The organism is Streptomyces sp. NPDC012794, from assembly GCF_042901085.1.
GTDB lineage: Bacteria > Actinomycetota > Actinomycetes > Streptomycetales > Streptomycetaceae > Streptomyces.
This window is the reverse complement of sequence record NZ_JBIBCI010000004.1, coordinates 283,310-475,567: the sequence shown is the minus strand read 5'-3', so window position 1 is coordinate 475,567 and position 192,258 is coordinate 283,310. Positions and strand designations below refer to the sequence as shown.

At 73.1% G+C, this 192,258-nt stretch carries 170 protein-coding genes, 1 tRNA gene, 1 other RNA gene and 1 riboswitch (1 of these 173 running past the window's edge); of the genes, 83 read left to right on the top strand and 89 right to left on the bottom strand.

What is annotated here, in order from left to right; all coding sequences use genetic code 11:
- Nucleotides 1–178: 178 nt before the first annotated feature.
- The gene (locus ACFY7H_RS10780; RefSeq protein ID WP_388936142.1) at nucleotides 179–919 is read left to right on the top strand and encodes a Tellurium resistance; all 741 of its coding nucleotides are present in this window, start codon (nucleotides 179–181) and stop codon (nucleotides 917–919) included.
- Nucleotides 920–957: 38 nt separating this feature from the next.
- Here ACFY7H_RS10780 and ACFY7H_RS10775 read toward each other — a convergent pair whose 3' ends face one another.
- On the bottom strand, nucleotides 958–1,740 hold the full coding sequence (locus ACFY7H_RS10775) for a TerD family protein (protein ID WP_388936140.1): 783 nt from the start codon (nucleotides 1,738–1,740) through the stop codon (nucleotides 958–960).
- A 194-nt stretch (nucleotides 1,741–1,934) separates the two neighbouring features.
- Here ACFY7H_RS10775 and ACFY7H_RS10770 point away from each other — a divergent pair, with 194 nt between their 5' ends.
- The 4 genes from ACFY7H_RS10770 to ACFY7H_RS10755 are packed head-to-tail and all read left to right on the top strand — an operon-like array spanning nucleotide 1,935 to nucleotide 7,070.
- Nucleotides 1,935–3,110, top strand: a complete 1,176-nt coding sequence (locus ACFY7H_RS10770) for an HpcH/HpaI aldolase/citrate lyase family protein (protein ID WP_388936137.1) — start codon at nucleotides 1,935–1,937, stop codon at nucleotides 3,108–3,110.
- Nucleotides 3,111–3,121: 11 nt separating this feature from the next.
- On the top strand, nucleotides 3,122–5,596 hold the full coding sequence (locus ACFY7H_RS10765) for a phosphoribosyltransferase (RefSeq protein ID WP_388936135.1): 2,475 nt from the start codon (nucleotides 3,122–3,124) through the stop codon (nucleotides 5,594–5,596).
- The gene (locus tag ACFY7H_RS10760) at nucleotides 5,593–6,414 is read left to right on the top strand and encodes an HAD family hydrolase (RefSeq protein WP_388936132.1); all 822 of its coding nucleotides are present in this window, start codon (nucleotides 5,593–5,595) and stop codon (nucleotides 6,412–6,414) included. Before ACFY7H_RS10765 ends, ACFY7H_RS10760 begins: the two co-directional genes overlap by 4 nt.
- Nucleotides 6,411–7,070, top strand: coding sequence for an O-methyltransferase (locus tag ACFY7H_RS10755; protein ID WP_388936129.1), 660 nt, complete (start codon nucleotides 6,411–6,413; stop codon nucleotides 7,068–7,070). Before ACFY7H_RS10760 ends, ACFY7H_RS10755 begins: the two co-directional genes overlap by 4 nt.
- 16 nt (nucleotides 7,071–7,086) lie before the next feature.
- On the opposite strand, the gene ACFY7H_RS10750 is transcribed toward ACFY7H_RS10755, so the two are convergent.
- The 3 genes from ACFY7H_RS10750 to ACFY7H_RS10740 all read right to left on the bottom strand — a co-directional run bounded on the left by ACFY7H_RS10750 (nucleotide 7,087) and on the right by ACFY7H_RS10740 (nucleotide 9,580).
- The gene (locus tag ACFY7H_RS10750; protein ID WP_388936127.1) at nucleotides 7,087–7,293 is read right to left on the bottom strand and encodes a zinc ribbon domain-containing protein; all 207 of its coding nucleotides are present in this window, start codon (nucleotides 7,291–7,293) and stop codon (nucleotides 7,087–7,089) included.
- Between the two features lie 9 nt (nucleotides 7,294–7,302).
- Entirely contained in the window at nucleotides 7,303–8,031 is a 729-nt protein-coding gene (locus tag ACFY7H_RS10745; protein ID WP_388936125.1) for a DUF4383 domain-containing protein, read from the bottom strand.
- Nucleotides 8,032–8,335: 304 nt separating this feature from the next.
- Entirely contained in the window at nucleotides 8,336–9,580 is a 1,245-nt protein-coding gene (locus ACFY7H_RS10740) for a hypothetical protein (protein WP_388936123.1), read from the bottom strand.
- 106 nt (nucleotides 9,581–9,686) lie between these two features.
- Here ACFY7H_RS10740 and ACFY7H_RS10735 point away from each other — a divergent pair.
- Nucleotides 9,687–9,758: transfer RNA gene (locus tag ACFY7H_RS10735), tRNA-Val, on the top strand.
- Nucleotides 9,759–9,814: 56 nt separating this feature from the next.
- On the opposite strand, the gene ACFY7H_RS10730 is transcribed toward ACFY7H_RS10735, so the two are convergent.
- Complete coding sequence (locus tag ACFY7H_RS10730; RefSeq protein ID WP_099895366.1) at nucleotides 9,815–9,889, bottom strand: 50S ribosomal protein bL37; 75 nt, start codon at nucleotides 9,887–9,889, stop codon at nucleotides 9,815–9,817.
- Nucleotides 9,890–9,990: 101 nt separating this feature from the next.
- Here ACFY7H_RS10730 and ACFY7H_RS10725 point away from each other — a divergent pair, with 101 nt between their 5' ends.
- Complete coding sequence (locus ACFY7H_RS10725; protein ID WP_388936120.1) at nucleotides 9,991–10,632, top strand: hypothetical protein; 642 nt, start codon at nucleotides 9,991–9,993, stop codon at nucleotides 10,630–10,632.
- 7 nt (nucleotides 10,633–10,639) lie between these two features.
- Nucleotides 10,640–10,867 (top strand): DUF2277 domain-containing protein, encoded by a 228-nt coding sequence (locus ACFY7H_RS10720; protein ID WP_388936116.1) that lies wholly within the window; start codon nucleotides 10,640–10,642, stop codon nucleotides 10,865–10,867.
- Between the two features lie 8 nt (nucleotides 10,868–10,875).
- Here ACFY7H_RS10720 and ACFY7H_RS10715 read toward each other — a convergent pair whose 3' ends face one another.
- The 4 genes from ACFY7H_RS10715 to ACFY7H_RS10700 form a co-directional block, all read right to left on the bottom strand.
- Nucleotides 10,876–11,376 carry a hypothetical protein gene (locus ACFY7H_RS10715; RefSeq protein WP_388936113.1) on the bottom strand — a complete coding sequence of 167 codons (501 nt, stop codon included), beginning with the start codon at nucleotides 11,374–11,376 and terminating at the stop codon, nucleotides 10,876–10,878.
- A 332-nt stretch (nucleotides 11,377–11,708) separates the two neighbouring features.
- Nucleotides 11,709–12,317, bottom strand: a complete 609-nt coding sequence (locus ACFY7H_RS10710) for a DedA family protein (RefSeq protein WP_388936110.1) — start codon at nucleotides 12,315–12,317, stop codon at nucleotides 11,709–11,711.
- Nucleotides 12,318–12,420: 103 nt separating this feature from the next.
- Nucleotides 12,421–14,082: an alkaline phosphatase D family protein gene (locus tag ACFY7H_RS10705; protein ID WP_388936107.1), complete on the bottom strand. Its 1,662-nt coding sequence runs from the start codon at nucleotides 14,080–14,082 to the stop codon at nucleotides 12,421–12,423.
- A gap of 163 nt (nucleotides 14,083–14,245) precedes the next feature.
- A complete protein-coding gene (locus tag ACFY7H_RS10700) occupies nucleotides 14,246–14,920 on the bottom strand; it encodes an HNH endonuclease family protein (protein WP_388936104.1) in 675 nt (224 codons plus the stop codon).
- A gap of 537 nt (nucleotides 14,921–15,457) precedes the next feature.
- On the opposite strand from ACFY7H_RS10700, the gene ACFY7H_RS10695 reads away from it, so the two are divergent.
- Nucleotides 15,458–16,039 carry a TMEM165/GDT1 family protein gene (locus ACFY7H_RS10695; RefSeq protein WP_388936101.1) on the top strand — a complete coding sequence of 194 codons (582 nt, stop codon included), beginning with the start codon at nucleotides 15,458–15,460 and terminating at the stop codon, nucleotides 16,037–16,039.
- A gap of 676 nt (nucleotides 16,040–16,715) precedes the next feature.
- Here the strand turns inward: ACFY7H_RS10695 and ACFY7H_RS10690 are convergent.
- Both ACFY7H_RS10690 and ACFY7H_RS10685 read right to left on the bottom strand, forming a co-directional pair.
- On the bottom strand, nucleotides 16,716–17,399 hold the full coding sequence (locus tag ACFY7H_RS10690; RefSeq protein ID WP_388936098.1) for an HAD-IA family hydrolase: 684 nt from the start codon (nucleotides 17,397–17,399) through the stop codon (nucleotides 16,716–16,718).
- 132 nt (nucleotides 17,400–17,531) lie between these two features.
- Nucleotides 17,532–18,746: a peptidoglycan-binding protein gene (locus tag ACFY7H_RS10685; protein WP_388936095.1), complete on the bottom strand. Its 1,215-nt coding sequence runs from the start codon at nucleotides 18,744–18,746 to the stop codon at nucleotides 17,532–17,534.
- Between the two features lie 133 nt (nucleotides 18,747–18,879).
- Between ACFY7H_RS10685 and ACFY7H_RS10680 the strand changes: the two genes are divergently transcribed.
- A complete protein-coding gene (locus tag ACFY7H_RS10680; RefSeq protein WP_388936092.1) occupies nucleotides 18,880–20,928 on the top strand; it encodes a DHA2 family efflux MFS transporter permease subunit in 2,049 nt (682 codons plus the stop codon).
- Here ACFY7H_RS10680 and ACFY7H_RS10675 read toward each other — a convergent pair.
- The gene (locus tag ACFY7H_RS10675) at nucleotides 20,925–21,422 is read right to left on the bottom strand and encodes a GNAT family N-acetyltransferase (RefSeq protein ID WP_388936243.1); all 498 of its coding nucleotides are present in this window, start codon (nucleotides 21,420–21,422) and stop codon (nucleotides 20,925–20,927) included. The genes ACFY7H_RS10680 and ACFY7H_RS10675 overlap by 4 nt on opposite strands.
- Nucleotides 21,423–21,611: 189 nt before the next feature.
- Between ACFY7H_RS10675 and ACFY7H_RS10670 the strand changes: the two genes are divergently transcribed.
- A complete protein-coding gene (locus tag ACFY7H_RS10670; RefSeq protein WP_388936090.1) occupies nucleotides 21,612–22,007 on the top strand; it encodes a nuclear transport factor 2 family protein in 396 nt (131 codons plus the stop codon).
- Nucleotides 22,008–22,186: 179 nt separating this feature from the next.
- On the opposite strand, the gene ACFY7H_RS10665 is transcribed toward ACFY7H_RS10670, so the two are convergent.
- A complete protein-coding gene (locus ACFY7H_RS10665; protein WP_388936087.1) occupies nucleotides 22,187–22,522 on the bottom strand; it encodes an antibiotic biosynthesis monooxygenase family protein in 336 nt (111 codons plus the stop codon).
- Nucleotides 22,523–22,639: 117 nt separating this feature from the next.
- On the opposite strand from ACFY7H_RS10665, the gene ACFY7H_RS10660 reads away from it, so the two are divergent.
- On the top strand, nucleotides 22,640–24,685 hold the full coding sequence (locus ACFY7H_RS10660; RefSeq protein WP_388936085.1) for a phosphatase PAP2 family protein: 2,046 nt from the start codon (nucleotides 22,640–22,642) through the stop codon (nucleotides 24,683–24,685).
- A gap of 320 nt (nucleotides 24,686–25,005) precedes the next feature.
- Here the strand turns inward: ACFY7H_RS10660 and ACFY7H_RS10655 are convergent, their stop codons facing one another.
- Entirely contained in the window at nucleotides 25,006–26,250 is a 1,245-nt protein-coding gene (locus ACFY7H_RS10655) for a cytochrome P450 (protein ID WP_388936082.1), read from the bottom strand.
- Between the two features lie 267 nt (nucleotides 26,251–26,517).
- On the opposite strand from ACFY7H_RS10655, the gene ACFY7H_RS10650 reads away from it, so the two are divergent.
- On the top strand, nucleotides 26,518–27,687 hold the full coding sequence (locus ACFY7H_RS10650) for a steroid 3-ketoacyl-CoA thiolase (RefSeq protein ID WP_388936078.1): 1,170 nt from the start codon (nucleotides 26,518–26,520) through the stop codon (nucleotides 27,685–27,687).
- A gap of 93 nt (nucleotides 27,688–27,780) precedes the next feature.
- On the opposite strand, the gene ACFY7H_RS10645 is transcribed toward ACFY7H_RS10650, so the two are convergent.
- Both ACFY7H_RS10645 and ACFY7H_RS10640 read right to left on the bottom strand, forming a co-directional pair.
- On the bottom strand, nucleotides 27,781–29,661 hold the full coding sequence (locus ACFY7H_RS10645) for a hypothetical protein (protein WP_388936075.1): 1,881 nt from the start codon (nucleotides 29,659–29,661) through the stop codon (nucleotides 27,781–27,783).
- Nucleotides 29,658–31,184, bottom strand: coding sequence for a M48 family metalloprotease (locus tag ACFY7H_RS10640; RefSeq protein ID WP_388936072.1), 1,527 nt, complete (start codon nucleotides 31,182–31,184; stop codon nucleotides 29,658–29,660). The genes ACFY7H_RS10645 and ACFY7H_RS10640 overlap by 4 nt, the downstream gene beginning before the upstream one ends.
- Nucleotides 31,185–31,565: 381 nt before the next feature.
- On the opposite strand from ACFY7H_RS10640, the gene ACFY7H_RS10635 reads away from it, so the two are divergent.
- From ACFY7H_RS10635 to ACFY7H_RS10615, 5 genes are all read left to right on the top strand, one after another.
- A complete protein-coding gene (locus tag ACFY7H_RS10635) occupies nucleotides 31,566–34,370 on the top strand; it encodes a helicase HerA domain-containing protein (protein WP_388936068.1) in 2,805 nt (934 codons plus the stop codon).
- The gene (locus tag ACFY7H_RS10630; protein WP_388936065.1) at nucleotides 34,367–36,124 is read left to right on the top strand and encodes a hypothetical protein; all 1,758 of its coding nucleotides are present in this window, start codon (nucleotides 34,367–34,369) and stop codon (nucleotides 36,122–36,124) included. Before ACFY7H_RS10635 ends, ACFY7H_RS10630 begins: the two co-directional genes overlap by 4 nt.
- Nucleotides 36,117–36,437: a hypothetical protein gene (locus tag ACFY7H_RS10625; protein WP_388936062.1), complete on the top strand. Its 321-nt coding sequence runs from the start codon at nucleotides 36,117–36,119 to the stop codon at nucleotides 36,435–36,437. The genes ACFY7H_RS10630 and ACFY7H_RS10625 overlap by 8 nt, the downstream gene beginning before the upstream one ends.
- A gap of 42 nt (nucleotides 36,438–36,479) precedes the next feature.
- The gene (locus tag ACFY7H_RS10620) at nucleotides 36,480–37,046 is read left to right on the top strand and encodes an exonuclease (RefSeq protein ID WP_388936060.1); all 567 of its coding nucleotides are present in this window, start codon (nucleotides 36,480–36,482) and stop codon (nucleotides 37,044–37,046) included.
- Between the two features lie 292 nt (nucleotides 37,047–37,338).
- Entirely contained in the window at nucleotides 37,339–37,488 is a 150-nt protein-coding gene (locus ACFY7H_RS10615; protein WP_388936057.1) for a hypothetical protein, read from the top strand.
- A 108-nt stretch (nucleotides 37,489–37,596) separates the two neighbouring features.
- Here the strand turns inward: ACFY7H_RS10615 and ACFY7H_RS10610 are convergent, their stop codons facing one another.
- The 7 genes from ACFY7H_RS10610 to ACFY7H_RS10580 all read right to left on the bottom strand — a co-directional run bounded on the left by ACFY7H_RS10610 (nucleotide 37,597) and on the right by ACFY7H_RS10580 (nucleotide 45,615).
- The gene (locus tag ACFY7H_RS10610) at nucleotides 37,597–38,040 is read right to left on the bottom strand and encodes a transglycosylase SLT domain-containing protein (RefSeq protein ID WP_388936054.1); all 444 of its coding nucleotides are present in this window, start codon (nucleotides 38,038–38,040) and stop codon (nucleotides 37,597–37,599) included.
- Between the two features lie 262 nt (nucleotides 38,041–38,302).
- Entirely contained in the window at nucleotides 38,303–39,193 is an 891-nt protein-coding gene (locus ACFY7H_RS10605; RefSeq protein ID WP_388936051.1) for an ECF transporter S component, read from the bottom strand.
- Nucleotides 39,190–41,049 carry an ABC transporter ATP-binding protein gene (locus ACFY7H_RS10600; RefSeq protein ID WP_388936049.1) on the bottom strand — a complete coding sequence of 620 codons (1,860 nt, stop codon included), beginning with the start codon at nucleotides 41,047–41,049 and terminating at the stop codon, nucleotides 39,190–39,192. Before ACFY7H_RS10600 ends, ACFY7H_RS10605 begins: the two co-directional genes overlap by 4 nt.
- Entirely contained in the window at nucleotides 41,046–42,254 is a 1,209-nt protein-coding gene (locus ACFY7H_RS10595; protein WP_388936046.1) for an energy-coupling factor transporter transmembrane protein EcfT, read from the bottom strand. Before ACFY7H_RS10595 ends, ACFY7H_RS10600 begins: the two co-directional genes overlap by 4 nt.
- Nucleotides 42,251–42,958: an SCO2322 family protein gene (locus ACFY7H_RS10590; protein ID WP_388936043.1), complete on the bottom strand. Its 708-nt coding sequence runs from the start codon at nucleotides 42,956–42,958 to the stop codon at nucleotides 42,251–42,253. Before ACFY7H_RS10590 ends, ACFY7H_RS10595 begins: the two co-directional genes overlap by 4 nt.
- The gene (locus tag ACFY7H_RS10585) at nucleotides 42,955–44,199 is read right to left on the bottom strand and encodes a prenyltransferase/squalene oxidase repeat-containing protein (protein ID WP_388936041.1); all 1,245 of its coding nucleotides are present in this window, start codon (nucleotides 44,197–44,199) and stop codon (nucleotides 42,955–42,957) included. Before ACFY7H_RS10585 ends, ACFY7H_RS10590 begins: the two co-directional genes overlap by 4 nt.
- 130 nt (nucleotides 44,200–44,329) lie before the next feature.
- A riboswitch (cobalamin riboswitch) is annotated at nucleotides 44,330–44,408 on the bottom strand.
- A 103-nt stretch (nucleotides 44,409–44,511) separates the two neighbouring features.
- Nucleotides 44,512–45,615, bottom strand: coding sequence for an MBL fold metallo-hydrolase (locus ACFY7H_RS10580; RefSeq protein ID WP_388936038.1), 1,104 nt, complete (start codon nucleotides 45,613–45,615; stop codon nucleotides 44,512–44,514).
- A 236-nt stretch (nucleotides 45,616–45,851) separates the two neighbouring features.
- Here ACFY7H_RS10580 and ACFY7H_RS10575 point away from each other — a divergent pair, with 236 nt between their 5' ends.
- On the top strand, nucleotides 45,852–47,303 hold the full coding sequence (locus tag ACFY7H_RS10575; protein WP_388936035.1) for an aldehyde dehydrogenase: 1,452 nt from the start codon (nucleotides 45,852–45,854) through the stop codon (nucleotides 47,301–47,303).
- Complete coding sequence (locus ACFY7H_RS10570; protein ID WP_388936033.1) at nucleotides 47,303–47,536, top strand: ferredoxin; 234 nt, start codon at nucleotides 47,303–47,305, stop codon at nucleotides 47,534–47,536. The genes ACFY7H_RS10575 and ACFY7H_RS10570 overlap by 1 nt, the downstream gene beginning before the upstream one ends.
- 513 nt (nucleotides 47,537–48,049) lie before the next feature.
- On the opposite strand, the gene ACFY7H_RS10565 is transcribed toward ACFY7H_RS10570, so the two are convergent.
- Nucleotides 48,050–48,562, bottom strand: a complete 513-nt coding sequence (locus ACFY7H_RS10565; RefSeq protein WP_388936031.1) for a hypothetical protein — start codon at nucleotides 48,560–48,562, stop codon at nucleotides 48,050–48,052.
- A 61-nt stretch (nucleotides 48,563–48,623) separates the two neighbouring features.
- On the opposite strand from ACFY7H_RS10565, the gene ACFY7H_RS10560 reads away from it, so the two are divergent.
- Nucleotides 48,624–49,154 (top strand): GNAT family N-acetyltransferase, encoded by a 531-nt coding sequence (locus ACFY7H_RS10560; protein WP_388936028.1) that lies wholly within the window; start codon nucleotides 48,624–48,626, stop codon nucleotides 49,152–49,154.
- 523 nt (nucleotides 49,155–49,677) lie between these two features.
- Here the strand turns inward: ACFY7H_RS10560 and ACFY7H_RS10555 are convergent.
- Nucleotides 49,678–50,331 (bottom strand): TetR family transcriptional regulator, encoded by a 654-nt coding sequence (locus ACFY7H_RS10555; protein ID WP_388936025.1) that lies wholly within the window; start codon nucleotides 50,329–50,331, stop codon nucleotides 49,678–49,680.
- A 227-nt stretch (nucleotides 50,332–50,558) separates the two neighbouring features.
- Here ACFY7H_RS10555 and ACFY7H_RS10550 point away from each other — a divergent pair, with 227 nt between their 5' ends.
- From ACFY7H_RS10550 to ACFY7H_RS10530, 5 genes are all read left to right on the top strand, one after another.
- The gene (locus ACFY7H_RS10550) at nucleotides 50,559–51,869 is read left to right on the top strand and encodes a glycosyltransferase family 4 protein (protein ID WP_388936022.1); all 1,311 of its coding nucleotides are present in this window, start codon (nucleotides 50,559–50,561) and stop codon (nucleotides 51,867–51,869) included.
- Nucleotides 51,870–52,028: 159 nt separating this feature from the next.
- On the top strand, nucleotides 52,029–52,772 hold the full coding sequence (locus ACFY7H_RS10545; protein WP_388936019.1) for a class I SAM-dependent methyltransferase: 744 nt from the start codon (nucleotides 52,029–52,031) through the stop codon (nucleotides 52,770–52,772).
- Nucleotides 52,769–53,857 (top strand): prenyltransferase, encoded by a 1,089-nt coding sequence (locus tag ACFY7H_RS10540; protein WP_388936016.1) that lies wholly within the window; start codon nucleotides 52,769–52,771, stop codon nucleotides 53,855–53,857. The genes ACFY7H_RS10545 and ACFY7H_RS10540 overlap by 4 nt, the downstream gene beginning before the upstream one ends.
- 161 nt (nucleotides 53,858–54,018) lie before the next feature.
- Complete coding sequence (locus ACFY7H_RS10535) at nucleotides 54,019–54,591, top strand: hypothetical protein (protein ID WP_388936240.1); 573 nt, start codon at nucleotides 54,019–54,021, stop codon at nucleotides 54,589–54,591.
- A gap of 25 nt (nucleotides 54,592–54,616) precedes the next feature.
- On the top strand, nucleotides 54,617–55,003 hold the full coding sequence (locus ACFY7H_RS10530) for a hypothetical protein (protein ID WP_388936013.1): 387 nt from the start codon (nucleotides 54,617–54,619) through the stop codon (nucleotides 55,001–55,003).
- Between the two features lie 7 nt (nucleotides 55,004–55,010).
- Here ACFY7H_RS10530 and ACFY7H_RS10525 read toward each other — a convergent pair whose 3' ends face one another.
- The 4 genes from ACFY7H_RS10525 to ACFY7H_RS10510 form a co-directional block, all read right to left on the bottom strand.
- A complete protein-coding gene (locus ACFY7H_RS10525; RefSeq protein ID WP_388936010.1) occupies nucleotides 55,011–56,021 on the bottom strand; it encodes an LLM class F420-dependent oxidoreductase in 1,011 nt (336 codons plus the stop codon).
- Between the two features lie 147 nt (nucleotides 56,022–56,168).
- Complete coding sequence (locus ACFY7H_RS10520; RefSeq protein WP_388936007.1) at nucleotides 56,169–56,960, bottom strand: DUF5336 domain-containing protein; 792 nt, start codon at nucleotides 56,958–56,960, stop codon at nucleotides 56,169–56,171.
- Nucleotides 56,961–57,076: 116 nt separating this feature from the next.
- Entirely contained in the window at nucleotides 57,077–58,066 is a 990-nt protein-coding gene (locus ACFY7H_RS10515; RefSeq protein WP_388936005.1) for an N-acetylmuramoyl-L-alanine amidase, read from the bottom strand.
- 146 nt (nucleotides 58,067–58,212) lie between these two features.
- Nucleotides 58,213–58,800: a class I SAM-dependent methyltransferase gene (locus ACFY7H_RS10510; protein ID WP_388936237.1), complete on the bottom strand. Its 588-nt coding sequence runs from the start codon at nucleotides 58,798–58,800 to the stop codon at nucleotides 58,213–58,215.
- 288 nt (nucleotides 58,801–59,088) lie between these two features.
- Between ACFY7H_RS10510 and ACFY7H_RS10505 the strand changes: the two genes are divergently transcribed.
- The 3 genes from ACFY7H_RS10505 to ACFY7H_RS10495 all read left to right on the top strand — a co-directional run bounded on the left by ACFY7H_RS10505 (nucleotide 59,089) and on the right by ACFY7H_RS10495 (nucleotide 64,447).
- A complete protein-coding gene (locus tag ACFY7H_RS10505; RefSeq protein WP_388936001.1) occupies nucleotides 59,089–60,843 on the top strand; it encodes a serine/threonine-protein kinase in 1,755 nt (584 codons plus the stop codon).
- Nucleotides 60,844–61,068: 225 nt separating this feature from the next.
- On the top strand, nucleotides 61,069–63,234 hold the full coding sequence (locus ACFY7H_RS10500; protein ID WP_388935998.1) for an acyl-CoA dehydrogenase: 2,166 nt from the start codon (nucleotides 61,069–61,071) through the stop codon (nucleotides 63,232–63,234).
- A gap of 28 nt (nucleotides 63,235–63,262) precedes the next feature.
- A complete protein-coding gene (locus ACFY7H_RS10495) occupies nucleotides 63,263–64,447 on the top strand; it encodes a beta-ketoacyl synthase N-terminal-like domain-containing protein (protein ID WP_388935995.1) in 1,185 nt (394 codons plus the stop codon).
- A gap of 62 nt (nucleotides 64,448–64,509) precedes the next feature.
- Here ACFY7H_RS10495 and ACFY7H_RS10490 read toward each other — a convergent pair whose 3' ends face one another.
- Entirely contained in the window at nucleotides 64,510–65,619 is a 1,110-nt protein-coding gene (locus ACFY7H_RS10490; RefSeq protein ID WP_388935992.1) for an amidohydrolase family protein, read from the bottom strand.
- A 215-nt stretch (nucleotides 65,620–65,834) separates the two neighbouring features.
- On the opposite strand from ACFY7H_RS10490, the gene ACFY7H_RS10485 reads away from it, so the two are divergent.
- Nucleotides 65,835–67,139, top strand: coding sequence for a cytochrome P450 (locus ACFY7H_RS10485; protein WP_388935990.1), 1,305 nt, complete (start codon nucleotides 65,835–65,837; stop codon nucleotides 67,137–67,139).
- Nucleotides 67,140–67,218: 79 nt separating this feature from the next.
- Here ACFY7H_RS10485 and ACFY7H_RS10480 read toward each other — a convergent pair whose 3' ends face one another.
- Nucleotides 67,219–67,578 carry a DNA-binding response regulator gene (locus ACFY7H_RS10480; protein ID WP_388936235.1) on the bottom strand — a complete coding sequence of 120 codons (360 nt, stop codon included), beginning with the start codon at nucleotides 67,576–67,578 and terminating at the stop codon, nucleotides 67,219–67,221.
- 250 nt (nucleotides 67,579–67,828) lie between these two features.
- Between ACFY7H_RS10480 and ACFY7H_RS10475 the strand changes: the two genes are divergently transcribed.
- The 3 genes from ACFY7H_RS10475 (at nucleotide 67,829) to ACFY7H_RS10465 (ending at nucleotide 70,834) form a co-directional block, all read left to right on the top strand.
- The gene (locus tag ACFY7H_RS10475) at nucleotides 67,829–68,701 is read left to right on the top strand and encodes a MaoC/PaaZ C-terminal domain-containing protein (RefSeq protein ID WP_388935987.1); all 873 of its coding nucleotides are present in this window, start codon (nucleotides 67,829–67,831) and stop codon (nucleotides 68,699–68,701) included.
- A gap of 22 nt (nucleotides 68,702–68,723) precedes the next feature.
- Complete coding sequence (locus ACFY7H_RS10470) at nucleotides 68,724–69,800, top strand: Zn-dependent alcohol dehydrogenase (protein WP_388935985.1); 1,077 nt, start codon at nucleotides 68,724–68,726, stop codon at nucleotides 69,798–69,800.
- A 92-nt stretch (nucleotides 69,801–69,892) separates the two neighbouring features.
- Nucleotides 69,893–70,834: a 3-oxoacyl-ACP reductase gene (locus ACFY7H_RS10465; protein ID WP_388935982.1), complete on the top strand. Its 942-nt coding sequence runs from the start codon at nucleotides 69,893–69,895 to the stop codon at nucleotides 70,832–70,834.
- A gap of 49 nt (nucleotides 70,835–70,883) precedes the next feature.
- Here ACFY7H_RS10465 and ACFY7H_RS10460 read toward each other — a convergent pair whose 3' ends face one another.
- Nucleotides 70,884–71,525, bottom strand: a complete 642-nt coding sequence (locus ACFY7H_RS10460) for an HAD-IA family hydrolase (protein WP_388935979.1) — start codon at nucleotides 71,523–71,525, stop codon at nucleotides 70,884–70,886.
- A gap of 34 nt (nucleotides 71,526–71,559) precedes the next feature.
- Nucleotides 71,560–72,714, bottom strand: a complete 1,155-nt coding sequence (locus ACFY7H_RS10455; RefSeq protein WP_388935976.1) for a hypothetical protein — start codon at nucleotides 72,712–72,714, stop codon at nucleotides 71,560–71,562.
- Nucleotides 72,715–72,890: 176 nt separating this feature from the next.
- Here ACFY7H_RS10455 and ACFY7H_RS10450 point away from each other — a divergent pair, with 176 nt between their 5' ends.
- The 4 genes from ACFY7H_RS10450 to ACFY7H_RS10435 all read left to right on the top strand — a co-directional run bounded on the left by ACFY7H_RS10450 (nucleotide 72,891) and on the right by ACFY7H_RS10435 (nucleotide 76,746).
- Nucleotides 72,891–73,751, top strand: a complete 861-nt coding sequence (locus tag ACFY7H_RS10450; RefSeq protein ID WP_388935974.1) for a Nif3-like dinuclear metal center hexameric protein — start codon at nucleotides 72,891–72,893, stop codon at nucleotides 73,749–73,751.
- Nucleotides 73,748–74,491, top strand: coding sequence for a zinc ribbon domain-containing protein (locus ACFY7H_RS10445; RefSeq protein ID WP_388936232.1), 744 nt, complete (start codon nucleotides 73,748–73,750; stop codon nucleotides 74,489–74,491). The genes ACFY7H_RS10450 and ACFY7H_RS10445 overlap by 4 nt, the downstream gene beginning before the upstream one ends.
- Nucleotides 74,491–75,903, top strand: a complete 1,413-nt coding sequence (locus ACFY7H_RS10440) for a bifunctional RNase H/acid phosphatase (protein WP_388935971.1) — start codon at nucleotides 74,491–74,493, stop codon at nucleotides 75,901–75,903. The genes ACFY7H_RS10445 and ACFY7H_RS10440 overlap by 1 nt, the downstream gene beginning before the upstream one ends.
- A 222-nt stretch (nucleotides 75,904–76,125) precedes the next feature.
- Complete coding sequence (locus ACFY7H_RS10435) at nucleotides 76,126–76,746, top strand: DUF4352 domain-containing protein (protein ID WP_388935968.1); 621 nt, start codon at nucleotides 76,126–76,128, stop codon at nucleotides 76,744–76,746.
- A 56-nt stretch (nucleotides 76,747–76,802) separates the two neighbouring features.
- On the opposite strand, the gene ACFY7H_RS10430 is transcribed toward ACFY7H_RS10435, so the two are convergent.
- Both ACFY7H_RS10430 and rnpB read right to left on the bottom strand, forming a co-directional pair.
- Entirely contained in the window at nucleotides 76,803–77,576 is a 774-nt protein-coding gene (locus ACFY7H_RS10430) for a glycosyltransferase family 2 protein (protein WP_388935966.1), read from the bottom strand.
- A 101-nt stretch (nucleotides 77,577–77,677) separates the two neighbouring features.
- Nucleotides 77,678–78,080: RNase P RNA component class A (gene rnpB / locus ACFY7H_RS10425), an RNA gene on the bottom strand.
- Nucleotides 78,081–78,156: 76 nt separating this feature from the next.
- On the opposite strand from rnpB, the gene ACFY7H_RS10420 reads away from it, so the two are divergent.
- Both ACFY7H_RS10420 and ACFY7H_RS10415 read left to right on the top strand, forming a co-directional pair.
- On the top strand, nucleotides 78,157–78,891 hold the full coding sequence (locus ACFY7H_RS10420; protein WP_388935963.1) for a MerR family transcriptional regulator: 735 nt from the start codon (nucleotides 78,157–78,159) through the stop codon (nucleotides 78,889–78,891).
- Entirely contained in the window at nucleotides 78,888–79,697 is an 810-nt protein-coding gene (locus ACFY7H_RS10415) for a hypothetical protein (RefSeq protein ID WP_388935960.1), read from the top strand. The genes ACFY7H_RS10420 and ACFY7H_RS10415 overlap by 4 nt, the downstream gene beginning before the upstream one ends.
- 40 nt (nucleotides 79,698–79,737) lie before the next feature.
- Here the strand turns inward: ACFY7H_RS10415 and ACFY7H_RS10410 are convergent, their stop codons facing one another.
- Entirely contained in the window at nucleotides 79,738–81,180 is a 1,443-nt protein-coding gene (locus ACFY7H_RS10410; RefSeq protein WP_388935957.1) for an RNB domain-containing ribonuclease, read from the bottom strand.
- A 164-nt stretch (nucleotides 81,181–81,344) separates the two neighbouring features.
- On the opposite strand from ACFY7H_RS10410, the gene yaaA reads away from it, so the two are divergent.
- A complete protein-coding gene (gene yaaA / locus ACFY7H_RS10405; protein WP_388935955.1) occupies nucleotides 81,345–82,145 on the top strand; it encodes a peroxide stress protein YaaA in 801 nt (266 codons plus the stop codon).
- Nucleotides 82,146–82,254: 109 nt separating this feature from the next.
- Here the strand turns inward: yaaA and ACFY7H_RS10400 are convergent, their stop codons facing one another.
- Nucleotides 82,255–83,004: a bifunctional DNA primase/polymerase gene (locus ACFY7H_RS10400; protein ID WP_388935952.1), complete on the bottom strand. Its 750-nt coding sequence runs from the start codon at nucleotides 83,002–83,004 to the stop codon at nucleotides 82,255–82,257.
- Between the two features lie 150 nt (nucleotides 83,005–83,154).
- Nucleotides 83,155–83,781: a TetR/AcrR family transcriptional regulator gene (locus tag ACFY7H_RS10395; RefSeq protein ID WP_388935949.1), complete on the bottom strand. Its 627-nt coding sequence runs from the start codon at nucleotides 83,779–83,781 to the stop codon at nucleotides 83,155–83,157.
- 156 nt (nucleotides 83,782–83,937) lie between these two features.
- Between ACFY7H_RS10395 and ddaH the strand changes: the two genes are divergently transcribed.
- The gene (gene ddaH / locus ACFY7H_RS10390) at nucleotides 83,938–84,747 is read left to right on the top strand and encodes a dimethylargininase (protein ID WP_388935946.1); all 810 of its coding nucleotides are present in this window, start codon (nucleotides 83,938–83,940) and stop codon (nucleotides 84,745–84,747) included.
- 28 nt (nucleotides 84,748–84,775) lie between these two features.
- On the opposite strand, the gene ACFY7H_RS10385 is transcribed toward ddaH, so the two are convergent.
- Together ACFY7H_RS10385 and ACFY7H_RS10380 are read right to left on the bottom strand one after the other, a co-directional pair.
- Entirely contained in the window at nucleotides 84,776–85,786 is a 1,011-nt protein-coding gene (locus ACFY7H_RS10385; RefSeq protein ID WP_388935943.1) for a small ribosomal subunit Rsm22 family protein, read from the bottom strand.
- A 9-nt stretch (nucleotides 85,787–85,795) separates the two neighbouring features.
- Nucleotides 85,796–87,205, bottom strand: a complete 1,410-nt coding sequence (locus ACFY7H_RS10380; RefSeq protein ID WP_388935940.1) for a multidrug effflux MFS transporter — start codon at nucleotides 87,203–87,205, stop codon at nucleotides 85,796–85,798.
- A gap of 108 nt (nucleotides 87,206–87,313) precedes the next feature.
- On the opposite strand from ACFY7H_RS10380, the gene ACFY7H_RS10375 reads away from it, so the two are divergent.
- Nucleotides 87,314–88,075, top strand: coding sequence for an SDR family oxidoreductase (locus ACFY7H_RS10375; protein ID WP_388935937.1), 762 nt, complete (start codon nucleotides 87,314–87,316; stop codon nucleotides 88,073–88,075).
- 50 nt (nucleotides 88,076–88,125) lie between these two features.
- Here ACFY7H_RS10375 and efeU read toward each other — a convergent pair whose 3' ends face one another.
- From efeU to efeO, 3 genes are read right to left on the bottom strand one after another with little or no spacing between them, the layout of a single operon-like run.
- Nucleotides 88,126–88,971, bottom strand: a complete 846-nt coding sequence (gene efeU, locus ACFY7H_RS10370; RefSeq protein ID WP_388935935.1) for an iron uptake transporter permease EfeU — start codon at nucleotides 88,969–88,971, stop codon at nucleotides 88,126–88,128.
- Between the two features lie 43 nt (nucleotides 88,972–89,014).
- Nucleotides 89,015–90,277, bottom strand: coding sequence for an iron uptake transporter deferrochelatase/peroxidase subunit (gene efeB / locus ACFY7H_RS10365; protein ID WP_388935932.1), 1,263 nt, complete (start codon nucleotides 90,275–90,277; stop codon nucleotides 89,015–89,017).
- A gap of 31 nt (nucleotides 90,278–90,308) precedes the next feature.
- Nucleotides 90,309–91,460, bottom strand: coding sequence for an iron uptake system protein EfeO (gene efeO / locus ACFY7H_RS10360; protein WP_388935929.1), 1,152 nt, complete (start codon nucleotides 91,458–91,460; stop codon nucleotides 90,309–90,311).
- 365 nt (nucleotides 91,461–91,825) lie between these two features.
- On the opposite strand from efeO, the gene ACFY7H_RS10355 reads away from it, so the two are divergent.
- Complete coding sequence (locus ACFY7H_RS10355) at nucleotides 91,826–92,476, top strand: PhzF family phenazine biosynthesis protein (RefSeq protein ID WP_388935926.1); 651 nt, start codon at nucleotides 91,826–91,828, stop codon at nucleotides 92,474–92,476.
- 74 nt (nucleotides 92,477–92,550) lie between these two features.
- Here ACFY7H_RS10355 and ACFY7H_RS10350 read toward each other — a convergent pair whose 3' ends face one another.
- Both ACFY7H_RS10350 and map read right to left on the bottom strand, forming a co-directional pair.
- Nucleotides 92,551–93,198: a heme oxygenase (biliverdin-producing) gene (locus ACFY7H_RS10350; RefSeq protein ID WP_388935923.1), complete on the bottom strand. Its 648-nt coding sequence runs from the start codon at nucleotides 93,196–93,198 to the stop codon at nucleotides 92,551–92,553.
- 157 nt (nucleotides 93,199–93,355) lie between these two features.
- Complete coding sequence (map, locus tag ACFY7H_RS10345) at nucleotides 93,356–94,213, bottom strand: type I methionyl aminopeptidase (protein ID WP_388935920.1); 858 nt, start codon at nucleotides 94,211–94,213, stop codon at nucleotides 93,356–93,358.
- 109 nt (nucleotides 94,214–94,322) lie between these two features.
- On the opposite strand from map, the gene ACFY7H_RS10340 reads away from it, so the two are divergent.
- Nucleotides 94,323–94,565, top strand: a complete 243-nt coding sequence (locus ACFY7H_RS10340; RefSeq protein ID WP_388935917.1) for a hypothetical protein — start codon at nucleotides 94,323–94,325, stop codon at nucleotides 94,563–94,565.
- Between the two features lie 24 nt (nucleotides 94,566–94,589).
- On the opposite strand, the gene ACFY7H_RS10335 is transcribed toward ACFY7H_RS10340, so the two are convergent.
- On the bottom strand, nucleotides 94,590–95,195 hold the full coding sequence (locus tag ACFY7H_RS10335; protein WP_388935915.1) for a hypothetical protein: 606 nt from the start codon (nucleotides 95,193–95,195) through the stop codon (nucleotides 94,590–94,592).
- A 61-nt stretch (nucleotides 95,196–95,256) separates the two neighbouring features.
- Here ACFY7H_RS10335 and npdG point away from each other — a divergent pair, with 61 nt between their 5' ends.
- Both npdG and ACFY7H_RS10325 read left to right on the top strand, forming a co-directional pair.
- The gene (gene npdG, locus ACFY7H_RS10330) at nucleotides 95,257–95,961 is read left to right on the top strand and encodes an NADPH-dependent F420 reductase (protein ID WP_388935912.1); all 705 of its coding nucleotides are present in this window, start codon (nucleotides 95,257–95,259) and stop codon (nucleotides 95,959–95,961) included.
- A 119-nt stretch (nucleotides 95,962–96,080) separates the two neighbouring features.
- A complete protein-coding gene (locus tag ACFY7H_RS10325) occupies nucleotides 96,081–96,263 on the top strand; it encodes a hypothetical protein (RefSeq protein ID WP_388935910.1) in 183 nt (60 codons plus the stop codon).
- A gap of 241 nt (nucleotides 96,264–96,504) precedes the next feature.
- On the opposite strand, the gene ACFY7H_RS10320 is transcribed toward ACFY7H_RS10325, so the two are convergent.
- A complete protein-coding gene (locus ACFY7H_RS10320; RefSeq protein ID WP_388935907.1) occupies nucleotides 96,505–97,308 on the bottom strand; it encodes a site-2 protease family protein in 804 nt (267 codons plus the stop codon).
- A 61-nt stretch (nucleotides 97,309–97,369) separates the two neighbouring features.
- On the opposite strand from ACFY7H_RS10320, the gene ACFY7H_RS10315 reads away from it, so the two are divergent.
- Nucleotides 97,370–100,708 carry an ATP-binding protein gene (locus tag ACFY7H_RS10315; RefSeq protein WP_388935905.1) on the top strand — a complete coding sequence of 1,113 codons (3,339 nt, stop codon included), beginning with the start codon at nucleotides 97,370–97,372 and terminating at the stop codon, nucleotides 100,706–100,708.
- 65 nt (nucleotides 100,709–100,773) lie between these two features.
- Here ACFY7H_RS10315 and ACFY7H_RS10310 read toward each other — a convergent pair whose 3' ends face one another.
- The 3 genes from ACFY7H_RS10310 to panB form a co-directional block, all read right to left on the bottom strand.
- A complete protein-coding gene (locus tag ACFY7H_RS10310; protein WP_388935902.1) occupies nucleotides 100,774–101,622 on the bottom strand; it encodes an ABC transporter permease in 849 nt (282 codons plus the stop codon).
- The gene (locus ACFY7H_RS10305) at nucleotides 101,619–102,641 is read right to left on the bottom strand and encodes an ATP-binding cassette domain-containing protein (RefSeq protein ID WP_388935898.1); all 1,023 of its coding nucleotides are present in this window, start codon (nucleotides 102,639–102,641) and stop codon (nucleotides 101,619–101,621) included. Before ACFY7H_RS10305 ends, ACFY7H_RS10310 begins: the two co-directional genes overlap by 4 nt.
- 115 nt (nucleotides 102,642–102,756) lie before the next feature.
- Entirely contained in the window at nucleotides 102,757–103,617 is an 861-nt protein-coding gene (gene panB, locus ACFY7H_RS10300; protein WP_388935894.1) for a 3-methyl-2-oxobutanoate hydroxymethyltransferase, read from the bottom strand.
- Between the two features lie 307 nt (nucleotides 103,618–103,924).
- Between panB and ACFY7H_RS10295 the strand changes: the two genes are divergently transcribed.
- Complete coding sequence (locus tag ACFY7H_RS10295) at nucleotides 103,925–104,953, top strand: endonuclease/exonuclease/phosphatase family protein (RefSeq protein WP_388935891.1); 1,029 nt, start codon at nucleotides 103,925–103,927, stop codon at nucleotides 104,951–104,953.
- An 87-nt stretch (nucleotides 104,954–105,040) separates the two neighbouring features.
- On the opposite strand, the gene ACFY7H_RS10290 is transcribed toward ACFY7H_RS10295, so the two are convergent.
- Nucleotides 105,041–106,795: an NAD+ synthase gene (locus tag ACFY7H_RS10290; protein WP_388935888.1), complete on the bottom strand. Its 1,755-nt coding sequence runs from the start codon at nucleotides 106,793–106,795 to the stop codon at nucleotides 105,041–105,043.
- An 80-nt stretch (nucleotides 106,796–106,875) separates the two neighbouring features.
- Nucleotides 106,876–108,303, bottom strand: a complete 1,428-nt coding sequence (locus ACFY7H_RS10285; RefSeq protein WP_388935886.1) for a hypothetical protein — start codon at nucleotides 108,301–108,303, stop codon at nucleotides 106,876–106,878.
- Between the two features lie 307 nt (nucleotides 108,304–108,610).
- On the opposite strand from ACFY7H_RS10285, the gene ACFY7H_RS10280 reads away from it, so the two are divergent.
- Complete coding sequence (locus ACFY7H_RS10280) at nucleotides 108,611–109,339, top strand: DUF998 domain-containing protein (RefSeq protein ID WP_388935883.1); 729 nt, start codon at nucleotides 108,611–108,613, stop codon at nucleotides 109,337–109,339.
- Complete coding sequence (locus ACFY7H_RS10275) at nucleotides 109,336–110,193, top strand: alpha/beta fold hydrolase (RefSeq protein WP_388935880.1); 858 nt, start codon at nucleotides 109,336–109,338, stop codon at nucleotides 110,191–110,193. The genes ACFY7H_RS10280 and ACFY7H_RS10275 overlap by 4 nt, the downstream gene beginning before the upstream one ends.
- A 22-nt stretch (nucleotides 110,194–110,215) precedes the next feature.
- Here ACFY7H_RS10275 and ACFY7H_RS10270 read toward each other — a convergent pair whose 3' ends face one another.
- The 3 genes from ACFY7H_RS10270 to ACFY7H_RS10260 all read right to left on the bottom strand — a co-directional run bounded on the left by ACFY7H_RS10270 (nucleotide 110,216) and on the right by ACFY7H_RS10260 (nucleotide 111,990).
- Nucleotides 110,216–110,890, bottom strand: coding sequence for a DUF305 domain-containing protein (locus ACFY7H_RS10270; RefSeq protein ID WP_388935877.1), 675 nt, complete (start codon nucleotides 110,888–110,890; stop codon nucleotides 110,216–110,218).
- Complete coding sequence (locus tag ACFY7H_RS10265) at nucleotides 110,887–111,537, bottom strand: DUF3105 domain-containing protein (RefSeq protein ID WP_388935874.1); 651 nt, start codon at nucleotides 111,535–111,537, stop codon at nucleotides 110,887–110,889. Before ACFY7H_RS10265 ends, ACFY7H_RS10270 begins: the two co-directional genes overlap by 4 nt.
- A 69-nt stretch (nucleotides 111,538–111,606) precedes the next feature.
- Nucleotides 111,607–111,990, bottom strand: a complete 384-nt coding sequence (locus tag ACFY7H_RS10260) for a hypothetical protein (RefSeq protein WP_388935872.1) — start codon at nucleotides 111,988–111,990, stop codon at nucleotides 111,607–111,609.
- 176 nt (nucleotides 111,991–112,166) lie between these two features.
- Here ACFY7H_RS10260 and ACFY7H_RS10255 point away from each other — a divergent pair, with 176 nt between their 5' ends.
- Both ACFY7H_RS10255 and ACFY7H_RS10250 read left to right on the top strand, forming a co-directional pair.
- On the top strand, nucleotides 112,167–113,528 hold the full coding sequence (locus tag ACFY7H_RS10255) for a glutamine synthetase family protein (RefSeq protein WP_344153501.1): 1,362 nt from the start codon (nucleotides 112,167–112,169) through the stop codon (nucleotides 113,526–113,528).
- Nucleotides 113,529–114,229: 701 nt separating this feature from the next.
- On the top strand, nucleotides 114,230–114,616 hold the full coding sequence (locus ACFY7H_RS10250; protein ID WP_388935868.1) for a hypothetical protein: 387 nt from the start codon (nucleotides 114,230–114,232) through the stop codon (nucleotides 114,614–114,616).
- 287 nt (nucleotides 114,617–114,903) lie between these two features.
- On the opposite strand, the gene ACFY7H_RS10245 is transcribed toward ACFY7H_RS10250, so the two are convergent.
- The 3 genes from ACFY7H_RS10245 to ACFY7H_RS10235 form a co-directional block, all read right to left on the bottom strand.
- Complete coding sequence (locus tag ACFY7H_RS10245) at nucleotides 114,904–115,593, bottom strand: hypothetical protein (protein ID WP_388935866.1); 690 nt, start codon at nucleotides 115,591–115,593, stop codon at nucleotides 114,904–114,906.
- Nucleotides 115,594–115,683: 90 nt separating this feature from the next.
- Nucleotides 115,684–117,759: a PIG-L family deacetylase gene (locus ACFY7H_RS10240; protein ID WP_388935863.1), complete on the bottom strand. Its 2,076-nt coding sequence runs from the start codon at nucleotides 117,757–117,759 to the stop codon at nucleotides 115,684–115,686.
- A 269-nt stretch (nucleotides 117,760–118,028) separates the two neighbouring features.
- Complete coding sequence (locus ACFY7H_RS10235) at nucleotides 118,029–120,533, bottom strand: PIG-L family deacetylase (protein WP_388935860.1); 2,505 nt, start codon at nucleotides 120,531–120,533, stop codon at nucleotides 118,029–118,031.
- Between the two features lie 192 nt (nucleotides 120,534–120,725).
- Here ACFY7H_RS10235 and ACFY7H_RS10230 point away from each other — a divergent pair, with 192 nt between their 5' ends.
- The gene (locus ACFY7H_RS10230; RefSeq protein ID WP_388935857.1) at nucleotides 120,726–123,713 is read left to right on the top strand and encodes a bifunctional [glutamine synthetase] adenylyltransferase/[glutamine synthetase]-adenylyl-L-tyrosine phosphorylase; all 2,988 of its coding nucleotides are present in this window, start codon (nucleotides 120,726–120,728) and stop codon (nucleotides 123,711–123,713) included.
- Between the two features lie 54 nt (nucleotides 123,714–123,767).
- The gene (locus ACFY7H_RS10225; protein ID WP_388935854.1) at nucleotides 123,768–125,348 is read left to right on the top strand and encodes an amidohydrolase; all 1,581 of its coding nucleotides are present in this window, start codon (nucleotides 123,768–123,770) and stop codon (nucleotides 125,346–125,348) included.
- Between the two features lie 18 nt (nucleotides 125,349–125,366).
- On the opposite strand, the gene ACFY7H_RS10220 is transcribed toward ACFY7H_RS10225, so the two are convergent.
- The 3 genes from ACFY7H_RS10220 to ACFY7H_RS10210 all read right to left on the bottom strand — a co-directional run bounded on the left by ACFY7H_RS10220 (nucleotide 125,367) and on the right by ACFY7H_RS10210 (nucleotide 129,267).
- Nucleotides 125,367–126,254, bottom strand: a complete 888-nt coding sequence (locus tag ACFY7H_RS10220) for a phosphatase PAP2 family protein (RefSeq protein ID WP_388935851.1) — start codon at nucleotides 126,252–126,254, stop codon at nucleotides 125,367–125,369.
- Nucleotides 126,255–126,349: 95 nt separating this feature from the next.
- Complete coding sequence (locus tag ACFY7H_RS10215; RefSeq protein ID WP_388935848.1) at nucleotides 126,350–127,381, bottom strand: LacI family DNA-binding transcriptional regulator; 1,032 nt, start codon at nucleotides 127,379–127,381, stop codon at nucleotides 126,350–126,352.
- Between the two features lie 26 nt (nucleotides 127,382–127,407).
- On the bottom strand, nucleotides 127,408–129,267 hold the full coding sequence (locus ACFY7H_RS10210; protein ID WP_388935844.1) for a glycoside hydrolase family 13 protein: 1,860 nt from the start codon (nucleotides 129,265–129,267) through the stop codon (nucleotides 127,408–127,410).
- Between the two features lie 222 nt (nucleotides 129,268–129,489).
- Between ACFY7H_RS10210 and ACFY7H_RS10205 the strand changes: the two genes are divergently transcribed.
- The 6 genes from ACFY7H_RS10205 (at nucleotide 129,490) to ACFY7H_RS10180 (ending at nucleotide 135,615) form a co-directional block, all read left to right on the top strand.
- Nucleotides 129,490–130,764: an extracellular solute-binding protein gene (locus ACFY7H_RS10205; protein ID WP_388935841.1), complete on the top strand. Its 1,275-nt coding sequence runs from the start codon at nucleotides 129,490–129,492 to the stop codon at nucleotides 130,762–130,764.
- 8 nt (nucleotides 130,765–130,772) lie between these two features.
- Entirely contained in the window at nucleotides 130,773–131,798 is a 1,026-nt protein-coding gene (locus tag ACFY7H_RS10200) for a carbohydrate ABC transporter permease (RefSeq protein WP_388935837.1), read from the top strand.
- On the top strand, nucleotides 131,795–132,679 hold the full coding sequence (locus tag ACFY7H_RS10195; protein WP_388935834.1) for a sugar ABC transporter permease: 885 nt from the start codon (nucleotides 131,795–131,797) through the stop codon (nucleotides 132,677–132,679). Before ACFY7H_RS10200 ends, ACFY7H_RS10195 begins: the two co-directional genes overlap by 4 nt.
- Nucleotides 132,680–132,727: 48 nt before the next feature.
- Entirely contained in the window at nucleotides 132,728–134,317 is a 1,590-nt protein-coding gene (locus ACFY7H_RS10190) for a glycoside hydrolase family 13 protein (RefSeq protein ID WP_388935832.1), read from the top strand.
- Nucleotides 134,305–135,357 carry a LacI family DNA-binding transcriptional regulator gene (locus ACFY7H_RS10185; protein WP_388935829.1) on the top strand — a complete coding sequence of 351 codons (1,053 nt, stop codon included), beginning with the start codon at nucleotides 134,305–134,307 and terminating at the stop codon, nucleotides 135,355–135,357. Before ACFY7H_RS10190 ends, ACFY7H_RS10185 begins: the two co-directional genes overlap by 13 nt.
- Nucleotides 135,358–135,474: 117 nt before the next feature.
- Nucleotides 135,475–135,615 (top strand): hypothetical protein, encoded by a 141-nt coding sequence (locus tag ACFY7H_RS10180; protein ID WP_388935827.1) that lies wholly within the window; start codon nucleotides 135,475–135,477, stop codon nucleotides 135,613–135,615.
- A gap of 59 nt (nucleotides 135,616–135,674) precedes the next feature.
- Here ACFY7H_RS10180 and ACFY7H_RS10175 read toward each other — a convergent pair whose 3' ends face one another.
- Nucleotides 135,675–135,926 (bottom strand): hypothetical protein, encoded by a 252-nt coding sequence (locus tag ACFY7H_RS10175; protein WP_388935824.1) that lies wholly within the window; start codon nucleotides 135,924–135,926, stop codon nucleotides 135,675–135,677.
- Nucleotides 135,927–136,107: 181 nt separating this feature from the next.
- Between ACFY7H_RS10175 and ACFY7H_RS10170 the strand changes: the two genes are divergently transcribed.
- The 3 genes from ACFY7H_RS10170 to pulA all read left to right on the top strand — a co-directional run bounded on the left by ACFY7H_RS10170 (nucleotide 136,108) and on the right by pulA (nucleotide 144,318).
- Nucleotides 136,108–136,893 (top strand): alpha/beta fold hydrolase, encoded by a 786-nt coding sequence (locus ACFY7H_RS10170; RefSeq protein ID WP_388935822.1) that lies wholly within the window; start codon nucleotides 136,108–136,110, stop codon nucleotides 136,891–136,893.
- 268 nt (nucleotides 136,894–137,161) lie between these two features.
- Nucleotides 137,162–138,883: a carbohydrate-binding module family 20 domain-containing protein gene (locus tag ACFY7H_RS10165; protein ID WP_388935819.1), complete on the top strand. Its 1,722-nt coding sequence runs from the start codon at nucleotides 137,162–137,164 to the stop codon at nucleotides 138,881–138,883.
- Between the two features lie 38 nt (nucleotides 138,884–138,921).
- Nucleotides 138,922–144,318 (top strand): pullulanase-type alpha-1,6-glucosidase, encoded by a 5,397-nt coding sequence (pulA, locus tag ACFY7H_RS10160; protein ID WP_388935816.1) that lies wholly within the window; start codon nucleotides 138,922–138,924, stop codon nucleotides 144,316–144,318.
- Between the two features lie 75 nt (nucleotides 144,319–144,393).
- Here pulA and ACFY7H_RS10155 read toward each other — a convergent pair whose 3' ends face one another.
- From ACFY7H_RS10155 to ACFY7H_RS10115, 9 genes are all read right to left on the bottom strand, one after another.
- A complete protein-coding gene (locus ACFY7H_RS10155; RefSeq protein ID WP_388935813.1) occupies nucleotides 144,394–144,918 on the bottom strand; it encodes a GNAT family N-acetyltransferase in 525 nt (174 codons plus the stop codon).
- 23 nt (nucleotides 144,919–144,941) lie between these two features.
- Nucleotides 144,942–145,649 carry a TetR/AcrR family transcriptional regulator gene (locus tag ACFY7H_RS10150; RefSeq protein WP_388935810.1) on the bottom strand — a complete coding sequence of 236 codons (708 nt, stop codon included), beginning with the start codon at nucleotides 145,647–145,649 and terminating at the stop codon, nucleotides 144,942–144,944.
- Nucleotides 145,650–145,703: 54 nt separating this feature from the next.
- Nucleotides 145,704–146,747, bottom strand: a complete 1,044-nt coding sequence (locus tag ACFY7H_RS10145) for a PDR/VanB family oxidoreductase (RefSeq protein WP_388935807.1) — start codon at nucleotides 146,745–146,747, stop codon at nucleotides 145,704–145,706.
- Nucleotides 146,744–147,646: a metal-dependent hydrolase gene (locus ACFY7H_RS10140; RefSeq protein WP_388935804.1), complete on the bottom strand. Its 903-nt coding sequence runs from the start codon at nucleotides 147,644–147,646 to the stop codon at nucleotides 146,744–146,746. The genes ACFY7H_RS10145 and ACFY7H_RS10140 overlap by 4 nt, the downstream gene beginning before the upstream one ends.
- Before the next feature lie 118 nt (nucleotides 147,647–147,764).
- Nucleotides 147,765–147,986, bottom strand: a complete 222-nt coding sequence (locus tag ACFY7H_RS10135) for a helix-turn-helix domain-containing protein (RefSeq protein WP_388935801.1) — start codon at nucleotides 147,984–147,986, stop codon at nucleotides 147,765–147,767.
- Complete coding sequence (locus ACFY7H_RS10130; RefSeq protein WP_388935798.1) at nucleotides 147,986–148,471, bottom strand: DUF2975 domain-containing protein; 486 nt, start codon at nucleotides 148,469–148,471, stop codon at nucleotides 147,986–147,988. The genes ACFY7H_RS10135 and ACFY7H_RS10130 overlap by 1 nt, the downstream gene beginning before the upstream one ends.
- A 119-nt stretch (nucleotides 148,472–148,590) precedes the next feature.
- Nucleotides 148,591–150,513, bottom strand: a complete 1,923-nt coding sequence (locus tag ACFY7H_RS10125; protein WP_388935795.1) for a hypothetical protein — start codon at nucleotides 150,511–150,513, stop codon at nucleotides 148,591–148,593.
- Between the two features lie 103 nt (nucleotides 150,514–150,616).
- On the bottom strand, nucleotides 150,617–151,411 hold the full coding sequence (locus tag ACFY7H_RS10120) for a tyrosine-protein phosphatase (RefSeq protein WP_388935793.1): 795 nt from the start codon (nucleotides 151,409–151,411) through the stop codon (nucleotides 150,617–150,619).
- 150 nt (nucleotides 151,412–151,561) lie between these two features.
- On the bottom strand, nucleotides 151,562–152,146 hold the full coding sequence (locus ACFY7H_RS10115) for a rhomboid-like protein (protein ID WP_388935790.1): 585 nt from the start codon (nucleotides 152,144–152,146) through the stop codon (nucleotides 151,562–151,564).
- A 92-nt stretch (nucleotides 152,147–152,238) separates the two neighbouring features.
- On the opposite strand from ACFY7H_RS10115, the gene ACFY7H_RS10110 reads away from it, so the two are divergent.
- Together ACFY7H_RS10110 and ACFY7H_RS10105 are read left to right on the top strand one after the other, a co-directional pair.
- Nucleotides 152,239–153,168: a hypothetical protein gene (locus ACFY7H_RS10110; RefSeq protein WP_388935788.1), complete on the top strand. Its 930-nt coding sequence runs from the start codon at nucleotides 152,239–152,241 to the stop codon at nucleotides 153,166–153,168.
- 69 nt (nucleotides 153,169–153,237) lie between these two features.
- Nucleotides 153,238–154,698 (top strand): PepSY-associated TM helix domain-containing protein, encoded by a 1,461-nt coding sequence (locus ACFY7H_RS10105; RefSeq protein ID WP_388935785.1) that lies wholly within the window; start codon nucleotides 153,238–153,240, stop codon nucleotides 154,696–154,698.
- A 67-nt stretch (nucleotides 154,699–154,765) separates the two neighbouring features.
- Here the strand turns inward: ACFY7H_RS10105 and ACFY7H_RS10100 are convergent, their stop codons facing one another.
- The 3 genes from ACFY7H_RS10100 to glnII all read right to left on the bottom strand — a co-directional run bounded on the left by ACFY7H_RS10100 (nucleotide 154,766) and on the right by glnII (nucleotide 157,843).
- Entirely contained in the window at nucleotides 154,766–155,392 is a 627-nt protein-coding gene (locus tag ACFY7H_RS10100) for a winged helix-turn-helix domain-containing protein (protein ID WP_388935783.1), read from the bottom strand.
- A 363-nt stretch (nucleotides 155,393–155,755) separates the two neighbouring features.
- On the bottom strand, nucleotides 155,756–156,697 hold the full coding sequence (locus tag ACFY7H_RS10095) for a DUF6891 domain-containing protein (protein ID WP_388935780.1): 942 nt from the start codon (nucleotides 156,695–156,697) through the stop codon (nucleotides 155,756–155,758).
- A gap of 111 nt (nucleotides 156,698–156,808) precedes the next feature.
- Nucleotides 156,809–157,843 carry a glutamine synthetase gene (gene glnII / locus ACFY7H_RS10090; protein ID WP_388935777.1) on the bottom strand — a complete coding sequence of 345 codons (1,035 nt, stop codon included), beginning with the start codon at nucleotides 157,841–157,843 and terminating at the stop codon, nucleotides 156,809–156,811.
- 199 nt (nucleotides 157,844–158,042) lie between these two features.
- Here glnII and ACFY7H_RS10085 point away from each other — a divergent pair, with 199 nt between their 5' ends.
- The gene (locus ACFY7H_RS10085) at nucleotides 158,043–158,972 is read left to right on the top strand and encodes a Gfo/Idh/MocA family protein (RefSeq protein ID WP_388936229.1); all 930 of its coding nucleotides are present in this window, start codon (nucleotides 158,043–158,045) and stop codon (nucleotides 158,970–158,972) included.
- Here ACFY7H_RS10085 and ACFY7H_RS10080 read toward each other — a convergent pair.
- Nucleotides 158,965–159,498 carry a hypothetical protein gene (locus ACFY7H_RS10080; RefSeq protein WP_388935774.1) on the bottom strand — a complete coding sequence of 178 codons (534 nt, stop codon included), beginning with the start codon at nucleotides 159,496–159,498 and terminating at the stop codon, nucleotides 158,965–158,967. The two genes, ACFY7H_RS10085 and ACFY7H_RS10080, sit on opposite strands and share 8 nt — an antisense overlap.
- A 633-nt stretch (nucleotides 159,499–160,131) precedes the next feature.
- Between ACFY7H_RS10080 and ACFY7H_RS10075 the strand changes: the two genes are divergently transcribed.
- A complete protein-coding gene (locus ACFY7H_RS10075) occupies nucleotides 160,132–161,079 on the top strand; it encodes a GDSL-type esterase/lipase family protein (protein ID WP_388935771.1) in 948 nt (315 codons plus the stop codon).
- A 542-nt stretch (nucleotides 161,080–161,621) separates the two neighbouring features.
- Here ACFY7H_RS10075 and ACFY7H_RS10070 read toward each other — a convergent pair.
- On the bottom strand, nucleotides 161,622–162,428 hold the full coding sequence (locus ACFY7H_RS10070; RefSeq protein WP_388935769.1) for a helix-turn-helix domain-containing protein: 807 nt from the start codon (nucleotides 162,426–162,428) through the stop codon (nucleotides 161,622–161,624).
- A gap of 199 nt (nucleotides 162,429–162,627) precedes the next feature.
- Here ACFY7H_RS10070 and ACFY7H_RS10065 point away from each other — a divergent pair, with 199 nt between their 5' ends.
- A complete protein-coding gene (locus ACFY7H_RS10065; protein WP_388935766.1) occupies nucleotides 162,628–163,122 on the top strand; it encodes an ATP-binding protein in 495 nt (164 codons plus the stop codon).
- Here the strand turns inward: ACFY7H_RS10065 and ACFY7H_RS10060 are convergent.
- Nucleotides 163,112–163,570, bottom strand: a complete 459-nt coding sequence (locus tag ACFY7H_RS10060) for a MarR family winged helix-turn-helix transcriptional regulator (protein ID WP_388935764.1) — start codon at nucleotides 163,568–163,570, stop codon at nucleotides 163,112–163,114. The two genes, ACFY7H_RS10065 and ACFY7H_RS10060, sit on opposite strands and share 11 nt — an antisense overlap.
- Nucleotides 163,571–163,646: 76 nt before the next feature.
- On the opposite strand from ACFY7H_RS10060, the gene ACFY7H_RS10055 reads away from it, so the two are divergent.
- Nucleotides 163,647–164,507, top strand: a complete 861-nt coding sequence (locus ACFY7H_RS10055; protein WP_388935762.1) for an alpha/beta fold hydrolase — start codon at nucleotides 163,647–163,649, stop codon at nucleotides 164,505–164,507.
- Here the strand turns inward: ACFY7H_RS10055 and ACFY7H_RS10050 are convergent.
- Nucleotides 164,504–164,884, bottom strand: a complete 381-nt coding sequence (locus ACFY7H_RS10050) for an ArsC/Spx/MgsR family protein (RefSeq protein WP_388935759.1) — start codon at nucleotides 164,882–164,884, stop codon at nucleotides 164,504–164,506. The genes ACFY7H_RS10055 and ACFY7H_RS10050 overlap by 4 nt on opposite strands.
- A 106-nt stretch (nucleotides 164,885–164,990) precedes the next feature.
- Between ACFY7H_RS10050 and ACFY7H_RS10045 the strand changes: the two genes are divergently transcribed.
- Nucleotides 164,991–165,248 carry a hypothetical protein gene (locus ACFY7H_RS10045; RefSeq protein WP_007263742.1) on the top strand — a complete coding sequence of 86 codons (258 nt, stop codon included), beginning with the start codon at nucleotides 164,991–164,993 and terminating at the stop codon, nucleotides 165,246–165,248.
- Nucleotides 165,249–165,287: 39 nt separating this feature from the next.
- On the opposite strand, the gene ACFY7H_RS10040 is transcribed toward ACFY7H_RS10045, so the two are convergent.
- Both ACFY7H_RS10040 and ACFY7H_RS10035 read right to left on the bottom strand, forming a co-directional pair.
- Nucleotides 165,288–166,169, bottom strand: coding sequence for a nuclease (locus tag ACFY7H_RS10040; RefSeq protein ID WP_388935756.1), 882 nt, complete (start codon nucleotides 166,167–166,169; stop codon nucleotides 165,288–165,290).
- Between the two features lie 15 nt (nucleotides 166,170–166,184).
- Nucleotides 166,185–167,285: a PP2C family protein-serine/threonine phosphatase gene (locus ACFY7H_RS10035; protein ID WP_388935753.1), complete on the bottom strand. Its 1,101-nt coding sequence runs from the start codon at nucleotides 167,283–167,285 to the stop codon at nucleotides 166,185–166,187.
- A 76-nt stretch (nucleotides 167,286–167,361) separates the two neighbouring features.
- Between ACFY7H_RS10035 and ACFY7H_RS10030 the strand changes: the two genes are divergently transcribed.
- From ACFY7H_RS10030 to ACFY7H_RS10020, 3 genes are all read left to right on the top strand, one after another.
- The gene (locus tag ACFY7H_RS10030) at nucleotides 167,362–168,051 is read left to right on the top strand and encodes a VIT family protein (protein WP_388935750.1); all 690 of its coding nucleotides are present in this window, start codon (nucleotides 167,362–167,364) and stop codon (nucleotides 168,049–168,051) included.
- Between the two features lie 220 nt (nucleotides 168,052–168,271).
- A complete protein-coding gene (locus ACFY7H_RS10025) occupies nucleotides 168,272–169,165 on the top strand; it encodes a TIGR01777 family oxidoreductase (protein WP_388935748.1) in 894 nt (297 codons plus the stop codon).
- Between the two features lie 159 nt (nucleotides 169,166–169,324).
- On the top strand, nucleotides 169,325–170,599 hold the full coding sequence (locus tag ACFY7H_RS10020; RefSeq protein WP_388935745.1) for an FAD-dependent oxidoreductase: 1,275 nt from the start codon (nucleotides 169,325–169,327) through the stop codon (nucleotides 170,597–170,599).
- 71 nt (nucleotides 170,600–170,670) lie between these two features.
- Here the strand turns inward: ACFY7H_RS10020 and ACFY7H_RS10015 are convergent, their stop codons facing one another.
- Nucleotides 170,671–172,110 carry a regulator gene (locus tag ACFY7H_RS10015; RefSeq protein WP_388935742.1) on the bottom strand — a complete coding sequence of 480 codons (1,440 nt, stop codon included), beginning with the start codon at nucleotides 172,108–172,110 and terminating at the stop codon, nucleotides 170,671–170,673.
- 173 nt (nucleotides 172,111–172,283) lie between these two features.
- Between ACFY7H_RS10015 and ACFY7H_RS10010 the strand changes: the two genes are divergently transcribed.
- From ACFY7H_RS10010 to ACFY7H_RS09990, 5 genes are all read left to right on the top strand, one after another.
- Nucleotides 172,284–172,646: a hypothetical protein gene (locus ACFY7H_RS10010; RefSeq protein WP_388935739.1), complete on the top strand. Its 363-nt coding sequence runs from the start codon at nucleotides 172,284–172,286 to the stop codon at nucleotides 172,644–172,646.
- A gap of 94 nt (nucleotides 172,647–172,740) precedes the next feature.
- The gene (gene lipB, locus ACFY7H_RS10005) at nucleotides 172,741–173,553 is read left to right on the top strand and encodes a lipoyl(octanoyl) transferase LipB (RefSeq protein WP_388935736.1); all 813 of its coding nucleotides are present in this window, start codon (nucleotides 172,741–172,743) and stop codon (nucleotides 173,551–173,553) included.
- A 111-nt stretch (nucleotides 173,554–173,664) separates the two neighbouring features.
- Nucleotides 173,665–174,627: a lipoyl synthase gene (lipA, locus tag ACFY7H_RS10000; protein WP_388935732.1), complete on the top strand. Its 963-nt coding sequence runs from the start codon at nucleotides 173,665–173,667 to the stop codon at nucleotides 174,625–174,627.
- A gap of 226 nt (nucleotides 174,628–174,853) precedes the next feature.
- Nucleotides 174,854–175,051, top strand: coding sequence for a hypothetical protein (locus ACFY7H_RS09995; protein WP_362470288.1), 198 nt, complete (start codon nucleotides 174,854–174,856; stop codon nucleotides 175,049–175,051).
- Nucleotides 175,052–175,060: 9 nt separating this feature from the next.
- Complete coding sequence (locus ACFY7H_RS09990; protein WP_388935728.1) at nucleotides 175,061–175,759, top strand: DUF4191 domain-containing protein; 699 nt, start codon at nucleotides 175,061–175,063, stop codon at nucleotides 175,757–175,759.
- A gap of 154 nt (nucleotides 175,760–175,913) precedes the next feature.
- Here ACFY7H_RS09990 and ACFY7H_RS09985 read toward each other — a convergent pair whose 3' ends face one another.
- Entirely contained in the window at nucleotides 175,914–176,381 is a 468-nt protein-coding gene (locus tag ACFY7H_RS09985) for an RDD family protein (protein ID WP_388935725.1), read from the bottom strand.
- A 185-nt stretch (nucleotides 176,382–176,566) separates the two neighbouring features.
- On the opposite strand from ACFY7H_RS09985, the gene glnA reads away from it, so the two are divergent.
- Both glnA and ACFY7H_RS09975 read left to right on the top strand, forming a co-directional pair.
- The gene (glnA, locus tag ACFY7H_RS09980; RefSeq protein ID WP_388935722.1) at nucleotides 176,567–177,976 is read left to right on the top strand and encodes a type I glutamate--ammonia ligase; all 1,410 of its coding nucleotides are present in this window, start codon (nucleotides 176,567–176,569) and stop codon (nucleotides 177,974–177,976) included.
- A 150-nt stretch (nucleotides 177,977–178,126) separates the two neighbouring features.
- Complete coding sequence (locus ACFY7H_RS09975; protein WP_388935719.1) at nucleotides 178,127–178,396, top strand: hypothetical protein; 270 nt, start codon at nucleotides 178,127–178,129, stop codon at nucleotides 178,394–178,396.
- A 53-nt stretch (nucleotides 178,397–178,449) separates the two neighbouring features.
- Here the strand turns inward: ACFY7H_RS09975 and ACFY7H_RS09970 are convergent, their stop codons facing one another.
- A complete protein-coding gene (locus ACFY7H_RS09970) occupies nucleotides 178,450–179,103 on the bottom strand; it encodes a TetR/AcrR family transcriptional regulator (RefSeq protein WP_388935716.1) in 654 nt (217 codons plus the stop codon).
- Nucleotides 179,104–179,188: 85 nt separating this feature from the next.
- Here ACFY7H_RS09970 and ACFY7H_RS09965 point away from each other — a divergent pair, with 85 nt between their 5' ends.
- The gene (locus ACFY7H_RS09965) at nucleotides 179,189–179,959 is read left to right on the top strand and encodes an SDR family NAD(P)-dependent oxidoreductase (protein WP_388935713.1); all 771 of its coding nucleotides are present in this window, start codon (nucleotides 179,189–179,191) and stop codon (nucleotides 179,957–179,959) included.
- On the opposite strand, the gene ACFY7H_RS09960 is transcribed toward ACFY7H_RS09965, so the two are convergent.
- The 6 genes from ACFY7H_RS09960 to ACFY7H_RS09935 all read right to left on the bottom strand — a co-directional run bounded on the left by ACFY7H_RS09960 (nucleotide 179,953) and on the right by ACFY7H_RS09935 (nucleotide 189,444).
- The gene (locus ACFY7H_RS09960; RefSeq protein WP_388935710.1) at nucleotides 179,953–180,474 is read right to left on the bottom strand and encodes a DUF4240 domain-containing protein; all 522 of its coding nucleotides are present in this window, start codon (nucleotides 180,472–180,474) and stop codon (nucleotides 179,953–179,955) included. The genes ACFY7H_RS09965 and ACFY7H_RS09960 overlap by 7 nt on opposite strands.
- A 117-nt stretch (nucleotides 180,475–180,591) precedes the next feature.
- Nucleotides 180,592–183,276: a pyruvate dehydrogenase (acetyl-transferring), homodimeric type gene (gene aceE, locus ACFY7H_RS09955; protein WP_388935707.1), complete on the bottom strand. Its 2,685-nt coding sequence runs from the start codon at nucleotides 183,274–183,276 to the stop codon at nucleotides 180,592–180,594.
- Nucleotides 183,277–183,534: 258 nt separating this feature from the next.
- Nucleotides 183,535–184,161, bottom strand: coding sequence for a GntR family transcriptional regulator (locus ACFY7H_RS09950; RefSeq protein WP_388936226.1), 627 nt, complete (start codon nucleotides 184,159–184,161; stop codon nucleotides 183,535–183,537).
- Nucleotides 184,162–184,350: 189 nt separating this feature from the next.
- Nucleotides 184,351–186,132 carry a 2-oxoglutarate dehydrogenase, E2 component, dihydrolipoamide succinyltransferase gene (gene sucB / locus ACFY7H_RS09945; protein ID WP_388935703.1) on the bottom strand — a complete coding sequence of 594 codons (1,782 nt, stop codon included), beginning with the start codon at nucleotides 186,130–186,132 and terminating at the stop codon, nucleotides 184,351–184,353.
- A 53-nt stretch (nucleotides 186,133–186,185) separates the two neighbouring features.
- On the bottom strand, nucleotides 186,186–187,574 hold the full coding sequence (gene lpdA / locus ACFY7H_RS09940; RefSeq protein ID WP_388935700.1) for a dihydrolipoyl dehydrogenase: 1,389 nt from the start codon (nucleotides 187,572–187,574) through the stop codon (nucleotides 186,186–186,188).
- Nucleotides 187,575–187,914: 340 nt separating this feature from the next.
- The gene (locus ACFY7H_RS09935; RefSeq protein WP_388935697.1) at nucleotides 187,915–189,444 is read right to left on the bottom strand and encodes a leucyl aminopeptidase; all 1,530 of its coding nucleotides are present in this window, start codon (nucleotides 189,442–189,444) and stop codon (nucleotides 187,915–187,917) included.
- Between the two features lie 356 nt (nucleotides 189,445–189,800).
- Between ACFY7H_RS09935 and ACFY7H_RS09930 the strand changes: the two genes are divergently transcribed.
- Both ACFY7H_RS09930 and pelF read left to right on the top strand, forming a co-directional pair.
- Nucleotides 189,801–191,828 (top strand): hypothetical protein, encoded by a 2,028-nt coding sequence (locus ACFY7H_RS09930; protein WP_388935694.1) that lies wholly within the window; start codon nucleotides 189,801–189,803, stop codon nucleotides 191,826–191,828.
- Between the two features lie 199 nt (nucleotides 191,829–192,027).
- Nucleotides 192,028–192,258 carry the beginning of a GT4 family glycosyltransferase PelF gene (gene pelF / locus ACFY7H_RS09925; RefSeq protein ID WP_388935691.1) on the top strand. 1,326 nt of this gene lie beyond the right edge of the window, so 231 of the gene's 1,557 nt are visible here — the first part of the coding sequence; its start codon is at nucleotides 192,028–192,030; its stop codon lies beyond the right edge, outside the window.

Sequence of the window (192,258 nt, the reverse complement as noted above, 5' to 3'; positions counted from 1 at the left end):
GGGCCCCCGGGGGCGGGGGGGGCCGGGCGGGGGGGCGGGTGGCCCCGGGGGGGGGGGGGGGGGGGGGGGGTTGGGCGCGGGGGGGGGGGGGGGGGGGGGGGCCCCCGGGCCCCCCCCCCCCCCCCCCCCCCCCCCCCCGCCGCATTTCCGCACCGACCGACCCGGGGGGTTGGAACACATGGGGTTCTTCGACGGGATCAGGGGCGCTCGCGCCATGGGCTTCGACTCGGGCAACGCCTCGTCGAACGCCATCGAGCTGACCAAACGGCACCCGACGGTGTCGCTCACCAAACAGCAGGCCGTCCACGGCAACATGCGCGTGAACCTCTCCTGGCGGATGCGCACCTCCGACTTCGGCGGCCGCTCCGGCCAGAGCGGCCAGCTCTTCCGGCATCCGTTCAAACTCTTCAAACCGGACATCGTGCAGGCCCACACCCAGGGCATGGTCAACGTGGACCTGGACATGGGCTGCCTCTACGAGCTGACCGACGGCACCCGGGGCGCCGTACAGCCCCTGGGCAACCTGCTCGGCGACCTCAACGACCCGCCGTACGTGAAGCTCAGCGGCGACGACCGGTTCGGTTCGGGCTCGGGGGAGACCCTGTACATCAACCTCGACCACGCCGCAGAGATCAAACGGCTGCTCGTCTTCGTCTACATCTACGACCAGACCCCGGCCTTCGACCGGACCCACGCCCTGGTCACCCTCTATCCGACCGCCGGACCCAGGATCGAGATCCCGCTGGACGAGCGGCACCCGCAGGCCCGCTCCTGCGCGGTCCTCTCCCTGGAGAACGTCAAGGGGGAGCTGCTCGTCCGCCGCGAGGTGAAGTTCGTGTACGGGTTCCAGGCCGAGCTGGACCGGCTGTACGGCTGGGGGCTCCAGTGGGGCCGGGGCTACAAGAGCACCAAGGCCTGAGCGCGGGGGCCGCGCGGCCCCGCCCGGCGCCCGTCCGGTCAGCGCCGGATGAACTGCGGACCCTGCACCGGCAGCCGGAAGGACGGGTCGCCGCCCGGAGCCGGCACCGGGGCGGGGGACACCGGCTGCGGGTAGCCGTAGGCCGGCGGGGCGGCCGGCGGGGCCTGCGTGACCGGCGCCGGCACCGGAGGGCGCATGGGGGCGGTCTGCTCCGACCCCGGGGCGGGGGCGGTGGCGGGGGCCGCCTCCGCGGCGGAGCCGGCCGCCTCGGCTGCGTTCTCGTCGACGGAGATGCCGTGGTCGGTGGCCAGCCCCACCAGGCCGTCGGAGTAGCCCTCGCCCAGGGCGCGGAACTTCCACGTCTCGCCCCGGCGGTACAGCTCCCCGCAGATCAGCGCCGTCTCGGCGCCGGTCTCCGGGCGGACGTCGAAGTGGGCCAGCGGCTCGGGAGCGCCGCCCGGGGTGGCGTCGTACAGTTGGATGCGCAGGTCGCGGACCTGCTCGAAGGGCACGTCCTCGGCGGATGCCACCACCAGGATCCGGTCCACGGCCGGGGGAACGGCACGCAGGTCCGCCTGGACGGCGTCGGTGACCCCGTTGCCCACCTGCTTCTTGCCCAGGCGCCACACGGACCCCGAGGGGTGCCGGGGCTGGTTGTAGAACACGAAGTCCTCGTCCGAGCGCACGCGCCCGTCCGCCCCCACGAGCAGCGCGGAGGCGTCCACGTCCGGCACCTCGGGTCCGGTGGTCCAGCGCAGTACCGCCCGTACCGCCGTGGCGGCCACCGGGATGTTGGAGCCCTTCTGCATCGCGTGCGTCATGCCCGTCATCCTGCCCTCCCGGGGCCGACCGGGACAATGCGGCCCCCCGTAGGGCCTTGTCCCGAGAGCGGGGGCTGGGCATGGTGCGAGAGGGTTACCTGAACTTCATGTGCTTGAGGAACTCTTGACTCGCGTTCGTACGTACTATTACCGGCCACGCCAGTTGGGCCGCCGAGGCAGTACGGGGGAAGCACATGCGTCACTTCGGGCACATATCGCCCACCGTCCGCAAGGACCTCTTCCACCAGGAGCCGGCCGAGTTCACCCTGGCCTCCCCGGCCCGCATCCTGGCCGCCGCCCTCGGAGCGACCCTCTACAGCCCCGCCACCCGGCCGAAGCTGGCCGAGGACATCCGCAAGCAGGCCGGCCGGGGCGTCGTTTCCATGGTGCTCTGCCTGGAGGATTCCATCAGCGACGCCGACGTGGTGGACGGCGAGGAGAACCTCGTCCGGCAGTTCGCGGCCCTCGACCCCGAGGGGGCGGGCCCCGCCGGGCTGCCGCTCCTCTTCATCCGCGTCCGCACCCCCGAGCAGATACCCGATCTCGTCCGGCGGCTCGGCCGCTCGGTGCACAACCTGGCCGGATTCGTACTACCCAAATTCACCGAAAGCCGTGGAACGGCCTTCCTCGACGCCGTCGCCCACGCCGAGGCGGCCGCCGGACTGCCCCGGCTGTACGCCATGCCGGTCCTGGAGACCCCCGACCTCCTCCACCTCGAAACCCGGGTCGAGGCCCTCGCCGGCATCTCGCGCACCGTCAACCGCTACCGCGAGCGGGTCCTCGCCCTGCGCCTGGGCGTCACCGACTTCTGCTCCCTCTACGGACTGCGCCGCACCCCCGACATGACCGCCTACGACGTCCAGATCGTCGCCGGGGTCATCGCCGACGTCGTCAACGTCCTCAGCCGCGCCGACGGCACCGGCTTCACCGTCACCGGCCCCGTCTGGGAGTACTTCCGCAGCCAGCAGCGCCTCTTCAAGCCGCAGCTGCGCCGCAGCCCCTTCCTCGAGGAGGGCGTGGAGGAACTGCGCACCGCCCTGATCGAACACGACCTCGACGGGCTGCTGCGCGAGATCGAGCTCGACCGCGCCAACGGGCTGCTCGGCAAGACCTGCATCCACCCGGCCCACGTCACGCCGGTGCACGCGCTGTCGGTGGTCTCCCACGAGGAGTTCAGCGACGCCCAGGACATCCTGCGCCCCGAGCGCGGGGGCGGCGGCGTGATGCGCTCCGCCTACACGAACAAGATGAACGAGGTGAAGCCCCACCGGGCCTGGGCCGAGCGCACCATGCTGCGCGCCGAGGTCTTCGGTGTGGCGAAGGAGGAGGTCGGCTTCGTCGACCTCCTGACGGCCGGGCTCCAGGTGTGAGCCGGCCGGCCATGACGAGGAAGGGCAAGACGATCGACACGGTGTGGTCGGGAACCTGGGTCGCCGAGCGGCTGGGCGTGGACCTGAGCCAAGCCTCCGGCGAGACATCGCCGCGGCTGAAGGAGCTGCTCGGGCTGGCCCTGAGGCACAATCCCAAGCGGGCGCACCTGCTCGTCTCGCAGGTCCTGGGCAAACACGTCCCGCAGTCCCCCGAAGCCGTGTACACCGCCGGCCACGGGCTGGGCGTACGGGTCCGCGAGCTGCTCGGGGACTCCGCCGCCGCCGCGGTGGTCCTCGGCTACGCCGAAACCGCCACCGGCCTCGGCCACTGCGTCGCCGACGGCCTGGGCTCCGCCCCCTACCTGCACTCCACGCGCCGCCCGGTGCCCGGGCTGCGGCCCGCCGGCGGGTTCGAGGAGGCCCACTCGCACGCCACCTCGCACCTCCTGCTGCCCGAGGACCCCGCCCTGCTGGCCGGGCAGGGGCCGCTGGTCCTCGTCGACGACGAGTTCTCCACCGGCAACACCGTCCTGAACACCATCCGCGACCTCCACGCCCGCCACCCCCGCGCGCACTACGTGGTCGTCGCCCTCGTCGACATGCGCTCGGCCGCCGACCGAGACCGCCTCACCGCCTTCGCCGCCGAGCTCGGCGCGCAGGTCGACCTGATCGCCCTGGCGTCCGGGACGGTCTCCCTCCCGGACGGGGTCCTGGCCAAGGGGCGGGCCCTGGTCGAGGAGCACGAGGCCGCCGGCGCCGATGGTGACGCCGTCGCCGATGCCGGGGCGGGTCCGGGGGCCCCGCCCACGGTCACCCGGGTCCGGCTCGGCTGGCCCGCGGGGCTGCCGGACGGCGGACGGCACGGCTTCACCCCCGCGCACCGCGAGACGCTGGAGGCCGCCCTGCCGGGCATGGCCGCGCGGCTCGCCGGCGCGCTGGGCGAGCGGCCCGGGAGGGTCCTCGTACTCGGCAACGAGGAGCTGATGTACGCGCCGCTGCGCCTCGCGCGGGCCCTGGAGGAATCCGGCGCGGCCCGCGAGGTGCGGTTCTCCACCACCACCCGCTCGCCCGTGCTCGCCGTGGACGACCCCGGCTACGCGATCCGGACCCGGCTGGTCTTCCCGGCCCACGACGACCCCGCCGACGGGCCCGGGGACCGCTACGCCTACAACGTCGCCGGGGCCGGCTTCGACACCGTCGTCGCCGTCGTCGACTCCGCCGGGGACACGCCCCGGCTCCACGCGGGACTGCTCGCCCGGCTCGCCCCGCACACCGGCCGGGTCGTCCTGGCCGTCGTCCCGTCCTACGTCCCCGACCGGCAGGAGCCGACCGTGACCGAGCCGCCGCTGCCCGAACCGCTGCGGGGGCCGGCCTTCTCCTCGTACGCCCCCGAGGACGTCGGCTGGCTCCTCCAGGACCTCTCCGGCGTGCGGCTGGAGGCCCCGACCGAGGAACGCGAGGAGGCCATCCAGGCGGGCGGCGCCCACTACGCGGAGTCCCTGCCCGTCGAGTACCAGCCCTCGCCGCAGTACCAGGAGCTGTACCGCAACGCCCTGGACGCCTCGGCGGCGCGCATCGCCCGTGCCGTCGGCACCGTCACCGAGACCGTGCTCGCCGAGCGATCCCCCTCGCCCGTGCTGGTCTCCCTGGCGCGCGCCGGGACCCCCGTCGGCGTGCTGATGCGCCGCTGGGCCCGTGCCCGGCACGGCCTGGACCTGCCGCACTACGCCGTCTCCATCGTGCGCGGCCGCGGCATCGACGCCAACGCCCTGCGCTGGCTCGCCGCCCACCACGACCCGGCCGACGTCGTCTTCGTCGACGGCTGGACCGGCAAGGGCGCCATCACCCGCGAGCTGCGGGAGGCCCTGACCGGCTTCGAAGGCTTCAACCCGGAAATCGTCGTCCTCGCCGACCCCGGGTCCTGCGTGGACACGTACGGCACCCGCGAGGACTTCCTGATCCCCTCCGCCTGCCTGAATTCCACCGTTTCCGGACTCGTCTCGCGTACGGTGCTCAGGTCCGACCTGGTCGGGCCCCGAGACTTCCACGGCGCGAAGTTCTACCGGGAGCTGGCCGGAGCCGACGTCTCCGCCGCCTTCGTCGACACCGTGGCCGCCCGCTTCGACGAGGTCGCCGACACGGTCGCCGCCGAGGTCAAGGAGCTCCTCGCCGCCGACCGCACCCCGACCTGGGCGGGCTGGGCGGCGGTGGAACGGATCAGCGAGGAGTACGGCATCCACGACGTGAACCTGGTCAAGCCGGGCGTCGGCGAGACGACCCGGGTGCTGCTGCGCCGCGTGCCGTGGAAGATCCTGGCCCAGCGCGGGGCCGGCTCCGACCTGGACCACGTACGCCTGCTCGCCGAGCAGCGCGGCGTGCCGGTCGAGGAGGTCGACGACCTGCCCTACATGTGCGTGGGACTGATCCACCCGCGCTTCACGCGCGGCGCCACGGGCGCCGACGGAAAGGCTGTGGCCTCCAAGTGACCGTCCTCGTAGCCAGTGACCTCGACCGTACGCTCATCTACTCGTCGGCCGCCCTCGCCCTGACCATGCCCGACCCCGAGGCCCCCCGGCTGCTGTGCGTCGAGGTGCACGAGAGCAGGCCGCTGTCCTACATGACGGAGACGGCGGCGGCGCTGCTCGCCGGGCTGGCCGCCGACCCGGCGGCGGTGTTCGTCCCGACCACCACCCGCACGCGCAAGCAGTACCAGCGGATTCGCTTCCCCGGCCCGGCGGCCCGGTACGCGATCTGCGCCAACGGCGGCCAGCTGCTGGTGGACGGCGTCCCGGACCGGGACTGGCGGCGCGCGGTGGCCGCACGCCTCGCGGCGGAATGCGCCCCGCTGGAGGAGGTGCACCAGCACCTCCTGGCCGTGTCCGACCCGGTGTGGCTGCGCAAGACGCGCGTGGCGGAGGACCTCTTCGCGTACCTGGTCGTCGAGCGGGCGCTGGTGCCCGAGGAGTGGCTCAAGGCCCTGACGGAGTGGTGCGGGGCGCGCGGCTGGACGGTCTCGCTCCAGGGCCGCAAGATCTACGCCGTCCCGCGGCCGCTGACCAAGAGCGCCGCCATGCGGGAGATCGCCCGCCGCACGGGCGCCTCCACCACCCTCGCCGCCGGCGACTCGCTGCTGGACGCCGACCTGCTGCTGGCGGCCGACCGGGCCTGGCGGCCGGGGCACGGGGAGCTGGCCGACGCGGGCTGGACCGCGCCCACGGTGACGGCCCTGAGCGCGGCCGGAGTCGTGGCGGGTGAGCAGATCGTCCGGGAATTCGGCCGGGCGGTTGCGACACTGACCGCATGACCAAGGGCAACAGCACCAAGATCACTGACGAGCTCTACCAGTACGTCCTGGCCCACAACCCCCCGCTGGACGAGGTCCAGCGGGGGCTGGTCAGGACCACCTGGGAGAAGTTCCCCGAGTCGGCCGGCATGCAGTCGGCGGAGGAACAGGGACCGCTGCTGGCCTTCCTGGTCCGGCTGACCGGAGCCCGCCACATCGTGGAGGTCGGCACCTTCACCGGCTTCTCCGCCCTGTCCTTGGCCCAGGCCCTCCCCGCCGACGGGCGCCTGATCACCTGTGACGTGTCGCAGGAGTGGACCGCGTACGCCCGCGAGGCGTGGCGGGCGGCGGGCGTCGCCGACCGGATCGAGCTGCGCATCGCCCCCGCGCTGGAGACCCTGCGCGCCATGCCGGCGAAGCCGCACATCGACATGGCGTACGTCGACGCCGACAAGGAGAACCAGATCCTCTACTGGGAGGAGCTGGTGCCGAGGCTGTGCCCGGGCGGGCTGATCGTCACCGACAACACCCTGTTCCACGGCACGGTGCTCGACGAGTCACCCACCGGCCGGGGGGCGAGCGTCCGCGCGTTCAACGAGCACGCCATGGCCGACACCCGCATGGAGTCCGTCCTGCTGGCGATCTCCGACGGCCTGACCCTCTCGCGCAAGCGCTGAGCCCGCCCCGGGGGCGTCAGCAGCAGCCGCCCCCACCGCAGCAGCCGCCCCCGCCGGCCGGCGCGGGAGCACTGCTGGTCCCGCCGACGGCGACGGCGGAGAGCAGCTTGACGGTGTCGGCGTGCCCGGCAGGGCAGTCGGCGGGCGCGGACGACTCGGCCATCGGCCGGCTGACCTCAAAGGTGTCGTCGCAGGTCCGGCAGCGGTATTCGTAACGAGGCATGAGCACAGGCTACGCAGTGCCGCGGCCGGACCGGAATCCCTCGCGGACCCGCTGCTCGCGCGCCGCCTGATCGGGGTGGCGGGCGCGCCAGTACGGATTGTCGTGCGGCAGGGCGCTGCCGACCCGCCCGTACATCCCGAACCACATCAGCATCACGCCGACGACGAAGCTGAACAGCACGTTCTGGATCCGGAACGCCAGGAAGTTCAGGCTGGAGTCCAGCAGGGCCAGGTTGATGAAGCCGCTCGCGATGAAAGCCAGCCCGAGCACGATGTTCAGGGTGGAGGCGAAGGTTCCGCCGATCACCATCCCGGCGAACAGCAGCGCGCCGATGCAGATCGACAGGACGCTCAGCGCGCCGTTGGTGTTCAGGGCCAGCACCGTGTCGCCACCGGTGTCGAAGAAGCCGATCCGGTCGATCAGCCCGAGGATCCCGAAGGCGATCAGCAGCAGGCCGGTCAGGCCCGCACCGACCCGGTAGACCTTGCTGAGCTTGTGGTCGGCGGGCAGGTGCTCGTCGAGCCGGGCGTTGACGGGGTGCAGCAGGCGCTCCACCAGACGCGGGCCCCGAGGCCCGGGCGGCGGCCCGTACGGCTCGTGGGGCACGTAGGGCGCGTAGTGCTCGTGGGGCTCCGTGCACCCGTACGCCGCGTGCGCCGCATAGGGCTCGTGACGCACGGGGGGTAGGGGCGGCGGCGCGTAGCGGGTGCGGGGCCGGTGGAACATGCGGGCGGCCATAACGCCCTCCTCTGCTCCGTTCCAGCATCCGCCGCCGCCCCCGCCCGGACAACCGCGGGGGTCATGGGCCCGGCTGGTGGCGCTTCCGCCGGCTGTTCTGGCGCGCACCCGGACGTGCTGCCCCGTCCGCAACCCGGGGGCAACCGCGGCCGCGGGCCCGGTGTCCGCCCTGCAGACCGCCGCCCGCCCCGGGCAACCACGGATGCTCCTGAGCACGAGCGGCACGAGCCCGGCGTGTGCACCCGCCGCGCCGCCGCCCTCCACGGCCCGTCGCCCACCGTCCGCCGGCCCGGCCGGCGGCGGGCTACCCGGTCCCGCGCTGGTCGCGGATGTCCGACACCACCCGGCCCACCGCCACCCGGACCTGCTCCATCTCCTGCAGGAAGTGCCAGTAGTCCGGGTGCCGGCCCTCAAGCCCGGCCAGCGCCCGCTCCATCCGTGCCACCGCCTCGTCCAGCGGGCGCGCGTGCCGCGGATCGGGCACGCTCCGGCCGGCCATCGCCAGCCGCTGCGCGTCCCGGATCGCGAACCGGGTCCGCTCCGCCTCCGCCTTGGGATCCCGCGCCACCGCCTCCAGCCGCGTGAGCCGGTCCTGCGCGGCCGACACCGCCTCGTCGGTGGCGTCCAGCGCGGCCCGTACCGCCCCGACCAGTGCCGATACGTCGGCCCAGCGCTGTTCCTCCCGCGCCCGGGCGGCCTCCCCGAGCCGGTCCTCGGCCCGCGCGACATCGCGTACCGCCTGATCGGGGACGTGCTGGAGGTCCTGCCAGCAGGCCGCGCTGAAGCGGCGCCTCAGCTCGCTGAGCACCGGATCCACGCGGTCCGCCCGGTTGCGCAGCGCCTGCGCCCGGGTCCGCAGGCTCACCAGCCGCCGGTCGATCTCCGCGGCCCGCTCCGGCAGCCGCACCGCCTCCGCCCGTACGGTCTCCGCGTCCCGCAGGATCCGGTCGGCACGCTGCACGGTCTCCTGCACCCCGTGCCGTGCCGCCCCCTGGTTCAGCTTCGTCAGCTCCGGCCCCAGCGCCGCCAGCCGCGCCGCGAGGTCGTCGGCCCGCATCCCCTGGGCCCGTACCGCGTCCAGCGCGTCACTCGCCGCCAGCAGCGCCGCCTTCGCACGCTCCCGCGCGGGCGCGACGCGGGCCAGCTGCGTCTCCGCCTTGTCCAGCAGCGGCTGCAGCCCCTGCGCGAACCGCTCCAGCTCCCCCTTGACCCGCACCAGCTCGTCCCGCGCCCGGGTCAGCAGCTGCCGCGCCTGGTGCGCGGCGGCGCCCTCCAGGTCGACCCGGTCCAGGTCGTGCGCGTCGACGGCCTCGATGTACGCGCGGCTCACCTCGTCGATCCGCCGCCCGAGCGCGGCGAACCCCTCGGTGGCCTGCCGCGCCGCGGGAGACCCGTCGGCGGCGGCGATGGTCTCGATGGAGATCCGCAGATCCCGCTGCGCGGTGTCCAGCTCGTAGAACGCGGCCGCCGCGGCGTCCTTCGCCGCCTGCGCATCCGCCCGCCGACTCTCGTCCCGCCCACCGAACCACCGCCGGGATGCCGTCGTCACAATCCCTCTCCCGTGCCGCGTCCGCCCATGCCCCGGTCCATTCTCCCCCACGGGAACGGGATTGCGTGGGGGGTCCGCCCTGCATGTAGGCTGTCCACTCGTCCACGGGTGTGTAGCTCAGGGGTAGAGCGCTGCTCTTACAAAGCAGATGTCGGCGGTTCGAAACCGTCCACGCCCACACGCGACGAAGACCCCCCGCCGGTCACGGCGGGGGGTCTTCTGTGTGTCTGGGGTTCAGGCGTTGGGGCGCTTGCCGTGGTTGGCCTTCTTCTTCTTGCGGGCGCGCTTCTTGTTTCCTCGCTTGGCCATGGTGTGGCTCCCTCGGGGTCCCTGGTGCCGAACGATCCGGGCGTTCGTCAGTCTAGGTTCCGGGCCGGTTTCCCGCGCGGTGACGCGGGGATCTGGAAGGTGTGGCTGGGGGAGCGGAGTGGGTCTGGGTCGCGGGGCTCGGGGTGGTGGGGCTCGGGCTGCTGGTGGTCGCCCTGCTGGCGCAGGGCCGGTTCGAGCGGGAGCGGGACGCCGAGCGGAAGCGGCTGCTCGCGCGGCTGGGCGAGGGGCCGCGTGAAGTGGGGGATCCGCGGCTGGTGGACGCCGGGGCGCATCAGGGGGCGTCGGCCGAGCTGGGGGACCGGAATGACGACTTCACGCCGATCCTCGTGGAGTACTACGCGTACGGCCTGACGCAGGCGCGCAGCAGCTTCGCCACCAGCCAGCGGTTCGCGGGGGTCGGCGCGGCCGTGCTGCTCCTCGGGGTCGGGCTCGCGGTGTGGAAGGCGGAGAGCACGGGGGACGCGTACATCGGGGTCGTCACCAGTTCCGCCGGCCTGGTCGTCACCCTCGTCGGGCAGCTGTTCCACCGGCGCGCCGACCTGGCCCTGCGGCACATGGCCGCCCAGACCGCGTCCCTGCGCGAGGACCGGCGGGCCGCCGAGAGCACCCAGCAGGCCATAGGGCTCCTGGAGGAGGTCTCCGACCCGGAGCTGCGCGGAAGGCTCCAGGCCGGGCTCATCATGAAGCTTTCCGGGGCCGAGCTGCCGCCGGCCGCGCCATAGTGGAGGTATGTGCCGCTCCATTAAGACCCTGCGCCCGCCCGCCATCCCCGAGAAGGCCACCGAGGAGGAGATCCGCGCGGCCGCGCTCCAGTACGTACGGAAGGTGTCCGGGTTCCGTGCCCCGGCCGCGCACAACCAGGAGGTGTTCGACGCCGCCGTGGACGCCGTCGCGGAGGCGACCGCCGCGCTGCTCGACGGCGTGCAGGTCCGGGGCCGGACGGCCGCCGCCGTCTGACCGGGCCGTCAGCCCGTGTGGGCCCAGCGGCGGCGCAGCAGCCAGATGCCGGTGCCGAGCGCGCCGGCCGCGAGGGTGCCGCCCAGGGCGATCTGGCCCGGGCTCATGGACTCGACGCTGCCGCCGAGGCCGCCGCGGGCTGCGCCGGGGCTGACGTGGAGGGTGACCGTGACGCGGCGGCCCCCGGCTCCGCCGCACTCGAAGGTGACGGGGTAGGAGCCGGTGGCGGCGTCGCGGTAGACGGTGGCCGTGCCGGAGAGGTTGTTCGCGTTCCGGCTGCCCGGAGCCAGCGAGACGTCGCCGAAAGCGCGGGACGAGGCCCTGGCGGTGGAGGTGTCGCAGCCGTCGACGTTGAGACTGACGCGTCCGCCGGGGGCGACGGTGCTCGGGGAGACAGTGGCGGAGGGGGCGGCGGAGGCGAGCGTGGCGGGTGCGACGGCCGCGACGACGAGTGTCGCGGCGGCGATCCCGGTCAGGCGGCTCCGGTTGCGCGTGCGCGTGGGGGTCATGGAGGGCACTCCTCGGGCTCGTCGAAACGGCGCGGCCAGGGTCGGGATGCGGATGGGTTGCGCCGTCTTCTGGACGCTAGAAGCCCCTGAGGGAGGCGGCGATCCCTGCCGGGTGAACGGGTGACCGGCCTGCTCCTTTCGGGGGGTGGCGCATCCCTGTCAACGTCTGCCCGGGTGCCGTTGCGGGTGCAGGTGCGGGTGCGCGCGTGGGACGGTCCGGGAGGACGCGGGTGGGTGGCGGGACAGGGTCAGGCTTGGAGCGGGGCGCGGCGCGCGAGTCAGAGCCTGCCCCGGGTTCTGTGCGGGTCGGGCGAGCCGGGAGGGGTGGGGGGTCAGGCCGGGGCTGGGGAGGGGGAGGGGCGGCGGCGTACGAGGTAGGCGGCCAGGGAGCCCGCCGCGAAGAGGGCGGCCAGGGAGACCGCGGTGCCGAGCCAGGCCGTGCCCAGCCACTGGGTGCCGAAGTAGCCCAGCGACACGCTGTAGCTCGCCCAGCTGATGCCCGCCAGCACCGACCAGGGCAGGAACTCCGACGCCTTGCGCCGCGTCCGGCCCGCGCCCAGCGAGACGACCGAGCGGCCGGCCGGGGCGAAGCGGGCGATGACCACCAGGGCGCCGCCGCCCCTGGCCAGGGCGGTTCCCAGACGTTCCTGGGCGCGGGTCAGCCGGCGGGAGCGGGCGATGGCCCGGTCCAGCCGGTCCCCGCCGCGCCGGGCCAGCCTGTACGCCGCCGTGTCGCCCAGTACGGAGGCTGTGGCCGCGACCACCAGCAGGAGCCTGATGTCGGGGGCCTGGGCGGGTGAACCCGTGGCCGCGGCCGCGGCGGCGGTGATCACCAGCATCCCGCTCGGCAGCACCGGCAGGAACACGTCGAGCACCACCGACACCGCCACCACGGCGTAGATCCAAGGGCTCGTGGTCAACGACCCCAGAGTCTCAAGCAAAGCGGGACTCCCCAGTCCGAAGCGCCGCGTCGTCGCGGGGAGCGGCAGGGGCGGCTGACAGCCATACAGCGTACGCCCGGCACCGGGCCGGGGAAGCCCTGGCCTACTCCGCCGCGGTGAGTTCCCGGTCCAGCACCGTCACCGGCCGGGCCCCGGCCCGGCCCGACCGGGCCTGGTCCAGCCGCAGCCGGGCGCTGCGGCCCGCCAGGGCCAGCGTCATCAGCTGGTTGCCGAACCACGGTCCACCCGTACGGCGCCAGCTCACCGGCGGCCTGCCCGTCCGGCCGTGCCGGGAGAAGCCGCGCCCCAGCCACCGGCCCAGCCGCGACCAGCCCAGCCGGAACCCCCACTTCACCACCCGGTGGATGGAGTTGTGCACGGGGGAGCAGGTCAGCTGGAACACCCGGGCTGTGCTGGGTATTCGGGGCTCGGCCACGTACGCGTGATGGACGTCCCCGGACAGGACGGCGACCGTCGCCGGGGCCCTCGGGCCGGTGCCCACCTCCTCGATCAGGTCGCTCAGCGCCGCGAACGACGCGGGGAACGCCGCCCAGTGCTCCAGATCGCTGCGCCGCCGCAGGTCCTCCCCGACGCGCGCCCACCGCGCCCCGCGCTCGCCCCGGCAGAGCGCGGCATTCCACACTTCCGCGTCATGGATCAGCGGCGGCAGCAGCCACGGCAGCGAGGACCCGATCAGCAGATGGTCGTAATTCCCGTGGCCGTCCAGCGCGTTCTCCCGGAGCCAGAGCTGCTCCCCCGGGTTGAGCATGGCCCGTCCGTCCTCGGCGAGTACCCGGGCCGCCCGGGTGTCCACCATCAGCAGCCTCGACCGGCCGAAGTCCCGCCGGTAACTCCAGCGCACCGAAGCCGGGTCGGCGTCCGCCGAGGCCGCGAAGGCGCGCAGCGCGTCGGTGCCGTCCGGGGTGGAACGTACGGCCGTGTACACCGTGTCCGCGGTGAGTTCGGCGGGGGAGAGGTTGCCCAGGTGCTGGTACACCCAGTACGACATCAGCCCGCTGAGCACCCGCTCCGACCACCACGGAGTGGACCGCATCTGCGCCAGCCAGGCCGCGCTGGTGTTCCAGTCGTCTATGACGTCGTGGTCGTCGAATATGTGCAGGCTGGGGACCGTCGACAGGAGCCAGCGGATCTCCGGGTCGAGCCAGGACTCGTAGTACAGCCGGGTGTACTCCTCGTAGTCGGCGACCTGCGCGCCGGGTGCCTCCCGCAGGTCGCGGCGGGCGGCGAGCCATTCGCGGGTCGCGCGCGAGAGCTGGTCCGCGTACACCTGGTCGCCGAGCAGCAGCAGGACGTCCGGCCGTACCTCCTGGGGGTGGTGGGCCAGCCGCGCCGCGAGCGTGTCGAGGGCGTCGGCCCCGTGCGGCCCGCGCCGGCCGGCGGGCGGGGCCGCCTGACGGCAGGAGCCGAAGGTGACGCGCAGCCCTGGGGCGGGCCGCCCGGGGCCGCCCCCCACGGCGGGGGTGCTGATGGTGCTCGGCGGGAAACCGTCGCCGTCCGCCGGCCAGACGAGGCGCCCGTCGAGCAGCACCTCGTACGCCGTGGTCGTGCCGGGGGTCAGGCCGGTGACCGGTACCAGTGCGTAGTGGTGGCCGGCTATCTGGAAGGTGCGGATGCTGCCGCCGGATCCGTCGGCGCACCGTACCTCGGCCGTGCACGGGCGGTCCGCCTCGACCCATATCGTGGCGGAATCGCCCGCGTCCCAGTCGACGTAGCGCAGCAGTGGTCCCAGTCGCAGCCCGGCCATCCAACTCCCCCTCCTCGGCAGCCCTTTCGATCACGGTAAGGGGCGGGAGGGGGCGGGGCCTCCCCCTGGCGGGGGATAGGGCGGGTGAAAACCCCGGGACTTTCCCGAGGGGGCCCGGAGAGGGCCGGGCGGCGATCGGGGAAGGACCGGGCGGGGCTCCCGGTCAGCAGCCGCTCAGGAGGTTCACCAGGGCGGTCTTCTCCCCGGAGTCCATGCGCAGGCCCCAGTACTGCTTCACCTGGACCCACATGCGGGCGTAGGTGCAGCGGTATTCGGTGCGCGGCGGCAGCCACTTGCCGGGGTCGAGGTCGCCCTTGGCCTGGTTGACGTTGTCGGTGACGGCGATGAGCTGCGGCCGCGTGAGGTCGTTGGCGAACTGCTGGCGCTTGGTGGTGGTCCAGGAACTGGCCCCGGAGCGCCAGGCCTCGGCGAGCGGGACCATGTGGTCGATGTCGATGTCGGAAGCGGCGGTCCAGGTGGCGCCGTCGTACTCCGAGTACCAGCTGCCGCTCACGGAGGCGCAGGAGGAGTCGGTCACGACGTTCACGCCGTCGCGCTTGAGGACCGTCTCGCGGGTGTTGCAGGTTCCGGAGACCGTGCTCCAGTGCGGGAACAGGGAGCGGCTGTAGCCGGTGAGGGAGCCCTCGGCCGCCGGGTTGACGGTGGCCAGGTAGGAGCGGGCCTCGGCGGCGGTGATGGGGGTGGGCGGGGCGGCCAGGGCGGCCGGAGCGTTCACGAGCGAGGTGAGGGAGGCGAGGGCGACGGCGGACGCGAGGACGCCCGCGCGCCCGATGCGACGCGCGTAGACGGAGGGCGTGCGGGTGGATATGAGGGCCATGGAGGGCTCCCTGGGTGCGGGGGGGTGTGGCCGTGCGGCCCCGGCGGGGCGCGGCCATGGTGGCGGCGCCAGATGTCGGGGGGGGGGGGCGCCAGGTGACAGATTGCCGACATGGGCACGTCACATCAAGGGCGACAACGTCCCCCACTCAAAGGGAAGTTAGGATTCCGGTGCTCGGAGTGGGGTCCGAAGTGGGGGCGAGTGGGGTCAAGCTCACATACCGGACGCCGTGGCCCCGTCGGCGCCGTCGCGTACCCTGGACGGAGCAGAAGGGGAGTAGCTCTTCGCCGGACCGTCGACATACTGCTGGGTCATCCAGCCGGCGCCCGGAGGCAGACCGCGTCAGCGGCCGGCCAGCGAGACCTTCGGCCGCAGTGCCCTGTCCATGTGACGTGGCACGCGCGACGCATGCTGATGCGTGGCGCGTGACGTGATCGCACCTCCCAGGGCGCCGCCGAGCCGAAGCGACCCCTGAAGAACCCAGGTCTCTCGGTCCGACGGCGTCCTGCCCGACCGACCGATCGAGGTTCCCACCCCGTGTTCAGCTTCAGCGTCCTCGCGATCGCCTTCGGCGTCGTCTTCCTGGCCGAACTCCCCGACAAGACGGCCCTCGCCGGCCTGATGCTCGGCACCCGCTACCGCGCCTCCTACGTCTTCGCGGGTGTCGCCGCCGCCTTCGCGGTGCACGTCGCCCTCGCCATCGCCGCGGGCAGCGTCCTCACGCTCCTCCCGCACCGGCTCGTCCAGGCCGTCGTCGGTCTCCTCTTCCTCGCGGGCGCGGCCATGCTGCTCCTGAAGAAGAACGACGAGGACGAGGAGGTCAAGCCGCCTGCGGACCAGTCCTTCTGGAAGGTCTCGGGGGCCGGCTTCATGCTGATCCTGGTGGCCGAGTTCGGTGACCTGACCCAGATCATGACGGCGAACCTCGCGGCGCGGTACGACGACCCGCTCTCCGTGGGCCTCGGCGCGGTGCTGGCGCTCTGGGCGGTCGCGGGCATCGGCATCCTGGGCGGGCGCACGCTGATGAAGTACGTACCGCTGCGGCTCATCACCAGGGTCGCCGCGGTGGTCATGGCGGCACTGGCCGGCTTCTCGCTGTACGAGGCGATCGCGGGCTGATCCGGGCCGATCCGGCCGGGACCCCTTGCCGCCCCGGGCTCCCCCGCGCGGGGGAGAGGGCCCCCACTGGCGGGGGATGTGGGGGCCTTCACTCGGGGACGAGCATGGCGGTATCAGAGCGAGCGGGAGGAACGACGATGACCGCCGGCCAGTCCCAGAGCCTCCACGGCGTGCCCCGCCACCTCAGATGGGCGGCCTACGCCGTCCCCCTGTGCGCCCTGTCTCGGGGCTGTGGCGGATAGCGCTCGTCGCCGGCTGGCCCGACTGGCCCCGGGCACGTATGGCTGCCCGGGGAGCGGTGGTACGTGCTCTCGCTGGTCGCCGAGTGCCTGGCGCTCCTCACCCTGGGCCTGGTCGCACCCTGGGGTGAGCGGCCGCCCCGTTGGGTGCCTTTCGCCGGAGGCTGGACGGTTCCGCTCCGCACGGCGGTGACCTGCGCTTCCGTCGGCGCCTTCCTGGTCACGGCGCTCGCCGCGTACGCCACCCTCAACCCAGCTGTTCGGCTTCGTCCCCCCGCTGAACGACACCGGCGAGACCTTCGCGACCAGCGGCCCGGCCGCGTGGGCCCAGTGGGCCTGCTACGCCCCGGTACTCGCCTGGGGGCCGCTCCTGGCGGTGGTGACCCGGGCCTACTGCCTGCGCCGGACCCGTGGCGGGAGCGGGCGGCGCGTGAGGGTCATACGGGCAGCGTGAGGGTGAGGCGGATTGTGCCCTCCCCGGCGGGGCCGACGCGGACCGAGGTCAGGTCGGGGACGTGGGCCGTCGGGCCGTGCGCGGCGGCGCGGGGGCCGATACCGATCACGCGCATGCCGGCCGCCAGGCCTGCCGCGATACCGGCCCCCGAGTCCTCGAAGACCACGCAGTCGGCCGGGTCCACACCCAGCTCGGCGGCGCCCTTGAGGAAGCCCTCGGGGTCGGGCTTGCTCGCCCCGACGGACTCGGCGGTGACCCGAACGGCCGGCATCGGAAGCGCGGCGGCCGTCATCCGGGCTTCGGCCAGGGCGGCGTCGGCCGAGGTGACGAGGGCGTGCGGCAGGCCCGCCAGCGACGCCATGAACTCGGGGGCGCCCGCGACGGGGACCACGCCGTCGGTGTCGGCGGTCTCCCGCGCCAGCATCACCGCGTTCTCGGCGTGGTTGAGCTCCATCGGGCGCTCGGGCAGCAGGATCGCCATCGTGGCGTAGCCCTGTCGGCCGTGGACCACCTTCATGGCCTCCTGCGGGTCCAGCCCGTGCGACAGCGCCCACTCGCGCCAGCAGCGCTCGACCACCGCGTCGGAATTGACGATGGTCCCGTCCATGTCCAGGAGCAGCGCCCTGGCGGTGAGGACGGCGGTGGCGGTGGTGGTGCTGGCCGGCATCGGCGGGGCTCCAGACGGGTGGTTAAAGAGAACAAGTGGTTCCGTCCACCGGTCAGGGATTGCGGACGGAACCACTTTGTTTCTTCACGATACAAAACCTGGCAGGGTGCGCGCCACCGACGGCCGAGTGACTTATCCCTCCAAGGCGCTGCGGGTCGCCGGGCCGTAGACGCCGAAATCGTCCTCGTAGATCCCGTTCTCCAGCTGGAAGTCCGCCACCGCCCGCTCCACGCCGCGGCTGTACCGGCCGTCGAACCTGCCCCGGTACAGCCCCTGCTCCCACAGCAGCCGCTGGAGTTTTTCCACCTCGGGGCCCGAGTCGCCGGGACGCAGCGTGGCGGGCTTCGCCGACTTCGCCGGGGCCGAGGGGCTCGGGGAGCGGGTCGCGGTGGGGGAGGGCGGCGCCGAACGGGACGCGCTCGGGGAGGCGGACGCGGACGCCGAGCGGGAGGCGCTCGCCGACGGGGAGGACGGGGCCGAGGCGGAGGGGCTCGCCGTCGGGCCGGAGGGCGCCTCGGACGGCACGGCCGGGGCGGACTCGGTGACGGGCGACGACGGCTTCGGGTCCACCAGCGCCGCGTCGTGCTCCCCGGACCCCGTGAGCAGTACGAGGGCCACCGCCACCGCGCCGACGGCCACCGCCGTACCCGTAGCGGCCAGCAGCGGCAGCCGCCGGGAGCGGGCCCGCTCGGCGGGGCGGCCGTCGGGCCCTCGCAGGGGGACGGCGCGGAGCTGCACCGTCTGCTCCGCCGGCGGTACGGGTCCCGCCATGGGTGTCCCGTACGGCGGGGTGCCCGGCCCCTCCACGGGACCGGGTCCGGCGGGGACGGGCGGCAGCATGGCCGTCGGGGCCTCGTCGCCCCCGGCGGCGTGCCCGTGCGGTGCGATGTCCGGTCCCTGGGCCACCGGGCCCCGCGGGCCCTCCCCGGCGGTGTAGGCGGGCCACGGAGTCGCCTCGGTCGGATGCGGAACACCGGGCGGGTCCATGGGAGCGCCCGCCGAGCCGGCGCCGGGCCCGGCATCACCCGGCCCGGCCCCCGGCACGCTCGCGAAGAAGCCGGGTGTGGGAGCGGGCGCCGGGGGTTCCTGGGCAGCCGGGGGGACGGCCGGGTAGGGCGTGCCGGGGTTCGTGCCCGGGTACGTGCCGCCGTCCGCGCCCACGACCCCGCCCCGGTCCGGGTCCGGTTGGGCCATGGCGCCGAAGACCGGTTGGGGGGACGGCGGGGTCTGGTCGGCCCCCGGCATGGCCACGTACGGCCGAATGCGCAGCGGGTTGAATCCCACGCCCCGCGCGCACTCACAGCCGACGCCCACGGCGCCGCACTCCGGACAGCGCTCTGTGCTCACTGGTACCCCTCCCCTGGACATTGCCAGCGATTATGCAGACCCCTCCGGCCCCACCCAACCCTTCCGAGAGGCCATAACGGGACACACCGCTCAGGATGGAGATGTTGATCCGGCCTGAGGAGAGGAGGAGTCGATGGCTCAGGATGTGACCGCGTCGGCCAGGGGCCCGAAGCCCGCCGCCGAACACGCCTCACGCGAGGTGCTCGTCTCGATCGGGGCCCTGCTGCTGGGCCTGCTGATCTCCGCACTCGACCAGACCATCGTCTCCACCGCCCTCCCCACGATCGTCAGCGACCTCGGCGGCATGGAGCACCTGTCCTGGGTGGTCACCGCCTACATGCTGGCCGCCACCGCCGCCACACCGCTGTGGGGCAAGCTCGGCGACCAGTACGGACGCAAGAAGCTCTTCCAGGCCGCCATCGTCATCTTCCTGATCGGATCCGCCCTCTGCGGCCTCGCCCAGGACATGCCCCAGCTCATCGGCTACCGCGCCATCCAGGGCCTCGGCGGCGGCGGACTGATGGTGCTGTCGATGGCGATCGTCGGCGACATCGTCCCGCCCCGCGAGCGCGGCAAGTACCAGGGCCTCTTCGGGGCCGTCTTCGGCGCGACCAGCGTCCTCGGGCCCCTGCTGGGCGGCCTGTTCGTCGACCACCTCTCCTGGCGCTGGGTCTTCTACATCAACCTCCCCATCGGTCTCGTCGCGCTCCTCGTCATCGCCGCCGCCCTGCACATCCCGGTGCGCTCCTCCCGGCCCACCATCGACTACCTCGGCACCTTCCTCATCGCCTCCGTCGCCACCTGCCTCGTGCTCGTCGCCTCGCTCGGCGGCACCTGGGGCTGGGGCTCGGCCCGGATCATCGGACTCGCGGTCCTCGGCGCCGTCCTCCTCGTCGCGTTCCTCTTCGTCGAGCGGCGGGCCGCGGAACCGGTCCTGCCGCTCGGCCTGTTCCGGATCCGCACCTTCACCCTCTGCTCGGTGATCAGCTTCGTCATCGGCTTCGCGATGTTCGGGGCGATGGTCTACCTGCCGACCTTCCTCCAGGTGGTCCGGGGCGTATCACCGACCATGTCGGGCGTCCACATGCTGCCGATGGTGCTCGGCCTGCTGATCGCCTCCACCGCCTCCGGACAGATCGTCAGCCGCACCGGCCGCTGGAAGGTCTTCCCCATCACCGGTACCGCCGTCACCGCCCTCGGCCTCCTGCTCCTGCACCAGCTGAACCGCACCAGCTCCGACTGGGAGACGAGCGTCTACTTCTTCGTCTTCGGCATCGGCCTCGGACTGGTCATGCAGGTGCTCGTCCTCGTCGTGCAGAACGCGGTCAGCTACGCCGACCTCGGTGTCGCCACCTCCGGCGCCACCTTCTTCCGCTCCATCGGCGCCTCCTTCGGCGTCGCCGTCTTCGGCACGGTCTTCACCAACCGGCTCGACGACAAACTGTCCGACACCCTCGCGGGGGTCCCGCTGCCGCCCACCGCCACCCCCGCACGGCTTGAGGCCGACCCCCGGGCCATCGGCTCCCTCCCGCCCGAGCTGCGCCCACGGGTGCTGGACGCCTACTCCTCCGCCATCACCGACGTGTTCCTCTACGCGGTGCCCGTGGTGCTGCTCGCCTTCCTCGTCTCCTGGTTCCTGAAGGAGGACAAGCTGCGCGCGTCCGTCACCGCACCCGATGTGACGGAGACCCTGGCGTCCAACCCCGTGCACCGCTCCTCGCACGAGGAGGTCGCCCGCGCGCTGTCCGTGCTCGGCACCCGCGAAGGCCGCCGCCACGTCTACGAGAAGATCACCGCGAAGGCGGGCTACGACCTGCTGCCCGCCGCGAGCTGGCTGCTGCTGCGGATCAACAAGTACGGCTCCGTCGAGCCGGCCGTGCTCGCGGAACGCACCGCCGTCCCGCTCAAGACCATCACGGAGGCCGCCCGCCAGATCGAGGAACGCGCTCTCGCCACCAGGGAAGGGCTCCAGCTCGTCTTCACCGACCGGGGCAGGGAGGTGGCGGCCCGGCTGGCGCAGGCGCGGCAGGAATCACTCGCCGAGCTGCTCGGCGACTGGTGGGGGCCCGACCGGCCCACCGACCTCGTCAAGCTGGTCGAGGAGCTCAACCGGGAGCTCTGCGGATCCGACTCCGAGGAGCCCTACGACGCGCTTCCGCGCCGCGACCACGCCCCCGCCTAGGAGGAGACGGCGGCGGCGGTCCCACCGCCGTCGAGGTTCTTCTCGAACCAGTGCTCGGCGTACGGCCCGGAGTTGTACGCGGGTATCTCCCGGTACCCGTGGCGCGCGTACAGGGCGCGGGCCTCCACCAGGTCCGAGCGGGTGTCCAGGCGCACGCGCGTGGCGCCCAGTTCGCGGGCGGCCTCCTCCAGGGCGGCGAGCAGGGCCGCCCCGCCGCCGGTGCCGCGGGCGCGCTGGTCCACGTACACCCTGGTGAGCTCGGCGGTGGCGGGGTCGAGCAGGCGTATTCCGCCGCACGCCAGGGGCCGCCCGTCGAGCCGGCCGACCACGAACTGGCCCGTCGGCGGCACGAGCCCGTCCGCCGGGTCGTCCAGCATCCCCTGGTCGATCTCGGCCTCGGTGACGGAGCGCTCCCAGTACCGCCCGGCGACCTCCGCGTAATAGGCGCGGCGCAGCGCCGTGGCGTCCGGGGTGGCGAAGGGCTCCGCGACCACCTCCCACCTGCCGTTCACGGTGGCCGTGGCGTCTGTCGTGGTGCCTGTCGTGGTGCCTGTCGTGGTGATCGAATTCCTGTCCATGGCGTCATTGTGCAGCGCCCGCCGAACCCTCCGCGTGGAATATCCACAGGCACGGGCTGATGATGAGGAAAGGTGTAAATCGCACAATCGGAGGGTTGAACCGTCATGTCGGAGCATCCGGACTGTGCCCTGATCCGCCGCGGCTACGAGGCCTTCGGCAAGGGCGACATGGAGACCCTGGGCACGCTGATGACGGCCGACGTCATCCACCACGTGCCCGGCAACAACGTGCTCTCCGGGCACCACAAGGGCCGGGAAGCCGTCCTCGAGCTCTACCGCCGCCTCGGGGAGGAGACCAACGGCACCCTCCGGGTCCGCCTGGAGAACGTCATGGTGGACGGCCGGGGCCACGCGATCTCCGTGCACCTCGCCCAGGGCGACCGCGGCGACCGGGGCATCGAGATCCACGAGGGGCTCTTCTTCACCATCGTCGGAGGCAAGATCACCGACATCGACCAGTGCACCCAGGACATCGACGAGAGCGATGCCTTCTGGAGCTGACCGACCAGGAGCGCCGGACGTCAGGCGTCGGGCGTCGGACGTCAGGCGCCGGGCCGAGGCCGGTGGTCCCAGCCACGAACGAGCCGGACCGGACAGGCCCCGGGCGCCGGAGGGGCCCCGGCCCGACGCCCCCGACGCGCGCGCCCGGGTCCCTCCACACCCCTCGCCCCGAGAGGCCGTCAGGCCTTCTTCGGCGCCGCCTGCTGCACGACCTCGAACGACCACACCTGCGACCCGGAAGCCGCCGGCTTCGGCCGCTCACCGCCGGCCCCGCCCGCGCCCCCACCCTGGTGCGCGGCCTTCATCGGACCCTCCATCCACGCCTGGAAGTCCTCCTCCGACCGCCACCGGGTGTAGACGAGGTACTGGTCCGTGCCCTCGATCGGCCGCAGCAGCTCGAACCATTCGAACCCGTCCGAACCCTCCACGGCGCCCGCCCGCGAGGCGAACCGCTGCTCCAGCAGCTCCCGCTGCTCGTCCGGGACGGTCAGTGCGTTGATCTTCACGATGCTCATGGCCGCCATCCTAGGGATCCCGCCGGGATATCGTCGTCCAGGTAATGAAACGGGGCACGACGCGCGGCAGCCAGGCGAAGTCACAGTGGCGGTCGACAGGGCGGAGGGCGGCGGGGCGTGGCTGACGTGGCGGAGCGGGGCGGTGCCGGCGGGCATGCCGGGGTCATAGGCGGTAGCGGCCGGCCGGGGGCGGTGCGGCTCCTGCTGTGGGCGCTCGCCGCCGTACTCGGCGTCAGGCAGGCCGCCGCGGTGCTGCGGGTGCCACCCGGAGAATGGCTCGGTGGCTTCCAGTTCCCCGGCTCGCTCTACGACGCCGGGCAGTTCACGGGGACCCCCTTCGCCGGGCTCGTGCTCAAGCCGCTGGCCGCCCTCGCCACCCCCTCCCTGGAGGTGGCCTGGACCTGCGTGACCGTGCTGCTCGTCGCCGCGACCGGCCTCGTCGCCGCGCGGGCGCTCCCCGGCCCCGACCCCAGCCCCAGCCCCGGCCCCGCTACCGCTACCGCCCCCGTGCCCCGGCGCGCCGCGCTGCCGGCCGCGCCCGTGCTGGTCGCGCTGCTGCTGGTCTCCCTCCCCGTCCGCGAGGCCGCCCTGGCCGGGCGGACCGCCGTGCTGCCCGTGCTGCTGGTGCTCCTCGCCGTCTTCCGGGTCCCCGCGGGGCGGCCCGCCGGCTTCCTCGCCGGCCTCGCCGCCGCCCTCCAGCCGGCGCTGCTGCTCTTCGTCCCGCTGCTGTGGCTCATCGGCCGCCGCCCGGCCGCCAGGGCCGCCGCCGTGACCTTCGCCGGGGCCACCGCCCTGTCCTGGGCCTCGCTGCCGCGCGACTCGTGGACGTACTGGGTCGAGCACCTCGCCGGCACCGGCCTCGGCGGCGCCCCCGACGGCCTCGCCAACCAGTCCCTGCACGGCGCCCTCCTGCGCCTCGGCCTCAGTGGCCCCGGCGAAGTCGCGCTCTTCCTCGCCCTCGCCGCCGCCGTCGCCTGGCTCGGCCTGCGCCGTGCGGTCCGCTACGCCCACGACGGCCAGCTGCTGCTCGCCGTCGCCGTCACCGGCTGCGTCGCCGTCGTCGTCTCCCCGGCCGGCTGGCGCCACCAGCTGCTCTGGGTCCTCCTTGCCGTGGCCGGCAAGGTGGGCAGGCGGGCGGCCGACCGTCGGGTGTGGCCCGTCGCCGTCGTGCTGGCCATGACCCTGCCGAGCGCCGTGCTGCTGCCCAACCTGGCCGCGCTCGCCCCCGTACGCGACAACGTGCCGCTCCTCGCGGCCCTGGCGGCGGCCTGCGCCGTGCCGTTCCTGCCGCGCTCCTCCCCGTACTGGCGCGAGCCGGTGCCCACCGTCTACGGGCGGCCCGCCGACGCGCGCTGGTCCCGCGTCCCGCTGCTGCCGTTCTGGCGGCGGGTCGCCTCGCGCCCCAACCTGCTGCTGGAACTCCTGCTGATACGGGTCGGCTACTCGGTCTACTCGCACATCCGCGCCGCCGCCCCCGCGAGCCGCTCCGTCGCCGAGGACAACGCCGGCCGGATCCACGGGATCGAGCGGGCGCTCGGCATCGACATCGAGTACGCCGTCAACCAGGCCGTGGTGAACACGCGCTGGCCGGAGGCCTTCTTCAACTTCTACTACACCTCCTTCCACTTCGTGGTCCCCCTTGGCATCCTCGCCGTCCTGTACTGGCGCAGCCCCGGCGACTACCGCTGGGCGCGCGCCTCCCTCGGGCTGGCCACCGTCCTGGCGCTGGCGGGCTTCTGGCTGTACCCGCTCGCACCGCCGCGCCTCATGCCCGGCCTCGGCTTCGTCGACACCGTGCACGGGGTGCAGGACCTGGCGAACCCGTCGTACGGGGCGATGACCGCGATCTCCAACCAGTACGCCGCGATGCCCTCGCTGCACTTCGGCTGGTCCCTGTGGTGCGGGGTCGTGATCGTGGTCCTCGCCCGCCGGCGGTGGCAGAAGCTGCTCGGCGTCCTCCACCCGCTGATCACGGTGTGCGCGATCGTCGCCACCGCCAACCACTGGGTGCTCGACGCGGTCGGCGGCGCGGCCGTCGTCGCCGCCGGCTTCGGGCTGGTCCACGTGCTGTCCGGGCCGCGCGGGCTGAAGGCGCCTCTTCCCGTGCAGCGCCGGACTGCCGTGGACCCGGTACGCGCCCCCGCGGCGTCGGGCCGGGCCTAGCGGCGGCGAGGGCCGGTGCCGGGCCGAGGTGCCTGGACGCGGCGTCCGCCGCGTGATCCCGTCTGGGGCCGTCACCACCGGGTCTCCCCCGGAGTCACCCGCCGGTGGCGGAATTGGCCGAAGGGGCGCCGGGGGCGTGGCGTCCCCGGCGCCCCTTCGGTGGATCGCCGCGTCCTGTCAGGATCGGCCAGGTCCCGTGATGCCGCCACTCGGGCGGGTCACCGGGCCGGCGGACGGCAGGGGCCGGGGCGTGGGTGGTACGGCCCCTGCCGTCCTGGTTCACGGGCCCGCCCGCGTCAGTGCGGGGTCCCGGCGGTCCGTCACCCCGCGCTGACCCGCAGCTCCTTGATGCCGTTGAGCCAGGCCGCCCGCAGCCGCCGCGGGCCGTCCGAGGCTGGCCGGAGGTCGGGCAGGGCGTCGGCCAGGGCGTTGAAGATCAGGTCGATCTCCAGGATGGCCAGGGACTTGCCGAGGCAGAAGTGCGGGCCTCCGCCGCCGAAGCCGAGGTGCGGGTTGGGGTCACGGGTGACGTCGAAGACGTCCGGGTTCTCGAAGACCTCGGGGTCGTGGTTGGCGGAGGAGTAGAACAGGCCGACCCGGTCACCGGCCTTGATCTTCTGGCCGCCCAGCTCGGTGTCCCGGGTGGCGGTGCGCTGGAAGGACACCACGGGGGTGGCCCAGCGCACGATCTCCTCCGCGGCGGTGGACGGCCGGGCCGCCTTGTACAGCTCCCACTGCTCGGGGTGGGTGAGGAAGGCGTGCATGCCGTGGCTGATGGCGTTGCGCGTGGTCTCGTTGCCCGCGACCGCCAGCAGCAGGACGAAGAGGCCGAACTCGTCGGAGCGCAGGTTGCCCTCGCCCTCCGCCGCCACCAGCTGCGTGACGATGTCCTTGGCCGGGCACTCCTTGCGCTCGGCGGCCAGGTTCATCGCGTAGCCGATGAGCTCCACGGCCGCGTTGGAGCCGACTTCCTCGGTGATCGCGTACTCCGGGTCGTCGTACGCGATCATCTTGTTCGACCAGTCGAAGATCCGGGAGCGGTCCTCCTGCGGTACGCCGATCAGTTCGGCGATGGCCTGGAGCGGGAGTTCGCACGCCACTTGCGTGACGAAGTCGAAGGAGCCGTCCGCCGAGGCCTCCCGCGCCTCCTCCACGATCTTCCGGGCCCGGTCGCGCAGGGCCCGTTCCAGGCCCCGGATGGCGCGGGGGGTGAATCCCCGCTGCACGATCTGGCGTACGCGGGTGTGCTCCGGCGGATCCATGTTCAGCATGATCAGGCGCTGGGCATCTATCTGTTCGCGCTGGATGTGCTCGTTGAAGCGGATGATCGCGGTATTGGTGGTGGAGGAGAACAGCTCGGGGTGCGTGGAGACGTACTTGACGTCCGCGTGCCGGGTGACGGCCCAGTAGCCCTCGTCGTCGAACCCGGTGACGCCCCGCCGCTGCGCGCACCACCACACGGGCGCGGTCTGCCGCAGCTGCGCGAACTCCGGGAGGGGGACCCGGTCCTGGAGGATGTCGGGATCGGTGGCGTCGAAGCCTTCGGGCAGCGCGGGACAGGGCATCGGGCGACTCCAAAGTCTGACGAAGGTCTGACGGCCCATCAGAAGTTGGCTCGAAGGTAGTAACGAGTTCTACAACTCACAAGGGCTCTCGCGGCGACTGTTGCGTGTGGAATCCGTGTAAGGCGGGTGCAAGCCCCTTGCGTGCCCGGGGTCGAGGTCATAAGACTGCGGGGGAGAACTAGAACGCGTACTAGTTCGTGCGGGGCAGTCGCCGGGACGGGCCCGCCGCGCCGGCGCTGTGCAGAGAGTGCAGGAGAGGACGAGCTCATGGCCGCGGAACCCGTCATCGTCGAAGCCGTACGCACCCCCATCGGGAAACGCGGAGGATCCCTGGCCAACCTCCATCCCGCCTACCTGCTCGGCGAGACCTACCGCGAGCTCCTGGCCCGTACCGGAATCCAGCCCGACTGCGTCGAACAGATCGTCGGCGGCACCGTCACCCACGCCGGCGAGCAGTCCATGAACCCCGCCCGCAACGCCTGGCTCGCCATGGGCCTGCCGTACGAGACCGCCGCGACCACCGTGGACTGCCAGTGCGGCAGCTCCCAGCAGGCCAACCACATGGTCGCCAACATGGTCTCCGGCGGGGTCATCGACATCGGCATCGCCTGCGGGGTCGAGGCCATGAGCCGGGTCCCGCTGGGCTCCGGTTCCAAGCACGGGCCCGGCAAGCCCTTCCCGGACGAGTGGAACGTCGACCTCCCGAACCAGTTCGAGGCCGCCGAGCGGATCGCCCGCCACCGGGGCCTGACCCGCGAGGACGTCGACCGGCTCGGCGTGCTCTCGCAGGAGCGGGCCGCCACAGCCTGGGCAGAGGAGCGCTTCAAGCGGGAGACCTTCGCCGTCCAGGTGCCGACGACGGAGGAGGAGCAGGCCGCCGGTCAGGGCATGTGGCGGCTGGTCGACCGGGACGAGGGTCTGCGCGACACCAGCATGGAGGGCCTGGCCCGGCTCAAGCCGGTCATGCCGACGGCCGTGCACACCGCCGGGAACTCCTCCCAGATATCCGACGGCGCCGCCGCCGTGATGTGGGCGTCGCGCAAGATGGCCCGCGCGCTGAAGCTCAAGCCGCGCGCCCGGATCGTCGCCCAGGCGCTGGTCGGCGCGGACCCGCACTTCCACCTGGACGGCCCGATCGACGCGACCCGGGCCGTCCTGGGCAAGGCGGGGATGTCCCTCAAGGACATCGACCTCGTCGAGATCAACGAGGCCTTCGCCTCCGTCGTCCTCAGCTGGGCCCAGGTCTTCGGCCAGGACCTGGAGAAGGTCAACGTCAACGGCGGCGGCATCGCCCTCGGCCACCCCGTCGGCGCCACCGGCGCCCGGCTGATCACCACCGCGCTGCACGAGCTGGAGCGGCGCGACAAGGAATTCGCGCTGATCACCATGTGCGCGGGAGGCGCGCTGGCCACCGGCACGATCATCCAGCGCCTCTGACGGCGCTCACGGGACCCGTGGGATGGGATGCGAAGGCCCCGGCGGCCGGACCTGGGGAGGCCGGCCACCGGGGCCTTCGTATGCCCGCCGCCGCTACGCCGTGTACGGCAGCGGCTGCGTGCTCACCCGGTCGAGCAGGACGACGTTCGGGTTGCAGTCCACAGGGTGGACAGCCACCGACCCGTCCGGCCTCCGCCCCACGAGCAGCAGGCTGAACTCGGTGAGCGCCTGGAGCTGGGTCGGCTCGACCGCGTACTCGTAGACGCGCTGCCGGCCGTGCGCGAGGCTGGTGCTCTGGCTGTCGCCGGTCGTGTGCGTCGTGGACTCGTTGGTCGAGTACGTCCGGCTGGTCGACGTACCAATGGTCTCGCTGTAGCTGCCGCCGGAGCTGCTGGTGCTGCTCGTCGCGAACGGGTTGAAACCGCCCTGGTAGGTGTCGGAGCTCCCCCAGTTCGACCCCCGCGTCACCGACTCGCTGTACGTGGTGCCCACGCTCACCGAGGACCCGATCGTCTTGGCCACGGAGGTGCTGACCGTCGTCCCCTCGGTGTCCGTCAGCGAGTGCAGGACGAAGGAGTGGTGGCGGCCCAGGAAGTCCGCCGCGACCCCGGCCTCCTGGTGGTTGCCCAGCTTCATGAAGCCGACCGTGCCACCGCCGATCACCTCCTGTGCCCCCTCGCGCAGATGCGGGTGCAGGACGGTGAGCTGCGCACCGCGCCGCTCGCAGACACTGGCCAGCTGCTCCAGGTACCGCCGCTGGAGCCCCCGCTCGCCTAGCGCGACCACCACCGACGGCGCCGCCTCGGGGAAGGACGCCAGGCGCCGGGTCACGCTCTGCACCGCCAGGTCGGCCAGCAGCTCGGTACTGGCGGAGCCGGTGGTGAAGTCCAGCGCGATACAGGTGAGATAGCCCGGGCCGCGCCCGCAGCGCTCCGCGCCCAGCCGCTCCAGCGGATGGAGGAAGGACGCGAGCCGCAGCAGGCTGTCCCGCATCTGGTCCTTGTTCTTGTCACCCAGCAGCTCGTCCGCGATGCGGTTGCGCTCCGCCCGGGTGAGGGCCTCGGTGTCGTCGAGCTCGCCCATCAGGGCCCGCAGACCCGCCCCCAGCCGCGCCGGGGTGACCTCCGTCCCCAGGACCGCGCACAGCTGCTGGAGGATCCTCGTGTCCAGCGCCCGCCCGGCCCGGTTGCCCTCAGCCTCTTCCGCGTACACCGCCTCCACGAGGGTGTCGACCAGCTCCTGCGCGGTGAGACCGGTCACGATGCCGCTCTCGGCCATCCGGCTCGGCAGCAGCTGCACGTCGACGGCGACACCGGCGAGCCCGGCGACGGCGCACAGCTCCTCGCAGACGAGGGCCTGCGTCAGGTCGACCACGATCAGCGGCCGCTGCTGGAGGGTCGACGTGCCGAAGACGGTCAGGAACCCCTCACGGCTGCGCTGGCTGCCCCCGAAGATGTCCAGCCGCCGCATGTCCGGCCCTGCGGGGAGCGCGCCCCACGCGTCGAGGCCGTTGATCCACTGGTCCTGGGCCGCGGTGTGCTGGAGGGCCCGCTGCTGCCAGGAGTGCCAGGCATACTGGAAGTGCTGCTCCAGCTCCGCGCTCTTGGCCTCCAACTGCGCCCCGGCCTTCGCGGCCGCCTGCCCGGCGTGGACGACCAGGGCCGCGGTCGCCGCCGCCGCGATCACGGCCAGTACCACCATGAGGGCGCCGCCGACCGTCGTCAGGACCAGGAGCAGCAGCGATATCCCGCCACCGATCTTGACCGTGGAACTCTTGCGGTCCTCGTGCCTCAGCCGCGCGGCCTGCGCCCGGTTCTGGTACGCCACGGGTGCGGGTGGCCGCTGGGGCTCGGGCTCGGAGAAGAGGCTGCGCAGCGATTCGGGGTCGCGGTAGGTCCAGCCGAGCCGCTGGCCGGGCTCGAACAGGCGCAGACAGCGGGTGGCCGCCTGAGCCTCGGTGTTCTGCACGCTCATGACGGCAGGCCTCCGGTCGGTGCGGCGGGTCCGTCCGCTGCGGCGACGAACGGATCCAGCGCGCGAATGCGCTGGTGTACCGGCGGGTGCGTGGCCATCAGCCGGGTCAGCAGGCCCTGCTGGAGGCGACCGTCGTCGGCACCGCCGTTCGTATCGTTCTGCAGGCCGGTGAACGCAGCGTGCAGTTGGGGTCCGTACCCGATCTCCCCGGCGAACCGGTCGGCGCGCAGCTCACCGCGACGCCCCGCCCAGGCGAGGAGGAACGGGATGGCGAGCAGGGCCAGCGCCGGGGGGAAGGTGACGGCGAAGGTGACGGCGAGAGCGAGCATGATCAGGGCGAGGATCCCCGCGAAGCAGGACGTGCCCTCGGCCACCACGAAGAGGATCCCCCGCATGATGAACTTCACGATGCCCATCACGAACCGGGCCGGGAAGGCGTACCAGATACCGATCAGACCCGCCCAGGCGTGACCGCCGACGTGGTGCCCCAGCTCGTGCGCGAGGACAGCTGCGAGCCTCTCCTCCGGGAGTTCGTTCAGTGACCGGCGCGTCACACTGACGATGTGGCCTGCGGCGGCGAAAGCGTTGATCTCGTTGCTGTCCTCGACCCACAGGTCATAGCGCGAGCCGTCGATGCCCGCGTGCCCGGTGACCTCGTGCCAAATCGGACGGAGCCGGGCCATTTCGGCTGCCGTGGGTTCGCGGACCTTGAACATCAGACGGGCGAGAGCCCGCTCGGTGGGACGGTGGAACATCAGTGCGCCAGACGCGAGCCAGGCGATGACGAAGACGATGTCCAGCCCGGGCGGAAGCAGCTGGGAGAGCAGCCAGATGACCACGAAGCTGCCCAGGAACAAGGGGAGGTGGAGCAGCAGCGTGGTGATGGACGAGGCGTCCGCCCCACGACGTATGGGCGGCGGCGCGCCCGGGTCGTACGGGGCCGGCTGCGCGGGGTCGTACGCCGCGACCTGCGCGGGGTCGTATGCGGCGGTCGGCTGCGCCGGGTCGTAGGCGGGGGCGTGCTGGTACGCGGGTACGGGAGCCCCGGCGGGCATCGGCGGGGCCTGCCCGGGCTCCGGCTTCGCGAGCGTGGGCGGCGTGGCCGGGGGCGGCGTCACCGGGGCCGGGGGGTTGCCCGGAGCCTGGAAGCCCGGGGCGGGAGGCGGCGTAGCGAAGGCGCCGGGCGCGTACTGCGGTGGCTGCTGCTGGGGCTGCTGCGGGGCCTGTGGCTGCTGGGGTGGCTGCGGCAGCGCCGGCGACGGGGTCGGCGCGTAGGGCCGGCCCGGGGTCGCGTACGGCTGCGGCGGCGGGGCGGCGGGGTGGCCCGGGGCGGCCGCCTGGGCCGGTGGCGCGAGGTGGAAGCTGCCGGTGACTGCCGCCGGCGGGGCGGGAGGCGTCGCCTGCGGCGGGACCGGCGGGGTGCCCGGGTACGGGTGGCCCTGCTGCGGGAAGCGGGGGTCGGCCGGCGGGGCCGTCTGCTGCCGGGGGCCCGGGGGCTGCTGCCCGTACGGCTGGGGCGGCACCGGCTGCGGTGCGCTCGGGGCGGTGAATTCACTTTTATCCGGGGGGAGATGAGGCTGTCTGGGATCGACTGGTTGGTTCACGGAAGTCCCCCTGTGGATACCTGACGCCGTGCACGGTGCTTTCGTACGGCGTTGAAATGAAGACAGTTGACCAAATGCCTCCGGTAGGTGCCACATGGGACAGTCGGTGATCCGACCCGCTACCGGACCCGCCGAAGCGGAGAATCATTCATCGACCTGTAGTCGGGTCATGCTGCATCACGCATGCCCCGAGGTCCAATTCACTTCCGGTCAACGCCCCTCCCGACTGCCGGGGGTTGGAGCTGACTTCGAGTGACTCTACGATGCTGGCGACGAGTTCGATCGATTGAAGGCGGGGCTGTGTCGACCACGCTGCGCGAAACCGCGGGCGAGGCATGGCACCGCCTCCTCGCACTGCCCACGTACGCCCTGACCGAGGTCCCCCGGCAACGCCCCGACGCCAACCGGCCGGCCGGCCCCGACGACGAACTGCGCGCCCACCGCTTCGCCGCGCTGGTCTCCGCCTTCCACTCCCGCTGCCCCTCCGACCCCGGCCGGGGCGGCCTTCTCCTCGGCTGGTCGCGCCCGTCGGCCACCCACCCCCTCGACGTGTTCCTGGGCGGTACCGCGCTGGCCGGCGGCGACGACCCCTCCGACCCGGGCACGGCCCTGCTCCGCCTCCCAGCCGGGGCACGGGCGCGGCGGCACGCCCCGGGGGCCGTCGTCGGCTCCCTGGCACAGTTCCCGCACTGGACCGCCATCGCCGGAGTCGCGGACGGACTGCTCGTCGACGACGAACCCCGGCAGCCGGGAGCGTCAGGCCTGCGCCCCACGCTCGAGGACTGCCTGCTCGGCGTCTGGCAGGAGGCCTTCGCCTGGCTGCTGCTGGCCGACCCGGTGCCGCCGCGGGAGCTCGACGAGCTGACCGGTGATGCAGCGGACCGGCAGCGCCGGGCACAGTCCAAGGCGGCCGGCTCGCCCGAGTACGCCCTGGAAGCCGGCCGGCTGGAGCGCCGGCACAAGGAGCTGGCCAAGGCTTCGGCCACCGGGCTGTGGCGCATACGCCTCCTGGCCGGCGGCCGCACCCCCGACGAGGCCCAGAGAGTGGCGGCCCTGGTCTGCGCGTCGGCGGACCTCGAAGGACTCCCGTACGCGCTCCGGCCCACCGGATGGGCCGGCGACTTCCCCACCGTCGTCACAGCCGGACTGGAGACGGACCCGGCCCAGAACGCGGGCTACCCCTTCGTCGGCAGCTCGGAACTGCTCGCGGCCCTGGCCCGCCCCCCGGCCCAGGAGATACCCGGCGTCCGCTTCGCCCTGCGCCCCGAGTTCGACGTCACCCCCGAGAACCGGGCCCCCTCGCTCCAGCCGGGCGCCGCGGGCCCCATCCGGCTCGGCACGATCCTGGACCGCAACCGTGGCCCGGTGGGCTCCCTGGACCTGCCGCGCTCGACGCTCAACCGGCACACCTTCGTGTGCGGGGCCACGGGCGGCGGCAAGTCCCAGACGGTACGCGGTCTGCTCGAAGCGGCGACGCGGGAGCGGCTGCCGTGGCTGGTCGTCGAGCCGGCCAAGGCGGAGTACCGGTTCATGTCCGCGCGGCTGGGCGACGAACACGAGGTCATCGTGATCAAGCCCGGAGACCGCGACGCCCTCCCGGCGGGCCTCAACCCCCTGGAGCCCTCCGTCTTCGCCGACGGGGAACGCTTCCCCCTCCAGACCCACCTGGACATGGTCCGGGCCCTCTTCCTTGCCTCCTTCGACCCGCAGGAACCGTTCCCACAGGTCCTGAGCGCCGCCCTGACCCGCTGCTACGAGGACCTGGGCTGGGACCTCACCCTCGGCGAACCCCGCTCCGCCGGGACCGAGCCGCGCTACCCGACGCTGGAGGACCTGGAGCACACGGCGCTGCGGATCGTCGCGGAGATCGGCTACGGCAAGGAGATCACCGACAACGTCCAGGGCTTCATCAAGATCAGGCTCGCCAGCCTCCGCCTCGGCACCACCGGCCGGTTCCTCGAGGGTGGCCACCCCATCGATTTCGGCCAGCTCCTCCAGCGGAACGTCGTTTTCGAGATCGAGGACGTCGGAGACGACAAGGACAAGGCGTTCCTGATGGGGACCATCCTCATCCGCCTCATCGAATACCTCCGGATGGAACAGCGCACCACCCGCCGGATCGCCTTTCCCCTGCGCCACATCACCGTCTTCGAGGAGGCCCACCGACTCCTTCGGCGTTCGGAGGAAGGCGGGGCGAGCGCCCACGCCGTCGAGATGTTCGCGGGACTCCTGGCCGAAATCCGCGCGTACGGGGAGGGATTGGTGATCGCCGACCAGATTCCGAGCAAACTCGTCCCCGACGTCATCAAGAACACCGCCGCCAAGGTCGTCCACCGCCTCCCGGCCCAGGACGACCGCGAGGCCGTCGGCGCCACGATGAACATCACCGAGGCCCAGTCGGAGTACCTGGTCACCCTCAAGCCGGGCGAGGCGGCGGTCTTCACCGACGGGATGGACTACCCCCTGCTGGTCCGCATGGAGGACGGCACCGCGCGCGAGGACGCGTCCGCCATCCGGCCGGCCTCCCCGGCCCCGATGGTCACGGCCCGCAGCCGGGCCTGCGGCGCGGACTGTGCGGCGGCCCCCTGCACGCTCCGCCAGCTGCGCACGGCGCAACGCCTGACCGAACAGGACGAGCTGCGCGTCACCCTCTGGGCCGAGATGGCCGTGGCCTCCCACCTGCTGGGCTGGGTCACCCCCCTGCCGGGGGAGGCGATGCGCCGCGACCTGGCCCCGTACTGGACGTCGGACCGGCGCCTGGTGGAGTGCGCCATCGGCCAGGCCGTCGACCGCGCCGTCCACAGCCGCGTGGGCGCCCCGCAGGCCCCGGAGGCCCTGGCCGGGCACGTCGCGGAGACGATGCGCGCCCAACTCGACGGCGAGGACCCCTGCCCGGTCGCCGAACCGCAGTGGAAGGCCCGCAAGGGAACGAAGACGCGCCAGTACTACCACGGCCGCCACACCCCGTCCGTACTGGAGCAGATCGTCGGCTGCGCGGACCCGTCGGACGACTGGTCCCAGCGCTTCGCCCGCGCCCTCACCGTCTTCACACGCAGACCGCGCAAGCGGGCTCCGGCCGAACCGTCCATGGGGGACAAGGAATGAGCGAGCTCGACACGACGGACACCACCAGGCCCGACACCCCGACACCGCCTCCGCCGCTGGAGCAGGCGGAACCAATCGGGGAACCGAAGGAGGCCCCAGAGCCCAAGGGCGGTGAGACCCCCGACACCGGGACGAAGGGGGACGCCTCCGATCCCGAGGAACCGGAAGCCCCGGACGAGGCAGGGGACGCGGATGCGGAGCCGACGGAGGAAGGCGACCCGGCCGAGCCGGGGGACCCCACCGAACCGGCGGCCCCGGAGGCCTCGACCGCCTCCGAAGGTGACCCCGAGACAGAGGCCGACGAAGCCGACCCGGCCGAGCCCGAGCAGCTGGCGGACCCGGACCAGCCCACGGAACCGACCGCCCAGGAGCAGCCAGCGGACTCGGACCAGCTCGGCGAGCCTGAGAACCCGGACGAGCCCGAGCAAGTGGCGGACCCGGACGAGCCAGAGGGCCGGAAGCCGCCGGAGCCACTGGAGAACGGGGAAGGAACCGAGGCAGAGGAAGAGCCTGACGACCCCATCGACCAGGACACCACGGAGGAACAGGGCGACGCAGAAGCCCCCGAGGAGCCGACGGAGCCGCGCGACTCCACAGAGGAGGAGTCTCCCGAGTCCCCTGAGCCGACCGATCCCGAGGCATCCGAGGCGTCCGCCGAGGACGCCCGCGCTCCTGAGTCTCCAGAAGACCCGGACGACGAACTTCCCGAGTTGGAGCTGGAACTCAAGCCCTACCGCGACTCCGTCCCGTACTCGGTCCTGTACACAGCATCACTTGGTACCGAGAAGCAGACCGAGGCGCCCAGCAAGGCGCCCGAGCTGCCGCGCCAGACTTCGTCCAATGATGAGGTCGAGTCGGCGACCCCGCAGGAGCTCGAGGCGTGCGAAGAACCGGAGCCCTCCGACGCTGCTGATGGTCCTGTGGACCCCTTGGATGCCCGGAAGCAGGAGGCGCTTGCCAACGGGCTGATCGACGAGGCCGGACGCGTGCCCGTCGAGGAACTCGAATCCGGCGACCGGGTGCGTGGCTGGCCGTGTGACGACACCGGATACGAGATACGGGACGAGGACTTGCAGTTCCTCGGTCTGGACGAGAAGCAGGTCGAAGCATGGCAGCGGTTCGAGGCACCGCTGGGGATGAGCCCGGAACAGTTCAAGGAATTCAAGAGCACCCTGAACGACGCCCTCGCGGCGGACGGAATCGATCCGGATCAGGTGGACATCCGGCTGCAGGGCTCGTCGGCGCAGTTCTTCTCCGGATCGCACAAAGACTTCCCGACAGAGAGTGATCTCGCCGACCAGCCCGAGGCACAGAACAAGCTGGTGGAGTGGATGGGTGACCGGCCGGAGTCCGAACGCCCCGCCCGGATACCTTTCGACGCCAAGCACCTGCTGGGGGTCGAAGACGGCAACGGTGAGGCCGAGCCGCCCAGTGACTATGACGTCCAGATCTCGTCCAGCGACATGGTCGGCAAGGCGCGGGATGCCTGGGAGGCCTCGGATCCCGATACACGCAAGCCCGACGTGATCCACCCGAAGTATGACTTTGTGGATAAGAAGACGGTCGAGAAGGCGTTCCCCGCACTCGACGAGTGGAAAGATCACTGGGAGCAGGAGACCGGTCGCGAAGTGGCTCCTGCCCTGTTCACTTCGGACGGTCCGCCGGACAGGACCGGTGTGGGCACGGGGATCTCGACGCATTTCCGTGAAACCGATTGGATCATCAACCGTCCTGGAGGCGATGTAGATGCATGACCAGCTGCAGATCCGAATGAAGGGCGAGCTCGACGCGGATCGGCTCTCCAGCTTCCGGCGCGAGGTGGGACTCACCCCGCGTGGTCGTCTCGATGACGACTGGGATGAGGAGTTCGGACGGCGGGAGCTGCGCACTGCCGAGCAGGGCAGGGTCAAGGTGTCTTTGTGGCGCTACGCGCATGACGACTGGATGGTCTCGCTCGACTACGCGCGTGATCCACTGCCGGCCGAGGAGACGGAGGCGCTCCGGCAGGTGATCCTGGACGCCGCGGCGCGGGCTGGGCTGACTGTTACCGCCCAGGTTTCCTCCTGAGGCCCAGGAAGGGTGAGAAGCATGCCAGGAGCAGAGTTCTACGTGTCCGCCGACGTGGAGGCCGACGGCCCGGTGCCCGGGCCGTTCTCGATGTCGAGCTTCGGTCTGGCGGTCGCGGGCATCCGTGACGGGTCCGGGTTCCGGGCTGTCGATCCGGCCGAGCGCACGTTCTACGCCGAGCTGAAGCCGATCAACGATGTTTACGACCCGGAGGCCCTGGCGGTTGGAGGCCTGGACCGCGACCTGCTGGTGCGTGAGGGTCAGGATCCGGCGCAGGCCATGAACGCCGCCGCGGACTGGCTGGCAGCCATGTCCGAGGAGTTGGGTGCCTCCCCGGTGTTCGTGGCGTACCCGCTGGGTTATGACTGGATGTGGATGTACTGGTACTTCGTCCAGTTCGCCGCGCAAGGCTCGCCGTTCGGGCATTCTCGCTGCCTGGACCTCAAGACGCTGTATGCGGCCAAGGCCGCCGTGCCGGTCGGTGAGGCGGCGAAGCGGTCGATGCCGAGCCATCTGCTGTCGACCCGCCCCCACACGCACAACGCCCTGGATGACGCCATCGAGCAGGGTGAGCTGTTCCAGAACCTGATGCGCTGGCACGGTGCTTAGGGTCCATGCGGCTCTGCCGGGCCGACTGGGCATCGGCGGACGACAAGGATCAGGAGGTCCGCGTGTGAACGTCGAGCTGCGCCAGCACGTCAGCGTACCTGCGCGATCTCTACGACTACCTGTTCGTAGGGAGCGAGCAACAGCCCGTACCGCCGGGTGGCGGGCGGGAGCGGCTGTCGGAAATTCCTCGCGAGTTCACCGTCCGTCGTGGACAGGTGACCCGCTTGCCCTTCGGCTCGTTCGGAGGTGTGTCTGCGGTCCCGGCCAGGGGCGGCAGCCTGCCTTGGCGAAGGTGTCCATCACGCTGCCGGACGGTCGGGGGGAAGGCCGGATCCTGTCGCCAGGTGCCGCGAGCGCTCTGCCCGGCGGCACGTGGACGGTGGCCGAGATCAGCGATGCCGGGACCGCTTGCTGGTCGGTGCGGTTGCGGCTGGTCGGCTGAGGGCTCGCGTTGCGGGAGGGGCCGGAGGCTGGCGAGGACGGGAGTGACGACGCGAAGACGCCCGGCCGGGGAGTCCCGGGCGGGCGTCTTCGTGTTTGTGTTGTCGGTTTAGTACCAGTGGTTGGCCTGCCAGAAGTTCCAGGCGCCGACCGGGCTGCCGTACCGCTCGTTCATGTAGTCCAGGCCCCACTTGATCTGGGTGGCCGGGTTGGTCTTCCAGTCCGAGCCCGCCGAGGACATCTTCGACGCGGGCAGCGCCTGCACCAGACCGTAAGCACCGGAGGAAGCGTTCGTCGCGGTGTGGTTCCAGCCGCTCTCATGGCTGACGATCTTGTCGAAGGCCGCGAACTGCGCCGGGTCCTTGATCATCTGCTGGGCGATCGCCTTCGCACCCGTCGGAGCGGCCTGCGCGGGAACGGCGGCGAGCATGGAACCCGCGACACCCAGAGCGAGGACAGTACCGGCGAGGGACTTCTTCGAAGCGGCGATGCGGCGGATGACGGCGTGGGACACGGAGAAACCTTCCGAAGGGAACAAGGACGGTCGCCGCATGCCGAAGGCACACGTGAGCCACTCACACAGGAGAGGGATTCGACCGGCGGGGGGCCAAGCGCCCCGGCCGCCTCGGCGACAACACCAGTTAGCCAGCCCCCACCCCGCCTGGCAACGCCCCCCACCTACTACCCACCCCCGCAGACCCCGTCCGGAGCACCCGCCCCGCCACACCCCGCCCGCCCAAGCCGGACACCGCCGGCCGCCGCCCCGCCGGGGCTACTATTCCGGGCCGAATGTGATCTGCCTCCTGTGGGGCGCCTCACCGCCCCACCCCCCGAACCTCACCCCCCGTATCCGTCCGGGGCCTTTGTGATGCGTGTCCCGGGTCACTTCCGGGCCCGGATCCGAAGGTAACGGGCGCGTCGAACGCCGCTTTCCTCGTCGCCCGGCGCAACGCCTTCAGCAGCGTCCCCCCGAGCGTGAGCGTCAGGACGACCGTCAGCGCCGCCCGCCCCAGGTCCCAGCCCACCGAAGTCGCCAGGCAGTACGCGACGAAGCGCGCCAGGTTCTGCGGCACCGGATCGCCGGGGTGGAAGGAGATGCCCTGGCCCATGCCCTGCAGGATCACCCAGCCCTGGAGGTTCATGACCGTGCCGTACGCGAAGGAACCCAGGAACCCGTACGCGGCGAGCATCGCGAGCTCGGCCCGCCCCCGGATCCTCCCCGGCCCGGGCAGCAGCCCGGCGCCCAGCGAGAACCAGCCCAGCGCCAGCATCTGGAACGGCATCCACGGCCCCACCCCGCCCGTCAGCAGGGCGGACGCGAACATCGTGACGGAGCCGAGGACGAAGCCGAAGCCCGGCCCGAGGACCCGGCCGCTGAGCACCATCAGGAAGAACATGGGCTCCAGCCCGGCCGTGCCCGCCCCCAGCGGCCGCAGCGCCGCCCCCACGGCGGCGAGCACCCCGAGCATCGCGACGGCCTTGGAGTCCATTCCGCCGTCGGCGAGGGTCGCGATGACGACGGCCACCAGGAGGGGGAGCAGCGCGGCGAAGAGCCACGGGGCGTCCTGGGAGTGCGCGAGTCCGGACTGGCGGTCGGCGAGCAGGGGCCAGCCGAAGGCGGCGACGCCGATGAGGGTGACCAGGAGCAGGGCCGCGGCGGCGCGGGGGCCGACGCGGACGGGACGGGTGGGACGGGCGCGGGTCATCGGGAGTCCCCGAGGGCGGCGGCGACCTGGGGCACGGTGAGCCAGTGTCCCGGGGCCAGGATCTTGGCCACCTGCGGGGCGAAGGCCGGGGAGGACACCACGACCTCGGCCGTCGGGCCGTCCGCGACGACCTCTCCGCCCGCCAGGATCACCACCCGGTGGGCCAGCTCGGCGGCCAGCTCCACGTCGTGCGTCGCGAGGACGATGGCGTGGCCCTCGGCGGCGAGGCCGCGCAGCGTCTCCACCAGACGGGCCTTGGCGGCGTAGTCCAGGCCGCGGGTCGGCTCGTCCAGCAGCAGCAGGGCCGGCCGGCCGGTCAGCACCAGTGCCAGCGCCAGCGTCAGCCGCTGGCCTTCGGACAGGTCCCGGGGATGGGTGTCGTCCGGTACGCCGGGCAGCAGGGCGGTGACCAGGGCGCGGCAGCTCCCGGGCGCGGCCCCGGCGTCGGCGTCGGCCGCGGCGCACTCGGCGGCGACGGTGTCGGCGTAGAGGAGGTCGCGGGGCTCCTGCGGGACCAGGCCGACGCGGCGGACCATCTCCGGCGGCGGGGTGCGGTGCGGGGTGAGGCCGCCGACGGTCACCTGGCCGGCGGAGGGGGCGAGGGTGCCGGTGAGGGCGGCGAGGAGGGTGGACTTGCCGGCGCCGTTGCGGCCCATGAGGGCGACGGTCTCGCCGGGAGCCACCCGGAGGGTGACGTCGTGGAGCACCTCGGCGCGGCCGCGGCGGACGCCGAGACCCGTGGCGATGGCGGCGGCGGTGGTGTCACCCGGCCCGGCCGGGGCGTCGGCGGCCGGGGCGCGGCGCCCGAGCCGGGCCAGCCGGCTGAGGAGGCCGGGGGCGGCCGCGTCGCACGGTCCGGCCGTGCTGCGTACGCCGGCGGCGCTTCCGGAGGCACCGGCGGGCGCGGCGGGCCCCCCGCCCGGGGGCGCGGCGACGGCCACCGGGCCGCCCGGGGTCCGGGACGGGCCCGGGGACGAGAACGCGGCCGGGCCCGAGAACGCGGACGGCTGCGGCAGCTCCCCCGCCGCGGGTGCGGTCACGGACGACAGGCGGGCCCTGAGCGGAGCCGCACGCCGGCGGGCGTCGCGGACGGAGAGGGGGAGCGGGCTCCAGCCCGCCAGGCGGCCCAGGGAGACCACCGGGGGGTGGACCGGGGAGACGGCCATGATCTCCGCCGGGGAGCCCAGGACCGGGGCGGCGCCGGGGGACGGGAGGAGGAGGACGCGGTCGGCGTACTGGACCACCCGCTCCAGGCGGTGCTCCGCCATCAGCACCGTCGTGCCCAGGTCGTGCACCAGCCGCTGGAGCACCGCGAGGACCTCCTCGGCCGCTGCCGGGTCGAGCGCCGACGTGGGCTCGTCCAGCACCAGTACGCGCGGGTGCGTCGTGAGGACGGAACCGATCGCCACCCGCTGCTGCTGCCCGCCCGACAGGGAGGCGATCGGACGGTCGCGCAGTTCGTTCAGGCCGAGCAGATCGAGCGTCTCCTCCACCCGGCGGCGCATCACCGACGGCCGCAGCCCCAGGGACTCCATCCCGTACGCCAGCTCGTCCTCCACCACGTCCGTCACGAAGTGGGCGAGCGGATCCTGCCCCACCGTGCCCACCACGTCCGCCAGCTCGCGCGGCATGTGCGTACGGGTGTCCCGGCCCGCCACCGTCACCCGCCCGCGCAGCGTCCCGCCGGTGAAGTGCGGGACCAGCCCCGACACCGCCCCCAGCAGGGTCGACTTGCCGACCCCCGACGGGCCGACCAGCAGCGTCAGCTCACCCTCCGGGAGGGTGAAGTCCGCGTCCCGGAGGGAGGGGTGCGCGGCGCCGTCGTACGTCACCGACACCTGCTCGAAGCGGATCAACGGGAAGACTCCTCGGGAGGTACGGGGGCCACGAAGGCCGGGAGCAGACCGATCAGGACCGCCGCCGCCGGCCACAGCGGCAGGGCGGGCGCGACCAGCGGGACCACGCCCGGCCGCAGCCCCTCCGGGTCCAGCGAGCCCGCGTGGATCAGCAGCGCCGCGACGGCCGCCCCGGAGCCGGCGACCAGCCAGGCCCGCACCCCCCACCGGTCGGGCCGGTAACGGGTGCGGACGCTGCGCCGCCCGCCGAGCCGCAGCCCCGCGAGGGCCAGCACGAGGCCGATGCCGAGCACGGGCAGCCCGAACGCGGCGCCCTCCGCCGCGAGCAGCCCGTACGTACCGGCGCACATGCCGAGCAGTCCGCCGAGGGTGAGGGCGTTGGTGGTGTACCGCACGGCCGGCGCCACCCGCGCGGTACGCCCGTACCCGCGCGCGTCCATCGACGCGGCGACCGCCACCGAGCGCTCCAGCGCCCCCTCCAGCACCGGCAGCCCGATCTGCAGGACCGCCTTCACCCCGCCGGCGGGGCGCCCGCGCAGCCGGCGGGCGGTCCGCAGCCGGGCCACGTCGGCGACCATGTTCGGCGCGAAGGTCATGGCGACGACCACCGCCACCCCCGCCTCGTACAGCGCGGCCGGCAGCGACTTGAGCAGCCGGGCCGGGTTGGCGAGCGCGTTGGCGGCACCGACGCAGATCAGCAGGGTGGCCAGCTTCGCGCCGTCGTAGAAGGCGAAGACCAGCTGCTCGGCGGTGACCCGGCCACCGAACCTGATGCCCTGCGCCCAGTCGGGCAGCGCGATCCCGGGCAGGGTGAAGAGGGTGTGCGAGCCCGGAATCGGGGAGCCCAGCAGCACGGAGAAGACCAGCCGGAGCCCGATGACGAAGAGGCCGAGCCTGAGGAAGGCGCCGTAGGACCGCGCCCACGGCGCTTGCGTCCGGCGCGCCGCGACCACGTACCCGGCGACCCCGACGATCAGCCCGAGCAGCAGCGGATTGGTGGTCCGGGAGGCGGCGGTCGCGAGCCCGAGGGCCCACAGCCACCAGGCCCCCGCGTGCAGGGCGTTCCCGCGCCGTGCCTCGGGGGCCCGCCAGCGCCGTTCCTTTTCGTACGCGGGCCCGTGCGGGGGGCCGGCCCGCCCGGCCGCACCCCGCCGGGCCGGGGGTGCGCCGGCACGCGCCCCGCCGTGGGTGGGGCGCTCCGTCATCGCCTGCGGCGGCGGGACTGCCAGACGGTGGCGGAGCCCAGGGCGAGCAGCGCCGCGATGCCCAGGAACAGGCCCGCCGAGGGGGTGGAGGAGCCGCCGTCCGAGGAGGCCGACGATGCCGGGGCGGAGGCCGAAGGCTTCGGCTCCGCGTCGGGGAGCGGCTCGCCGCAGCCCGTCCTCGGGTAGCCGGAGATCCCGCAGAGCAGGGCCGCGCCGTTGTAGCGCAGCGGCTTCGCCACCTCCGCCAGGGCCTCGGCCGCCGTGGCACCGGGCGCCAGCTGTGCGCAGGCGGTGCGCGGGGTGTCCTGCGGCACGCCCTCGCCGTCCGGGGCGTCCCCGGGCACGCCGAAGTCGATGACCAGCGCCACGCGCTTCCTGCCGTCCACCGGGGCGGTACCGCCGCAGACGGCCTGGAAATCGGCGCCGGCGCGCGGCTGGGCCGCCTCGGCGGCGGCGTCCTTGCTGACCGAGAAGCGGAAGCCGAGCGTGGCGCCGTCCACGGGACGGGCCGTCGAGGGGCCCTGGGTGGCGTACGTCCAGCGGCCGTCCGCGCCGTCCCAGAACGACCAGTAGCGGTAGCTCGCCGCCAGGGCGGGGGCGGCCGCGAACAGGGTCAGCGCCAGACCCAGTACCCCGAGGAGGCCGAGGGCTCCGGCGACCGCGCCGGCCCGTGTCCCCCGCGTACGCGTACGGCCGCGGATCACGGCTGGTTCTTCTTGCGGCGGCCGCTCAGCAGGATGCCGATGCCCATGCCGGCCGCGGCGCCCGCGCCGACGATCCACCAGACGTTCCCGTTGCCGGAGCCGGGCTTGTCCTCGCCCTCCACCGTCTGCGGTTCGGTGCCGGCGACGGCTTCCGGGGCCGGACCGGTGGCGTTCAGTGCCGCCACCAGGTCGACGCCGCCGAAGGCCTTCGGGTCGGTACCCGTCGCGTGGGCGGTCAGGACCAGGGTGGCCAGCGCCGCCGGGTTGCGGTTGGCCCAGGCGGTGGAGTTCTTCTGGAGCCACTCCAGGGCGCCCGCCGCCGCCTGCCGGTGTCCGGCCGCGGCCAGGGCGATCACCGCGTCGGCGGTGTTGCCGGTGTCGGCGGTCGGCTGGTCGGCGCCCGGGGTGACGGCCGTCAGGTGGCCGTCCTTCTTCAGGGCCTCGGCCAGGTAGCCGGCCGCGCCCCGGGCCGCGCCCGCCGGGTCGGCGGAGCCGGCCGGGCAGGCCGGCGCGGCGGCCGGGGTGTCCGTGGCGGCCGGGTCGACGACCATGCCCTTGCCGAGGCCCGCCAGCGTGGCCGCGGCGGTGGCGTCGGCGTTCGCGGCGAGCTTGCCGTCGGCCGGCTGGTACCCGAAGGCACCCCGGTCCGAGGCAGGCTCGGCGGAACAGCCCAGCTGGAAGGAGAGCAGCCCGTCGTACGCCGACTTACCCGCCTTCGACTTCACCTCGGCCGGCTTCTCGCCCGCCACGGCCAGCGCGCTGATCACCAGGGAGGTGGAGCTGCCCTCGCTGGGGGAGCCCGGGACGTAGGCCCAGCCGCCGTCCTCGTTCTGTACGGACTTCAGCCAGTCCGTGGCCTTCTTGACCTCGGCGTCCTTGCCGCCGAGGGCCTTCAGGGCCTGCACGGCGACCGCGGTCGCGTTGGTGTCGTACATCGTCTTGTCGTCGCACGGCGCGGCCGCACGGAAGGAGGCGAAACCACCGCTCGGGCACTGCTGGGAGACGAGGAACTCCACCGCCTGCGCGGCGGGCTTCACACCGGCCGTCCGCTGGGCGAGCAGGGCCAGGGACTGCCGCCACACCCCGTCGTACGTCGGGTCCGCCTTGCCGAACAGGCCGGCCGGCAGGGCCGGGGAAGCGGCGGGGGAGGGCGGCGGCGTGTCGGCGAGGGCGGCGGGAGCGGCGCCCACGCAGAGCACGGCGGATGCGACGAGCGCGGCGGCGCTGCGGCGGACGTTCATGGCGGGGAGGGTGCCTCTCGTACGGGGGGCGGGAGACAGGCACGCGCAGGCACCGGGCTCCGGCTCCGTTTACCTCGACGGTGCCGGCCGCCGGAGGACCCGGCGGCACGAGCCGCGCACCTCCGGTACGGGGCATTCCGGCTGCCGTCCCGCGTACTGCGGGCCGGGTCACGGTTGCGGGTCAGCGCCGGATTCGCACCGGCTTCCCCCCGTACGGAAGTGTGGACGACGGCCCTACTCTACCGGCCCGTAACTCACCGCCCCGGTGGCTCGGGCCCTCCGCCGGCGGCCCCCGGCCGGCGGCGCGGCGGTCTACAGCGCCCGGTACGCCACGGGATCCGTGCCCGGGACCGCCTCCGCCCGGCCCTGCTTCACCAGCCGCCGCAGATGCGCCTCCGCTTCCGAGACGGCGATGTTCCGCGAGCCGTACGGGATCTGCTCCCAGGGCCGGTTCCACTCCATCCGCTCCGCGAGTCCCCAGGGGGTCAGGGGCTCGGCCAGCAGCCGCCACAGCCCGGCCAGCCGGTCCTCGTGGTGCTCCAGCAGCTCCCGTACGCGGGCGGGAGCGTCGGTGAAGGCGTACTGGTGGGCCGGGAGCACCTCGGAGGGAGCCAGGCGGCCGACGCGTTCGAGGGAGTCGAGGTAGTCGCCGAGGGGATCGGTGACACGGGTGTCGCCCGGGGCCTCGTACAGGCCGATGTGCGGGGAGATCCCGGGCAGCAGGTGGTCACCGGAGAAGAGCCGGCCGTTCCCGGGGAGGCCGGCCGGGTGGGCCTCCTCCAGGTGCAGGCAGACGTGGCCGGGGGTGTGCCCCGGGGTCCAGACCGCGCGCAGCCGGCGCCCGGGGAGGGGCAGCAGCTCCCCGGGCACGATCTCCCGGTCGGGCACGGCGGCGCTCAGCCCGGGGAGGGTACGGACGCGCCCGCCCTCCCGGGCCGCGCGGAGTGGAGCGATGTGCTCCTCGGGGGCCCCGGCGGCTGCCAGCTTCTCGCTCATGTAGTCGAACCAGACGGCGGGCTCGGCGGAACGGGTCCGTACGACGACCTCGGCATCGGCGGCGTGCATGGCGATCCACGCCCCGGAGGCCTCCCGCACCCGGCCGGACAGGCCGTGGTGGTCGGGGTGGTGGTGGGTGATGACGACGCCGTGGACATCGGCGACGGCGGTACCGAGCGCGGCGAGCCCGGCGGTGAGGGTGTCCCAGGAGGCGGGGTCGTCCCAGCCGGTGTCGATCAGGACGGGCCCGCGGTCGGTGTCGAGGACGTGCACGAGGGTGTGGCCGAGGGGGTTGTCGGGGATGGGCACCTTGATGGCCCGGACGCCACCGCCGTGGTCGGTGATGTGGGGGGTGGGGTGGGGGTGGGGAGGGGTTTCGGGGGTTGGTCGGGGGATGGGTTGGGGAGTGGTTTCCGTCATGGGGGCTCTCCCTGGGGCTCTGGGCGAGGGCTGGGGTGGGGTGAGATAAGCGAGAACGTGTTGCAGTAGTAGCCCAAGTCGACCATCTGTGGGGCTTTCTGGCCAGCAGTGAGATCGCGTCGAGCAGTTGACGTCCGTGTCGCCGACCGCGCCCCGACCGTGGACTCCTTGAAGTAGAACTGGTATCAGTTCTGCGACAGCGGTGAGATCGTGCGCAGCTCCTGGAGGCATCGGACATGACCGAGCTCGTGGAACACGGCCAACTGTTCATCGGCGGGGAATGGACGGATCCGCTGGGCACCGGCACCATCCGGGTCGTCTCCCCCCACACCGAGCAGGTCATCGGCAGCGTCCCGCACGCCTCCGAGGCCGATGTGGACCGGGCCGTGACCGCAGCCCGCAAGGCCTTCGACGAAGGCCCCTGGCCCCGCCTGTCACTGGAGGAGCGGACCGCCGTCGTCTCCCGGATCAAGGACGCCATCGCCGTCCGGCACGAGGAGATCGCCCGCTCCATCAGCTCCCAGAACGGCTCCCCGTACTCCTGGAGCGTCCTCGCCCAGGCGCTCGGCGCCATGATGGTGTACGACTCCGCCATCAAGGTCGCCGCCGCATACCCCTACGAGGAGCGCCGTCAGGGCGCGCTCGGCCCGATCCTCGTACGCCGCGAACCGGTCGGGGTCGTCGCCGCCGTCATCCCGTGGAACGTCCCGCAGTTCGTGGCCGCGGCGAAGCTCGCGCCGGCGCTGCTCACCGGCTCCTCGGTCATCCTGAAGCCGTCCCCCGAAGCCCCCCTGGATTCCTTCATCCTGGCCGAGATCGCACGGGAGGCCGGGCTGCCGGAGGGGGTGCTGTCGGTGCTGCCCGCCGACCGGGAAGTCAGCGAGTACCTGGTGGGGCACCCCGGCGTCGACAAGGTCGCCTTCACCGGCTCCGTCGCCGCCGGCAAGCGGGTCATGGAGGTCGCCGCCCGCAACCTGACCCGGGTCACCCTCGAACTCGGCGGCAAGTCCGCCGCCGTGATCCTGCCGGACGCCGACCTGGAGAGCACCATCGCCGGGATCGTCCCGGCGGCCTGGATGAACAACGGCCAGGCCTGCGTCGCCCAGACCCGCATCCTCGCCCCGCGCGGCCGCTACGCGGAGGTCGCCGAAGCCCTCGCGGCAGCGGCCGGCGCCCTGGTCGTCGGCGACCCCCTCGACCCGGCGACGCAGCTCGGGCCGCTCGTCGCCGAGCGTCAGCAGCGGCGCTCGCTGGACTACATCCGGATCGGTCAGGAGGAGGGCGCGAAGGTCCTGGCGGGCGGCGGCCGCCCGGCGGGCCTGCAACGCGGCTGGTACGTGGAACCGACCCTCTTCGGCGACGTCGACAACTCGATGCGGATCGCCCGCGAGGAGATCTTCGGCCCCGTCGTGTGCCTGATCCCGTACGGGGACGAGGCGGAGGCCGTACGGATCGCCAACGACTCGGAGTTCGGCCTGAGCGGCAGTGTCTGGACGGCCGACGTGGAACACGGCATCGACCTCGCGCGGCGTGTGCGTACCGGCACCTTCAACGTGAACACCTTCAGCCTGGACATGCTGGGACCGTTCGGCGGCTACAAGAGCAGCGGCGTCGGGCGGGAGTTCGGCCCGGAGGGCCTGAGCGAGTACCTGGAGCACAAGATGATCCACCTCCCGGCGGGTGCCTGATGGGGGACCGCTGGCAGGTCGAGGTCGACCGGGGGGTCTGTATCGGCTCGGGCATGTGCGTGAGCCACGCCCCCGACGCCTTCACCCTCGACTCGGCCCGCCAGTCCCACCCCCGCTCTCCGGAAACGGACGCCAACGAACCGACGCTGGCGGCCGCCGAGGGCTGCCCGGTGGAAGCCATCCTCATCACCCTGTCCCCCTCGGGGGAGGCGGTGTTCCCGCCGGAGGAGTGAGGAGTGAGGAGTGAGGGGTGGTGGGGTGGGCGGGGGCTGCGGGGAGCGGGGTTTCGGCGGGGCGGTCTCAGGGCGGGTTGGGGGTTTCCCGTCAGTCCCATCGTCCTTCCGTGTCGTGCCGGCCCGTCAAGGGCGCTCACTTCGTTCGCGTCGCTACGCGATGGCCTTCGGCCACCCTTGACCGACCAGCCCGCCCCGGAAAGCCGAAAGACTGCCGGGAACCCCCCAAAAGAGCGGTCACGGGGCAGGAATGGGAGGGGCGGGTGTCTCAGTGATGAGGCGAGGGGCCGTGTGCCGGTCCGCCGGGCATCCGGGCTCCCAAAGACCCTCGGCGGCCCACCCCGGCGCGTCAGATCGCTACGCGCTCCTCCCGGCTTGGCGTCCGACGGTCGTTATGGGCTGATACCCGCACCACATGTCGATCAGGGCAGCATCCGGGACCGGTGGGCGCGTCAGATCGCTACGCGCTCCTCATCGCTTGGCGGCTGACGGCCGTCTTGGGCTGGTCGTGGCTCACAGGTGCGTGGCATGCAGGGCTTCGAGGGCTTCCCTTGCGGAGAAGGACTCAAGGAGGCGGAGGGTCGGGCCCTGTTCGGAGGCCAGGACGGCGTAGTGCGCGGGAATGAGGGAGAGGTCGCCCCAGGGCTCCTCGACGTGCGCGCGGGCGAGGAGGCGGCCGGACGTGTGCCGGATCCAGGGGATGACGAGGAGATCGGCCAGGTCCGGGTAGGGCAGGGGGGTGGTGGTGGGGTGTTCGACGATTTCCACCGGGCTGGGGAGACCGTCACCCTGGCAGGCGAGCAGACGGGAAGCGATGTCCCGCCGCACACCCCAGCTCTCCGCGATGACGGAGATCTCCACGCGGGTGGTCTCACTGATGGCCACCTGGTGTTCGAGGAGACCGCACACCAGCAGGTCCAGTCCGGCCTCCTGCTCGCCGATGTCCCAGCGGACCTGGACCTCGCGCCCCTCGGCATCCGGCAAGAGGCGGACGAAGTGGTTCCATACGTCGGCTTCAGCGATCATCCGGAGAGGCTAACGGTCAATCCCATTGCGGTGATCACCTCCGTGGCGAAACGATGCGCCCATGGATCAGCCGAAAGACACCATTGACTGTGAAGGCTTCGTCCTGCGGCGCTGGCGGGAGAGTGACTTCGATGCTCTCCTCCGCCTGAGCGAAGAATCCCTCGACCACCTGAGTCCGTGGATGCCATGGGCAAGCTCCCACACGCCGCAGCACACCCGGGACTTCCTCGCCGGCTGCGATCCGAACTGGCGCAGCGGTGAGGCGTACAACTACGCGATCACCGTGAACGGCCGGCCTGTGGGAAGCCTCTCCCTCTACCTCGCCGACGAACCGCAGGGACGCGCCGTCGGCTACTGGCTGCACCCGGCCGCCACCGGCCGGGGCATGGCCACCCGGGCAGCGGCGGCCGCAGTCCGCGAGGCGTTCGCCCTGCCGGGCGTGGAGTACGTCGAGATCGCCCACGATCCGGCCAATTCCGCCAGCGCCGCCGTCCCCAAGCGCCTGGGCTTCACGTTGTCCTCGCAGGACGCAACGGACGTCATCTGGCGACTGCACACGCCACCAGCAGCCGATTGGCCCGTAGCGATCTGACGCGCCCACCGGTCTCGGATGCTGTCCTGTTCGTCATGTGGTGCGGGTATCGGCCCAGGACGGTCGTCGGACGCCATGCCGGGAGGAGCGCGTAGCGATCTGTCGCGTCTGCCGGTCCCGGATGCTGTCCTGTTCGTCATGTGGTGCGGGTATCGGCCCAGGACGGTCGTCGGACGCCATGCCGGGAGGAGCGCGTAGCGATCTGACGCGCCGGGGTGGGCCGCCGAGGGTCTTTGGGAGCCCGGATGCCCGGCGGACCGGCACCCGGCCCCTCGCCTCATCACTGAGACACCCGCCCCTCCCATTCCTGCCCCGTGACCGTTCCTTTGGGGGCTTCCCGGCAGTCCTTGTCTTTCCGGGGCGGGACGGCCTGTCAAGGGTGGCCGAAGGCCATCGCGTAGCGACGCGAACGAAGTGAGCGCCCTTGACGGGCCGGCACGAACCGGAAGGACGATGGGACTGACGGGAAACCCCCAAACCAGCCCTGACACGGCCCAACAGGACCCCGCCCCCTACACCACAATCAGGCCTTTCCCGTGGATCCGCCCGCAGTTCCCCCCGCGGCCCCGCCCGCCCCCGCCCCCGTCAGGTCGATCAGCCGGCACACCGTCTCGATGTCGATCTTCACCTGGGCGATCGACGCGCGGCCCGAGAGCCAGGTGATCAGGGCCGAGTGCCAGGTGTGCTCGATGACCCGGACCGCCGAGAGCTGTTCCGCCGTCGGCGGGGCGTCGAGGCCCATGGCGTCCAGGATGATCGCGGTCGTCAGCCGCGAGACCGTGTCCACCTCGGGGGAGACGCTCCGGTCCGCGAAGGTCAGGGCGCGCACCATCGCGTCCGCGAGGTGCGGTTCCCGCTGGAGGGCGCGGAAGGCGCGCATCAGGGTTTCCGCGACGCGGGCCGCCGGCTCCTCGCCCGCCGGGGGGCGCTTGCGCAGGGTCGTGTGCATGTGCTGGAGCTGGTCCTGCATGGTGGCCACCAGCAGGTGCACCTTGGACGGGAAGTAGCGGTACAGGGTGCCCAGCGCGACGTTCGACGACTCGGCGACCTCCCGCATCTGCACGGCGTCGAAGCCGCCCCGGCTGGCCAGCTGCGCGCTCGCGTGCAGGATGCGGCGCCGACGCGCCTCCTGGCGTTCCGTCAGGGGAGGCGTCACGGCCTTCGCTTCCGCTGTCATGTGTCCCGTTCCTGGCGTTCCGTGTCGTCGCGGCGGCTGATTCCGGGATGGTCCGGGGGCCAGCATGTCAGGCGTCCGAGCCGTGGCGCGAATCACCTGCTCCGCCTCTTACGGTGCGGTTTCCGGCCGGTAGATTCAATGGTCTTCAGAGGATCAAGTCTGAAACTTGTTCTACATTATCCGAGCGGTTACGCTCCGGCGAAAGTGCAGGGAGAAGGGGGCCGAGAGTGACCGCAGAGGCCATGGTGACGAGCCCTTTCGTGGGTTCCGCCACTGACGGCGACCGCCCGTTGCGCATCGCACTCCTCACCTACAAGGGGAACCCGTTCTGCGGCGGCCAGGGCGTCTACGTCCGGCACCTCTCCCGGGAGCTCGTCAAGCTCGGGCACTCCGTCGAGGTCATCGGCGCCCAGCCCTACCCGGTGCTCGACACCGGTGCCACGCTCACCGAACTGCCGAGCCTGGACCTGTACCGCAGCCCCGATCCGTTCCGTACGCCCAAGCGTGACGAGTACCGGGACTGGATCGACGCCCTCGAGGTCGGCACGATGTGGACCGGCGGCTTTCCCGAGCCGCTGACCTTCTCGCTGCGCGCCCGGCGCCACCTGCGCGCCCGCGCGGGCGAGTTCGACGTCATCCACGACAACCAGACCCTCGGCTACGGCCTGCTGGGCGATCTCGGCGCGCCCCTGGTGACCACCATCCACCACCCCATCACCGTCGACCGCAAGCTCGACCTCGCCGCCGCGAAGGACCGCAAGAAGCGCGCCTCCGTGCGGCGCTGGTACGCGTTCACGCGCATGCAGGGACGCGTGGCCCGGCGGCTGCCGTCGGTGCTGACCGTCTCCGGTTCCTCCCAGCAGGAGATCGCCGAGCACCTCGGTGTGCGCGGCGACCGCATCCACGTGGTGCACATCGGCGCCGACACCGACCTCTGGTCGCCGGACCCCTCCGTCCCGGAGGTTCCCGGGCGGATCGTGACGACCTCCAGCGCCGACGTCCCGCTCAAGGGGCTCGTCCACCTCGTCGAGGCCCTCGCCAAGCTCCGTACCGAGCAGCCCGGCGCCCACCTCGTGGTCGTCGGCAAGCGCGCCGAGAGCGGGCCCGTCGCCCGCGCGATCGAGACGTACGGGCTCCAGGACGCGGTGCGGTTCGTCAAGGGCATCACCGACGCCGAGCTCGTGGACCTGGTGCGCAGTGCCCAGGTCGCCTGCGTGCCCTCCCTGTACGAGGGCTTCTCGCTCCCGGCGGCCGAGGCGATGGCCACCGGCACCCCGCTGGTCGCCACCACCGGCGGGGCCATCCCCGAGGTGTCCGGCCCCGACGGGGAGACGTGCCTGGCCGTGCCGCCCGGCGACGCGGGGGCGCTGGCCGTCGCGCTGGGCCGGCTGCTGGGCGACGCCGGGCTGCGCGCCCGGCTGGGGGCCGCCGGGCGCGAGCGGGTCCTGACCCGGTTCACCTGGGCCAAGGCCGCCGAGGGCACCGTCGCGCACTACAGAGCCGCCGTCGCGCGGGCGGCCGCCGCCCGGACCCGGTGAGCTCCGGAGCCTGCCCCAGCGCACCACCGAGACCCGAAGCACCCGAAGCACCTGAATGAACCCGGAGCGCCCCCACCACGTCGAGCGCCCCGGGCACCACCCGGCAGTTCTTCTCATCCGCAACACCCTTCACCCCCGTGACCGCGAAGGCAGGACCCCGTGCTGACCGTCGATTTCTCCCGGTTCCCGCTCGCCGCAGGCGACCGTGTGCTCGATCTGGGCTGCGGCGCAGGCCGGCACGCCTTCGAGTGCTACCGGCGCGGCGCCCAGGTCGTCGCCGTCGACCGCAACGGCGAGGAGATCCGCGAGGTCGCCAAGTGGTTCGCCGCCATGAAGGAGGCCGGTGAGGCCCCGGCCGGCGCCACCGCCACCGCCATGGAGGGCGACGCCCTGGCCCTGCCCTTCCCGGACGAGTCCTTCGACGTCGTCATCATCTCCGAGGTCATGGAGCACATCCCCGACGACAAGGGCGTGCTCGCCGAGATGGTCCGCGTGCTCAAGCCCGGCGGCCGCATCGCGGTCACCGTCCCGCGCTACGGCCCGGAGAAGGTCTGCTGGGCGCTCTCCGACGCCTACCACGAGGTCGAGGGCGGCCACATCCGGATCTACAAGGCGGACGAGCTGCTCGGCAAGATGGAGGCCGCGGGCCTCAAGCCGTACGGCACCCACCACGCGCACGGCCTGCACTCCCCCTACTGGTGGCTCAAGTGCGCCTTCGGCGTCGACAACGACAAGGCGCTGCCCGTCAAGGCGTACCACAAGCTCCTGGTCTGGGACATCATGAAGAAGCCGCTGGCCACCCGCCTCGCCGAGCAGGCCCTCAATCCGCTCATCGGCAAGAGCTTCGTGGCGTACGCGACCAAGCCCCACCTGCCCGTCGGCGCAGCCGGCTCCGCCCAGTGAGCTCGCCGGGGCGCACCGTACCGGAACACCTCGTCCTGGACGGCGTACTGACCGCCGAACAGGCCGCGCGGACCGTGGAGGGGATCCTGGCCGCGCAGCGCGCGGACGGGGCCATACCGTGGTTCCGCGGCCACCACCTCGACCCGTGGGACCACACCGAGGCGGCGATGGCCCTGGACACGGCGGGCGAGCACGAGGCGGCCGAGCGGGCCTACGCCTGGCTGGCCCGGCACCAGAACCAGGACGGCTCCTGGTACGCGGCGTACGCGGACCGGCCCGACGGCGTGGACACGGACGCGCCGCAGGACGCGAGCCGGGAGTCCAACTTCGTCGCGTACATCGCGGTCGGCGTCTGGCACCACTACCTGGCCACCGGCGACGACACCTTCCTGGACCGGATGTGGCCGGCGGTCGTCGCGGCGGTCGAGTTCGTCCTCGCGCTCCAGCAGCCGGGCGGCGAGATCGGCTGGAAGCGGGAGGCGGACGGCACCGTCGTCACCGACGCCCTGCTGACCGGTTCCTCCTCCATCCACCAGGCGCTGCGCTGCGCTCTCGCCATCGCGGACCACCGGGGCGACCCGCAGCCGGACTGGGAGCTGGCGACGGGCGCGCTCGCGCACGCGATACGCCGGCACCCGGAGCGGTTCCTGGACAAGGACCGCTACTCGATGGACTGGTACTACCCGGTCCTGGGCGGGGCGCTGTCGGGCCCGGAGGCGAAGGCGCGGATCGAGCGGCGCTGGGAGGAGTTCGTCGTCCCGGACCTCGGGGTGCGGTGTGTGCTGCCGAACCCGTGGGTGACGGGCGGCGAGTCCTGCGAGCTGGCGCTGACCCTGTGGGTGATGGGCGAGTCGGACCGGGCGCTGGAGGTCCTGCGCTCGATCGGGCACCTGCGCGCCGAGAACGGCATGTACTGGACGGGTTACGTCTTCGAGGACCGGGCGGTGTGGCCGGTGGAGCAGACGACCTGGACGGCCGGCTCGCTGCTGCTCGCGGTGGCGGCGCTGGGCGGGGACGAGGCGACGGGGGAGGTCTTCGGCGGGCTGGCCCTGCCGTCGGGCCTGGAACCGGACTGCTGCCGCTGACGTCCCCCGGGGGACCCCCGAACGGGTCCCCCGGGTGGTGGGACCGGGTGCCGGGGGTGAGGCTGCGGGGGACACCTCAGTCCCCGGAGGAAACCGTGGCCGTATCCGCAACCGTCCGTATCCGTAGAGCCCTCACGGCGGTGGTGCTGTCCACCGCGCTGCTGGCCGGTGCCACCGCGTGCGGCAGCGGCGGCGACCGGGGGCAGCGGGGGGAGATCTCCTCGGCCGCCGCCGCCGAGCTGGCCGTCCTCGCCGTGGCGGAGACGGACGCGGCCGCCGCCGACGAGCTGGCCGCCGTGACGCCCACGCCCGGCACCGAGGCCGAGAGGCAGAAGTTCGCCAAGACGCGGTTCGTCGCCAACGCCGGGCTCGCGGCCGGGGCGACGTACCAGTGGATCGTCAAGCCGTACCGCGAGGGCAAGTTCAAGAAGGGCGCGAAGGGGCGTACGTTCGCGCTGATCAAGGCGGGGCTGGCGGGGGCCTTCGCCTACAACCGGCTGAAGGCGGCCGCCGAGAACGCCAAGGGCGACCCGCTGCTGTCGAAGGCCATGGGTCCGCTGACGGCGGGCATCGACTCCCTCAAGGGGCTGGGCAACAAGCTCCGCAAGGGCGAGGCGGGCGACGCCGACATCGACGCCTTCGACAACGTCATCAACGGGGTCAAGGAAGCCGGCAAGAACGCGGGCGCCGTGGTGACGGACAAGGTGCCGAGCACCTCGCAGCTGACCGGCTGAGCCGCCCGCCTGTTTCAATGGCGGTGTGATCGAGTTCCTGTTCCTCTCCCTCGCGGCCGGCGGGCTGGGCTGGCTGCTGCGGCGCAGGCACCGGCAGCGGCTGGAGGCCGGCAGTCCCGCCGGGATCCCGGGCATGGCCCGGATCCCGGCGGGCGAGGGCCGTTGGCGCCCCGGCCGGCTGTACGCGGACCAGGGCGCGGCCCGCTGGCAGCCTGCCCGGCGCCCGGCCGTGCCCCTGGCCGGCGCCCGGGCCACCGCCGTCCGGGTGCCCTCCGTGCGGGAGGGGATCTCCATCAACCCGGGCTCGCGGATCGTGGCCTGCGCCCTGGAGGGCGGGGGGACGATGGAGATCGCGGTGATGCCGCTGGACCTGCGCGCGCTCCTCGAAGCCGTGCCGGAGGAGACGACCTAGACCCGGCTCAGGCGTTGAGCTCCGCCAGCACCCTCAGGGTGTGCGGGTCCGGGGCCGTGACGAGCAGGTCGGTGACGGGGCCCGCGCGCCACAGTTCGAGGCGTTCCGCGATCCGTTCGCGGGGGCCGACGAGGGAGATCTCGTCGGCGAAGGCGTCCGGGACGGCGAGCACCGCCTCCTCCCTGCGTCCCTCCAGGAACAGTTCCCGGATGCGCCGGGCCTCGGCCTCGTAGCCCATGCGGCCCATCAGGTCGGCGTGGAAGTTCCGGGTGGCGTGGCCCATGCCGCCGATGTAGAAGCCGAGCATCGCCTTGACGGGGAGCAGCCCTTCGGCGACGTCCTCGCAGACCTGGGCACGGGCCATCGGGGCGATCATGAACCCGTCGGGCAGGTCCGTCAGCGCGGCCCGGTAGACGTCGGTGCGCGTGGGTGACCAGTAGAGGGGGAGCCAGCCGTCCGCGATGCGGGTGGTCTGGGCGATGTTCTTGGGGCCCTCGGCGCCGAGCAGCAGCGGGAGGTCCGCGCGCAGCGGGTGGGTGATGGGCTTGAGGGGTTTGCCGGTGCCCGTGCCGTCCTGGCCGCGGTAGGGGTGGCTGTGGAAGCGGCCGTCCAGGGTGACCGGGCCGTCGCGGCGCAGCACCTGGCGGACGACGTCCACGTACTCGCGGGTCGCGGTGAGCGGGCTCGCGGGGAACGGGCGCCCGTACCAGCCCTCCACCACCTGCGGCCCGGACAGACCGAGGCCGAGCATCATCCGGCCGCCGGAGAGGTGGTCGAGGGTGAGGGCGTGCATGGCGGTGGCGGTGGGGGTGCGGGCGGCCATCTGGGCGATGGCGGTGCCGAGCCGGATGCGGGAGGTGTGCGCGGCGATCCAGGTCAGCGGGGTGAAGGCGTCGGAACCCCAGGCCTCGGCGGTCCACACCGAGTGGTAGCCGAGGCGTTCGGCCTCGGTGGCGAGGCCGAGGTGGGCGGGGGCGGGTCCGCGGCCCCAGTAGCCGAGTGCGAGTCCGAGGCGCATGTACGGTCCCCTCCGCGAAGCCGGATCTGACGGTACGTCAGGTAACGTCAGGCGACTGTAGGGCACGCGCGCCCCGCCGGGAAGTACGGAACGGCCCCCCTCCCCGCGCGGGGAGGGGGGCCGTACGCCGTGGTCCGGGCGGGGCGGTCAGCCGCGCTGGATCCCGGAGATGTCGTTCAGGAGGCCGCGGCGGCCGTCCTGGGTCTGCGCGATCAGCGCCGAGGGGCCGCGCTGGTCGACGGCCAGGTACCAGGTGCCCGGGGCCAGTTCCGCGATCGGGACGGGGGAGCCGTCCTCCCCGTACAGGGGACGCGCCACCGGCACGGCGAACCAGAACGGCGTGAAGTCCGCCGCCGGCGCGGCCGGAGCGTCCTGCGGGCCGGGCGCCGGGGTGCCCCCGTACGGCGGGGCGGGCTGCGGGTTGGCGCCGTAGGCCTGGGGCTGCTGCCCGCCCGGGTAGCCGTACCCGGTGCCGGGCTGGCCGCCGTACGGCTGGGGGGCGACGGGCCGGGGCTCGGGCACGAGCGGCCCGGCCAGCGCGGGGATCTTCGCACCGGCGACGGCCACGCCCGCCAGCGCGAGGTTGGCGAGGAAGGCGATGATGCAGCCGGCGCCCAGGTCGGCCCGGGCCGGGCTGGTGATCAGCGACCACAGTGCCGCCCAGGCCGCCGCCACGGCCAGCACGGTGCCCCACGCCGTCAGGGTCAGGCCCCCGAGCTTGCGGCCCTCGGGCAGGAAGCGGGCACCGATCAGCAGGCCGGCGGCGATGAACCCGGTCAGGAAGATGGTGGGCAGCGCCAGCCCGTAGACGTCGGTGTCCCACGCACTCGGGAGGTCCAGGCCGGTGGCGGAGTAGAAATCGAGGAACGAGGCGATGAACAGCAGCACCGCTGCTCCGATCACCACGCCGTCACCTCGAGTGAGGGAGCGGATGTTCACGTCTTGGGGTGTCCTTCTCGGTCTTGGCTGGGCGGAGCGGGCGCCCCCATGGTACGGAGCTTCGCGCGGCCGAGAGGATCGGGGCGGCGAGCCGCCCCGGGACGACTGCCCGTGAACTACCCGCCCAGGAAACCGACGATGCCGTCGGCGATGCCCTGCGCCGCCTTCTGCCGCCACTCCGGACTCATCAACTGCGCCGCGTCCTTGGCGTCACGCATGTTGCCGCATTCGAGGAACACCTTGGGCCGGGTGGAGAGGTTGAGCCCGCCCAGGTCGTCGCGGACCACCAGCCCGGTGCCGCTGCCGAGGTAATTGGCCGGGGCGGAGCCCGTGGTGCGGCCGAAGTTGCGCGCGATGCGCTCACCGAGGTCGCGGGAGGGGCCGACGATCTTCGCGGTGTCCGCCGCCCCGCCCTTGACCAGGGCCGGGAGGATGACGTGGAAACCCCGGTTGCCGGCGGAGACGCCGTCGGCGTGGACGGAGACCACGGCGTCTGCCGCCGCCTCGTTGCCGATCCGGGCCCGCTCGTCGATGCAGGGGCCCCACGGGCGGTCGGCCTCGTGGGTGAAGACCACCTTGACGCCCTTGGCCTCCAGCAGCGCGCGCGCCCGGCGGGAGACGTCGAGGGTGAACTCGGCCTCCTTGTAGCCGGAGTTGGTCGTGGTGCCGGTGGTGTCGCACTCCTTGCGGTGGGTGCCGACGTCCACCAGCTTGTTGATCTCGGAGCCGTGCTGGAAGTTGCCCGTGTTGTGGCCGGGGTCGATGACGACGGTCCGGCCGGCGAGCGGGCCCTTGGCGGCCGTGGGGGCCTGGGCGTCGGCGCCCGGGGCGGGGCTGTGGGCCGGCACCTGCGCCGGGCTGGGCGAGGCGCTGGACTTCGCGTCCGTCGAGCCCGTGGCGTGCGAGGCGGTGAGGGACGGGCCCTCGGGCTGCCGCCCGTCGGCCCCCGGCCCGGTCAGCACCTGGGCCAGCACCCAGCCCGCCAGACAGGTCGGGGCCAGCGCCGCCAGGGCCACAGTGAGGGCGGGCCGACGCGCGAACCAGGGCCGGTCCGGGCTGATCGAGGACCGGGACTCGGGGAGCGGGGGGCTTTCGTCGTAGCGCACGTCGCGATGCTAGAACGCCCGCCCGGGCCCCGTACGGACCATGGGCCATCCGGGGGCGTGGTGTGATTGTCGTCCAATGATCCTGGACGGGCGCACCTCCGTCGGCCCCGAGGCCCGGACGTCGATCCCGAGGCCCGGACGTCAGCCTAGATGCCGGCTCCGGTGCGCCGCAGCACGCGGAGGGAGTCCGTCACCGAGACCTCCTCGAAGGCGCCCGAGGCCAGGGCGCGCAGGTAGATCCGGTACGGGGCCTGGCCGCCGTCAGCCGGGTCCGGGAACACGTCGTGGATCACGAGCGTGCCGCCCTCCGCGAGGTGCGGGGCCCAGCCCTCGTAGTCGCCGGTGGCGTGTTCGTCGGTGTGGCCGCCGTCGATGAAGACGAAGCCGAGCTTGCCGCCCCAGGCCGCGGCGACCTGCGGGGAGCGGCCGACGATCGCGATGACGTGCTCTTCGAGGCCGGCCCGGTGCAGGGTGCGGCGGAAGGCCGGCAGGGTGTCCATCAGGCCGATCTCCGGGTCCACGACGGTCGGGTCGTGGTACTCCCAGCCGGGCTGCTGCTCCTCGCTGCCCCGGTGGTGGTCGACCGTGATCGCGGGCACGCCCGCCTCGCGGGCCGCGTCGGCCAGCAGGATCGTGGAGCGCCCGCAGTACGTGCCGACCTCCAGCAGCGGCAGCCCGAGTGCGGCGGCCGCGGCGGCCGCCCCGTACAGGGCGAGGCCCTCGCGTACGGGCATGAACCCCTTGGCGGCCTCGAAAGCGGCGAGGGTCTCCGGCTTGGGAGTGGCGGCCACGGTGGTTCCTCCGGCGGTGAGCGGCTGTGGCGGCCCATGGTGCCCTACCGCCCGGTAGGGCACCATGCCGGGGTCCCGCGCCCTCGCCGCGCGGATGACGGCCGGACCCGGCGGAGCCGCGGGCGGCGGCGGTGGCCGGGCCGGCGGGGCCCGTGCGCGCCGCCCTTACAGGTGGCGGGAGTTGACAGCTCTGTATGATCCCCTCCCGTACCTGGGGAGGGCGGGAGGGGCATGGAGCCGTTAGGGCCGTCGGGCCCGTCGTACGTGGGGCCGTTCAAGGTGCTGGGCGTGCTCGGCGAGGGCGGGATGGGCCGGGTGCTGCTCGGCGCCGCGCCGGACGGGCGGCTGGTCGCCGTCAAACAGGTCCTCGCGCGGTTCGCCGACGACGAGGGCTTCCGCGCCCGGTTCCGGCGGGAGGTCGCCGCGTCCCGGAGGGTGTCCGGGGCCTACACGGCGGCCGTGATGGAATCCGACGCGGACGCGCCGACCCCCTGGCTGGCCTCGGTCTTCGTCTCCGGCCCGTCGCTGGGGGCGGCCGTGGCCGAGGTCGGGGCGCTGCCCGAGGAGACCGTACGCCGCCTCGCGGCCGGCCTGGCGTCCGCGCTCGCGGAGGTCCACCGGGCGGGGCTGGTCCACCGGGACCTGAAGCCCGAGAACGTCCTGCTCACCGAGGACGGCGTCCGGGTGATCGACCTGGGCATCGCACGGGCGGCCGAGAGCGGGGCCGACACCCGGCTGACGCACACGGGACTGGTGATCGGCTCGCCGCCCTTCATGTCGCCCGAACAGGCCGAGGGACGCGAACTCACGGCCGCCAGCGACGTGTTCTCCCTCGGGTCGGTGCTGTACCTGGCGGTCACGGGGCGCCACCCGTTCGCGGGGTCGTCGACCCTCCAGACCCTGTACGACGTGGTGCACGCGGAGCCCGAGCTGTCGGCCGTCCCGGCGGGGCTGCGGGAGGTCGTGGAGCGGTGCATGGCCAAGGACCCCGCCGCCCGGCCGTCCCCGGCGGACCTGTTCGCCCTCCTCGGCCCGGTCGCCCCGTCGGGCCGCCAGCCGTGGCCTCCGGCGGTGCACCGCATGATCGCCGAGCAGGGCGCGGCCATCGACCGCCTGCTGGGCGGCGGCCCGCAGGAACCGGCGACGCTCGTGGCGGAGGCGGAGGCGGAGGCGGAGGCGGTGCCGGAACCGGAACGGGAGCCGGAGCCGGAGCCGATACCGGTACCGGAGCGGGCACCGGCATCGGAGCCCGCGGGGCCGCCGCAGCCGGCGCGGGTCCCGGATCCACGGCCCGCCCTCGTGACCCTGCCGGAGGAGCCGCCCGTCACCGTGGGCGCCCTGGCATCCGCGCCGCCCCGGCGCCGCGTGCTCCGTGTGGCCGGGCCACTGGCGGCGGCCGTCGCGCTGGTGGCGGCCGGTGCCGGCGTATGGGCGTACGGGCAGGGCGGCGGTTCGTGGGGGGAGAAGGTGCACACGAAGCTGGACCGCTGCGACAACGCGTCCGCCAAGCTGCCGCTGCCGCCCGGGGCCGAACCGGCGCCGACGCTGGAAACCGTCCTGCCGGAGCGCGGTGACGGACCCACCACCTCGGTGCGCTGCTACTGGTTCGGCGGGGGGAAGCCCCGAGTGATCGTGGAGTGGTCCCTGAAGCTCAACGGGGAGGGCGGCGGCCGGAAGGGGCGGGAGGAACAGCGGGAGCGGCTCGCCTCGGAGCGGCGGACGGTGCGGGCGGCCGTGGGGACGGTGGAGCAGACGGAGGTGGGGCTCGGCGACGAGACGCTGTGGAAGGACAACTGCGACCTCGTGGTCCGGGACGGGAACCTCAGGCTCTACGTGTGGAGCGGAGGCGATGCGGACCAAAGCCAGGCCGATGACACCGGGTCGGACGAAAGCGGCGCGAGCGGGTCGCCCGCCCCGCCGTCCGGGTGCCGGAAAGAGGCCGTGGACATCGCCCGCGCCGCCCTCGATGCCGTGCCGGCCGGCTGAGGGCGGGGGTTCAGCTCCCGCCGGGCGGCGCCACGCGCCGGCCCGGCCGGCCGCATCCGCTGCACCTCCACCGCTGCTCGGGCGTCGGCGTCGGCGGTGCCCCGCCCCAGCGGCTGCGGCGGTACGAGACGCCCGTCGCGTCACCCGCAAGGGGCGTACGGGGGTGTTGAGAAGAGCCCGTTTCTGACCTTCCGTCAGATTGAAACGTGTTCTACTCTGCCGCGCATGGGCATCGGAATCACGCGGGAACACCGGGAGTTGGCCGACGCCGTGCGCGGCTGGGTGGTGCGGGCCGTACCGCCCGAGGAGGTGCGCAAGCTGCTCGACGCCCCGCCGCGGACGGGGGTCCGGCCCGGCTACTGGGACGGGCTGGTGGAATCCGGGCTGGCGGTGCCCCATCTGGAGGGCGGGACCCTGCTGGACCTGGCCGTCGTGGTGGAGGAGGCCGCCCGGGCGGCGCTGCCCGGGCCCTTCCTGCCGAGCGCGCTGGCCTCCGTACTCCTGGACCGGGCGGGGGCCGAGCCGCTCGACGGCCGTATCGGGGCGGTCGCCCTGGGCCCCGGCACCCTCACCGCCGTCCCCGTCGGAGGCGGCGGGTGGCGGCTGGACGGGGACGCGCCCCCCGTGCTCGGCGCGGGCGAGGCCGACCTGGTCGTCCTCGCCGCCGACGCGGAGGGCGTCACCCGCTGGTTCGCGGTCGACGCCGCCGCGCTCGGCATCCGCACCCACGAGGGCGCCGACCCCACCCGCCCCACCGCCGAGGTCCGGGCGCGGAACGCCATCGTCCCGCCCGGCCGGCTGCTGCGACTCGACACCGCCCTCGTCCGGGACCTGGCCTGCGTCCTCTTCGCCGCCGACGCCTGCGGCACCGCCGCCTGGGCGGTGCACACCGCCGCCGAGCACGCGAGGACGCGCGAGCAGTTCGGCAGCCCCATCGGCCGCTTCCAGGGCGTCAAGCACCTGTGCGCCGACATGCTGGTCCGCCTCGAACAGGCCCGCGCCCTCGCCTGGGACGCCGCGAACAGCGCGGACGACACCCCGCGCGTACGCTCGCTCGTCACCGCCCTCGCCGCCGCGACCGCCCTCGACGCCGCGTACTCCTGCGCCAAGGACTGCATCCAGATCCTCGGCGGCATCGGCTTCACCTGGGAACACGACGCCCACCTCTACCTGCGCCGCTCCCTCGTCGCCCGCCAGCTCCTGGGCCCCGGCGACGGCCACCGCGTCCGCGCCGTGCGCCTCGCCGCGGCCGGCGCCCGGCGCGAGCTGCGCCTCGAACTGCCGCCCGGGGCCGAGGCGTATCGGGCGGCCGCCCGCGCCGCCGTCGGGGCCGCCCGCGGCCTCGACCCGGCCGCCGCCCGCCGGGTGCTGGCCCCCACCGGGTACGCCGCCCCCCACCTGCCGCCCCCGTACGGACTCGGCGCCGGGCCCGTCGAACAGCTCGTCGTCCAGCAGGAGCTGAGGGAGGCCGGCGTCAGGCTCGCCGATCTCGGCATCGCCACCTGGGTGGTGCCCTCGCTGCTCGCCTACGGGACCGACGCGCAGCGCGCCGCCCACGTCCTGCCGGCCCTGCGCGGGGACACGACCTGGTGCCAGCTCTTCTCGGAGCCCGGCGCGGGCTCCGACCTGGCCTCCCTGCGGACGCGCGCCGAACGCGCCGCCGACGGTTCCTGGAAGGTCAACGGGCAGAAGGTGTGGACGAGTTCCGCGCACACCGCCGACTTCGGGATCCTGCTGGCCCGGACCGATCCGGCCGCGCCCAAGCACAAGGGGCTCGGGTACTTCGTCGTCGACATGAAGAACACCCCCGGCATCGAGATCCGCCCGCTCAGGGAGATCACCGGCGAGGCCCTCTTCAACGAGGTCTGGTTCGAGGACGCCGTGCTCCCGGCCGACGCCCTGGTCGGGGCGGCCGGCGGCGGGTGGCAGGTCGCCCGCAACACCCTCGGCAACGAGCGCGTCCACATGGCCGACCAGATGAGCTTCGACGCCGCCCCCGGGCCGGCCGGCCCCAGAGGCCCCTCCGGTCTGGAGGCGCTGATCGCCGGGGCGGCGGAGCTCGACGGCCCGTACCCCGCCCGCATCGGCGCGCTCGCCGCCGAGGCGCACGCCCTCGCCTGCATCGGCCTGCGGACCACCCTCCAGCAGGTGTCCGGGCTGGATCCGGGCGCGGGGGCGTCCGTACGCAAGCTCGTGCAGACCCCCCACCAGCAGCGGACCGCCGAACTGATCCTGGAACTGCTCGGCCCGGCGGGCGCGGTGCGGGAAGGCGCGGGGGAGCGGGCGGTGCACGGGATGCTCATGTCCCGCTGCCTGACCATCGCCGGGGGCACCACACAGGTCCAGCTCAACGTCGTCGCCGAGCGGATCCTCGGCCTCCCCAGGGACTGACGGACTTACGGACGAGGAGTCAACGGGCATGAAGGCATACGTCGTGGGCGTCGGCATGACGAAGTTCGAGAAGCCGGAGTCACGGGACCGGCAGTACTGGGACATGGCCGAGGAGGCCGGCGGCGCGGCGCTCGCGGACGCCGGCGTGGACTACGGGCTGGTCGAGCAAGTGCCGGCCGGCTACTGCTTCCAGCCCTCCACCGCCGGGCAGCGGGCGGTGTACGGGCTGGGGCTGACGGGCGTCCCCGTCTACAACGTCAGCAACAACTGCGCGACGGGCTCCACCGCCCTGATGATGGCGCGGCAGTTCGTCCAGGGCGGCCTGGCCGACTGCGTGCTCGCCGTCGGCTTCGAGAAGATGAAGCGCGGGGCGCTGGGCGGCGGCGCCGACGGCGGTGACTTCGCCGCCTCGCCGGTGGCCCGCCACTACGGGATCATGGCGGCCGCGCACGGCTTCGAGATGTCCCCGCCCACCGCGCAGATCTTCGGGAACGCCGCCCGCGAGCACATGGAGCGGTACGGCACCACGCCCGCCCAGCTGGCGGCGGTCGGCGCCAAGAACCACCGGCACTCCGCGAACAACCCGAACGCGCAGTTCCAGGACGTGTACACGGTCGAGGAGGTCCTCGCGGCCAAGACCGTCCACGCCCCGCTGACCAAGCTCCAGTGTTCGCCCACCTCCGACGGGGCCGCGGCCGCCCTCGTCGTCTCGGAGCGGTTCGTCGTCGCTCACGGACTGCACCACAAGGCCGTCGAGATCGTCGCCCAGGCGATGACCACGGACACCGCCGAGAGCTTCGGCGGCTCCTGCATCGACGTCGTCGGCAAGCCCATGACGGCCGCCGCGGCCCGCCGGGTGTACGAGGCCTCCGGGCTCGGCATCGAGGACGTCGACGTCGTCGAACTGCACGACTGCTTCTCGGTCAACGAACTGCTGACGTACGAGGCGCTCGGCATGTGCGCCGACGGCGCCTCCGGCGAGCTCGTCGAGAGCGGTGCCACCACCTACGGCGGGCGGTGGGTGGTCAACCCCTCGGGCGGCCTGATCTCCAAGGGCCACCCGCTCGGGGCGACGGGGCTCGCGCAGGCCGCGGAACTGGTGTGGCAGCTGCGCGGCGAGGCGGGCGCCCGCCAGGTCCCCGGCGCCCGGGTCGGGCTGGCGCACAACATCGGGCTGGGCGGCGCGGCGGTGGTGACCCTGCTGCGCAGGTGACTCCCGCGGCCGGAGTGCCGTGCCGGAGTGCCGTGCCGAAGTGCCCCGCCGGACGACGGGGCCTACGCGGGCACGAGCCGCGGCATCAGGCGCAGCGCGTTCTCCCGGTTGATCGCGCGGCGCAGCGCGGGCGTCAGGGCCGGGTCCGCGGCCAGCGCGGGTACGGCGATGTCCGCGACCACGCCGGCGGGGCAGGCGGGCCAGTCGCTGCCGAAGAGGATCCGGGCCGGGTCCACGGTGGCCAGCAGGGTGCCGGCCGGGGACATCGGGCCGGCGGTGTCGTAGTAGAAGCGGTGCAGGTGGTCCCGGACCGCCGCGGGCTCCACCGGAGGGTCGAAGGAGCCCGCGAAGGCCTCCAGCCGGGTCGCGATGTGCGGGAGGAAGCCGCCGCCGTGCGGCAGGACCACCGACAGGTTCGGAAAGCGGTCGAGGGTCCGGTTGCGGATCATGTTGGCGGCGGCGCGGGTGGTGTCGAGGAGGAAGTCGCACAGGAAGTTCGGCAGCCCCGGCACGGTGGCCCCGGGCGGCCCTCCGGCCCCCGGCCGCCCGGCCCCCGGCCGGACGCCCGCGCCGGGTCCGCCCGCGCCGGGCGGCGGGCCCGCCGGGACGGCCGGGAGGTTGTGCGGGTGGGTGTCCACCACGGCGGCGCGCTCGTCCAGCTCGGCGAAGATCCCGTCGTACGCGGGGTCCCCCAGGTACACCCCGCCGTAGTTGGCCGTGACGTTCACCCCCACCGCGCCCAGCTCGTCGAGCCCGTGGCGCAGCGCCCAGGAGGAGACCTCCAGGTCGTCCAGGAAGAGCGGGGTGTGGAAGAAGAACCGTCCCGGATGCGCCTCGGCGGCCTCCACCGCCGCCCGCAGCGTCACGGTGACGGCCTCCCGCAGCTGCGCGGAGCTCTCGTACCGGGCGGGCAGCATCGGCTTGAGCACGGCGGTGGCGATCCCGGCCCGGTCCATGAGCGCCAGCGCCGACTCCGCGTCCCAGCGGGCCCATGGCGGCAGCGCCCGCGGATCCACCAGCCCCCGCGCCTCACCCCACTCCCGCCAGGCCGGGGCGCAGAAGTGGTGGTGGACGTCGATCACCGCCCGGCTGCCGTCGTCGTCCTCCGGGGCCGCGGTGGCGGGCCCTGCTGCTCCACTGGCGGCGAAGCCGTCGGCGCCGTATTCCGGCATGGGCGCATTCCCTCTCTTCGGGCCGCGGAACGGGATCGCGGAACGGGGTCGCGGACGTGATCAGCGAACACCTTAGGGCGGGCCCGGGCCGCCGCCGCCCGGACATTCCCGAGGGGGTGCATTCGGCTCCGAACGGGTCAACGCGGTTTGGCCGTCATTCGGCCCAGGGAAAGGAGCCGACTGTCCATTCCGGGATACCCGAGAGGTATGAGCGCGTGACGACTGAACCGACGGTGGCAGTGGGGGACGGACCCGCGCTCGAAGACGCGGTGGCGGCGGTGACGAAGGGCACGCCGGAATACCGGCAGTGCCCCTATCCGGTCTACCGGTCGCTGCGGGAGAAGGCCCCGATCGCCCGGCTGACCCCCGGGCACGGGGTGCCCACGTACCTCATCACCCGGTACGAGGACGCCCACGCGATCTTCGCCGACCATCGCGTCGGCAAGGACATGCACGAGGCCATCGACACCTACCACGCCCTCTTCGGGGACGCGTGCGAGGCGCTCGACGACAACCTCCTCTTCGCGGACCCGCCCCGGCACACCCGGCTGCGCCACATCGCCAAGACGGCCTTCACCCCGCGCCACGTCAAGGACCTGCGCCCGCACATCCAGGAACTGGTCGACGGGCTGCTCGACCGGTGCCCGACGGACGAGCCCGTCGACCTGATGGCGGCCTTCGCGCTGCCGCTGCCCGTCATGGTCATCTGCGAGCTGCTCGGCATCGTCGGGGACGAGCGCGTCGAGGTCCTGCGGTGGTTCGCCCAGGTGACCCGCTCCCGGTTCAGCAGGGACCTGAAGCACGAACTGGTCGAGGCCGAGCACTGGCTGCGCGATTACTTCACGGACCTGATCCACCGCACCCGCGAGAATCCCACCGACGACTTCCTGAGCGTGCTGGCGGAGACCCCGCACGACGAGGAACCGCTGACGGACGACGAACTCGTCTCGATGATCTGGGTGCTGCTCTTCGCGGGCCACAAGACCACCACCCTCCAGATCGGCAACTGCGTCTACAGCCTGCTGACCAATCCGGAACAGCTGAAGGCCGTCCAGGAGAACCGGGAACTCCTGCCGCAGGCGATCGAGGAAATGGTCCGTTTCGAGGGCTCGGTGGAAACCTCCACCTTCCGGTACGCGCTGGAGGACGTGGAAATCGGCGGGACGGTCATTCCGCGGGGCGCCGTCATCCAGATCGCGATCGCCTCCGCGAACCGGGACCCGGAGAAGTTCCCCGAGCCCGACAGGCTCGACTTCACGCGCGAGGGGCTCCAGGGCAACCACCTCGGCTTCGGTTTCGGGGCGCACTACTGCCTGGGCGCGCCGCTGGCCCGTCTGGAGCTGGAGATCTGCCTGACGTCGCTGCTGGACCGCTTCCCCGACATGGTGCTGGCGATGCCGTCGGCGCACGGTGGCGACTGGCTGAAGGGGCCGTTCCCCGCTTTCCGGGGGCTGGAGCGGCTGCCCGTGGCGCTGGACCCCTCACGGACGGTCGACGACTGGACGAAGCCTGCGGGCTGAGCCCCGCCCCGGCGCGGCCGGAGGCCCTCCGCTGTCACCGGCGGAGGGCCTCCGCGCGTCCGCCGGCCGGTCAGCCGCTCTACGGGCCCGCCAGCGCCGGGTCCACCACCGTCTCGCCCGTGGAGGCGCGGCGCAGGCAGTCCGCCAGGTCCTCGACGGGGCCGTCCCGCAGGACCAGCCCCGCCGCGCCCGCCGTCAGGGCCGCCTCCAGCAGGCCGGGTCGGGCCGAGCCGGCGGTCAGCAGGACCCGGCACTCGGGATCGTCGGCGAGCAGCGCCGTCACCGCGGCGACCTCCTCCACCAGCGCCACCTGCGGCCGGGCGGTGGGGGAGTCCACCACCTCGATGTCCGGCTGGAGGCCGAGCAGCAACGCGAGGGCCGGGTCCGGCGGTTCCAGCAGGACGCGCAGCGAGCGCGCGGGCCGGTGCGTCAGGGGCATTTCGTCCACCGCCGAAGCGTAACGGCCTGCCCCCGGGCCGCAGCGCAACACGCTTTGCGACAGGCCGATCTGACGTGAAGTCAGCAGTCTTCCCAAGTGTCGGGGCGTGCGTTATACATGCCTTCGGCCCGGTGCTAGAACGCGTTCTAGAACGCGTCCCGGCGTGCGGCCCCGCACACGACCTCGGTGCGGCCGACGGTGCGGACGGCCGTGCCGGGGTCTTCCAAGGAACCGAAGGAGCAGCATCCTCATGCCGATCGATGCCGCCAGGGCCCTCGCCGCCGAACCCCGCCGGGGGGACATCGGCTGGGACCACAAGGACATCCAGCTCTACCACCTCGGCCTCGGAGCGGGAACGCCGCTGGGCGGCCAGAACCTGGCCACCGACCCCGACGAGCTGCGCTACACCCTGGAGTCCAGGCTCCACGTCCTGCCCAGCTTCGCGACCGTCGCCGGAGCCGGCATGGCCATGCTCGGCGGTCTCGCCGCCCCCGGCATCGAGGTCAACCTCGCCGACGTCCTGCACGGCGGCCAGTCCATCGAGCTGCACCGGCCCATCCCCCTCAAGGGCAGCGCCACCTCCTCCGCCAGGGTCGCCGCCCTCTACGACAAGGGGAAGGCGGCCGTGATCGTGCTGCGCACCGAGGTCGCGGACGCCGAGGGGCCGCTGTGGACCAGCGACGCGCAGATCTTCGTACGCGGCGAGGGCGGATTCGGCGGCGAACGCGGCCCGTCCGTCAGGGAGGAACTGCCCGCACGCGCCCCCGACCGCACCGAGGAGCGGGCCATCCGCGAGGAACAGGCGCTGCTCTACCGGCTCTCCGGGGACTGGAACCCCCTGCACGCCGACCCCGAGTTCGCCAAGCTGGCCGGCTTCGACAGGCCGATCCTGCACGGCCTGTGCTCGTACGGGATGACCCTCAAGGCCGTCGTCGACACCGCGCTCGGCGGGGACGTGTCCCGGGTCCGCGCCTACCGCACGCGCTTCGCCGGGATCGTCTTCCCGGGCGAGACGCTGCGCATCCGGATGTGGCAGGAGGAAGGCCGCGTACTGGTCTCGGTGACCGCCGTCGAACGGGACGACGCGCCGGTCCTCGCCGACACCGTCGTCGAACACTCGTAGCATCCACGGAAGGAGCCGCACCGTGCGCGCAGCACTGCAGAGCGAGACAGGCCAGGACAAGCTCGAGGTCGTCGACGACATGGAGGCCGTCGGCTTCGGCCCCGGCAAGGTCCGGATCCGCGTCAAGGCCACCGGCCTGTGCCACTCCGACCTCTCGGCGATGAGCGGCGTACTGCCGCAGCCCGCCCCCTTCATCCCCGGCCACGAGGGCTCCGGCGTGATCACGGACGTCGGCGACGGGGTCACCGGCCACGCGATCGGCGACCGCGTCCTCGTCTGCTGGCTGCCGCCGTGCGGCCACTGCCCCGCCTGCGGGCGCGGTCAGGGGCACCTGTGCCTGGAGGCCTTCGGGAACGTCGCCACCCCCAACTTCAAACGGGCGGCCAGTGACGTCTTCGGCTTCGCCGGGACCGGCACCTTCGCCGAGGAGATGGTCGTCCCGGCCGCCTGCGCCGTCCCGATCCCCGACGACCTGCCCTTCGACATCGCCGCGCTGATCGGCTGCGGCGTCACCACCGGACTCGGCGCGGCCATCAACACCGCCCGGGTGGAGGCCGGTTCCTCGGTCGCCGTCATCGGCTGCGGCGGCGTCGGGATATCCGTCGTCCAGGGCGCCAAGGTCCAGGGCGCGGCGCAGATCCTCGCCGTCGACCCGGTCACCTCCCGGCGCGAGGCGGCGCTGCGGTTCGGCGCGACCGAGGCCGTCTCCCCGGAGGAGTTCGCCGACGCCAGGAACCGGATCACGGCCGGCGAGGGCTTCGACTACGTCTTCGAGGTCGTCGGCAAGTCCGCGACCGCGCGGACGGCGTACGAGATGACGCGGCGCGGCGGCTCGGTCGTCGTGGTCGGCGCGGGCGCCCTCGACGACGACTTCCAGATCAACATGTTCTCCCTGTTCTTCGACGAGAAGAAGATCCTCCCGTCGATGTACGGGGGTGGCGACGTGCTCCGCTCGTACGAGCGCACCATCGCGCTGTGGCGGGCCGGCCGGATCGACCTGGAGAACCTGATCACCCACCGGGTGACCCTGGCCGAGATCAACGACGCCCTCGACCAGATGCGCACCGGCGTCGCCCTGCGCACCTGCATCGAACTCTGAGACCGCTGCCCACGAGCCGGTGGTCGACGACCACTGCCGACGACCGGTGCTCCACGACCGCTGCTCCACGACCGCTGAGAGGAACGCCACGGATGTCACTCCCACTTGAGGGGCTCTCCGCCATCGTCACCGGCGCGGGCCGCGGGCTCGGCCGGGCCGAGGCGCTCGAACTCGCCCGGCTCGGCGCGAGCGTCGTCGTCAACGACTACGGGCAGAGCGGCCGCGACGGCTCGGGAGAGGCCTCCGCCGCCCCGGCGGAGGAGGTGGCCGGGGAGATCCGCGCGGCGGGCGGGCAGGCGGTCGCGCACCTCGGTGACGTGGCCGACTTCGAGCAGGCCCGGGAGCTGGTCGCCCTGGCGGTCTCCCGCTTCGGCAAGCTCGACGTCCTCGTCAACAACGCGGGCATCCTGCGGGACCGGATGGTCTTCTCGATGACGGAGGACGAGTGGGACTCGGTGATCCGGGTCCACCTCAAAGGCCACTTCAACACCACCCACTTCGCCGCCGCGCACTGGCGCGAACGTTCCAAGGCGGCGGGCGGCCCCGTGTACGGGCGGATCGTCAACACCTCCTCGGAGGCCTTCCTCGGCGGCTCGGCCGGCCAGCCCAATTACGCCGCCGCCAAGGGCGGGATCGTCGGCCTGACCACCTCGACCGCCCTGGCCCTGGCCAAGTACGGGGTGACGGCCAACGCCATCTGCCCGCGCGCCCGCACCCGGATGACCGAGGACGTCTTCGCCGGCTTCCAGGTCCCCGAGGACGGCGGGCTCGACGCCCTCGCCCCCGAGCACGTCTCCCCGCTGGTCGGCTACCTGGCCTCACCGGCCTCCGCCAAGGCCAACGGGCAGCTCTTCGTGGTGCACGGCGGGATCGTCGCCGTGATGGAACGCCCCCGGGTCGCCGCCAAGTTCGACACGGCCAAGGAGGCCTTCACCTTCGAGGAACTCGACGGGCTCCTCACCCCGCACTACGAATCCCGCCCGCCGAACGAGACCTTCGCGGCGACCGAGGTCCTGGGCCTCAAGCACGGCTAGCGCCGTGCCGGCGGCCCGGGGAGGGCTCCCCGGGCCGCCGGACCCGTACTCAGGACAGGAACGCGAGCGCCGCCCGCAGGTCGGCCGGCCCGCGGTAGTGCACTCCGGTCATCCCGAACGCGACGGCCGCCTCGACGTTCTCCGGCCGGTCGTCCACGAACAGGCACCGCCCGGGCGCGACGCCCGCCCGGGCGGCGGCGATCGCGTAGATCTCCCGGTCCGGTTTGGCCACCCCCTCCACCGCGCTGCTGACGACGTGGTCCGCGAGGTCCGCGATTCCCATCACCGCCAGGTCCTCCTCCAGGTCCAGGGAGGCGTTGGTCACGAGCACCAGCGGCAGCCCGCCCGCCCGCGCACCGCGCAGTACGGAGACCACCGCCGCGTCGGCCGTGAAGGGGGACCGGACCATCGCCCCGGCCAGCTCCCGAGCGCCCTCATCCGGTATCCGGCCGGAGCGGGCGAGGGCGTCGGCGATGGACTCCCGCCACTCGTCCCGGGTGATCCGGCCCAGCAGCAGCGGGCCGTCCAGCTCCGGGGAGAAGGCCACCGCGGCCGTGGTGCCCTCCGGCAGCCCGGCCAGGCGTTCCAGTTCCGCCAGGCGGGTCGGGTCGTAGAAGCGGATGACGTTGTCGAGGTCGCACAGGAGCGCGTCGAAGGGCCTGCCGGCAGCGGGGGCCGTGGAGTTCGCCATGCCCCACCCCTGTCACGGTGCCCCGCGCGCCCCGTCAGCGCAGCGGCGCCTGCTGGAGCGGTACCGGCCGGGCGGGGGGCGGCGGGGGCGGGTCCACGCGGACGGGCGGGGGCGGGGCGGGCGGCTGGCTCAGGCTGACGACCCCGCAGGGCACGGCGGGGGTGGAGTACGGCAGGCACAGCCGCCCCTCCGGGGTCCACAGCCCGCTCCCGAGCCAGCCCTCCGGGGCGCCGAGCCGGAAGACGTGCCGGTCGGCGGGCCGCCACAGCGCGAGACCGCCTCCGCCCACCCGGAGCGCCACCCCGCAGGTCTCCGGCATCAGGACCTGACCCGGCTGCACCGCGAAGGGGTGGGCGTCCTCCAGCCGCAGGCACTCCGGGAATCGGACCGGGCGCTCGCTGCCCAGCACCCCCCAGCCCAGCCGCGGCTCACCCGGGGCGTCCGAGCGGATCAGCAGCAGCCCGCTGTCCGGGGCGGCCAGCAGCAGCCGGTCGTCGCTGTCCTCGGTGATCTGGAGCAGCGGGCTGACCACCCCGCCCCGGCCCAGGTCCACGGCGACGGCCTTGGTGCGGCCGTCCACCTCGCGGTCCAGGGCCAGGAGACGGCCCGTGCGGTCCAGCCAGACCCCGCCGGAGCAGCGGCCCGGCACCACCGCGGCCCGCCGGGGCCCGCCGGAGGCCCCGGCCACCTGCCAGACGGTGCTCTCCTCGGCCCCCACCGCCAGGGCGTAGGCCCCGCACCCGTCGGGCGACGGCGGCAGCAGGCGGACCCGTACCCCCTCGTCGGCGGCGACCGAGCCCAGCCGGGCCTCCCCGGTGCGCGGGCCGGCCGGGGCGCCGGAGGGGTACAGCAGGGAGAACGCGTGCCGGTCGGCGACGCGGCGGTGGATCAGCACCTGCCCGTCGGCCAGCGCGAGCACCTCGCTGTCCGCCTCCTCCGGCTGCGCCAGGGGCAGCGGTACGGCGTAGGGCTCGGGGCCGCCCAGCGTCCAGCGCTCCGGGTAGCGCGCCTCTCCCTCGCCGGCCAGCCGGGCCGCGTACGCCCCGTCGGCGGCGATCGCGAGGGCGCGGGCCGCCGCGGCCGGGGCCGTGACCCCGGGGGCCGCCGGAACCGCGCCCGGCTCCGGGCCCGTGACCTCAGGGTCCGGGGACGTGCTGGTCTTCGTGATCTCGGTGGCACAGACAGTCATCCGGGCCGTCACCTCCGCAGAGGAAGCTAGTTTTCGCACTCCCAGCCGAACAGCGCGACCCAGCGCGCTTCACACGTACGGGTGGCCCCCCGCCGATTCGCCGGTGACGGACGAGGCGGTTGTGCTGCCCACCCGGCCAGGGGACCACCGGTCGCCACGGACGGTAGCCTTGGCCCGTGCCCCGTCTCTCTGAAGTCATCGCCGCGCTGGACGCTCTCTGGCCCCCCTCGCGGGCCGAGGAGTGGGACGCCGTCGGCACCGTCTGCGGCGACCCCGATGCCGAGGTCACCCGGGTGCTCTTCGCCGTGGACCCCGTACAGGAGATCGTCGACGAGGCGGTGAAGCTCGGCGCCGACCTGGTCGTCACGCACCACCCCCTCTACCTGCGCGGCACCACCACCGTCGCCGCGGACACCTTCAAGGGCCGCGTCGTGCACACGCTGATCAGGAACGGCATCGCCCTGCACGTGGCCCACACCAACGCCGACACCGCCGCCCCGGGGGTCTCCGACGCCCTCGCCGGCGCCCTCGACCTGCGCGTCACCGGCCCGCTCGTGCCCGACCCCACCGACCCGGCGGGCCGCCGGGGACTGGGCCGGATCTGCGAGCTGGACCACCCCGAGACCCTGCGCGAGTTCGCCGCCCGCGCCGCCGCCCGGCTGCCGCGCACCGCGCAGGGCATCCGCGCGGCCGGTGACCCGGACGCGCCGATCCGCACCGTCGCCGTCAGCGGCGGCTCCGGCGACAGCCTCTTCGCGCAGGTCCGCGCCGCCGGTGTGGATGCCTTCCTCACCGCCGACCTGCGCCACCACCCGGTGTCCGAGGCGCGCGAGCAGAGCCCGCTCGCCCTCGTCGACGCGGCGCACTGGGCCACCGAGTGGCCCTGGTGCGAGCAGGCCGCCGCCGAGCTCGACGCGATCTCCGAGCGCCACGGCTGGGGTCTGCGGACCCACGTCTCGCGCACGGTCACCGACCCCTGGACGGCGCACGCGCCGTCCGTCACACCCCCTTCTAGTGCCTCTGGAGCCCCCAACTGAACGCCGAGCCCGCCGACCAGATCCGACTTCTCGACGTCCAGGCCCTGGACGTCCGGCTGTCTCAGCTCGCCCACAAGCGCAAGTCGCTGCCCGAGCACGCCGAGGTCGACTCCCTGACCAAGGAACTCAGCCAGCAGCGCGACCTCCTCGTCGCCGCCCAGACGCAGGCCAGTGACGCCGCCCGCGAGCAGACCAAGGCCGAGCAGGACGTCGACCAGGTCCGCCAGCGCGCGGCCCGGGACCAGCAGCGCCTGGATTCCGGCGCGGGCATCTCGGCCAGGGACCTGGCGAACCTGCAGAGCGAGGTCGCCTCGCTCGCCAAGCGGCAGGCCGACCTGGAGGACGTGGTCCTGGAGGTCATGGAGCGGCTGGAGGGCGCGCAGGAGCGGGTCACCGCGATCACCGAGCGCGTTTCCTCGCTGGAGGCCAAGCTGGCGGACGCCACCGCGCGCCGCGACGCCGCCACCGGCGAGCTCGACACCGAGGCCGCGAAGATCGCCAAGGACCGTGAGGTCATCGTCGCCTCCATGCCGTCCGACCTGATGGCGCTGTACGAGAAGATCCGCGTCAAGCAGGGCGGGGTCGGCGCCGCGCGCCTGTACCAGCGCCGTTGCGAGGGCTGCCGGCTGGAGCTCGACATGGCGGAGATCAACGAGATCAAGGCCGCGGCCCGCGACCAGGTCGTCCGGCACGAGAACTGCGGCCGCATCCTGGTCCGTGCGGCGGACTCGGGCATCTGATGCCGCGTTTCGTCGTGGAGGCGGACGGCGGCTCCCGGGGCAACCCGGGTCCCGCCGGCTACGGGGCGGTCGTCCTCGACCCGGTCACGGGGGAGACCCTGGCCGAGCGCGCCGAGTTCATCGGTGTCGCCACGAACAACGTCGCCGAGTACAAGGGCCTGATCGCGGGCCTGAAGGCGGCGCGCGAGCTGGCGCCGGACGCGGTGGTGCGGGTCCGGATGGACTCCAAGCTGGTCGTGGAGCAGATGTCGGGCCGCTGGAAGATCAAGCACCCCGACATGAAGCCGCTCGCGGCGGAGGCGGCGAAGATCCTTCCGCGCGGGCAGGTCACGTACGAGTGGATCCCGCGCGAGAAGAACAAGCACGCCGACCGGCTCGCCAACGAGGCGATGGACGCGGGCAAGCGCGGCAAGCAGTGGGAGCCGTCGGCCTCCACGGCCGACCTCGCCGCCGCCCCGGCTCCGGCCGGACCCCCGGGCGACGCGGCGAAGGGCGCCGCGGCGGTCCGCGCGGCCCTCGCCTCCGGCGCCGGTACGGGCACCCGCGCGGCCGCCGTCGCCGGTACGGGCACCCTCGCGCCCGACTCCGACGTACGGGCCGCCCGCAGCGCGGCCGCCTCCGGGGCGGGCACGCTCTTCGGTGATGCCGAGGGCGCCGCGGGGGCCGTGACCACGGCCCCGGCCCCGGTCGGCATCCCCGCACCCGGCTCCGGCACGGCGGCGGACGCGACCCCGGCGGCGTCCGGCGCCCCCCGCGCCACCGGCACCGGCTGGGGCGGACCCGACATGGGGACCCCCGCCACCTTCGTGCTGCTGCGTCACGGCGAGACCGCCCTGACCCCGCAGAAGCGCTTCTCCGGCAGCGGCGGCACCGACCCGGAGCTGTCCCCGGCCGGCCGCCGCCAGGCCGCCGCCGTCGCCGAGGCGCTGGCCGCGCGGGGCACCGTACAGGCCGTCGTCAGTTCCCCGCTGCGCCGCTGCAGGGAGACCGCGCAGGCCGTGGCCGACCGGCTCGGGCTGCCGGTCACGGTCGAAGAGGGCCTGCGCGAGACGGACTTCGGCGCCTGGGAGGGCCTGACCTTCGCCGAGGTGCGGGAGCGCTTCCCGGACGACCTCCAGGCGTGGCTGGACTCCCCGAGGGCGGCGCCGACGGGCGGCGGCGAGAGCTTCACCGCCGTCACCCGCCGGGTCTCCGCGGCGCGTGACCGGCTGCTGGCCGCGCACGCGGGCCGCACGGTGCTGCTGGTCACGCACGTGACGCCGGTCAAGACGCTGGTCCGGCTCGCCCTGGGCGCACCGCCGGAGTCCCTGTTCCGGATGGAGCTCTCCGCGGCGTCCCTGTCGGCGGTGGCCTACTACGCCGACGGCAACGCCTCGGTCCGCCTCCTGAACGACACTTCGCACCTGCGCTGATCACCGCGAGCACGCGAAGGCCCCCGCCCGCCCGGCGGGGGCCTTCGCGCGTGGCGGCCGCGGCGGTTCCCCCGCCGTCTCATTCCCGGGAATGCCGGTGGTACATCCCTACCTTCTGTTTATGCTGAGCGCCGCTCATGTCGCGGGCCCCTGGCGCCCCTTCCGTGGAAGTTCCGCATCCGGCACTGAGCCCGACAGCAACCGCCCAGTGCAGGAGTTGCCATGACCACCCCTTACCCCGGCCAGCAGCCGCCCCCGCCCTACGGCTACCCGATGCCGCCGCAGCCTCCGCAGAAGAGCAACGCCGGCAAGATCATCGCCATCGGCTGCGGCGGCCTGCTCGTGCTGTCGCTCGTCCTCTTCGGCTGCGGCGCGCTGGTCCTCAGTGGCAGCGCCGGCTCCAAGGGCGGCACGGCGGACGCCAAAACCCCGGCCTTCCCGGCGCCAGCGGCCCCCACGGCCCCCTCCGGGGCTCCCGCGCAGCCCGAGGCGCCGGCCCCGGCGCCCGACAAGAACGCGGACGTGGTGGTGACCGCCGCGCCGACGGAGTACAAGGCCGGCATCCTCGCCCAGGGCGGTGACCACACCTCGGTCCAGGTCACTGTCGTCAACAACAACGCCGAGGAAGTCGACGTCAACGTCTTCTACTTCGAGGTGACGACCGAGGACGGGACCCGCAAGCAGATCGAACTCGCGGCGGCCGAGGACCAGATCGACACCGTCAAGCTGGCCAAGGGCGAGAAGGTCTCCGGGACGATCACGGTCAAGGGGAAGGTCACGGCGAAGACGGTCCACTTCCGGAACGGCCTGCTCGGGAAGACGTACAGCGCCCCGGTGAAGTAGCGGGTGTGCCCGCTCCGCCCGCGCCGCTCCGGCGCGGGCACACGCGGCGTACCGATCTAGATGCGCGAGTTGCGCAGCGACTGCCACGCGGCGCCGGCCAGCGCCCTCGCCGCCCGCGGGACCGACAGGTGCTCGTGCTCGCGGTACAGGGCCCAGTTGTACTGCACGAGCGACAGCTTGTTGGAGGACAGCGACCCGGCCTGGTGGGCCCGGTACACCGCGAGCGGCTCGGTCAGGCCCCGCGCCTCGGCGCCGTCCCGCATGATCGACAGCCAGAGGGCGTAGTCCTGGCGCTTGCGCATCTCCGGCATCAGCCTCGTGCCCAGGACCTTGCGGTCGTACATGGCGGTGAGGGCACCGATGTGGTCCCGGACCAGCATCGCGCGGTAGTCCACGTGCTCCCGGGCACGGACCACCCGCCCGTTCGGGACCCAGTCGGTGCTCTCGCCGGCGTGGTCGGCGTCCATCTTGAAGTAGGAGGTGAACGTCAGGGGCGCATCGCCTTCCGCGGCGAAGGCGAGCTGCTTCTCGGTCTTCTCAGGAAGCCACATGTCGTCGCTGTCGAGAAAGGCGACGTAGTCCCCGCGGGCCCGTTCGATCGCGAGATTGCGGGCCCGGCCGGCACCGCCCTGTGAGGGTGCCGACTCCGGCAGGACGCGCTCGTCCTGCTCGGCGAACTCGCGGAGCAGGTCCATGGAGCCGTCGGAGGACCGGTCGTCGGTGACCAGCAGCTCCACGTCGACGTGGGTCTGTGTGAGCACCGATCGGACGGCTGCGCCGAGGGTGGCGGCCGAGTTGTAGACGGGCATCACGACAGACACCAGGGGCACAGCGCTTCTCCTTGCCGGACCGGGAACGACGGTCCATTCAAGCACCGCGACGGAGGAGGAGCCTCCGCGGGTCGCCCGCCTCGTGCGGGGAGGGGGAACGGCAGACGAGCCGGCCTGTACGCCGGGTTCTGTCACCCGGTGACCTCGCGGTCGCCGGGGAGACGGCCATCCATCTAGGACCGGCGTTGCCGCCGGCCTCGTGCGGTCTACCCGCGAACATCGGGCGGGCAGCCCTCAAGCGTTCGCGCAGACCCGTCCGGGGACGGATCCTCTTGACCTTGCTCCAGGTGGGGTTTACCTAGCCGCCTGAGTCACCTCAGGCGCTGGTGGTCTCTTACACCACCGTTTCACCCTTACCGGGGACCGAAGCCCCCGGCGGTCTGTTTTCTGTGGCACTGTCCCGCGGGTCACCCCGGGTGGGCGTTACCCACCACCCTGCCCTGTGGAGCCCGGACGTTCCTCGGCGGGATCCGGGGATCCCGACGCGGCCGCCCGGCCGACTCGTCTGTCGTGCCGACCATGCTACCGGCTGTCCGTGGCGGCTTGACCTTGACGCAGCGGCAGGGTTTCTACTGGCGGCATGCGGATCGGAGAGATCGCCGCGCTGGTCGGGGTCACAACCCGGGCGGTCCGGCACTACCACCACGTCGGGCTGCTCCCGGAGCCGCCGAGACGCCCCAACGGCTATCGGGCCTACACCGTGCGCGACGCCGTACTCCTGGCCCGGGTGCGCCGGCTCACCGAGCTCGGGCTGGGCCTCGACGAAGTGCGCGGCGTCCTCGCCGACGACGCGGGGCGCGAGCCGGCCGACGTGCTCCGGGAGCTGGACGCCGACCTCGCGCGGCAGGAGGCCGAGCTGGCCGGGCGCCGACGCCGGCTCGCGGCGCTCCTCGCCGCCGCCTCCGACGAGGGCGAGCCGGTCCCGCCCGCGCTCGCCGCGCTGCTGGCGAAGGCGCCGCCGACGGACTCCCCGGCCGCCGCGAAGGACCGCGAGCACCTGACCCTGCTCGATGCCCCGGGCGCCGGCGGCGAGGAGCTCTACGCCCTGCTCGAGCCGCTGGCCTCGGACCCCGCGGTGCTCCGACTGTACGAGCGGCTGGACGAGCTGGCCGACGCCCCCGCCGACGACCCCCGGATCGGCCCGCTCGCCCGGGCCATGGTCGCCGCCGTCCCCGACGCGGTCTTCGACGCGATCCCGTCCGGCGGGCCCGTCGTCGCCGGGTTCGGGGAGGCGCTGCTCGCCGAGTACGCCCCCGCGCAGGCGGAGGTGGTACGCCGGGTGATGGCGGCTTTCATCGCGAGGGGGCGGCCATGAGCGCCGTACGCGCGGCCCGGATCGCGGCCGTCGCCGTGATGCCCGGCGAGCTGCTCCTCGTACTCTGCCTCGCGGCCGGGGTGCGTCCGCCCGGGTGGGCGACGGCCGCCGCCGAGGCGCTGCTGCTCGGGGCGCTGCTGCTGGAGGCCTGGGTGCTGTGCTCGCTGCGGCGCCGCACCGGCTCCTGGCGGGCGGCCGTACGGGCCGCCGTACCGGAGCCGGTCCTGCGGCTGCTGCTGCACGAGCTGCGGGCCACCGCCTCCCTGGGGCGGTGGATCGCGCGCCGCGAGCACGGGGTACGGCCGGGCGATCTCGCCGCCCGGTACACGGGACCGCAGACGGCCATGATGTACGGGCTGCTCTTCGTGTCGGTCGTCGAGACCGCCGCGCTGGCCGTGCTCATTCCCTGGCCCGCCGTGCACCGGGTGGTGCTGGTGCTCGACGTCTACGGGGTGCTGCTGGTGCTCGCCCTGCACGCCGCCTGCGTCACCCGCCCGCACGTGGTGCGGGCCGACGGGACGCTGCGGATCCGTTACGGGGCCCTGTTCGACCTGACCGTTCCGCCGGACGCGGTGGCCTCGGCCCGGGTGGAGCGGCGCTACCCCGAGGGCCGGCTCGTCACCCTCTCCGACGACGGGGTGCTCGACCTGATCGTGGGCGGCCAGACGACCGTCACCCTGGAGCTGAACCGCCCGCTGGACTTCCGCCGTCCGCTCGGCGCCCGCGCCCGGGCCCGCACGGTCCGTTTCCACGCCGACGACCCCCGCGCGCTGGTGACCGCGCTGCGGCAGGCCGCGGCCCCGTGACGTCACCCGTACGTGACGGTTGACGTCCGCTCACGCCCGCTCACGCCCGCGCGAAGAGGATCTTCGCCGCGCCCGGGTCGGCGTGGGTCAGGCGGACCCGGATCCGTTCGCCGAGCGGCAGCCGCCCCTCCTGGGACTCGACGCGGCCCACCACCGCCGGGTTCTCCAGGTGGACCGTCCCGACCCGCGGTTCCTGTTCCCTGACGTCGATGACCGTCGCCTCGAAGGTCTCCCCGACGCGGTCCTTGAGCAGGGCCGCCTCCACGAGGTCCACGCACTCCCGCTCGGCCGAGTTGGCCAGCCGGGTGCCGCCCGCCATCTCCTGCGGCAGCGCCTCCAGCGCCTCGACCGTCCACGCCGGGGGTTTCGCCCCCGCGGCCGCCGCCACGCACAGCTCACCGGCGTAGCGGTCGGCGAGCCGCCGCAGCGGGGCGGTGCAGTGCGCGTACGGGGCGGCGACCGCCGCGTGGAGGGCGGGGTCCGGGGTCCGGCCGCCGGTGAAGACCGTGTAGCCGGCGCCGCGCAGCAGGGTCGTGCACTCCTGGAGGAAGGCGGCGTGCGCGGGCAGGTGCGGGTCGAGGGAGCGGACGAGCACCGCGTACGGGACGTGGTGCGGCCACTCGATCCGCAGGGCCTTCGCGGCCCGGCGCAGCCGCCCGACCGCTCCGTCGGGGGCGGCGGGGAGGGTGCGCAGGATGCCCGTGCCGGTGGCCAGCATCAGTTCGGCGGCCGCCATGCCGGTCATCAGGGAGACCTGGGCGTTCCAGCCGTCGGCCGGGAGGGGGGCCCGGTAGGCCAGGCTGTACGAGCCGTCGTGCGCGATGACCTCCTGCTCGGGCACGCCCAGGGAGATCCCGCCGCGTGCGGCCTCCAGGGCCTCCCGCAGGGTCCCGATGTCCTTCAGCAGGGCCAGGGAGGGGTCGGCGGTGCCGGTGTCGACGGCCTTCTGCACGCCTTCGTAGTCCAGCCTGGCCCGGCTGCGCACCAGGGCCCGGCGCACGTCGGTGGTCTCGACCCGGCCGTCGGAGTCCAGGTCCATCCGCCATACGAGGGCCGGGCGGGTGCGGTCCGGCAGCAGGCTGGCCGCGTCCTCGGAGAGCACGGGCGGGTGCAGGGGCACCTTCGTGTCGGGGAAGTAGAGGGTGGTCACCCTGCGGTGGGCCTCGGCGTCGAGGGCGCCGCCCGGGGCGACGAACGCGGCGACGTCGGCGATGGCGTAGTGCACGCGGTAGCCGCCGGTGGACCGCTTCGCCAGGTGCATGGCCTGGTCGAGGTCCATGGAGGCGGGCGGGTCGACGGTGAAGAAGGGCAGGCCGGTCAGGTCCTCGGACGGCAGCCGGGGGGAGGCGGCCGCCCGCTCGGCCTCGGCGAGCACCTCGGCCGGGAAGGTGCCGGGCACGCCCAGCCGCGCCCGCAGGTCGCCCAGCGCGGCGCGCAGGGCCGCCCCGTCCGTTCCGGCCATGTGCATGTGACGGCGTGGCATGGACCGAGCGTAGGCCGACTCCGCCGGATCCGCGCGGGCCGGCCGGGCCGCCGGCGGGCGGGGCGCGGGCGTGGCCGTTCGCCTGTGACCGGGTGGCGGCGGGCCGTCTACCCTGGCTCGGGGGCCGCATCCCCTGCGCCGTGTCGTCATGAAGGAGAACCACCGTGCTCGTGCTGCTGCCGCCCTCCGAGGGAAAGGCCGCCGGCGGCTCCGGCGCACCGCTCGACCCCGCGTCCCTGTCACTGCCGGGCCTGGCCCCCGCGCGGGCGGCCGTACTGGAGGAACTCGTCGAGCTGTGCGCGGCGGACGAACCGAAGGCGCGTGAGGTGCTCGGCCTCAGCGAGGGGCTGCGCGGGGAGGTCGCGAAGAACGCCGCCCTGCGCTCGGCGCCGGCCCGCCCGGCCGGGGAGATCTACACCGGTGTGCTCTACGACGCCCTGGACCTGGCGGGGCTGCCGGCGCCCGCGCGGGAGCCGGCCGAGCGGTCGCTGCTGGTGTTCTCCGGGCTGTGGGGCGCGGTGCGGGTGACCGACCGGATCCCCTCCTACCGCTGCTCGATGGGGGTCAAGCTGCCGGGTCAGGGCGCGCTGGGCGCGTACTGGCGTACGCCGATGGCTGAGGTGATGCCGGAGGCGGCGGGGGACGGGCTGGTGCTGGACCTGCGCTCGTCGGCGTACGCGTCGGCGTGGAAGCCGAAGGGGGAGACGGCGGGCCGGACCGCCACCGTGCGGGTGCTGCACGCGCAGATCGTGGACGGGGTGGAGAAGCGCTCGGTGGTGAGCCACTTCAACAAGGCCACCAAGGGCCGCCTGGTACGCGACCTGCTGCTGGCCGGGGCCGTCCCGGCGTCGCCGGCGGAGCTGGTGACGGCCCTGCGGGACCTGGGCTACGTGGTGGAGGCCGAGGCCCCCGCGAAGCCGGCGAAGGCCTGGTCCCTCGACGTGGTCGTCACCCAGGTCCACTGACCCGCGCGCCGCGGGCGCATCGCGCGCGGCACCTGCCCGTCGGCGGCGCCCCGCGCGCGGGCGCGAGCCGCCCGCACGGCCGGCCCACCGGCCTGCGGGCGGCGGGGCTTCAGCGTCCCAGCGGCCAGGCCACCGCGGCCGGGGTCTGGTCCGTCGTGCCCGCGTACTGGGCGCAGGCGTCCGTGAGGGTCTCCAGGAGGGTCAGCGGGTCCGGGAGCGGGTGGCGGACGTCGCGCAGCCAGCTCACCGAGTGGTCGCCCGGCAGGGCGGCAGGGGGGAGCAGTACGTAGCTGCCGCGGCAGTGCCAGCGCAGGCCGGGGTGTTCGTCCATGGTCTCGGGGTGGCAGTCCAGTTCGCAGGGCCACCATTCGTCCTCGTCCTCCGGCGTCCCGCGGGTCGCCGTGAAGAAGAGCATCCGGGCCTGTTCGCCGGTGCCGCCCGATTCGGCGACGGGACCGACCTCGATGCCGGCGGCGAGCAGGCGCTCCAGCGCGCTGCGGCCGGCTTCCAGGGGGACGTCCAGGACGTCGTGCACCATGCCCGTCGCGGTGATGAAGTTGGCCTGGGGCTGGTTGCGGGCCCAGCGCTCGACCTGCGCGCGGTCGGTGGTCGACTGGGTCTGCCAGGCGAAGGAGACGGGGTGCCGTGCGGGCGTGGGACAGCCGATGCGGTCGCACGAACATCGGTACCCCGCGGGATGTGCGGCCGGGGCGAGGGGGAGTCCGGCGGCGGCGACGGCGAGCAGCAGGGCTTCTCGCTCCTTGCCGGGGTCCTCGGGGGCGGGTTTCGAGCGGCGGCGCAGCCACTGGGAAATCCTGCTCTGCTCGCCGCGTTTGACGCGGCCGGTCTCAGACCCCATCTATCCCCTCACCTCACCGTTGCCCCGGCAGACCATTCCATGGTCCCACCATCGGGGGCGCCGGGTGACCGCACCCCCCGAACGGACTCCGCGATCGAGATCCCCGCATAAACAGATAATCCGGCCATATGCCTCTCGGTCACGCCGCCGTCACCCGCCCGACCGCGGCGCGGCGGTGACGTATCCCACGCCGCCCAGCACCGCGTCCACCAGCGCGTCCGCGAACGCGTGCGTCAGCGGCGCGGTCCGCATCAGCCACCGGTACGTCAGCGGACCCACCAGCATCTCCACGGTCAGCCGTAGATCCAGGTCCGCCGGGAGCTGACCGGCCTCGGCGGCCGCCCGCAGCCGCGCCTCGTACAGCGCCAGCTGCGGCTCCAGCAGCTTCTCCGTGAAGCGCGCCCCCAGCTCCGGGTCGGTCGCCCCGGCGGCGGTCAGGGCGCGCGCGGGGGCCTCGTACCGCGGGTCGGCGAACTCGTCGGCCGTGGCCCGCAGCACGGCCTTCAGGTCCGCCGCCAGGTCCCCGGTGTCGGGGAAGCCGCTCCAGCCGGCCTCCGCACCGGCGTCCCCGGCCAGCGCCAGCGAGGCGTCCAGCAGGACGGCGGCCTTCGACGGCCACCAGCGGTAGATCGTCTGCTTGCCGACTCCCGCGCGGGCCGCGATGGCCTCGATGGTCAGCTTGTTGTAGCCGACCTCGCCGACCAGCACGAGGGCGGCGTCGAGGATGGCGCGCCGGGAACGGTCGCTGCGCCGGGTGGCGTCGGGGGACTTGGTCACCGGTCCAACGTATCAAGCCGGTCCGAGACGTATCGTCTCCGAGCCGTTGTGGTAAACCACCCGATCAGTTCACTGCGCGGTCACCCCGGAGGAGAGACGATTCTCTCGACACGCACAGCACCGTGAGTCCGTAGTCGTAGTCGTGAGGAGCCTTCTTTGCGCAGAGACGCCACACCCCGGCGCTACCTGATGTGCCCACCCGCGCACTTCAGGGTCACGTACTCCATCAACCCGTGGATGGACCCCACGAAACCGGTGGACCTGCCCCTCGCACAAGCCCAGTGGGAAGACCTGAGGGACCGCTACCTCTCCCTCGGCCACACCGTGGAGACCCTCGTCCCCGATCCCGGCCTGCCCGACATGGTCTTCGCCGCGAACGGGGCCCTCGTCATCGACGGCCGGGTGCTCGGCGCCCGCTTCGCCTACCCGGAACGCGCCGCCGAGGCGGAGATCCACCTCGACTGGTTCCGCGCGAACGGCTTCACGGACGTGCACGAACCCTCGCACGTCAACGAGGGCGAGGGGGACTTCGCCGTCACGGCCGGCTACATCCTGGCCGGCCGGGGCTTCCGCTCCAGCCCGCTCTCGCACGACGAGGCGCAGGAGTTCTTCGGCCGCCCGGTCATCGGGCTCGACCTGGTGGACCCGCGCTACTACCACCTGGACACGGCGCTCTGCGTCCTCGACGGCGACGAGATCATGTACCACCCGTCGGCGTTCTCCCGGGGCAGCCGGGCCGTGCTGCGCAGGCTGTTCCCGGACGCCCTGCTCGTGGAGGACGAGGACGCCGCCGCCTTCGGCCTGAACTCGGTCTCCGACGGACGCCACGTCCTGCTCCCGCAGGGCGCGACCGGGCTCCTGGCCCCGCTGCGGGACCGGGGCTTCGAGCCGATCCCGATGGACCTCGGCGAGCTGCTCAAGGGCGGCGGCAGCGTCAAGTGCTGCACCCAGGAGCTGCGCCCCTGAGGCCCGGCGGATCGGGGGCGGGCAGCCGCTAGCCGTGGTCCGGGGCGGGGGGCCAGGCGGCGCCCCATTCGGTGTCCCGGGCCGCCTTGTAGAGGGAGCCGTGGCGCTTGGTGACCGTCGCCCGGGACAGCCCCGTTTCCTCGGGACCGCACAGGTCCAGCAGGACCAGCCCCTTCCGGATCTGCGGCTTGCGCGTGATCCGGGAGGGGACCGGCCTCACGGGGAACCGGGTCGCCGCGACGTAGCTGAACTTCTCGTCCTCGTACGGCAGGGACCCGCCCTTGACCTGCCGGTGGAGGGAGGAGCGGCTGACCCGCGCCGAGAAGTGGCACCAGTCCTGCCCGGCCTCGATGGGGCAGGCCCCGTCGTGCGGGCAGGGCGCCGCCACCGTCATCCCGGCCTCGATCAGCTGCTCGCGGGCCTCGCGGATGCGCAGGTACCCCTCGGGCGTGCCCGGCTCGATCAGCACCACCGCCCGGCCCGCGCGGGCCGCCTCCGCGACGACCGCCCGACGGGCCTGCGCGGTCAGTTCACCGAGTACGTACGACACGGTCACCAGGTCGGCGTCGGGCAGGACGATCCCGCTCCCGATGACGGCCCGGTGCCATTCGGCCGCGCGCAGCACCGCGGAGGACGAGCGGTCCGCCAGCTCCTTGCCGAGCGCCAGCGCCGGCTCCGCCCAGTCCAGCACCGTCGTCTCGCGGGGCCCGTCCCAGGTGGCGTCCACCGCCCAGGTCGCGGCACCCGTGCCGCCGCCCACGTCCACGTGCGAGCCCGGCGTCCACTCAGGCGCGGCTCCGGCCAGCCCGTCCAGGGCGGAGCGCACGGCTTCGAAGGTGGCCGGCATCCGGTACGCCGCGTACGCCGCGACGTCGGAGCGGTCGCGCAGGACGGGGGCGTCGGTGGGGGTGGTACCCCGGTAGCTGGCGATCAGGCGCTCGACGGCGGCCGAGGCCTGCTTCGGCGGGAGCCCGTCGAGCAGCCCGGCGAGGGCGCTGCGGAGGGTGTCGGCGGTGGTGGGGGCGGGTGCGGCGGTCACCAGCGAAGTTTACGGCGCCCCGGGCGCCGCGGACGCGGCCGGTCCGGGAGGGGCCGCCGGGGTGCCCGGGGCCGCCGGTGCGCCGCCCGGTACGGCCATGGGCTCGCGCAGCCGCCAGGGCCGGCACATCCCGAGGAAGCAGGCCACCGCCAGCAGCGAGCAGCTCAGCTGCACCACCGCCATCGGCACCGCCGTGTCCTCCCCGGCGATCCCGACCAGCGGCGAGGCGACCGCCCCGACCAGGAACGAGGAGGTGCCCAGCAACGCGGACGCCGACCCGGCGGCGTGCGGGGTGCGCATCAGGGCCTGCGCGTTGGTGTTCGGCAGGACCAGACCCATCGCCGACATCAGCACGAACAGCGCGGCGGCGACGGGCACCAGCCCGGCCTTCCCGAACACCCCGGCCGACATCAGCAGCAGGGCGACGGAGGCGGCGGTGATGACGGCCAGGCCCGCGCCCAGGGCCTTGTCCAGGCTGATCCGGCCGACCAGCAGCTTGCCGTTGATCTGGCCGACGGCGATCAGCCCGACGGAGTTCAGGCCGAACAGCAGGCTGAAGGCCTGCGGGGAGGCCCCGTAGATCTCCTGCACGACGAAGGGCGAGGCGGCTATGTAGGAGAAGAGCACCGCGAAGGCGAAGCCGCCCGCCAGGGTGTAGCCGGCGAAGACCCGGTCGCCGAGCAGCCCGCGCATGGTCCGCAGCGCGGCCCCCACCCCACCGGTCTGGCGCCGCTCGGGCGGCAGCGTCTCGCCGAGGCCGTGCCACACCAGCAGGGTGAGTGCGAGGCCGACGGCGGTGAGGACGGCGAAGACCCCGCGCCAGTCGGCGAAGCGGAGCACCTGGCCGCCGATGAGCGGCGCGACGATCGGGGCGGCCCCGGATATCAGCATCAGGGTGGAGAAGAAGCGGGCCATCTCCACCCCGTCGTACAGGTCGCGCACGACGGCCCGCGCGATCACGATGGCGGCCGCCCCGGCCAGGCCCTGGAGCAGGCGGAAGCCGATCAGCAGCTCGGCGCTCGGGGCGAGGGCGCAGATCGCGGTGGCGAGGACGTAGACGACCATGCCGGTCAGCAGTGGCCGGCGGCGGCCCCACTTGTCGCTCATGGGGCCGATGACCAGCTGGCCGAGCGCCATGCCGGCGAGGCAGGAGGTGAGGGTGAGCTGGACGGTCGCGGCCGGACTGCGCAGGGCGGTGGTGACCTCCGGCAGGGCCGGCAGGTACATGTCCATGGAGAGCGGGGGGAGCGCGCTGAGGCCGCCGAGGACGAAGGTGACCAGCAGGCTGGTGCGGCGCGCCGCCGTCAGGGGGGCGGTGGTGCCGGGGGACTTCCCGGACGGGGGCTCGGGGGGCGGTTCGGGGGACGGCTCGGGTGACGGCCCGTGCGAGGGGGCCGTCGGGGGGCCACTCTCCGACATGCGGAACTCCAGTCTTTTCATCTGCTTTATCCACCCCTGGCCGACCCATGCTCTCAGCTGTCGGAACGCCCCGGGCCGCATGTCCGCTGTGACGTACTCTGCGGCCCCATGAGCGCACCCGCGAAGAAGACCGCTGTAGTGACCGGAGCCGGTTCCGGGATCGGCCGTTCCGTGGCCCTGGCCCTGGCCGGCGCAGGCTGGTCGGTGGCCGTGGCCGGGCGGCGGACCGGTCCGCTGGAGGAGACGGCCGCCGCGGCCGGGGCGGGCGCGGACGTGCTGCCCGTACGGGCCGACGTCAGCGACCCGCAGGACGTCGCCGCGCTGTTCGACACGGTCCGGGCCCGCTACGGACGCCTCGACCTGCTCTTCAACAACGCCGGCACCTTCGGTCCCGCCGGGGTCCCGCTGGAGGACATCGCGTACGAGGCCTGGCGCCAGGTCGTGGACGTCAACCTGACCGGCTCCTTCCTCTGCGCGCAGGCGGCGTTCCGGCTGATGAAGGAGCAGGATCCGCAGGGCGGCCGGATCATCAACAACGGCTCCATCTCGGCCCACGTCCCCCGCCCCCACTCCATCGCCTACACCGCGACCAAGCACGCCATGACCGGCCTGACCAAGTCCCTGTCGCTCGACGGGCGGCCGTACCGGATCGCCTGCGGCCAGATCGACATCGGCAACGCGGCCACCGAGATGACCGAGCGGATGCGGACCGGCATCCTCCAGGCGAACGGACAGCTGGCGGTGGAGCCGGTGATGGACGCCGCCGACGTGGCCCGCACGGTGCTGCACATGGCGGAGCTGCCGCTGGAGGCCAACGTCCAGTTCGCGACGGTGATGGCCACCGCGATGCCGTACATCGGCAGGGGCTGACCGCCCGGCCCGAACCGCCCCGGCCCGTCCCCGGGGCGCGGCCACCCCGGTCAGGTCCGGGACTTGGCGGGGGCCGGGGTCCCGGTCGCGCCGCGCAGGCGGGCCGGGAGGAGGAAGAGGGTCAGGACGACCGCCAGGTAGAGGGACCACACCACCAGCTGGTGGACGGTCGGGTCCGGCTGGAAGTTGAAGACGCCCTTGAGGAGGACCCCGTACCAGCTGTCCGGCGGCACCGCCGAGCTGACGTCGAACGCCTTGTCCTGGAGGCCGCCGAGGAACCGGGCCTCCTGGAGGTCGTGGACCCCGTACGCGAGCACGCCCGCGGCGACGATCACCAGCATCCCGCCGGTCCACGTGAAGAACCTCGCCAGGTTGATCTTCAGGGCGCCGCGGTAGAACAGCCAGCCGAGGACGACGGCGGTCGCGATGCCCAGCAGTACGCCGATCAGCGGCGCGGAGGACCCCTCGCCGCTCGCGCGGACCGACGCCCACACGAACAGCGCCGTCTCCAGGCCCTCGCGGCCCACCGCCAGGAAGGCGGTGGCGACCAGCGCGCCGGTACCGATGGCGAGCGCCGAGTCGAGCCTGCCGTGCAGTTCGGCCTTCAGGTGCCGCGCGGTGCGCTTCATCCAGAAGACCATCCACGTCACCAGGCCCACCGAGACGATCGACAGGGTGCCGCCCAGCAGCTCCTGCGCCTCGAAGGTCAGCTCCTGGGTGCCGAACTCCAGCAGCGCGCCGAAGGCGAGCGAGAGCCCGCAGGCGATCGCGATGCCGAGCCAGACCGGGCGCAGCGCGGCCCGGTTCCCGGTCTTGACCAGGTAGGCGACGAGGATGCAGACGACCAGGCTGGCCTCCAGCCCCTCGCGCAGGCCGATCAGATAGTTGCCGAACACGACGTTTTCCTCTCCGGCGGGTACTCGGGCGAACGGCGGGGACTTATGCGAACAGAGTCCGGCCCCACCAGTCGTCCTTGTCGCGGACGCCCGGCGGGACGGCGAAGACCGCCGAACCCACGTGCTGGATGTACTCGTTCAGGACGTCCGACTTCGCCAGCCGGCGCTGGATGGGGATGAAGCCCTTGCGGAGGTCACGCTGGTAGGCCAGGAAGAACAGGCCCGCGTCGAGCCGGCCCAGGCCGTCCGTGCCGTCGGTGAAGGAGTAGCCGCGCCGCAGGATCGTCGCCCCGTCATTGCTGTCGGGGTGCGCGAGGCGCACGTGCGCCTCCGGCTTCATCGCCTTCAGGAAGGGCTCGTCGCGTTCCTTGGACTTGCCCACAGGGGCGCCCTCGCCCTTGTCGCGGCCGAAGATGTCCTCCTGCTCCTGGAGGGAGGTGCGGTCCCAGGTCTCGATGTTCATCCGGATCCGCCGGGCCACCAAGTACGAACCGCCCGTCAGCCAGTCGCTGCCGTCGCCCGCGCCGACCCACACGTGCTGGTCGAGGGCGGCGGTGTCGGTGCCCGAGATGTTTCGGGTGCCGTCCTTGAAACCCATCATGTTGCGCGGGGTCTGCTCGTCCGGGGTGGTGGACGAGGTCTTGCCGAAGCCCAGCTGCGACCAGCGCACCGCGACCTTGCCGAAGCCGATGCGGGCCAGCTGGCGGATGGCGTGCACGGCGACCTGCGGGTCGTCGGCGCAGGCCTGGACGCACAGGTCGCCGCCGGAGCGGGCCGCGTCCAGGTTGTCGCCGGGGAAGAGCTCCAGGTCCACCAGCGCCTCGGGGCGCCTGCCCTCCAGACCGAAGCGGTCCCTGGCGAACAGGCCCGGGCCGAAGCCGACGGTCAGGGTGAGGCGGGAGGGCTTGAGGCCGAGGGCCTCGCCGGTGTCGGTGGGCGGGGCCTCGGGCAGGCCGCCGTACGCGTCGCCGACCGGCTGCCCGGCCGTCATCAGCCGGGCAGCCGCCGTCCAGGCCTTGAGGAGTCCGACCAGCTCGTCGCGGCTCTTCGTCCGCACGTCGAAGGCCGCGAAGTGCAGCCGGTCCTGGACGGCGCTCGCGATGCCGGCCTGGTGCTCGCCGTGGAAGGGCACCGCCGCCCCGGCCGCGGCCGCCGGGGAGACGTCCGGGCCACCGCCGAAGGCGGCCACCGCGCCGCCGGCCGCGGCCGCGCCGACCGCAAGCCCGGCCCCGCCCCAGCCGAGTACGGCACGGCGCGAGGGCGCGCCGGCGGCGTCCGTGGTCTCTTCCGGCATCTCGTCGGTCATGGTGGATCTCCCGCCTCTGCCTGGCTCCGGACTACTTGACGACCGCGGCGGCCAGCTTGGAGAGGGGCTCGGCCAGTGCGTTCACACCGTCCGAGAGCTCCTTGCGCTCCGCCTCGCCGACCTTGTCGTAGGAGGTGAACTCGTAGCCGTTCTTGTCGGCGCGGTACTTGTCGAGCAGGGTGTTCAGCGCGGCGAACTGGGTGTCCAGCTGCTTGGCGAGCTCCGGCTCGTTCTTGACGGTGACCGCCTTGAGGAGCTCGTAGGACTTCTGGGCGCCCTCGACGTTGGCCTTGAAGTCGACCAGGTCGGTGTGGCTGTAGCGCTCTTCCTCGCCCGTCACCTTGCCGGTGGCGACCTCGTCGAGCAGCTCCTTGGCGCCGTTGGCCATGGAGGTGGGGGTGATCTCGGCCTGGCCGACCTTCTTCCGCCATGCGGTCAGGTCGGTGATCAGGGTGTCGGCGAGCTTCTTCTCCTCGTCGCCGATCTTGCCGTCCTGGAAGAGGGACTTCTCCAGGCGGTGCCAGCCGGTCCAGTCCTTGGCCGGGTCCTGGCCGGCCTCCAGGCCGTCCTCGCGGACGTCGACCTTCGGGTCGATGTCGCCGAAGGACTCGGCGACGGGCTCGGTGCGCTCCCAGCCGATGCGGGAGGGGGCGTAGGCCTTCTTCGCGGCCTCCACGTCCCCGGCCTTGACGGCGTCGGCGAAGACCTGGGCCTTCGGCAGGGTCTCGTCGGCCTGCTCCTGGACGTACTTGCGGTACGCGGCGACCGCGGCGTCCAGTTCGGGGCTGCGCTTCTCGGTGCCGCCCTTGCCGGTGGCCTTGACCTTCGTGCGGATGCCGTCGCCCTTCATGCCGGGCTTGCAGACGAACTCGTAGTCGCCCGCCTTGATCTCCGCGGTGATGGTGGCCTTGGTGCCGGGGCCGATGTTCTCCCGCTCGGAGACGATCCGGTCGTCCGGGAAGAGCACGTAGAGCTCGGTCACCTTGGAGCCCTTGTTCTCCACCTCGATGGAGACCTTGCCGGCCGGGAACTCGGTCCGCGAGACCTCGCAGGCGCTGTCGGTCGCGTTCACGTGGATCGCTCCGGAACCGCTCGTGTCGCTCTTCTCGGCGCAGCCGGTGACTGCGGTGAGCGCGGAGACGGCTGCTGCCGCGGTGAGCACGGTGAGGCGGGCGGGGCGCATGGGGGCTCCTGGGGGAAGGCGGGGGCAGGCCGGTGAGGCGGGGCGGGCTGGTGAGGCCGCCCTAACTTAACCGAGGCTTACCTGACCGGCACCCAGTCGTCCAGTGATTCGTCTCTCAGGTTCCGGCCCCGGACACGGGCCCGTCACGACCCCTCCATGAGCCCCTCAAGGGAGGGTCAAACGGGAGTCAAGCGCCGTCGATCCGGCCCCCGCGGGGCCCGGCCGGGCGGCGGACGCGGAGTGCGGCGGCCCCGTACCGGGACCGCCGGCGGGGCGCCCGGGCGCGGAGGGGCGAGCACCTCCACCGGCATCCGTGCGCTCCCCGGCCACCGGGCCCGGACGCCGCGCCGTGCTTGAATGCCAGCGTGAACGATCTAGACGTGATCAAGGTCTTCTGCGCGGGTGACGGCCGCTTCGGCAACCTGCTCGGAGTCGTCCGCGACGGCCGCACCTGCCCGGACGACACCTCCCGGCAGGCCCTCGCCGCCGAACTGGGCTACAGCGAGACGGTGTTCGTCGACGACCCAGAGCGCGGGGTCGTCGACATCCGCACCCCCGGCACCCGGATGTCCTTCGCCGGACACCCGCTGGTCGGGGTCGCCTGGCTGCTGGACATCGAGGAGCTCCAGCCGCCCGCCGGATCCGTATGGGCGCGCGACGACGGGGAGTTCACCTGGATCACCGCCCGCCCCGAGTGGGTCACCGGCAAGCGCACCGAGCAGTACGCCACCCCCGCCGAGGTCGACGCGCTGCCCGCCCCGCCGCCCGGCGAGGGCTGGCTGTACGCGTGGGCCTGGGAGGACGAGACCGCGGGACGGATCCGCGCCCGCGGCTTCCCGCGCCGCCCGGACGGGGTCATCACCGAGGACGAGGCCACCGGCTCGGCGGCGATACTCCTCACCGCCGAGCTGAACCGCGCCCTCAACATCACCCAGGGCGCCGGCTCCCAGATCCTCACGGCCCCCGGCCCCGACGGCACGATCGAGATCGGCGGCCGCGTCCGCTTCGCCTCGTGACGGACGAGGGGGCCGGGCCGGTGCGCGTGCACCCGCCCGGCCCCCTCCCGTCGCACCGCTCGGCCGCCCGGGGCCTACGCGCTGAGCGGGAACTCCTCGCCCAGCTCGCGGAAGACCGCGCCGTTGAAGTCGAAGGCCCGCTTGCACTCGTCGATGATGCGCTGCTTCTCCAGGTCGTCCGCGGCGATCGCGTCCAGCAGCTCCCGGTAGGTCCGCTTGAAGGCGGCCGGGTTGGAGATGTCCGCGAAGACGTAGAACCGCACGCCGTCGCCCTTGCGCTCGAAGCCCCAGGTGCGCTCGGCCTTGTCCCGGATGATCTGGCCGCCGGAGAGGTCGCCCAGGTAGCGGGTGTAGTGGTGGGCGACGTACCCGCCCGGCCAGGAGGCCGCGCACTGCGCGACCCGGTCCGCGTACGCCCGCGTCGCGGGCAGCGCGCTGACGGTGTCCCGCCAGGCCGGGCCCAGCAGGTGGGCCAGGTCGCGCTCGATCTCGGCGACGCGCATCAGCTCGGGCCGTATGAAGGGGCCCGCCACCGGGTCCTCGCGCAGCGACTCGGCGCCGTCCTCCAGCGCCCGGTACACGAACCACAGCTGCTCGGTGTAGCGGGTGTACGCGTCCACCCCGAGGCGCCCGCCGAGCAGGTCGCTCATGAACGTCGAGGTCTCGGCTTCGGTGTGCTGCTCGTGCGAGGCGACACGGATGACCGTGGAGAACGCGTCCAAGACTGACCTCCGGAGAAGAGGAACGGGCCCGGCGGCACGCCGCCGCCACGCCCGATCCTCCTGCTTGGGATTACCTCAGTCAATGTGTTCCCGACGCCTTGTCGGTAAAAACCCTCGGGCGGGCAAAGAACTCGCCGCCGCGCCCGCCGCCGCGCCCCTACGGCAGGGTCAGGATCTCCGCGCCGGTGTCCGTCACCACCAGGGTGTGCTCGAACTGCGCCGTGCGCTTGCGGTCCTTCGTGACGACCGTCCAGCCGTCCTCCCACATGTCGTACTCGTGGGTACCCAGCGTCAGCATCGGCTCGATGGTGAAGGTCATCCCGGGCTCGATGACGGTGGTGGCGTGCGGACTGTCGTAGTGCGGGATGATCAGACCCGAGTGGAAGGACGAGTTGATGCCGTGGCCGGTGAAGTCCCGGACCACCCCGTACCCGAACCGCTTCGCGTACGACTCGATGACGCGGCCGATGACGTTGATCTGACGGCCGGGCTTGACCGCCTTGATCGCCCGGTTCAGGGCCTCCCGGGTGCGCTCCACCAGCAGCCGCGACTCCTCGTCCACCTCGCCGCACAGATAGGTGGCGTTGTTGTCGCCGTGCACCCCGCCGATGTACGCGGTCACGTCGAGGTTCACGATGTCGCCGTCCCGCAGGACGGTCGAGTCCGGGATCCCGTGGCAGATGACCTCGTTCAGCGAGGAGCACAGGGACTTCGGGAACCCCCGGTAGCCCAGCGTCGACGGGTAGGCGCCGTGGTCGCACATGTACTCGTGCGCGACCCGGTCCAGCTCGTCGGTGGTCACCCCGGGCGCGATGTGCTTCGCGGCCTCCTCCATCGCCTGCGCGGCGATCCGGCCGGCGATGCGCATGGCCTCGATCGTCTCGGCCGACTGCACCTCCGGTCCGGTGTACGGAGCGGGCGCGGGCTTGCCCACGTACTCGGGCCGGCGGATGTTTCCGGGGACGGAACGGACGGGAGAGAGCTCGCCTGGTACGAGCAGCGACTGGCCAGACATGCAAGCGAGTGTATCCAGCGGCGATGGGGCAGCATGGCGACGAGGAGCGGTATCGGACGGTATCGAGCGGCGGTACCGGACAGCCGGCGTCGAGAGGAGCCCCGAGGCGATGGCCCTGTTCAAGAAGCGTCAGGTGGGAAAACCGGGCGAGTGGTACTACTGCCTGGTCCACAGCAAGGTCGAGGAAGGTCCCGAGTGCCCGGCCAAGGACCGCTTCGGCCCCTACACCACCCGTGAAGAGGCCGCCCACGCCATGGAGACCGCGCAGGAACGCAACCTCGAATGGCAGAACGACCCCAAGTGGAACGACAAGACCCGAGAGGACGGGGAAGGCGGCGCCGCCAGCCCCTGACCGGGCCGTCCGCGCCGGCGCGGCCTACCAGCGGCTGGGCGGGGGAGCGGTCAGCCGCTCGGCCAGCCCGGCCAGCCGGTCGCGCAGCCGCCGCGGCCCCCGCCGCTCCGGCGGGCCGTTCTCCCCGGCCGCCGCGCTGACCAGGTGCTGCACGGTGTCCAGATCCAGCTCGGAGGTGGCCGGCGGCACCGACAGGGCGTCGTGGGCGAGGGTGCCCAGGTCGGGGTCCCCGCCGTCCAGGGACAGTACGGTCGCCCCCGCGCGCCGGGCGTCGTGCACCCGCTCCAGCAGCCCCGCGCCGGGCCGCTCCGGCGCCACCACCAGCAGCGTGTGCCCGCGCCGGGCCGCCTCCAGCCGGCTCAGCCCCACCGACAGGTGCGGCGGCTCACCCGGCCGCACGTGGTGGCGCACCAGCGTCGGCGCCAGCTCCGGCTGACCCGACCAGGCGGCCTCGTCCACCAGGTGCGCCGCCAGGTGCCAGGGCTCGTACCGCTCGGTGCCCACCAGCAGCAGGCTGCCCCCGCACGGCGCCACCGACCGCCGCAGCGAGCCCGCGAAGCGCCGGGCCTCGTCCGGCCACCCGGTCCCGGCGAGTACCTCGCGCAGCAGCGCCACCCTCACGGCATCCATGGCGGCATCCTGCACCATCGGACTCCCCTCGTCCGGCCTACTCGGCAGTACCCTCGCCCCCATGACTTCCTCAGACAGCACCCAGAAGCCGCCGGCCAAGGACCCCTGGGACCTCCCGGACGTCTCCGGCCTCGTCGTCGGCGTCCTCGGCGGCACCGGCGACCAGGGCAGGGGCCTGGCCTACCGGCTCGCCCGCGCGGGCCAGAAGGTGATCATCGGCTCCCGCGCCGCCGACCGCGCGCGCGGCGCGGCCGAAGAGCTCGGCCTCGGCGTCGAGGGCGCCGACAACGCCGAATGCGCCCGCCGCAGCGACATCGTGATCATCGCGGTGCCGTGGGAGGGCCACGCCAAGACCCTCGAAGCGCTGCGCGAGGACCTCGCAGGCAAGCTCGTCGTGGACTGCGTGAACCCCCTCGGCTTCGACAAGCAGGGCGCCTACGCCCTCCAGGTCGAAGAGGGCAGCGCCGCCCAGCAGGCCGCCGCCCTGCTCCCCGACTCGCGCGTCACCGCCGCCTTCCACCACCTCTCCGCCGTCCTCCTCCAGGACGCCTCGGTCGAGGAGATCGACACCGACGTGATGGTCCTCGGCGAATCCCGCGCCGACACCGACCTCGTCCAGGCCCTCGCCGCCCGCATCCCGGGCATGCGCGGCGTCTTCGCGGGCCGCCTGCGCAACGCCCACCAGGTCGAGGCGATGGTGGCCAACCTCATCTCCACCAACCGCCGCTACAAGGCCCACGCCGGCCTGCGCCTCACCGACGTCTGACCGCCCCGCCCCCGGGGCCGGCGCCGCTCCCGGACCCGCGCCGGCGGCGGGGGCCCGGGCGGGATGGGGGACACTGGAGGGGTTCGACCCCCTTACGTGCCCCCGAGGAGCTGTTCCCGATGCCCCGCCTTGCCGTGTTCGCCCTTGTCGTCTGCGTCCTTGCCGTGGCCGCGGCCGTGGTCGCCTTCGTGGAGGGCAGCTTCCTCGGGATCGTGTGGGTGCTGCTGGCCGGCGTCACGTCCAACATGGCCTGGTTCTACGTACGCAAGGCCAAGGCCGAGAAGCAGCAGCGGGCCGCCTGACCGGGCCGGCCGGGGCCGTCGTGCCCCCGCCGGCCCGCAGGACGCGTACTGGGTCGTCTCTTTCGGGTCTTGCCGGGCAAGCCCGCGGCGTCTGGTGCGGTGCCTCGCGAGGCGGAGGCACAGCGCGCGTACTGGACGTACTCGGCTGTGCCGGCAAGGCGGCGAGGTGCCGTGCCAGACGTCGCGGGTCTGGGGGCACCTCCCAGCGGTAGCTGGGGGAGCGAGATCCGGAAGAGACGGCCTAGTCCTGCGGGGCCGTGCAGAAGAACCCGTCCGAGTCCTGCCAGAAGCGGTACAGGTCGCGGCCGCAGTACGTCTCCAGGTCCGAGACGCCGAGCCCGCGCAGGATCCCCCGGACCGCGTCGAAGAAGACGGCGTTCACCTCCGGGATCCACAGCAGGACGAACACCCCGATCAGCGCGAACGGCGCCAGCGGGGCCAGCTCGCGGCGGACGCGGTGGGGGAGCCAGGGCTCGATGATCCCGTAGCCGTCCAGGCCCGGCACCGGCAGGAAGTTCAGGATCGCCGCCGAGACCTGGAGCAGCGCCAGGAAGGCCAGCGCGAAACGGAAGGGGAGCGGGACCCCGTCGAGGGCGCCCAGCCAGAACGGGGCGGTGCAGACCACCGCGAAGGCCACGTTCGTCAGCGGCCCCGCCGCCGAGACGAGGCTGTGCTTCCAGCGGTCCCGGATCCGGTCGAGCTCGATGTACACGGCCCCGCCGGGCAGGCCCAGCCCGCCCAGGATCACGAACACCACCGGCAGGACGATGCTGAGCAGCGGATGCGTGTACTTCAGCGGGTTCAGGGTCAGGTAGCCCTTGGCGCCGACCGTGATGTCACCGCCGTGCAGCGCCGTCCGGGCGTGCGCGTACTCGTGCAGGCACAGCGAGACCACCCACGCGCACGTGACGAAGAGGAACACGGCCAGCCCCGTGCTCGCCGCGTAGTCCGTCCACACCGCCCAGCCGGTCACGGCCATGACGGCGACGATGCCGAGGAACACGGAACTGATCTGCCGCTCGCTGCGGACGCCCTGATGAACCATGCCGCGAAACCTACCCCGGGCTCGGCGCGGCCGGGGGCGCGGTGCCGGAGAGAATGGGCAGGTGCGCTACGCGATTCTCGGCACCGCCCAGGCCATCCGCGACGACGGGACCACCGTCGCCGTCGGCGGAGCGCGCCTGCGCGCCCTCCTGACCGCGCTCGCCCTGCGGCCGGGCCGCGCGGTGCCGGCGGGGCTGCTGGTCGCCGAGGTGTGGGACGCGGCCCCGCCGGCCGACGCCGTCGCGGCGCTCCAGGCGCTGGTGGGGCGGCTGCGGCGGACGCTCGGGCACGCGGCCGTGCGGTCCGTGGAGGGCGGCTACCGGCTGGAGGCGGAGCGGGACGACGTCGACCTGTACCGCTTCGAGCGGCTGGTACGCGCCGCCGCGGCCGAGCCGGACCCGGCCCGGGCGGCGGCCCTGTACGACGAGGGGCTCGCGCTGTGGCGGGGCCCGGCGCTGGCCTCCCTCCCCGATGCGGCGGCCGAGTCCACGCGCTGGGAGGCCGTACGGACGGACGCGCGCCGGGGCCGCCTGGGCGCGGCGCTGGCGCTGGGCGAGGCGGAACAGGCCCTGCCGGAGCTGACCGAGCTGTGTGCGCGGCAGCCGCTGGACGAGCCCTCGCAGGTGCTGCGGATCCGGGCCCTGCGTGCGGCGGGCCGCCCGGCGGAGGCGCTGGCCGCGTACGAGACCGTCCGTCAGGACCTCGCCGCCCGCCTCGGCACGGACCCGGGCCCCGCGCTGCGCGCCCTCCACTCGGAGCTCCTCTCCCCGCCCCCGCCGGGCACGCCCCCCGCCCCGGCCTCCGCCCCGCTCCCCACCGCCCCCACCGCCCCCGCCGTCCGGCACGACGCCGGGCCCCACGGGAACCTCCGGGCGCGGCTCACCACCTTCGTCGGGCGGGAGGACGACATCCGCGCCATCGGCGACGACCTCGCCCGGGCCCGGCTCGTCACGCTCCTGGGCCCCGGCGGGGCCGGGAAGACCCGGCTCTCGCAGGAGGCCGCCGAGACGCACGCCCGCGCCGCCGCCGACGCCTGGCCCGACGGGGTGTGGTTCGTCGAGCTGGCGCCCGTGGAGGACCCGGAGGACGTCCCCGAGGCGGCCCTCACCGCACTCGGCGCCCGCGAGACCAAGCTGCGCGGGGCCGCCGCCGAGGAGCTGCGCGCACTGACCGACCGGGCCGGGGACGACCCCCTCGACCGGCTCACCGAGCACTGCTCCCGCCGCCGGCTGCTGCTGCTCCTCGACAACTGCGAGCACGTCATCGGCGCCGCCGCGGTACTCGCCGAGCGGCTCCTGACCCACTGCCCCGGCGTGCGGATCCTCGCCACCAGCCGGGAACCCCTCGGCGTACCCGGGGAGTTCCTGCGCCCCGTCGAACCGCTGCCCGACCCGGTCGCCCTGCGGCTGCTCGGCGACCGGGGCGCCGCCGCCCGGCCCGGCTTCCGGGTCACCGACGACCCGGCCGCCGCGGCCGAGATCTGCCGCCGCCTCGACGGGCTGCCGCTCGCCATCGAACTGGCCGCCGCCCGGCTGCGGCTCCTCACCCTCCGCCAGATCGCGGACCGGCTCGACGACCGTTTCCGCCTGCTGACCGGCGGCGCCCGCACCGTCCTGCCGCGCCAGCAGACCCTGCGCGCCGTCGTCGACTGGTCCTGGGACCTGCTGGACGAGCCGGAACGGGCCGTCCTCGGGCGGCTGTCCGTCTTCGCGGGCGGCTGCGACCTGGACGCCGCCGAAGCCGTCTGCGCCGACCCGGACGCCGGCCCGGACACCGACGTCGCCGACGCCATGGCCGCCCTCGTCGACAAGTCCCTCGTCGTGGCCGCGCCCGGCCCCGCCGGCGACATGCGCTACCGCCTCCTGGAGACCGTCGGCGAATACGCCGCCGAGCGCCTCGCCGAGGCCGGCGCAGGAAAGGACCGCGAAGCCACCGAGCACCGCCACCTCGTCCACTACCGCGAACTCGCCCGCACCACCGAACCCCTGCTCCGAGGCCACGGCCAGCGGGCGGCCGCCGACCGGATCGCCACCGAGTACGAGAACCTCCGTACCGCCCTGCGCCGGGCCGTCGCCGCCCGCGACACCGGCGAAGTGCTGTGCCTCGTCCACTCGCTCGGCTGGTACTGGCACATGCAGGACCTCCGCGCCGAGTCCCGGCACTGGTCCGAGGCCGCCGCCGAACTGGGCCCCGACCCCTTCCGGCCGCCCCACGTCCCCGCCGGGCCCGTCTACGAACGGCTCGTCGACTCGCCCCCGCCCTACTCCGGCGAGGTGCTCACCGAGGGCTGGCGCGCCCTGCACCTGGTGCGGCTGGCCTCCCGGGACCAGACCAGCACCGACTGGGACAGCCCCGAGGTCCGCGAGCAGGTGGCGGGCGTGCTCGCCACCTACCGGCCCGGACTCCCGCAGACCTGCCGGACCCCGGCCTCCCTCTGGATCTACGCCGTGATGATCGCCGGCGACGCCGGGCTGCTCAAGCGGGTCGTGGACGCCACCGTCGACACCGCCCGCGAGCTGGGCTACCGCTGGGAGCTCGCCTCCGCCCTCCAGCTGCGGGCCAACATCCTCGCCAACCGCGCCGACTGGGCCGGCGACGCCTCCCGCGACGCCGACGAGAGCCTGGCGCTCTTCCGTGAACTCGGCGACCACTGGGGCTGCGCCGAGGCCCTGTCGGCCCGCGCCGAGTCCCGCGAGAAGCGCGGGGACCACGCCCTGTCCGCCCGGGACTACCGCGAGGCGATCGAGTACGCCGAACGCCTCGGCGCCAAGGCGCAGGTGACGGTGCTGCGGGTACGGATGGCCGGGTCCCTCGTGGAGAGCGGCCGGATCGAGGAGGCCGAGCGGATCCTCACGGAGAGCCTCACCACCCTGGACCGGTTCGGGAACGAGGCCATGCCAGCCGCCCGGATGTTCCTCGCGGGCGTCTACGGCCGCACCGGCCGCATCGCCGAGGCCCGTGACCAGATCCGGACGCTGCGCGAGGAGTTCGCCCTCGGCGCCTTCGCCGTCTTCGACGTGTTCCTCCTCGCGACCACGGCCTGGCTGGACAACCAGGAGGGCAAGTACGAGGACGCCCTGCGGCTGGCCCGGGAGGCGGCGGGAGCCGTCCGGCACCCGCTGGCGATGATGGTCGCCCCGCAGATGCCCGCCCTGTACCTGCTGACGGCCGCGGTGGCCCGGACCGGCCTGGGCGGCACGGGGCAGGCGTACGAGAGCGCGCGACTGCTGGGCGCCTACCGCGCCCACCTGCCGGCCGGGCACGTCCCGGTCTCCTCCGAACGCGAGGACGCCGCCCTCGCCGGGGAACGGGCGCGGGCGGCGCTGGGGGACGCCGCGTACGAGGCGGCGTACGCCGAAGGCGGCGGCCTCACCCTGGAGGAGGCCACCGCCCTCATCTGATCCGGCCGGCTCCCCCCGTGCGGTGCCGTCCGGGACGCGATCCTGACGGACCGGCCGGCCGGGGATCAGGTCTTCTGGCGGAACTTGCGGACCGCGACCGGCATGGTGACCGCCGTGATGGCGACCGACCAGGCCAGCGTGACCCACACGGAGTTCCCCAGCGGGGTGCCGTTGATCAGGCCGCGGGCGGCGTCGGCCAGGTTGGACAGCGGGTTGTAGTCCGTGAAGGACTGCAGCCAGCCCGGCATCGTCGTCGGCGGGGCGAAGATCGAGCTGCCGAACTGCAGCGGCATCAGGACCAGCATCGCCATGCCCTGGACGGCCTGCGCGGTCTTCAGGGTCAGACCCAGCAGGATGAAGATCCACATCAGGGAGGCGCCGAAGACGGCCGACAGCCCGATGGCGAGGAACAGGTCCAGCACCGAGGACTTGATGGACAGACCCAGGATGAAGCCCACGGTGAGCAGGATGGCGATGGCGACCATCATCCGGCCGAGCTCGACCACGATCTTCGCGATGAGGACCGAGGACCGGGCGATGGGCATGGACCGGAAGCGGTCCATCACGCCCTTCTTGAAGTCGTCGTTGACGCCGGTGCCGACACCCATCGCGATGTTCATGCCCATCATCGCCATCAGGCCCGGGACCACGTAGTTGACGTACTCGCCCTGGTTGCCCTTGCCGGAGATCGCGCCGCCGAAGACGAACACGAACAGCAGCGTGAAGATGATCGGCATGAACAGGACGTCGAACATCGACTCCGGGTCCTGCTTGATCTGAAGGGCGTTGCGCCGGACGAGCGCGCCGATGTGGCGCAGGTTGGCCCGCAGGCCGATCCGGCCCTCGGAGGGCGGGCGGGACGCGGCCGTGACGGCCGCGGTGGTGCTGGGCTTCGTCGTGGTGGCGGTGCTCATGCCGCGACCTCCTGGTTCGGCTCGGTCTTGCGGGTGGGTGCGGCGTCCTCGGCCGTCGCCGGCTTCTGGCCGGTGATGGACAGGAACACCTCGTCCAGGCTGGGCAGGTACGTGCCGAGGTCGGCGATCGCGTATCCGCGGGCGGCCAGCAGGCCGACCACCGCGGTCAGCTGCCCGTCGCTCAGGATCGGCACCAGCAGCACGCCCTCGTCCGGCACCGCCTGGGAGCCGGCCACCCCGTCCAGACCGGCCTCCGCCAGCGAGCGGGCGATGTCCGGCAGGTCGGACGGGTGCACCGGCCGGATCCGCAGGGTGCGGCCCCCGACGCGGGCCTTCAGCTCGTCGACCCTGCCCTTGGCGATGACCTTGCCGCGGTCGATGACCGTCAGCTCGTTCGCGAGCTGCTCGGCCTCCTCCATGTACTGGGTGGTGAGCAGCACGGTGGCGCCCTCGGCGACCATCCGCTGCACCTCGTCCCACACCTCGTTGCGGGTACGGGGGTCCAGACCGGTGGTCGGCTCGTCCAGGTAGAGCACCGCCGGGCGGCCGATCATCGAGGCGGCCAGGTCGAGCCGGCGGCGCATCCCGCCGGAGTAGTGCATCGCCGCCTTCTTCGCCGCCTCGGTCAGGGAGAACCGCTCCAGCAGCTCGTCCGCGCGGGCCCGGGCGTCCTTGCGGGACAGGTCCAGCAGCCGGCCGATCATGTAGAGGTTCTCCCGGCCGGAGAGCTTCTCGTCGACCGAGGCGTACTGGCCGGTGAGGCCGATGGTGCGGCGCAGCTGCCGGGGCTGGCGGACCACGTCGAATCCGGCGACCGTGGCGGTGCCCGCGTCGGGGACGATCAGGGTGGACAGGCAGCGGACCAGGGTGGTCTTGCCGGCGCCGTTCGGTCCCAGCACGCCGAGCACGGTGCCCTCGCGGACGTCCAGGTCGACCCCGTCCAGGGCCTTGGTCTCGCCGTAGTGCTTGACCAGCCCCCGCACTTCCACGGCGTGGGAGTTCTTGTCGTTTCGCGTCATGTCCACCATGGGACCAGCCGTCACTGACAAAGCTCCGACAGCCGGCCAACAGCGGAACGACGGGCAGCCGACAGCCCGCCGGCCCCGTGGCCGGCGGGCTGTCGGTACGCGCGGACTAGTGGAAGGCGTGCTCCTCCTGCGGGAACGTTCCGCCCACCACGTCCTCGGCGAAGGCCTTCGCCGCGTCACCCATGGTCCGGCGCAGGTCCGCGTACTGCTTGACGAAGCGCGGCATCTTCCCGCCGGTCAGGCCCATCATGTCGGTCCACACGAGCACCTGCGCGTCGCACTCGGAGCCCGCGCCGATGCCGACGGTCGGGATGTGCAGCGACCGGGTGACCTCGGCGGCCAGCTCGGCCGGGACCAGCTCCAGGACCACCGCGAAGGCACCCGCGTCCTGCGCGGCCTTCGCGTCGCGCAGCAGCTGGTGCGCGGCCTCGTCGGTGCGGCCCTGCACCCGGTAGCCCATGGCGTTCACGGACTGCGGGGTCAGGCCCAGGTGGGACATGACCGGGATGCCGGACTGGACGATCAGCTCGGTCTGGTGCAGCGAGCGCTCCCCGCCCTCCAGCTTGACCGCCCCGACACCGGCCTCCTTCACCAGCCGGGTCGCGCTGCGCAGCGCCTGCACGGCGCCTTCCTGGTAGGAGCCGAACGGCAGGTCGCCGACGACCAGGGCCCGGCTGGTGCCCCGTACGACGGCCGCCGACAGCAGGGTCATCTCGTCCATCGTCACGGGGACGGTGGTGTCGTAGCCGAGGTGGCAGTTGCCCATGGAGTCACCGACGAGGATCACCGGGATCCCGGCCTCGTCGAACACGGACGCCGTCATGGCGTCGTAGGCGGTGAGCATGGGCCACTTCTCGCCGCGCTCCTTGGCGAGGTTGAGGTCGCGGACGGTGATCCGCCGGTTGCCCGTGCCCCCGTACAGGGTGGGGGAGGCGGCTTCGCGGGCAGGCGAAACGGCATGCGTCATTGCAACTGCTCCTTGTGTCATCTCGAGGCACCCTTACGGCGTCCCCGGACTCACCCACCATGGTGGCACCCGTCCGGCCGTGGACGGAAGTGGGAGGGCCGCGGCGCGCTGACCGGTCCGTCACACTCCTGGCCCGTCTCCAGGCGCGCCGGAGCCAATGTGCGCGTTTCGTGACAAGCGGAACCCTTGCCGCACGGCCGTTCGTCCTCCCGGTTGTACGGCCGCGAGGACGGCACGGAAAGGCTCCCGACATCGCCTAGGGTCAAGGCACGGGGACGGAGCGCGAGCACGGCAGCGAGGACATGGCATGGCACAGGCGTACATGACGGAGACGGGGAACGGCGGCTCCGACCCCGGGCCCCCCGGATCCGGACTGAAGCGCCTCCTGGCCGAGCTGCGGGGCGACCGCGGCATCTGGAAGCGCGGCATCGTCACCGCCGGGGTCGCCGCCCTGATCTCGCTGGTGATGATCTTCCACGCCGAGCTCTCCAACGACGTGGGCAACCTCGGCAGCCTCGTCGAGACCTTCCTGCCCTGGCTGGGGCTGGCCGTGCCGGTCCTGCTGGCCATCGCCGTGATCCGCAGGTCCGCGACGGCCCTGATCGCGATACTGCTGACGGCCGCGGTCTGGGTGAACCTCTTCGGCGGCCTGGTCACCGACAAGTCGGGCTCCCGCGGCAACCTGATGGTCGCCGCCCACAACGTCGACGCCGACAACCCCGACCCGCGCGGCACCGGCGAGGCGCTCGCCACCTCGCGGGCGGACGTGCTGGCCCTGACCGAGCTCAAGGCGAGCGCCGTCCCCGTCTACGAGAAGGCCCTCGGAGGCGCGTACAAGTACCACGCGGTCGAGGGCACGGTCGGCGTGTGGAGCAAGTACCCGCTGACCTCCAGCAAGCCCGTGGACATCCGGCTCGGCTGGACCCGCGCCATGCGCACCACCGTCGCGAGCCCCTTCGGCGAGATCGGCGTGTACGTCGCCCACCTCCCCTCGGTCCGGGTCAAGCTCAACGCCGGCTTCACCGCCAACCAGCGCGACAACAGCGCCGACGCGCTCGGGGCGGCCCTCGCCGCCGAACCGCTGAAGAACGTCATCCTGCTCGGCGACCTCAACGGCACCATGAACGACCGCGCCCTGTCCGAGGTCACCTCGCAGATGCGTTCCACCCAGGGCGCGGCCGGCGACGGCTTCGGCTTCAGCTGGCCGGCGCAGTTCCCGATGGCCCGGATCGACCAGATCATGGTGCGCGGGGCGAAGCCGGAGGCCTCCTGGACCCTGCCCCGCACGGGCAGCGACCACCTCCCGGTGGCCGCCCGGGTGACCGTACGCAGGTGAGCGGCGCGCCGCCCGCGCGAAGCCGGGAGGGGGCCCGCCGCTCACGAGGCGGGCTCCCTGGCTTCCCCGTCGGGCCGGCTGCGGCGGCTACGCGCGCTCGCGCCAGCCGTTGGTGATGGGCAGCCGGCGGTCCTTGCCGAAGCCCTTCGCGGAGATCTTGGTGCCCGGCGGGTACTGGCGGCGCTTGTACTCGGCCGTGTCCACCATCCGCAGGGTCCGGGCCACCAGCTGCCGGTCGAAGCCGGCCGCGACGATCTCCTCCAGACCCTGGTCCCGGTCCACGTACAGGTCCAGGATCGCGTCGAGCACCGGGTAGTCCGGCAGCGAGTCCGTGTCCACCTGACCCGGGCGCAGCTCGGCGCTCGGCGGCTTCACGATCGAGTTCTCCGGGATGGGAGGGGTCTCGCCCCGCTCGACGGCGGCCCGGTTGCGGTACCGGGCGAGCCGGAAGACGTCGCTCTTGTAGACGTCCTTGATCGGCCCGTAGGCGCCGACGGAGTCCCCGTAGAGGGTGGAGTAGCCGACGGCCAGCTCGGACTTGTTGCCCGGGGCCAGCACGATGTGCCCCTCCTGGTTGGACACCGCCATCAGCAGGGTGCCGCGCAGCCGGGACTGGAGGTTCTCCTCGGCCAGGCCGGTCAGGCCCAGCGAGCCCATGTAGGCGTCGAACATCGGCTCGATCGAGACGGTGCGGAAGTTCAGCCCGGTCCGTTCCGCCAGATCGGCGGCGTCGCCCTTGGAGTGCTCCGAGGAGTACTTCGAGGGCATGGCGATGCCGTACACGTTCTGCGCCCCGACCGCGTCGCAGGCGATGGCCGCGACGAGCGCCGAGTCGATGCCCCCGGAGAGCCCGATCAGGACGGAACGGAAGCCGTTCTTCCTGACGTACGCGCGCAGGCCCACGACCAGCGCGTCGTACACCTCCTCGTCGTCGTCCAGGCGCTCGGCGTAGCCACCGGTCACGACCGGCTCGTACGCCTCCACCGGCTCCTCGGAGAGGACCACGCGGTCGATGCGCAGGCCGTCGTCCACCACCCCCTCGGGGGCGTCCGCCCGGGCGGCCGGCAGGTCCAGGTCAACCAGGACGCAGCCCTCGGAGAACTGCGGGGCGCGGGCGATGACCTCGCCGGACGCGTCCACGACGATCGAGTCGCCGTCGAAGACCAGCTCGTCCTGGCCGCCCATCATCGCCACGTAGGCGAGGGTGCAGCCGGCCTCCTGGGCGCGCTTGCGGACCAGTTCGAGGCGTACGTCGTCCTTGTTGCGCTCGTACGGGGACGCGTTGACGGAGATCAGCAGCCCGGCCCCGGCTGCGCGGGTGGCCGGGACGCGGCCGCCCTCCTGCCAGAGGTCCTCGCAGATGGCCAGGGCCACGTCGACGCCGTGCACCCGGATGACGGGCTGGGTCTCGCCCGGCACGAAGTACCGGAACTCGTCGAAGACCCCGTAGTTGGGCAGGTGGTGCTTGGCGAACCGCAGGACGACCCGGCCGCGGTACAGCACGGCCGCCGCGTTCTCCGGGGACCCCGCGGGGCGCCCCAGCCGGGGGGCGGCCCGCTCGCTGCGGTCGAGGTAGCCGACGACGACGGGGAGCCCGCCGAGCCCCTCGTCCGCCAGCCGCCGGGCCAGCGCGGCCAGCGCGGTGCGGGACGCTTCCACGAAGGAGGCCCGCAGGGCCAGGTCCTCGACGGGGTAGCCCGTCAGCGTCATCTCCGGGAACGCCACGAGGTGGGCGCCCTGCTCGGCGGAGTGCCGCGTCCAGTGCACGACCGAGTCGGAGTTGGCGGCGATGTCGCCGACCTGCGAGTCGATCTGATTCAGAGCGAGGCGTAGTTGAGGCACGGGCCCAGTCTAATCGTCTTTCTGACGCGATGTCCTGGGCCGGGCCGTGACGCCGTCGTTTCCGCAGCCCGGCGGACGGTTCAGCGGACCGGCCCGGTGAACTTCGCCGGGGGCAGCAGGACGCCGGGGGAGAGGTCCGCGCTGATGGACTTCGTGCCCTCCGGCACCTCGAAGGCGGCACTGCCGGACGCCGAGTGGCCCGGCTCGATCACCGTCTCGACGCGCTTGGGCATCCGGCCGTCGAAGACGAGCTTGCCGGGCCGGCCCTGGTCGTCGACGACCGTGGGAATCGCGTGGACGACGCGGTGGGGCCGGTCGGAGGTGTTGGTGATGGTGAAGTCCACCCGCACCGCGTTGCCCACCTCGATCCACTTGCTGCTGGTGGTGTACTTCCGGGGTTCGGCGACGCTCACCTGGATCCCGCTGGGGTACGTGTACGTACGGCCGAAGTCGAGCGGGGTCGTGATGCCGGGGCCCGACGGGGGCACGGCGGCGTCCTCGTCACCTTCGACCAGGTCGTCCTCGTCCCACTCCTGGTCCCACTCCTCGTCCCACTCCGGATCCACGGTGATCTCGCGGCCGGCGCGCTCGACGGCCCGGTCGACGACGGCGACGGTGAGGAACCAGCCGCCGGCGCAGGCGCCCAGGCTGAGCAGGCCGAGGCCGGCGCCCACGAGGGACATCACCTTGCGCGGGGCGCCGGCCAGGGCGCGCACGAGGGCGGCGATGCCGAGGCCGAGGGCGGTGAGGCCGAGGAGCGCGCCGATCCAGAACACGAACGGGACGACGGCCACCGGGACGGCCACCAGGCCCAGGACCAGCGCGGCGACGGCCATCCCGTTGGAGGGCGCGCCGGGCACGGGCCGGAAGCCGGGATGGGCGGCGTAGCCGGGGTACGCGGCGTAGGGCGGCGCCGGCGGCGGGCCGGCGTGGCCCCAGGCGCCGGTGGGCGGGGCGGGCTGGCCCCAGGCGCCGGTGGGCGGGCCGGAGGCGCTCGGCGGGAACTGCGGCGGGGCCGCTCCGGGGGCGGGCGCGGCCCACGGGTCGAACTCCCCGGGCGGGGGCGTCGGGGCGTGGGCGGGCGGGACCGCCTGTGCGGGCTGGGCCTGGGCGGGCGGGACCGCCTGTGCGGCCGGCGTGTTGGCGGGCTGGGCCGCCTGTGCGGGCGGCGCGTCGGCCGGCGAGGCGTCGGCGGGCGGGGCCTGTGCGCGCGGGGCGTCGGCTGGCGGGGCGTCGGCGGGAGGGCCCTCGGCCGGTGCGGCGTCCGTCGGCGAGGCGTCGGCGGGCGGGGCGTCCGTCGGCGGGGTCTTCGTCAGCGACGGCCGCACCGGCTCGGGGGCGGGGGCCGCCGGCTCCGGCGCGGACGCGGCGGTGTCCGTCCCCGGCGTCCGCGGCTCCTCCGGCTCCGGCTTCTCCAGTGACGGCTTCTCCGCCCCGGGTATGGGCGCGTCCGCGGGCTCGGGCGGCGGACCGGACGGGGTCCCGGGCGGGTTCGGGGGCGTACTCATGCCTGAGGCGTCCTTGGAGTGTGCGGCGTACGGGGCGCGGAACGCGGTGTACGGACGATGCGGGCAGCCTGCCATGCCCCCCGGCACCCTCCAAGCGGATTCGGCCCCGCGCCCCGGCCCGGGAGCGGAATCGGCCGAAGTGCCGGAATCCGGACTCCGGCCCGGGGAACGCGGCAGGCGGCGCGCACGTTCTCCCCGTGCGGGACTCGGCCGGATGGCCCTGGGCGCGCATCCCGGCGATCCCGGCCGCGGCACCGCCCGGGGGCGCCGCACGCCGATGCCGGATCTGCTGAGGATCATTCACCCCATGCGTACAGAACGCCCGAAACGTCCGCACCGCCCCGCAGGAGACGCACCCCCGAGCACCAGGCCCGTCGCCCTCCTCATCGGCCTCGGCGCGGCCGCGTACACCGCCTGGGTGCTCGAAGTCGTCCTCTCCACCGGCCTCAACCCCATCGAGACCTACGTCAGCGAACTCGCCGCCCAGGACCAGCCCCTCGGCGGCCTCTTCCGGGCCACCGACTTCACCGCGGGCCTGCTCGTCCTCCTCGGCGGGCTGCTCGCCCTGGCGCGCCTCGTCCGCCACCCCCCGTCCCGGGGCCCCTGGGCCGTCGCCGGCTGGTGCGGGATCACCCTCTTCGGCGCGGCCACCGCCGCCGACGCCTGGCTTCCGCTCAGCTGCCGGCCCACCGCCGACCCCGAATGCGCCGCCCGCGAGACCGCCGGACTCGTCCCGGCCACCCACCAGGCCCACGCCATCAGCAGCAGCCTCGCCATGACCGGGGCCCTCATCGGGACGGTGGCGCTCACCGTCGCCGCCCGGCGGTACGGGCGCCTCGCGCCCCTCGCCCGCTACGGCCCCGCCCTCGTCACCATGGAGCTGCTCGCCACCGCCTGGACGCTGACCGCCATCGCCCTGTTCACCGCCGGGCACGGCACCTGGGCGCTCGGCGCGGGACAGCGGCTCCAGGTGCTGCTGGTCGCGCTCTGGCTGGGGCTGCTGGCCCGCTCCGTCCACGAGGAGCGCCGTACGTGAACCCCCCGCCCCGCTTCGTCCGCGTGGACGGGATCCCGCTGCACGTCGCCGTCGAGGGCGCTGGGCCGCCCGTGGTGCTGAGCGCCGGGCTCGCCATGGCCTGGTTCGACTGGGACCCGGTCGCGGCCCTGCTCGCGGCCCGGGACCGGACCGTGATCCGCTTCGACCGGCCGGGGCACGGGCTGAGCGCCCCGGCGACCGAGCCGCCCGGCGCCGCCGGGGAAGCCCGCCGGATCGCGGGCCTGCTGGACGGGCTGGGCCTGGGCGGCACGCCCGTCACCGTCGTCGGGCACTCCATCGCCGGGTTCCACGCCGAGGCCTTCGCCCGCCTGTACCCGGAGCGCACCGCCGCCCTCGTCCTGGTCGACTCCAGCGTCGAGGAGGCGCCCCGTACGGTGCTGCCCGCCGCGCTGCGCACCGGCGCCGCCCGCGCGCTCGGCCGGGCCGTGACCGCCGCCGGGCTCCCGGCCGCGCTGGGGCCCGCGCTGCGCGGCGGGGCCGTCCGCGCCTCCCGGGCCGGCCGGGCCGCGGATCCGGCCGCGCGGGACCTCGTACGCCGCTGCTACCGCACGGGCCGGGTCTGGCGCGGGGCCCTCCTGGAGAACTCCCGCTACCCCGACACCGCCGCCGAGCTGCTCGCCCTGCGCGCGGAGCACCCGCTGACGGCGCCCGCCACCGTCCTGGCCGGCCACGACGGCCAACCGGGCGACGCCGCCCGGCGCTGGCTCGGCCGCCAGGCGGCCCTCGCCGAGGTGCTCGGCGCCCGCTTCGAGGTCGCCGAGCCGGCCGGACACCTGGTCATGCTGGACCGCCCGCACCAGGTGGCGCGGGCGGTCCTGCACGCCCGCGGGTAGCCGCCGGGCCGGGCGGGGCGGGCTACCGCGGCGCCGCCCCGCGCCCGCGCAGCATGTCCGCCATCAGCGTCAGCTCCGACTGCTGCGCCTCGACCATGCCCTGGGCCAGCGCCCGCTCCGCCGGAGTGGCGCACTGGCGGGCACAGCCCTCGGCCATGGCGACGCCGCCCTTGTGGTGGTCGGTCATCAGCTGGAGGTACAGCACCTCGGCGTCCCGGCCGTTCGCCGCGCCGAGCCGCGAGAGCTCCTCCTTCGTCGCCATCCCGGGCATCAGCGCCCCGGGCTTGGCGCCGGCGTGCCCCGTGTGGCCCCCGGACCCGCCGTGGCCCTCCTGCGAGGACATCCACGACATCGGCGGCTCGTCCGCCACCACCTTCGGCAGCCCCCACAGGTCCAGCCAGCCCAGCAGCATGCCGCGCTGGTTGGCCTGCGTGTTCGCGATGTCGTACGCGAGGCTGCGCACGGACTCGTCCTGGGTGCGGTCGCGGACGATGAAGGACATCTCCACCGCCTGCTGGTGGTGCACCGCCATGTCCCGGGCGAAGCCCGCGTCCGGCGAGTACAGGGCCGGCGCGGCGGCGGACGGGGAGCGCCCGCCGTCACCGTCCGGGCCGTTCGCGGTGGCGACCGTGGCCCCCACCGCGAACAGCACGGCGAGCACGACGGCCGCGCCCGCCGCCCAGTACGTACGGGTCACTTCTCGCCCACCCCGTTGGTGCAGGCCGCGCCCGGCTCGGGGGTCTGCTGGCCCTGCACGTACTTGGTGAAGAACTGCGCCACGCGCGGGTCGTCCGCCTTGTCCACCGTCAGCTGCTTGCCCCAGGCGCTGAGCATGATCGCGCCGGCCTGCTCCTTGACGGGGCTGAGCAGCGTGTACGGGGTCTTGCCGACCTTCTCGGCGAGCTTGTCGACCTCGGCCTTGTCGGCCTTGTCGTTGTACGTCACCCAGACCGCGCCGTGCTCCAGCGAGTGGACGGCGTTCACCTCGGGGATCGGGTTCTTGTAGACGTCGCCGTCGCAGTTCATCCAGCGGGGGTGGTGGTCGCCGCCGACGGGCGGGTTCATCTCGTACTTGACCGCGGTCTCGACGTGGTTGCGGCCGAGCTTCTTCGCGTCCCAGGTCTGCTCGCCCGAGACCGGCGCCTTGCGCGCCGCCTCCGCGTCCTTCTCCTTCTGCTTCTGGTCGATCAGCACCCAGGCGCCGAATCCGACGAGACCGGCGACGATCGCCGTGGAGACGCTGATCGCGAGGATCTTGTTGCGCCGCTCGCGCGCCTGCTCGGCGCGGCGCATCTCGGCTATGCGCTGCTGGCGGGAGTTCTGCTGTGACGTCCTGCTGGCCATGTGCCCTGTTCCTTCTGCTGAGGGGGTGTGGGGGTGGAGCCGGTGGTGCCGTCCGGTGCGCCGGAGCGCTCAGGTCCGCAGCACTTGCAGGACGTGCAGGCCGGGCGCGCGCGCGAGGGTCCCGGGCGGCCGCACCGGCCCCGCGGCCGCGCCCGGGCGGGCGGCGGGCACCGGCCCGCTCCGGGGCAGGGCCACGGCGGGCGGCGGGGCGGGCAGCACGGCCGGGGTGACGTGGGAGAGGGGGGAACAGCCCGGAGGGTCGTACGGGGACACGCAGGTGGCGTGCGCGGCGTGCCCGCTGTGCCCGGCGTGCACCCGTCCGGGCTCCGCCGCGGGCCGCACGCACAGGAACGCCACGCCGGCCGCCACCCCGGCCGCGATCAGCAGCACGAGGAAGGCGCGCCGGAAGGGACGCCCGCGGCGTCCGCTCCCCGTGTACTCCCAGCCCCCCATGGGCGCCGATGGTAATGCTCATGACTTGTGCGCGGTCGGAGCGGGGGTGCCATCGGCTCTGGGGGGTGCGTAATGTGGCGGAAACCACCACTGGCGATACTGGACGGGCCCGACCGCGCCCCCCCGCCCTTTTGGGGTGGTGGTGCACGGATCGTCTGAACTGCGAGGATGAAGGCATGGACAAGCAGCAGGAATTCGTCCTCCGGACGCTCGAGGAGCGCGACATCCGCTTCGTGCGCCTGTGGTTCACCGATGTGCTGGGCTTCCTGAAGTCCGTCGCGGTCGCCCCCGCCGAGCTGGAGCAGGCCTTCGACGAGGGCATCGGCTTCGACGGCTCGGCGATCGAGGGCTTCGCCCGGGTCTACGAGTCCGACATGATCGCCAAGCCGGACCCCGGGACCTTCCAGATACTGCCGTGGCGCGCCGAGGCCCCCGGGACGGCCCGGATGTTCTGCGACATCCTGATGCCGGACGGCTCCCCCTCGTTCGCGGACCCGCGCTACGTCCTCAAGCGCATCCTGGCCAAGACGTCCGACCTGGGCTTCACCTTCTACACCCACCCGGAGATCGAGTTCTTCCTGCTGAAGGACAAGCCGCTGGACGGCACCCGCCCCGTCCCGGCCGACAACTCCGGCTACTTCGACCACACCCCGCAGAACGTGGGCATGGACTTCCGCCGCCAGGCGATCACCATGCTCGAATCCATGGGCATCTCGGTGGAGTTCAGCCACCACGAGGGCGCCCCGGGCCAGCAGGAGATCGACCTCCGCTACGCCGACGCCCTCTCGACCGCCGACAACATCATGACGTTCCGCCTGGTCATGAAGCAGGTCGCCCTCGAACAGGGCGTCCAGGCCACGTTCATGCCGAAGCCCTTCTCCGAATACCCGGGCTCCGGCATGCACACCCACCTGTCCCTCTTCGAGGGCGACCGCAACGCCTTCTACGAATCGGGTGCCGAGTACCAGCTCTCGAAGGTGGGCCGCTCCTTCATCGCGGGCCTCCTGAAGCACGCCGCGGAGACGGCCGCCGTCACCAACCAGTGGGTCAACTCCTACAAGCGCATCTGGGGCGGCTCCTCCCGCACCGCCGGCTCCGGCGGCGAGGCCCCCTCGTACATCTGCTGGGGCCACAACAACCGCTCGGCGCTGATCCGCGTCCCGATGTACAAGCCGGGCAAGACGGGTTCCTCCCGGGTGGAGGTCCGCTCGATCGACTCCGGCGCCAACCCCTACCTGACGTACGCCGTACTCCTGGCGGCGGGCCTCAAGGGCATCGAGGAGGGCTACGAACTCCCGGCGGGCGCCGATGACGACGTCTGGGCCCTCTCCGACGCCGAACGCCGCGCGATGGGCATCGAGCCCCTCCCGCAGAACCTGGGCGAGGCCATCTCCCTGATGGAGCGCAGCGAACTGGTCGCCGAAACCCTCGGCGAGCACGTCTTCGACTTCTTCCTGCGCAACAAGAAGCAGGAGTGGGAGGAGTACCGCAGCGAGGTCACCGCCTTCGAGCTCCGGAAGAACCTGCCGGTGCTGTAACCGCAGCTCAGCGGCGATACCCGAGTCAGACGGCACTCCGGGCCGGCGGCAGACAGCCGCCGGCCCGGACTCGTCTCAGTCCTCCTGGGCCGTCTGTGGGCCGTCAGCCATCGGATCGGCGGCCTTGTACACCTCGTCCACGGCCTTCAGGGTGCGCTCGTGGCTGCTCGGCATCAGATGCGTGTAGACCCGGAGCGTGAATCCGGGGTCGCCGTGTCCGAGGTAGGTGCCGAGCGCCTTGATGTTCTCCCCGGAGTCCAGCAGTACGGACGCGTAGAAGTGCCGCAGCGCGTGTATCCCGGGCTCGCGCGTGGCCCAGTCTGATCAGTCGGCTGCCCGTCACAGGTGGATGCCTCCGACAGGGGCGCTCCGACTCCGGAACGTCGGGGCCAGTCCTGTGCCTGCCGGCCGGTTCGTGATGGTTGGGAGCTGCCATCCCGTCTGCCGTTGATCCAGTCAAGCCCGCCCTACGAGGGCCCTTCCATCAGAAGGCCGCTCTTGTCGCGCACATCCGGCGAAGGCGCTACGGCAACGATGCGGCCTGTGCAGTCGACGGACACATCGTGCCGGACGCGCTGTGTGAGAGCGTTTAAGGAGGCCCCTCCTCGCCGCTGAGAGATCACCTGCGCTGGTGAGTGCCACCGTTGCGCCTGACATGCTCCCTTTCCGCCTGGGCGACACACCGTTACGTTCCAGTGCGCATGAAGAACTTCGGGAAGTACTGGGGATGGACTGTCTTCGCAGTCCTGTTGGCAGGTTGGCTCACGTCTGATCTCGGCCCGGGCCTGCTGTTGGCGTTGTCGGGGGTGTGCACGCTCTACTTCTTCTTTCTCGCTCCGGCCTGGTGTGGGGCACTTGGGCGAGACGGCGCGTGCAGGAACAACAGCAAGGGCGTCATGATGGGTTGCCACATTCGCCAACACAAGTGGCAGAAGCTCAAGATGGTTGTTGTCAAGGATCGCTGGCGCGAGCTGCGGCGTGAGCTGTTTCCGAACGCCACAACGGCTCTGGCGACGCTGGGTGGAATGCTGGCGCTGCTGTCAGGTGCAGCGGCCGCCCTGCAGCCGATCTTCGGTGGCGGCTGGTAGAAGGGGAAGCTACGCCTGCCCTTCGCGGCGTGCCGCCCAGCAGTCCGCAGATGGGCTCCGACCTGCGGAGGTGCACGGGCCTGCGCGCCCTCCGGAGCCGGTGTGGACTTCACCTGTGGGCCGCCCTGCCCGACCGGTCAGGGCCGTCTCCGGGCCGTCTAAGGGTGGCCGGTGGCCACCGCCGGACGACCGCTTGGATGGCGGCTAGAACGGCGTTGCAGCTGGGTCTTCTGGTGCACCGACGGAGTCGGCCGGGGGCCGGCGGCCCGTGGCGTTGTGGTGGGGGGCTACGGCTTGGCGCAGGTGAGGGTGACCTGGTCGCTGCGGGCGCTCAGGCCCGCTGACGGCACGTGGAGGGTCATGAAGACGCTCGGGGAGACGCCGTTGACGGTCGCCGGGAGGTTGACCACCTTGAGGAGCGAGTGGCTCTGGATGCCGGGTTCGAAGTGGGCCTTGCCCTTGGCGTAGGGGTCGGCGCTGGAGGCGAAGGTCCAGTAGTAGTCGACGTCGCCCTTGCCCGTGCCGGTGATCCGGCCGTCGAACTCGGCCCTGCTCGGCTTGGAGCAGTCGACCACGGTGCCGGGTTTGGTGAGGGTGACGACCTCGACCTTGGTGACCTTGACCTTCCCCTGCTCGCCGCCGTCCTGCTGGCCCCGGGGCGGTGTGGTGCAGCCGATGCGGCTGCCCTTGGAGCTGACGGTGTACTTGCCGTAGCGGACGTCGTGCTTGTCGAGTGCGCCCTCGTCGTCCACCCGGGCGCGCTGGTTCGTCCGCGGGCCGTTGATCGTGACGGACTGGTCCGGCTCGAATCCCTCCAGCACGAGGTCGTACGAGGTGTCCTTGCCCTCCCCGGTCGCCACCAGCTCGCAGGAGCCGACGGCGGGCGCGGCCGCCGGGGCGGCCGAGGCCGGGGTGAGTACGGCCGAGGAGGCGAGGAGCGGGGCGGCGAGGAGTGTGAGGAAGCGGTGCTGGTTCATCGTGCTGCCCTCCGGGCGGGATGCCCCCGATGCTCGATGTTCCTCCCAGGATATCGGCGGGCGGCCGGCGCCCGCCTGCGCGGCGGCGGGTCAGGCGGGGGGCGTCCGGACCGCCGGGTGCCAAATGGGGCGCGGGCCGGCGGGGCGGGTGGTCGTGGTGTGGAGCCGGGCGTCCAGGCCCAGGACGGCCGTGGTCGTGGCTCCGGCCGGGCCGAGTACGGCCGCAGGGGCGCCCGCGTACAGCATCCCGGACTCCGTCCAGGAGGGCGGCCCGCCCAGGGTGGCCGCGGCGATGGTGCCGGTGTCCGCGCGGCCCGTCACCGTGCGGCCCGCGGCGCCGACCGCGCCGTAGCCGGCCCGGCCGCCCGACTCCGAGACGCCGGAGACCTGCGGGGCGCCCGCCCCCGCCGTGACGAGCGCGCTGCGGACCACCCCGGAGTCGGGGCGGCGGAAGTAGAGGCGGATGCCCGCGCCGTCCCGGGCCGCCGAGAGGGGGACGGTGGTGGCGGGCAGCCCGGTGGGGTGCGGCCCGGCGAGCGGGGCGCCGGGGGCGGGCTGCGTCCAGGCCAGCACGGACGCGGTGGTGGCGGCGTACACGTGATGCCGGCCGGCGGCGTCGGTCACCGCGACCGGGTCGCTCTGGAGGTCCTCGCCGCCCAGCTGCTCCCAGTCGGTGAAGGCCCCCGACGGCTGCTGGGCGCGGGCGCGCAGGGTGCGGCGGGAGTCGCGGAGGTAGACGGTGAGGCGGCCCTCGGCGTCGACGGCGGCCGAGGGGGTGCTGATGGCCGAGGTGCCGGGCTCGTCGTCCGGCTCGGGGGTGCCGAGGGAGGCCCACGCCCCGAACGGGCCGTCGGGCGCGGACTGGACCGCGTACACCACCTCGCGCCGGTAGTCGGCCGGGCGGGGCCCGAGCACGGTGCGGGTGGCGAGGACCGCGACGCGGCCGCCGGGGAGGCGGACGGCGGTGGCGCCCGGGTCGATTCCGGTGCCGGGGAGCAGGACGGGCCCCGTCCAGGTCCCGGCCCGGTCGCGCGTCCAGACGGCCATCCGCCCGTCCAGCGCGGCGAAGGCCCAGAGCCGGCCGGGGGTGCCCTCGGTGAGCCAGGAGGTGGTGTCGGCGCGGGCGTAGCGCAGCGACTGGGCCCAGTGGCGGCCGGTGGGGCTGCCCGCCACCTTGCGGTCGCCGCAGCCGGAGGGGGAACCGCAGTAGTCGGCCCGGTCGTGCCAGGCGTACGTCTTCAGGAAGCCGGTCTTCGTCTCGGCGGTCTGCGGGTCCAGCGCGTGCGGGAGGCTGCCGTTGTGGTAGCCGAGGTAGCTCTGGACCGAGAACCGCGGCCGTTCCGCGACCCGTTCCGCGTACAGCGCGGTGGCGGCCTGCGCGAAGCGGGCGCCGTACATGTGGTCCTGGTGGTCGGTGTACTTCCCGGTGGCGGCGTACCGGTTCGGCGTCGGGTCCTGCATCCGTATCGTCGTCGGCCGGTACCGCTCCAGGATCCCGGCTATGGACTCGATCAGCTGGTCCTTGGTGTACGAGAACTCCTGCTTGACCGGGGTGCCCGTGGTGAGCTGGGAACCCAGCGCCGGTATACGCCCGTTCCACAGGCCGCGCAGGCTGTCCGGGTTGTCCGCGGCCGGGTTGCGGGCCTCGCGCAGCTGGAGCCAGACCAGGTTGACCTGCGGGCGGGCGACGAGGACGTCGAGCTCGGCCTGTCCGCCGCCGGCCGTGGGTATGACCGTACGCTTCCAGGCGCCGGCGCGGTCGCCGGTGGCCATCTCGGCGTAGGCGGCGCGTATCCCGTTCTGCCGGGCCTCCGCGTACCGGGCGCGGTCGGCGGGCTGCTCCGGGTCCTTGGCCTCTCCGCCGCGCGCTTCGTTGCGGCCGTCGGCCTCGCCGGAGGTGAGGTAGGCCGTGGTGACGGGCAGTCCGGCCAGCAGGGAGCGGCTGAGGTCGGGGTTCATGAAGAACAGGTCGTCGTCGGGGTGCGCCACGACCTGGACGACCGTGCCGGAGGTCGTGCTGGCGGGCAGGGCGGCGGCCGGGGCCTTCCCCTCGCCGGTCTCGGCCGCCGTCTGCTGGCCGGAGGTGACGGCGAGGACGCCGGAGGCACCCACGGTGAGCATGGGAAGCACGGCCGCGAGGAGGAGACGGCGGCGGGAAAGGGGCATGGTCACGGCCTCTTGAGGTCGCTTCGGGCAGGAAGAACCGCTGTGCGGTCACTGAGAGGCCGAATCGGGCCAGTTGGTTCACCGATTCCGACGATGACGCACGCTTTTCCGAAAAAATGACCGGATGTGGTTGTGTCCCGCCCTGCCCTGCCCTGCCCTGCCGGTGTCGCGCCGGCGCCGAACCGACCGGATCGCGGACGCGGTTGAGGTGATCTCCACGCCGCCCGGGCGCCCCCGTACGCGCGTTGGCGCGGTCCTTCCGGTCCGGCTTACCGCCCGCCGGCGCGGGTGTTGCGCGGCCCCACCGGCTGCCACGGAGCCAGGTGCGCGTCCGTGTCGTCCGCCGACGAGGTGACGTACAGCCGCGCGTCGAGGCCGACCACGGCCAGGCTGACCAGGTTCTTCCCCGTCATCGTGCTGGACGGTGCCCCCACGAACATCAGCGGCGAGCGCTGCCACGCCCCGCTCGGCCCGACGTCCGCGCCCAGCTGTCCGCCCGCCGAGCGGCCCGCCAGCACGTGCCCGCTCGCCGTCACCGGCCCGAAGCCCTGGAGCCCGCCCAGGTCGGTCAGGCCGTTCACCCGCAGCCCGCCCTCGGCCGTCACCAGCGCGGAACGCACGTTGCCCGACCCCGGCTTGCGGAACAGCAGCCGCACCCCGCCCTCGCGCCCCTGCGCCGTCAGGGGCAGCGTGGTCTCCGGCAGCCCGGTGGGGGTGGCCGGGCCCAGCGGGGCGCCGGGCTCCGGCTGTGCCCAGCCCGTCACCGTCTTCGTGGTGGCGGCGAAGACCATCCGCCGTCCGGCCCCGTCGGTCGCGGTGGCCGGGGTGCCGTGCAGGTCGGAGCCGCCGAGGCCCTCCCACGGGCCCCACTCCCCGCCGGGGTGCTGGACGCGGCCGCGCAGGGTGGAGGCGCCGTCGCGCACGTACACGGCGAGTGCCCCGGTGCCGTCGACGGACACGGCGGGCGCGCTGATGTCGGAGGTCCAGGTGTCGTCGGCGGTCTCCGGGGTGCCGAGTGACTCCCAGGGGCCGAACTCCTCGGAGCCGGGAGCGCGCTGGACCGCGTACACGACCTCGCGCAGGTAGTCGGCGGGTGTGTCGCCGAAGGAGGTGCGGGTGCCGAAGGCGGCTATCCGGCCGTCCCGCAGGGTGACGGTGGAGATGCCCTGGTCCATGCCGGTGCCGGGGAGCAGGCGGGGGCCGCTCCAGCTGCCGATCAGGCCGGTGCGGTGCCAGACGGCGACCTGGCCGTCGAGCACCTTGAACGCCCACAGGCCGTGCGCGCCGTCGGAGGTGAGCCAGGAAGTGCTGGTGCCGCGCGCGTAGTTGACGGTCTGCGTCCAGCGGTTGCCCGAGGGGCGGTCGGCGACCTTGAGGTCGCCGCAGCCGGCCTCGCTGCCGCAGTGGTTCTCCCGGTCGAGCCAGGCGTAGGTGCCCAGGATGTCCAGCTTCTCCTTCGCCTCGCCGGGGTCGAGGGTGCTGGGGAGGGAGCCGTTGAAGTAGCCGATGTAGTTCTGCACCGCGAAGTGGGGGCGGTCCTTGACCTCGCGCGCGTAGGCGTCGGTGGCCAGCTGCGCGAAGCGGGCGCCGTAGAAGTGGTCCTGGTGGTCGGTGTACCGCTTCGTGTCGTGGAACCGGCCGGGGGTCGGGTCCTGGACGCGGATGGTGGTGGGCCGGTACCGCTCCAGGATGCCTTCGATGGTCCGGACGACCTGGTCCTTGGTGTACGTGAACCCGTGCTTGACCGGGGAGCCGGACGCGAGCACCGACTCCAGGTGCGGGACCTTGCCGTCCCACAGGCCGTGGAGGCTGTCGGGGACGTCCGCGTGGACGTGGCCGGCCTCGCGCAGCTGCAGCCAGACGAGGTTGATCTCGGGCTTCGCGACGAGGACGTCGACCTCGGCGTACCCGCCGCCCTTGGTCGGGACCACGGTGCGCTTCCAGGCGCTGCTGCGGTCGCCGGTGGCCATCTTGGCGTAGGCGGCGCGGATGCCGTTCTGGCGGGCCTCGGCGTAGGCGGGCTTGTCGGGCGGGGTGGAGGCCTGCTTGGCGGCGCCCGCGTTGATGCCGTCGGCTTCGCCGGAGGTGAGGTAGACGGAGGTGACGGGGTGGCCGGCGGCTATGGAGTACCGCAGGTCCGGGTTCATGAAGTACAGGTCGTCATCGGGGTGGGCGACGATCTGGAGGACGCGGCCGGGATCGGGGGCGTCCACGGCGGTGGCGGTGGTGGCCCGGGAATCGGCGGTGACGGGCGTGCCGAGGGCGGCGAGGGCCTCGTTGCCGCGGAGTACGAGCATGCTGCCCGCGGCGGTGGCGGCGAGCAGCCCGACGGCCTTGACGATCTTCCGCGCGACCGGATGCCGGGGGGCCGCGCCGTGGCCCTCGCGGGTGCCGCGCGCGCTGCCCGAGCCGGCGCCGGAACCGCTCGCCGCGTCCTCGGGCCCGCTCGCCGCGCCGTCCGCCCCGCTCCCGGCGGCCTCCGGGCTCGTCGCCGGGGCGGGTACGCGGGCCCGCGACCCGGAGTCGGGCCCGGTACCGGCGCCCATGCCGTCGTCCGCGCCGCGCTCGGCAGGCGCGTGGCGTTCAGGAGCGCGGTCCTCCGCCGGCGCACCCCCGCCCCCGCCACCAGCCCCGGCGTCCGCGCGGCCCGCCCCCTCCGCCGGGGCGGCGGAGGTACCGCGCTGCCGGGGGACCCGTACAGCGGGGATCGAGGACGGCTCGGGGGCGGGCGAGGAGGGCGGGGTCGCGGCGGAGCCGGCGGGTCCGTCGGACATGGGGGCTCCTCGCGGCCGGTCGGGTGGGGACCGGGCCCCCTGGCACATAGATCTAACAAGTAAGCAGATAATCCGATAATCCGCCTCATGGTATTGGTCACGGTGCCCGGTGAGTCGAACGCCTGCTCCGGCTAGGCTCGCTCCCAGGCCGGCCACACCCCATCGGCAGCGACACACTCGGGAGGCGGCGGGATGACAGTCCCGGGACGCAGGAGCAGCACCTTCATCAGGCTGCTGCGCAGCGGGTTCACCGACCCCACGCACGCCGCCCGGCTCCTCGACGCCGACGCGCTGGCCGCCGTACGCGCCGACCCGGTCCTCCTCGACGCCCTCGGCGCCACCGCCGACCCCGACCTCGCCCTGCACGGGCTGGTGCGCCTCGCCGAGGCCCAGACCCCCGAGGAGCTGCCCCGGCTCCTCGACACCCTCGTCAGCGCCAAACCCCTGCGCGACCGCCTCCTCGGCGTGCTCGGCGCCTCCGAAGCCCTCGCCGACCACCTCGCCCGCCACCCCCGCGACTGGCAGGCCCTCGTCACCTACGAGGCCGCCGACCTGCACCCCGGCCTCGCCGAGTTCGAGCAGGGCCTCGCCGACGCCCACGACCCCGTCGCCCTGCGCGTCGCCTACCGCCGCTGCCTGCTCTCCATCGCCGCCCGCGACGTCTGCGGCACCACCGACGTCGCCCAGACCGCCGCCGAACTCGCCGACCTCGCCACCGCCACCCTCCGCGCGGCCCTGCGCATGGCGACCGCCGCCGCCCCCGAGGACGCCGCCCAGTGCCGCCTCGCGGTGATCGCCATGGGCAAGTGCGGCGGCAACGAACTCAACTACGTCTCCGACGTCGATGTGATCTTCGTCGGGGAGGCCGCCAGCGGCGCCGATGAGCACAAGGCGCTTCAGGCCGCCACCCGCCTCGCCTCCCACCTCATGCGGATCTGCTCCGAGACCACCGTCGAGGGCACCATCTGGCCCGTCGACGCCAACCTCCGCCCCGAGGGCCGCAACGGCCCCCTCGTCCGCACCCTCTCCTCCCACCTCGCCTACTACCAGCGCTGGGCGAAGACCTGGGAGTTCCAGGCCCTGCTCAAAGCCCGCGCCGTCGCAGGCGACCCCGACCTCGGGGCCCAGTACGTCGCGGCCATAACCCCCCTCGTCTGGCAGGCCGCCGAACGCGAGAACTTCGTCGCCGACGTCCAGAAGATGCGCCGCCGCGTCGTAGACAACATCCCCGCCGCCCAGGTCGACCGCGAACTCAAACTCGGCCCCGGCGGCCTGCGCGACGTCGAGTTCGCCGTCCAGCTGCTCCAGCTCGTCCACGGCCGCAGCGACGCCACCCTCCACTCCGGCACCACCCTCGACGCCCTGCACGCCCTCGCCGCCGGCGGCTACGTCGGCCGCGCCGACGCCGCCCAGCTGCACGACGCGTACCGCTTCCTGCGCGCCATGGAGCACCGCATCCAGCTCTACCGGCTGCGCCGCACCCACCTCGTCCCCGAGGACGAGGCCGACCTGCGCCGCCTCGGCCGCTCCATGGGCCTGCGCACCGAACCGGTCGCCGAGCTCAACAAGGCCTGGCGCCGGCACGCCTCCGTCGTGCGCCGCCTGCACGAGAAGCTCTTCTACCGGCCCCTGCTCGACGCCGTAGCCCAGCTCGCCCCGGGCGAGGCCCGGCTCTCCCCGCGCGCCGCCGGCCAGCGCCTCGAAGCCCTCGGCTACGCCGACCCGGCCTCCGCCCTGCGCCACCTGGAGGCCCTCGCCTCCGGCGTCAGCCGCAAGGCCGCCATCCAGCGCACCCTGCTGCCGGTCCTCCTCGGCTGGTTCGCCGACTCCGCCGACCCGGACGCCGGACTCCTGGGCTTCCGCAAGGTCTCCGACGCCCTCGGCAAGACACCCTGGTACCTGCGCCTGCTGCGCGACGAGGGCGCCGCGGCCGAGAACCTCGCCCGCGTGCTCTCCGCCGGACGCCTCGCCCCCGACCTCCTCATGCGCGCCCCCGAGGCCGTGGCCCTGCTCGGCGACCCCGAAGGCCTGCAGCCCCGTACGCACGAAGCCCTCGAGCAGGAGGTGCTCGCCGCCGTCGGGCGCGCCGACAGCGCGGAGGCCGCCGTCGCCGCCGCCCGAGGGGTCCGCCGCCGCGAACTGTTCCGCACCGCCGCCGCCGACATCATCGCCTCCTACGGCACCGAGGAAAACCCCGCGGAGAAGGACTGCGGAGCCCTCGTCGACCGGGTCGGCGACGCCGTCTCCGACCTCACCGCCGCCACCATCGCCGGTGCCCTGCGCGCCGCCGTGCGCGAGCAGTGGGGCGATACCCTCCCCACCCGCTTCGCCGTCATCGGCGTCGGCCGCTTCGGCGGGCACGAACTGGGCTACGGCTCCGACGCCGACGTGCTCTTCGTCCACGAACCCCGCGAGGGCGTCGACGAACAGGAAGCCGCCAAGGCCGCCCAGACCGTCATCTCCGAGATGCGCAGGCTGCTCCAGCTGCCGACCGCCGACCCGCCGCTGCTCATCGACGCCGACCTGCGTCCCGAGGGCCGCTCCGGGCCCCTCGTACGCACCCTCTCCTCCTACGCCGCCTACTACCGGCGCTGGTCCCTGACCTGGGAGAGCCAGGCCCTGCTACGCGCCGAGCCCGTCGCCGGGGACGTCGATCTGGGCCGCCGCTTCATCGAGCTGATCGACCCGCTGCGCTACCCCGTCGAAGGCCTCGGCGAGGACGCGGTCCGCGAGATCCGCCGCCTCAAGGCGCGCATGGAGTCCGAACGCATGCCGCGCGGCGCCGACCCCACCCTGCACACCAAACTCGGCCGGGGCGGGCTCAGCGACGTCGAGTGGACCGTCCAGCTGCTCCAGATGCGGCACGCCTGGGCCGAACCCGGCCTGCGCACCACCCGCACCCGCCACGCCCTGGCCGCCGCCCACGCCGCCGGACTGCTCACCACCGAGGAGGCCCAGACCCTCGACGACGCCTGGGTCCTGGCCACGCGCGTCCGCAACGCCGTGATGCTGGTCCGCGGCCGCGCCGGGGACACCTTCCCCTCGGACGCCCGCGAACTGGCCGCCGTCGGCCGCTACCTGGGCTACGCGGAGGGCAGGGTCGGTGAGGTACTGGACGACTACCGCCGCACCACCCGCCGCGCCCGCGCGGTCGTGGACGACCTGTTCTACGGCGCGTAGCGACAGCGGCACGCCCGACGGCACCCGCCGCCGACCCGAGGAGAGACAACCCCCGTGCCCGCCGCCGACACCGTCCTGACCGGAGCCCGCGTCCGTACCTTCGACCCCGGCCGCCCCCGCGCCGGCGCCGTGGCCCTGCGCGGCGGCGAGATCGTGGCCGTCGGGGAGGAGGCCGACGTACGCGACTGGCGCGGCCCCGGCACCCGCGTCCTCGACCTCGGCGGAGCCACCCTCACCCCCGGCCTCACCGACGCCCACAGCCACCCCGTCTGGGGCGTCGAGGCGGCCACCGGAACCGACCTCTCGGCCGTACGGGACCTCGACCGGCTGCGGGCGGTCCTGCGCACCGCCGACCGCACCGGCGGCTGGGTCCTCGGCTTCGGCCTCGACCACAACGCCTTCGGCGGCCGCCCCGTCGACCGGGACCTCGTCGAGGACGTCCTCGACGGGACCCCCGCCTACCTGCGCCTCTACGACGGCCACTCCGCCCTCGCCACCGGGCCGGCCCTGGCCGCCGCCGGCGTCACCGGCCCGCGCGCCTTCGACCAGCGCTCCGAGATCGTCTGCGACGGCGACGGCCGCCCCACCGGGCACCTCGTCGAGCACGCCGCGATGTCCCTGGTCGGCGCCCTGACCCCCCGGCCCCGCCCCGCGGAGCGCCGCTCCCGCCTGCTCGCCGTGCTCGGTGCCATGGCCGCCACCGGACTCACCGGCGCCCACGTCATGGACCTCGGCGACGGAGACGTACCGGCCCTGCTCGCCACCGTCGAGTACGAGACCGACCTGCCCTTGCGGCTGCGGCTGTCACCCTGGTGCATGCCCGGGGCCGACGCCGCCACCCTGGACGGGCTGATCGGCCTCCAGGGCGTACGCGGACGCCACTGGCAGGTCGGCGGCGTCAAGTTCTTCATGGACGGCACCGTCGAGGGCGGCACCGCCTGGCTGGAGCACGCCGACTGCCACGGCCGGGGCACCGAGGCCTTCTGGCCCGACCCGCGCGCGTACGCCCGGGCCGTACGGGTCCTCGACGCCGCCGGGGTACGCACCGCCACCCACGCCATCGGCGACGCCGCCGTCCGGCACGTGCTGGACACGGTCGCGGCCCTGGGCGGACCCGCCCGCATGCGACACCGGATCGAGCACATCGAGACCGTCCCCGACGACCAGCTCAAGCGGTTCGCCGAGCTCGGGGTGATCGCCTCCATGCAGCCCCCGCACACCGCCCACACCCGCGCCGACCACACCGACGAGTGGTCCAGGCGGCTCGGGGACGAACGGGCCCGCCGTGCCTGGCGCTGCCGGGACCTGCGCGACGCGGGCGCGGTCCTGGCCCTCGGTTCGGACTGGCCCGTCGCCCACCACGACGCCCGGCAGGTCCTCGCCACCGCCCTGCGCCCCCGCGGCGCGGCATCCGGCGGCCGCTCCCTGACCGGGCTGATGGCACTGGAGGGGATGACCTCCCACGCGGCGCTCGCGGCGGGGGAGCAGGCCGTCGCGGGCCGGATCGCCCCGGGCTGCCGCGCGGACCTGACGGCCCTCGCCCTCGACCCGGTGACCGCCGCCCCCGACGAGCTCGCGGAGGCACCCGTACGCCTGACCGTGTCAGGCGGCCGGATCACCCACGACGGGCTCTAGCGGAACCGCGCGACGGCCCTACGCCCGGCGGAAGCGGTTCAGCAGCTCCGACGCCGGGTGGGGACCGGTGTGCACCGGCCGGCGCGGCAGCCGGTGCGGCAGCGACCCGTACCAGGCGCGGGAGACGGCGTACCCGAAGGCCAGGCACAGCATGCCGCCGACGGCGTCGAGCCAGAAGTGGTTGGCGGTGGCCACGATCACGACGAGGGTCGCCGCCGGGTACAGCAGTCCCAGGATCCGCGCCCACGGCGCGGAGGCCACCGCGAAGATCGTCAGCCCGCACCAGAGCGACCACCCTATGTGCATGGAGGGCATCGCGGCGTACTGGTTCGACATGTTCTTCAGGTTCCCCGAGGCCATGGAACCCCAGGTGTGGTGCACCAGCACGGTGTCGATGAAGGTCTCCCCGTTCATCAGCCGGGGCGGCGCGAGCGGGTAGAGGTAGTAACCGACCAGGGCGACGCCCGTGGTGGCGAAGAGGACGAGGCGGGTGGCGGCGTAACGCCCGGGATGGAAGCGGTAGATCCACACCAGCACGCCGATCGTCACGATGAAGTGCAGCGTGGCGTAGTAGTAGTTCATGCCGACGATCAGCCACGTCACCGAGTTCACGGCGTGGTTGACGGACCGCTCCACGGCGATGCCGAGCCCGTGTTCCACGGACCAGATCCAGTCGGCGTTCGCGAGCGCGGCCGCCTTCTGCTCGGGCACGGCGTTGCGGATCAGCGAGTACGTCCAGTAGCTGACGGCGATCAGCAGGATCTCGAACCAGATCCGGGGCCGTCGCGGGGCCCGCAGCCGGTGCAGCAGCGTGCGCTCCGGCGCCGGACGGGTCTCCTGCTCCGTCACGAGGGGTGACGAGACGTCCGTCCGGGTTTCCAGTGTCTTCACGCTCGCTTCACCCATGGGCAGAGAGTCTGCCAGATGCCTTCCCGCCTCCGATCATCCCTCCGGACGGTCTTCGGCGCCTCTGCTCAGCCCTGCGGACTACCGCGAAACCCCTAGGGGGTACGCCGCTGCGCCGGCCCGGAGGCGGTGGAGCCGCGGACCACCAGCTCGGGCAGGAACACGAACTCGCTGTGCGGGGCCGGCGTACCGCCGATCTCTTCCAGCAGGGTCCGTACCGCGGCCTGCCCCATGGCCTGCACCGGCTGCCGGATGGTGGTCAGCGGCGGATCGGTGAACGCTATGAGCGGGGAGTCGTCGAAGCCGACCACCGACACGTCCTGCGGCACCCGCAGCCCCTGCTGCCGGGCGGCCCGGATCGCGCCGAGCGCCATCATGTCGCTCGCGCACACCACCGCCGTGCAGCCCCGCCCGATGAGCGCGGCCGCGGCGGCCTGGCCGCCCTCCAGGGAGTACAGGGAGTGCTGGACCAGCTCCTCCGTCTCGGCCTCGGTGAGCCCGAGCCGCTCCCGCATCGCGGCCCGGAAGCCCTCGATCTTGCGGACGACCGGCACGAACCGCTTCGGGCCGACCGCGAGGCCGATCCGGGTGTGCCCCAGCGCCGTCAGGTGGGTCACGGCGAGCTGCATCGCGGCCCGGTCGTCGGGGGAGACGAAGGGGGCCCGCACCTTGTCGGAGAAGCCGTTGATGAGGACGTACGGGACGCCCTGGCCGCGGAGTTGGTCGTAGCGGCCCATGTCGGCGGTGGTGTCGGCGTGCAGCCCCGAGACGAAGATGATCCCGGAGACCCCGCGGTCCACCAGCATCTCGGTCAGCTCGTCCTCGGTGGATCCGCCGGGCGTCTGCGTCGCCAGCACCGGCGTGTATCCCTGCCGGGTCAGCGCCTGGCCGATGACCTGCGCCAGTGCCGGGAAGATGGGGTTGTCCAGCTCGGGGGTTATCAGTCCGACGAGGCCCGCGCTGCGCTGGCGCAGCCGTACGGGCCGCTCGTAGCCGAGCACGTCGAGCGCGGCCAGCACGGACTCGCGGGTGCCTGCGGCCACACCGGGCTTGCCGTTCAGCACGCGGCTGACTGTGGCTTCGCTGACTCCCGCCTGGGCTGCGATGTCGGCTAGCCGTGCGGTCACGGGATTGGACTGTACCGGTAGCGGCCTCACATCGCCCACCACGTGCAGGAATCAGGGGGAAGACGGACCGTGCGGCCGTCGGTCTCCACCGGGGCGCTGGAGAGCACCGGCCGGCCGGGGGAGGGCATCGTCACCGGCTCGGGCCGGGTGTTGAGGGTGCAGGCGAAGCCGGGGCGGGTGAAGAGGAGGACCCCGTCTGGTGCGGGCCGCCAGCGCATGCCCCGCGCGAACACCGCAGGTCCCGCCCCCGTCCCGGGCCACTCCTCGCGGCACCCGCCCTGCCCCGACTCCGGCGCGCCCAGGCCCGGCATGGCCCGGCGCAGCTCCAGCGCGGCGCGGTACAGCTCCAGCGTGGAGTGCGGGTCGCCGGTCTGGGCGGCGACGGTCAGACCCGCCCAGTCGGCGGGCTGCGGGAGCCAGCTGCCGCCGGGGCCGAAGCCGTACGGGGGCGCGTCGCCGGACCAGGGGAGCGGGACGCGGCACCCGTCTCGCAGCCCGTCCTGCCCCTCCGCCTCGGCCACGGCAACGGCTTCGGCCACCGCCACCGCCTCGGCTCCGAGCCCGGTCACGGCCACCGCCCCGGCCCCGACCTCGGCCACCGCCCCGGCCCCGAGCCCGGCCGAAGCCGCCCCTGCCCCGAGCCCGGCTGCCGCCCCCGCGCAGCCCCCGGCCGCCGCCCGCCGCCGGCCGCGGCGGAACGCCGGGTCCTGGCGGGCCCCGTCCGGGAGGTCGGTCACCTCCGGCAGGCCGAGCTCCTCGCCCTGGTAGACGTACGCCGACCCGGGCAGCGCCAGCATCAGCAGTGCCGCCGCCCGCGCCCGGGCCAGGCCCCGCGCCCCGCCCCCGTACCGGGTGACGTGCCGCACGACGTCGTGGTTGGACAGCACCCAGGTCGTCGGGGCGCCCACCGAGGCGGTGGCGGCCAGGGACTCGTCGATGACGGTCCGCATCGCCGCCGGGTCCCAGGGGCAGTTCAGGAACCGGAAGTTGAAGGCCTGGTGCAGTTCGTCGGGCCGCACGTACAGCGCGAGCCGCTCCGAGGTCGGCGCCCAGGCCTCCGCGACCCCGATGCGCCGGCCCTCGTACGAGTCCAGCAGGCGCCGCCAGGAGCGGTGGATCTCGTGGACCCCGTCCTGGTCGAAGAACGGCAGCGGCTCGGTGCCGATCAGCGTGGCCTGCGCGCCCCGGCCGATGTCGGGCAGGCCCGGGGCCTTGACCATGCCGTGGGCGACGTCCACGCGGAAGCCGTCGACGCCCAGGTCGAGCCAGAAGCGCAGCACCGAGGCGAACTCCTCCGCGACCTCCGGGTGCTCCCAGTCCAGGTCGGGCTGCTCGGGTGCGAAGAGGTGCAGGTACCAGTCGCCGTCCGGGACGCGGGTCCAGGCCGGGCCGCCGAAGACGGACTCCCAGTCGTTCGGCGGCAGCGACCCGTCCGCGCCGCGCCCCGGGCGGAACAGGTACCGCTCACGGGCGCCGGGCACCCCCGCGAGGGCGTCCCGGAACCAGGGGTGTGCCTCGGAGGTGTGGTTCGGCACCACGTCCACGATCACCCGCAGGCCCAGCGCGTGCGCGGCCCGGACGAGGTCGTCGGCGTCGGCGAGGTCGCCGAAGAGGGGGTCGACGGCCCGGTAGTCGGCGACGTCGTAGCCGCCGTCCGCCTGCGGGGAGACGTAGAAGGGGGTCAGCCACACGGCGTCCACCCCGAGCCGGGCAAGGTGGGGGAGCCGCTCCCGCACCCCACGCAGGTCCCCGACGCCGTCGCCGTCACTGTCCGCGAAGGAGCGGACGTACACCTGGTAGATGACGGCATCGCGCCACCAGCCGCCGGTCACGGTCGGGTCGCTGGAAGCTCTTGCAAGCGGGACGGCCGTCAACTCGTGGTTCATACCGGAGTCAACGCGCGTGCACGCCCCGTGGTTGCGGGCCTGTGGAAGAGAAGCGCACTCGAACCACCAGCAAGCGCCGGCAACCGTAGGGACACACGGATGTAACGATCGCCTCCGCTTGCAGAAAATTGCCGCAAGGCCTTTCCGTCGGCTTTCAGGCTTGTTACGTTCCTCGCAACTCGGGACCGCGAGGGCGCGGCCGGGATCATCGAAGGAGTTCATATGCGGCGTGGCATAGCGGCCACCGCGCTGGTCGCGACCCTGGCGCTCGCGGCGACGGCTTGCGGCGGTGACACCAAGGGCGACGGTGGCGGGACGAAGGCCGGCGGCGAGCTGTCCGGCACCGTCACCTGGTGGGACACCTCGAACGACGCCGAGAAGGCGAGCTTCCAGAAGATCGCCGAGGCGTTCACCGCGAAGCACCCGAAGGTGACGGTCAAGTACGTCAACGTGCCCTACGGTGACGCCCAGAACAAGGTCAAGAACGCCTTCAGCAGCGGCGCCGACGCGCCCGACGTGATCCGTGCCGACGTCGGCTGGGTCGCCGACTTCGCCTCGCTCGGCTACCTCGACGAGGTCCCGGCCGAGACCGCGAAGAAGATCGACGCCGAGTTCCTGCCGCAGGCCGCGGCCAGCGGCAAGTTCGAGGGCAAGACCTACGCCGTCCCGCAGGTCATCGACAGCCTCGGCCTCTTCTACAACAAGAAGATGCTCGCCGACGCCGGCGTCCAGCCGCCCAAGACGCTCGAAGAGCTGAAGGCCGCCGCCACCGCCATCAAGGCCAAGACCGGCAAGACCGGCCTCTACCTGCGCGGCGACGACTCCTACTGGTTCCTGCCGTTCATCTACGGCGAGGGCGGCGACCTCGTCGACGCCAAGACCAAGACGGTCACCGTCGACAACGCGGCCAGCGTCAAGGGCTTCAAGGCCGCCCGCGACCTGATCACCTCCGGCGCGGCGGTCACCAACGCCACGGACGGCTGGACGAACATGCAGACCGCCTTCAAGTCCGGGGAGGTGGCGATGATGATCAACGGTCCCTGGGCCGTCGCGGACAGCTACGCGGGCGACCAGTTCAAGGACAAGTCCAACCTCGGCGTCGCCCCCGTCCCGGCCGGCTCCGCCAAGGCGGGCGCCCCGCAGGGCGGCCACGACCTCGCCGTGTACGCCGGCTCCAAGAACACCGCCGCCGCGCACGCCTTCGTCGAGTACATGACCTCCCAGGAGGTCCAGGTCCAGTCCGCCAAGGACCTGAGCCTGCTGCCGACGCGCACCGCCGCCTACGAGCAGCCGGACGTCAAGAGCAGCGAGATGGTCCAGTTCTTCAAGCCGGCCGTCGACAAGGCCGTCGAGCGGGCCTGGATCCCGGAGAACGGCTCCCTCTTCGAGCCGCTGAAGGTCGAGTACACCAAGGCCGTCACCGGCGCCTCGACCCCCGAGGACGCGGCCAAGGCGGCCGGCGTCGAGTTCCGCAAGATCCTCAAGGGCTGGAAGTAGTACGGACGATGGCTGCTGACACCAGCCGGTCGGTGGCGAAGGCCGCGGGCGGCGAGAAGGACCTCGCCCCCCGCGGCCCCAGCCGCGCGACTGCCCCCGGAAGCCCGCGCGGCGGTTTCGCCCGCGCCCTCGCCACGCACTGGTACGCCTGGGCCATGGTCGCCCCGGTCGTGCTCGTCCTCGGCGTCATCGTCGGCTGGCCGCTCGTACGCGGCGTCTACCTGTCGCTGACCGACGCCAACGAGCGCAACGTCGCCCGCACCATCGGCGTGCGCCACATCGAGGCCACGTACGAGTTCGTCGGGCTCGACAACTACGCGGCGGTCCTCGGCGACCCCCTCTTCTGGCAGCGGCTGGTGTGGACGGTGGTGTGGACCGTCGCCTGCGTGTCCATCACCTTCGCCCTCGGCCTGGGTCTGGCCACCATGCTCAACCGGCGGTTCCGGGGCCGCACCGCCTACCGGATGGCGCTCATCCTGCCGTGGGCCGTGCCCGGCTTCGTCTCGGTCTTCGCCTGGCGGTTCCTCTTCAACCGCGACAACGGCATCCTCAACAAGATCCTCGACGGGGGCGGCATCGCGGCCGTCCCGTGGCTCGACGACCCCACCTGGGCCAAGCTCGCCGTCGTCGCCGTCAACGTCTGGCTCGGCATCCCCTTCATGATGGTCGCCCTGCTCGGCGGTCTGCAGTCGATCCCCGGCGAGCTGTACGAGGCCGCCGAGATGGACGGCGCCGGACCCTGGCAGCGGTTCCGGCACATCACCCTGCCCGGACTGCGCGCCGTGAGCATGACGGTGATCCTGCTCTCCACCATCTGGACCTTCAACATGTTCCCGGTGATCTTCCTGCTGACCCGGGGCGGACCCGGCGACTCCACCGAGATCCTGGTGACCCAGGCGTTCCGCGAGGCCTTCATCGCGAGCCCGCGCGACTTCGCCGGCTCGGCGACCTGGGGCGTGCTCATCCTCGCCCTGCTCATGATCTTCGCGCTGGTCTACCGGCGCTCGCTGCGCAAGCAGGGAGAGGTGTGGTGACCGTGACCTCCGCCAAGCAGACCGCCGCCGGCCGGCAGCGCGGCGCCGCCCGCCCGCGCGGCAGCCGCTCCCCGCTCGCCTCCTTCGGCCTGCACGCCACGCTCGTCGTCGCGTCCGTGATCGCCGTCTTCCCCGTGCTGTGGATCCTGCTGACCTCGCTCAAGCCGGCCGAGCACGCGATCACCACGGACTTCGTGAAGGAGCCCACGCTCTCGAACTACTCGTACCTGCTGGAGTCCAGCCACTTCCTCAGCTGGTTCGCGAACTCCGTGCTGGTCGCCGGCGTCACCACCGTGCTCGGCGTGTTCATCGCCGCCACCACCGGCTACGCGGTCAGCCGCTTCAAGTTCCCGGGCATGAAGCCGCTGATGTGGACCCTGCTCATCACGCAGATGTTCCCGATGGCCATCCTGATCGTCCCGCTCTACAACCTGATGGGAGAGCTCGGGCTGCTGAACCAGCCGCTCGGCCTGATCATCACGTACCTCACCATCGCCGTGCCGTTCTGCGCCTGGATGATGAAGGGCTTCTTCGACACCATCCCGGTCGAGATCGACGAATCCGGCCGCGTCGACGGACTCAACCCCTTCGGCACCTTCTGGCGCCTGATCCTGCCGCTCGCCAAGCCCGGCCTCGCCGTGACCGGCTTCTACGCCTTCATCACCGCCTGGGGCGAGGTCGCGTACGCCTCCGCCTTCATGGTCGGTGAGGAAAACCTGACCCTCGCGGGCGGGCTGCAGACCTTCGTCACGCAGTACACCTCCAACTGGGGCGCCATGAGCGCGGCATCCGTCCTCATCGCGATCCCGGCGGCGGTCTTCTTCCTCTTCGCCCAGCGTCACCTCGTCGCCGGCATGACGGCGGGCGCCACCAAGGGCTGACCACCCGCGCCCGCCCCGCTCCACCGGCCCGATCTCTCCAAGGACACCATGACCCAGCACCTCGCCGACGCGCTCCCCACCCCGACCGGGACCCAGCCCGGCTGGTGGAGAGACGCGGTGATCTACCAGGTCTATCCGCGCAGCTTCGCCGACTCCAACGGCGACGGCATGGGGGACCTCGAAGGTATCCGGAGCCGCCTGCCCTACCTGCGCGACCTGGGCGTCGACGCCGTGTGGCTCAGCCCCTTCTACGCCTCCCCGCAGGCCGACGCCGGCTACGACGTCGCCGACTACCGGGCCATCGACCCGATGTTCGGCACCCTGCACGACGCCGACGCCGTCATCCGCGAAGCGCACGCGCTCGGCATGCGGATCATCGTCGACCTCGTCCCCAACCACTGCTCCGACCAGCACGAATGGTTCAAACAGGCACTGCGGGAAGGCCCCGGCAGCACCCTGCGCGAACGCTTCCACTTCCGGCCCGGCAAGGGCGCGAACGGCGAACTCCCGCCCAACGACTGGGAGTCCATCTTCGGCGGCCCGGCGTGGACGCGCGTGGCGGACGGCGAGTGGTACCTGCACCTCTTCGCCCCCGAACAGCCCGACTTCAACTGGGAACACCCGGCCGTCCAGGACGAGTTCCGCTCCGTCCTGCGCTTCTGGCTCGACCTCGGCGTCGACGGGTTCCGCATCGACGTCGCCCACGGGCTGGTCAAGGCCCCCGGCCTGCCGGACCTCGGGCGCGACGAACAGCTGAAGCTGCTCGGCAACCAGGTGCTGCCCTTCTTCGACCAGGACGGCGTCCACGAGATCTACCGGTCCTGGCGGACGGTGCTCGACGAGTACGCCGGCGACCGCATCGGCGTCGCCGAAGCCTGGACGCCGAGCGCCGACCGGACCGCGCTCTACCTGCGCCCCGACGAGCTCCACCAGGCCTTCAACTTCCACTACCTCAGCACCGGCTGGGACGCGGCCGCGCTGCGCGCCGCCATCGACGACTCCCTCGACGCGATGCGGCCTGTCGGAGCCCCCACGACGTGGGTGCTGTCCAACCACGACGTGGTCCGCCACCGCACCCGGTTCGGCAGCCTGGACCGGGCGCGGGCGGCCGCGCTGCTGATGCTGGCCCTGCCCGGGTCCGCGTACGTCTACCAGGGCGAGGAGCTCGGCCTGCCCGAGGTCACCGACCTCCCGGACGAGGTGCGCCAGGACCCCTCGTTCTTCAAGGAGAACGGGCAGGAAGGGCTGCGCGACGGATGCCGCGTACCGCTCCCGTGGTCGGGCGACGAGGCCCCGTACGGCTTCGGCGGCGGTGGCAGCTGGCTCCCGCAGCCGTCGGAGTGGGCCGGGCTGAGCGTCGCCGCGCAGACCGGTGACCCGCAGTCGACGCTCGAGCTGTACCGCACCGCCCTGCGGATCCGGCGCGAGCACACGGACCTCGGCGCGGGCGACGCGGTGGAGTGGCTGGACGCCCCGCAGGGGGTCCTCGTGTTCCGCCGGGGCACCTTCGTGTGCACCGTCAACACCACGGGCGAAGCCGTACGCATACCCGCGCCGGGTTCCGTGCTCCTGGCGAGCGGCGCCCTGGCCGACCCCGACGTCCTGCCCGGCGACACGGCGGTGTGGTGGCAGGGGTGACCTCCCCCCTCCGGCTGACGGACATCGCCGCGCAGGCCAAGGTCAGCGAGGCGACCGTCAGCCGTGTGCTCAACGGCAAGGCGGGCGTGGCGGCCGGCACCCGGCACCGGGTGCTGGCCGCCATGGACCTGCTCGGCTACGAACGCCCGGTCAGGCTCAAACGCCGCAGCAACGGGCTGGTGGGGCTGCTGATACCCGAGCTGACGAACCCGATCTTCCCGGCGTTCGCCCAGGTCATCGAGCAGGCCCTGGCCGGGCACGGCTACACGCCGGTGCTGTGCACGCAGACCCCGGGCGGGGCCACCGAGGACGAGCTGGTCGAGCAGCTGGAGGAACGCGGCGTCACCGGGATCGTCTTCCTCTCCGGCCTGCACGCCGACGCCTCCCAGGACCCGTCCCGCTACCAGCGGCTCGCGGCCCGGGGGCTGCCGTTCGTCCTCATCAACGGCTTCAACGAGGCCATCAGCGCCCCCTTCGTCTCCCCGGACGACCGGGCGGCCGCCGACATGGCCGTGCGCCACCTCGAGGAACTGGGACACCGGCGCATCGGCCTGGCCATCGGGCCGACCCGCTACGTCCCCTCGGCGCGCAAGGAGCAGGGCTTCCTGGCGGCGCGGCCCGGGGCGGCGGAGGAAGGGCTCGTCCAGCGCACCCTGTTCACCGTCGAGGGCGGCCACGCGGCGGGCGGCGCCCTGCTCGACCGGGGCTGCACGGGGGTGGTCTGCGCCAGCGACATGATGGCGCTCGGCGTGATCCGCGCCGCGCGGGAGAGGGGGCTGCGCGTGCCGGAGGACGTCTCGGTGGTCGGCTTCGACGACTCCCCGCTGATCGCCTTCACGGACCCCCCGCTGACGACGATCCGCCAGCCGGTCCGCGCCATGGCCACGGCCGCGGTGGGCGCCCTCCTGGAGGCGGTGGCCGGCACCCCGGTCCAGCGCACGGAGTACGTCTTCCAGCCGGAGCTGGTGGTCCGCGGCTCGACGGGCACGGCCCGGGAGCAGGGCGCGGGGCCCGGCCGGCCGGGGGCCGGCTCGCCGTGAGAGTCTGCGCATCGCGAAGAAGGGCACCCGGACGATCGTCGTGGACGGGGACCGTTACCGCTGGGTGGTCGCGCCCGATGACGAGCCGGGCCGGCCCCCGTCGTCGTGCACGGTGACGTGAACGGGCAGCGCCTGGTGAGGTGGTTCGAGCACGGAGTCGTGATCGGCCCCGGGCTCGTCGCGGCGACCGTCCGCCGGGCGCTGCGCGAACACGGGTGGACGCCCCGGGAGCGCGGTGGGCAGCTCACGCTGCGGTAACGCCGAAGGGGCGGCCGACGTTGCTGTCGGGCCGCCCCCACGGGGTCAAGCGTTGGGGATCAGGCGCCCAGGTGGGAGCCCTCCGCCCACTCCTTCGCGCCTTCCTTGACACAGGTCGAGTTGTAGACCGGGCCGGCGAACGCCGGGAGGTTGTGGGGGATCGCGGCGAACGTCGAGCAGTTCGACGAGTAGGCCTTGCGGCCACCGTCGAAGTAGTCGATTTCGACCCCGTCGGCCAAGGCGGCACCGGCCCCGCCGAGCAGGATGCCGGCAGCCAGGACGGACGCGGTGACAGCAGAACGAATACGCATGACTCCCCTAAGGATCACTGGACGGACGCGCCGGCTGATCTGCGCGTCGGCCGGTCCAACCGTCCAAGGGCGCTGTTGGGAACGGGCGTTCACTCCAATGCCGGTAGCTGAATCGTTTCGGCGTCCCGGTCCCGTCCGCCCGGCTGTTTCCTTGCCGCGTGGCCCGTGCAAGCATCTGCGGATGATCACACTTGCCGATGACCTCGGCCACCTCTCCTACGTCGTCACCGGTGACGGACCGCCGCTCGTCCTCGTGCACGCCGGCGTCGCCGACCACCGCATGTGGGACGCCGTCGTGCCCGGTCTGGCGGAGCGGTACACCGTCATCCGTTACGACCTGCGCGGCTTCGGCGAATCCGCCCCGCCGGCCGGCCCGTACAGCGACACCGACGATCTGCGCCGCCTCCTCGACCACCTCGGCCACGCGCGCGTACGCCTCGTCGGCGCGTCCTGGGGCGGCCGCGTGGCCGTGGACTTCACCCTGGCCCACCCCGGCCGCGTGCACTGCCTGGCGCTGTTCGCCGCGCCGTGGCCGGGCTACGACTGGTCCGCGGAGATGCACGCGTACGACGCGGCGGAGACGGCCGCGATGGCCGCGGGCGACGTGGACGCCGCCACCGGCGTCAACCTGGACATGTGGCTGCGCGGACCGGCCCGCGGCTGGGAGGACGTCGCCCCGGGCCTGGCCGACCGGGTCCGTGAGCCCATGCGTACCTCGCTCGTGAACATGGCGGTCCGCGACGAGCACGCCCAGGGGCCCGGAGCCGGGGACATCGCGGACATCTCCGTCCCCACCCTCGTGGGGACGGGCAAGCTCGACGTCGCCGACTTCCAGGACATCGGCCGGCGCTACGCCGCCGGGATCCCGGGCGCGACGCTGGTCGAATTCCCCGACGCCGGCCACCTCGTCGCCCTGGACGCCCCCGCCGAACTCACCGCGGCGCTCCTCCCGTTCCTCGCCCGCTAAGGGCTGTCCCGCACCGGCTGCCGCGGCCCTTCCGGTCGCCTCCGGTGCGGGTACCGGCCCGTACGGCCGCCGGGCCCGCCTCCCTCGTGTCAGCGCCGGGGGACCGCCCCGAACCCTCCCGGAGACCGCCGGGTCCGCATCCGGAACCACCCCGGCCGGGTGACAGCCGGAAACAATTCTGCAATCTCTTGCGCAAACTCTTGCAACACTCCTGGACGCCCCCTACGGTCGCGTGCAATCCCCACCTTCCCGCCAGGAGGACCCCCACATGGCTCGATCCGTATCCGCGCGCGCCGCCAGAGCCGCCCTGGCCGCGGCCGCGCTGGCCGCCGCCACCCTCACCGCGCAGGCGCCGCAGGCCTCCGCGGCCCCGCCCGGGGAGAAGGACGTGACCGCCGTGCTGTTCGAGTGGCGGTTCTCCGACGTCGCCACCGCCTGCACGGCCTCCCTCGGGCCCGCCGGGTACGGGTACGTCCAGGTCTCGCCGCCGCAGGAGCACGTCCAGGGCTCGCAGTGGTGGACCTCGTACCAGCCCGTCAGCTACAAGATCGCCGGGCGGCTCGGTGACCGCGCCGCCTTCAAGAGCATGGTCGACACCTGCCACGCCGCCGGCGTGAAGGTCGTCGCCGACGCCGTCATCAACCACATGGCCGGCCCGGCCGACGCCGGCGCCACCCTCACGGGCACCGGCGGGTCGACGTACGGCAAGTACGCCTACCCCGGTCTCTACTCCGGCGCCGACATGGACGACTGCCGGGCGGAGATCTCGAACTACCAGGACAAGGGCAACGTCCAGAGCTGCGAGCTGGTCAAGCTCGCCGACCTCGACACCGGCGAGGAGTACGTGCGCGGGCGGATCGCCGCGTACCTGAACGACCTGCTCTCCCTCGGCGTCGACGGCTTCCGGATCGACGCCGCCAAGCACATGCCCGCCGCCGACCTCGCCGACATCAAGTCCCGGCTGGCCAACCCGTCCGTCTACTGGAAGCAGGAGGCGATATTCGGCGCCGGGGAGGCCGTATCGCCGTCCGAATACCTCGGCAACGGGGACGTGCAGGAATTCCGCTACGCCCGGGACCTCAAGCGCGTCTTCCAGAACGAGAACCTCGCCCACCTGAAGAACTTCGGGGAGGGCTGGGGGTACATGGCCTCCGGCAAGTCCGGGGTGTTCGTCGACAACCACGACACCGAACGCAACGGCGAGACCCTCACCTACAAGAACGGCTCCCCGTACACCCTCGCCAATGTCTTCATGCTGGCCTGGCCCTACGGCTCCCCGGACGTGCACTCCGGCTACGAGTGGACCGACAAGGACGCCGGCCCGCCCAACGGCGGCACCGTGAAGGCCTGCTACTCCGACGGGTGGAAGTGCCAGCACGCCTGGCCGGAGATCTCCTCCATGGTCGGCTTCCGCAACACCGCCCGCGGGCAGGGCGTCACCGACTGGTGGGACAACGGCGGCGACCAGATCGCCTTCGGACGCGGCTCCAAGGCGTACGTCGCCGTCAACCACGAGACGGGCGCGCTGACCCGCACCTTCCAGAGCTCCCTCCCCGCCGGCACCTACTGCGACGTGCAGAGCGGCCGCGCCGTGACCGTGGACTCCGCCGGCCGGTTCACCGCCACCCTCGGAGCCGGCACCGCCCTCGCCCTGCACGTCAACGCCAAGACGTGCACCGGGACCCCGCCGGCCGCCGGAACCGGCGCCTCGTTCGCCGTCAACGCCACCACCGTCCCCGGCCAGAACATCTACGTCACCGGCGACCGCCCCGAGCTCGGCGGCTGGAACACCGCCGCCGCCCTCAAGCTCGACCCGGCCGCCTACCCCGTGTGGAAGCTCGACGTGGCCCTCCCGGCCGGGACCTCCTTCGCCTACAAGTACGTCCGCAAGGACGCCTCCGGGAACGTCACCTGGGAGAGCGGGGCCAACCGCAACGCCACCGTCCCCGCCAACGGCAAGGTCACGCTGACCGACACCTGGCGCAACTGACCCCTCCCGGCACCTCAGCCCGACCCCAAGGAGACCCCTTGACACGCCCCGCCGCAGGAGCCCTCGCCGCCGCCCTGGCCGTGACGCTCCTGCCCGCCCTCCCCGCGGCCGCCGCCGCGCAGGCCCCGGCACCGCCCTCGGACGCCAGACTCGCCGCGGAGTCCGCCCGCCACGACCTGACCCGGGAGCAGTTCTACTTCGTGCTCCCGGACCGGTTCGCGAACGGCGACCCGCGCAACGATCGGGGCGGGCTGACCGGAGGCCGGCTGGAGACCGGCCTGGACCCCACGGACAAGGGCTTCTACCAGGGCGGGGACCTCAAAGGGCTCACCGACCGGCTCGACTACATCAAGGGGCTCGGCACCACCGCCATCTGGCTGGCGCCGATCTTCAAGAACCAGCCCGTGCAGGGCGCGGGTGCCGACGCTTCCGCCGGCTACCACGGCTACTGGATCACCGACTTCACCCAGGTCGACCCGCACTTCGGGACCAACGCCGACCTGGAACGGCTCATCGACAAGGCGCACGGGAAGGGGATGAAGGTCTTCTTCGACGTCATCACCAACCACACCGCCGACGTCGTCGACTACCGCGAGGGTTCGCACGACTACCTGTCCAAGGGGGCCTTCCCCTACCTGACCAAGGACGGGGTCCCCTTCGACGACGCGGACTACGCCGACGGGAAGAAGAAGTTCCCCGCCACCGGACCGGGCTCCTTCCCCCGCACCCCCTACGTGCCCGACGCGAAGAAGGACCTCAAGGTCCCCGCCTGGCTCAACGATCCGGCGATGTACCACAACCGGGGCGACTCCACCTTCGCCGGGGAATCCTCCGGACACGGCGACTTCTCCGGCCTCGACGACCTGTGGACCGAGCGCCCCGAGGTCGTCAGCGGGATGGAGAAGATCTACGAGAAGTGGGTCAGGGACTACGAGATCGACGGCTTCCGCATCGACACGGTCAAGCACGTCAACACCTCCTTCTGGACCCAGTGGGCCACCGCCCTCGACGCGTACGCCGCCAAGCGTGGCCGCGAGGACTTCTTCATGTTCGGCGAGGTGTACTCCGCCGACACCGCCGTCACCTCCCCGTACGTCACCCGCGGCCGCCTCGACGCCACCCTCGACTTCCCGCTCCAGGACGCCATCCGCGCGTACGCCTCCCAGGGCGCGCCCGCCGGCCGGCTGGGGTCCGTACTCGCCGAGGACTACCGGTACACCACCGACAAGGCCAACGCCTACGAGCAGGTGACCTTCCTCGGCAACCACGACATGGGCCGCTTCGCCCACTTCCTGAAGCAGGACCGGCCCGCGGCGGGGGAGCGGGAGCTGCTCGACCGCTACCGGCTCGCCAACGAGCTGATGTTCCTCTCCCGCGGCAACCCGGTGATCTACTCCGGCGACGAGCAGGGCTTCACCGGCTCCGGCGGTGACAAGGACGCCCGCGCACCCCTGTTCGCCACCCGCGTCGCCGACTACCTGGACGACGACCAGCTCGGAACGGCGCGCACGCACGGGAGCGACGCCTACGATCCGGAGCACCCGCTCTACACGCAGATCAGTGCTCTCTCTAAGCTGACCAAGGCCCACCCGGCCCTGCGCGACGGCATCCAGAGCGAGCGCCTCGCCGACGGCTCCGCCTACGCCTTCGCCCGCACCGACCCCAAGACCCGCACCGAGTACCTGGTCGCCACCAACAACAGCGGCACCGCCCGCACCGTCGACATCGACGCCCCGCCCGGCGCCCGCTACCGCCCCCTGTACGGAGCCACCGGCCCCGGCGGCACCCCCTACGCGGGCCCCGCCCCGGTCACCGCCTCGCCCGCCGGCAAGCTCACCGTGAACCTGCCCGCCCTCGGCGCCGTCGTCCTCCAGGCCACCGCCCCCCTGCCCGCCCCGGCCGCCCGGCCCGCCCTGACCCTCAAGGCCCCCGCCCCCGGCGCCACCGGCACCGTCGAGCTGTCCGCCGACGTCACCGGCGGCGGCCCCGGCGCCCTCACCCGCGTCGTGTTCGCCGCCCAGACCGGCACCGGCCGCTGGGAGGTCCTCGGCTCCGCCGACCACGCCCCCTACAAGGTCACCCAGACCATCGACCCGGCCACCCCGGCCGGCACCCCCCTGCGCTACAAGGCCGTCGCCGTCGACTCCGCCGGCCGCACCGCCGCCGCCCTCGCCGCGTCCGCCACCGGGCAGACCCCGCCGCCCACCGTCCCCACCGCCACCCAGCGCGACTACGCCGTCGTCCACTACAACCGCCCCGACGGCGACTACACCGGCTGGCGGCTCTACGCCTGGGGCGACATCGCCGAAGGCGAAGCCACCCCCTGGCCCGAGGGACACCCCTTCACCGGCCGTGACGCCTACGGCGCCTTCGCGTACGTCCGCCTCAAGCCCGGCGCCTCCTCCATCGGCTACCTCGTCATCGACAAGGACGGCAACAAGGACGTCGCCGCCGACCGCACCCTCGACGTCACCAGGACCGGCGAGATCTGGCTGGAACAGGGCAAGGAGCCTGTCCGCACCGACCGCCCCGCCCAGCCGCCCCAGGACCGGACCAAGGCCGTCCTGCACTACCAGCGCCCCGACGGCGCCTACGACGGCTGGGGCCTGCACGTGTGGACCGGCGCCGCCAACCCCACCGACTGGTCCAAGCCGCTGCTCCCGGCGCGCACCGACTCCTACGGCGCCGTCTACGAGGTCCCCCTCGCCCCCGGCGCCACCAGCCTCAGCTACATCCTCCACAACGGCGACCAGAAGGACCTTCCCGCCGACCAGTCCCTCGACCTGAAGACCACCGGCCACGAGGTGTGGATGCTGGGCGGCCGCGAGAAGTACCTCCTCCCGCAGCCCGCGGGCTCCGCCGCCGCCCTGGACCTCACCAAGGCGGAGGCCGTCTGGATCGACCGCGACACCCTCGCCTGGAACGCCCCGCCGGCGGCCGCCTCCCTCCAGCTCCTCGCCTCCCGCGACGGCCGGATCACCGCGCAGAACGGCATCCTGAGCGAGAACGGCGCCCAGTGGCTGCGGCTGGTCCGCTCCCAGCTCACCCCCGCCCAGAAGCAGAAGTTCCCGCACCTGGCGGCGTACACCGCCCTCACCGTCGACCCCCGCGACCGCGACCGGGTACGCGAAGCCCTGCGCGGCCAGCTCGTCGCGAGCGCCCGCACCGCGAACGGGGCGGTGCTCGCCGCCACCGGCGTCCAGCTCGCCGGAGTCCTCGACGACCTCTACGCGGCGAACGCCGGCGACAAGGCCCTCGGCCCCGTCTTCAAGGACGGCCGCCCCACCCTCTCCGTCTGGGCCCCCACCGCCCAGCAGGTCTCCCTGGAGATCGACGGCCGCACCGTTCCCATGCGCCGCGACGACACCACCGGCATCTGGTCGGTGCGCGGCGAACGCTCCTGGACCGGCAAGCCCTACCGCTACGCCGTCACCGTCTGGGCCCCCAGCACCCGCCAGATCGTCCGCAACCTGGTCACCGACCCCTACTCCACCGCCCTGACCACCGACTCCACCCACAGCCTGGCCGTCGACCTGGCCGACCCCCGGCTCGCCCCGCCCGGCTGGAAGGACCTGCGCAAGCCCGCGCCCGTCCCCTTCACCGGCGCCCAGATCCAGGAACTGCACATCCGTGACTTCTCCGTCGCGGACGCCACCAGCGGACACCCCGGCCAGTACCTGGCCTTCACCGACACCGGCTCGGCCGGCATGCGGCACCTGCGCGAGCTCGCCGCCGCCGGCACCTCGTACGTCCACCTCCTGCCCGCCTTCGACATCGGCACCATCCCCGAGGACCCCGAGGACCGCACCAAGCCCGCCTGCGACCTCAAGGCGTACGCACCGGACTCCGAGGAACAGCAGGCCTGCGTGGCCGCCGCCGCCGCGAAGGACGCCTACAACTGGGGCTACGACCCGCTGCACTACACCGTCCCCGAGGGCTCGTACGCCAGCGACCCGAACGGCACCGCGCGCACCGTCGAGTTCCGCAGGATGGTCCAGTCCCTGAACGGCGCCGGCCTGCGCACCGTCATGGACGTGGTCTACAACCACACCGTGGCCTCCGGCCAGTCGGACAAGTCGGTCCTCGACCGCATCGTCCCGGGCTACTACCAGCGCCTCCTGCCCGACGGGACCGTCGCCACCTCCACCTGCTGCGCCAACACCGCGCCCGAGAACGCCATGATGGGCCGTCTCGTCGTGGACTCCGTCGTCACCTGGGCCAAGCAGTACAAGGTCGACGGCTTCCGCTTCGACCTGATGGGCCACCACCCGAAGGCCAACATCCTCGCCGTCCGCAAGGCCCTCGACGAGCTGACGCCCGCCAAGGACGGGGTCGACGGCAAGAAGATCGTCCTCTACGGGGAGGGCTGGAACTTCGGCGAGGTCGCCGACGACGCCCGCTTCGTCCAGGCCACGCAGAAGAACATGGCCGGCACCGGCATCGCCACCTTCTCCGACCGCGCCCGCGACGCCGTGCGCGGCGGCGGCCCCTTCGACGAGGACCCCCGCGTCCAGGGCTTCGCCTCCGGCCTGTTCACCGACCCCAACGGCTCCCCGGCCAACGGCACCCCCGCCGAGCAGCGCACCCGCCTGCTGCACGCCCAGGACCTGCTGAAGGTCGGCCTCTCCGGCAACCTCGCCGGGTACGCCTTCACCGACTCAGCGGGCCGCCGCACCAAGGGCTCCGAGGTCGACTACAACGGCGCCCCGGCCGGCTACGCGGCGACTCCCGGGGACGCCCTCGCCTACGCCGACGCCCACGACAACGAGTCCCTGTACGACGCCCTCGCCTACAAGCTGCCCGCCGCCACCTCCACCGCCGACCGGGCGCGCATGCAGGTCCTGGCCATGGCCACGGCCGCGCTGTCCCAGGGCCCGGCCCTCTCCCAGGCGGGCACCGACCTGCTCCGCTCGAAGTCGCTGGACCGCAACTCCTACGACAGCGGCGACTGGTTCAACGCCCTGCACTGGGACTGCCGCGACGGCAACGGCTTCGGCCTCGGCCTGCCGCCCGCCGCCGACAACCGCGCCAAGTGGCCTTACGCGAAGCCCCTGCTGAGCGGCCCGGTCCCCGGCTGCGCGGAGATCCGGGGCGCCTCGGCCGCCTACCGCGACCTGCTGCGGATCCGTACGACGGAAAGCGCGTTCGCCCTCACCACCGCCGAGGCGGTGCAGCAGAGGCTGTCCTTCCCGCTCTCCGGGCCGCAGGAGAGCCCGGGCGTCCTCACCATGGCCCTCGGCGACCTGGTGGTGGTCTTCAACGCCACCCCCGCCGACCAGCACCAGCGCGTCCCCGCCCTCGCGGGAACCGGCTACGCCCTGCACCCGGTGCAGGCGGGCGGCTCGGACCCGGCGGTGAAGCGGTCGGCGTACGACCCGGCGACGGGGGAGTTCACCGCCCCGGCGCGCACGGTCGCGGTGTTCAAGCGGGCCTGACCACCACCCGCGCACGACAGGACGGCGGTGCCGGAGTTCCTCCGGCACCGCCGTTCCGCGTCCCGGGCGGCCGGTTCAGACGTCGAGGCGCCGCTCCAGCAGGACCACCCCGTACACCCGCCCGTCCCCGGCCTGCTTCGAGGGGAACTCGCCGACCACCCGGTAGCCCGCGCTCCGGTAGTACGCCAGCAGCCTCGGGTTGCTCGACACGCAGTCCAGGCGCGCCCGCTCCCGGCCCGTCCGGGCGATCCGGTGCTCGGCGTGCTCCAGGATCCGCATCCCCGCCCCGGCCGGTGCGGCCTTCCGCTCCACCATCAGCCGGTGCACGTATCCCGCGACCGGGGGCTGTACGCCCCAGGCCTCCTCGTCGGACCACCAGAGCTCGTAGGCGCCCACGACGCGCCCGTCGGCGTCCTCGGCGAGCCAGACCTCACCGTCGCGCATGCGCGCGCGGAAGTGTTCGGCGTCCTTCTCTCCCGGCTTCCACTGGTCGATCCCCCGCCCGAGCATCCACCGGGCGGCCTGGTCGTACAGCTTCACCAGCGTGCCGGCGTCCTTCTCCGCGGCCGGCCGGAACAACATCCCGTCGTCAATGATCACGCCTGGCATTATCGCCAGCGGCGTCACTCGCCCCGGCGGGGTCCCGGCACCAGGGCCACCAGCCGCCCGACCAGTTCCCCGAAGGGCCCGTCGGCCGGCTCGTCCGCCAGGATCCGTACGAGAATCCCCGCCATCTCCGCGTCGTACGCGGCGCTCACCGCCGCCAGCGCGGCGAAGTCGTGCACCAGCTGGAGTTCCAGTTCGCCCCGGGGGATGCGGCGCCCGTCCAGCCACAGCAGCGCCGTGGACTCGGCCAGCGACACCCAGGACCGCACGACGAGCTCCAGCCGGGCCGGCGGGTCCTGTACGCCGATGTGGACGAGGATCTGCTCGTACGCGGCCTGCCGCACCTCGTCGATCATCGCGTTGGCCCGGCTGCTGCCCGCCGCGGGACCGCCGCGCAGCAACGCCGAGAAGCCGGGCCCGTGTTCGTCGACGAAGGCGAAGTACCGCCCCATCACCCGCAGCAGCCGGAGCCCCAGCGGGCCCTCCTGCGGTTCGACGAAACGCTGCGCCAGCTCGTCGGCGGCCCGCCGCAGCGCTGCCTCGTACAGGCTGAGCTTGCCCGGGAAGTAGTGGTAGACGAGCGGGCGGGATATCCCGGCGGCCGCCGCGATCTCGTCGATCGACACGTCGTCGGGGGAGCGGTGGCTGAACAGCTCCAGGGCCACCCCGATCAGCTGTTGCCGCCGCTCCTCGACACCCATCCTGCGTCGCACCCCGGTTGTCATGCCGACACCCTACTTCCCGTGCGGGGGTGGGCCGTACGGGTGAGGGCCCCGCCGCTACAGGTCCAGTACGAGCCGGTCCGAGGCCGCGCGGGAGACGCACAGCAGCATCGAGCCGGCGCGCTCCCCGTCGGTGAGGAGTCCGTCCCGGTGGTCCACCCGGCCCGCCAGGACCCGGTGCCGGCAGGTTCCGCAGAAGCCCTGCCCGCAGGAGTACGGGGTGTCGGGCAGGACCCGGCGCACCGCCGTGAGCGTGGACTCGTCGGGGGCGACCTCGACGGTGCCGCCCGTGCGGGCGAGTTCCACCGTGAAGGGCTTCGCCCCGGCCGGCGCCGCCGCCGCGAAGCGCTCCAGCCGGACCGCGCCCGGGTCCGGGACGGCCGCGGTGACCGCCCGCATCAGGGGCTCCGGGCCGCAGCAGTAGACGAGGGTGCCGGGCCGTATTCCGGCCAGCGGGCCCAGGTCGGGCAGGCCCGCCTCGTCCGCGGCGGTGACCGTCACCCGGTCCCCGTAGGCGGCCAGTTCGGGCAGGAACGGCATCGAGGCGCGCGAGCGGCCGCCGTACAGCAGGGTCCAGTCGGCGCCGGCGGCGGTCGCCGCGCGGAGCATCGGCAGGACCGGGGTGATGCCGATGCCGCCCGCGACGAAGGCGTACGAGTCCGCGGGCTCCAGCTCGAACCGGTTGCGCGGCGCGCGCAGTTGCAGCCGGGTGCCCTCCACCAGCCGCTCGTGCACCTCGCGCGAGCCGCCGCGGCCGTCCTCGACGAGCCGGACGGCGATCGTCCAGCGCCCCGCCTCGGCGGGGTCCCCGCACAGCGAGTACTGGCGCACCAGCCCCGAGGGCAAGGTCAGGTCCACGTGCGCGCCCGGGGTCCAGGACGGCAGTTCCTCCGACTCCAGCACCAGCCGCAGCACCCCCTCGGCGGGCTCGGTGCGGGAGACGATCACGGCATGCAGCGCCCGGCGAGGGGAGTACCCAGACACCGGGTTCTCCAGTGCGGGCAGGGGCCACAGGGGGGAGCGGCCGATCCGCCTGAGCAGCGCGCGCCGGGCCAGGACGGCGGCCCCCGCCACCGCCGTGACGGCCAGTGCCCGCCTCACGGCCGCACCCCGCCGTTGGCGCCGGGCGAGGAGGCCAGGTAGGCCTGCGCCTGGGCGGTCGAGCCTTCCTGCGAGGGGTGGTACGTACGGGAGAGGTAGGTCGGGATGGAGCGGGCCATCGCCCGCGCCGAGGGGAGGACGCCCTTGCGGCCGGCCCGCAGGAACTGCCCGTAGGAGGCCTTGGCGCCCGGCAGGTGGGGGTCGTTCTCCATGAAGAAGCGGGCGCCGCGCTGCCAGAGGAAGAGCAGGGCGGCGAAGCCGGTGGCCCAGGTCCGCACCCGGCGGCGGTAGTTGCCGTCGAGGTGCATGAAGAGGTCGAAGGCGACCGACCGGTGCTCGACCTCCTCCGCGCCGTGCCAGCGCAGCAGGTCCAGCATCATCGGGTCGGCGCCGCGCCGGTCCAGTTCCTCCGCGTTGAGCACCCAGTCGCCCAGGAACGCGGTGTAGTGCTCGATCGCGGCGATCATCGCGACCCGTTCCTTGAGCCACCACGTGCGGACCCGGCCCGGGGGCAGGGTCCGGTCGCCGAGGAGCTTCTCGAAGAGCCAGTCCACCTGGGCGGTGTAGGGGGTCGGGTCGAGGCCGAGGCGCCTGAGGTGGGGGAGGACGTCGTCGTGCGCGGCGGCGTGCATCGCCTCCTGCCCGATGAAACCGATGACGTCCGCCCGCAGCCGTTCGTCCTCGATGTGGGGGAGGGCCTGCTTGTAGACGTGGACGAACCAGCGCTCGCCGGCGGGCAGCAGCAGGTGCAGCACGTTGATGGTGTGCCCGGCGAAGGGCTCGCCGGGCAGCCAGTGCAGCGGGGTGTCCTCCCAGGAGAAGGAGACGTTGCGGGGCGCGAGGTCCGTGTGTTCCGACGCCACGGGGGCGGGGGCGGGGGCGGGCGGCCTATTAGACATGGCGTCAATGTACTGATGGGTACCCGTCAGGAAAACCCCTCTGCGTCCCCGGACCGCCCGGCCCGGGTGCGCCGCCCGGGGTGGGCCCTGGGTGGGCCCTGGATGGGCCCGGGGTGGGTCATCCGCCCCCGGGGTCCTCGGCCTCCCAGCGCAGCAGGTCGCCGGGCTGGCACTCCAGCACCTCGCACAGCGCGGCGAGCGTCGCGAAGCGCACCGCCTTGGCGCGCCCGTTCTTGAGCACCGCCAGATTGGCGGGAGTGATCCCCACCCGGTCCGCGAGCTCGCCCACGGACATCTTCCGCCGGGCCAGCATCACGTCGATGTCCACGGTGATCGGCATCAGATCACCTCGTCCAGCTCGGCCCGCAGCCGCGCGGCCTCGACGTCGCGCGCGACGGCCTGGGCGAGCAGCATCCGCAGGACGAGCACGATGAGCGCCACTCCCAGGATGGCCACCCCGACCCCGCCCATGATGACGGTGACGCCCGGATCCTCCCGCTGGCCCGGCGCGTTGAGGGCCGTGACCGCGAACCACAGGAGGGCGGCCGCCACGATCGCGCCGGTCACGGCGTCCACGTACCGGAAGGCGGCATCGGAGAAGACCGTCCCGCGGCGCACCATCGTCACCAGCCGCCCGACGCAGACCAGCGCGACCTGGGCCGCCACCATGCCCAGGATCGTGATCACCCGCAGCGGGGTCAGCGGGAGCGGCCCGTCCTCCGGATCGGCGGCCAGCGCCCAGACCATGGACACCTGGACGAACACGGTGCCGGTGAGCACCACCGCGAGCACGGCACGCAGTGCAGCCACTGTCAGCTTTCCCATGGCACGTCCTTCCATCGAGTCACGATGGAAACCTATCGAGTTTCGATAGGTCAGGCAAGGGGTGAGCCGGAGAACCGGGCGGCGAGGAGGCCCGGGCGGGACCGTGACGCCAGGCCGGCCTAGCGGAGCACCCCCGCCTTGCTGCCGTCCGTGAGCTTGCCCGACAGGTCCACCTGCGCGCCCTCCGGCGCCTTCAGGGCCAGCCGGTTGCCGTTCGCGCTGCCGCTCACCCCGGCGCCCGACGCCGACAGCGAGGTGAACTGCGCGCTGCCCGCCGCCAGTACGTACCACTGCCCCGCCCGGGACTTCCACAGCACGCCCGCCAGCACCCGCGGCTCCCGGGGCCCGCACGCCGGGGACCCCTCCGCCTTGGCCGCCTGGACCGCCAGCGGCGCCCCCGGCGCCAGGAACTGGGCCTGCACCCGGTCCGTCGTGCCCTGCCAGGTCTCGGCCCGGGTGCACAGCCAGGTGGCCGTCCCGTCGCCCTCGGGCAGCGGCTGCTTCGCGTACGTCCAGGCATTGACGGAACGCACCCCGTGCGAGCGCACCGACGGCAGCAGGCACGCCGTCTTCGACCACTCGCCGAGCTCCGCCGCCTCCGTCACGTCCCGCGCGGTGCCTGGCGCGCCCGACGTGAGCCGGGCCGCGGTCAGTTCGCCCAGGTCGGTCACCAGCCGGGTGGCGCCGGCGCCGGTCAGGGACAGCGCGCTCCAGCTGGTGCAGTCGCCGTTCGGGGCGGGACCCAGCACCGGAGGGGTGACCCCGTCCGGGGTGAGCTTCAGCGGGGCCGCCTGCTCCCCGGGCTTGAGCAGGTCGCGCAGGGCGGCGCCGGTCACCCAGGGGGCCGTCAGATAGCGGACGTTGCCGTCGACCCGGCTCAGGACCAGGGCGGTCGCGGTGTCCGCCGTCGCCCCGTCGGCCCGGGCGAAGTCGAGGGCGGCGCCCGCCGTCCCGTTGCGCGGCTCCGCGTACCGCACCACGCGCAGCCCGTCGTACAGCAGGACCACCACGGCCTGGTCGACCGTGCCCGCGAACAGCAGCTGCGCCGGCCCCATCGGCGGCCCCGACGGGGTGCCCGGGGTCGCCGAGACCACCACCTCCCTGCCGGGCCGGGCCCACACCGAGAGCGCCCGGCGCAGCAGCTCCGCGTCCTGGGCGCGGTCACCGCGCGCCGGCCAGGCGGAGTAGTCCGTACGGGAGGACGTACGCCACACCGTGGGCGCGACCCGCACCAGCTGCGCCGGATCCAGGGCCTGTTCCGCCGCGGCGTTGCGCGCGTACAGCGGAGCGGAGGGGCCGTCCGAGCCCCAGCCCCCGCCCGGCAGCGCCAGCAGCGCCCCGCACACCGCGAGCGCGGCCGCGGCCGCCAGCCCGGCCCGCGCGAACCGGCGCCGCCGCAGCAGGTCGGTGGGCCGGGCCTGGAGCACGCACGGGTCGAACTCGGGGGAGGCGAACAGCCCGTCGTGCGCCGGGTCCCCGGACTCCGCGACCGCCGCCGCCGGGTCGGCGACCCCGGCCTCCGCGAGCACCCGGAGTACGTCCGGCTCGGCCAGCCCCTCCAGCGCCCGCAGTGCGCAGGCGGCCCGGCCCGGTCCGTTCAGGGTGGCCAGCCACTGGTCCAGGGCCAGCTCCTCGGCCCCGCCCGCGCGCGGGAACAGCCGCAGCCCCCAGACCTGGGGCAGCAGCGCGGGCAGCTGCCCGCGCAGCGGGAGCGCCTTGAAGGTCAGCGGGATCCCCGCCTCCAGGGCGGAGCGCAGCACGCGCAGCCGGACGTACGCGTAACCGGACTCGGGCCCGCCCAGCCCGCCGCGCTGCGCCGGCACCCCGCCCTGCACGGCTGCCGGGTCGGAGCCCCGCCGGCCGCGCGGCAGCGCCCGCTGGGTCAGCGAATGGGCGGTGAGCACCCGCCGGTTGCGGCCGAGCGCGGGCGGCAGCACCAGGTAGGCGAGCCGCACCAGCCGCGGGTAGTGCTCGACGATCGCGGCCTCGGCCTGCTCGACGTCGGGGGTCAGGGGTCGGGTGGCGGTATCCGGCGCAGTCACGTTCAGCAGAACGAGCGAATCATCGGATGGTCACCCACCCTCGCTTGCCCGTTCGAGTGAATTCCGTGCTCCGAGGTGTACGAGGTACCGCGCCCGGAGCGGCTCAGGCCGTCAGCCTGGCGCGCAGCGCCGCGACCGTCTCCTCGGACACCCCGAGGCCCTCGTGCACGTACTTCTCCATCGAGCCGTAGCGGACGCGGATCTCGTCCAGGCCGGCCTCCAGGTAGGAGGGGAACACCCCGATCAGTGCCAGCGCGATGTCCGGGTCGCCGCCCGAGGCGGTGAAGCCCTCGATCAGCGGGGCGAAGGCCTGCCTGACCGCCGGGTTCACCGCCAGGTACTCGGCCATCAGGGTGTCCTCGTCGGCGCCGAGCAGCGCGAGGATCAGCGTGGCGCCCCAGCCCGTACGGTCCTTGCCCGCCGTGCAGTGGAAGAGCAGCGGGCCCGCGTCGGGGTCGGCGGCCTCGGTGAGCAGCGTGCGGTACGCGGTGTGCGCGGAACCGGTGCTGACGAAGGAGCGGTATACGGACCCGAACAGGGCCCGCGCCTTGCCGCCGCCCAGGTGTTCCTCGGCCACGATCGGGTCGGCGAGGAGGTCCTTGAGCTGGGTGGCGGCGGGCATCCGGTGGTCGCTCATCTTGTCGGCGAGCACGTCGCGCACCAGGAGCCGGACCCCGTCGGGTATCCGGTCCGGGTGGTCCGCCCGCTCGGCGTCGCTGCGCAGGTCGATGACGGTCCGCAGCCCCAGCGCCGCCACCGCCGGGTCGGCGTCGAGGTCGAGCCGGTCCAGCGCGCCCGAGCGCAGGACGAGGCCGGGGCGGACGGTGCGGCCGCCGGCGAGCGGGGTGCCCCCGAGGTCGCGGAGGTTGGCGACGGTGGTGGCGGGGGTGGCGGTCATCGTGGCGGCTCCAGCGGGGTGGCTTGCTCGGGGGAAGTGGCGTGCGCGGGGCGCTGTGCTCGGGGGTGTGCGGGGGCGGCGTACTCGGGTGGGTGGGTGGCGGCGTGTGCGTGTGGTGGCACGCCGTCCCTCCCGATCGGGATAATTCGGTCAGATGTGAGCGATTTTCCGATGTTTCGAACCGGAAAGACAATCGAAGGCGGCCGACAGGCCTATCCCCAGACCGAGCGCCACGAGGTGGCCCGCGTCGGTGAAGGTCCGCCCGCGCCGCAGCACCGGCTGTGCGGCGACCGCCAGCAGGCCCGCCCGGGCGCTGTTGCGCACCGCCCCGCGCGGCAGAGCCGAGGTCAGGGCGCCGAGGACCGCGTTGAACCCGTAGCTCGTGCCCACGTCCAGGGCCCGGCGGGTCTGCCGGTCGGCGGTGCGGCGCAGGGCCCCGTAGACCAGGAGCGTCGCCGTGGTGTGCCCGAAGAGGAAGACGGCGGCCGTCCACCACGCCCCGTACGCGTACTCCGCGTAGCCCAGCACCGCGACCAGCAGCAGTGCGTACGCCAGCGGCATGGGTTCCTCGACCACACAGGCGCTGCTCAGCAGCGTCTCCCAGCGGCCGGCGGCGAGGTTGTCGACGTTCGTCGAGCAGCCGCGCAGCACCCGTTCCCGCTCGACCGGATCCAGCCGGTCCAGGGCGTGGGCCCCGAGCTGGACCGCGCCCGCGTAGACCGCTCCGAGCGGCACTGACCATGACCATGGCGATGGGTTCACCGGTCCATGATCGGGCACGGCCCTCCCGCGCGCGGCGGCGGGCCCCGTGAGACCATGACCGGAACATGACTGGATCCCCCTCCCGTGCGCCGATGCGCGGCACGCGGGCCGCGATGTTCGCGGCCGTGTGCGTGGCATTGGGCGCGATGGGGCATTCGTACATGTCCGGGATGGATGTCCCTTTCGGCACCCTTCTGGTCGCTTTCGCACTGACCGGGGCCCCCGCCTGGGCCGCCGCCGGACGACGCCGCGGCCCGGCCGGAATCACCGCCGCACTGCTCGCCGTACAGGGCGTCCTCCACCTCGCCTTCACCGCCGGCCAGGCCCCGGGCCGCCGGCACACCGCCCCCGCCCCGGTGCCGGCCGCGGTGCCCGAGACGATGCCCGGTCACCACCACGTGCCCGGCATGCCGATGGACGCCCCCCTGGGCGGCGCCACGGCCACCGCCGGCACGGACGCGGTGGTGGGCGCGGCTGAGCTCCCCACCATGGGTGACATGGCCGACATGGCCGGGCACGGCGGCCTCGGGATGATCGCCGCGCACGTCCTCGCCGGGCTCTTCTGCGCCGCCTGGCTCGCCTGGGGCGAGGCCGCCGTCTTCCGCCTCGCCGGGGCCCTCGGCGCCACCGCGCTGCTGGCCGCCCGGCCGGTCGCCCGCGCGCTCGCGCTGCTGCGCACCCGGGTGGCCCCCCTGCCGGCCCCGCCCGCGCACCACCCTCCGTACGAACGCCCGCGCCGGCTGCGCGGAGCCGTACACGCCCACACCGCGGTCCGCCGAGGCCCGCCCGGGTGGCGAGACACCCGCACCACGGCCCCGAGGCCGTGCCGCCAGAGCCCCGCCCGGCCGACGGCCCCCGCCGCGTACGCCCACCGCGTCGCCGCGGGCCGCCGGTGCGCCCCTTCGCGCGCGCACGCACCGGGCACCACCGGCCCCGCCCGCGGGGCGGCCGGAGGCCTTCCGGCGGCACCCGTTCCGCACCCCGCGCACGCCTGACCGTCGCGTTCCCGGGCGACGGACGAGACCTGGGGCCGGTCCCCCGTTTCGCCGAATCCCAGGACCGACATGTCCCTTGACGAGCTCCAAGAAGACCCCGCCCAGGACTCCGGAACACCGGCCGGGCCCGCCCGCCGCACGGCCGGCGGCTGGGCCGCGCTGCGGCCGCTGCTGCTGCGCGTGCACTTCTACGCGGGGTTGCTGATAGCCCCGTTCCTCTTCCTCGCGGCCGCCACCGGCCTGCTGTACGCGGGCTCCTGGCAGGCCGAGCGCATCCTCTACTCCCACGAGCTGACCGTCGACAGCGTCGGCGAGCGGGCCGTACCGCTCAGCACCCAGGTGAAGGCCGCCCAGAGTGCCGCCCCCCAGGGCAAGGTGCTCGGCGTGTGGCCCGCGCCCGAGGAAGACGCGACCACTCGGGTGATCATGGAGGACCCGGGCCTGGCCGAGGGCGAGTCCCTCACCGTCTTCGTCGACCCCTACACCGCCGACGTGCGCGGACAGCTGACCACCTCCGGTGACGCGCTGCCCCTGCGGGCCTGGCTGAGCGAGTTCCACGCGAGCCTCCAGCTCGGGGAGTTCGGCCGCAACTACAGCGAACTCGCCGCCAGCTGGCTCTGGGTGGTCGCGCTCGGCGGCCTCGCCCTGTGGATCGGGCGCCGCCGCGGCCGCAAGGCCGACCTCGTCCTTCCCGACCGCAAGGCCACCGGCCGCCGCAAGACCCTCTCCTGGCACGGAACCGTCGGCCTGTGGGCCGCCGCCGGACTCGTCGGCCTCTCCGTGACCGGCCTGACCTGGTCGAACTACGCCGGTGAGAACATCGGACGGCTCCAGGACCGGCTCGGCGGCGCCACCCCCGCCGTCGCGGCCACGCTCCAGCCGGGCACGGCCGCCGGCACCGGCGCCGACGGCGGCGACGAACACGCCGGGCACGTCATGACCGACGGCATGGAGATGCCCCCGCCGGCCCCCGTCACCGACATCGGCATCGACAGGGCCGTGGCCGCCGCCCGCGCCGCCGGCGTCACCGAGAGCCTGCGCGTGACCCTGCCCGCCAAGGGCAAGGGCTACGTCGTCAAGGAGAACGACAAGACGCTCCCGGTACACCTCGACTCGGTCGCCGTCGACCCCGCCGACGGCCGGATCATGGACGACCTGCGTTTCGCCGACTACCCGCTCCTCGCCCAGCTCACCCGCTTCGGCATCGACCTGCACATGGGCCTGACCTTCGGCGTCGCCAGCCAGCTCGCGCTGGCCGCGCTCGCCGTGGCGGTGATGTTCCTGGTCGTGTGGGGCTACCGCATGTGGTGGATGCGCCGCCCCACCCAGGAGAGCCGGCTCTCGGTGGGCCGCGCCCAGCCGCGCGGCGCCTGGCGCAGGCTGCCGGTGACCGTGCTGCTGCCGTTCGCCTGCGCGACGGCGGTCGCCGGCTGGTTCGTCCCGCTGCTGGGCATCAGCCTGCTGGCCTTCCTCGTGATCGACCTGGCCGCCGGGTTCACCGCGCGTCGGCGCGGGACGCGCACGGCGTAGGCGGAGCTCGGACACCGGTGGGCCCGTACGCGCTCGGCCGCGTACGGGCCCACCGTCATTCCCGGTGTCAGGGCGTGTACTTGTACCCCACGCGGCGGACGGTCTGGATCGCCCCGCGGTGCGCCGCGCCCAGCTTGCGCCGCAGCCGGGCGATGTGGACGTCGACCGTGCGGCCGTCGCCGACGTGCCCGTAGCCCCACACCGTGGTCACCAGCTGGTCCCGGCTGTGCACCCGGTGCGGGTGGGCCACCAGGTGGGCGAGCAGCTCGAACTCCAGGTAGGTCAGGTCCAGCTGCTCGCCGTCGACCTCGGCCGTGCGCTGCGCGGCGTCGATCCGCACGAGCGCGTCGCCGTCGGCCGGCGGCGACGCGGGCGCGGGCCGGGCGGAGTGGGGGACCGGTCCGGCGGCGGCTCCGGCGACGGGCGCCGGGACGGACTGCGGGGCGAAGGCGATCGGCTGCTGGTCGGCCGGTACGAGGACCAGGTAGCCGACCATCGGCGGCTGACCCGGCAGCGCCGGAACGGCGTGCTGGGGCGCGGGCAGCCAGGTGGCGCCGGGCGGGAGCAGGTCCACGACCCGGGCCACCTCGTCCCGGTCCACGGCCCGCAGCCGGTGGCGCGGAGCGGGAGGGAAGGGCAGGGGGGCGGAGGTCGCGGCGGAGGTGGCGGGAGCGAAGGAACGGGTGCTCGTCATGAGTGGTCAGCTCTTTCACGCGGAGTGGTCGGCAGAAGACGTACGTGTGCATGTGCGTGTGCACGTAGTCGTTGCGTACCGCGCAGACCGAAGGCCCCGGGCGGGTCTGGTGACAGGTCCCGGAAGCTTTAGAGGGCCGGCGCGTTCTCGGCGCGGCAACACACCCGGTCGAAGTCGTGGTCCTGACGGGAGGGCCAGAACGGCTCCAGGTCGCTGCGACCTGTCGGGGAGTACGGATGGCTGGCCATGGGCGCCATTGAAGCAGAAACGGGGGCCCGGGGCAGGCGTCATCTCACTTGGTGGATCGGTATCTCACATAGTGTCGTCAACTCTTCGTCGGGCTGACACATTCCCGACAAACCGTCAGCCGGACAGCCGCTTGCGCCAGTCGAGCCCGGTCACCCGTATCGCATCGTGGGCCGAACCGTCCCACTCCCACGACAGCCCCACCCCGTCCAGCGCCGCGACCACCTCCCGGCCCACGGAGACGGTCGGCTCCTCGCCGGACGCGAAACCCCCGTAGAGCAGGTACAGGTTCCCGCCGTCGGCCGCTCCCTCGGTGCACTGCGCGTGGAAGAAGACGAACCCGCGCGCGTCCTCCTCGCCGGCGGCACGGATCTCCGCGAGGCCGCAGGAGCGGCAGCAGGCGAAGTTCTCACGCGCGGTGATCCCGGCCGCGTCGAGCGCCCCGAAGGCCCGGGCCAGCCGCTCCGGGTCGGTCTCACCCGCCCACCCGGCCTGCTCGGCGACCCGCTCCCGCCAGAGCCGGTCCACCAGCTGCGCGGCCTGCGCCCGGGACACCGGCCGGTCGTCACCGTTCACCAGGTACTCCTCGGCGTGCTCCGTCAGGGCCGCCCGGTCGTCGTACCCGCAGCGCAGCCGGCCCCGCACGGCCCCGGTCAGCTCCTCCTCGGCCTCCGGGTCCAGCGGCACCACCTCCTCCACCGGGAAGTCCAGCCGCTCCCAGACCGGCCCGCGGTCCCAGCCCGCCTCCCCGGCCGCCCAGCGGAGCATCACCTCCACCACCTCGTCCGCCGTCTCGACGAACGTCTGGAAGTGCCGCTCGGGGGTGCCGGCGCGGTGCTCCAGCTGGTAGTCGCCGCCGGTCTCGTGCCAGACCTGGACGTAGACGTCCGGATCGTCCGGGACCCGGTTCACGACGAGGAAGCGGTCACCCGCCCCGCCTATGCGCGCCACGAGCGCGGACAGCGGCTCGCGGCTGCCGGGTCCGGAGAGGTCGTGGAAGCCGCCCGGCTCGGTGTGGACTCTGACCGGCCGGATCGCGATGGGATGCGTGGGATGCATACGGACACCGTGGCACCCGCCACTGACAACGACGGCGGCGCCCGCCTCCTGGAGGGGAGGCGGGCGCCGCCGTGAGCGCTGAGCGGCCGTGCCCGCGGTCTCAGGCCGCGGTCAGACCAGGCCGTCCTTCTCCAGGCCCGTGCAGCAGGTGTCCGTGATCAGGCGGGTCACCACGTACGGGTCCACGTTCGCGTTCGGGCGGCGGTCCTCGATGTAGCCCTTGCCGTCCTTCTCCACCTGCCACGGGATGCGGACCGACGCGCCGCGGTCGGAGACGCCGTAGCTGAACTCGTTCCACGGAGCCGTCTCGTGCAGACCCGTCAGGCGCTCGTCGATGCCCGCGCCGTAGTTCTTGACGTGGTCCAGCGGCTTGCTGCCCTCGCCCAGCGCCTCGCACGCCGAGATGATCGCGCGGTAGTCCTCGCGCATCGCCTTCGTGGAGAAGTTGGTGTGCGCGCCGGCGCCGTTCCAGTCGCCCTTCACCGGCTTCGGGTTCAGCGTCGCCGACACGTTGAAGTCCTCGGCCGTGCGGTACAGCAGCCAGCGCGCGATCCACAGCTGGTCCGAGACCTCCAGCGGGCCGAGCGGGCCGACCTGGAACTCCCACTGGCCGGGCATGACCTCGGCGTTGATGCCGGAGATCTCCAGGCCCGCCGCCAGGCAGTGGTCCAGGTGCTTCTCGACGATCTCGCGGCCGAAGATCTCGTCCGCGCCGACACCGCAGTAGTAGCCGCCCTGCGCCGCCGGGAAGCCGCCCACCGGGAAGCCGAGCGGGCGGGTGCCGTCGAAGAAGGTGTACTCCTGCTCGATGCCGAAGACGGGCGCCTGGCCGGCGAACTTCTCCGCGACCGGCCGCAGCAGCGCCCGGGTGTTCGACGCGTGCGGGGTCATGTCGATGTCGAGGACCTCGCACAGCACGAGGATGTCGTGCCCGCCGCGGATCGGGTCCGGGCAGGAGAAGACCGGCTGGAGGACCCGGTCCGAGGCGTGACCCTCGGCCTGGTTCGTGCTCGAACCGTCGAAGCCCCAGATCGGCAGCTCCGCGACGTCGGCGGGGGTGCCGCCCGTCAGGATCTTCGTCTTGGAGCGGAGCTTCGCCGTCGGCTCGGTGCCGTCGATCCAGATGTATTCAGCTTTGTAGCTCACGGGACCATCCTGACTCTGCGGGTGCTGCGGATCGCTGCGGTGTTGACGGCAGCGTGCCCCGTGGCGATTTCTCATCGGTTGCCCATGTGTGAACCCCGTGTTACCGGCGTTTACGCCGCAGGTCGGGTGGCTTGTTCGGGTCGGTGGCTGTGCATCCGTCCGAGTGGGGCACACTGAGCGGGTGAGCATTTCGTACGATTTGAACTCCTCCGGTGACGGCGCGGGCGACGGCCCCGCACGCCCCCGTCCTCGCGTCGGCCTGCTCGGCACCGGCCCATGGGCCCGCCGCACCCACGCCCCCGCCCTCGCCGCGCACACCGGCTCCGAATTCGCCGGGGTCTGGGGCCGGCGCCCCGAAGCCGCGGCCGAGCTGGCCCAGGCGTACGGGGTGAAGGTGTACGAAGACCCCGACGCGCTGTTCGCCGACTGCGACGTCGCCGCCTTCGCGCTGCCGCCGGACGTCCAGGCCCCGCTCGCCGTGCGCGCGGCCGCCGCCGGCTGCCACCTGCTGCTCGACAAGCCCGTCGCCACCACGGTGGAGGACGCCCGGGCCGTCGCCGACGCCGCCGCGGCGCACGGCGTCGCCTCCGTCGTCTTCCTCACCCTCCGCTTCGCCGAGCCCACCGCGGGGTGGGTCCTCGAACAGGCCGGACGCACCGGGTGGTTCACCGCCTCCGCGCACTGGCTCGGCGCGGTCTTCCCGCCCGCCGGCGAACCCAGCGCGTACGCCGACTCGCCCTGGCGCAAGACCAAGGGCGGGCTGTGGGACGTCGGCCCGCACGCCCTGTCCGTCCTGATCCCGGTCCTGGGCGAGGTCACCGCCGTCTCCGCCACCCGGGGCCCGTCGGACCTGGTCCAACTGGCCCTGCGGCACGCCTCCGGGGCCGCCAGCACCGCCGTGCTCAGCCTGAGCGCGCCGCAGGCGGCCGCCGGAGTGGGGCTGGAACTGCGCGGGGCCGAGGGCGTCTTCGCGCTGCCGGACTGGAGCGACGTACCGGGCGCCTGCGGGCGCGCCCTGGACGCGCTGCTCGACGCCGCCCGCACGGGGGTGCCGGACCCGCGCGGGGCGGAGTTCGGGGCCCGGCTGACGTGGATCCTGGCCGAGGCGGAGCGGCAGCTGGCTACTTGATGAGGGCGTTGGCCACGATGATGGCCAGCCCGATCGCGGCGTCGGCCAGGCCGATGAGCAGCGCCGAGGCGATCCGGTAGCCGACCCGGATCGCGACGAAGGCCCCCCAGCCGAACAGCAGCGCCGTGTTCAGTCCGAGCCCGGCGGCCGTCACCCCGTACGGCTCCCATTGCGCGACCCCCGCGAGCAGGAGCAGCAGGACGGTGGGGAGGGTGGCCGCGATCATCGGCCACTCGTTCCACAGCGCCCGGCCCAGCAACCGCCACCGGTGCGCGGCGGAGCCGGCCCGGTGGTCGGCCATGTGGTGCGCGTACCCGTGCGCGAGCGCGGCGGTGACGGCGGTGACCAGGACCCAGCTGGCGTCGTAGAAGGGGGTGTACGCCTCCCCCTGCTGCTCCAGCGCGGCCAGCAGCCCACTGGCCAGCACGGTCCCGTACACCCCTCCGAACATCCAGTCGGCCCCGCGCCGGGACGGCGCGATGGGGTAGCGGGGGCTGGTGCTGGGGTCGGGTTGCTGCTCCGTCACGGCGCCGGTCCTTTGGTGCGGTTTGTCTGCTTTGCTCCTCGGGTCACCCTAGCGGGGCGGGGCGTGGGGCGGCGTGAAGGCCGGGGCTGGGGGGTGGGGTCGCGGGGGCCGGCAGGTCCGTCTCAGGGCGGTCCGGGGGTTTCCCGTCAGTCCCATCGTCCTTCCGGTTCGTGCCGGCCCGTCAAGGGCGCTCACTTCGTTCGCGTCGCTACGCGATGTCGCTTCGCTCCACCCTTGACAGCCCGACCCGCCCCGAAAAGCCGAAAGGCTGCCGGGAAGCCCCCGAAGGAACGGTCACGGGGCAGGAGGAGGGGAGCGACTCCCTCAGCGAAGAGACGACGGGCCGGGCCACGGCCCACCAGGCATCCGGGCCCGTGCCCTGCCTGGCCGAGGGCCCGGCTACCCGCACCTCATGACGATCAGGACCCCGTCCGGGACCGGCGGGCGCGCCAGATCGCTACGCGCTCCTCCCGGCATGGCGTCCGACAGCCGTCTTGGGCTGATACCTGCACCACATGTTGATCAGGTCCCCATCCGGGAGCGGTGGGCGCGACAGATCACCACGAACGGCAGAAGGAGGGGAGTGGGTACCTTGATCAACACAGTTGACCGATTCCTGAAGAAAGCCCCATCGTGAGCGACTCGCGCCCCCACCTCCTGTTCTCCTTCGGCACGCTGATGGACCCGAAGGTTCAGAAGGCCCTCTTCGGCCAGGTCGTGCCCAGCCGTCCCGCGTCGCTGGCCGGGTACGCGACCAGGCCGCTGAAGATCACCGACCCGGACGTGATCGCGGCCAGCGGCCTTGACGTCCACCTGATCCTGGAGCGCAAGCTCGGCGGCGTGGTCGAGGGAGCCGTTCTTCACCTCACCGACCGGGAACTCGCCGCAGCCGACGCCTACGAGGTCGACGACTACACCCGCAGGCGCGTCGTCCTCTCGTCCGGGGAAAGCGCCTGGGCCTACTTGGACGCGAATCCGCTGCGCCCGGCGGCGCGGATCGTGATCGTGGGCGACAGCATCGCCTACGGCCGCTGCGATCCGCAGGGCGGCTGGGCGGCCCGTCTGGCGGCTGCCCACATCGCCGAGAACGAGACGGCCCACCGGGTCTTCAACCTCACCATCCCCGGCAGCACCCTGGCGGGCGTCAGCGAGCAGACGCCCGCCCTGCTGGCCCCTCGCCTGCCCGACACCATCCTGCTCGCCGCAGGGATCAACGACTCCGCCGTGCCGCTCTCCACACCGGACGCCGACGGACTCGTGAACCTCACGGACGGTCTCGCCGCGCTCGCCGCGACGGCCCACGCGCACAACGCCCGCCTCGTCGTCCTGGGCCCCGTCTGGCTGGACGAAGAGCGCACCGGTGACTACGAGGGCCTGCGCTTCACGGAGAACAGGGCGTTGGCCCTCCGGGAATCCCTCCGGACGTGGTGCGAGGACAACCACATCGACTTCGTCGACATGTGGGAACCGCTCCGGAAGAAGCCCGACCTGCTCACAGACGGCATACACCCCACCCCTGCAGGCCACCAGGCGCTCTACCAGCACCTGGCCGCCGGACGCCGAACCGAGGGAAGCGCGTAGCGATCTGCCGCGCCCACCGGTCCCGGATGCTGCCCTGTTCGTCATGTGGTGCGGGTATCAGCCCAGGACGGTCGTCGGACGCCAAGCCGGGAGGAGCACGTAGCGATCTATCGCGCCCACCGGTCCCGGACGGGGTCCTGTTCGTCATGTGGTGCGGGTAGCCGGGCCCCGGCCTGGCCGGGCAGCGCACGGGCCCGGATGCGGGACATGGCCAAGGCCTGGCCCCTCGCCACATCGCTGAGGGACCCGTCCCTCCCATTCCCGCCCCGTGACCGTTCTTTTGGGGGGTTCCCGGCAGTCCTTGTCTTTCCGGGGCGGGCTGGTCGGTCAAGGGTGGCCGAAGGCCATCGCGTAGCGACGCGAACGAAGTGAGCGCCCTTGACGGGCCGGCATGAACCGGAAGGACGATGGGACTGACGGGAAACCCCCAAACCAGCCGTGAGGCGCCCCAGGTTCAGGGGGCCGCCGTGATCCCGCTCCAAACGTTCCCCCGCCCGCCCGTGGTGCCGTCACCTGCAGTCCGGATGGGGTGTGGGGGCAGCTCATCTCAGGCTCTCCATCTGCCGTCTGATGAGCTCCACGCTCTGCTGTGCTGGCAGGGACTCGCCCTCAAGGTCTCCAAAGGCTTGCACCGCGTCTCGTACGTCCTCGGGCTTGGTGATGATCAATGCCGAGCGGTAGGAGTCCACGCTCACGGACCGCACGTGCGTCGGTGAAGTCAGGATGCTCAGGGGGACCTCGATCAACAGGTTCGGTTCCGCGTTCAACGGCAGGATGCGGATGCTCGTGGTAGGCCGCTCGCTGTGGGAGATGAGGGCCGCGAGTTGTTCGTACATCACCGGAGCGGGCACGAACCGCCGGAGGATCACGGACTCGCACAGCACGATGCGGAGATGGGGAGGGCGGGGGCCCGTCAGTATCCCCTGGCGGGCGATTCGGGCACGCGTCATTGCCGCCAGCTGCTCCTCGTTGGCGACAGGAGCGCCCACCCGGAGCAAGGCGCGGGCGTAACTGCTCGTCTGGACGAGGCCTGGGACGAGCGTAGGTGACCACTCCCAGATGGCGGAGGCGGACCTCTCCAGTTCCGTCCGTTTGCGTTGGATCGCTCGGAACGTCCGGATGGCTACCTCCTCATCCAGTCGCTGAAAGAGGCCGTCCGTCCTGAAGATCTGATCCAGCACTGCCGGTAGTTGTGAGGGGATTGGGCCCTTCCCCGACTCCATCCGGCTGATCGTGCTCTTCGATGTCCGCGCCAGACGGGCCGTGTCGGTCTGGGTCAGTCGGCGTTCCGGGTAGAGCTCCCGAGCGTTCTTGAGCGCCTCGGCGAATTGGCGGCGAGGGTCCGACATCACGGACGCCCCCTTCCCACGTTCCCATGCTCTTGGTCGCGATCGAATTCGAGGGCGTTCCTGCAGGTCAGACGCGTCTGAATATGCCACTCCGTCCAAAGCGCAGGTCGGTCACCCCAGTGCTTTCGATCGTAGCTCCGCCTACGTAACTCTGTTCTTCCGCAAGGCGATTGAGCACTCGAACGAATGGTGGGATGTCATGTATGACGCGACTGATGCCGAAGCCGACGACGACAGCGAATGGCTCGCCAACGTCCTCCCCCAGCTCGACCGCGCCTGGGCCGATCTGGTCACCGGCCTGGATGCCGCCCTGCAGGGCTTCGTCTTCGTGCAGCGGTTCAGTGCCACGCCGCGCGGCGCGCGCCTCGCCCGGCATCTGGCGCTCGTCCAGCTCCACGCCTGGGGGTTTCCGCACGGCGGCCGGGTCTCCGACGACGTCGGGCTCCTCATCGCCGAGCTCGCGGCCAACGCCGTGACGCACGGGCGGGTGCCCGGGCGGGACTTCGAGCTGCGGGTCAGCCGCCTCGGTGAGGTGGTGCGGGTCGAGGTGTCGGACGGGCGGAGGGACCGGCGGCCCAGCCCCGGCGGGAGCGGGTACGGGCTCCAGGTCGTCGGGGCCGTCGCCGCCGCCTGGGGGGTTTCGGACCGGCTGGTCGGGAAGACCGTCTGGGCCGAGTGCGCCCTCAGGGGGTGAACGCCTCCCGGGCTGCCGTCAGGAAGTCGCGGATGGTGGTGCGTTCGGCGGGGGAGAGGGGGGTGAGGGTGCCGAGCAGGGTGTTGATCGCCGGCCCGAAGAACTCCTGCCCCAGGTGGACCGCCTCCGGCCGGACCCGGAGCAGGACGCGGCGGCGGTCTTCGGGGTCACGGACGCGTTCCACGTGGCCCAGGCGCTGCAGGCGGTCGATCACGCCGGTGGTGCCCGCCGAGTTGAGGCCGAGCCGGGTGCGGAGGAGGCCCGGTGTGGCGGGTTCGGCGGCGCGGGCGGCGTCCAGGAGGCAGATCAGGGCCCGTACGTCGGTCGGGTGCATGCCGTTGGCGGCGGCGAACTCCGCCTGACGCAGGCCGAATTCGACGGCCACCGCACGCAGCAGGTGCACCAGTTCGAGGTTGCCGCCCACGCCCCCGTCCACGTCGTCCTCCACATTGCCTCCCGCATCGACCCGGCCTAGGATCTCTCGCTGAGCGAGATTATCGCCCAGCGAGGCATTGGAGCCAGCCATGTCCCGGACGTCCTTCCGTGCCGCCTACGACGAGGTGCTCGCCCAGTGGCCCCGGCCCGTCGAGGCCGTCGACGTGCCCACGCCGTACGGAGTGACCCGCGTCAACAGCTGCGGTCCCGTCGGGGCGCCGCCGCTCGTGCTGCTGCCCGGGGGCGGGGCCACCTCCACCGTGTGGGGGGCCTGCGTCGCCGCCGGGCCGGCCCGGACCCGGCGGGTGCACGCCGTGGACCTGGTCGGAGAGCCCGGGCTCAGCGTCCCGGCGCCCGGGCGGGAGATGCGTACCGTCGCGGACCTCGCGGACTGGCTCGACGCGCTCCTCGACGGCCTGCGCGACCTCGGCGGCCTCGACGGGGGGCCCGTCACGCTGGCCGGGCACTCCTACGGGGCCTGGATCGCCGCCCACGCCGCCGCGCGGCGGCCCGGGCGGCTCGGCCGGCTCGTCCTGCTCGACCCGACCCAGGTCTTCGCCGGGCTGCGCCCCCGCTACGTCCTGCGCGCGCTGCCCGTGCTGTTCCGGCCGACTCCGGCCCGGATCCGCTCCTTCCTGGCCTGGGAGACCGGCGGGGTGCCGCTCGACCCCGCCTGGACGCGGCTCCAGGAGGAGACGGCCGCCTTCCCCACCGTGCGGCCGGTCACCGGCCCGCGCCCGGACGCGGCCGGGCTCGGCGGGCTGCCGGTTGAGGTCCTCTTCGCGGGGCGGGCCCGCTGCCACGACCCCCGCCGGGCCGCCGGCGCCGCGCGCGCCGCACTGCCGGGCGCGCGGGTCGGCGTACTGCCCGGCGTCTCCCACCACGCGCTGCCCCTGACGGCGCCCGCCGAGATCGCCCGTCTCCTGGCCCCGGCCCAGTTCCCGTACTAGGAGGCCCCGCCCGTGCGGGAGAGGGCGTCGCGGACGGCTTCCTCGGAGCGGGCGACCACGGCCGTGCCGTCCTCGGAGGTGATGATCGGGCGCTGGATCAGCTTCGGGTGGGCGGCGAGGTGGGCGATCCAGCGGGCCCGCGCCTCGTCGGTCTCCTCGCGCGGCAGGTCCCGTACGCCGGTCTCCTTCGCGAGGGCGTCGGAGGTGCGCGTGATGTCCCACGGCTCCAGCCCGAGCCGGCCGAGCACCTCCCGGATCTCGTCCTCGGACGGTACGTCCTCCAGGTAGCGGCGCACCGTGTAGTCGGCGCCCTCCGCGTCCAGCAGGGTCAGCGCGCTCCGGCACTTCGAGCAGGCGGGATTGATCCAGATCTCCATGCCGGCAAGGGTAGTCAGACTCCGCGCGGCCAGGGCTTTTGTCAGTGCCCCCCACTAAAATCGAAGGAGCACGACAGGAAGCCAACTACCGTTTGGGAGGCTGTAGATGGCCGCTGCCGCGATCATTTCGATGCCCAAGAAGAAGCCGCTGCCGGCGGGTCTGCCCCGCGAGTGGTACGAGAACCACAACCGCCGCCTGAAGGCCATGCGCCTGGCCATCTCCCTGCTCGACACGGGGACGTACGACGCCAAGCGCGCCACCAACCGCAAGATACGGACGATGGCGGTGCGCGTGGGGATCCACCGCCCGTCCAATGTCACCTGCCGGATGGTCCGCGCCTTCATCGTCGCCAACGGGGGCTGACGCGCCGGCCGGGCCGGCCCGTGCGCCGGCCGGCCCGGCTCACTTCTCGTCGAAGGTGATCTCCTCGACCGGGCGGGTCATCCTCATGGTCCCGTCGTCCACCTTGACGATCCGCTGGAGGCCGGTGAGCCGGTCGGCCTTCCCCTGGAGGTAGAAACCGTCGCCGGCTCCGGCGAGGAAGGCGGGGAGGCAGGCCAGGGGCGGGCCCTCCAGGTCGAGGTCCAGGTAGTCCTTCAGCCGGCGGAACAGCTTCGGCAGGATCACCGCCCCGTTGTCGGCCGTGATCGACTCCATGTCGGTGACCTTGAAGCCGTCGGTGGTCACGTCCTGGGCCCAGACGCCCTTCCTGGGGACCGCGTCCTTCGCCGCCTTCGCGGCGACGGCCAGGGCGGTGCGCAGGTGGTCGGGGAAGCCGGTGTAGAACGTCGGATAGGCCAGGCCCTCCTTGACCAGGTGGTGGTTGGCGGTCTTCTTCAACTGGTCGACGTCGACGTCGATCTCATACCCGTTGAACGCCGGGGGGTTCCTGCGGCCGACCAGGGCCACGCACCGGCCGTAGACGTCGGCGCCGCCGGTGAGGACGAAGCCGGGCACCGCGTCGGGGATCGTCGAGGTGATGGTCTCCTCGTCGTCGCGGTGGAAGTCGGTGAAGCCGAGCCATTTCAGCAGTTCGTCCGCGGCCCGGTGTGCCGGCGGCAGGGGCTGGTGCCGCACTCCCGACTCGTCGTCCCCGTAGTGGGTCTCCAGCGCGTCGACGCCCTCCAGCCGGACGGCGGAGCGGCCGTCGGCCTTCGGCAGGATCCGGTGGACGCCGGGCACCCGCTTCCAGTCCGCCACGTCGTCCGGGGTGAAGGAGACGGTGTCACCGTCCGGCTTGAAACCCTTCGCCCGGAAGGTTCCCCTGATGATCAGCATGGACATGATTCCTCCCGTACCTCAGGGACGACGCCCCGTACGGATCTCGTGGTCCGGGGACAGCAGCAGCAGCGCGACGTCGTCGCGCGGGCCGCCCCGGGTGAAGGCGGCGAGGTCCCGCCAGACGGCCGGGACCAGCCCGGCCGGGTCGTCCGCCAGCACCGGCACCCGGGCGGACAGCGGGTAGAAGTTCCCCGCCGCGTCCCGTGCCTCGGTGACCCCGTCGGTGTGCGCGAGCAGCCGGTCGCCCGGCAGCAGCGGGACCTCGGCCACCACCGCGCCGGCCGGCCCGGCCAGCCCCAGACCGAGCGGGGGCCCCGGTTCCACGGCCACTTCCGTGACCGCGAAGCCCCGTAGCAGCAGCGCCGGCGGATGCCCGCACGACACCACCCGTACGACGGGCAGCCCGGGCGGGAACTCCAGCAGCAGCGCCGTCGCGAACAGCTCTGGATGCGCGACGGACTCCGCGGCCGCGTCCGCCGTCAGCCGCCGGTCCAGCCGCGCCGCCACCGCCGCCAGCGCCGGGTCGTCCAGGACCGCCTCGCGGAACGCGCCGAGCAGCGACGCCACCGTCCCGACGGCCGCCAGCCCGTGCCCCTGCACGTCCGCGACCACCGCCCGCACCCCGTACGGTCCGGCCCGTACGTCGACCAGGTCGCCGCCGACCAGCGTGCCCCGCTGCGCCGCCCGGTACAGCCCGGCGCAGCGCACCCGGCCGACCCGCTCCGGGACCGGCGGCAGCACCGCCAGCTGGGCGGCCTCGGCGACCGTCCGCACACTGACCAGCTGGGTGTCCCGGCGCCGCCGCACCCAGGCGATGATCACGCTGAGCAGTCCGACGGTGGCTACCGTGGCCAGGTCGCTGCCGCGGGCCTGTCCCACCCCGAGGTCGGGAATGCCCAGCAGGAGCAGCACGAGCCCGGCGAAGACGGCCGTGCCGGCGGGCCCGTACGCGAAGGCGGCCACGGCGGGCAGGGCCGCCAGGAAATAGGCCAGCTCCGCCGTACGGGTGGTCCACTGGGTGAGGCAGAGCGCCACCATGGCCACCGCGGGCGCGATCCGGGCCCAGCGCGGCGGCGGGGCCCCCTGCAGCCGGCCCGGCTCCTCCCGTCCGCGTCTCACCCCTCCACCCTGGTACGGCGGCCCCGGCCGCGCACGCCGGGTGGCCCCGGCGGGCGCGGGCGGGGACAGTGGTCCCGTGACGGACGTGCGGAGCGCGGCGATCAGCACCCGGCTGAACTGGCTGCGGGCCGGGGTGCTCGGAGCCAACGACGGCATCATCTCCACCGCGGGCCTCGTGGTCGGCGTCGCTGGCGCCACCACCTCGCGCACCGTGATCCTCACGGCGGGCGTGGCCGGGCTGCTGGCGGGGGCGCTGTCGATGGCGGCGGGGGAGTACGTGTCGGTCAGCTCGCAGCGGGACTCCGAACGGGCGGCGCTGGAGGTGGAGCGCAAGGAGCTGGCGGAGGAGCCGGAAGCGGAGCTGGACGAGCTGACGGAGCTGCTGGGCGCCCGGGGTCTGAGCCGCGAGGTGGCCCGCGAGGCCGCCGAACAGCTGACGCAACGGGACGCGCTGCGGGCGCACGCGCGGGTGGAACTGGGGATCGAGCCGGACGAGCTGGCGAACCCGTGGCACGCGGCCTTCGCGAGCCTGGTGGCCTTCACGGCGGGGGCGGTGCTGCCGCTGCTGGCGGTCGTCCTGCCGGGGGCGTCGTGGCGGGTGCCGGTGACGGTGGTGGCGGTGCTGGGGGCGCTGGCGCTGTGCGGGGTGGTCAGCGCACGGCTGGGCGGGGCCGCTGCGTCCCGGGCGGTGCTGCGGAACGTGGTGGGCGGGGGCGTCGCGATGGGGGTCACGTACGCGGTGGGCACCTGGCTGGGCGGAGCTTGACCCTGCGGGGCCGGTGGGGCGTTCGCGGGCCGGTGCCCCGCTGCGCGGGGTGAAGTCCCCTACCCGCCCTCCGCCCGTTCCCCGGGCTGCGCCCGGACCCCCTCCTGGGCTCCGCCCCAGACCCCGCGCGTCAAGCGCCGGCGGGGCTGGACAGGGCGGGCGGGCGGCCGGACAGCGGACAACCCCCCGCCCGACACCCCCCGGCAGGGACACTGGCCGCATGCGCATCGCCCTCACCGGATCCTCCGGACTCATCGGCCAGGCCCTCGTACGCTCCCTCCACGCCGACGGCCACCGCACCGTCCGCTTCGTGCGCCGCGCCCCCGCCGCCCCCGGTGAGGCGCGGTGGGATCCCCGGGCCGGATACGTCGACCCCGACGGGCTGCGCGGGTGCGATGCCGTCGTGCACCTCGCCGGGGCCGGCATCGGGGACCACCGCTGGACCGACGCGTACAAGCGCGAGATCCGCGACAGCCGGGTGCTCGGGACCGCCGCCGTCGCCCGTGCCGTGGCCGCCCTCGACACCCCGCCGCCCGTGCTCGTGTGCGGCTCCGCCGTCGGGTACTACGGCGACACCGGGGAGCGGGCCGTCGACGAGAGCGCTCCCGCCGGCAGCGGGTTCCTGCCCGAGGTCTGCGCCGAGTGGGAGGCCGCTGCCGCGCCCGCCCGGGAGGCCGGGATCCGGACCGTGTTCGCCCGCACCGGTCTGGTGGTCGCCGCCGGGGGAGGGGCGTGGGGGCGGATGTTCCCCGTCTTCCGGGCGGGCATCGGCGGCCGGCTCGGCAGCGGCCGCCAGTACTGGTCGTTCATCTCCCTGCACGACGAGGTCGCCGCCCTGCGGTTCCTGATCGACACCCCGGGCCTCTCCGGCCCCTTCAACCTCACCGCCCCGCAGCCCCTGACCAACCGGGAGGTCACCGCCGCGATGGGACGCGTACTGCGCCGCCCGGCCGTGTTCGCCGTCCCGGCCCCCGTCCTGCGCCTCGTGCTCGGCGAGCTGTCGCAGGACGTGCTGGGCAGTCAGCGGGCGCGCCCGGCCCGGCTGACGGAGGCCGGGTTCGAGTTCACGTACCCCGGCATCGAGGAGTCGATCAGGGCGGCGCTCAAGCCGTAGACGGCGCAGGCTTCCGATCGTGTGCGACCGTTCGTGACCCGTGTGCGACCGTCGTGCGACCGGAGTTGTACGGAATCCCCACCGCAAGTGGGGTTCTCCCGGAGTCCGTTGGGGGAAGGAGGATCCCCACACAGCCGCGCCGACCTCGGGGAGGGGCACGTGCTCAGCAGCTCACACCATGCCGCACATCACGCGGACGTCGTCATCGTAGGAGCCGGAGTCTCAGGACTCGCGGCAGCGCACCACCTGATCGCGGCCGGGGTCACCGTCAGCGTCCTGGAGACCGCGGACGACCCCGGCGGCCGCATGGCCACCGAATCGGCCGACGGGTTCCGGCTCGACCGGGTCGGCCAGCTCCTCAGCACCGCGTACACCGAACCGGCCCGCACCCCGGGCCTCACGGGGCTGGTCCTGCGCCCCTTCGCCCCCGGGGTGCTGGTGCACGGCGCCGACGGCAGGCAGCAGCGGGCCGGGGCCCTGACCCCCGCCCGTGCGCTGGCCAGCGGCTCCCTCGACCAGGCCCGCTTCAGTGCCGCGCTCGGGCGGCTCGCGGCGCTGCCCGTGGAACGCGTCCTGGCCCGGCCCGAGCGCACCGCCCTCGCCGCCCTCGGCTCCCGCGGCCTGCCGCCGCGCACCGTGGCCGGCGTCCTGCGGCCCCTGCTGTCCGCCCTGCTCCGCGACCCGGAGCTCACCACGTCCAGCCGCGTGGCCGACCTCGCGCTGCGCACCTTCGCCAGAGGCCGCCTCGCCGTGCCCGAGGGCGGCGCCGCCACCCTGCCCGGCCTGCTCGCGGCGTCCCTGCCGCCCGGCACGGTACGCACCGGGATCCGGGTGCGGTCGGTGGCGACCAACCTCGTCACCACCGAGGAGCACGGGGAGTTCGGCTGCCGTGCCGTCCTGCTCGCCACCGGCGCCCGGGCCGCCGCCCAACTGCTCCCGGGGCTGCGCGTGCCGGGCTTCCACGAGGTCACCGTCATCCACCACGCCACCCCCGCACCCCTGCCCTGGGACGGCTCGCTGCTCCTGGACGCCGACCCCAAGTGGCCGCTCGCCCACACCACCGTGATGAGCGCGGTCGACCCCACCCGGGCCCCCGCCGCCCGCAGCCTGGTCACCACCACCGTGCACGGCCCGCCGCCGCCCCTGCGGACGGTCGCCTCCCGCCTGGCCCGGCTGTACGACACCTCGACGCGGGACTGGGAGCTGCTGACCGTCCACCACACCCCGGAGGCCGTCCCGGCGATGCCCCCGCCGCACGACCGGCAGCGGCCGGTACGGGTCCTGGCCGGGCTCTACGTGTGCGGGGACCACCGCGACTCCAACACCGTCGAGGGGGCCCTGCACTCCGCCCGCCGCGCCGCCACCGCCCTGCTGCGCGACTTCGGCATCCCGCTGCCGGCCCAGCCGGAGCCCGCGCTGCCCGCGGCGGCCTGACGGCACGGCCGCCCGAGCACCGGGCCCGGTCCCCGCGAGGGGCCGGGCCCGTCCGTCGACGCCGTCACCCGTCAGGACAGCGCCGACACGCGGTCCCGGTACGTCCGCACCGCCGAGGCGTCCCGGTACGGCTCCAGCCGCCGCTCGAAGTCCCGTACGTACTCCACCGCGCGCACCGACCGCATCTCCATCGCCTGCTGCGCCGCCTCCGCCCCCAGCGCGCACGCCTGGTCCAGCTCGCCGAGCCCCAGCCGCGCCGTGGCCAGCACCACCCGGCAGAACAGCCGCGAGCGCGCGAAGCCCGGCGCCCGCAGCTGGAGCGAGCGCTCCGCGTGCTGGGCGGAGGCCCGGTACTGCTGGAGGTCGCGGTGGCAGTGCCCGAACTCGTCCGCCAGCTGCCCTTCGTCGAACAGCCGGGCCCAGTGCGGTACGTCGTCCCCCGGCCGGGCCGCGCCCAGCGCCCGCTCCGCCCGCACCAGCGAGGCCGTCGCCGCCCGCACCTCGCCGAGGACCGCGTGCCCCCGCGCCTCCGAGGCGTGCAGCAGCGACTGCACCACCGGCGGCGGACCCGAGCCCACGCCCTGCTGCGCGACCCGGGCCAGCTGCACCGCCTCCCGGCCGTGCCCCAGATAGACCGCCTGACGGCTCATGGTGATCAGCACGTAGGACCCGTACTGCCGGTCCCCGGCGGCCTGCGCCAGCCGCAGCGCCTGGACGAAGTACCGCTGGGCCAGGCCGTGCGCGGCGATGTCGTACGAGGTCCAGCCCGCGAGCCGGGTCAGGTCGGCGGCGGCGGCGAACAGGCGGCGCCCGGTGGTCTCGCCGTAGGTGCCGCGCAGCATCGGCTCGGCCTCGTGCTCCAGGTACCGCACCAGGGCCTGCCGGGCGTGCCCGCCGCCGTAGGTGTGGTCCAGGGTCCGGAAGAGCTCGCTCACCGACCGCAGCGCCGCGATGTCCCCGCTGGTCACCCGCTGTCCGGGCCCCCGGTCGATCTGGCGCTGCCGGGGCACCGTGGTGCGGCCCTGGGCCGGGACCCGGTGCGCGGCGGGGTCGGCGCCGCGGGCGACGCGTTCGTCGGCGCGTCCGATGAGCCAGTCCCGGCTGGGCACCACCAGCCCAGCCGGGGTGAAGGCGATCTTGCGCAGCTCGGCGTGGGAACCGGAGTCCTTGCGCCACAGCCCGCTCGCGATGTCCACGGCCTCCTCCGGGGTGGCCGCGAACTCCAGCCCGGCGTACACGGGGGCGCACGCGTCCAGGCCCAGGTCCTGCGCCGACAGCCGCCGCCCCAGGCGCCGGGTGAAGACCTCCGCGATCAGCGCCGGGGTGGTGCCGCGGGGCTGCTGGCCGCGTAGCCAGCGGGTCACGGACGTCTTGTCGTACCGCAGGTCCAGACCGTGTTCCAGACCGAGCTGGTCGACACGCCGGGCGAGCCCGGCGTTGGAGAACCCGGCTTCCGCGATCAGTGCCGCGAGCTGCCGGTTGGGGACACGCTGGGCAGGTCGTTCGGTCATCGGCTCCACGGTTTCCGTACGTGACGGACCGGGGTCCCGGCCCTGTGAACGGCGTGAATGTAGCGGCCAACTCTCCTCAGACCGTCCTCTCTGCCCCACATTCATCCGATCGTGTGCAGAATGGGTAGGGCTCTTTACGGACTGGTCCACTCGGTCCGCGTACGCTGCGCCACATGACCCGCCGGCCCCACGACGCACACCGCCCCGATCCGTACGCGGAATCCACCGCCCCGCTGCCCGCCCCCGAGATCACCGAGGCGGAGTGCCGCCGCTGCGGCACCTACATCGCGGGCCTGGACGGGCGCTACGCGTGCGGGGTGTGCGGTTGGGTCAACGATCACTCCGAGGGTCACCGCAGGCTCCCGAGGGCCGACGAGGATCCCGACCGGCCGCCCGCGGGCCGCGGGCGGCCCCGCCGGCTGCCGGCCCTCCGGCCGGGGGCCACGGACGCCGGAACCACCGCGGGAACGCCCGCCGGAGCCGCCGCCCCGGAGCCCGCCGCCGGGCCCGCGGGACGGTCCGGACCGGGGGCCTGAGGGGCCGCGCGCGGGCCGCCGTACTCTTGACCGGGGTGCGATACGTGCACACGGCAGGTTCCACACACAGCAGGTTCAACGAGGAGGCGCTGCGGTGACTGAGCTTCGGTTTGTCCATCTGGGCTTCGGGCCGGAATCCGTCGAGTACACCGCGGCCTGGGAAGAGCAGCGCCGGGTGCACGCGGCCCGCTTCGCCGACGAGATCGACGACACCTGCCTGATGGTGGAGCACGAGCCGGTCTACACCGCCGGCCGGCGCACGGATCCCAGCGAGCGCCCCCTGGACGGGACGCCGGTCATCGACGTGGACCGCGGCGGCAAGATCACCTGGCACGGCCCGGGCCAGCTGGTCGGCTACCCGATCATGAAGCTGCCGCGTCCCGTCGACGTGGTCGCCCACGTGCGCCGCCTCGAGGAAGCCCTCATCCGCACCGCCGCCGACTTCGGCCTGGAGACCACCCGGATCGAGGGCCGTTCCGGCGTCTGGGTGCTCGGCGACCCCGTGGAGCAGCGCCCGGCGATCGGCGGGCTCTCCCTCGACTTCACGGTGCCCGCCACGGACCCGCGTACGGGCGACGACGAGTTCGACGCCCGTCTCCACGGCCCCGAGTACGCCCCGTCCAACGCCGGCCAGCGCCGCGAGGACCGCAAGCTCGCCGCCATCGGCATCCGCGTCGCCAAGGGCGTCACGATGCACGGCTTCTCCCTGAACGTGAACCCGGACAGCACCTGGTTCGACCGGATCATCCCTTGCGGGATCCGGGACGCCGGTGTGACCTCGCTCTCGTACGAACTGGGCCGGGAGGTCACCATCGCCGAGGTGCTGCCGGTCGTCGAACGGCACCTGAGGGACGTGCTGGAGAACGCCGAGCTGCGGCCCCGCGAGATCGAAGCCGCCGGGGCCTGACCCGGCGGGGGAATGCGGCCGGCCGGCCCCCGGTTGGCGGACGTAAGAGCGTACGAATTTACGGGCGTACCCTGGTGGGCGCCGAAGAATCGAAGTCACAGGGAGCCGGTCGTGTCCGCAGTCGCACCCGACGGACGCAAGATGCTGCGCCTGGAGGTCCGTAACAGTCAGACCCCCATCGAGCGCAAGCCCGAGTGGATCAAGACCCGGGCGAAGATGGGTCCCGAGTACACCAAGATGCAGGCCCTGGTGAAGGGCGAAGGACTGCACACGGTGTGCCAGGAAGCCGGCTGTCCGAACATCTACGAATGCTGGGAGGACCGCGAGGCCACCTTCCTCATCGGTGGCGACCAGTGCACCCGGCGCTGTGACTTCTGCCAGATCGACACGGGCAAGCCCGAGGCCCTCGACCGGGACGAGCCGCGTCGCGTCGGCGAGTCCGTGGTCACCATGGACCTGAACTACGCCACCATCACCGGCGTCGCCCGCGACGACCTGGCGGACGGCGGCGCGTGGCTGTACGCGGAGACCGTGCGCCAGATCCACCAGCAGACGGCCGGCCGCGAGGCCGGGCACACCAAGGTCGAGCTGCTGGCCCCCGACTTCAACGCGGTCCCGGAGCTGCTGGAGGAGGTCTTCGCCTCCCGTCCCGAGGTCTTCGCGCACAACGTCGAGACGGTGCCGCGGATCTTCAAGCGGATCCGCCCCGGCTTCCGGTACGAGCGCTCCCTCGAGGTGATCACCAAGGCCCGCGCGTACGGCCTGGTCACCAAGTCGAACCTGATCCTCGGCATGGGCGAGGAGCGCGAGGAGGTCAGCCAGGCGCTGAAGGACCTCCACGAGGCCGGCTGCGAGCTCATCACCATCACCCAGTACCTGCGGCCCTCGCCGCGGCACCACCCCGTGGAGCGCTGGGTGAAGCCGGCCGAGTTCGTGGAGCTGGCGAAGGAGGCCGAGGAGATCGGCTACTCCGGCGTGATGTCCGGCCCGCTGGTCCGCTCCTCGTACCGCGCCGGACGCCTGTACAACCAGGCGATGGAGAAGCGCGCCCGGACCGGAGCGCAGTCCTCCTGACTCTGTGTGCGTGTGAACTCACGCACAATGCTTACCAATGGGTAACACCGCATCGGCGCGGCCCCTAGGCTTCTTTCGTGTGAGAAGTCCGGCGGGCCGCGTCTTTGTTTGCAACGTGTCCATCACATTTGACCGACCGGCCATGCCCTGGTAACACCAGTCGGTGACGCTGGATCCACGCACCGCACACGCCACAGAGCGAGCAGCGAGAGTAGGGGTCGACATCATGCAGGCCGCGCCAGTCCGCGCCATCGCCATTCCGTCCTTCAGCGAGGCCTTCCGGGGCCTGGAATCGCTGCTCATGAGCGGTGCCCGACGCAATGCCTGGGCGGCCGTCCTGGAGGACCGCCGCCGGGCGAAGGACCGGGTGGAAACCGAGCACGTACTCGAGGCCGCGGCGACCCGGACCCCGCAGGACACGTAAACTCGCCTCATGGCGAGGAAGTCAAACGCAGAGACTGCTGCGAACCCCGGGCGACTGAAGCAGATCGCCCTGACGTACAAGATGACGCGCAAGGCCGACCCCAAGGTCGGTCTCATCGTCGCGGGCGTGGGAATCGTCACCTTCGGTGTCTTCCTTGCGATCGGCTTCCTGATCGGCCACCCGGTCTACCTGGGCATCCTGGGCTTCCTGGTGGCGTTCCTCGCGATGGCGATCGTCTTCGGGCGTCGGGCCGAGCGGGCTGCCTTCGGGCAGATGGAGGGGCAGCCGGGCGCTGCCGCGGCCGTACTGGACAACGTGGGGCGGGGCTGGACCACCACCCCGGCCGTCGCGATGAACCGGAACCAGGACATCGTCCACCGGGCCGTCGGCAAGGCGGGCGTGGTCCTGATCGCGGAGGGCAACCCGAACCGGGTCAAGACCCTGCTCGCGGCCGAGAAGAAGAAGCTGGCCCGGATCATGCCCGACATCCCGGTCCACGACTTCATCGTGGGCACCGGCGAGGGCGAGGTGCCGCTCAAGAAGGTCCGTACGACGCTGCTGAAGCTGCCGCGCGTCCTGTCCGGCCCGCAGATCACGCAGGTCAACGACAAGCTCCGGGCCATGGGTGACCTCATGAGCAACATGCCGGTCCCGAAGGGCCCGATGCCCAAGGGCATGCGCATGCCGCGCGGCGGAAAGATGCGCTGACCGTCTCCTCGTACACCAGAGGGACGCGGAGGGACATGAAAAGGGGCGCCCCCCGGCCGGATGGCCGGGGGGCGCCCCTTTGTGTATACGAGCGGCGTATACGAGCCACCGCCCCCGCGGGCAGACACCTCTACGCGACGGTGGTGGTGTACCGCTAGATCCTGACCTGGACGGCGCCCGCGAGGCGGTCGTGCAGTCCGCGCCCGTCACGGTCCCAGACCAGCGCCGGGACGACGAGGGCCAGCAGCAGGGTGCGCAGCACCACACGGGGGATGCCGAGGCGGCCGCCGTCCTGCCCGATCACCCGGAGTCCGAGGATCCGCTTGCCGGGGGTGAAGCCCACGGTGGCCACGGTCAGCAGGGTCAGGGACAGGAAGAGCGCGAGCGTCCAGTTGCCCGCGGCGGCCAGGTCCCCGTGCGTGATGAGCCCGTAGGCGATCAGCTGGCAGCCGATCCAGTCGATGGCGACTGCGCCGAGCCGGCGTCCGAAGCGGGCCGCGGAGCCGGGGCCCGACTGGGGCAGGCCGAGCCGCTGGCCCGGATAGCCGAAGTCGACGCCCATCTCCTCGGCGGCCGCGCGCGGGCCGGAGAGCCAGGAACCGATTGCTTGCCTGTTGTCCACTCCACCACGGTACCGGTGCTCCTCCAGAGGACCTGGACCGGACCCTGGTTAACTTGTGCGAAACAAATGGGTCATGCTTGGGAAATCCCGTCTGCTTATGGTCGGGTCAGCGTGCGGCACCGCACTGACGCGCCACGAGCTATAAAGCCCGTCCCTGCCCCGGGACCGGGAGTAGGAGGAGTTGGATGTTCAAGAACGCCGACGAAGTGAAGCAGTACATCGAGGAGAACGACGTCAAGTTCGTCGACGTCCGCTTCTGCGACCTGCCTGGTGTGATGCAGCACTTCACCATCCCGGCGCGAGCGTTCGACCCGGCGGAGGAGCTTGCCTTCGACGGTTCCTCGATCCGCGGCTTCCAGGCGATCCACGAGTCCGACATGGCGCTGCGTGCCGACATCAGCACCGCGCGTCTGGACCCGTTCCGCAAGGACAAGACGCTCAACATCAACTTCTTCATCCACGACCCGATCACGGGTGAGGCCTACAGCCGCGACCCGCGCAACATCGCGAAGAAGGCCGAGGCCTACCTCGCCTCCACCGGCATCGCCGACACCGCGTTCTTCGGCCCCGAGGCCGAGTTCTACGTGTTCGACAGCGTGCGCTTCGCGACCTCCGCGAACGAGGGCTTCTACCACATCGACTCCGAGGCCGGCGCCTGGAACACCGGTTCCGAGGAGAACAACCGCGGCTACAAGGTCCGCTACAAGGGCGGCTACTTCCCGGTCGCCCCGGTCGACCACTTCGCCGACCTGCGCGCCGAGATCTCCCTCGAGCTGGACGCCCAGGGCCTCCAGGTCGAGCGCCAGCACCACGAGGTCGGCACCGGTGGCCAGGCCGAGATCAACTACAAGTTCAACACGCTGCTGGCCGCGGCCGACGACCTGATGCTCTTCAAGTACATCGTGAAGAACGTCGCCTGGAAGAACGGCAAGACCGCGACCTTCATGCCGAAGCCGATCTTCGGCGACAACGGCTCGGGCATGCACGTGCACCAGTCGCTGTGGGCCGGCGGCGAGCCGCTCTTCTACGACGAGGCCGGCTACGCGGGTCTGTCGGACACCGCCCGCTACTACATCGGCGGCATCCTCAAGCACGCCCCGTCGCTGCTCGCCTTCACCAACCCGACGGTGAACTCGTACCACCGCCTGGTGCCGGGCTTCGAGGCGCCGGTCAACATGGTGTACTCGCAGCGCAACCGCTCCGCCGCCATGCGCATCCCGATCACGGGCTCGAACCCGAAGGCCAAGCGCGTCGAGTTCCGCGCGCCGGACCCGTCCTCGAACCCGTACCTGGCCTTCTCGGCCCTGCTCCTCGCGGGCCTCGACGGCATCAAGAACAAGATCGAGCCGATGGAGCCGATCGACAAGGACCTCTACGAGCTCTCGCCCGACGAGCACGCGAGCGTCCCGCAGGTCCCGACCAGCCTCGAGGACGTCCTCAAGGCCCTGGAGGAGGACCACGAGTACCTCCTCGCCGGCGGCGTCTTCACCCCGGACCTGATCGAGACCTGGATCGACTACAAGCGCACGCACGAGATCGCCCCGATCGCGCAGCGCCCGCACCCGCACGAGTTCGAGCTCTACTTCGACCTCTAAAAACGCGGATCGTGCCTGATGGAAGGCCCCCCGCCGCTCTCTGTGGAGAGCGGCGGGGGGCCTTCTGCTTTTGACAGGCCGCTCGGCCCGCGCAACGGTTGGTAGGAAGTAAAAGCCCGATAAGCCCGACATGTTCGGAGGTGCATGAAGATGCGCCGTAGGATCGTTGGAGCCGTTGTCGCCGGAGCCGCCGGACTCGCCCTGGGTCTGCTGCCCGTCACCAATGCCTCCGCCCACGACGGGGGCTGGGACTCCCGCTCGGACCACCGTCACTCCGGCCACTGGGACGACGGCTGTGGTGGGAACGGCCGCTGGCACGGCCACGACCACGGCTGGAACGACAACGACTGGGGCAACCGGGACCACGCCGGCTGGCACCACCACGACGACTGGCACGACGACTGGGGCGGGTGGCGCTGACCCACGGCTGACCCACGCACCCGACTGTCCTCACGATGCCCCTGCTCCGCGGCTCAGCGGAGCAGGGGCATCGCGCCGGTGAGCTCGCGCAGGGCGCGGACGGCGAGGTCCGCGGGAGAGCCGGGGCCCGAGACCGGGCCGTCGCCGGCTGACCAGAGCTCCAGGGAGACGCGGATCGCGTCCGTGGCGGCCGCCGCGAGGAGGCGTACCGACATCGGGTCCGCCTCCGGACCGGCCAGCCTGGCCACCACGGGGACCAGGCGCTCCTCGGAGTCCTGGTTGACCCGGTACCAGACCGCCCGCAGGGCCTCGTCCGAGGCGGCGGCCCGCAGCAGGCCGCGGGTGACCCGCAGTCCCTCCTCGACGGTCTTGGAATCGCTCAGCGAACGGGTCACCGCCCGCTCCAGGGCCTCCGCGAGGGGGGTCCCCGGGTGCTCCTCCGCGAGCAGCGCGCGCCAGGCGTCCCCGCCGCCCGCCAGCAGCGGGGCCACGGCCTCCTGCTTGTTGCGGAAGTAGCGGTAGAAGGTGCGCAGGGCGACCCCGGCCCGGTGGGCGATGTCCTCCGCGGTGGTGCCGTCGGGGCCGTGCGCGGCGAAGAGCTCGCAGGCGGCGCGGGCGATGTCGAGCTGGGTGGCGGCCTTGCGGCGCTCGGTGAGCGACTGGGCTCCGGGGCCGCTCTGGGGGGAGTACGGGCGGGGAGATCTCACGGGTGCAGCCTACGCCAGGGCGGGCTGCGGAATGCATTGGCTGCCAGCCTGGCAAACCGTGTCACCCACTCGGTACGCTCGCCCCATGAACCGTTACGAAGGACGCCGCGTCCTCATCACCGGCGGCGGCTCCGGCATCGGCCGGGCCACCGTCCACCGCATTCTCTCCGAGGGCGGCCGCGTCCACGCCGTCGACGTGAACGAGGCCGGACTGAAGGCCACCGCCGAGCAGGCGGCCGCCGACGGCCGGGCCGGCCGGCTGACCACCGCGGTCCTCGACATATCCGACGAGGCCGCCGTCCGGACGGGCGTCGCCGCCGCCGTCGACGCCCTCACCGGCATCGACGTACTGGTCAACGCGGCGGGCATCCTGCGCTCCGCGCACACCCACCGCACCACGCTCGACCTCTGGAACCAGGTGATCTCGGTCAACCTGACCGGCACCTTCCTGATGATCCGCGAGTCGCTCCCGGCACTGCTCGCGGGCGAGCAGCCCGTGGTCGTCAACTTCAGCTCCACCTCGGCGAGCTTCGCGCACCCCTACATGTCCGCCTACGCGGCCAGCAAGGGCGGCATCCAGTCCATGACCCATGCGCTGGCCGCCGAGTACAGCAAGCAGGGCCTGCGCTTCGTCTCCGTGGCCCCCGGCTCCATCGAGAGCGGCATGACCACCGGCGCCGGCCCGGGCCTGCCCGAGGACACCGACTGGAGCCTGTTCGCCAAGCTCGCCCCCGCCCTCGGCCAGGGCTTCGCCGGCCCGGAAACCGTCGCCGGGGTCGTCGCCATGCTGGGTTCCGAGGACGGCGCCTTCATCACCGGCACCGAGATCCGCATCGACGGCGGCACGCACTACTGACCGCCGAACCGCTCCCAGAGCCGGGGGAAGCGCTCCGCCAGCACGGCTTCGTTCTCGAAGTCCAGCGGGGTGCCCTCCGGCTCCTCCGCCTGCAACGGGATGCCCAGATCCGGCGCCACCGCCCCGGTGAGCTGCTCGTACGCCTCGTCGGCCGCGTACCCCAGCTCCTCGCCGTCCCCGTCGACCTCCTCGTCGAAATCGTCCAGCAGCTCCGCCAGCCGGTCCGGATCGTGCACCGCGCCCTCGAAGACCTCCCGGCCCTGCCCGATCAGCCAGCACCGGAAGTAGTCGAACGCGTCGTCGCTCGCCCCGCCGAGCAGCACCCAGGCCGCGCCCCACAGGTCCCAGGTGTACGCCCGGTTGTACCGGGACTCGAAATGCCGCGCGAAGTCCAGCACGGAGTCGGGATCGAGCTGCGCCAGCCGTTCCACGAGCAGCTCGGCGTGTTCCTCGGGGTCGCCCTCGGCGGCCTCGCGGGTACGGTCGACGATCTCCCAGAACTCCGTCTCGTCCATCACCGCTCCAGCATCACGGGTGCGCCCCCGCGCCGCCACCGCTCATACGGCCAAAGGCCGGTGCCCGACCCCCCGTGGGGGTGGACACCGGCCTCCGGTACGTCAGCGGCACACGGCTCAGAGGCCGTAGCGGTCCCGGGCCTCCTTGACGGCGGACGCCGGGACCTCGCCGCGGCGGGCGAGCTGGGCCAGCGCGGCCACCGCGATCGACTGGGCGTCGACGCCGAAGTGGCGGCGCGCGCCCTCGCGGGTGTCGGAGAGGCCGAAGCCGTCCGTGCCCAGCGAGGTGTAGTCCTGCGGCACCCACTGGCTGATCTGGTCCGGGACCTGGCGCATCCAGTCGGAGACGGCCAGGACCGGGCCCGGGGCGCCCTCCAGCACGCGGGTCACGTACGGGGTGCGCTCCTCGCCGCGCAGCAGCGCCTCGTCGCACTCCAGCGCGTCGCGCCGCAGCTCGCCCCACGAGGTGGCGGACCAGACGTCGGCGGCCACGTTCCAGTCGGCGGCGAGCAGTCGCTGCGCCTCCAGGACCCAGTGGATCGCGGTGCCCGAGGCCATGAGCTGGATCTTCGGGGAGTCGGCGGCCGGGGCGGCCTCGCCCAGGTCCGAGGCCTGGTTGAAGCGGTACAGGCCCTTGAGGATGCCCTCTTCCACGCCCTCGGGCATGGCCGGCTGCACCTTCGGCTCGTTGTAGACCGTCAGGTAGTAGAAGACGTCTTCCGGCTGCTCGCCGTACATCCGGCGCAGGCCGTCCTTGACGATCACCGCGATCTCGTACGCGAAGGCCGGGTCGTAGTTGAGCGACGCCGGGTTCGTGGACGCGATCAGGTGCGAGTGGCCGTCCGCGTGCTGGAGGCCCTCACCGGTCAGCGTGGTGCGGCCGGCGGTGGCGCCGACGATGAAGCCCTTGCCGAGCTGGTCGGCGAGCTGCCACATCTGGTCGGCGGTGCGCTGCCAGCCGAACATCGAGTAGAAGATGTAGAAGGGGATCATCGGCTCGCCGTGCGTCGCGTACGACGTGCAGGCGGCGATGAAGTCGGCCATGGCGCCGGCCTCGGTGATCCCCTCGTTGAGGATCTGGCCGTCCTTGGCCTCCTTGTAGTACATCAGCTGGTCGCGGTCGACCGGCTCGTACGTCTGGCCGAGCGGCGAGTAGATGCCGGCTGACGGGAAGAGGGACTCCATACCGAAGGTGCGGGCCTCGTCGGGGACGATCGGCACCCAGCGCTTGCCGGTCTCCTTGTCCCGCATCAGGTCCTTGACGAGGCGGACGAAGGCCATGGTGGTGGCCATCTCCTGCTTGCCGGAACCCTTGATCAGCGGGGCGAAGGAGCGCTCGGCCGGCGCGGGCAGGGCCACGTGGTGGACCTTGCGGGCCGGGGCCGGGCCGCCGAGGGCCGCGCGGCGCTCGTTCAGGTACTGCACCTCAGGGCTGTTCGCGCCCGGGTGGCCGTACGGGACCTGGCCGTCGGCGAAGGCGCTGTCCGGGATCGGGAGGCCGAGGAGGTCGCGCATGTCCTTGAACTCGTCGGTCGTCAGCTTCTTCATCTGGTGGTTCGCGTTCTTCGACTCGAACCCGGCGCCCAGCGTGTAGCCCTTGACGGTCTGCGCGAGGATGACCGTCGGCGCGCCCTTGTGCTCCAGGGCGGCCTTGTACGCGGCGTAGACCTTGCGGGGCTCGTGGCCGCCGCGGGAGGTGTGGAAGCACTCGGCGATCTTCGCGTCGGACAGTACGCCGGCCAGCTGCACGAGCTCGGCGTTGACGCCGAAGAAGTGCTGACGGATGTAGGCCACGTCGCGGGTCGCGTACGTCTGGAACTGCGCGTCCGGTACCTCGCGCAGGCGGCGTACCAGGGCGCCCGTGGTGTCGAGCTGGAACAGCTCGTCCCAGGCGGTGCCCCACAGGGTCTTGATGACGTTCCAGCCGGCGCCGCGGAACTGGGCCTCCAGCTCCTGGACCACGCGGAAGTTGGCGCGGACCGGGCCGTCGAGGCGCTGCAGGTTGCAGTTGATGACGAAGGTCAGGTTGTCGAGCTGCTCGCGGGAGGCCAGGGCCAGGGCGGCGGTCGACTCGGGCTCGTCCATCTCGCCGTCGCCGAGGAAGGCCCAGACGTGCGAGTTGGAGGTGTCCTTGATCCGGCGGTTCTCCAGGTAGCGGTTGAAGCGCGCCTGGTAGATCGCGGAGAGCGGGCCGAGGCCCATGGAGACCGTGGGGAACTCCCACAGCCACGGCAGGCGCCGCGGGTGCGGGTAGGACGGCAGGCCGTTGCCGCCGGACTCCTGGCGGAAGTTGTCGAGCTGCTGCTCGGAGACGCGCCCGTCGAGGAAGGCGCGGGCGTAGATGCCGGGGGAGGCGTGGCCCTGGATGTAGAGCTGGTCGCCCGATCCGTCGGCCTCCTTCCCGCGAAAGAAGTGCTGGAAGCCGGTCTCGTACAGCCACGCGGCGGAGGCGAAGGTGGCGATGTGGCCGCCGACGCCGTACTTGGAGCCGCGGGTCACCATGGCGGCCGCGTTCCAGCGGTTCCAGGCGGTGATCCTGGCCTCCATCTCCTCGTCACCGGGGAAGGCCGGCTCGGCGGAGGTGGGGATGGTGTTGACGTAGTCCGTCTCCAGCAGCTTCGGCAGGGCGAGGCCGGCGGCCTCGGCGTGCTGGAGGGTGCGGCGGAGCAGGTATTCGGCGCGGCGCGTACCGGCGGCCTTGGCGACGGCGTCGAGGGAGGCCGCCCATTCGGCGGTCTCTTCGGTGTCGCGGTCCGGGAGCTGGTCGAGCTCGCTCGGAAGCTTTCCTACGGGGTCGGACATCGGTGTGCGCCGCCTTCCGGACAAAGGAGAGGAGGTGGTGAAGAAAACCCTGACGGGCAGGACAGGGTCGATGGGCCCGGGTGGGGCCCGCAGTGACTGTAAGTCCCTGATCGATGATCGATCAAATAAAAGTGACGAATATTCGACGATGAGACGAAAGTCGGCACCCGGTGCCATGAACGCAGGCACGCCGTGCCGGTTTCATGAGTACACGACAAAGGGCTGGCGATCCCCTGGAGGATCGCTCAAAACCGCAGGTCAGGCACTACGCGGGGCGCAGCCCAGGACATGCCGCTTCACCAGCACACCGATGTCCGGGTCCTGGCCGCGGAAGGCCGCGACGAGCGCCTCGTGCTCCTCCGCGTAGGACTTCTGGACGGTTCCCAGCCACCGGATGGACAGGGCCGTGAACACCTCGATCCCCAGGCTCTCCCAGGTGTGCAGCAGCACGCTGTTCCCGGCCGCCCGCACCATCTCCCGGTGGAAGCCCACCGTGTGCCGCACCTGCGCCGTGCCGTCCTGGGCGCGGTCGGCCTCCCAGAGGGCCGCCACGTGCGGCTCCAGCGCCGAGCAGTCGCCCGCCAGCTTCGGCGCGGCCAGCTCGGCCGCGATCTGCTCCAGGCCGGCCCGGACCGGGTAGATCTCCTCCAGATCGGCCGCCGAGAGGTTCCGCACCCGTACGCCCTTGTTCGGCGCCGACTCGATCAGCCGCAGCGTCTCCAGCTCGCGCAGCGCCTCGCGCACGGGCGTCTGGCTGACCTCCAGCTCCACGGCGATCCGCCGCTCGACGATCCGCTCACCCGGCTTCCAGCGGCCGCTGACGATCCCCTCCACGATGTGCTCGCGGATCTGCTCGCGCAGCGAGTGCACGACGGGTGGGGTGATCATCGGGGTTCAACTCCTGTGTGTGCGGCACGCGGGGCCTGATGCCTAGACAATAAGGCCGTCGTGGCCTGCTGCGATGGGTTCGTGGTCAGGGACGCAGGGTGAGGCTCGTTACAACGACGGCGCCCCCGGCCGGAAAGATCCCGGTCGGGGGCGCCGCGATGCGACAGACGGTGCTGCGCGAGGGCCTTACAGGCCGAGCTCGACCTCGAACTCGCCGGCCTCGAGGATCGCCTTGACGGCGGTCAGGTACCGGGCCGCGTCCGCGCCGTCCACCAGGCGGTGGTCGTAGGACAGGGTCAGGTACGTCATGTCACGGATGCCGATGTTGGTGCCCTCGGCGGTCTCGATGACCACCGGGCGCTTGACCGTGGCACCGATGCCCAGGATCGCGACCTGGTTCGGCGGCACGATCACCGTGTCGAACAGCGCACCGCGCGAGCCGGTGTTGCTGATGGTGAAGGTCGCGCCGGACAGCTCGTCCGGGGTGATCTTGTTGCCGCGGACCTTGGCGGCCAGGTCGGCGGTCGCCTTGGAGATGCCCGCCAGGTTGAGGTCACCGGCACCCTTGATGACCGGGGTCATCAGGCCCTTCTCGGAGTCCACGGCGATGCCGATGTTCTCCGAGTCGAAGTAGGTGATGGTGCCCTCGTCGTCGTTGATCCGGGCGTTGACGACCGCGTGGGCCTTCAGCGCCTGGGCGGCGGCCTTGACGAAGAACGGCATCGGGGACAGCTTGACGCCCTCGCGGGCGAGGAAGCCGGCCTTGGCCTTCTCGCGCAGCTTCATGATCTTGGTGATGTCCACCTCGACCACGGAGCTGAGCTGCGCCTGCGAGTGCAGGGCCTTCATCATGTTGTCGCCGATGACCTTGCGCATGCGGGTCATCTTGACGGTCTGGCCACGCAGCTCGGACACCGCGGCCGGAGCCTTGGCGGCGGCCGGAGCGGCGGCGGCCGGGGCCGGAGCCGCGGCGGCGGCCTTGGCGGCCTCGGCGGCGGCCAGGACGTCCTGCTTGCGGATACGGCCACCGACGCCGGTGCCCGTGACCGCCGACAGGTTGACGCCGGACTCCGAGGCGAGCTTGCGCACCAGCGGGGTCACGTACGCGCCCTCGTCGCCGGAGACGGCGGCGGGAGCGGCCGGGGCGGCGACCGGAGCCGGGGCGGCGACCGGAGCGGCCGGAGCCGGGGCGGCGACCGGGGCCGGAGCAGCCGGGGCGGCAGCCGGAGCCGCAGCAGCCGGAGCCGGGGCGGCAGCCGGAGCCGCAGCAGCCGGAGCCGGGGCGGCAGCCGGAGCCGGAGCGGCGGCGGCAGGGGCAGCGGCCGGAGCGGCGCCCGCGACACCGATGACGGCCAGACGGGCGCCGACCTCGGCGGTCTCGTCCTCGCCGACCAGGATCTCCAGCAGGGTGCCGGAGACCGGCGCGGGGATCTCGGTGTCGACCTTGTCCGTGGAGACCTCGAGCAGCGGCTCGTCGGCCTCGACGGTCTCGCCGACCTCCTTCAGCCAGCGGGTGACGGTGCCCTCGGTGACGGACTCGCCCAGCGCGGGCAGCACGACGTCGGTGCCGGAGGCGGCCTGGGCCGGAGCGGCGGCAGCCGGGGTCTCGGCCGGTGCGGGGGCGGCCGGGGCCTCGGCGGCCGGGGCCTCGGCGGCGGGGGCCTCGGCGGCGGGGGCCGCAGCCGCGGCCGGCTCGGCGGCCGGCTCGGCGGCAGCGGCCGGAGCGCCGGAGCCGTCGTCGATGACGGCCAGCTCGGCGCCGACCTCGACGGTCTCGTCCTCGGCGACCTTGATGGAGGCCAGGATGCCGGAGACGGGGGAGGGGATCTCGGTGTCGACCTTGTCGGTCGAGACCTCGAGCAGCGGCTCGTCGGCCTCGACGCGCTCGCCCTCGGCCTTGAGCCAACGGGTGACAGTGCCCTCGGTGACGCTCTCGCCGAGCGCCGGAAGGGTTACGGAAACCGGCATGGTTTCAGTTGCTCCTAACGAAAGTGCGGAAGTGGTCGTCGCGCCCGTGACGATTAGTCGTGTGCGTGAAGCGGCTTGCCGGCCAGGGCCAGGTGGGCCTCGCCGAGGGCCTCGTTCTGGGTCGGGTGCGCGTGGATGAGCTGCGCGACCTCGGCCGGCAGGGCCTCCCAGTTGTAGATCAGCTGGGCTTCGCCCACCTGCTCGCCCATGCGGTCACCGACCATGTGGACGCCGACCACGGCACCGTCCTTGACCTGGACGAGCTTGATCTCGCCCGCGGTCTTCAGGATCTTGCTCTTGCCGTTGCCCGCCAGGTTGTACTTCAGGGCGACGACCTTGTCCGCGCCGTAGATCTCCTTGGCCTTGGCCTCGGTGATGCCGACCGAGGCGACCTCGGGGTGGCAGTACGTGACGCGCGGGACACCGTCGTAGTCGATCGGGACGGTCTTCAGACCGGCCAGGCGCTCCGCGACGAGGATGCCCTCCGCGAAGCCGACGTGCGCGAGCTGCAGGGTGGGGACCAGGTCGCCCACCGCGGAGATCGTCGGCACGTTGGTCTGCATGTACTCGTCGACCAGGACGTAGCCGCGGTCCATGGCGACGCCCTGCTCCTCGTAGCCCAGGCCCTGGGACACCGGGCCGCGGCCGATGGCGACCAGCAGCACCTCGGCCTCGAAGGTCTTGCCGTCGGCCAGCGTCACGCGGACGCCGGTCTCCGTGTACTCGGCCTTGTCGAAGAAGGTGCCGAGGTTGAACTTGATGCCGCGCTTGCGGAAGGCACGCTCGAGGATCTTCGAGCTGTTCTCGTCCTCGACCGGGACGAGGTGCTTGAGGCCCTCGATGACGGTGACGTCGGTGCCGAAGGACTTCCACGCCGAGGCGAACTCGACGCCGATGACGCCGCCGCCCAGGATGATCGCGGACTGGGGCACGCGGTCCAGGACCAGAGCGTGGTCCGAGGAGATGATGCGGTCGCCGTCGATGTTCAGGCCCGGCAGCGACTTCGGCACGGAGCCGGTCGCCAGCAGGACGTGGCGGCCCTGGACGCGCTGGCCGTTGACGTCGACGGACGTCGGGGAGGAGAGGCGGCCCTCACCCTCGATGTAGGTCACCTTGCGGGAGGCGACCAGCCCCTGCAGGCCCTTGTACAGGCCGGAGATGACCTCGTCCTTGTACTTGTGCACCCCGGCGATGTCAACGCCCTCGAAAGAGGCCTTGATGCCGAACTGTCCGGCTTCGCGCGCCTGGTCCGCGATCTCACCGGCGTGCAGCAGAGCCTTCGTGGGGATGCAGCCGTTGTGCAGGCAGGTGCCGCCGAGCTTGTTCTTCTCGATCAGCGCAACGTCGAGACCCAGCTGGGATGCGCGGAGCGCCGCGGCGTAACCGCCACTGCCACCGCCGAGGATCACTAGGTCGAAAACGGTGCTGGCGTCGTTCGCCACGTCACGTCCTCCATGCATGTGCGCCGGGCACCGGTCCTCTGTGACCGGGCGGCGGCTGGTAATCGGCCGCTTGTTTCTTCGGCCCTGTGGTGGGGGCCCTGTCCTGCCGAGAACCCATCTTCGCATTTGTCGGGGGGACGCGGGACGCCGGGCCCCGGGTGTGGACCGTGGTTCTGCCCGAGATCCGGGTTACCGCTGCGTAGAAACCTACTGATTCCCTAGGTTTCTTCCAGGGCGAACGCGCCCCGGGACCGTGATCGCGGTCCCGGGGCGCGGTGTGCGTCACAAGGGGCGTCTCACGGGGTGGTACGTGGGGCGCCGGTGCGACGGGGGCGGTACGTCAGCCCAGGTCACCGGTGGCGGTGCGCTCGGCCAGCCGCACCAGGGTGCGCACGGCGGAGCCGGTGCCGCCCTTCGGGGTGTAGCCGTACGGGGAGCCCTCGTGGAAGGCCGGGCCGGCGATGTCCAGGTGGGCCCAGGTGATGCCCTCGCCGACGAACTCCTGGAGGAAGAGGCCGGCCACCAGACCGCCGCCCATCCGCACGCCCATGTTGGCGATGTCGGCGGTGGGGGAGTCCATGGTCTTGCGCAGGTCCTCGGGGAGCGGCATCGGCCAGGAGGCCTCGCCGACCTCCTCCGCGATCTCGTGGATCGAGGTGCGGAAGGCGTCGTCGTTGGCCATGATGCCGAAGGTGCGGTCGCCCAGCGCCAGCACCATCGCACCCGTCAGGGTGGCGACGTCGACGATCGCGTCCGGGTTGTCCTCGGAGGCCTTGGTCAGGGCGTCGCCCAGGACCAGGCGGCCCTCGGCGTCCGTGTTCAGGACCTCGACGGTCTTGCCGCTGTACATGCGCAGCACGTCGCCGGGCTTGGTGGCGGAGCCGGAGGGCATGTTCTCGGCGAGCGCGAGCCAGCCGGTGACGTTGACCTGGAGGCCGAGCTTGGCGGCGGCGATGACGGCGGCGAAGACGGCGGCGGCGCCGGCCATGTCGCACTTCATCGTCTCGTTGTGGCCGGCCGGCTTCAGGGAGATGCCGCCCGAGTCGTAGGTGATGCCCTTGCCGACGAAGGCGAGGGTCTTCTCCGCCTTGGCGTGGGTGTAGGACAGCTTCACCAGGCGCGGCGGGTTCTCGGAGCCCTTGCCGACGCCCATGATGCCGCCGTAGCCGCCCTTGACCAGGGCCTTCTCGTCGAGGATCTGGACCTTGACGCCGTTCTCCTTCGCGGTCGCCGAGGCGACGGCGGCGAAGGCCTCGGGGGTGAGGTCGTTCGGCGGGGTGTTGATCAGGTCGCGGGCGACGTTGACCTCGGTGGCGACGACGACGGCGCGCTCGGCCGCGGCCTTGTGCTCCTTGTCGCGCGGCTTGGCGCCGAGCAGGGCCACCTCGGCCAGCGGCTGCTTGGGGCCGCCGTTCTTGGAGGCCTTCTTCTCGCCGCCCTGGTAGGCGGTGAAGGCGTACGCGCCGAGCAGCGCGCCCTCGGCCACGGCGGTGACGGCGGAGGCGTCGTCCAGGGGGAGGGCGAAGGCGGCCTTCTTCGAGCCGTGCAGGGCGCGGGAGGCGGCGCCGGCGGCGCGGCGCAGGGCCTCCTCGTCGAAGGGCTCGTCCTGCTCCGGGGCCGTACCGAGGCCGACCGCCAGCACGACCGGGGTCTTGAGGCCGGCCGGGGCGGGCAGCTTGGTCGTCTCGCCCTCGGCGCCCGTGGCGCCCAGCGAGTCGAGCACGGCGGCGAGCTTTCCGTCGAACGCCTTGTCCACGGCCTCCGCGCCGGCGGCCACGACGAGCCCCTTCGGGCCCTTCGCCACGCCGACCACGAGGGCGTCGGCGCGCAGCGTCGCGGCGCCGGCAGTGCTGAGAGTCAGAGCAGTCACGGTGGTGAGGTCTCGCTTCCGTTTGTGTGAGTGGGCGCTTGGGTCGCGTCGGGGTCACCGGCCGCTCCGCAGCGATCGTATTAGGGCCCGGCGGCCGCCGGAAATGAGCCTACGCGTACGTACTCGCCCGTACGTCACTCCAGGGTTTGTCAAGTTGTTCGATCAATACGACGCCAGGTTCACCCATCTGTGGACTCTGCTCCAGGTTTGCCCTTGAGACCTGACGAGGTCCTGGAGACTCGGGTCACTCTCGCAAGGGGACGTGGGGTCCTTTTGCATGATTTCCACAGTGCCTCCCCGGCCCGGCCTTCCGCCACGGGCCGACGTCGAGGGATGCCTGCGGGGGGAAGGCCGAAATGGTCAACAAGAACCGGATGAACAGGGTCGCCGCGGCGATGGCTGCGGCAGCCCTGATGTCCGTGGCAGTACCCGCCGCGACCGCCCGGGCGGCGGTCGTGACACCGCGCATCGACCTGAAGGTGCTCGTCGTCGACGACGGCGGCAGCTCGGTCGGGGCGATCACCGCGCAGCTCAAGGACACCGGGGTCCCCTACACCCGGGTCGATCTGACCAGTGCCGGCCGCCCCGTCATCAACGCGGCGTTCCTCGCCGACACCGTCGACGGCCGGCCCCGGGCCAAGTACCAGGGGGTCGTCCTGCCCAACGAGAACCCCTTCGGCGAGGGCTCCGCCGAGATGGCGGCGCTCACCGCGTACGAGACGGCGTACGGGATCCGCCAGGTCGACGCCTACACCTGGGCCCATCCGGGGGTCGGGCTCGAGTACACGGACAACGGGGGGTACAGCGGACAGCTCGACGGCACCCGGGCCGCCGTCACCGCGGCCGGCAAGGCGGGCCCCTTCGGCTACCTCGGGGGCCAGGTCACCTTCGAGGACAACTCCGCCGTGGTTCCGGAGAGCTTCGGGTTCATGGGCAGGCCCCGCACCGGCTACACCAGCTACCTCGACGCCCCCGTCGGCGGCGGACGGGCCTCGCTGGTCGGCGAGTACACCCACGACGGCCGCAGCGAACTGGTCGTCACCTTCGGCTACAACCAGCACCAGCGGCAGTTCCGGCTGCTGGCGCGGGGCATCGTCGACTGGCTCACCCAGGGCGTCCACCTCGGTCAGGAACGCAGCTACTTCGCGGTCCACGTCGACGACGTGTTCGCCCCGGACGCCCGCTGGAGCATGGAGCTCAACTGCACGCCCGGCGACTACGCCTGCGCGGGCGGCGAGGGCAAGGAGAGCACCATCCGGATGACGGCCGCCGACGCCCAGTACGCGGCGCAGTGGCAGACGTCCAAGAACTTCAAGCTGGACATGCTCTTCAACGCGGGCGCCGGCGAGGAGTGGAAGGCCGAGAACGGCGGCACGGACGCGCTGACCGCCCAGCTCGTCGCCGACCGGGCCAAGTACCGCTGGATGAACCACACCTACACGCACCCCTTCCTCGGCTGCCTCCAGGACACCAGCGTCAGCCCCTGGACCTGCACGAAGGACGCCCAGGGCGCCGTCAAGTGGATGAGCCGCGCCGAGATCTCCGCGCAGATCCGCGACAACAACAACTGGGCCCTCGCCAGGGGCATCACCATCGACCGCTCCGAACTCGTCACCGGCGAGCACTCCGGCCTCAAGACCCTCCCGCAGCAGCCGCAGGACAACCCCAACCTGGCCGGCGCCCTCGCCGACAACGGCGTCAAGTGGGCCGGCAGCGACAACTCCCGCGAGCCCGACCAGCGGGCGCTGGGCGCCGCACTCACCGTCCCCCGCCACCCGATGAACGTGTACTACAACACGGGCACCAACGCGGAGATGGCCGACGAGTACAACTGGATCTACACCAGCCGCGCCCACGGCGGCAGCGGCATCTGCGAGGACAACCCGGACACCTCCACCTGCCTGCCGGCCCCGCTCGACACCGGCACCGGCTACCTGGAGCACATCGTCCCGGCCGAGGCGCGCACCGCCCTGCGCCACGTACTGGCCAACGACCCGCGTCCGCACTACGTCCACCAGTCCAACCTCGCCGAGGACCGCACCCTGTACCCGGTGCTCAACCAGGTCCTCGACACCTACCGCTCGCTCTACGCGCCCAGCGCGCCGATCGTCAACCAGAGCATGAAGGACACCGGCGTCGAGCTCCGGCGCCGCGCGGCCTGGAACCAGGCGGTCGCCGCGGGCAAGGTGAGCGCCTACAAGATCGGCAAGGACGTGGTGGTGAAGGCGCCGTCGGGCGTCGTCGCCCCGGTCACCGCGCCCAACGGGACGAAGAAGCAGATGCTGCTCGGCACCACCGACTTCGGCACCGCCTACGCCGGAACCCGTTCCGCCTGGACGGCTCCCGAGCCGCTCCAGTCGGCGGTCACGCTCAAGCTCCTCTGACCCGGCCGCACCGGTGGCACGGCTCCTACCGCCCGTGCCACCGGCACGGCTCGTAACCACCGCACCGCCCGCGCCACCCGCACGACTCGTACCGACCGCACCGCCCGTACGACTCGCAGCACGCGTAACACCGAGAGCCGGCGCTCCGCGAACCACCCACGGACGCCGGCCCCTTTTCCGTCCTGGGGGGACACACCGCATGAGCCATGGGCGCCATGTCACCATGCTCACCGAAGGCACCTACCCGCACGTCCACGGGGGCGTCAGCACCTGGTGCGACCAACTGGTACGCGGCATGCCGGAGGTCGACTTCAACGTCATAGCCCTGACCGGCTCCGGACGCGAGCCGGTCACCTGGGAACTGCCGCGCAACGTCTACCGGCACACCGCCGTCCCGCTCTGGGGCCCGGCGCCCGCCCGGACCCGCCGC

Excerpts from the sequence above, each read along its gene's own strand:
- ACFY7H_RS10510 (WP_388936237.1), bottom strand. The coding sequence starts at position 58,800 with ATGCCCGTACGCGAGGGCCTCGCCCTGTACGGGGCGGCCGCCGCGGCC.
- ACFY7H_RS10560 (WP_388936028.1), top strand. The coding sequence starts at position 48,624 with ATGGATCAGCCGAAAGACACCATTGACTGTGAAGGCTTCGTCCTGCGG.
- ACFY7H_RS10100 (WP_388935783.1), bottom strand. The coding sequence starts at position 155,392 with ATGACGAGCACCCGTTCCTTCGCTCCCGCCACCTCCGCCGCGACCTCC.
- ACFY7H_RS10745 (WP_388936125.1), bottom strand. The coding sequence starts at position 8,031 with ATGGCCGCCCGCATGTTCCACCGGCCCCGCACCCGCTACGCGCCGCCG.
- ACFY7H_RS09995 (WP_362470288.1), top strand. The coding sequence starts at position 174,854 with ATGCAGGCCGCGCCAGTCCGCGCCATCGCCATTCCGTCCTTCAGCGAG.
- npdG (WP_388935912.1), top strand. The coding sequence starts at position 95,257 with ATGACTTCCTCAGACAGCACCCAGAAGCCGCCGGCCAAGGACCCCTGG.
- ACFY7H_RS10295 (WP_388935891.1), top strand. The coding sequence starts at position 103,925 with ATGGCACAGGCGTACATGACGGAGACGGGGAACGGCGGCTCCGACCCC.
- ACFY7H_RS10465 (WP_388935982.1), top strand. The coding sequence starts at position 69,893 with ATGTCACTCCCACTTGAGGGGCTCTCCGCCATCGTCACCGGCGCGGGC.
- ACFY7H_RS10665 (WP_388936087.1), bottom strand. The coding sequence starts at position 22,522 with ATGAGCATCGTGAAGATCAACGCACTGACCGTCCCGGACGAGCAGCGG.
- ACFY7H_RS10705 (WP_388936107.1), bottom strand. The coding sequence starts at position 14,082 with ATGGCCGGGCTGCGACTGGGACCACTGCTGCGCTACGTCGACTGGGAC.
- ACFY7H_RS10325 (WP_388935910.1), top strand. The coding sequence starts at position 96,081 with ATGCCCCGCCTTGCCGTGTTCGCCCTTGTCGTCTGCGTCCTTGCCGTG.
- ACFY7H_RS10715 (WP_388936113.1), bottom strand. The coding sequence starts at position 11,376 with ATGACCCCCACGCGCACGCGCAACCGGAGCCGCCTGACCGGGATCGCC.
- ACFY7H_RS10210 (WP_388935844.1), bottom strand. The coding sequence starts at position 129,267 with ATGAACCACGAGTTGACGGCCGTCCCGCTTGCAAGAGCTTCCAGCGAC.
- ACFY7H_RS10055 (WP_388935762.1), top strand. The coding sequence starts at position 163,647 with ATGTCCCGGACGTCCTTCCGTGCCGCCTACGACGAGGTGCTCGCCCAG.
- glnA (WP_388935722.1), top strand. The coding sequence starts at position 176,567 with ATGTTCAAGAACGCCGACGAAGTGAAGCAGTACATCGAGGAGAACGAC.
- ACFY7H_RS10260 (WP_388935872.1), bottom strand. The coding sequence starts at position 111,990 with ATGGGGGGCTGGGAGTACACGGGGAGCGGACGCCGCGGGCGTCCCTTC.
- ACFY7H_RS10415 (WP_388935960.1), top strand. The coding sequence starts at position 78,888 with ATGAGCGCCGTACGCGCGGCCCGGATCGCGGCCGTCGCCGTGATGCCC.
- ACFY7H_RS10130 (WP_388935798.1), bottom strand. The coding sequence starts at position 148,471 with ATGGGAAAGCTGACAGTGGCTGCACTGCGTGCCGTGCTCGCGGTGGTG.
- ACFY7H_RS10650 (WP_388936078.1), top strand. The coding sequence starts at position 26,518 with ATGGCCGCGGAACCCGTCATCGTCGAAGCCGTACGCACCCCCATCGGG.
- efeO (WP_388935929.1), bottom strand. The coding sequence starts at position 91,460 with ATGCGCCCCGCCCGCCTCACCGTGCTCACCGCGGCAGCAGCCGTCTCC.
- ACFY7H_RS10305 (WP_388935898.1), bottom strand. The coding sequence starts at position 102,641 with ATGACGCGAAACGACAAGAACTCCCACGCCGTGGAAGTGCGGGGGCTG.
- ACFY7H_RS10110 (WP_388935788.1), top strand. The coding sequence starts at position 152,239 with ATGACTGGATCCCCCTCCCGTGCGCCGATGCGCGGCACGCGGGCCGCG.
- ACFY7H_RS10655 (WP_388936082.1), bottom strand. The coding sequence starts at position 26,250 with ATGCCCTGTCCCGCGCTGCCCGAAGGCTTCGACGCCACCGATCCCGAC.
- ACFY7H_RS10205 (WP_388935841.1), top strand. The coding sequence starts at position 129,490 with ATGCGGCGTGGCATAGCGGCCACCGCGCTGGTCGCGACCCTGGCGCTC.
- ACFY7H_RS10250 (WP_388935868.1), top strand. The coding sequence starts at position 114,230 with ATGAAGAACTTCGGGAAGTACTGGGGATGGACTGTCTTCGCAGTCCTG.
- ACFY7H_RS10380 (WP_388935940.1), bottom strand. The coding sequence starts at position 87,205 with ATGTCGGAGAGTGGCCCCCCGACGGCCCCCTCGCACGGGCCGTCACCC.
- ACFY7H_RS10255 (WP_344153501.1), top strand. The coding sequence starts at position 112,167 with ATGGACAAGCAGCAGGAATTCGTCCTCCGGACGCTCGAGGAGCGCGAC.
- ACFY7H_RS10480 (WP_388936235.1), bottom strand. The coding sequence starts at position 67,578 with ATGCCCCTGACGCACCGGCCCGCGCGCTCGCTGCGCGTCCTGCTGGAA.
- ACFY7H_RS10170 (WP_388935822.1), top strand. The coding sequence starts at position 136,108 with ATGATCACACTTGCCGATGACCTCGGCCACCTCTCCTACGTCGTCACC.
- ACFY7H_RS10575 (WP_388936035.1), top strand. The coding sequence starts at position 45,852 with ATGACCGAGCTCGTGGAACACGGCCAACTGTTCATCGGCGGGGAATGG.
- efeB (WP_388935932.1), bottom strand. The coding sequence starts at position 90,277 with ATGACCGACGAGATGCCGGAAGAGACCACGGACGCCGCCGGCGCGCCC.
- ACFY7H_RS10755 (WP_388936129.1), top strand. The coding sequence starts at position 6,411 with ATGACCAAGGGCAACAGCACCAAGATCACTGACGAGCTCTACCAGTAC.
- ACFY7H_RS10780 (WP_388936142.1), top strand. The coding sequence starts at position 179 with ATGGGGTTCTTCGACGGGATCAGGGGCGCTCGCGCCATGGGCTTCGAC.
- ACFY7H_RS10455 (WP_388935976.1), bottom strand. The coding sequence starts at position 72,714 with ATGACTGTCTGTGCCACCGAGATCACGAAGACCAGCACGTCCCCGGAC.
- ACFY7H_RS10095 (WP_388935780.1), bottom strand. The coding sequence starts at position 156,697 with ATGCATCCCACGCATCCCATCGCGATCCGGCCGGTCAGAGTCCACACC.
- ACFY7H_RS10555 (WP_388936025.1), bottom strand. The coding sequence starts at position 50,331 with ATGACAGCGGAAGCGAAGGCCGTGACGCCTCCCCTGACGGAACGCCAG.
- ACFY7H_RS10340 (WP_388935917.1), top strand. The coding sequence starts at position 94,323 with ATGGCCCTGTTCAAGAAGCGTCAGGTGGGAAAACCGGGCGAGTGGTAC.
- ACFY7H_RS10015 (WP_388935742.1), bottom strand. The coding sequence starts at position 172,110 with ATGACCGAACGACCTGCCCAGCGTGTCCCCAACCGGCAGCTCGCGGCA.
- ACFY7H_RS10680 (WP_388936092.1), top strand. The coding sequence starts at position 18,880 with ATGGCTCAGGATGTGACCGCGTCGGCCAGGGGCCCGAAGCCCGCCGCC.
- ACFY7H_RS10720 (WP_388936116.1), top strand. The coding sequence starts at position 10,640 with ATGTGCCGCTCCATTAAGACCCTGCGCCCGCCCGCCATCCCCGAGAAG.
- ACFY7H_RS10605 (WP_388936051.1), bottom strand. The coding sequence starts at position 39,193 with ATGACCCGCGCCCGTCCCACCCGTCCCGTCCGCGTCGGCCCCCGCGCC.
- ACFY7H_RS10200 (WP_388935837.1), top strand. The coding sequence starts at position 130,773 with ATGGCTGCTGACACCAGCCGGTCGGTGGCGAAGGCCGCGGGCGGCGAG.
- ACFY7H_RS10565 (WP_388936031.1), bottom strand. The coding sequence starts at position 48,562 with ATGATCGCTGAAGCCGACGTATGGAACCACTTCGTCCGCCTCTTGCCG.
- ACFY7H_RS10500 (WP_388935998.1), top strand. The coding sequence starts at position 61,069 with ATGGGCATCGGAATCACGCGGGAACACCGGGAGTTGGCCGACGCCGTG.
- ACFY7H_RS10670 (WP_388936090.1), top strand. The coding sequence starts at position 21,612 with ATGTCGGAGCATCCGGACTGTGCCCTGATCCGCCGCGGCTACGAGGCC.
- ACFY7H_RS09960 (WP_388935710.1), bottom strand. The coding sequence starts at position 180,474 with ATGGACGAGACGGAGTTCTGGGAGATCGTCGACCGTACCCGCGAGGCC.
- ACFY7H_RS10460 (WP_388935979.1), bottom strand. The coding sequence starts at position 71,525 with ATGGCGAACTCCACGGCCCCCGCTGCCGGCAGGCCCTTCGACGCGCTC.
- ACFY7H_RS10190 (WP_388935832.1), top strand. The coding sequence starts at position 132,728 with ATGACCCAGCACCTCGCCGACGCGCTCCCCACCCCGACCGGGACCCAG.
- ACFY7H_RS10410 (WP_388935957.1), bottom strand. The coding sequence starts at position 81,180 with ATGCCACGCCGTCACATGCACATGGCCGGAACGGACGGGGCGGCCCTG.
- ACFY7H_RS10105 (WP_388935785.1), top strand. The coding sequence starts at position 153,238 with ATGTCCCTTGACGAGCTCCAAGAAGACCCCGCCCAGGACTCCGGAACA.
- ACFY7H_RS10765 (WP_388936135.1), top strand. The coding sequence starts at position 3,122 with ATGACGAGGAAGGGCAAGACGATCGACACGGTGTGGTCGGGAACCTGG.
- ACFY7H_RS10435 (WP_388935968.1), top strand. The coding sequence starts at position 76,126 with ATGACCACCCCTTACCCCGGCCAGCAGCCGCCCCCGCCCTACGGCTAC.
- ACFY7H_RS10490 (WP_388935992.1), bottom strand. The coding sequence starts at position 65,619 with ATGCCGGAATACGGCGCCGACGGCTTCGCCGCCAGTGGAGCAGCAGGG.
- ACFY7H_RS10165 (WP_388935819.1), top strand. The coding sequence starts at position 137,162 with ATGGCTCGATCCGTATCCGCGCGCGCCGCCAGAGCCGCCCTGGCCGCG.
- ACFY7H_RS10625 (WP_388936062.1), top strand. The coding sequence starts at position 36,117 with ATGCATGACCAGCTGCAGATCCGAATGAAGGGCGAGCTCGACGCGGAT.
- ACFY7H_RS10040 (WP_388935756.1), bottom strand. The coding sequence starts at position 166,169 with ATGTCCATGCTGATCATCAGGGGAACCTTCCGGGCGAAGGGTTTCAAG.
- sucB (WP_388935703.1), bottom strand. The coding sequence starts at position 186,132 with ATGCCGGTTTCCGTAACCCTTCCGGCGCTCGGCGAGAGCGTCACCGAG.
- ACFY7H_RS10135 (WP_388935801.1), bottom strand. The coding sequence starts at position 147,986 with ATGCCGATCACCGTGGACATCGACGTGATGCTGGCCCGGCGGAAGATG.
- ACFY7H_RS10750 (WP_388936127.1), bottom strand. The coding sequence starts at position 7,293 with ATGCCTCGTTACGAATACCGCTGCCGGACCTGCGACGACACCTTTGAG.
- ACFY7H_RS10580 (WP_388936038.1), bottom strand. The coding sequence starts at position 45,615 with ATGACGGAAACCACTCCCCAACCCATCCCCCGACCAACCCCCGAAACC.
- ACFY7H_RS10310 (WP_388935902.1), bottom strand. The coding sequence starts at position 101,622 with ATGAGCACCGCCACCACGACGAAGCCCAGCACCACCGCGGCCGTCACG.
- ACFY7H_RS10320 (WP_388935907.1), bottom strand. The coding sequence starts at position 97,308 with ATGGTTCATCAGGGCGTCCGCAGCGAGCGGCAGATCAGTTCCGTGTTC.
- ACFY7H_RS10065 (WP_388935766.1), top strand. The coding sequence starts at position 162,628 with ATGTATGACGCGACTGATGCCGAAGCCGACGACGACAGCGAATGGCTC.
- panB (WP_388935894.1), bottom strand. The coding sequence starts at position 103,617 with ATGACGCATGCCGTTTCGCCTGCCCGCGAAGCCGCCTCCCCCACCCTG.
- ACFY7H_RS10010 (WP_388935739.1), top strand. The coding sequence starts at position 172,284 with ATGACCCGCCGGCCCCACGACGCACACCGCCCCGATCCGTACGCGGAA.
- ACFY7H_RS09965 (WP_388935713.1), top strand. The coding sequence starts at position 179,189 with ATGAACCGTTACGAAGGACGCCGCGTCCTCATCACCGGCGGCGGCTCC.
- ACFY7H_RS10495 (WP_388935995.1), top strand. The coding sequence starts at position 63,263 with ATGAAGGCATACGTCGTGGGCGTCGGCATGACGAAGTTCGAGAAGCCG.
- ACFY7H_RS10420 (WP_388935963.1), top strand. The coding sequence starts at position 78,157 with ATGCGGATCGGAGAGATCGCCGCGCTGGTCGGGGTCACAACCCGGGCG.
- ACFY7H_RS09975 (WP_388935719.1), top strand. The coding sequence starts at position 178,127 with ATGCGCCGTAGGATCGTTGGAGCCGTTGTCGCCGGAGCCGCCGGACTC.
- ACFY7H_RS10045 (WP_007263742.1), top strand. The coding sequence starts at position 164,991 with ATGGCCGCTGCCGCGATCATTTCGATGCCCAAGAAGAAGCCGCTGCCG.
- ACFY7H_RS10775 (WP_388936140.1), bottom strand. The coding sequence starts at position 1,740 with ATGACGCACGCGATGCAGAAGGGCTCCAACATCCCGGTGGCCGCCACG.
- ACFY7H_RS10610 (WP_388936054.1), bottom strand. The coding sequence starts at position 38,040 with ATGCGGCGACCGTCCTTGTTCCCTTCGGAAGGTTTCTCCGTGTCCCAC.
- ACFY7H_RS10050 (WP_388935759.1), bottom strand. The coding sequence starts at position 164,884 with ATGGAGATCTGGATCAATCCCGCCTGCTCGAAGTGCCGGAGCGCGCTG.
- ACFY7H_RS10285 (WP_388935886.1), bottom strand. The coding sequence starts at position 108,303 with ATGAGTACGCCCCCGAACCCGCCCGGGACCCCGTCCGGTCCGCCGCCC.
- ACFY7H_RS10220 (WP_388935851.1), bottom strand. The coding sequence starts at position 126,254 with ATGGGTGAAGCGAGCGTGAAGACACTGGAAACCCGGACGGACGTCTCG.
- ACFY7H_RS10175 (WP_388935824.1), bottom strand. The coding sequence starts at position 135,926 with ATGCGTATTCGTTCTGCTGTCACCGCGTCCGTCCTGGCTGCCGGCATC.
- ACFY7H_RS10025 (WP_388935748.1), top strand. The coding sequence starts at position 168,272 with ATGCGCATCGCCCTCACCGGATCCTCCGGACTCATCGGCCAGGCCCTC.
- ACFY7H_RS10280 (WP_388935883.1), top strand. The coding sequence starts at position 108,611 with ATGCGTACAGAACGCCCGAAACGTCCGCACCGCCCCGCAGGAGACGCA.
- map (WP_388935920.1), bottom strand. The coding sequence starts at position 94,213 with ATGTCTGGCCAGTCGCTGCTCGTACCAGGCGAGCTCTCTCCCGTCCGT.
- ACFY7H_RS10440 (WP_388935971.1), top strand. The coding sequence starts at position 74,491 with ATGCCGCGTTTCGTCGTGGAGGCGGACGGCGGCTCCCGGGGCAACCCG.
- ACFY7H_RS10690 (WP_388936098.1), bottom strand. The coding sequence starts at position 17,399 with ATGCCGGCCAGCACCACCACCGCCACCGCCGTCCTCACCGCCAGGGCG.
- ACFY7H_RS10630 (WP_388936065.1), top strand. The coding sequence starts at position 34,367 with ATGAGCGAGCTCGACACGACGGACACCACCAGGCCCGACACCCCGACA.
- ACFY7H_RS10475 (WP_388935987.1), top strand. The coding sequence starts at position 67,829 with ATGCCGATCGATGCCGCCAGGGCCCTCGCCGCCGAACCCCGCCGGGGG.
- ACFY7H_RS10240 (WP_388935863.1), bottom strand. The coding sequence starts at position 117,759 with ATGCCCCTTTCCCGCCGCCGTCTCCTCCTCGCGGCCGTGCTTCCCATG.
- ACFY7H_RS10335 (WP_388935915.1), bottom strand. The coding sequence starts at position 95,195 with ATGGATGCCGTGAGGGTGGCGCTGCTGCGCGAGGTACTCGCCGGGACC.
- ACFY7H_RS10585 (WP_388936041.1), bottom strand. The coding sequence starts at position 44,199 with ATGAACGTCCGCCGCAGCGCCGCCGCGCTCGTCGCATCCGCCGTGCTC.
- ACFY7H_RS10265 (WP_388935874.1), bottom strand. The coding sequence starts at position 111,537 with ATGGCCAGCAGGACGTCACAGCAGAACTCCCGCCAGCAGCGCATAGCC.
- ACFY7H_RS10235 (WP_388935860.1), bottom strand. The coding sequence starts at position 120,533 with ATGTCCGACGGACCCGCCGGCTCCGCCGCGACCCCGCCCTCCTCGCCC.
- ACFY7H_RS10150 (WP_388935810.1), bottom strand. The coding sequence starts at position 145,649 with ATGACAACCGGGGTGCGACGCAGGATGGGTGTCGAGGAGCGGCGGCAA.
- aceE (WP_388935707.1), bottom strand. The coding sequence starts at position 183,276 with ATGTCCGACCCCGTAGGAAAGCTTCCGAGCGAGCTCGACCAGCTCCCG.
- ACFY7H_RS09990 (WP_388935728.1), top strand. The coding sequence starts at position 175,061 with ATGGCGAGGAAGTCAAACGCAGAGACTGCTGCGAACCCCGGGCGACTG.
- ACFY7H_RS10245 (WP_388935866.1), bottom strand. The coding sequence starts at position 115,593 with ATGAACCAGCACCGCTTCCTCACACTCCTCGCCGCCCCGCTCCTCGCC.
- ACFY7H_RS10140 (WP_388935804.1), bottom strand. The coding sequence starts at position 147,646 with ATGTCTAATAGGCCGCCCGCCCCCGCCCCCGCCCCCGTGGCGTCGGAA.
- ACFY7H_RS10375 (WP_388935937.1), top strand. The coding sequence starts at position 87,314 with ATGAGCGCACCCGCGAAGAAGACCGCTGTAGTGACCGGAGCCGGTTCC.
- ACFY7H_RS10570 (WP_388936033.1), top strand. The coding sequence starts at position 47,303 with ATGGGGGACCGCTGGCAGGTCGAGGTCGACCGGGGGGTCTGTATCGGC.
- ACFY7H_RS10595 (WP_388936046.1), bottom strand. The coding sequence starts at position 42,254 with ATGACGGAGCGCCCCACCCACGGCGGGGCGCGTGCCGGCGCACCCCCG.
- ACFY7H_RS10645 (WP_388936075.1), bottom strand. The coding sequence starts at position 29,661 with ATGAGCGTGCAGAACACCGAGGCTCAGGCGGCCACCCGCTGTCTGCGC.
- ACFY7H_RS10230 (WP_388935857.1), top strand. The coding sequence starts at position 120,726 with ATGACAGTCCCGGGACGCAGGAGCAGCACCTTCATCAGGCTGCTGCGC.
- ACFY7H_RS10700 (WP_388936104.1), bottom strand. The coding sequence starts at position 14,920 with ATGGCCCTCATATCCACCCGCACGCCCTCCGTCTACGCGCGTCGCATC.
- ACFY7H_RS10505 (WP_388936001.1), top strand. The coding sequence starts at position 59,089 with ATGGAGCCGTTAGGGCCGTCGGGCCCGTCGTACGTGGGGCCGTTCAAG.
- ACFY7H_RS10770 (WP_388936137.1), top strand. The coding sequence starts at position 1,935 with ATGCGTCACTTCGGGCACATATCGCCCACCGTCCGCAAGGACCTCTTC.
- ACFY7H_RS10120 (WP_388935793.1), bottom strand. The coding sequence starts at position 151,411 with ATGACCGCCACCCCCGCCACCACCGTCGCCAACCTCCGCGACCTCGGG.
- ACFY7H_RS10070 (WP_388935769.1), bottom strand. The coding sequence starts at position 162,428 with ATGTCGGACCCTCGCCGCCAATTCGCCGAGGCGCTCAAGAACGCTCGG.
- ACFY7H_RS10525 (WP_388936010.1), bottom strand. The coding sequence starts at position 56,021 with ATGCGCCTCGGACTCGCACTCGGCTACTGGGGCCGCGGACCCGCCCCC.
- ACFY7H_RS09930 (WP_388935694.1), top strand. The coding sequence starts at position 189,801 with ATGGTCAACAAGAACCGGATGAACAGGGTCGCCGCGGCGATGGCTGCG.
- ACFY7H_RS10400 (WP_388935952.1), bottom strand. The coding sequence starts at position 83,004 with ATGGGGTCTGAGACCGGCCGCGTCAAACGCGGCGAGCAGAGCAGGATT.